This window comes from Fulvivirga marina (assembly GCF_016775155.1).
In the GTDB taxonomy this organism is placed as follows: domain Bacteria; phylum Bacteroidota; class Bacteroidia; order Cytophagales; family Cyclobacteriaceae; genus Fulvivirga; species Fulvivirga marina.
Window position 1 is genome coordinate 346,029 of the sequence record NZ_JAEUGD010000066.1, and the last position, 230,686, is coordinate 576,714.

Sequence of the window (230,686 nt, forward strand, 5' to 3'; positions counted from 1 at the left end):
AAAGAGTAACAGTATTAGCAGTAGTCTTTTCAAAATCTGATTTGGATAAGCGGCAAATTTAATATTAATCTCACATTTTTTGTAGCATTATATACATTAAGTTATACACCCATTTTTCGAAACAATTACTAGCTACCAATAGAGGTTCCTTCCCTGTTGAAATTGCTACCATGATATGAACCTACCAGGCCACTTTTCTAAATACATATACAAATAACAAACCCACAAGTCAACATATTTCACCTCAGTGAACATCATCTAAGCGGTCTAGGCTTTGAGCATCATTAAGCGGTCTGCAGTGAACACTTATTACTTTCACCATCAATAACAGCTATGGTCAGGAGGCAGCCAAGAAGTTTATTAAAGCATAGTGTCATGATAAATCAAAAGAGGCTGGTTAAGACCTCCCAAACTTACGTTTAGGAGGTCTTTAATCCAGCCTCTTAATCTTCATGATCAATAATTACTGGCAGTAATTACCGGAATCCTCGCAGCAGTATGTCCAGTAACCGTAAGTAACTACTGTTGGGCAATTCAATTTCCCACAAACTGTTGCTGATGCTCCCCCCTGCACTTTTACAGTCTCACTCTTGCCTGTAGGCATTTCAGTTACAAAGCTTTTCACTTTAAGTTGCTCAATCTTAAGCTTTTTCATAATTAGTAAGTTTTAGATGTAGAAAATTTTGTAATCAAACCTACCTCTGAAAAAAGTAATATGGTATCACTGGATACCGGTATAATGTGTGTTGGAACAGTTTTTTTTTGCATTTCCGAGATTATCATTAATTTCTTACATAAAGTAGNTGGCATATTTTGAACCGTAATCACTGGCATAAACACTCCGAAATCAGTGGCATATTTCAAACCGTTATATCCAGTTGTACTCCCATATAAAAGAAGTAGGTAGTAAAACAGGGTATTTATAGCCCGTATAAGTGTTTTGATATGACTACTTTCGGTGAAAAAATTGCAGAGCTTAGGAAGGATAAAAAAATGTCTCAAGGGGAGCTGGCCAAAATGCTCAATACATCTACTTCCGTTATCGGGAGATATGAACGGGACGAGATGACTCCTTCAATCGAAGTTGCTAAAAAATTGCTGCTTTGCTTGATATTACTGTTGGTTATTTACTCGGTAAAACGGAGGACGATACACTCTTTAAAGATCCTGTAATGCTAAAACGCCTGAAGGAACTTAATAAGCTTCCCAATAGTGACAAGGAACACATCCTTTATGCTCTTGACGGACTACTTCAAAATGTTAAAGCCAAACAGACGTATTCATAAAAAAAGCCTCGCATTGCTGCAAGGCTCATTTATTTCAGTCATCGCGGAAGTAACTTCCGTGCCCAGATGGGCTATCTAATCAGCTCTACCTGATCAAACTTCCATATTTCTCTAATATTTCAATTCTCCGCAATAAAGCTGTACTTGAGCTTCCAATGAAGGACCATGCTGCGGAAATACCGCATCTCTAATCTGAACTGCTGATCTACAGCTTAAAACCAGATTCCGATATATTAAGATAGAACGGCTTTCGGCTTTCTATTTCTATATCCCGCCATTGAACTCCACAAGTATATTGATGAAGTTTTTTATTAAATAGTTTGCGGTTGTAAGAATGTATCCTCTCCGGAAGTTCGAATTCAGTATAATCGTTTAGATAATACTTGGGGCCGAATAAATTTAATTTAATATCAAAAGTAAGAGCCACATAAGGCACTTCTTCATATGTATCATTCCAAAAATTTAGATTTCCTGCATTTGCAACGTGTCTGGTTTCTACAATTCTATCATGTGCGTCAACAAGATCAATGTAAAAACCGAAATTAACCGTAGCAGGTATATCATAAAAAGCTGTGCTCTCATTCAATGACTTCAACCATTTAACCCAACTTTCATCACCACTCTTCCATACATTACTTCCACCTAAATCCTCCTTAGTATTTCCTATAACTATAGTATCGTAACTTATAAAATCAAATGCTTTAGAAAAGTTTATTAGGTCTTCCGTTAATGAACCCATATTAAATAACGAGTAGCTCCTAATAAATGACCACTCTGCAACTTGACCATACCTGATCATCTTCTCCAAATGATCTCTCTTACTGTAATCAAAAATCATGTTTAATTTTCTACTGAAGTTTAAAGTTCAAAACCATCAGCGCCAAACTTCAAATAATAAGGCTTGGCACTTTCAAACTTGATTTCGTCCCAAGTCCAACAGCCAGAAAAATCCTTAATACCAGCATTTATTACGCGCCGGTTATGGTTGACAATTTTTTGGGGCAATAACATTGTAGCTCCATTATCAAGGTAAATTGACTCACTAAAAAGATTTCTCTGGATATAGACTATAAACTCAGTATGATTTGGTCCGTCTTCTTTTTCATGCCAAAGCTGAAAGTTTCCTATAGATTCTTCAACTCCTTTAATCGTATTATCATTATAATCAACTAATCCAAAATTGTAATTTAAGTCTCCGGAAGCAACTATATCATCTAATCTCACATCCTTATCCTTAATACCATTAATCCAATCACCATATTCCTGTAATGCGCTTTTTTTATTCCAGACATTTCTGTTTGTCTGATTAATATTAGAAGCGGCTAAACCGATGGAATTATAGGTCATGTAGGAAAAACTAGTTCTAAAATCTTCTAGCAGTTTTTTAACAGTTTTCATGTTAATTTCATCTTTATACTTTTTAAATGACAGCATGCAAATATCTGAGTAGGTACTTATTTCGCTTAGTTGCAAGCTGTTATTAATAGGTATAATTAATCGTGATTGTTCAATCATATTATTTTCTTAATAGTTCTAAATCCAAAGAAATAACTCCATCACTACCATGTACCCAAATTTCACCAACTACACCATCATTTTTTATTAAAAGACTAGGCTGACGAACATTTTTTAGCCAGTGATTTTTCATCATCACAACAGGAATATCCACATTAATTCTAATGTCAATGTTATTGAAGCCCAACTCAACTGCTTTTTGGTACGTTTGGTTTATCTCGTTTATCATTTGTTTTTTACCTCCCAGTGTCTTCAACTGGAACATTTGTCCTGTTTCATTATAAAATCCATCTATTGCCTTCTGATTTTCAGCCGCCAAAACTAACTTCTGCCCCTTTTCTGAAGCTATAATATCCCCAAAAGAAACTTCCTTCGCCAGTCCATCTAAATCATTATACACCTTAGAATTATCTAACAAAACATTTCCTGATGAGCCAACTGCCGTACCTAAATTATCTAAATTAATCCCAATTTTCTGAGAACTTGCAGTTAAAAGTTCCTGGAACTGGCTGGCCTTTACAAACCCGGAGGTGCCATCAGCTTTTTTAACAAGATAGACACTCTCGCCTATAACGTTTCCAATGCCATCTTTCACAGCAATATCCTTTGATATTTCTATAAATTCATCAGCGGATGTTACCGCATCATCCAGCCATCCATCATTTGCAACGCGCAATACATCATCAGCCCCTTCTTTCAAAAGTACACCAATTGTGGCTCCGCTCTTTCCTATTAAAGTGAATTGTTCATTGGCGGTTGGTAATACCTTACTTCCAAGTTGAATCGCCTTGGCAATAGCCCTTCGGGAAATTGCACTAAGCTTAGCAACATCTACCACCTTACCTCCAATCTTCACAACCATTCCAACAATACCGGCCTTAACAAGTGCCTCACCGGGCACCAAGTCAAGAATGGCTAGTGCCCTTTCCCAGCCTGCAAGCTGCTCATCAGTTCTATAGTGTTTGCCATTAATAATTGTTTGTGCAGCCACCAGCGGTGCTGTAACTATATCGGCAACAATGTACGAGTATAATACCAAACCACCTTCGTCACCGGGTATAGCATTACTCAGGTCTTTGATGTGATAGTTGATTTTATCCCTCCATTGATCTGTTACAGCGGCGCTTTTCCCCCAATAGTCAGCGCTACCTGCCCATATCGTAAGTTTATCAAAAAGCTCCCTTTCCGAATCATTATTATTAAAAGTAACGGTATAGGTCGTTGATATTTCATTACCATCCTTATCGGTAATAATATATTCTCCCTCAACAACCACCTTATCAGGGTGTACAAACATTTTGGGATAGTTAAAGCCCAGATCTTCCCATAATTTCATCAGGTAGTCTCCCGCTCCAACTGGGTCTGGCCCAAACATCTTCAGGTTTTCGGAAACCTCGCGTTTATAGTCAAAACCCGTTTTACCGGAGTAATGCTTTTCCAGCGCTATCGTACCTGCACCGGTATCAGTACTCTTATGTGTTTTTAACTGAGCATAAACCTTCTCGATGGAGTTGTTTTCGCTGTTATCGGTACCACTCTCATATTTACGCTGGCTACTCCCCACAAACCTTGGTTGGCGTATTTGCGGTCCGCTCACAGGCATGGATGAAGCAGCATAAGTTTCTTTCTTGGGTCTTGCAGGGCCAAAGACAAAGCTTTCCTCATCCTGGCTGCCCAGCACATCAAAGCTTTTGCGACCTTCACCCTTCGAGCTTTCAAAAGAACCTGTCCGAGCAACATGATCTCTGCTACCTCCGCTTTGCTGATCGTCCGTTTCGGTTGAGGTATTTTCATCCTGTTCGTCTTCTCTATCTTGCTTTCCGTTATCTTTCTTTTTCCCGTTGACCTTTCTGTGCCTTTTTTGCTTCTTCGTTTTAGGTAAATTAATCGCTACCCTGGAGTGTGTACCACGGCCTTTTACCCTCACTCGCTTCACTCTTTTATCTTTCTTCCGTTTATCTTTATTTTTCCCTGTTCTGGCTCGTTTATTTCTCTCTCTTACCTTGCTTCCATCTTCAATCAGCAAGCCCAGCAAGTCTTCATTATTGACAAAATTGTTGCCGGCGTATTGATACGTGCTTTGTTCAAGTTGCAGATCAGCAAGAGGGTCTATGTTATAAAACCTGCCTAAAACAGCATCGTACTTCCTAAAGCCTAAATCTTTAATACCATGCGCTATACCTCTGGTATTTACTGAACCTGTATAGTATTCGTTATCGCGATGGTAAGGATTGAACGAAAGACCTAAAGCATAAAAATCTTCACTTTTTATGATTTTACTTCTATTGTGCGTTAGTTTCAGGTCATCAAAATACACCCAGTTATCAGTAGCACTTTCATTGCTCACATAGGCATAAATGTATCCGGCCTCTTTAATTTCTATGTCACCGATCTCTAGTTTTTCAACGTTAAAATTGGCATCATCGGACACCTGCAGGTACCCGGCATCTTTATAATTCATTTCATCATCGAAAAGAATATAATTAAGATATGCTGCCGGAACATTATCATTACTTGTTTGACCATTATCAAAAAACGCAAAAGCGTTGTCAAAACTGTTGTAAATGGTGAGTTGACACTTCCTCACATGAACGCCACTCTTTTTCAGTAACTATATTATAAACGTTTCCGATAGCAACATTAATTGTTGCAAAGAAGATTAAGAATAGCATTATGTATTTGAGTAGTTTCATTGGTAATGCAAAAACAAGTACTCTGGCTGGTTTTTATTTTTCATCATACGTGCGAGTTTCCTACCTTATCAATTCCTAATTGAGTTAAAGTTATCTTAACCTCTTTACCATCTCTGACTATGTTAATAAACCCTTCCTCTACAAGTTTCTTTGGTACTATATTAAAACTCTCTTTGACAAGAATATTCCTAGTTATATACTTATCAAAAGAATACCTTGATACTTCTCCTCCATTATCTTGGATAAACTGAAGGCATTTTAGTAGCATTTCGTTTGTTATCTCTTTCATAATTAATTTCCTGGGTGATATAACGGTGCGTCAGCTTCATATATGCTATAAGATTCCAAACTTGCTGCGTGAAGCGTTATAATAGAAGTCCTCATCATTACCCATCTGCTATTCCTTTATTTTTATACCTAGCGTACTCTTCCAATTCATGTGTATAAAAACGCTTATCATAATCTGTTGCTTCGATCTCTCCTCGCTCAATTCTTCAACCTTTCTATCATCCCTGCATTGTCAGGATCAGCCCCAAACCTGTTCAAGTGCTTTTCTACATCACTAATGCCATCTGAATCTATATTTGCATCCGTCCAACCCCTTTTAATAATTGGCCCACCTGCATCATCTGGATCGAAATATCTTCAAGAATGCTCTCCTTTAACTTTTAGTTCTCCAGGATTATAAACATCATTATTATCAAGCTTTCCAAGTACAGTACCATCAGCTTGTTTCACAATTCCACCACTCTCAATGGTTAGACCATTATATAGATACCTATTGGTCTTTGCCAAAGCCTCTGGGCTGGTCTTCAACCCCCACATCATCCAACCCCCTCCAGGAGTCGACCAAGTCGGGAGCAACAAAAAACACATTATGCTCCCCTGAATCGCACTTCTCGAACAAAGAAATCCCGAACATACCATTTTCTTGTGAAGACGATTCAATCGGTTCTTTCTTTTTATTAAAATCAGTTAATCCTTCTACATATGAACATCGATCTTCTTCATGTACTACTGCATAGTCCTTTCCTATTACAGCATCAACCGCTGCAAAGAAAATTAAGAATAGAGCTATGTATTTGAGCAGTTTCATATGAAGACAAAAACCAGCAACTAGCACTGGTTTTTTGTTTACCTGTTTTGGCTCTCCAAAAATTCGAGCCATTCCATTACTAAGTTCCTAAAATCTATGGAAGGCATTATCAAGTCTTTATAACCTACTTCGCTTCCACACAATTCCGTTTTTTCTTTCTGCACAACAGCAAGCCCCACTACATCTGCACCTATTTCAACAAAACTCACTTCCCCTTCTAACACGGAATTTATACCTGGTAATAAAGTCTCCTTTATCTCCCTAGGATCTCTCCATATATCTAAGTATTGAGCTAAAATTTCATATTCAGAACTTTCAGACACAGATGTCTTTCTATTTTCTATAAAAATGAATTTTACAGGATACTTTTCTATTGTTTTATTCATATTGTTATATTTCAGGGAATGCAGAACTCACATTGCCTGCTTCATCCAAATAAATTGTAAGATTCGTTCCATCTGACATTGTCCCTTGATACTTATTTCCTCCCAAAGAAGTCTTATTATTGAAAGCATAAGCCATTTCTGCCTGAACCTTCTCCTTAGACCATGAATCTGGAAAAAATGTCGACTCTTTTGATTTCACTTTCCAACCGTCGTTTGGAGAATAAGACTCACCAGTAAATGCTTCCACTTTAGCCTCAACTTTAGCTTTATAATACCTATTACCTACTGGAGTAATTTCACCTTTAATTCTCAACTTATTTGGGTCTAATGCATCTTTGCTGTGTGCTCCCGAAACACTCCACATCTTGGTTCCATCAGGAGCTAATTTTTGCAGACCAGTATTTGGGTCAATAACGGGCTTAACATCTCCTTCAAATATGTGCTTATTAAGCGGCCCATTCTTAACTACATCATCCAGTTTCTTGAGATAATCAGGATCTCTTTTCCAACCATCGGGAACATCATCCCCAAGATCATCGAGTTTCTTCCACGAATCAGCCAAATCCGCATTCTCAGCCAATGCCTCGGCCAACTCGTCATTCGCTGCTATATCCTCTCCAAATCTACGGGCTGTTACATCATCAAAGCCTTTTCCTTTTATGGTAGCCCAATCAATCTTGCCTAATTTACCAGTTTCTTAAATACATCGGCCACTTTATCAAAAAGCTTCTTCCCCCAGTCAAAACAGCCGCAATTAAAGTTACAGCATCATAAGTACCCGCATATTGGGGGACTTCCACTCATAAGCTAGAACTAAAGTAGATGCCTTTTAAATCCCAAAGCAATAGGATTCCTAAAATGATTAAGGCTTTGGATCTTCTTATCCCAATTAACTTTTGATAAAAGGTATATATCCACTTCTGGATATGTTTGGGAAACAACCTCTACCATTTCGTCCATATCCATCCAGCCATCGTTAGCTGTGTACCCTTTCAGTAACTTGTTACATTCATGACTTATCAATTCCATCCGTTCCTGATCCAGTGTATCGGGAAAAAGATATTCCCAAGCTGCTTTCTTAACATGAAAAACCACATCTTCCTTTGTGTAATAGATTTCTCCAAAGGCCAACTTATAGTCATGTTTGGTTGCAAACCTAAGCCAAGAGAATTGCTCGCTGTCCATTAATTCATGTATATTGGAAAAACTGTGAATTTCAATATCCTTCAATTGATCGCTTAATTTTTCTCTCTCTTCTTCTGCCAACTTAGCCTCTCTATTTGAAATTGTACCCACCAAACCAGAGTATATCAACAGATCATCTATCTTGAACTCTCTTGGTGGCATGTCATCGGCGGTAGGAACAAATTTTGTCTCTAATGCAATTTTTATCCAATCAAAAGAGTTATCATTTAATTTTTCAATCAAATTAGACTTCAAACCTTCTTTACTAAAACCAGGGTTATGTCTCTCCAGCTTATTAATTATCTTATCGATAGAGTAGCCCCATTCAGATAAAGACATATAACCTCTAAAAAACACTATTAAATCTTCCATTTACTTATTTGGATACATTGTTACTAACTGAAAAACCCCTGAAGAAACTTCTTCATATACGGCAGTTACTTTAGACATCTGCTGCAATCCATTGCCAACATTTTTACCATATCCAACTCCAAAATTTCCGGGATGTTCCACAATCCAATTTCCAGAAATTGGGTCTTGAATCTTAGCGGTAAAAGCGGGGGTTCCAGGCTTAACATTCTCCAAAGCTTCTTTTACCATTTCAGGGCTATTGAACCGTGAGGCATAATTTGACACCTGTTGCACAGCACCATCTGGAGCAATTCCTGTCTCTACCCTTTTTATTAAGGCATCATTGGTAACATCATGGCCATGTCTTTCTAATACGTGAGCATCTGGATGCTCAGTAAGCTTTGTAAGATCATCCGCATTGTAACCAGACGTATCAGGTGTACGCTTCATCTTTAGCTCACCACCATCATCTACAAGCTGATAGCCATTCTTTGGCTCACCAATCGGTGTACCATCTCCATACTTTTCAGGCAACACATTACCGTTCTTAATCTCTGCAATTTTCTTTCCCGCCGCATCTGTCAAATTAAGATTGCCATCTAAATTTTTGGAGAGTGTTGCCCCTGCACCATCCCAGTCATTTACATGACTCAAAAATTCCGGATTTTTTTTAAGTGGATTATCAGGATCAATTTCATCCATCTTCTTCCACCCATCAGCCAAATCCGCATTCTCAGCCAATGCCTCGGCCAACTCGTCATTCGCTGCTATATCCTCTCCAAATCTACGGGCTGTTACATCATCAAAGCCTTTTCCTTTAACCGTCGCCCAATCAATTTTGCCTAATTTACCAGTTTTCTTTAAAATGGTTGATAGCTCGTCAAAAACTTTCTTACCTCCTGTAAGTATAGAAAAAATGATGGCAGAAGTGTCATAAAAACCAGCATATTGAGCTGACTTCTCATATTCGGCAATTTTACCGTAGTACATATTTTCTAAGGTTGAGAAATCAATGGAAATTATAGACTCTATCAATTGTTGACGGGTCTTTTTGTCAAACATCGACAATCCGAAAGCGACCATTTCAGGGATACTTTTCAGCTCATCCAACGCACTGTTTCCTACTCCTGCCGCCGGATCAGGCACCCAAATCCCCCAGGTGTTGGAGACTCCACCCTGCTCGTACCAATGCGACTCTTCAATGCCAACATCATCCAGCAGATCTTTAGCTGCTTTAACCACAAGCATGGTCTTCTCAAAAATATTTAATACAGGTTCATCCGCATCGGCCGTAGTGCCTTCAAGTTGGCTGGGAACATCTATATTGGGATCATTAGCCGGACTGAAGGTCTCACTGACTTCACCATCTGTTGCCAAAAAACCGCCATCATCATAGATTTCGTATATGAGTAAGGTTCGTGCATTTCCTTCATCGTCTGTCCATTCCAGAGATCTGTTTTCAAAGGTAATTTCTCCTACTATATCCACCACATCCCCAGAGTAGTTGCTGTAAACCTGTGTATTGTTATAGTCTATAGCCGACTGTATGGCCTCATCTCTGCGAGCTTCAAACTCAGCCATAACCGTTGCATCATGAGGCAGAGCTACCACGGTACCATCGTCATATTTTTTCTCTGTTGGCAGTACAAACAGGTCATCACGATATACCAAATGCCGCTCATATGTGCCATCCTCTTTTTTGGCCAGGATCATGGTCACATCTTTATTTGTACTCCTTACGCCAAGATTATAATCATCCACTATGATGTCAAAATAGGCTTCTTCAACAATCATAACCTCTGCATCCAGTCCGAACGGTTCGCTTTCAAATGTACTCATGGAGTTTTTAAGCTTATCACTCTCGGCCTGGTCGATACCTACAAAGTCATGTAGATCGCCATCGGCCAGTATCCGGTTTTTAATGCGGTTAATCTCGTCCTGTATCAGGTCATGATTAGCATCCAGATACTCCTGTATCTCAGAAGGCACAACAATCTCCTGCTGCTGAATGGCCTCGTTAAGCAAGTCTCGGATAAATTTACCTGCCTTCAAAAAAATCATTTGCTCTTCTACGGAACCACTTGCTGTAATGTCAACCTTATTAACATTTAACAGGTCTATGTGGTCTTCCCCCATATTTACCTCTATATAAAGATCACTAAGCACGCCATTAATACCGTCATTTTCATAATCAACAGTATATCCTCCATCTTTTACCGTTACATGCACAGGTTCTGCCTGGTCAAACGCCTCATCGTCATACTGACTGTAAGTGGTTCTGGCATCTATAGCCCTTTTAAAGCTGGAAGAAAACGGATGCTTCGACTGTATCAATAGCTTATAATGCAATGCCAGGGCCTGACCAAAAGGCAGGTTACCTGCCAGGTGTTCAAATTTCGCTACTTCAGGCTGATTCACACCTTTCTCATGCCAGTATTGCACATGACCTGATAAGCCGGACTGGTCGGTGCTTATAGACGGAGTCCCTGAATCTGAAGACGGTCTGTATCGTGGTGATTTATTTTCAATATTATTTCCAGAAAACAATGGTCCATGTACGCGATCAATTTTATTTTTAATAGCTTGTTCCTTGTAGTTCTGATCGGCTTCATTCCCAACTCCATAGGCAATTAACCTATTAACTACATCCATCGTGCTAAGATCACTCTTTGCTAAGTTGTCCTTTTGTTCTGAACTATTCTCATTTGAAGCAGACTCATCCTCGGAACCTGATGACCCATCATTTTTATCTCCTCTACTCTGCTTTCTCTTCTTACCCTTGGTCACATATACATACATTTTTCTTTTAGTATGCGTGCCTCGGGATTTCACCTTCACTTTTTTTACTTTGGCTTTATCCTTTTTATCTTTTTCCTTCGGACCCGTTGCTTTTTTATTGCCATTCCTCATCTTCCAACTGTTATCCTCAATCAAAAGGCCCAAAAGGTCTTTGTTATTTACAGGATCGTTACCAGCATATTGATAGGGACTCTGATCCAATTGCAATTCAGTAAGGGGATCAATGGTGAGGAACCTTCCGGTAACTGGTTCATATTGCCTGAAACCAAGATCCTTCCACCCTGTACCCTTCTGGGAATATGATCCTTTATAATCGGAAACCAGCCTTTTATATCCATTAAATGACAACCCAAAAGGAAAATAATCATCCGTTTGTATCACTGGGTGCTCCCGAAGAGTGACTTTCATATCGTCAAAGTATACTGGATTTTCCGTATTACTTTCATTGGTAAGGTAGATATAAATAAAGCCAGGCTTATCAGCCACAATATTTTCTATAGCGATTTTTTTATGACTTCCCGCCTCTTCCAGAACCTGTGCATGACCAAATTTCTGTAGATTCATGTTCTCATCGAACATAATATAGTTGAGGTAGGCAGCAGGCCTTGTATCGCTGGAGGTGCCGCTAAGTAATGCATTACCATTATTTACATTGTTAAATGCATCGTAGGTAGACTGTTCGTAGGTGTTACCTCCATTTACACCGCCAAAAGCACCTGCAATAGCGCTAATCATAGCAGTAGGATTTTGTAGGGAAGAATATCCATCTCCACCTTCATAATACGCATAAACTTCAATATCAACTTCATCGCCGATTCCCAGTGGCAAGCTAATTGATGGGCCTACCGGAGATGAAACATTGAGTCGTACCACCTGATCACCACCGTCATCATTGGCATCAGCCGTGCTAAATGTGACTCTTGTCTCGGGTATATTGGTGTACAGATTTTCTTCATCCGTGCCCACCTCTGATTCAAAGGAAGCTGAGAATATTAAAGTGTCAGGGTTGGCCGTAAATATTACCCTTGTGTTATCAAAGTTATCTTTGATATGATACTGATACTCAAATCCCTCTTCACCTTCTTTTGCCATCAATTGCCCCTGATCATGCTGGATAAGTTGCAATGCAGGCTCTGAATCCAGGACCTTCTCGTAAATAAATTCTCCCACAAAATCTGTCCGGGTTGTATATCCGTATTCGTAAATGATTTGTGCCAGTTTTTTCCCCTGAGCATTATAGATATATTCAACATAATCATTATCATTTTTGATTACTTTAACAGGTAGATTAAGGTGGTTATAGGTAATTTGATCTATACCTTTATTGGCATCAACAATCATATTACCATTGGCATCGTACACATAATCATCACCTTGTATATCCCTAAATCCTTCTTCCTTATAGGTCAGAAGATCATTTTCAGCCACATGGAGCAGCCTGTTGGCATGGTCAGCGCCTTGTCCATAATTATACTCCAGCTGGTCAATCACCTCCGGACCATCGTGGTCCGCGTAACGCGTCAACCCAAGTATGTTTCCATTGCGGTCATAACCTTGAATGTACTCGTTATATCCTCCCTGTTTTAATGTCCATGCACCGGTCTGGCCTTCAACATAGTCTGCCAACCTCAAGCGGTTAAGTCCATCATAAACATAACCATAGGCTTTGCTTTCAGACTTACCCAATGTTTTCCATTTTACCCCGGCTACGTTACCATTGTACTGTTGCTGCTCAAAGCCATGATCATACATCAGTTCCATACCGAAATAATCATTAGGGCTTAGCACTTCAGTCTCCGACAATTCGCTGTTATTAATATGTGTCAGCCAACCTCTTGGGTTATAAGCGTAATCCACGCTTTGCGCAAATGAGGCTTTGTCATCTTCACTATGCAGGTTTTTCTCTATCAGCTCCCCTATTTCATTGTACTCGTTATGCGAAAGCAACACTCTTTGAAGCTTACTCAAATGCACATCCTCTAAAATGTATCCATCAGAGTAAACACTTACATCTACCAGTAAAGCTGTATTGAGAGCGCTAACGGTTCTTAGTAATTGGTCATTATGAAAGTACTGTATTGAACCGTTTTTTCTTTCAATCTTGAACTTGTCGCCGACCTTATATTTATGAACACCTGACAGCAGGTTAGCAGAACCTTTTTCTCTAACCTGAAATGTGCTATCACTTCTTAAAAAGAAAGCGTATTGGATGGTGTTCCAATGTTCGTTGGCATTGGATGGAGATAAACCGATCATCCTATGATAGTCTACAACCTCAGCCGTAAGCGCTAAAGCTCCATCTTCATCCATAGGCAACTGATTTAAAGAAGCCGCTCCGCCATTCCAGTTATTCACACCTGCATTTTTCACAATGCCTTCGGTCTCATAAGTCATATTTACAAGATCCTTCCACTCCACTTTTTCATATGAGCCGATGGAATGGTAAGTATCTACCAGTCGACCTAAGTGATCATAGGACATATCATAAATTACAGTAACATCCTTACCGGAAGTTTTTACCTCCACCTGGTCCCCTGAAAAATTGTACCTGTAGGAAGTTATATTAACATCTCCTTGCTGATTTTCTTCCTGTATTTGAATTACCCTGTATTCATCGTCGTAATAGGTTACGGACTTCAGCCATTTGAAATCGCCTAATACTTTGGCAACGGTACCAGTAACCAGACCCACGGCTCGGTCAAACGGTGCCGTATGCCCCAGCTCAGGCTCAAAAGCCAGGCTGTCTGCATAAGAAAATTCATAATCATCATAATAGGTGATCAGGTAATAATTTTCAACGAGCGTATCTACCGGGAAGGCCTGGTTAGTATACCCGAACATCTCATCTCCTCTTTGCTCAAACAAAACGGGGTGATTCTTTACGGCATTGCGCACATCATCTAAAGAGCCGAACATCTCTGTAACCCCATGCATGACCGGCCTGTTTACCTCATCGTACTTGGTAAAGGCCCACTCTCCATGCAAACGCTGGTTTCCATCCTGGGTAAGTACCAGTCTATCCCTATTGTCATATACCAGATACATTGCTTCTGCACCAGGCACCTTTTTGGATATCATGCGGTCCCTCCCATCATATTTATACTGAAATGCCCAGTTATCAATAATGCCGAAGTCAGTAGCCCAACTGAAGCCATCAACGATCTTTGCCGAACACTCCGGAGGTAATACATACCGAAGGTTACTAAACATATCGTAGACATAATATGTATCCAGCCAGTCTCCCCGGTTGTTACCATTAACTCGCTTGAGCACCGTTCTTCCCAGCTTATCAGTAAACTCATGCACTTCCTGACCGTGCTCATCTACCGCGACCTCTACCATCAACTCACCACTGTAAACATATCCCTGATGCACCAGCTGATCATCAATCACGGACCACCGGGTTACTACCTGGTCATCGGCAGCGTTATAGGGCCTCACATCGCTTTGGGTAGTATGCCCGCTCCCCAGTCTCCAGGACTCACCAGGTGCCGACTCTTCAAGGGCTTTATCCAATGGTGAATTTTCAAATCGTGTTTCGGCATAAGCAACACCGGTACGGGCAACTTTATAAGCAAGTGACCCCGGGCTGGTATTGTCCAGATTTCTGTAGAAATCATATTGCTCCAGCAAATGATTATTTCTGTATGCACCAAGACCGGAAGCACTTACATAAGGTAGGTATTCTCTATACTGCCTCCCTCCTTTATCATAGGCTACGGCATGAATGATATCATTTTTCCCTGGAGAACCCTGCTTAACCACCGTTTGCACCGGTCGTCCCAAACCATCAATATATTGCGTTGAAACATTGACCTGCTCAACAGGGAGATCAGGGACAGTACCTATTACCCTCAAATCATTTGATGGCGTTTTGAATGTATATGTTCTTACAAAATTGACATCAGATGTCCCTAAAGTAGCTGTGGGGACATTACTTTGCAGTATCGGTGCTGATGAGTCGTCCGGACTGTTGCCCAGTGCGACCACTTTTACCGACCGGGTATTAAAATAGTCCGTTCCATTTAAACTTACTGCCAAATGGTAAACGCCGGGTACAGATACATTCAGCTCAGGCTGAGTGCTTCCGCTAATATTGTTACCATCCTTTACCCATTGGTAATGGTTAAAAACGTTATTATTATCAATGTAAAGACGGGTTTGCTCACCATTCTTTATAAAAAGCGAACCATCTACATGTATTACAGGGATGAGGAAGACATTGCTGGTAACAGATTTCGCTACCGCACTTGAACAACCGTCTTTAACACTATAAACATCAAAAGTACTGGTCTCGGTACAAAAAGCCCTGTATGTGGTACCTTCGTATTCCTTAATGCCATTTCTATACCAGTGATAGGTATAAGCCGGGTTAGCATCATTTACCGTCATAGTGACAAAGCCCGGATTTATAAGGTCTTCAACACTTACATCAGCAGAGGCAACAGGCAAAGGATCAATATTTACCTCCGCGGTAAAGCCAACACTGGACAAAGTGCCATCGCACTGTTTTGGTCTAAGATAATAAGTACCTGAAGTTGTTACGGTAAGAGTAGGCCCTGAACCTAATGAAGAGGAATTGCCTGCTCTGTACCAGTGCCAGGTCTCACACCCCTCAGGCGCCCCTTTTCTCGTAAGAATAGCTTTTCCACATTGCATTTCAACATCAGGTGCAGGAAGAATTACCTCTACAAAGACTTCATTGATTTTGAAAGGACCGGAACATCCTTTAATGTACCCGTCACCGAGCTGATCCCACCGCACATCAGCATAATACCTTGTGCCTTCGGAGTAGGTATTTAATATTGTAGTACCTTCATTAGCATGCCACCAGACACCGGCAGAACCTGAGTTATCAACATAATAAGTTATTTGCTGCCCTAAAGCTACATTTACAGGGTCAATTGGGTTATCACCAATGACTGTTACACTCGATGAAGGCCCCCAACAATTCTCGTTTTTAGCTCTTAGATAATACGTACCTGCTGTGGCAGGCCTTGTTTCCCTTGAATCAGAAATATCTGTTCCTTCTGCTTGTGTCTGCCAATAATATGTTAGTCCCTCCGGAGGCGTCTCTCTTGACAATGTAGCCAATCCGCAATTGTACAATACGGTAGGTACCGGTGGCATGGCAGGGTTTATAACCGAAACAGATACCGAACCTGACCCAAGACTCCAGCTATTGCCACTTTTTGCTCGCAGATAGTATGTTCCTGAGCTATTAGCCACATAAGTGCTGCCATAACCTAAGGCCGTGCTGGTTCCATTTGAAGTGGTTTGCCAGTACCATGTCACTTCCGAGGGAGGTGTACCCTGACGGGTAAGGGTTTTACTACCACATAAATTTGTTGATGCTGTCGGATTCGGAGGAGTTGCCGGTGGTACATCTATGATCACCGTAAGTGTACTTTTAACTAGATCTCCATTTTTAAATTTGATTGTACCGGAGCTAACATAGTTCCACTTTATCCTAACAACATAAGCTACTTTAGCTTCCGGGTCATTGTCAGGCATCATAGTTCCCTGATAGGTGATAACACCTCCGGTAACTTCCCAGTTAGGCCTAAGCTGAAGAAACTCATCGGAGTATGTATACATCAATTCCACGTCCGCGTCTGCATTCGTTGGCCCGCTAATAACACCGGCATAAACAGAACATGTGATCAGGGTAACAACTATAGAAAGTAAAAATCTTATCATTATTAATGAATTAATGCTCAACACGAATTAATTATAGGAAATGGTATGCACAACCACCCGGATAGCGTACTGGTTATCAGGATCGATTTTGACTTCCGTTAAGTCGGCAGTACTATCGATAATAACCTCCTTAGTGCTACCATCAATTTCCACAGCGTAGGTCAATACACCCTGATTGGTGCTTTGATCCCAATCACCGCTAACCTCTGAGACTACAAACCGGACCTCCTGGCTGCTACCGCTTTGACTAAACTGTGTCCATACTATATTCCCCCCTGAGATTTCAATCGTTGACTCTATCGGAAATTTCTGTTCACCACTAATGGCTTCAGAGCTCTCAAGCTTCATCGTAGCGGGCACCTGTGCCAAAGCATTAACTGACAGAGTTACAATACCCAATAATATTAGCAATGCTTTAACTTTAGTCATTATAGTATCCATATTCGTATTTAGTAGTAATATTTTTATTATTATCCCTGATATGATCCAGCCTGTGCTGGCTGTCATATTTAAAATAGGTTGAGATACCATTGGGATCTGATTTCGAATTAACGCCAATAAAATCATCCACTTTAAAGGTATTGAACTGCACATAGGCATTCAGTGGCATGACCCTTACTTCATCAATAGTCGCGGTACCACTAATTGCAAACGCACCATTGCTAACTTCCCAGGTCAGAAATGTCCATTCGGAAGCGGCATTCTTTTGAACACCATTAATTGTTACTGATCCATTCTTTGCAAAGAGGGTCACTTTATAAGTTCCAGCTGCCAAACCTCCCGCAAATGTTACCGTACCTGAATTAAGATCTTTAACCAGGTTGCCTGTTACAGCATCCGTATCTTCAATGGTATTGCCTATTGTCCATGTACTGCGGGTAAACATCTCAAAGCTGCAATACTCAACTTGCTCGGGTAATGCATTTTTAACGGCAGCCACCAAATTTCGTCCTCGGGCATCGCACAGATAGGCTGTATTGATACCATTTCTCAAATTGCGAATGCCAACAAGTTTACCTTTGGTATCATGTGCAAAAACACGATTAGTCTCATACTGCAAGGTTTCCCTGTTTAAAACATATTCCTTTTCAGGTACATACCTGTCGCCAATCTTTTGGTAGTCATAGCTGTTTCCCGCAATTACCTGAGGGGTTCCATTCTCAGGCTCCACCTCTGAGTAGCTCTTTATCAAATGAGAATAGTTGTAGTCATTGATCATTTGAGTGTAGAGAGTGCCTGAATATTGTGGAGGATACAGGTAGTAGCTATTCAACACTCCTCCATTAATCGTTTCGGTTTGCTTCGTTAGAAATTGATAGTGAACCTGATTTTTGAAGTTGTAATTTTCAGTACCGTACTCAAAAGATGTTTCTTTCAGATACTCGCCACCATTGAGCGTATAACTATAATCACTCTGCTTGATCAGGTGTCTCCAAAATGCCCCATAATTATAGTTGGTTTCAGGCATTTTATCAGAGAAATAATAATAATGCAGGGAGCCTTCTCCATCATCAAACAAAACCCTTACCTGATCTATCTTAAAGATAAAACCGGTTGTGTTTTCACTATAGCTATCGGCATATTCATAGATAGTTTTATTAAGTAGATTAAGATCGGCATCATAATGAGCCTCCTCTTTTTGCAAGTCCCTGACATCAGGGTTTGGACTGTTTATGAATTTGTATATGGTTATACCATTGTCATAGTTTTCACCCCCATTCCTGATCACTGCCACTTCAGAATATCCGATATGGTGTCCCTTGATTAGGCCAAAAGGATGGCTACTATATGCAGAAACTATAAGTTGTCCATCACAAATATCGTCTACAAAATACTCAGGGGAATAAAAGATAGTAGCACTGGATGTAGGTTGAGGCTCCTCTTCTGCGGAAGTACCCCCTACTGTGCCATTGTTATCTGTGGGCAACGGGCCCTCCCATGCAAGTCCGTCACCACTATTACCGGTAGTCAAAAATTTCGCATAGTCTTTGTAATAACGAAATTCGGTAATCACTGGATTATCAGGGTCAACAGGATCATAATCCGTTATTTTTTTAATTCGTGCTCCTCCATAATACCTATCCTTGACAAAATAATTGTCCACCACTTTATAATAATCCATAGAAGCTGAAACAGTAACTCCATTATGATTTTCACCAACCATAGCTACCAGTACATAATTGCCTGCCGGCAAGAATTTTTCAATGGCAGGATTAAAACTTATGGGTTGAAGTTTATCAACCACCGGCCAGTTGTACAATCGAGCGCCTATGGGCTCTTGATAATTTGCTGAAGGTGATATAGAGTAACTAACTTTTACATATTGCCCCTCATCAATCGTAAACCTCATGAGCCTTACATTAGGCATGCCATCCGGGATCTCAGTGTCACCATCATTCCATAGTTCTCTGAATGCAAGCTCATCTGCCGACATCGTCCCATGGTTCTCAATATCACTTTTGGCAGTTACAGAAATAACCGTTGGCAAATGATAATTATCGATATACCCCTGACCTGAATGCGTTTCAAACTCAAACATTGTAGAGCCACCGGTAGGATATGTAATTTTACTGAGCAACCCTACCAGGCTATATATATGACTCGTTTCTCTATTAGCTGATGCCAATCCATTATTTATATATAACTTCTCATATTCTCTGGACAACTTTGGAATGAAGGAATTGTTCGCAGGCCTGCCCTCTCCATTCCAATATCCCCAATGGTCAGACATAAAGCCATATTCCGGAAGTGTATTACTACTGTACTCAAACTGATATGGAGGCTTACCAGATTCCGTAACAGCGTCAAGCCTTAACCTATTACTACTGTTACAATCAGCAGGGTTTCCATAAACCCCGTATTCAAAGTCAACATTTTTGATTAATGAGCTAGCCCCTCCAGGTTGATGGGAGTTGACAAGAATATTATTCAGCTTCCTCAAAATAGGAGTATAATTTACAACGCGTTCGCATGATCTACCTGCTACGGAGTTCAGTGTTACTTTAATATAACTGTCATTCTGAATAGAAATATCCGGATAGTAGAATATGGAACTTAAATAGAGAGTTGTTACATGATCAGGATCATCAGTCTCTATATAAGGATCAGGGTATTCGCATGATGAACTATTACCGGTGCCCTGAAGTGTAGTGGTACTCACTTGATACATATTTCCATTATCAACCACATGAGTTCCATTCGTTCCATAGTTAAAGATGACTTTTTCATGTGTATTAATACTTTCGATAGTACTTAAATACCATGCAGATACTACAAGGCCATTAGTAGATCGGGTATCATTTGTTTCCTTATCCGAAAAAGTATATCTGAGGCCATCAGGGGTGCTGATTATCCAATTCCCATTGGTAGTGCCTTCGAAGGGGTGTTGAATTTTAATATCCTGAAACGGAGATACCATGGGGTAAAACTCAAAACCGGAACCATCATTAATATATTTAAAAGTTATGGTACCTGAATATCCACCAAAATTAAACGTAAAGGCATCAGGAGTTAGCCCAAACTTTCCACTTGCCACATCGGTTTGAAACTGATATTTTGCATGACCAACAAAATTATCTGTATTATAAACCTGATCTTTTAGTGTTTCCCATCGATCTCTCTGATTAAAATAGCCAAAATTATGTTCATCTGGTCTGCCACGAACGGTCCTGGCTATTACCCCTCCGGCCGACAGCGTCCATCCCAAACCTACCCAACTGGCAACATCCTCCACCTTATGACCTTTAGTATCATATGTAAGACTTATGGGGAGTTCAATATCTTCGCCTTTTATGGTGTAGACCGGTATTGAAATATTCGGAGTACCAGTATTATAGCTGATCGGTGTATTGCCATACTTTGCAATACTCGTTGCCTCTGGTGATGGAGGGATTACCTTTTCATAAATTGGGCTTACCTGCCCATAATTGGTAAAACTACAGATCAAAAGACCTGCAATAAAAAAGCCGTACTTAATCATATGATTTAGTTAAATTAAAAGAGTTAAAGCTAGTTCTTGTTAGAAATCGCCTCACACAGTATAATATTCAATCCTTATGCACAGAAAACACCTCTATGGATAAGTAGTGTATCAGCCTACTGGTAAACGAAAGCTGAAAAAGTAAACAAAATTCTATGGGGATAATTTAGTCGTCAGATGAGGCCAGCATAAATGACAACTCTTTGACACCAATAATATTAAGAAAAATCTTAATTCTTAAATTAAGAGGAACTAAAGTAAGTCAAAATATAATATTTTAATTAAAGCCTAAAATTCCGGCGCAAGGAAGGCAGATTAGACTTTATATCAAATAAAAAGTTAAGATAGTGCTTTAGAAAAAGTGTGGTCAAAGGCCTTAGTTCAATATTGTACTCTCATAAGCATTTAAGGAATTTTGAGGTGTACCTTCATCAAAAAACTTGTATATCTCATCAAACCCCTCTGGCAATCCCTCCAAAGACTGCTCCTCCCCTGAAACATTATGCACTACCAATAACTCCTGGCCTTTGTATGTGCGTTTAAAAACTAACAATGCAGGATTGGGGTGTTCTACCATTTCAATGTCGCCATAAGTAAGTACATCACTACCTCGACGAAGGGCTATCATCTTCTTGTAATGGTTAAATAGAGAATTGGGGTCTTCCATTTGTTCACTGAGGGGCTTAACGGATTCGTCAGTGGTAAACTGGGGTTTTATCCATTGGGCTCGGCCCTTATCATTCGCAGCAGCTTCCCAAAGGAATGGCTCTCTAATGTGTTCATCAGGCTTTAGCCCTCTCATTCCAATTTCTTCACCATAATAAAGGTAGGGTGCTCCCGGAAGGGTCAGCAAAATGGATGCGGCGGCTTTGGCTTTCTCCATGTCATTATTGAGCACACTCATCACCCTGTTTTGATCATGGTTACTAAGGAATGTAGCTATGGCAAACTCAGGATTATATTGTTTAAATTTTTCCTGTCCACCCGTATAGTTATTCACTATGCTCCCTTTTTCATTGGTAGTCCAACCATGACCGGTAATAGCTGCCGAAACGTTCACTTCCTTATTTAATGTCTCGAGAATGCTGAACGCGAGGTCAAAGTTGAATAATGCTGAAAATCCTTCGGCATAAGGCGCTTGTATGTCTGTATTGGCCCACACCTCTCCTACGAGGTAAACATCAGGCTTCACCTTTTCCATCTCAGCCCTGAATTCCCTCCAGAATTCATGATTATCATTAGCTCTGTCGTCTGGGTAAATGTGCTTAGCGGCATCTAACCTGAAACCATCAACACCCACGTCCTGTAACCAAAACCTACCAATATCATAGATCTCTGCCCTCAGTTTGGCGTTGTCATAATTCAGGTCTGGCATACCTCCATAAAAGAAGCCATAGTAATGCTCCGCTGTAGTGTCTCCATTTACGGCATGCCATTGGGTGATATTATCCGAGTCAAAGGAAACCTCTTTTTTAGCTAATTGATCGGCGATTGAGTCTTTATCTGCCCAAACATAATAGTTGCGATACTGACTGTTTTCATCTTGCGTAGCGCTCTTAAACCAGGGGTGTTCCGAAGAAGTATGGTTAATGATCAAATCTATCACGACTTTGATATTATGGTTGTGCGCCTCCTGAACAAATCCTTTAAAATCATCCATTGTACCATAGTCAGGATGGATGCCCTTATAGTCGGTAACATCATACTTGTGGTAACTTGGTGAAGGCATAATAGGCATGAGCCAAACGGCCTCTGCTCCCAGGTCTTGCAAGTAATCAAGCTTTTGAGTCATCCCGTTGATATCGCCGATGCTATCCCCGTCAGAATCATAAAAAGACTGCACAAAAATCTCATAGGTAATACCCTGTTGAGGCCAGGCTGAGATAGGTTCTCTTGACCCTTGCTCAGACTGGCAGGACATGGCCATTATGAAGACCAGGGCTAGAAACATGTGTTTATATACCTTCATAATTGCTTTATGTGGTCATTCTGATCTTGACAGCTACTGAGTCTGAATATCCTCTAAGTATTTTAGACATCAACAGATAGCATCTATTTTAGTTTTACTGACCTGCTTTAATAAACTTTATCTTATGTAAGTCTTTACTATTTTTTATTGTTAGCACATATACGCCTTTAGGCAAAGTGCTAACATCAACATACCCATTGACATTTCCTGCAAGTATACTTTTCCCTGCAAGGTTGAGTATTTCATAAGTCGAATTACCCCTTATTCCGTCAATCTTTAAGTAATCTTTTGCCGGTACAGGATAAACCTTCAAGGCCTCGCTAACCCCGCCGTTTATACCGGTCACAAATTCAGTGGTTGTAACGGTAGTTTCTTCTGAATCTGAGGTATAATGTGCATTTTTTGCCGTTACCTTATACGTATAGGTAGTTAGCTCCTCTACACTCTGGTCAATATAACTGCTAACATTTGAGTTTACAGTGGTTATCAACTCAAAACCTTCTCCAGTTGACCTCCATACTTGGTAGTTTGTTTCTATGGATGAATTATCCTTCCAGTTCAACTCTATTTCATTGCCAGTAACCTTAGCAGACAAGCCGGTTGGAGCTATGGGCTGAACAAAATCAGTTAGCTCGGCGGCCACTGCAGGCAATTTAATGTCTGTATATATCCTGAACTCGCCTGGCTGCAACTGCAATACCTTAGGGCTCGCCTCTACACCTAGCTCATCTCCATTGGCAAAATAGCTATACCAATTTCCTGTATGTGGAAAGCTTACTGCAATATCTTTCGCTGTAAGATTAAAATTGGCCACAACCAAAAGGTTCATTTCATCAACTGATCCGGGGTTACTCACAAACGGATCTGTTTTAAGGGTAACCTGCTTTACCAATGGTTCCGATTCATTGATGGTAGTAATACTATTAGAAAATATTGGGTATGATGTTTTTAACTTCACAAGCTCGGCAGTAACATCATAAAGTTTTAACCTTTCATGGTCTTCATTGTATCCCAGGCCTCCATCTGCCCATGGAATGGGCTTCTCTCCTGTCCTGCCATTAAGCTCTATCGATTTATCGTAACCTAATTCACCGAACTGCCAGATCATTTTTGGACCACCTATAGCATAATATACTGCTGATGTTGCTTTTACTCTCTCCAGAGCTATATCCAGCTCCTTGGTATTATAACTTCCGGGAATTGAATTACCGTAACTAATATTTCGATATACCAAACGCTCTTCATCATGGCTTTCCATGTAAGCAATGAGGTTAGGTTCCTGCCAATTCCGTGTTTTATAGTATGACCAATCTATAGCAGAGCCATCACTAAAGCCAAGGGTATTTTGGTTAAAATTATGGTTCATATTGCCCCAGAGCATTATACCGTGGTCGGCCAGCACTTTCTCTTCGCTGTTGTCTGCAAGGTGCTCGAATATAACGTAAGCCTCCGGTGAATGGGACCAAATGGCGTCCGCCATTCGCTTTAAAAGGTCGATCCGTTTTTGATTGTATGCACTCCAGGCTCCAACATCAGAGCCTTCGGTAAAGTCTTGGGTAAAGCCCTTGGTGAGGTCAAAGCGATAGCCGTCAAATTTGTACTCATGAAGCCAGTAATGATTAACCGTATCTACAAAATTTTGTGTGTATAAGGACTCATGATTGAAATCATAAAACACATTGAAAGGATGGCGTGGAGTTACATTGAGCCAAGGGTTATCCACCGCTGGCTTGTAGGTTGACTGGTTCCAGTATAATTGGGCCAAAGGATTATCTTCATGGGTATGGTTAAGTACCATATCAAGTATCACAGCAATACCTCGGCTATGGCACTCATCAATAAACGACTTCAAATCATTTTTAGTACCGTAATATTTATCCGGGGCAAAGAAATAGGACGGGTTATAGCCCCAGCTCAGGTTACCGGAAAACTCCATAATCGGCATAAGTTCGATGGCATTAACACCAAGTCCCTGAAGGTAATCAAGCCGGTTAATTATGCTTTGGTAGTTCTGCTCCTGATCAAAATCCCTTACCAGCAATTCGTAAATAACCAGATCTTCCTTTGCTGGCTGCTGAAAATTAGTAATCTGCCAGTTGTAAGGCACCTGGCTGGTCTGTAAAACAGAAACATTGCCAGATGCTCCGTTCGGATAGGTCTTCAACCCTGGGTAAGTTACCGTCGGTACAAACGGATCATTATTAGGATCCAGAATTTTATCTGCATAGGGATCCCCTACAATAATTTCTTCATCAATAAAGTACTGAAAAGCATATTCCTGTCCTGAGTTAAGCCCGTTTATTTCCAGCCAGAACAGCTCACCATCTTGCTTCATTTGGTAGGTAGTAGAAGGTATCCAATTATTAAATTCTCCTATAACATAAACACTGGATTTTCCCGGTGCCTCCAGGCATAGTGTTACTTTTGAAAGATCTGCATCATAATTTATTCCCTTAATAATGCCGGCTGGCATGGTAGCACTTTCAGTTGCCTGCCTAACAATAAAATAGAATTTATCGGTAGCTATTTCACCTCCAATCGAAGCTGTAACTGTAGCTTCAATGGTTCCACTTTCAACGACATTATGTCCATAGTTTAGCACTGTACCTGTTAAAGTCTCTACCACTACATTATTGATCTTCAATTCAAGGTCTGCTGATACTGAACTTAATGCCACAATATTGATAACACTTCCTGCATCTACAAAAAAGTACTCGTCAGAAGGTTCAGAAAAAGATACCTCAAGCTCCCCTGTTGAAATATCAATAAACAGATTTTCCGGGCTTTGACCATTACCCCAGTCATCAGCCTTTACTTTAAATCCAATTCTGGCAATCTGATCTGCTGGTTTGTTAAAAAAGGTAGTTGGTGTAAAGGTTAAGGTAAAAACATCAGGGTCTGCGGTTGAGCTAAATCTAGCGGCAGATTGTGCGCTGGTGGCAGGATTAACATTTGTAGGGGCATCACAGCTGGAAGAGCAGTCGGGAAGCCATGCCCAAAGCCAAATTGCGGACTCATCAGCCAGGGAAGGTACTGAAGAAACGTCTACAGTTAATGTTAAAGGCTGATCGGCTGTTGGAAAGGCGGGGTTTGTTGTGAATGTTTGAGCCGTTGTAATAAGACTCAAGAAACATAGAGCATGAATTAAAAAAATAATTCGCATAAGTAAGAAATTGAGGAAGAAAAAGAGGGGCAATGGTTACTACCCTGCCCCTTCTATGAAAAGATTAATTTAAACTATAAGAATAACCATTAACAGGATTTAAATCCAATGTAACTGTATAAGTACCTCCTGAAACTGGGATATTTGCACCACTATACTCTATTGAACCATCATTACTATTATCCCCAAAATTAATATCCCATCCATCATTAGCTCTAAACTTCAGCTCTCCGTCAATTAGAGTTGTAGTAATGGTCCATTTATAGTCTCCTTTAACTCCCGAATGCGCCATATCCGTATCTGGGTCGTTCCAACCATTTGGAGTACTACTCCCTATAATCGCCCAACCTATCTCCGTCACTGAATAAGTACCATTGGCCGCATCAAATACAATTCTATAAAACCCATCAGAAGTTACAGTTACGTTTTCTTCTCCTTCTTCTGCCCATATACCTTCTTCACCAACTTTCTTACCTATGTCACCTTCATAAGTGCCTAGTGTTGGTAAGAATTTAAACCCATCGCCATCGACCGTTATGTATTCGTATATTTCAAACTCAGTAGATGATCCCAGTATTAACCTAAATGGGACAGCCGTAAATTCATTCCATCCGGCAGAGGTTGAGCCTCCGACAAGATAAAGCTCAGTAATATTCACAAATCTCCTAATAGTTAAAGAAAAGTCCTGAGTTGATTCCAATGATAAATTACCAGATTGAGCCAATACCCTCCATTGGATAGTGGCGCTCTTACCTTCCTCAATACCAAAATAAGCAAGTGTATCCTCTAACAATTGGTGTGTTAAAGTCAAGTAATTCTCACCCCCATCAATATTCGAACTAAATTCTAAATCAGGATTCGAAAAATCACCACTTGACAATATAGCCTGCCATGTGTAAACTACATTATTCCCTAATCCGGAAAAAGCACTGTCCCATTCAAATTTCACTTCAGAAAGTGGGTTTGCTATATCCAGATTTTGAATCGATTCATCCGTTGGTGTTAACAAATCAATCGGAGATATAGCATCCACATAACGTTTTAACGTGATAGTGTTTGCATCAGCCATTTTGGTCAAATCACCATTCGTTGCTAAAACTGTCCATTTCACTTCTATCTCATCACCAATATTTAAGCCTAATGCCTCCAGAGCCTGATCAAACTCTTTATTGGTGAGGGAAATTTGCGTGGCCGTACCATCATTATCGGACGGAAAGGAAAGTAGCGGAGAGCTAAAATCCCCATCTACTTCATCTATTAACCAAGTATAATTTACCGTAGAGTTAAATCCACTTCTGGCTTCATTCCAGCTAATTACAACTTCCTCATCAGGAGCTACTGAATTCAACTCTATTCGTGCCCCTGAAACAGGGTTCAACTCAAAGTCGCGCAGACTCTCCAGTCCGGAACCTTCAAACTCTTCCTGTTCGCAGGAAAAGGCAATAAAAATTGCTATAAGTATTAAATAAATGTTTTTCATAACTGATAATTTAATCTTCTGTTATAGGAAATGCCTCAAATGTGTCACTCTGAACCGTACCTCCTGCATCTCGGAATATATAACCAATCTTAGTTATTGTAGCTCCTTCAGCGACATCAAAAAAGGCCTTCGGTATAAGTGAAATGGAATATAAACCGTCACCTCTATCCAGAAGCTTCAATTCAGGAGTAGAACCTACTTCTGACCACTGGGCTTTAACCACATCCTGAAAGTCAGTTCCATCAGCATTCTGTCCGCTGACAAAAAGATAGGCGTAGACCTCTGCAACAGATTTCATACCTGAACTACTGGTGAGATTCTGATCAAAAAACAGTGTCACCACATCCTCTTCGGTGAACTTTACGGGAAATGTACGGTTCTCAGATGGGATAAATACTAAAGGTTGTACTGCCACAGTCAGATCATTATCCGACTGTTTGCCGTCTCCCCAACTCTGGCTCTTAAGTTTCAACCCAATTTTCCCTATTTCAGAAGGTGCTTTGCCAAAAAAATCTACAGGAGTGAAGGTAATTCTATAAACATCAGAATTAGTTTCATCTCTCGTTACCTTTGCTCCTTCTGTATTTGCCCCGCCAGCCGGATCTATATTTGTAGGTGCATCACAGCTTGAAGAGCAGCCTTCTGCAATCCAGGCCCAAATCCATACATCGCCGGTATAACCTGCCAGACTAGTACCGGATACATCAACTGTGAGGGTTACTTCATCTTCAGCAGTAAACACTCCTGGGCTTGTCGTTACAGTTTGAGCCGTTCCTGCCAGGGGCAATAAAGCAAGCAATAAAATTTTTAATATGTTCTTCATCATTATTTCCTTTATTGTTTGATAAAACGATATCTATAGCTCAAGAAAGCACTTTTCTCTCCTTTGCTATTGGTTTGATACCTTGTAAACTTCAGGTTCAGTACTCCTTCCCGGAGCTCCAGATAGCTTTCAAATTCAAGTGCTTCACTATCAGCAAATATGATTTGTGTTGGCGCCTGTAGGTCGTCAAGGGTCCATTGTCCTGAGGCAACTCCTAAAATAGCAGGAGAGTTGCCTCTCTCAATGGCAAAACTTGCCGGAGCTCCTCCGCTTACCTCAAGAGTCATCGTATAATCTGTATAACTAAAAACTTCAGTAATATCCAAGGTCTGGACAAAAGCAGGAAAACCTTTTCTTACCGCATCTTCGTCAACCTGAATAACTGATCCCAACTTCCACGTACCTGCCAACTCATTTACTTTATCCACGGGCTCTCCTACTCCTCCATATTCTTCAATACACCCGGTAGCTAGTAAACTGCCAAATACCAGGAGTGTTATGTATATAAATGTCTTTTTCATCTTTATTAATATTTAGTTGTTAGCAGCCACCTTCAATATTAGGTGTAAAAACATCTGTACCACCTGCACCGGCTATTTCAGTATCAGGGAATTGTATGGACATACCCGGACAATCCCATGCGGAGTTCCTAATCCTTAAACTACTCTCCCCTGCTGCACCTCTTCGTCTCAAATCATGAAATCTTTGTCCTTCTGATACCAATTCCTTTCTTTTCTCCTCTCTCACTGTATTTAACAGCGAAACCTGACCTACTCCACTGGTTACTGGTGTCAGGCCTGCTCTTGCTCTGATGTCATTAATGTCATCAACAGCAGTATTAATCGATGCTGTGGTATTTAATTCCAGACCAGCCTCTGCCCTTATCAGTTTGAGCTCTGTAACATGCATTAATGGCACCTGAAAATAATTTATACTATCATATTTGGTAATAAAGATAGCCTCATTTTCAGCTCCCTCATTTTCTATTCTATACCAGTTCTGGCCTCTTAAGTCATCGGCACTGGAAGTAGCCAACTCATACATATCCCTGGATATTCTTAAAGTTGGAGGGTTATCTCCATCAGACCTGAAATGTGTTGATAGCTGGGTACCTCTGTGATCATTTGGATTACTTACCATCTCGAAAATGGCTTCGTTGGTACCTTCAGTTGAATAACGATTCTGATACTCATCAGCATCAGAGTTAAAAGCATGAGGTCCATTATTAAGCACATCAGTAGCTACATTAAAGGCCGTCTCATAATCATGCATAAAGAAACGTACCTTGGCCAGGTAAGCTTTGGCAGCCCAAGAGTCTGCATACACCCCATTTGAAGTAGGAAGCGATGAAGCTGCATCTGACAAATCACTTACAATTTGCTCATAAACTTCGCCAACTGTATTTCTGTTCTTCGCTTCAGCAGAAGGTTCAGTACGCAAAACCACTCCAAGGTGAGTATTATCAGGAGTATACCCATAGGGATGAGCAAACAACCTTACTAACTCGAAATAGCAAATTGCTCTCAGGAACTTTGCTTCACCTGCAATTCTATCTTGCTCTGACTGAGATAGTCCTTCTATCAGGTCGAGGTTTTTAAGTAGCACGTTGGCCCTGTAGATCACATAATGAGGTTCATCAAACATGTCTTGAGTATACCCCGTAAAGAAAGTACTGGTTTTGTTATAGTAGGCCCTGAAGTCGGCATTATTAAGATTGGTTTGACTTCCATCAATATTATCGCCCATTACTTCAGTTATCGCCTGAACTCTTCCTCCTAAAAAGTCTCCCCCATCGCCCCGTAGTGCATCATATGCAGAGTTAAGAAGTTCCTGCATATCCTGAGGGGTCTGTAATGCATCGTCAGCTATTATCTCTCCTTTTGGCTCTATTTCCAAAAGGTCGTCACAGGATACAGTAATAATAGCAGCTAAGAATATATACTTAAATATTTTCATATTATTCATCTTATTTGATTAAAAGCCCACATTGATACCAAGCATAAAGGCCTTCTCTTGTGGAGCTGTTAAATAGGTCACATTCGGGCTTAGATTCCTTCCCTGACGACCGTTATGGTCTCTTACAATTTCTGGATCAGCCCCCGGATATTTAGTAAAAGTTATCAGGTTAGTACCATTAAAGTAAACTCTGGCACTTCTCAGTCTCAGCTTGCTTACCAGATCAGAAGGTAGGTTATACCCTAAGGTCACATTTCTGATTCTGCCGTATGTACCATCATAAAGGAACTGTGTAGTGTTCAAATTCCAGAAACTTGCCAAACCTCCATAAGTGCTCGGCTCCATAGTTAGTCTTGGGAATTGAGCTACATCTCCTGGCTCTCTCCACCTGTCGACAATCTCTCTACGCATATTCCAGTCAGAGACTACTCCCAACTGTCTTTTTCCTGAATCATCGTAGATATTGCCTCCTATAGTGAAGGTAAAAAGTACACTTAGATCAAAATTCTTGTAAGTAAAGGAGTTGGTTATACCTCCAGTCCAATCCGGCACTACACTTCCTACAGGAACCCTGTCATCAAGGTTGAATTCATAAGTCTCATTACCCTCTTTATCAAGGAAAATAGGTAAACCATTTTCAGGGTCTACCCTCGAAAATCTGTTCAGGAAGTTAACACCTACCGGTAAACCTTCAACTACCCTGGTGTCCCCTGACCCGGCAATGGCATCAGGAGGTGTTGCTCCTATGTCAATAACCTCATTATCAAGACGAGAAGCATTAATATCAGTAGTCCAGGTAAAGGCACCTGTCAGGTTTCTCGTTTTAAGACCAATTTCAAAACCACGATTATTAATCTCTGCTATATTTTCGAAGTATCTTTGAAAACCTGTAGAAGCCTGCACCAACCTATCTATCAAAACATCTGTTGAATTTTTATCAAAATAGGCCAATTCAGCCACTACGCGGTCCTCGAATAAACCTAATTCAAAACCAAAATCATATGTTCTCTGAACCTCCCACTGAAGATCCGGGTTTTCAAGTCTTACCGGGAATATTATAGGCTCCTGGTTATAAGGATTACCGTCGTTCCCTTCGCGTCTTTGGAAAGTACCCCACCTCTGGTAATTAGGGATATCTGCATTACCGGTAATACCCCAACTCGCTTTAAGCTTCAGGAAATTCACCACATTGGAGCTAGGGAAGAAATCCTCCTCTGATATTACATAGCCCAGACCCGCGCTGGGGAAGAAACCATAACGGTTATTCTGTCCAAACCTGGAAGAACCATCTACCCTGGCCGAGGCTTTCAGAAATATCTTATCTTTATAAGCATAGTTAATTCGTCCGAAATAACTTATAAAAGACCAAACTTCATCAGGAGCAGTTTCATATACGGGGTTAGATAGTTGTTTACCCTCTCCGTCCAAACCACGATCTGGAATAGAAGGATCTTCATAGAACGGACCACTTACTCCAAAAGCTTCTATTTTGTTCCATTTTTCAGTGAGTGAACGTTGGTACTCCCCCCCTACCAGAAAAGTAAACTTATTATTATCTTTTAGAGTGTAGTCATAAGAGGCTGTACCAGATATAGTATAGTTAGTCACCCAGGTAGGATATCTTCTCGCTATATTTTCAGTATTTGTCCATTCTGCAGGCTCAAACTGATCATCTTGCAAATCCATATAATCCAAACTACCTGATACATTGATATTCAATTTATCAATGGGCTCATAAGCAAGTGTCAAAGTTGAAATTGATCTATTCTCTCTACTTCTCCAATCTACCAGCTCCTGTTTTCTTACAGGGTTATTCCCTGCAGTATAATAGGTACCGTCAGCATTTCTTACAGGATAAATAGGCAAAGCATCAGACATAGCCGCTCCAAGGCCGCCATCCCACGAACCACTCACTCGGTTATTTATACCCTGGCTCAATGAAGTAGTCAGACTAGCTTTCAGGTTATCCATAATATTGTAATCGAGATTTACTCTTCCACTAAACCTTTCATAGCTGTTCCCGTTCAAAAAGCTTTCGTTGTTGCTATAGGAAACCCCTACATAGGAGCTCAGCTTTTCATTCCCCTGAGTCATAGAAAGGTTATACTCTTGCTTAAACCCTGTTTGCGTAACAAGGTCAATCCAATCAGTATCCGTCTGTCTTGCCTGCTCCCAGGTAATTCCTCCGGGAAGGTCTGCTAAACCAACATTTCCATCATTCTCCCATGCTTCTTGTCTTAACTGAAGCCATTCCTCTGAAGAAAGAAGGTCTACCTCTCTGGAGGGTTTCGAAATACCCAGCTTAGTGCTGAATTCAAATTTAGGTTTACCTGTTTTTCCTCTTTTGGTGGTTATGAGGATAACACCGTTTGCTCCCCTGGACCCATAAATCGCAGCAGCAGATGCATCTTTCAAAATTTCTACCGACTCGATATCATTGGGATTGATTGTTGCCAGCGGGTTATTATTAAATGCTCCGCGGTCACCATTCAGAAAATAGTCTTGCGTAATGGGGATACCATCAACAACATAAAGTGGGTCTCCCCCAGCACTAAGGGATGCAATACCTCTTACTCGAATCATTGATCCCGAACCAGCCGTACCACTACCTTGGATCACCTGAACACCTGCTGCTTTACCTTGCAGTGCAGCCTCAAAACTAGGTACAGAAATAGTGGTGAGATCTTCGCCCTCAACTTTAGCGATTGAACCTGTTACCTCTCTTTTGGTCTGTACACCATAACCCACTACAACCACTTCAGCCAATTGGGTAACATCAGCTTCCATCGATGCATTGATTACTGACCTTCCGTTTACAGGCATTTCTATCGATGTATACCCTACATACGAAAATATCAGGGTAGCATCAGAGGCCACTTTTATGCTATAGTTACCATCTACATCGGTAACTGTTCCATTGTTGGTGCCGGACTCAATTATATTGACCCCAGGCAGGCTCAGGCCATCCCCGGCATCAGTAACCCTACCCGATATGGTCTGTTGTTGGGCGTAAACCATTGAGGTTGTGATGCTAAGGATCATAAAAAACAGTAGTAATTTTTGTTTCATAAGCTCCATTTTAAAATATAATTTTTTTAAGATTTAGGGATTGACAGTAAGTACGTTAAAACCCATCCTAAGGTGCTTTGCAAACGTTTGCGTACAGTCTATAGATTAATTTTTTTTATAATTACATAATCATCTCTTAACTAATCTTATAAAAAATTCATTACCAACAAATTTAAAAATCCCCTTTTTTCGCCGTTTTTCCATGACACCGTCACCGCAAACGTTTGCGGAATATCATTAGTTTTTTAGCTACTCTCCTTTTGTCTTAAAAACATAACCACTTGACTATCACCCATATCAAATATTGTATTTTTTATAGAAATTGCACTTTTCACACATCTCTCCCCTTTTCTTTCTTAACACAGCTGCTTTTGTTATATTGCCGGATCAATTAGCGGGCCCCATTCGAATGAAAAATTCTCAGGTTACTATCAAGGATATTGCAAAAGAACTTGGGATCAGTTCCTCAACTGTTTCCAGAGCTCTGAAGAATCACCCCAACGTTAGTCCGGAAACCAAAAAGGCTGTCACTGATCTGGCAGAAAAGTACAATTATCAACCGAACTCCATTGCTCTTAGCTTAAGAAGAAGCAAGTCCAACACCATCGGAGTTATAATACCTGAAATTGTTCACTTCTTCTTCTCAACAGTTATTAGTGGAATTGAAGATATCGCCTATAGTGCAGGTTACAGCGTTATAGTGTCGCAATCCAATGAGTCGTACGACCGGGAGGTAATAGATACCTTTGCCTTATCAAAAAACCGAGTAGATGGCATACTGATTTCAATGTCAAGAGAGACCACTAAGTATGACCATTTCGAAACCATACACAAGCGTGGCTTGCCCATCGTATTCTTCGATCGTGTATGTGATGCCATCAACTGCAGTAAGGTGGTTGTTGATGATTTTGATGGAGCCTATCAAGTTACCAGACACCTGATCCAACAAGGCTTTAAAAGAATAGCTCACCTGGCAGGTCCCGAGAATTTAATTTTGAGTAAACACCGTATGGATGGTTATAAAAAGGCGCTGAAAGAACATAGTCTCGAATTTGATGAATCTATTATAATACGTGGCCGTGCTGCAGATAATGAAACTTTAGCCAAACAACTGACAACTCAACTTCTCAACTCTGCTAATCCTCCGGATGCCATGTTTGCTATCAATGACAGGGCTGCACTTGGGGTTATGAAAGCGGTTAAAGAAAAAGGACTCAAAATACCTCAGGATTTTGCGATTGCAGGTTTTAGTAATTGGGAATTTACTGCAATGACTGACCCGGCAATTACTACTGTTGATCAGCCTGGCTTTAAAATGGGACAGGAAGCAGCCAAACTACTCATTAGAGAGATTGAAGCTGAAAAAGATGAGGTTATCGAGCCTGAAATCAAAATACTAAAGACTGACCTGATCATTCGTGGTTCTTCTGTTGCCGTGTAAACCATATGACCAAGACTTACAGCCCTCAATTACCATTGATAGTAAGCCCTCAATGGCTTCATAAAAACCTCCATGACTCAGAACTGGTAATTCTGGATGCCAGCCCTAAGCATAACAAAGCTGGAAAAACTAGCAATGTTGATACTTTATATATTAAGGGATCCAGGGTATTTAACCTAAAAGTTTTTAGCTCATATGAGAGCAACCTACCTTCAATGTTGGCCTCTCCTGAAGTCTTTCAAAAAGAATGCAGGAAACTTGGCATCAACAATACGAGCAAAATTATCGTCTATGACAATCTAGGAAACTATACCAGTCCTCGAGTTTGGTGGATGTTCAGGGTCATGGGGCACAATAACATCTCAGTGTTGGATGGAGGTCTTCCTGCATGGGTTAAATATGGGTTTGATACGGCATTATTCCCTGACAAAATCAACAGTAATGGAAATTTTACTACCAACTATACACCAGAATTAGTCGTAGGAACAGCCCAGGTCATTGACAACCTCAGCACGAAAGATGCTCTCCTCATTGATGCACGTACTGAAGGACGTTTTAAAGGAATAACTCCCGAGCCCAGAGAAGGCTTAAGAAGTGGGCACATCCCTCACTCCATCAACATTCCTTTTGAACAGGTACTTAACGATGGTTTCTTCAAAGCTCCCGAAAAATTACAACAGGTCTTTGGTCAATCAATCCAAGGGTGTACCCCTTTGATCTTTTCCTGCGGATCAGGTGTAACAGCCTGCATTGTTCTTATGGCCTGCGAACTAATATGCAAGAATGATAAAGCTGTTTACGACGGTTCCTGGACAGCGTGGGCATTGATGGACGACCTACCTATCCAAACTGCCTGAGAACATATGCTCACCTCTCCTTTCATCACTCAATGCAATACCCACTAATTGCATCAGCCGCCGCCTCAGAACCAAGCTCTCTGAAACTCTTAAAGTCTCTACATGCATTAAATTTATCATTCAAATTATTTTTTGCATCACCTATCATATAATAAATTCTGAGATCATTAGGGTAATGGTGAGCGATTGTCAAGTCAGTACAACTAAGCAACTACTTTTAGCCACTGGTAAATAGAGTTCCTTGCCAACTTCCTATAAACCATAGCCTTAATGCTTCCTTGAATTGTCATTAATATTGAGGTAATGCTCCTTACTTAACTTCGCTGATGAACATACAAACAACAAAAAACCAAAAAGATGAAAAGAAAGTTGGTATTACTTTTGGGTATCCTTCTAGCCGCTAACGTTAGCGTATCGGCACAACAAAATTATAAAGCTAAATTTATCAATGCCTTTACCCGGTATATGAACTGGCCTGACCAATCAAAGCATGGCTTTTTTAACATTGGAGTATATGGTTCATTTGATCTATATAAAGAGATTTCTGAGGAAACAATGGGACGCTCAGTGGGTAACCAAAACGTGGTAGCCATAAACATTTTAAAGGAGAACCAACTGGACCTTACCAAACTGCATATACTCGTTGTTGGAAGGAAATATTGTACTCCCGAAAACCTGAATAGGATTACATCAAAGTTTTCTAATAGTTATACCTTGATAGTTACTGAAGACAATGGCATTCTTAACGGCGCTGGCATAAGCTTTCAAAACAATGGCACGGCTTTAGGCTTTAAGTATAACCTGGATAATATTAACAACAAAGGAATAGCCGCTAGTGGCCAATTTAAAAGCATGGGACAAGGAGTTAATTAACACATAGTACCCTCCAGAGCTCCCCTACTCTTTTCCGCTTCCTGTTACATAGCAGGAAGCTCTCCTTTCAACGGTTATGACGCTGAACAAACTAAGACCTCCTTACATTCCTATTCTCCTCACCTTAATTAAGAAGCATCCCCGTAGTCTCAACTAGCAGGCTATATTTTACCTTTTAAAAACTATTTTGTGTATAAACAAAAAAGGCTGCCAATGGCAGCCTTAATAATACAGATCGGGTTAAACTTATTTTACTTTTTTTACGATAGCTTCGAAAGCTTCTGGGTGATTCATTGCTAAGTCAGCAAGTACCTTTCTGTTAAGGTCGATATTTGCTTTTTTAACATTACCCATGAACTGTGAATAAGACATACCATGCAGTCTTGCTCCAGCATTGATTCTTTGAATCCACAATTTCCTAAAATCTCTCTTTTTTGCCTTTCTATCGCGGTATGCGTAAGTCCAACCTTTTTCGACAGCATTTTTCGCTACCGTCCAAACGTTCTTTCTTCTACCAAAGTAACCTTTGGCAGCTTTTAGTATTCTTTTTCTGCGCGCTTTAGACGCAACATGATTTACTGATCTTGGCATTTTGTTAATTGTTTTTGGTCAATGGCGTCTGTCATAAGCGTATTAACTTGTGACAACACTTTAAAGCCAATTAACCTGGTTATACATTTTAAAACCTAGTTATTACCGGCTTAGATATTAAGCATGGCCTTTACGTTAGGCTCATCTGACTTATGAACTAAAGCCATTTTTGTGAGATTTCGCTTTTGCTTAGTCTCTTTTTTAGTCAGGATGTGGCTTTTGAAAGCATGCTTTCTTTTAATTTTGCCAGTCCCCGTCAGCTTGAATCTCTTCTTCGCTCCTGATTTTACTTTTACTTTAGGCATTTTAAATATTTATTTTGATCTGTACTATTTCTTTGATTTGGCTGGTTTAGGAGCAATGAACATTGTCATTCGCTTACCTTCCAACTTAGGCAATTGCTCTACTTTGCCGTAATCTTCGAGCGCCTGAGCAAACTTTAACAAAAGTATTTCCCCACGCTCTTTAAAAACGATTGTTCGACCAACAAAGTGTACATACGCTTTTACCTTAGCCCCTTCCTTCAAGAACTTCTGGGCATGGTTCAATTTAAAATTAAAGTCATGCTCTTCAGTATTAGGACCAAAGCGAATCTCTTTAATTACGGTCTTCTGAGCTTTCGCCTTTATTTCCTTCTGTTTTTTCTTCTGCTCGTACTTAAACTTCGAATAATCAATAACCTTACAAACCGGAGGATCAGCCTTTGGAGAGATCTCTACGAGATCCAAGTTCTGCTCCCTGGCCATTTTTAAAGCTTGTTCGATGGGATATACATCCACTTTTACATTCTCACCAACAACCCTTACCTGGCGTGCAGTGATCTTCGAGTTTACTTTATAGGGCTCCTCAACTCTCCCTCGAAAGCCCCTTTTCTGAAATCTTTGTTTACTAATTTTAACCTCCGTAGTTTAGTTCGAAAAAACAGGTTGCAAATATCGCTATATTATTTGAATAAGTCAAAATGTATATAGCTTTTCACTATTATGCAATCTAACCCTAATTAAAGTCAGACGCACTTGCTTGCTGAAAATGTTCAACAAATTCAGCCAACGGCATACTACCCAGATCGCCTTGTCCATGTCTTCTTACAGAAACACGACCTTCATTCTGCTCCTTCTCTCCCACTATCAGCATAAATGGCACCTTTTTAACCTCAGCATCTCGTATTTTCCTACCTATTTTCTCGTCCCTGTCATCAACGAAACCTCTGATATCCTTTTCTCCCAGCTTACTAAAAACTTCCTGTGCATATTCATGATATTTTTCTGAAATAGGAAGTATCGCCATCTGATCCGGCGCCAGCCACAATGGGAAGTTTCCTCCACAATGCTCTATCAATACAGCCACAAATCTTTCCATTGATCCAAACGGAGCTCTGTGGATCATTACCGGGCGGTGTTTTTGGTTATCAGCTCCAGTATACTCTAACTGGAATCTTTGAGGCAGATTATAATCTACCTGTATTGTACCTAATTGCCACTTACGCCCCAATGCATCTTTTACCATAAAGTCAAGTTTAGGGCCGTAAAATGCAGCTTCACCAAGCTCTGTTACAGTTTCTAAACCTTTCTCATCGGCAGCTTCTTGTATTTCACGCTCTGCTTTCTCCCAAAGTGCATCATCTCCGATATACTTGGCCTTGTTTTCAGGGTCTCTTAATGACACCTGAGCAGTATAGTCTTTAAAGCCTAATGCCTTGAATACATAAAGTACAAGGTCAATTACTTTTATAAACTCCTCCTTCACCTGATCTGGGCGACAGAAGATATGTGCATCATCCTGCGTAAAACCACGAACCCTGGTAAGTCCATGAAGTTCTCCACTTTGCTCGTACCTGTATACCGTACCGAACTCCGCATACCTTACGGGTAAATCTTTGTAAGATCGGGGTTTGTGCTTATAAATTTCACAATGATGAGGACAGTTCATCGGTTTTAACAAGAATTCCTCATTTTCATTCGGTGTCTTTATAGGTTGGAATGAATCTTCCCCGTATTTCTCATAGTGACCTGAAGTAACATAAAGCTCTTTAGCTCCAATGTGAGGCGACACCACTGGGTCATACCCAGCTTTAACCTGAGCCCTACGCATGAAGTTTTCAAGACGCTCTCTCAAAATAGTGCCCTTAGGTAACCAAAGCGGTAATCCTAAACCTACCTTTTCAGAAAAGGTAAATAGCTCCAGTTCCTTACCTAGTTTTCTATGATCACGTTTCTTGGCCTCCTCAAGCCTTTCCAGGTGTTCTTTAAGCTCTTTCTGCTTAGGAAAAGAAACTCCATAAATCCTTGTCAGCTGCTTCCTGTTTTCATCACCCCGCCAGTAAGCACCTGCCACATTCATTAGTTTGATGGCTTTTATTACACCTGTATGAGGTACATGAGGACCACGGCAGAGGTCAACGAAGTTACCCTGCTCATAAAAAGTTATCTTACCATCCTCCAGGTCCTGGATCAGTTCAATTTTATATTCATCACCTTTCTCTTCAAAATACTTTAAAGCATCGGCCTTGCTGACATCTTTTCGTACAAACTCATTCTTATTTCTGGCCAGCTCAAGCATTTTTTGCTCTACTTTTTCCAGATCATCCTCCCCAAACTCTTTGTCTCCAAGATCCACATCATAGTAGAAGCCATTTTCAATAGGAGGACCGATACCAAATTTCACCCCCGGATACAGTTCTTCGAGAGCTTCCGCAAGAAGGTGCGCTGAAGAATGCCAGAAAGTGGACTTCCCTTCATCATCATTCCAGGTCAACAATTGCACCGCTGCATCATTGCTAATAGGCCTGTTTGAGTCCCAAACTTCGCCATTCACTTTCACTGATAGCACATTACGTGCAAGTCCTTCACTAATGCTCATGGCAATATCATGACCTGTTACTCCCTGCTCATACTCCCTGACCGAACCATCAGGCAATGTTATTTTGATCATTATTTAAATCTAATTTCTAATTATCCTGTAATTCCTTTTTCTGTACTGGAGGCGGAACATTTTCCAAGGCTCTACGCTGTTGCTCCAACCGCCACAAATATGCAACTTTTCTTTTCAAATTGTCCAATTCAGTAATAGCTAAATTAAATGTAGAATCAGACTCCACTATTAGCTCATACACATCAATGGCTTCCTGATACTTACGTAATTTATCCAACGACCTCGCCACTACCAATTGTGCATCAAGGAACCCCTCATTCCTCATAAAGGCTTTCTCCGCCATCACTCTTGAAGAATCATACTCCCCCATAAGATAGTAGATGTTTGACAATTTATACAAATTCATATAATCATCCCGCTTAGAAGCGATATATTTGAAAATTTGCGCTGCACTATCTAACAAGCCTGTCCGCTGCAACAAATCTCCCTTTCTTTCAAGGAAACCCAGGTTCTCAGGCTCTTGTTCAATAAGGTGATTAAGAAGACTAAAAGCCCTCTTCACGTTATTTCTCGCAATGTTTATGTCTGTCAACACTATAAACGGCTTCTTAAATGCCTTATTTAAGGAGATAGATTTTTCAAAGTTGGTAATAGCCTCAGTGGTATCTCCCAATGACAACATGATCTGTCCCTGTAAAGTATACGACTCTGCTGACTGATTTATACTTGTAAGCCTACTAATAGCCTCCTTTGCCTTGTTGCCCATCCCGAGCCTCATGTATTCCTCAGCAATTATTTGATAAAGCTCGTGATTGATATTTCCCATACTTTCTGCAAGTAGCAGGGCTTTAACTGCTTCTTCCGGCTTATTTAGCTGTTGATATATCTTGCCTTCCATAAAATGGTATTCGGAGTAGTCTCCCTTTATATCAACCGCCTTTCGAATATTTCGCTGAGCCTGGCTATAGTTACCCTGATCAAAATAAACTTTACTTAACTGGTAAAATACTTCAGGGTTATCAGGGTCATCATCAGCCAATTCACGAAGGTATTCTAACGCTTCATTAGGGTTTACTTTTATTTCGGTGTCAAGCAGCGCATCCTTGGAGTGCTCTACACACCCACCAAAGAGAATACCGCATAAACCTATAATCAGCTTTATCTTTAACGACATGAATCATTCAAATAACCTACACAAAAATAATGGAATGGTTAAGGGATAAAAATCAACATAGTTTTATTTTCAAAAATAAGTTATGACCTACCAAAAAAAACAATAAATCGTTTATAAAATAAACTGGAAGCTAATTTTAATACCAAATTTATCCACATCAGGGTTATCAAGATAATTGAGCCTATGTAGAAAATCTACACGAAGTACTTTGAGAATATTTTCAACACCATACCCTACTTCAACATAGGGTTCATTTTTACTAAAAGATCCTATTGGTTTCACAACCTCCCCATCCTCCGTAAACTCAGGGATTAAGGCCTGATTTTCTTCTCTCAGCTGACCATATATAACATTGGCTGTTGCCAACAATCTCCACTTTAACTTTTTCATAAGCGGAATTCTGTTTAAAAGAAACCCTTCAAAGTGGTGGTTATATTTAAGATATGCATAGCTATCACTAGCAAACTCTGAAAAGTTCATAAGGTTAAATGCCGCAGAGGTATAGAATAGAGACTCATTACCAATATGAGCCTTAAGCAAAGGGTATGGTAAAGTTTCAAAAATATGTTCACCTGTAATAGAGAAACTCGATGTACCAAAGAATCCCATTTTCATATTTTTAGTAATATTAACTCCCAATTTGTTATAGTTAAAATCACTATTCATCACCCCTTTTAAACCTCTGGTATATCTTAGAGTAACTATTGGCCATTTCTGAGTCCCCAAGCTTATACGCTGATTATCATTCTGGACAAACACCTCATCTTTAGCAAACCGTGTTTCCAGAATTAATTCTGAGGTTTGGAACTCATCAGCAATTGGTGAATCTGCCTGATCCGGGTTAGTATAGTATGCAAAGTTGTACAGAGGATCAAACGTACGATACTGGAAACTCGCCTTTTGTGTAAGACCTTTAAAAACCTCTCTTTGAAAGCTCATCTTAGCCTGGTGATACTTATAAGGCCTGATCAGATTACCAAACTTTGTTGCTGCCAGGAATATATAATTATCTAGAAGGTCATCCGCTGACAGCCCCACCTGATCTATATCTTTGGTATATTCAGCCCTCAGCAAAGTCCATCGGTCCCGATCAACAATCATTTCAGCAAATCCCCGATATTTAAACTCCTGATCCTCGGTACCGTAAGCCACTCTACCTCCAAACACGAACTTATCGCTAAAATCAATATTTGTCCGTGCTCCTATTTGAAAGCGATGTCCCTCCACTGTATTATTAGCATAAAGAGACAGGTATGGTCCCACGTCAAACTTCCCTACTTTCTTATATCCATTGATGGCTACTTTAAGTATCTCGGTATAGGTTTTCACCACCGGAATGTTCTTGAGAGTGTCTATCATTTTATAAACACTCAGTTCTGTAGGTGTTAGTGGTTCATGACGGTGGCTATCCCAGAAAGAATTATCATTGCCAATTTTAAAATCTTCTGCCACCTCTATGGGTTGAGCATAAAATTTAAGATCCTGAGGCGTATTGACCTTTATATTTTTATTGGAGGTGTAAAATTTGGCCAAAACTCCTGCCATATCCTTAGTTACCTCACCAATATCCAATAGCACTCTGTTTTTTACCGGAATCCATGGCCCGGCATCTGTTGGGGCCAACTCTTGCTGTATCTTAATCTTTTCAACGTAATTCAGGTTAGCTGTAGAAGAAACCGTTGCATCTATTTGTTTCAGCGCATATTCCCTTTTAGTTATCCACATTGTACCTTTAAAGGCCAGATCCTGTTCACTTTTCGGGTAAAAATCGAGCCTATAGCAATAGTCATCCCCCACATATGCACTATCTGTCAGATCATAATCATAATATAATTTCCAACCATCCGCAATCGGCGACACAAACTCTTTACCTACGATATTCAGCCAGTTTTGATAAAAGTTATACTCTTGGAATGATGAGCCTATAAATTGCGAGACTAAGGTACCGTCCTCAATACCCACTCCTGTAATTTTCGTTTTCTGAATTTTCTCGTGTTGTAGTTTAGGATTATTCCTGTAATAATATTCCGACAAACTCTCAGAAATAAATACTGGTAATACTGGTTTTCCATCCTCACCGGCTATCCGCTCCACACTATCCAATACCGTGGTAATCTTCTTCATGATCTTACGTTTCCGAAACTTTTCAGAAATATTATCTACATCTATTTCAATCTTAGTATAAGTTTCATATTCATAGGCATCCAAAGACCGCTTATTGTTATTGTCTTTATTTCTAACCACATTACGCAAAATCTCAAACGCCGGATTTTCACCCGCCACAAAAACAACCTCCTGAAGGCTCAGTACATTTTCCTCCAACTGATAATTAATCGTCTGGCTAGTTCCCTTCTTTACCGCTTTAGTCTTGGTAATATACCCTATATATGATGCGGCTATAGAATCTGTAGGCTCATTAGTTTCAAGCCGGTAATTACCTTCAAAATCAGTCGTAGTACCTACACTCGTACCTTTAAACACTATATTGGCAAAGGGCACAGGGTCTCCCGAGTTTGCATCTGTTACTTTTCCCGTCACTACAGTTTTCTGAGCGTACCCGGAAAGTGAAACAAAAAGAAAAAGGCTGAAAAATAGTAGCCTTAAAGATTTAATGTATTCCAATTTTCAACTAAAAAATTAATAACACGAATTTACTTTTACCGAAATCAGATGTCAAGGGTTTCCTTTTTACCTAAAAATTTTGGTTCTCTATTTATTATGTAAAGATCCCACACTGCCAGCATTCGTGCAAGATATTCTCTAAATTGTACTTTTAATGATTTTTCAACTTCTTTGGTTGTCATAACCACTGCATTCATATCATAATGATTACTAATGAATAAGGCTCTATAACTATGAAAGGGCTGAGTGATTATTATGACGTTTTCCTGCCCGAAAATTTTTTTACATCTCACGATGGAGTCAAGCGTACGGAATCCGGCATAGTCTAGTGTAATATCATCAAACGGCACGCCTAACTTCACTAGGGTTCTTCTCATTTTTTCCGGCTCATTATAATACCTTGTAGCATTATCACCACTCACGAGTATATGCTTTACTTTACCCGTATGATACAATCTGGCTGCAGTTTGCATCCGCTCATAAAAATATGGATTAGGGTTTCCGTTGATCAACCGATGGCTGGTACCCAGCACCAAGGCAACCTGAGAAGGTTCTATATCATCAATATCCTCATAGACATGGCTAACTGTACTCAGGTAAACCCATATATTGCCCGTAAGTAAAACCATAAGTGCCGAAAATATGGAATACCCTATTACCTTCAGTATGATCTTCACAAAACGCATGACTCAGTTTGAACGAAAAATCTTCATGAATGATTTACCGATTTTAAAAATTGTTTCTCAAGAATTTCCGATCGACCTACAATTGCCCTATACCAACTGAGTTTAATTTCGTTCTTTTCGTTTTCCGTTAGCCCCCAGTTTACTTCTGATCTAAATAGCTTTTCAATAAGTATGTTGGCACATATCGCTGCACTAACCGAGATATTCAAGCTTTCACTAAACCCATACATCGGTATAGTCACTAATTCATCAGCCTCGCTTTTTGTAAATTCTGATATTCCCGTTATTTCGGTACCAAAAACCAGAGCTACCGGCTCTGTCATATCAACATCATGCAAAGAAATACACCCTTTCTCCGGAGAGGTTGCTATAATTTTATACCCATTCTCTCGAAGTGAATCAAAACAGACAGCTGCATTATTTTCTTTATCCTGATAGCTGCAAATATTGATCCATTTAGACGCACCATGAACAACTCTGGGGTTGAGTTCGAATGAATGCTTATCTTCTATAATATGAAGATCCTGAATACCAAAGCAGTCACAAGTACGGACCACAGCACTTGCATTCTGTGATTGATAAATATCTTCCAAAACGAAGGTAAGATGCCTTGTTCGACGCGACAGCACTTCATCGATCAGCGCTTTCTTATGTTCAGTCACATATTTGCCTAAAAAGTCAAGAAGCTGAAGTGAAGTTTTGTCCATTTTCTATCAAAAGTCCAATTCTATAGTATCTCCAATCCCATAGTCTCCATCACTCTTCCTTTTTGCTGCATCAGATCCTTCAGGAGCTTTTTCTACTTTACCTACCTCTTCGCTATTGTTTTCATTAACGACATCGCCTTCCTTTTGAGTCTCTTCTTCCTTTTCAAAATCTTCCCCCCCTATATATTTCACTTTCTTAATAGTCTCAGAATGCAATCTATTACCTATCGCCTTCCAACCTTTGACCTCAATAACTTCGTTAAGTGCTACCTCTTCTTTAAGTTTATCTTTGCTCTTCCCTTTAACATACTCCACTTCAACCAATGGCCTATCTTTGGTGGATACTGCTATGAGTTTTGAACCTGATGATTCGCTAATAAAACTAAAAGCCTTATTAACTGAAGTCGTTTCAATTTTGAATCGCTTAACAAAGTAATTTTTGCTGTCACCGTCATAATGAACAGCCGAGATCACTTTTTTCGGGTCAAACCTTTCAATAAGCATCACTTTCCCCGGTTCATATCTATTTGTCAACTCATAGGACGTCAACTCATAGGTTCCATCTTTATAGATCACAAGAATATTATCGTCACCATTAAAATTACCTATAAGCGTACCTCTCTCATCTTTATTTAACCTCCCGACAACTTCATCGTACCAAATATCCAAGCCACTCAACGTTGATACGCCTTCAGATTTTAATTCAATTCTTCTGACAGGATACTTAGTCAGTATATTACCTCCTGCTCCTCTTCCTTTGATGTCCAGATCTGCAAAATCAAAATCAAAGACCTTCTTTCTGGCTGAACTACCCGAGGTAAGCTTTACATTGATAACCTCTGCCTCTCCATTAGGATTTGCACTCAAATAAAGTACTTTTGACCCCTTATTGCCTTTGGTGAGATCATATTCCTTATCTCTGGTAACTGCAGTGACGTTAAACCGTTTGATCATAGAACGTCCGGTTTTTCCATCAACATAGACCAAATTGTAGGTCATACGTTCATCACCTTTCTTCCAAACTCCCACATGTAGTATACCTTTCCCCATAAACACCTTTTCGGATATCCGGGAAACCACGCACTTACCATCCTTTCTAATAACGATGATATCATCCAAGTCCGAACAATCTGTTACAAACTCATCTTTTTTAATACCATAGCCCACAAAACCATCTTCGCGATTAACGTATAACTTCTGATTATTTGCAGCTACAATAGTTGTATCTATTGAGTCAAATGATTTGATCTCAGTTTTTCGCTCACGGTCTTTGCCATACTTTTCAAGTAGTTTTCCATAATAGTCTATGGCATATTCAATAATATGAGCCAGATTATATTCTGTTTCTTTAAGTTCTTCCTCAAGCTTTCTCAGCATTTCATCAGCTTTAAAGGAGTCAAACTTAGAAATACGCTTAATTTTGATCTCTGTAAGTCGAACTATGTCTTCCTCTGTAATCTCACGATAAAATTGAGGTTTATAAGGGTCTAGACCTTTATCTATGGTATCAATTACCGCCTCCCAGGTTTCACACTCTTCAATATCTCGGTAAATGCGATTTTCGATAAATATTTTCTCTAATGAAGAAAAGAGTATTTTCTCCATTAATTCATGTTTTCTAATCTCAAGTTCCTGAGTAAGTAGGTCCACTGTTTGGTCAGTGTTCACCTTGAGGATCTCTTCTACCCCAATAAAGTGAGGCTTTTCATCAATGATTACACAAGCATTTGGAGATATGGAAACTTCACAATCCGTAAAAGCATACAGTGCATCAATGGTAATATCAGGAGACTGCCCGGAAGCTAAAGAGACCAGTATTTCAACATCCTTAGCTGTATTATCCACTACCTGCTTAATCTTTATCTTACCCTTATCATTGGCTTTGATAATGGACTCAATCAGACTCGTAGTGGTAGTACCATATGGTATATCCTTAATTACAAGGGTTTTCTTATCATATTCCTCTATCTTGGCCCTTACTTTCACCTTTCCACCGCGTACTCCATGATTATACTCAGAAAAGTCGGCCATACCTCCTGTTGGAAAATCTGGGTAGATTTTAACTTTTTTATCCTTTAGTAGATCAATAGAGGCCTTAATCAATTCACAAAAGTTATGAGGAAGTATCTTGGTAGAAAGCCCTACCGCAATACCTTCAACTCCCTGAGCAAGGAGCAAAGGGAACTTAACGGGCAAAGTGACGGGTTCTTTCTTTCTTCCATCATATGATAGTTGCCATTCGGTAGTTTGAGGATTATAAACTACATCCAAAGCAAACTTTGACAAACGAGCTTCGATGTACCTTGGTGCAGCAGCGCCATCTCCAGTCCGTATGTCACCCCAGTTACCCTGGGTTTCTATTAGAAGATCCTTCTGACCCAAATTTACAATAGCATCACCAATGGAAGCGTCACCATGTGGATGGTATTGCATTGTACTACCTATAACATTAGCAACTTTATTGAAACGTCCATCATCCATCTCCTTGAGAGCATGCATTATACGCCTTTGTACGGGTTTAAACCCATCCTGAATGGCGGGCACCGCTCTTTCAAGAATTACATAAGATGCATATTCAAGAAACCAATTCTGATACATGCCCGATACCGGGGTAACATCATGAATTTTGTCCTCGTCATTATGTTCTTCTAATCCGTTATTGTTGCTGTCTAAATTATCCTCTGCCATTTTTATTTTAAAAAATACTTATAGAAACAAGACCTTCCGACATATGCTTGCTGCAGATGAAGACCTTTAATATAAATTTAAGCTACAAGTCCTTCTACCGGGTCTTTTTCGACACGAAGGTTATCAACAATAAACCCTTGCCTTTCTGGCGTGTTTTTACCCATGTAGAATGACAATAGCTGTCCAATAGTGGTTTCTTTATTTAATATGATGGGGTCCAGGCGGATGTCTTCACCAATAAAATTACCAAACTCCTCAGGTGATATCTCTCCAAGTCCTTTAAACCGGGTTATCTCTGGCTTACCTCCCAATTTTCCAATGGCCTCTTTTCTCTCTTCGTCAGAATAACAGTATACTGTTTCTTTCTTATTTCGTACTCTAAAAAGCGGCGTATCCAGAATATAAACATGTCCCTGTTTGATCAATTCCGGAAAGAATTGAAGGAAGAACGTAAGCAATAATAGTCGAATGTGCATACCGTCAACATCGGCATCAGTGGCTATAACTATCTTTCTATATCTCAGGCCTTCAATACCATCTTCAATATTCAGTGCATGCTGCAATAGATTAAACTCTTCATTTTCATACACCACCTTTTTTGTAAGGTTAAAGCAATTCAAGGGTTTACCCCTCAAACTAAAGACAGCCTGGGTCTGTACATCCCTGGACTTAGTAATGGAACCACTGGCAGAATCTCCCTCGGTAATGAAGATCATAGTTTCATCAGCCCTGCCTCCTTTTTTATCATTATAGTGAACCCTGCAATCTCTAAGTTTCTTATTGTGTAGGTTAGCTTTCTTTGCCCTATCATTAGCCAGTTTTTTAATTCCGGCTATTTCCTTTCTCTCTCTTTCTGATTGTAGTATTCTTTTCAATAGAGCGTCTGCTACCTCCGAATTTCTATGCAGGTAATTATCAAGCTCGGTTTTCAGGAAATCATTAACGAATGTTCTCATGGTAGGTCCATCCGGGCCAACATTTTGAGATCCCAGCTTCGTTTTAGTCTGCGACTCAAAAACCGGCTCCTGCACCCTCACAGCTATAGCTCCGACTATTGAAGCCCTGACATCCGTTGCGTCAAAATCTTTTTTATAAAAATCCCTTATTGTTCTAACCACAGCTTCTCTTAAAGCAGCCAGGTGAGTACCTCCATGTGTAGTATTCTGTCCATTAACAAAGCTATAGTACTCTTCACCATACTGATTACAATGGGTCAATGCCACTTCTATATCATTACCCCTCAAGTGTATAATAGGGTATCTCAGATTTTCAACATCTGTCTTACGCTCTAACAGGTCTTTAAGACCATTCTCAGAGTGAAAGCGTTTACCATTGAAGTTGATCGTAAGGCCGGCATTTAGAAATGCATAGTTCCAAATAAGATCGTTGAGATACTCTGGTATAAAATGGAAGTTCTTAAACACAGTCTCATCTGGCTCAAAAACGATTAAAGTTCCGTTTCTACCACTAGAGCTGGTTACTTCCTTATCATTAACTACGTTGCCCTGCTTGAACTCGGCCATTTTAGTCTGTCCGTCTCTGTATGACTGCACCTTAAAATAATTAGAAAGGGCGTTTACAGCTTTGGTACCTACACCATTCAGACCCACCGACTTCTGAAAGGCTCCCGAATCATATTTACCCCCCGTATTTATTTTGGATACACAATCCACAACTTTACCTAACGGTATCCCTCTACCATAATCTCTCACTTCTACCCTATGATCAGTGATTTTTATATCAATAGTTCTACCGTATCCCATCATGTGCTCATCGATACAGTTATCTACTACCTCTTTAACAAGAACATAAATACCATCATCCTGAGCTGATCCATCCCCTAGTTTACCAATATACATCCCTGGTCTGAGCCTGATATGCTCTTTCCAATCAAGGGACTTAATACTGTCTTCAGTATATTCAAAATTATTCTCTACAGCCATTTAATTTAATATTATGTCTACTACTCGACAGGCGAATAAACACCAATTTTAAGATTAATTCAAGCATTTAAAAAGAAATGAATTCTCAAGGCATCTCCAGTAAGAATTCACATAGAAGTACCTAAATATCAGATAATTAGATTTTTAGTCTATAATAATTAACCAGAATTCATTAAGAGGATGCCTGGTGTCGGATCAGCAATACAGGAAGTGCTATTACCCATATAACTATCAACCCCAATGCCACATAGATCATATAACCAAAATTATCATAGTCAAAGTTCTCTCCACTATTGACTAATGATATAAAGTTCCAAATTACAATAAAAAAGAAGTTAAGTACTCCGGCAAGACTTAACTGCCAGTTCGTCATTAAAGCGTTTAATGACTCCTTTCTGTACCTCAAAGATCTAGACACGGTATATAAGGAAAAGTTGGCCACTACCAGCACGGCCAGAGATAAATAAAAGAAGGTTTCGCGACTCATATATGACATTCCCCCTCCGGTTTCAATTTCATAAGCAACCTGCTCTGGTAAACCAGCATAAGTATATAACAATACGGCTAAACCAACAATTAATGAAAGAAACCAGAAAGCTTTAACTAATCGCGTCATATAGAATCAAATTTTTGTGCGAAGTTATGTTTTTATTTAAAACAGAAGGGAGCAATTGCTAATTTTCTTATTTCTCCAAATCATACTCACCCAAAATCACTCTCCATTCTCTTCCATTTATTTCACTAAGCAGAACTGGATTAATCCTCCCTCTTAGCTCACTATTTTTGGGCAACGAAAAGCTATAGTATTGCGTTGCAAATTTAGAGGGGATAACAGCCACCTTAGAACCAAGGTCCAAATTCTTTATAGTGTACTTCATAATAGGCTCATCGTAAACAACGGCATTTACCTTTTCTCCTGCCAATTGTTGAAGGGCCATTTTTAAGTTATCTGTTTCTTCATGACCTATATTATTGTTTTCAAGGTATTGCTGCCCTGAAGATGCTCTTACGGCCAAAGTATGTACCTTCTTCAGGTCTTTAGGCCCTTTTACTGCAAACTCGAGTTCATTAACCGTAAGCGAAGAGGCTATACTTGCTGTAAAACCACTAATTATAATAATTGCCGTAAACATCCATATTAATGCTACTACTCTTCCTCCAATGGTCTTTGGCGATTTATCCCCATACCCTACAGTTGTCATGGTTACCGCAGACCACCACAGGCCATTCCATATGCCTTTCATACCTGGACCAAACTCTTCTTTATTTTGGCCCCTCTCAAAGAACCATACCAGTACACCGAAACTCAACAATACCAGTAACAGCAGTAAAACTGCCTTAAGGAATGCTAATGAAAAGAAATTAGACAAGAATGACAGCCATTTATTCTGTTGACTTTTATCAACTGCAATAGCCAGGTTGGTAATAAAAAATGGTTGTGTAAAGTCGAACTGTTCCACCCGCTGACTGGTTACTGTCAATGGGTTAATACATACGTCAACTTCACCTTGCCGCAAAGCACCCAACAATCCGTTCAGGTCATATTCCTTATATTCAAAATCGAGCCTTAACTCTTTCGCAATATTCTCCCACAGAGCTATGCTAATGCCGGAGTACTGTCCATTTTCCTCCTTGATAATAAAGGGCGGTGTTTGCTTTACTCCTATAATCAGCTTTTTATTTGGCTGCTCCTTTGCTTCCTGAGCATTTAGCTGGCTTGTTCCTGTAACAATTAAAAAAAATAAAATGGTGAGAAGTCTGATAAGCATTTTTACCGGGGTTCGTCGTTTTATACAATCCAATTTATAAACTAATGTTAGCCAGACCATATCATTTTACCAAACCATGTTTTAAAAAACAGAGATTTAAACTAAATTTATTTAAGTTTAGTTTTTTAATAAAATCGCCCCAATGGATATTAACCCAATAGTTCTCTCTATTCCTATTTATTTTTTGCTCATCGGAATAGAATTAATCATTCAACAAATCTCTAGAAAAAAGATTTACCGGTTAAATGATGCCGTAACAAATATAAGCTGTGGTATCACTCAACAGCTTACCGGAGTATTCTTAAAAATTGTTGGAGTCGGTGTTTATTACATGGTTTATGAATACCTGGCAATATTTGAGATCCCATCTAACTGGCTAACCTTTGTTATATTATTCTTTGCAGTGGACTTCTGCTATTATTGGGCTCATAGAATGAGCCATGAGATCAACCTTTTCTGGGGTGGACATGTGGTACATCACCAAAGTGAAGACTATAATTTTTCAGTAGCTCTTCGCCAGGGAAGCTTTCAGATTCTTTGGACCTTTGCATTTAACCTCCCCCTGGCGGTTATCGGTTTTGATCCTGTAAATTTTGTATTTGTTTCGGCTTTGGTTACTATATACCAATTCTGGATACACACCGAGACCATTGGTAAAATGGGGTTCATTGAAAAATTTATGAACACACCTTCTCACCACAGAGTACACCATGGCAGAGACCCTAAGTATATTGACAAAAACCACGCAGGAGTATTCATTATTTGGGATAAGATGTTTGGCACCTTTCAAAAAGAGGAAGAAAGGCCTACTTATGGTATTACGAAACCCATTAACAGCTGGAACCCAGTCTGGGTCAACCTGGATCACTATGTATGGATGTGGGGCTACTTAAAGAAAATCCCTAAATGGAAAGACAAACTAAAGTTTATGTTCTACAAACCCGGATGGTTCCCCGAATATATGGGTGGATATCAACCCGCGCCTGAGATAGATAAAGCACATTATAAAAAATTCAATACACTTACCCCTACCCCTCTTAACCTCTACGTACTTTTCCAGTACTTAATAGCTTTAGGAGCAACCGCATTCTTTCTATTTCAGCAGGCTAATTTCTCATCTTGGGAGAAGATCGCTTTTGTTGTTGCTATCATAGCCACTATCATGAATTGCGGGGCATTATTTGAAATGAAAAATTGGGTATGGTTACTTGAAAAGGCAAGAATATTGGCACTATCAGCTGGTGTTATTGCCTTGTCATATTATTTAAACCTGAACCACTGGTTTATCATAGTTTCTATTGCTTACTTTGTCGTATCTATGAGCTGGATGATTTTGCTCAATTTTTCTGTAAATAAGAATCAACCTTTAGTTACCCTAAAAGAATCTTGAAATTAAAGTATTGTATTTTCCTGATTATAATGGCTGGCCTTTATTCGTGCAATAAGCCCGTTGATCTTCCCAACTTTGATGAAAGCAAATGGCAAAGCGATCACAATGGCTGTTTAGGTAGGCGATTGCAAATGATGAATAACCTTAAACAATGCAAAGAACACATCAAAGGCCTGACTGAGGATGAAATAGTTCAGGTTTTAGGTAAACCTGACAAAAATGAGCTATATAAGCGGAACCAAAAATTCTATATATACGAAATAGCTAATGCGACCGAATGTGAATCAAGCAATGAAGAAGCTGAACATATATACCTCAATATACGCTTCAATGCCACTGGTTTAGCAAAAGAAGTATTAATATATAATGATTAACCTTCCGAATGAAAAAAACCATATAATCATCTAAAAATCAAAAGTTTATGATTTTTATAGAATAAAAAACAATACCATTCGAATCCTTACTGCCTGTAAACTGTTATGAGAAGAAAGGGGCTTTATTTTCTCCCCTTTTTTTTGTAAATTATAACATACCTAATTTTGATTTATATGAGCAGTATACAATTTCACCCCAATGAACTTCTCTTGATTTATCATGACCCAAGTTCAAGTACAGGCAAGCAAACACGCGCCTATGCACGATCAGTAAGCAATCACGTCAATGAAGTCGACTTACATAATGTACGCTTTACAACTACACTGTGGAAGGAGATTCTTAATATGTTAGATTGCAAGCCAAAAGATCTGCTCGACAAATCTAACCCTGAGTACCAGGCCAAAGTAAGAGGAAATACTTTTACTATGACCGGATGGTTAGAAGTACTCATGAACAACCCTCATTTACTCAAAGCTCCAATAGCAGTATTTAATAACAGGGCTGTGGTTTGCCAAAAGCCTACCGATATACTTAAGCTTGAGGTAAATAGCAGAAGTTCATCAAAAGTACCTCCACACCTTCGCCCAAGAGTTATTGAGTAGCATCAGGCCCTGACACTGTCAGATCCAGATATACCGAGTCTTGCTGCAGCAGCAGTTCGAAAATATAAGTATGAGGATTAAAGGCATTTGATTTAAAATGCTCTAAGATGCCTATGCTTTTTCCTTTATAGTAGACCATGAATGTATTGCTCCCTCTGGCTTCATAGAGGACGTCAAGTTCACGCCCCTTCTCAAAAATGGTAATCGTATCTCCGGCAGCATCAGATGTCCAATCAATATGAACCCATGCAGGGTCAGCCTCTCCTCTGACATTAAGTAAAACATGGTTAGCAAAAAAGTATCTCCGAATGCTATCCTTGCTAAGATAAGTTAGCCAGAATATAACAGTGCAAATGCTCAGAATCCAAACAACAGCCCTCATTTTAACCGGATGCCGTCTGATTCAATATTGATAACCTGATCTTTGTAAAGACCTCCAATAGCTTTTTTAAAAGCCTTTTTACTCATATTAAACTGTTTGGTTATAGCTTCAGGTTCAGACTTATCATGGTAGGGTAAAAAACCACCATGCTCACGTAGATTTTCCAAGACCACCTCTCTATTTTTATCAATTGCATCTACCCCGATCGAATTTAACGAAAGATCTATTTTCAAATCTTCCCTAATCTTCTTTATAAAACCTGTTTTCTCATCACCAACATTGATAGGCTCAAAAACTTCATTGCGATAGATAAGACCCTTATGCTTATTGTTAATGACAGCTGAATACCCTGCCTCTGTCTCCGCATAAATCAGCAATTGAACCTGATCACCTTCTTTAAGTTCTTCAAGATTCGCATTGCTCAAAAAGGTATTGATCTTACTTACTCCTATAAGCCGATCAGATTTATAATCAAGACAAACTCTTACAATGTAGTTGCGCCCAATTTGAAATGGGGTGTGCTGCTCTCTATTGGGTACAAAAAGATCCTTCTCCAATCCCCAATCCATAAAAGCTCCATGAGGTGTAAGGTCTTTAGTGGTAAGCGAAACAAAGTCCCCTACTTTACCTTTAGGCTCCAATGTGGTAGCCAAAAGTCTGTCTTCAGAGTCTTTGTGAATGAATACCCTAAGGATATCCCCCACTTCCGTCCCTTCCGGAACATATTTTAACGGCAAAAGGATTTCCCCTAGTTCTGAATTCAGATAAACCCCAAAGTCTACTTCCTTGCCAACTTCGAGTTCGTAATAGTTACCTATTTCCATAACTGCAAAGCTACACAAAAAGAGGCAGCAACAGACATGCTTTTATCATGCCCTCTGTATTCTTTTTTCTAACCGCATCACTATCTCCATTAATAGCTACTCCTGGCTTGTAGACCTATTCCATAATTACCTCTTAGCAGTCCCTAAGCAAGTTGCACTACATCACGTCTTAAGATGAATTTCTTAAACCCTATAAACATCATAACAAGATTTCAACCTGATAAGTATTGATTGCTTACGAAAACGTTTACAATCATACTATCCCTCCCAAAACTTACTATCTTTGCTCGGCCAAAACTTTAACCAAAAACACAGTAATTCATGAAAAATATAGCTGTAATCGGATCGGGAACCATGGGAAATGGTATCGCTCACGTATTCGCTCAAAACGGATACAACGTATCTCTGGTTGATATCTCTGAGGATGCATTAAAAAAAGCGCTCGCTACGATTGAAAAAAACCTCGACAGACAGATCAAAAAAGAAGCTATCTCTGAGGACGACAAGAAAAATACGCTTGCTAACATCACCACATTCACTTCCACTGAAGAGGGGGTGAAGAATGTTGACCTCGTAGTGGAAGCCGCAACTGAAAATATTGATCTTAAACTTAAAATATTCCAGAACCTGGATAAGATATGTGGACCTGAAACTATTCTGGCTACCAATACCTCTTCGATTTCTATTACAAAAATTGCAGCTGTAACCGAAAGATCAGAAAAGGTTATAGGCATGCACTTCATGAACCCAGTACCTGTAATGAAACTTGTGGAAGTGATCAGAGGGTACAATACAACTGATGAGGTAACATCTACAATCATGGAGCTTTCGAAGAACCTTGGCAAAGTACCTGTTGAGGTAAATGACTATCCCGGCTTCATTGCCAACCGTATTTTGATGCCAATGATCAATGAAGCTATTGAGTCCTTGTACGAGGGGGTTGCCGGTGTGGAAGAAATCGACACGGTAATGAAACTAGGCATGGCGCACCCTATGGGGCCTCTTCAGTTAGCAGACTTTATAGGCCTGGATGTATGCCTTTCAATTCTTAACGTTCTTTATGAAGGTTTCGGTAACCCGAAATACGCACCTTGTCCACTACTGGTAAATATGGTGGAAGCTGGCCATAAAGGAGTTAAATCAGGAAGTGGGTTTTATAGCTGGGGTCATGGCACTAAAGACCTGATCGTAGCTGACCGCTTTGCAAAATAAAAAAATGCCGGCTCTCAACCTTCAATAGAGGAAATGAGAGCCGGCATACACCACAACACACTGTAGTAAAAACAATAACAATACTATTTACAATACTTTTTAATAACCTCAGCGGCATTGCTAGCACCTAATGACTTGGCCATCGTCAGGTCAGTACATGCCCTACTGGTCTGCTTTAAATGAATTCTTAGCAGAGCTCTTGACAAGTAGGCATCTGCATATTCTTTATTCACACTAATTGCCGCATTATAAGCCGCCATTGCCTCATCAAGTTTACCTAACTTCTGATGTGCTTTCCCCTTTAGGGTATGAGCCACAGGACTATTCTCATTCAATTTCAAAATCTTTTCAGCATAAAAAATGGTGTTCTCGTAATCCTGTTGTCTGTAGTAATAATCACTCGTTATACTCAGATAAGCATTTACGTTAAGTGGGTCTTCTTTGATAATCTTATGAAAATCTGCCAGTGCTTTGTCATGCTGCCCCAACTCCTCATAAGCACGGCCTCTGTTGTAAAGTGATTTGATATGGGTTGGCTCCAAAGTCAAATATTCAGTGTAGGCCGCAACAGCTTCTTTAAACTGCCCATTCTTAAAATACTGATCTCCAATATCCGAGCGTTCATCTTTACATGCACTAATAGCCAACAAGAATAAAAAAAACACTATGAATACATTCCGCATAGTTCAATAAAGGTTTTAAATAAAAAAATAGTGGCTGACCAGATCTGATCGCCACTTATAAGCACAAAGTTAATAATAATCTGTTAAATAGACCCTAAAAAATCATTTACAGCCTTCCAGTAGTCATCTGCATCAGGGTATTTACTCCAAAGCGCTCTTGAGCCGTGGTTTCCAGTAGTTTGAGGTAAGAAGTAAGATTTTTTGCCAGATGGTATAGCAACATATATACCCCACCAGTTGCTCTTCTCATCTCGAGCTGAAGTTATAAAGGCTGGCTGAGTAATGTTCACCGCGCTAGAGGAAATGAAGTTTCTTGGCTTACCCTGAGAGGTGAAGTATTCCCCTGGAGAAAAAGCCAACACCGCGTCAATTTTCTCCTGATGATCGCCACTTAATTTCAGAGCAAGTGCAGCAGAGTAAGAACTTCCCCAGACAATAAGTTTACCATGAGCATAATTCTTCTTTGCATAATCCACAGCAGCCATCATGTCAGGAAGAGCGTCGACGTATCGGGTGGCTTTCATTGCCTTCAATGCATTCTGCTTCGTAATGTTGGAGACATCATTAATGCTATTCCCGGAACGAAGATCTACAGCCATGCAGTTATACCCCATGCTATTTAATCTTGGAGCAATCTCTGCATATTCACCGCGACTCCAATTGGCCTGATGAAAAAGTACTATAAAGGGGGCTGTTTTAGGATGGCTGAAATAAAGGTCTGCAGCCATCTCTATACCATCTATAGATTTAAAACGAATGGTTTCACTTTGCGCTAACGACGCGCTATATCTAAAGCCAAATAGACATAAGCCAACGATCAGTAAATAACGCTTCATAGGTTTCGGTCGTAAGAAGGCAATCTACAACATTATTATTTCCTTAGAAAATATTAACGGAGTATACTTACCTCATTTCTGAGGTTTTTGTACCCGGAAAGTTCTACCCCGGTACTACCTATAAACATTTTGGCTTCTACCTTTAAAGGTATTTTATTCTTATCATCAGATATCCAGGCTAGTATGGAATCCTCCCCATCAAAAAGCTTATTTTCAGGCATGATCGGTTCCAGCTTAATGGCATTGAATTTTCCCGCTTTGGTTTTAACAACCTCTTTACCTCTGTATTTTACATCCAACTCATAGAAGGTATCTTCAAAGAAGCCTTTCATGGTGAATATGTCTCCTTCATCCATTTTGGAAAAATTTATAGTACGCAGGTAGAGATACCCAGCCAACATATCCCGGATATTCTCAGGAGCAGCATAATAATTTGGCTCTTTGTATTCACCGGTCTTCTTATCCTTAACCTTCGCTTCAATTAGATTCGTACGATGATCAAAGCGTACAATTTCATTTTTCCGGTACTTGCCCTCTTTGATAATGCGGTAAGAGATATGCGGCACCAATGCTGCCGTATCAACATATGCACCCCAATGATCATCTACTTTCGCCACCCAGTCAACCATACCCGTGGTCTTGCCATAGATATCCACCTTATAGCAGTCCCTATGATTAACGCGGTAGTAATTATCACGAATGAGCATTTTGGCACTACCTATATTAAAAATCCCAAAGGACACCTTGTAATCAAGCACTTCACCTTTCTGAAAGCTCTCATGAGGTATCTCCTCGTAGACCTTTTCATCACCTGAGGTGAAAGAGCTTAGAATGATTGTGATAAAAAATAGAGAAACAAAGTTTTTCATGTTCGTAACTATTTTTAATAGAGGCACCTTTCGGTACCCCATTATTTACTTTATACCAGTTACCACTACAAAGCAAATGCCAAATCAAGTAATTACACCGCCACATCGTTATCTCTCAATGCCTGATTAAGAGATGTCTTCTTGTCTGTACTCTCTTTACGCTTACCTATGATCAGGGCGCATGGCACTTGGTACTCACCAGCAGGGAACTTCTTCGTATATGAACCCGGAATGACTACTGATCGTTCCGGAACGTATCCTTTTGTTTCTACGGGCTCATCCCCGGTCACATCTATAATTTTAGAGCTGGCTGTTAGCACCACGTTGGCACCAAGCACTGCTTCCTTACCTATTCTAACTCCTTCAACTATAATGCAACGGGAACCGATGAATGCATTGTCCTCAATGATTACCGGCGCCGCCTGAACCGGCTCCAGCACACCACCAATACCTACACCTCCACTCAGGTGAACATTCTTCCCTATTTGGGCGCAGCTTCCCACAGTAGCCCAGGTATCAACCATAGTACCCTCATCTACATAGGCACCAATGTTCACATACGACGGCATCATCACCACCCCTTTATTGACGAAAGACCCATACCTGGCAATAGCATGAGGCACAACCCTTACACCTAATTTTTCATAGTTATTTTTGAGCTTGATTTTGTCGTGAAATTCGAAAGGTCCTACTTCGATGGTTTGCATTTTCATCAGTGGAAAATAGAGTATTACCGCCTTCTTGATCCACTCATTGACTAACCAATCTTTGCCATTTGGTTCAGCCACTCTTCTTACTCCCAGATCAAGATCACCAACTATTGTTTTTACAGCAATTTGAACATCTTTTTCTTTTAGTAAGGAGCGGTTCTCCCATGCATTTTCTACAATTTCTTTTAAATCCATCAGCTATTATTGATTAATCTTTTATTATTACTGTTAATGAAAAAACACAAACTCGTCATAGCATCGATACTGAAACCAATCGATGATACCAGAATGTATGAGAAGCTTGGGCTTTCGTTGGGCCAAACAAATAAATATGAGATTAATATCATAGGGTTTTATGCAAAAAAACTTCCTGAAGCAAAGAACATAATATTTCACCCTCTCTTCAATTTCAAAAGACTTAACATTTCGAGACTGGTCGCCCCCTTGAAATGCTTCAAAAAATACCTTCAATTAAAGCCTGAACTCATCATCATCAACACCCATGAATTGCTAATTGTTACCATCGCATACAAAATATTATTTGGTACACGCATCATCTACGACATCAGAGAAAACTACTTCAGAAACATCCTTTTCACCAACAGTTTCCCCCTCCTTCTCAGACCCCTCATAGCAGGCTATGTCAGAAGCAAAGAGTACCTTAGCCGACTGTTTTTTGATCACTACTTTTTGGCCGAAAGGCAGTACGAAAATGAGTTCAGTTTTTCACGCGGGAAGAGCACAATAATTGAGAACAAATACCAACCTGTCGGCCTCGATGTAACACAAAAAAAAGACCACAAAAATGACGATAAAAATACCACAAAAATCAACCTGATCTTCACCGGAACCATAGCTCAAAGTACAGGTGTTTTTGAGTGTATAGAACTTGTTAAAAAACTACATAAAACAGAACCTAAAATACAGTTAAAAATCATAGGGTATTGCTCCATCCCCGCAACACTCAATCGACTAAAAAAAGCGATCGAAAACACTGACTTCATAAAGCTTGAGGGGGGCACAAAACTAGTCCCCCATATCGAGGTACTTAAAGCCATCCATGAGGCTGACTTCGGAGTCATCTATTACCCCTGGAACAAGAGCACTATGAACACTATGCCGACCAAGCTTTTTGAGTACCTCGGCAACCAACTTCCGATACTACTTCAGGATCACCACCCATGGACGGAACTATGCAGCCACTACAACGCTTCAATCACAGTCAACATCGACAACTTTGACGTTGAAAGTACACTTCAAAAAATGAAGACTACCAAGTTTTACACAACCTCCCCAAAAGACGAAATATTATGGGTTTCAGAGGAGAAAAAGCTACTAGAAATCATTTGCAATATAATACAATAAATCATTATTTATCAGATAGTTAATAACAACAAAGCAAAGTAAAATATTAAGGTGTTTTTTCGACAATTCCACCTACAAAATGGGTGACAACACCTGATTTTCCACTCAATTGGCTGAAAATTCGATTTTTAGACACGCCTAAATTCAAGTATTTCAACTTCATTTTCCCTGCCAATTTTACGTCAACCCTATTTTTGTTAAATTTTTAAATAAAAATTAAAAAATTTTTTAGATATATCTAAATTGCTATATTTGCTAATAATGAAGGAAATAAAACTAAGTTTTGCAGAGGAGAATTATCTCAAAGCCATCTACCATTTATCGGGTGATGATGAGCAGGCAGTTTCTACTAATGCTATAGCCGACACCCTTAACACGAAGGCTGCATCGGTCACTGACATGATCAAGAAACTCTCGAATAAAGGCGTGATTTCATACCAAAAATATCGGGGTGTAAAGGTCTCAGAAATGGGCCAGAAAGCAGCCCTCCAAGTGGTCAGAAAACATCGGCTTTGGGAGACATTTTTAGTTGAAAAATTAAAGTTCAATTGGGACGAAGTTCATGAAGTTGCAGAGCAATTGGAGCACATTAAATCTCCCCTACTCATCAAGCGGCTTGATGAGTTTTTGGGCTATCCAAAATATGACCCTCACGGCGACCCGATACCGGACGAATTTGGAGAGTTCAAATCGAAACCCCGAGTGGCTCTTGGCGACTGTATAATCGGGCACGAAGGAGTGGTTGTGGCAGTCAAAGATGCGAGTGCTCCGTTCCTACAATATGTCGACAAAATCGGAGCTTATATCGGAGCTAAAATCAAGGTAATTGACAAGGTAGAATTTGACAGTTCTCTGGAGATTTTGATCGACAATAAGAAGACAGTTTTTATATCAAAAGAAGTATCAGAAAATATATGGATTACAGAATAACAAAGTGGCTCATTCTAGGGGTGATTGTAATTTCGGGATGCGGCAAAGTTGCCAAAGAAAATTCTGAAAATGCACATTTCAATATTGTCACCACCACTGGCATGATCGGCGATGCTGTTACCAATATTGTGGGCGACTCAGCTGACGTAATTGCACTCATGGGACCAGGTGTTGACCCCCACCTTTACAAGGCCACTCAGGGAGACCTGCAAAAGCTCACGGGCGCAGACCTGATCTTTTACAACGGGCTTCATCTTGAAGGAAAAATGGGAGAAGTTCTGGAAAAGCTCAGTCACCTGAAACCGGTTGTTGCAGTGGCCCAGAATATTGAAGATACCAAGCTCAGAAAGGTACCAGAGTTCAACAACAACTACGACCCGCATATCTGGTTTGATGTATCACTATGGATTGAGGCGGTGAGGGAAATTGACATCACTTTACAAAAACAGGACAAACGTAATGCAGCCTATTATCACAAAAATGCTATGAACTACATCAAGCAACTTGAGTCGCTACATGCATGGGTTATCCAAAGGGTAGGCACAATACCTAAAGAGCAGAGAACATTGATTACTGCCCATGATGCGTTTGGCTATTTTGGAGAGGCCTACGATATTGAAGTTAAGGGCTTGCAGGGAATTTCCACACTTTCCGAATATGGATTGAGAGACGTTTCCGTACTAGCCAAATTTATTGTAGACCATAAAATTAAAGCCGTTTTTGTAGAGACATCAGTTTCTCAAAAATCGATCAATGCAGTAGTACAGGGAGCACAAGAACGTGGCTTTGAAGTTTCTATCGGAGGCAACCTCTACTCTGACGCTATGGGTGAAGAAGGTACCCCTGAAGGCACATATATAGGTATGGTAACAGCCAATGTAAATACCATTGTTGAAGCATTAAAGTAGAAGAAAACAGACGTTATCGATATTCGATGATCGATAGACAAAGCATTTGAATCAGTACCCCAAAAGTCATTAACCAGAAAATAAAATGATTAAGCATGTAGATAATCCGGTTTTAGAAGTCCATGACCTTACCGTATCGTATGACCGGAAACCGGTACTTTGGGATATAGACCTTACCCTCCCTGCCGGGAAATTGATTGGTATTGTAGGCCCTAACGGAGCAGGTAAGTCAACACTGATCAAATCCGTAATGGGACTTACACCGAATAGCAGCGGGTATGTAAAGCTTTTTGACAAGGATCTGAAGCAGGTAAGAGATAGGATCAGTTATGTTCCACAGCGAGAATCAGTAGATTGGGATTTCCCCGCATCAGCACTAGACGTGGTACTCATGGGAAGGTATGGCAAGCTAGGGCTATTTAAACGCCCCAGGAAGGCCGATCGGGACATTGCCCTAGATAGCCTACAAAAAGTGGGTATGGACGCTTACGCGGGACGCCAGATATCTCAACTCTCAGGTGGGCAGCAGCAGCGCGTGTTCCTGGCAAGGGCTCTTGCCCAACAAGCCGATCTCTACTTCATGGATGAACCCTTTGCTGGTGTGGATGCTGCCACAGAAAAAGCTATCATCGAAATACTCAGGGAAATGTCTGCTAAAGGCAATACGGTAATTGTGGTTCATCATGACCTTCAGTCTGTAACACAGTATTTTGACTGGGTGATACTGCTCAACATGAGACTCGTAGGCTCCGGACCTACTTCTGAAGTCTTTACAACGGAGCTTCTACAGGAAACCTACGGGGGCAAGCTTACACTGCTAAGCGATGTAGGTGATCTGATCAGAAGGGAGAGATTCCCTAACAGGGAACAGTTCGATAAAGCACAAAAACCCAAATGATATGGACACTTTCTTTGAATTCTTTTCATTTGCTGACCCCAACATCCGGTATGTTGTAATTGGCTCCCTCCTACTTACAGCCAGTTCAGCAATTGTAGGCTCATTCACATTTCTCAAAAAGAAAGCACTGGTGGGAGATGCCGTCGCACACTCCGTACTACCAGGTGTTTGCTTGTCGTTTATCTTGTATGGCGAAAAAAATCCTATCATACTTATCTTTGGGGCCTTTGCTACGGGCTGGCTGTCCCTGATCCTAATCGACATCATATCTTCCCACTCAAAGGTCAAAGAAGATACAGCTATAGGGCTTATCTTGTCCGTTTTTTTCGGCATTGGCATATTCATGCTCACCATCATACAAAAGTCGGGGAATGCTGCTCAAACAGGTCTTGATCAAATCCTTTTTGGTAAGGCAGCATCCCTTGTTGGCAATGATCTCATTGCATTTGCGGTGATTGCCGCCATATTGATCCTAAGTGTCTGGTTTTTCTTTAAGGAATTTACATTACTGGCCTTCGACGAAGATTTCGCTTCCACCATTGGCCTGCCGGTAAGAGCTATTGAACTCCTACTCACCACCCTTACAGTACTGGCGGTGGTTATCGGCATTCAGGCGGTGGGTGTAGTGCTCATGGCTGCCATGCTCATTACTCCTGCAGCTGCTGCTCGCTTCTGGACAGAAAAGATCTCCACAATGGTTTGGCTGGCAGCCATATTCGGAGCCTTTAGTGGACTAACAGGAGCTTACATCTCATACATTGCTCCCTCGATGCCTACCGGCCCATGGATTGTTGTAGTGATTTCAACCATTGCCTTTATTTCGTTCTTCATGGCTCCTAAACGAGGGATATTGTACAGGATGAATAACCAAAGAAAGATCAGAAGGCAGATCAATGACGAAAATATACTAAAGGCATTGTATCAACTTGGCGAGGAGGAAAAGAATTTCTATGAAAAAAGAACCATTGAAGAAATATTAACTAAAAGGAAATTTGACCCTGCTTCCTTAAAAACAGGGCTACGGAGACTCAAACGAGAGGGATACCTAGGGAATGAGAGTGGCCACTGGTCTTTTACCAAGGCAGGTAAGCATAAGGGACAGCGTACTGTAAAGTTGCACAGGTTGTGGGAACTCTACCTGACACAATACCTACGTATCGCACCTGATCACGTTCATGATGACGCGGATACTATTGAGCATATACTGACTCCTGAACTGGAAACCAGGCTTGAAAAGCTATTGGACTACCCTACAGTAGACCCGCATCAGTCTGAGATTCCTTACCAATAAACGAAAGTCAAATGCAGGCAGTAAGCAAAAAACAATCAGAGTAAGTAAAAATGGAAGCATTACAGATAATATTAGCAGGATCATTGGTAGCCATAGCTTGTGGGCTATTGGGTTGCTTTTTAATACTGAGGAAGATGGCCATGGTTGGGGATGCCATTTCTCATGCCGTACTGCCAGGCATAGTTTTAGCCTTTCTTTTCACTGGATCAAGAGATTCGGTCACCATGCTTATTGGGGCCGGTGCTATTGGCATTCTTACCACTTTTCTTATTGAATTTTTCCATAAAAAAGGCAGACTGCAAACAGATGCTTCGATTGGCGTTACGTTCACCTGGCTGTTTGCTGTAGGCGTAATTCTGATTTCAGTATTTGCCGGCAAGGTAGATCTTGACCAGGATTGTGTGCTTTATGGCGAAATTGCATACGTTCCTCTTGACCTGTGGATCACTGACTCCGGACAAATCATGGGACCACGGGTACTTTACATTACAGGGACAGTACTTATTATTTTGATTGCATTTATCTCTTTAGGATACAAAGAGTTATTCCTCACCACTTTTGACCCCGCTTATGCTTCTGCCATAGGCATTTCAACAGCCGTTTGGCATTATCTTCTTATGGGCGCCGTCTCGCTTACAACTGTGGCTTCATTTGAATCTGTAGGTGCGATTTTGGTGGTAGCTCTGCTTATTGCTCCTCCCGCTACCGCATATTTACTCACTGAAAACTTAAAGAAAATGCTTCTCATTACTTCTCTATTAGGAGTAGTAATATCAGCGGTGGGGTATTATTTGGCCGCCTGGTTTGATGGCTCCATAGCTGGTGCTATGGCTTCAGTTGCCGGACTGCTGTTTATGCTGGCCTTTCTACTAAGTCCTACCAATGGTTTAATAGCTAAACATAGAAGAAAGAAAGCTATACTTAAGCCTTCTGGGGTTTAAAACAAAACCGCATAATAAAACAAAATAGGTCAGGGAGATTTATCAGAGACTCCGGTCATAACTACACGAACATCAGCACGCCTTTGCTCTTCAGGCGTGGTATCTTCATCAATGGCGCCATAACCGCGTGCTATAATACGCTCTTCACTAATGCCTTTGCTTACAAGATAATCCAGCACGATCAAGGCTCTTTTATGTGATAGCTCCAGGTTATAGCGCGGATTTCCATCGGAGCTTGCAAACCCAGCAATATCTATATTAAGTATATCATGCTTTTGCACCAGAGTTATGATGCTATCCAGTTCAACCTGATGTTCATCCTTAATTGCCGACTGGTCAGTATTAAAAAATATTTTATGGGTATGCTCCATCAGTCTCAACTCATACTCCTCAAACTTATTGGACTGAGCCAATTGTTCCGCTTCAATACCTTTAAACAATTTCTCCTGCTCTTTGGTCAGAAACGCTACTGGTTTATGATCTTTATCACCATGGTATTTAATCATAAAAATGTCAGTAAACCCTACACCACCCTCTCTAACAGAGGCAAAATACCCCCTCCTGCCATCAGATGTCATTTGAAAGAATATCTCATCGTCAGGTGTATTTACAGGATATCCAAGATTTTCAGGTGTCGACCACTCACCACTAGCGCTATCATACACTGACCGAAAAATATCGTACCCACCGTAGCCTTTATGACCGGAACTGCTGAAATATAGTGTCTTTCCATCGTGCGCCAAAAAGGGGCTATCCTCATCGTATTTTGTATTAATAACAGTCCCCAGACTTTTGGACTTATACCAGTTCCCCTTTTCATCTTTGGTACAATAATAAATATCAATCCCTCCTTCGCCTCCCGGCCTGTTGCTGGTGTAGAGGATAACATCGGGTGAAGATGTCTCTGATACTGCATTTTCAGAATAAATAGATGAATTAATCTTATTTGTTAAAAACTTAGGTTCAGACCACTGACCGTTTTCATAGTCTGAGTAATAGACATCCCCCATTTGCACGTCCTTATACAGGTACAGTCTTTTTCCATCTGCTGATAGTGCTATATTGGCATCATGATATTCGGTATTGATCGGTGGCCCGATATTTTCAGCAGGCCCCCACTCACCTCCTGACTTCCTGGATATGAATACATCTTCGAAATAAAAATTGTCTTTATCCACATTGGTTGTGGTGTTTCCCTCCTGTCTTCTGGAGGTGAAGATCATGATAGTTTCGTCTTTATTGAGCACAGGCGCATAATCAGGCCAAATTGAGTTTATATTCTCCCCCAACGGAATCACTGAATACTGTGCAGGTTTGCCTATAATATCTTTAGCATTAGAGCACTCAAGGATACTTCTGTTTACTTTTGCCAACGGCACGCGGTCTTTTCCTCTATAACTTCTGTTTCCTAAAAGCTTGCGCTTATATCGCTCATAATACTCCAGGGCTTTATCAAAATCGAGCCCGTAATGATAGGCACGTCCAATAAAATAGAACAAGTCAAACCTGTATGTGGGCTTTAAAGCTTCTATACGTAACAGGTACACCACGGCCTCATCCTTATTGATAGTTTCAAGGTACAGACTACCAGCCATCCAGTTAGCTTCAAGGTTAGCCGGGTCCAGGTTAGCGGCCTGAACGTACAACTCTTTGGCTATCTCTATAGCCTCTTTTTGCTGACTGTAGATCTGGTTGGCCTGCTGCAAATAAAGCTGTGCCTGCTTCACCGAATCTTGCTGAGAGAACAGAGGAACACTAATCAAATAAAAAAGCAATATTGTATAAAACCTCATAGCCTTGTATAGATCTAACCAAAATCTTAATATATAGAAAATAAGACTTTTCTCCCATACTGAGACATATGCTTTTCTAAAATATTATAGCAGTGGTAATTTTATCACACTTCCTAAAACCCATCATTACTACTGAAAACGATCTTTCCTCTTAAGTACGTTTAAGGTTTCCAAACAGCCAAAAGGAGAAACATAACACATTTTATAATTCGAGGAAGGTATTAAGTGCTGCGTTTCCGTTGGTAAATGGATAAGAGCCACAAGCAAAGTAAGGGTGCCAACAAACCCCATGTTTTCAATATTTTATGTATTCATAGAAAAAGTCAATCTTCGCTAATTGATTCACCATGTATATCATTGTCAGGTGCTGATATACTACTGAATGAAATGGAGACGTTGTAAGCACCCACATGCAGCTATACTTTCCTGGTTATTATTTGTGGTGTTTTTTTAGGTTGCTATATTAAAAATAAGAAGAGAGCTTCCGACCAGAAACTCTCTTTATTTAAGGTGTATAGAGCTATTCAATCTACATTTTGACGATTATCTTTCCTGTGGTATGACCAGTCTCTATCTGCTCCAAAGCATCATTAATATCATCAAGACGATATGCTTTAGTAATTTTCACTTTCAATGTACCGGCTTCAACCATTTCTCTGATATGATCCAATTGGCGGGAGTTAGGCTCTGTAAACACATAATGAAAATCAATATGATCAGGAAGCCCATCTCCCTTATGAGTAATCGACACGAGCCTACCTCCTTCTTTTAAGCAACGTGCGCCTTGCAATGTGGTATCACCCCCTACTGCATCAAAAACAAGATCTACTCCTTCGGGGGCAATGTCCCAGATAACCTCTTCTATTTTTTGATCTTTATAATCCAGGCAATGGTCTGCTCCAAGTTCCTTGAGGTAAGCATGGTTATCCTTGCTGGCCACCGCTATTACCTGGGCTCCTTCATATTTAGCCAACTGCACTGCAAATGAACCTACCCCTCCGGATGCTCCCAGTATCATGACTGTATCTCCAAGTTTAAGTTTACCTACTTCAAGAATAGACTGATAGGCAGTAAGCCCAGCCAGAGGGATGGCTCCAGCTTCCTCAAAACTGATATTAATCGGCTTTTTGGCCAGATAGCTTTCAGGAATGGTAATATAATCTGCAAACGTACCATGGTTGTTTAACTCCGGCCTGCGCGCATAGGCATATACTTCATCGCCAACACTAAACCTCCGGGCTCCATGCCCTCTCTTTTCTACTATTCCTGCCATATCCCACCCCAATATCATTGGAAACTCATGGGGCAACCTGTCTTTCATATAGCCATGAGCAAGTTTGGCATCTACGGGGTTTATTCCGGAGGCTTTAATTTTCACGAGCAGCTCTCCTTCCCCAGGTTCTGGCGTAGGTTGCTCTTTAACGGACAATTTGCTTCCAAATTCTTCTAATATTGCAGCTTCCATAAATAATTGGTTTTATAAGTTAATTGTTAATAGAAGGTACGAACAGATATTTCGCACCAACTTATTAACAAGTGCAGGCATGGTCTGGTTATGATTTATCTACATTTAATTTGGCAAATAGTTCTTAGTCAGATGTAACCGGTAATCATTGATTAATATATAATTCACCAGCTACCGATTACTTTCATCTGATACTATTGGGCAGTAGCTTACTAAACTTTTGAAAGTTTAGTAAAGCCTCTGTTCAGTACAACTTCACCCTCCGAAATAAACCTGCCTGAAATTTGAGCCACAAGCCATTACTTACCGTTTCAAAGGATTATGTGTGGAGTACTAAACCCGATTGTAGTTTTGTAGTTCGCACATCTTTTATACACAATAAAAAATTGTGAACTTTCCACTAATCACCATCTCCCCACCATCCATCATTAATGAAAGGCAATTCTTCCATTCATGGGGTTTCCTGAATTTTTACTCAAAACCACATTATATATACCTGCGGGCAACTCTCCTCTTTCTATTACGGCTTTATCAAATACCCCTTCAATTTGCCTTACCACTCTCCCGCCACTATCAATCACCTTGAGCAAATATTCATCTCCATCCGGACTAAACTTCACATGTACACGATCAAGCCCCGGATTGGGATAGAATGACAGGTTCCCGGCTTGTCCATAGTTGGCTGAGATGTTCGAAGTAACCTCAAAAGCTTCGTTACCCTCGGCAATTCGTCCATTAAAAGCAGGTTGTAAAGGAGGTGTGCATGCATCCTCGGTTTCAATCCTAATTTGATAGAACTGGGCATAAATAGAGGGATCTAGATCAGTATAGGTAAATAGATAAGAAGGTACACTGGTGATCAACTGCATGTCTGATAATGAAGAGCCCTTATAAATCTTATAGCTGTTGTATTCAAACCCTTCATAACCGTCCCATATCAGGTTAATTTGACCTAAGTTACCTTGGTTGACAGTTAAATGCATGGTGCGGTGTGCCTCACTACGCTTTGACTCAACATCACAAGCATTAACCGAAGTCACCACATATTTATAACTTCTTTCCCAAGTGTTAGATATCGAATCTAAAAATTCGCTACCTGTAGTAAAACCTATAAATTCATATTGATCAGTTGCCCCAGTCTCTTTATATATATTATAAAAATCTACTTCCTCCTGATCAGGGCTTAGCACAATTCGATTGCCTTCCGTTTCTGAGGTAACGTAGCAAATGGCAGGGGCTACAGGGGAAGTATCGATGGAGTCCGACTCTACCGTAACTGAGCAATCATTAACACTTTTAACCGTAACATATTGATCTGCCCCATTCCAGGGAATGAGCTGACTCATGGAAGCTCCACGTTTTATTATTGTATACCCAGTACGGTAATCGGGGTAAACAACATGGTTATCATTGGTGGCAACCAACGCCACCTCCAGTCCATGGTCATAGTAAGCATTCCCAATACCCACAGATGAAGTAAGCGCCCCGGAATAATCAAACCCCAACAAAAAATTTGTGTAATACCTGATATCAACCTCCTCCCCTTCTCTTAAGAGAAAATCGATACTCTGCACCGCCATAAAAATAGTTCCGTCATTTTGTATGGCCATATTAAAATTATAGAAGAAAGAAAGAAATCCTGCGAAGGCAAATGGCCGTATCCAAACTACATCTCCTTTTAAAGCTTCAAGACGAATAAGGACTACCGCAGCTTCATCTATAACGATATCATCAAATTTCCCATTGGGCTTGTAATATTCGACCGTAACAAAAACATTACCATCCTCATCGGCTACTACCCGGTTGCCCCATACATTCTTCTCTGAACTGGTACCTGTTTTTGCCCACAATGTATAGCCATCGGCGTTATACGCGACTACAAAAGCATCATTATAGCCTTTACTAGTGAATATCAGACCTCCTAAATCAATAGTTTTCTCGAAATGTCCAATAGCAAAAACATTTCCATTGCTGGTAACGTCTATATCGGTGAGAGCAGCGCCTTCACTCATTACCTTTTTACTCCACAACAGTTGACCATCGTTTAAATACTTAGACATATATGTGCCTTGCCCATTTGATAATTGCATTGCATATATGTTACCCTGCCCATCGGTGTCCATATCAGCTACTGTCATGGTAACTGATTCTGCCCATGTTACCACTCCTTCTGTATCAATCCTCAATAAGTACAGGCCAGCTCCCAACTGATGGCCTTGTACCTCTGTGGATGATAAGACGTTTATATATAAGGTAGTATTGCCCCCCTCATCGGTTACAGAGCTCACTACATAGATATCCGGGTTATGCACACCCCATTGAAATTCGCCATAGGTATTTAGTTTAACCAGGTAGCTTCCGTTCTCACCCGCCTCCCCCACAACTTCATCACCGAATCGTAGCGTATCTACATACCTTCCTGTAACATACAGGTTACTCTCATGATCACTGCCGTAATCAGGTACAGCAGGATAAACTTCATCCTGATCTATACTTTGATTGGTGAGCAATCTCCAGGCTACATTACTGTCCGGATTGCCTAAATTCTCAAAAGCTCCATTATTGATACTATATTTATAAGGAGCCACTCCTCCTGATACCTTTAATAACAAGCTGTCACCTTCGCAACCAGAGGGCATAAGGGTCGCACTCAACCTATCTGGTTCATTTACCCTAATGTTCGAAGTCAGACTACGGCCCAGAGAATCCGCTATACTAATGGTGTATATTCCAGCCTGCAATCCACTAACATCTTCTGTATTAGCTCCATTACTCCAGGCAAAAATGTATGGCTCCAATCCCCCCTCCAAAGAAATGTCGATACTACCATCACTACCTCCGTGGCAACTTACATTTGTTACATGGTATTCAAGACCCGCAGGTACGTTGAATGTAAGTGTATCTGAATAGTAGATGGCTCCATCTTTACCCGATACTATACCTAAAAGTTTATTTTTTCCGGCAACAGTCCCAACAGTAAAGCTTTTGTAAGGCATCATATCCTGCGTTAGCACAACATTTTGAGACAGTACCTTTAAGGTAAGCTGATCTGGCCTGATACCGTCAGGGTTAAAGACTAACTGGGATTGACCCGGTTGATTTTCCTTTATGGCATTGTCATACTTTTCTACTCCAAACCACTCAAAACTCTTTGCTCCACCGCTAAAAGTGATGTTTTTAACGCCAATGTTGGTATTAAAAGCGTGTGGAAATGTAATGTGACTTAACATTCCTATTGGACCAAGGTCAGTAACGGGTATTTTTATTTTGAACCATCCATCACCTAAATCTTCAGCGGACGCTAAATAAGAGCCTATTGCAACTGCATTTGGCGGGTATGTTTCGTTAAGTGCCAGAAACATTCCATTCCAATCCCTACCACTAAAGTCCTTTAAGATCATCTCCAAATACTGATATGATCCATCATTGAGATCCAAGACTTCCTTAAAAACAGCGTTTTCATCATACCCTAACCTAATAGCTGCAAACCTGGTTGAATCAAACACCTTTAAATAATCAAGTTGAGCTATACTATCAATTTCAAATTTAACACTTATTGATGATGGGTGAAGGGTCTCCAGTCCTTTCACATTTAAGTGTACCGGGGGATCATTTTGGGCGTACAAAGTAACGCACGCACAAAGAAAGCATACCATGTATGCAATAATTAAAGCCAATTTTTTCATTTTGCTGATTTTTTAGTTCGAGATCATTTCAGGTAGGATTAAATAACAATATGATTGTATATAAAATTAATAAAATATAATTATATTATACAATTTTAAGTAGTTTAATGACAATATTAAATGAGTAAACCTGAAATAAGAAAAATGCAGACAACTCTCCCCCATCAATATGCATAGCATAATGCATCAGGTCTTCAACTACCTGACAGGCCTACGGCGACTTCTTCACTTTTTACCGTAACTTTGCCGCTGAAATTTAAAAGGAAAAGACTTGAGTACACCACATATAGGATCGACAGAGGATACAATAGTAGCATTAGCCACTGCACCCGGAGTAGGTGCCATTGCTGTGATCAGGCTATCAGGCAACGATGCCATAAAGATCTGTAATAAGGTTTTTAAAGGCAAAGACCTTGAAAAGCAGGAATCTCATACCCTACATTACGGAACGATCCGCGATAACAATAAAGTTATAGATGAGGTTGTAGTATCTCTCTTTGTAGCTCCTAAATCTTTCACTAAAGAAAATGTGGTGGAGATATCCTGTCATGGGTCTCCCTTTATTGTAAAGCAACTGATCAAGGTGTTGCTTGCTCAGGGAGCACGCCTGGCCCTTCCTGGCGAATTTACCAAAAGGGCATTTCTCAACGGTCAGTTTGACCTGGCCCAGGCTGAAGCTGTCGCTGACCTGATCAACTCGGACTCCGCTGCCTCTCATGAGGCTGCTTTAAACCAGATGCGTGGTGGCTTTTCTGAGCAAATCCGTCAGTTGCGTGAAGAGTTGATCCATTTTGCCTCTATGATTGAGCTTGAGTTGGATTTTGGAGAAGAAGATGTGGAATTTGCAGATCGTGATGATCTTAAACAGCTCATTAATAACCTGCTTAAAGTGATCAATGCCCTTATTGAAAGTTTTGACCTGGGTAATGTGATCAAAAACGGTGTACCTACAGTGATAGCGGGTAAGCCCAATGCGGGTAAGTCTACCCTACTCAATGCCCTGCTCAATGAGGAGAAGGCCATTGTCTCCGACATTGCCGGTACTACCCGTGATTTTATTGAAGATGAGATCAACCTGGGTGGCATTACCTTTCGCTTCATAGATACTGCAGGTCTGCGCGAAACTACCGACACCATCGAAAAAATAGGTGTAGAGCGTACTCAACAGCAAATGAAAAAGGCCTCTTTGATCATTTATATGATCGATATGGCTAATGACAACCTCGTGGATGTAAACCGTGACATCAATAAACTGGAAAATCTCGGCATACCTTTTATTGTTGTAGGCAACAAGCAGGACAAAGCACAGCCGGACCTGAAAGCAGCCATAGAGAAGATCAAAGGCTCAGTACTGATATCGGCAGCAACCAAAGAGAATCTTGACACACTCAAGGGTCGCATTCTGGAAGTGGTAAACCTTGACAACTTCAAAACTGGTGACACCATCGTAACTAACATCCGCCATTACGATAACTTACTCAAAACCCGCAATGCACTCATGGATGTATTAAACGGTCTTGACAATAATATTACGGGTGATTTTCTGGCTATGGATATCCGTCAGTCGCTGCATTACCTCGGGGAGATTACCGGGGAGATCACTACGGATGATCTACTGGCGAATATTTTTTCGAAGTTTTGTATTGGGAAGTGATGTGACTATGGTTAGAGTGGTCTGTCGGGGGACCATGGATTATCCCTATTTCAAAAAGAAATCTTCTGCGAGCATAGGAGAGGAATTAATTTATGTCTATCAATTATTAAGGATTTGATCTATCAGTTTATTACTCCATTCAAATTCTTCTTTTTCATTAATATAATTTAATTCTCCATTGAACACTTCAAAAACCTTAACTGGGGTAAGATTGGATACATCGAAAAAGTGAATCTCGTCAAAAGAGTTTATTTCGTTTAAAATCATATTAAAAGAACCCGCGTACCTTTCATGCACTGTATCTTCCGAAACAATATTTCCTAAATGCTCAGCTCGCACTTTTACTCTTCGTACCAGTTCATCTACATCATCCAAATAGTAAAAGTAGCAAAACGACTTAGCCTTGTAAGCATTAATGTATGACAACAAAAACTTAAAACTTTCTTTATTATGTAAATTGTTTTCAATTAAAACTTGTTCTTCGGTTTCAATTGCTGAACAAATATAAGTATCTATCGCATAGTTCAATTCTATATAGGATAATGGTTCTCCGTGTAGAATTGCTTGATCACTGTTTATTTGATCTGGGTTTACAAATCTAATGTTATGATTTCTACTATACTGATTCCCAAGTGTTGATTTTCCAACTCCATTGGGGCCTCCGAAAACATAAACTTTGTTACTCAAGAATCAATTGAATGCTTATATGATGTTGAATAATTAAAATTAGATTCTGAGATAGAAGAAGTTAAAAAACATCCGGCGTATACAGTCTTTACATTAACCTTAGCTATACAGTTATTTTTTCTTATAGTCTCAATAGCCTGTACGCTGGCAGTATGTAAATCCTCTGCTGAAAACCCCTGAGTTGGTTCTCGTTTGGAGTTTATTTCAATTATTTTCTTTTTGCTTGGCATGTCTCAATTTAACGCTTCTAATAAGTTAAAAGTTTTGATAAAATACAAATCGTAAACATACTTAAATTCCATTTAACCTACTTAAGGTAACCTATGAATCACAACTCATGAAATACTGATGAATTATACTATTGGGAGGAGACACTAGCATAATCTATCAGGGGGGCTATGGATTAAAATATCCCCTTTGTTAATTATAGCCTTATCCCTTATATTCATCACATTGGATGCTTACGATAAAAACATATCGGCCTAAAACACTTTCTCCTTTGATCAAATCATTATGATATCTTAAGATTTCGGAAGATTTGGGACAGCCATATTATTGAGATCATTCCGGAATAGGCTACGAGAGTAATTATGATGTGTATAATAAGACATGAATAGGTCCCCATGCCTTATTAACTCAGAGATATTAGTCCACTACTTCAAATCCAAACTCCCCTGCTTATCCTGCGGCATCTGCGGTATCTTGATATCTGTACCAATTGCCTCATTAAGCTTTTTGATAAATTTAGCAGCCAAAAGTGGTGATTCCTTCTCTACATTTTGGTGAATGAAGAAGTAGAGGTTTTCCAAACCTTGTTCTTTCCATGTTTTGATTCGCTCTATCCAGTCATCAAGACGGTTGTAGTCGCTTTCATGATTGGCTCCTACATAGCGAACAAAAGCGGTGGGAGTAGTGAGACGCATATGCATAATGTCTCTCCTGCCGGCTGAGTCTACCAGTATATTGCTAATATTGTTTTTCACTAACAGATCATATAACTCATCTGCAACTTCCTGATTTCCGAACCAATCTGTATGTCTTAGCTCAACCGCCAGTGGCAGGTCATGTGGGAATTTATCAATGAAGTTTTTCAGTCTATTGAAATTCTCTTCCTTGGGGCCAAAGTTATCATGTAATTGCAGGAATAACATCCCCAACTGATCTCCAAAGGCCTGAATACCTACGAGGTAGTCATCCAGGTAATCTTCATACCCCGCGCTCAGTCGCTTTAGGTGGCTTACATAACGGGGCAGTTTTGGGAAAAACTTGAAATCTTCCGGAGTGCGTTCCTTCCATTTAAGGATTTGCTCCTCTTTATATAGATTGTAAAAGGTCGCATTCAGTTCTATTGAATTAAATTCGTTGGAGTAGTACCCTAGTTCATCTTTTGTGCCTCTGGGGTAAAACCCTTTCAGATCAGCCTTATTCCATTTGGCACAACCTACACTCACTGTTTGTAGTGGCTTGTCATTCGCTCCCAAAACTTTTCCGGTATCAGGATGATCAGCAGGAAGGGTAAAATCTATTTCTTCAGGGTTATCTACTTTTCCGAATTTCATAATTTTAGTATTGAGATTTTAGTATTAAGTATTGAGACCAATGTACTCATTTACTTTTCATTTCATGGCAGTTGTTTCTTTCAGAGTTAAAAGATAACGTACTCTAAAATACGCTTTATCAGGGACATCTTTGAAATGGGCTTGTTATAATTTAAGGTATTTATGTAAATGGCACGCTCTCCTGCATAAACTTTGGATACAGAGACAAATTTTAAGTAGTTTTAACTCGCTTTGATTTTGATGAGCAACACACAAACCAATACGTAAACTTATGATCCAACGCCAGGTATACCGTACTGAAAAAGCCGGTTCCATTAAAAGCCTTAAACTCCAAACTGAAGAACTCTCTGAACCGGAAGCCGATGAGGTATGTGTAAAGGTAAAAGCTGTAGGGCTTAACTTTGCCGATATTTTTGCCATACAAGGGCTTTATAGTGCCACGCCTGAAGGATCATTTATTCCCGGTTTGGAGTACTCGGGAGAGATCATCGCGGTTGGCAAAGATGTAAAGAAATGGAAGGTTGGTGATCGTGTGATGGGGGCAACTAAATTTGGGGGCTATGTTTCACACATCAACTCAAATCATCGGTATGTAATCCCTTTACCCGATGACTGGAGCTATGAAGAAGGAGCAGGCTTTTTGGTCCAAGGGTTAACCGCTTATTATGGACTGACTAAACTGGGTAACCTGAACAAGGATATGGCTGTACTGATCCATAGTGCGGCGGGAGGCGTGGGTATACTGGCTAATCGTATTTGTAAAAAGTATGGTGCTTATACGATTGGTACGGTAAGCAATGACCACAAGGTTGAGTTCTTAAAAACTCAGGAGGCTTATGATGAAGTGATTGTCAGGGACAAAGATTTTGGAGATAAGTTACAAACTGCACTTCATGACAGACCGTTGAACCTGGTAATGGAATGCATCGGGGGCAGCATACTGAAGCAAAGCTGGGAGGCTATGGCTCCTATGGGGCGGATGGTGGCTTATGGGTCAGCTAGCTTTACCAGCCATGGTTCCAGGCCTAATTACCCCAAACTGATTTGGAAGTTTCTCAAAAGACCTAAGATCGATCCTCTAAGGCTCCCCTCTCAAAACAAATCGCTGATGGGGTTCAATCTCATTTACCTTTATGAGCAAACTGATATGATGCTTGAGATACTCAGCGAATTGCAGGCTCTAGAGTTAAAACCTCAACATGTCGGCCATACTTTTGATTTTAACCAGATGCATGAGGCGATTCACCTTTTCCAGCAAGGAAAAACGGTTGGGAAGGTTGTGGTGAAGGTTAACTGATAATTTATTATTCCCCATAATTTATCCATTTCTATAATGATCTTTAGTGAGAAAGAAACATACCGAACCTATTCAACCAGAGACCTATTATCATGTATATAACCGGGGAATTAATGGTGAATCAATTTTTAAGGAAGCCTGTAATTACAACTATTTCCTGGAGAAGTACGCGCAATATATCAATCCCATAGCGGATACTTATGCCTACTGCCTGCTAAACAACCATTTTCACTTTCTGATCAGAACTTGTTCTGCTGAAGTTATCATCTCTGACAGGGTTTTGAACCCTGTCAGAGATAGAGATAATAACTTCAGCGCCGAGATAGACTTTAGCAAAACCATAGGCAAACAGTTCTCCAAACTATTTAACAGCTACTCTCAGTCCATTAACAAGGCCTATGGCCGCACAGGAAGTCTGTTCGACAGGCCATTCAGAAGGATTCCAGTACAAAATGATCATTACTTTTCCCGTCTGGTCAGCTACATTCACAAGAACCCCGAAAAACATGGTTTTACTGACGATTTCAAGGACTACCCCTACTCCTCTTACTGGAGCCACCTTGACTCCAGAAAAACCCGCCTAAAAAGGGAAGAGGTAATCAAATGGTTTGGTGACCAAAGCTGTTATCAGGAGTTTCATGTTTTGGGCAGTGAGGATGATGACCTGAGCAAGTTTATTATTGAGGTTTAATTTTTATTTATTTAACTCTGACAGGGTTCAAAACCCTGTCAGAGTTAAATAAATAAAACGGTTGGAAAGGTTGTGGTAAGACCGGTCACTGATGTTTGATTTCCAAACATCAAATAATCGGTCATTAGTAGAAAATTAAAACTTAACCTGTACACTGGCGATGGGCAATATTTGCCCTCTCCTTTTAACATCAACAGACTGAAGTACGGGCGAATAAACTATTTCCCTGACATTCGATCTGTCTGTAATATTCTGGATCTCCAATTTAAAAGTAAGGGTATGCTTGGGATAGTTCAGCGTATAACTGGCCTGGAAGTCTGTTCTAAAATAGTTTTCCAGCTGCTCTTCATATATTCTACTCAGATCATAAACGGCCATTCCCTGTCGTCTGGATTCCTCTTCATTAATGGGAGTATAACGTTGGCCTCCTGCATATACAGCCCTTACATTCAAATTTAATGATCTATTTTTGGCTAGGTCGAAATCATAGCCACCGAGTACGTTGGCTACGAAGTTACTATTATAAAGTGTATTACGCTCTACTCCATCCCCTCCTATGTATTTGGATTGAAAGAGCGATACGTTGGTATTGAAATAATAGTTTTGATCGAAGAAGCTTTGCAGCGTAAGTTCTACACCATAATTCGTTCCTGTCCCTTTATTCACAAGTTCAAACCCGGTAAACCCTTTTTTGGCATTGGTCACAGAATAATAAGAGTTGTCAATAACAGGCACATCGTACAGGTCCTGATAGTATGCTTCTGCCTTGAAAGAAAGGTTATCCGTAAAGAAGTAGTTATATCCTAAAACATAATGCAATGCTTTTGAAAGGTCTAGATCCTTATTCAATGCCACGGGCGGCACATCGCTTTGTGGTGACATTTCGACCAAATAGGTAGCCAACCCCTCTCTCCTGCTGTGTAAACCAAAACCAAAGCTAAGTGACTGCTTGTCGTCCAAAAACCACTTGGCATTGAGCCTGGGCTCTATTGACCTCTGATTATTAAGCATAAACTGGGTAAAGTGTAGCCCTGAATTCAAAACAAAATTTCCACTTAGTCTGTATTTCCAGGTAGCATATCCTTGAACCACGCTTGTGTTCCCTTCATTATTCACCTCATCTACCAGCATTCTTTCACTATTGCTATAGACTTGAGAAAGCAGGTCATAATTTAAATAACTGTATATAAATCCTCCTTTGAAAAGGTGCTGAGCATTGAACTTATGATTCAATGCAACAGACAACCGGCTTGAATAATCAACAAAGTCTTCATTATTAACCCTAATGGTATTACTCCTGGAGATAGATACATCACGGGTAAAACTTACCTCGTTAGCCGAAAAGGAAAGTACGCTTAACAAACGGGTTTTGTCATTAAGCATGACATCATGATTAAGGCCAACAATTCCCAGATCTGAGGTAAAAGTCTCCTTAAGAAGATCACCGTCTTCTCCACTACTTAACCTACCTTTAGTCACTTCTGTCTCTTTACTTAATCCGCCTATTCCGAATAAGGAGAATGTACCTAGTTTTTGGGTAGGAATATTAACTTTAAACGAGAGGTCCTGGAAAATAGGCAAGGCATCATCAACCAGTTCAATGCCCATATCATTTAACACGGACAAGGTTGAATACCTGTAATTCATTAAATAAGATGATCCTCCTCCTTTTTTAAAGGGTCCTTCCATAGCTGCATCCATGCCTATCAGCCCTAAGCTAAAAGCATATTCCCGTTTCTCACTGTTCCCCTTGCGAATTTTAATATCAAACACACCTGACAGGGCATTACCGTACTCGGCAGGAAATGCACTGGTAAAAAAATCGGATGTACTCATCAGGTTACTGCTAATGATACTTACCGAGCCGCTGGAAGCTCCCTGATCAGTAAAATGGTTAGGACTGGGAACCTCTACGCCCTCAATTCTCCACAATAACCCTCTGGGTGAATTTCCACGTATGATTATCTCATTCTCCACATCATCGGAACCTCCGCCTCCAATAACTCCGGCAGTAGTCGTTACCATTCTTGACGGGTCATTGAAGGTACCTGCATATTTGCTGGACTCTTCCATAGAAAACGACAGACTGCTAACGGTAGAAAATTCATTTAAAACTTCGCCTGTTTGCTCATTGCTGGTAATTACAACGCCTTCAAGCTCGGTAATAGACTCCGTGATTTCTACAGAAAGCACCACTTCCTTACCACTGGTTACAATAACGTTAGGTATAAGCTTACTTTGATACCCTATATATGAAACGGCTATATCATATTTACCCACGGGTACATTGCGTATTTCAAAGTTGCCCTGCTCGTTGGTCACCCCTCCCGTTAAAGGCCCAGGCACCTTTACCACTACGTTTACACCAATTAAGGGTGCTTTGGAATCGACATCACGTACCGTTCCCCGGATCGTTTGCGTTGGTTGCTGTGCCCACAATGGTCCGAGCACTAACATAAAAAGAATGACTAGTATATAATTTGTTGGTTTTATTTTCATCTCAATGTGTTGATCTATATCGTTCGGAAGAGTTCAAAAACAATTGCTTGCTATTACATTTTAACTTTACAGGTTCTGGTCAAAGCATTTACATAAGGCAATACATTCCTTTGTACAAGCCATTGAATTACACTGACAGTGTGTATATGCTCTTATTCGCTGTTGACGGAAGTCAATTAACATGTAAAAAAACTATTAGTTATCTGCCAGCGCCTCTTCTTTTAGGCTTTCATTCTTTTCTTTTTCTTCCTTACTGAAAGTCAGTCTATACGACAACTCAGAAAGCTTCTTTTCCTCATTGGGTCTTACACTAAAATCTTTAACTCCACTTAACTCGCTCCAAACTTCTTCTGCCTTACCATCATCCTCGAGGCTAACAAAAAATACTGCCGAACTAATGCGGGTTAAAATATCCTCATATGGCAATTCCCAATCTTTAATCAATTTTTGAGATTTAAGTCCGTCGAGCTTCTCTTTTACTTCGGTAATGTGCGGAACATTCATATCATCAACTGGTTAAGTTTTAAAACTTTATACTTTAAATATTATTTAATTAAATAAAACAAGAATTAAGGATAATTAATTATCAATAAGAAATACAAAATCAAGCTATCTTCAATTAACTATTCCTAATCACTTTCACTGGAGATTCCATTGCGGTTTTGATCACCTTATACCCCACCGTGATAGCAAAAATGCCAAATAGCAGTATGGTGGCTGAAAATATGGCAAATATATTTACTTGGGTATGGTAGGTGTAAATGCTATCCAATAGCCAATCCACAAAATAAGAAGCTGCAAATATTCCTATAAACATGGATATGAGTAAAATTATCATGAACTCTTTAGTGATATGAAATGCAATATTCGTCTTTGAGCCTCCCAAAACCTTTCTGATCCCAAATTCTTTGGATCGCTTCGCGATATTCAATGAAAGCATGGAAAACAGGCCTGAAGAGCTAATAAACAAAGACACCATGGCCAGAATAAAAAATACCGTTTCTATATTACTATTGATGGTTTTGGCCTCGTACAGCATCTCTTCCTGCAAGTATCCATGAAACTGAATATTAGGAAAGGTTTCTTTCCATTCCTGTTCCAGTTTATGCCTCATCATGTACCGGTCCTCCGGGTTTACTTTAGCAGTTATAAAGTGATACCTGTCTTCATCTGCCATACGCAAAAAGAGTGGCTTAACGGGCTGCCATAGTCCCCGCATATAAATATTCTTCACCACCCCAATCACAAATAATTGTAGCGTGTCATTTACAATGATCTTTTTATTGAGCGGCTCCTCCCATCCAAATTCTTTAACGAAACTTTCCGTCACAAGCACCGACTCCGACCTGTCTCTTGCAGAGTGTTGCTCAAAATTTCTTCCCTCCAGTATAGTCAGGCTAGCTGTTTCTAAAAATTCAGGACTTACATTGATGCCCTCTACCCGTTCTTCTCTATCACCCGATTGCACCGAGCTGGTATAGATATTCCGGCCTATGTGTCCTTCTGAGCCGGAAACACTTAATATTTTGGGTTCCTGAGTCAGCCTATTAGCAAATATGTCATACTCGGACTTATTATTTACCTGCACCACTATGGTTTGCTGGTGATCAAACCCCATATCCAGAGTTTGTTGATACTCTGCATTTTCGTTGAAGGCAAGTCCTGCAATTAAAGATAGTAGTACAATACTCAATTGAAACAGCAGCAGGAATCGCATAAAAACATTAGTTCCTACTCGTTTAAAGTTCTCTCTGAATATTTTGGTAGGGTCAAATGAACCTACATAGAAAGCAGGATAGGCTCCGGCCAAAACGGCTGTTACGATCAATAACACCACAGAGAGTAAAATAATATCCGGACTTTCAAAGAAATTGAACTCCAGCTCTAAAAAGGACCATAAGGCGCTGTAAGCCGGCACCAAAAAGCTGGCAAGCACTATGGCCAGGCATATGGCAATCAGACAAACTACCAGGTTTTCAGTTAAAAACTGTATCATTACCTGGTTCTTTGTACCTCCGAAAACCTTTCTTAAGCCTATTTCCTTTAACCTTTTTCCTGACATGGCCATGGCGCTGTTCACAAAATTAAAGCAAGACAGCAACAGCATCAGCACGGCCATTACAATGGGCGTAATTACTGCTGAAGAAGGCAACCCCTGTCTAAGCACATTTCCTCTCAGGTTTTCCAGGTTGCCTGCCATTTCTGGCAGTGGGTCCAAATAAAAGCCATTCATTTTCAAATCTTCTCTGGCCTGACTTTGTATTGCAGCATACTTCCCCAGTTGCCCTTCAACTTTTTCTTCTTCTGAAGCATCTTTCATGAGTATGAAAGTGGTGAGAACAAATGATGCCCAGTCGTCTTCTTCCAACTTTGCCAGATCAAGAAAGTTGTCAAACAACAGCAGCATATCGAAATTGAAACTCGAATTGAGTGGGATATCATCCAGAACACCATTTACGGTATAGCTTCTCTCCCCTATATTTTTGTAATTAACTGTAATCGTTTCGCCTATAGCGTCCTTCCCGCTAAAATGCTTCTCAGCCATCTTCCTAGAGATCAGCACCTTACTTTTATCACCTTTGGCTAGTTTATTCCCCTGGATAATCTTAAAAGTAAATACATCCAGAAAATCGGGATCAACAAACCCTAACTTGTTATTATAGGTTTCGTCCCCAAAGATCAACTCTTCCCTGGTCTCCGTGTACCGAACCGATGTCTCTATTCCTTCAATCTCGGTTTTCATAGCCGGTGACAAAGGCAAAGGAGTAATAGCAAAGTTAACCGGTACACCGTTGATATTAGCCACGCTATTTACTTTAAAGATCCTGTCAACGTTAACATGAAAGGCATTAAAGTTATGGTCAAACTTCCAGCTCAGATAGGCTATAATACAGCATGCAAGGGCTGCGCTTAAACCAATAACATTGATCAAAACGATTAGCTTTTGTCTCAAAATATTTTTAAAAGCTACTTTTAGGTAATTCCTGAACATTTATTTTTTCTACTATTTAGTTTTAGTTGGCTAATTCTACAGTTAAACAAACTCGACGTGTACTAATTACCTTCTCACGTAATAAAACCTTTAACCGATTTCCCACTTTATTTTAAGCTACTGAAAACCATAACTCTCCCAAAAACTCTACTACCTTCTGAGCGAATTTAGACTTCAGAAAATTATCGCTATTACTCAGCAAGACTATTCCCACACCCTCGTCTTTGGCCGGAACAGAATTGCACTCCTGTTGTTATCAGCTTATGCCTTCGGCCACTTACTATTTCTTTTTTAGGAAGGTACTTATAAACAGGTGTATCTATATCCAACACCCCCTTCTCTACCTGCTTCATCACAAAATATGTAAACACGGGTTTTGATATTGAAGCTGCTTCAAAGACAGTTGCACTATAGTCAATAGTTACTCGTACAAGAATAACAAACGCTACACCACCTTATAAATACCTTCCTGACTTCTGATTAGTTATAGAAGATTTCCTTCTCTCCAAATAATCGCTCTGCCTCTGTACCTCTGGTTTTGCAGTCTTCTATCAACTTATTAGATGCAATAATCGGATTAGATTCTGGCGTATATTTTATGGTCATGATGTAATTTAACCAAGGTTCTTGCCCCATAGCATAGACATAGGTCTCTTTAGGACTAAACTGATCTACAATGTGCATACCTCGCTCATAATTACTACCTGCTAATCTACGAGACTGATCTTTATCGCGATCTAATTTTTCGGTAATCAATGGACCGTATAGCCATGACAAAGGTGCTCCATCACACTCCATACCCAGGAATAGCACATCGACGTTTCCTATTACTTTTTGAACATGCTCATAAAGTTTTGGCTCAATATTGCATGAATCAGCTGCAAATAGTACCGATAGTTTATCCTCGAATTTTACATGGTGACAAAGCTTAGTAGCAATATTCAAATCAGCATGCTCTCCTAAAAAAGGTAGCCCGGTGATCTCGCAATCTCCTATTTTGATACTATCCATTTCAGACAATTCTATTACATTATCAAACCCTAAGTGGTTGAACATTAACTTCAGGTTTGGATCCTGTAATTCACCACTACCATTTCTCGGAACAATTATATGCTTGATTTTATGCCTCAATTGCAGCAATGTCTCGAATAGAATATGATCCTGATGGTTATGTGTAATTAGAACAAAGTCAATTTCATCAGGTAAGTCTGTGTAGGTGTATCTTGATATTTCAGAATCATAACCATAGCTGATCACCGGATCTGCAAGTATAGATACATCCTTAGTTTCTACCAGTATGCATGCGTGGCCAAAGTATCTGGTTCTGATACCCTCTCCCTCATACTTTTCGTAAGGCTTAGGTGGCGTCTCAGTGAAAAAGGTTTTGAATATTTCTTCATCTTCAGGAGAGATTCCCAATTCATCTCTTATTTTTTCATATGAGTTAGGAACACGCTGCATTTTAAACAACTCGTCAATTCCCTTATGATTAAACGGAATTCTAAGGTGAATCACACCCTCTTCGCTTAAACGTGGTGTACTCAATACAAAGGGACGGTCATCTTCTTCAATTAAATACAGCGCAATGCTTTGGTAAGAGTCATCGTAGTACTCACTTTTGTATAGCAATGACTCAAAAAAACGATAAGAAGGCTGATTATTAGTATCATAGGTTAGTTCTACATACCCTTTCAAAATATCAGGCACTTTTTCATAAAGAGGCTCCAAAGAATACCCTTTTGCTTCGTTCATCAGCATAGAGTTGAGTTCTTTAATTGCATCTGATAGTTCAATCATTTTTTGCTGACGCTCCAATATCTGCTGCTTATGCACTTCCACATCAGCTTTTCTATCAACACCATTGAAGTCCATAAACGGGCCTCCCAGCATTTTGGGGTTTTTAACCGCTGCCGCATGGATTTGCGGTGCCTGAATGTATGAGTTTATAATCTTTAAATGCCTATCTGTAATGTTCCTGGCAGCAGTGGCCGGAGAAATCAGGTGAGACCAGGCATACCACCCTTCAAATAAAGGCTCCGGAACTACGTTGGACTTCAGGTATACTTTCTTGTTACTCATGATGTTATTTGTATTAAAGTTAAAGTAGAGGTAATAATTTCCATAATTTCTTTTTGGTGATCGAAAATGAAAAAGTGCTTGCCGGGAAACTCTATGAAGTTAATCGGTATAGTACTTTCTTTTTGCCAGGCTCTGGCATCATCTGCGGTAGTCACCTCCTGGTCGCCGATCATTACCGTCATAGGTATGTTATGCGGCTCAGAAGAATCGTGTTTATAGGATTCAATGGCTTCAAAATCAGCCCTCAGAATGGGCTCAAAAAAATCGAACAACTGTCGGTCCTGAAGTATTTCATCAGGGCTGCCTCCGTATTCAATGAGCTTATCCACAAACTTATCTTTAGGCAAGAGGTGCTTTCCTTTATCCGGGTCATCCACCGACGGCCCCCTACACCCCGTTAAAAACAAATGCAGGGGTTTTTCATGGTTGTTTGCAAGAATTTTCTTTGTCAACAAATGAGTCAGGAATGCCCCCATACTATGCCCGTAAATTGCATAGGGTCCGAGGTCAAGTTGTGGAGCCAGCTTATCGTACAAATCATCCACTAGTGCTTCCAAATCCGTCATCAGGGGTTCCCTGATTCTTTGACCTCTCCCCGGCAATTCTATAGGAATCACTTCAATATCTGCCGGAGCGTCTGTCTCATATCCCCTATAGGAATACTTGCTGCCCCCAGCAAACGGGAGGCAAAATAACTTGATCATAGGCTATATTTTTGGTTCAAGTTCTGGTTTATTAATTACTTTATTGGATATTATTTTTCCATAATCCAGTTTTATAAGTCTATCAGTATGATGATAAAACTCATCATCGTGGGTGATGATAATGACGGTTTTGCCATCTCTTTGTAGATCTTTGATGATCACCTCATAAAAATAGCGTCTGAAAACCGGATCCTGCTCTGCTGCCCATTCGTCAAATACACAAACCTGGCGATTTTCCATCAAGGCATAAATCATGGCCAACCTTTTCTGCTGGCCTTTTGAAAGGCCATTTTCTATCACATTTCTCTCCCTGTCTATACGGAGTGCTTCTGCAAGCTGCATGGTATCAATGTACTGTTTGAGTGAGACGGATGAATTCTGAAAATCGATGTTATCATAGTTTTCACTAAACAGGTAATTGTCAGTAAAAATGGCTGATATCTGATTACGGTAGTAGGGATAATTGTTTGCTGATACCGGTACACCATTGATGTAAATGACCCCACTGGTTGGCTTATAAATTCCGGTGAGCAACTTCACAAATGTACTTTTACCACTTCCATTCCCCCCAATAATAAACATCAATTCACCTCTCTTTATTTCCAAATTAATTGGGCCCAACTGAAAAGTGCGCTGATCTTTCTTGCTGTAATACTCGTAAGTGACATTTTCAAAAACTATGGATTCAAACTCGTCGTTAATTTCAGAAAGGTCGCCATGCCTTACTTTAATCGTAGACAGGGAATTCAACTTATCGTCAAACTCCTCGAGACGTTCAACAGCAATCTTAACATTGGTGTAAACCGGAATAAGATTAATCAAACCACCTAACGGCCCCAAAACATAAAGTAGCGTAATGATATAAGCTGATACCTGCTGTATTTCCAGTTCAAAAAACATGGGTAATGCAAAGAGCGAAACTCCTATTACTACATAAAAGCTATAAGTACCAACAAGGTTATTGTTCACATACTTATTCTGATTTTCAATAAGCAGATCTTTGGTCTTGATTCTATTGGCATTGATATAATCCTGATACAGGGAGTCATTCCTCTTGCTGTTCATTTTAATCTCTTTGAACCCCAGAATCAGATCGTTAATATATCTGAAATAACTGTTTTGCATATCCCTCACAATATTGAAGTCTTTTTCAATCTTCTTATTCCGCACCACATAAAACAGCACAATCAGGATAAAAACCAATGTTAACATGAGCCCGCCAATCCAGGAAGCATAGTACAAATATCCCATACAGCTTACCACAATAATTATTGAGTTGAATGACTCGATCATCGTTCTGGGGATACTACTTACCATTTGTGCATCCTGCAATGCAGTATACACCCTTTCCTTTCCCATGGCTTCATAGTCCTCATATGCAGCGAACCTTAACTTTTCTATGATTGATATCCCAAAATCATACGACAAGTCATTGCTAAGCTTCACCATAAAATTTTGAAACAATTTGCTGGTGACAAGGGATAATACCAGCAATAGCACAAACAATTGCCAGACTGGAAGTATAGCAAAAGGAATTTCATCTCCGGTAAGTGTGGCATTGATTGTTCCCAATAACCCAATATTCCAGAGACTGCTTACCAAACCGAATACTATACAGAAAAAATAAAAAAACCTTGATCTCTTTTGCAGTAAGGTCATTAATGTATTCATGCCAATAGATTATTTACTTGTATTTAATCAATACTAATTTTACGTTTTAACAATTGAAACTTTGTGCTTCAACTTTAGAAATCTGTTTTTATTGTCCGGACAAACTCATTGTCTCTGAAACTGTGATAGACCTATATATGCTATCAAAAAATGGCTTTTTAAATATTTCATAATGAGTCGTTTCCAAAGTGTATAATTGAAACTCTCCTTTGGAATATTTTTTCCAGGGGCTCATGTAATCGCCACCAGAATTCTTGGTAGTCACTATGCCTGTAATATTAGCACTTATAACACCAGAAATACGATAATCTTCCAAAATTTTTGTATTTTTTAAAAGAATCTGCTTAAGGCGTATAGACTCCTCTTCTGAAACGTCTTGGTATAACCCCAGAATAGTTTCATTTAAATATTGTGCCACCACTTCTTCAGAATATTGATCGATAGAATCAATAAAAATCTCCTCATTAGGATACCTGTCCACTAGTACCAGTTCACAGGTAAAGTTGAGTTTTTCCAGATTTTTAACGACTTCATATGCGATAGCAGCCCCCATGGAATATCCCAAAACAAATAGTGTTTCATTTTTATCAAACCCTTTGTGGGTAATCAGCTGTGAGAAATGATCACTGATCTCCTCTAGTGAATTATAACTGCGGTCTCCATCATAATTTAGACCGTAGCAGTTAAACTCACCTTCGATATATTTTGCAAAATCTCTGAAAATGATCGCATGCCCCATGATGGGAGGAATGAAGATCATATTCCTGTTTTTGGGATTTGATGTATTCAAAGGAACGAATTCCTCTTCGACAGTTGACAAATGCTCCTCTAATAATTGGGCATGTTGCTCCAATACTGGGTTTTCAAACAGCATCTGTACAGGGATCTTTTTATTAAATTCTCTCCTATATAAACCTGAAAGACGTACAAGGTTAATGCTATTACCTCCAATCATAAAAAAGTCGTCTTTAAGCCCAATGTTTACTCTTTGCAATAGCTTCTCCCACAATGAGGTGAGCTGCTTTTCTATTTCACGCTCAGGAGCTACATAAGCTACCCCGCTCGACAGTGTATCTTTCTTCGGATTGGGTAATGCCTTTTTGTTTACTTTACCATTTACAGTCAAAGGCAATTTCTGCAACTGTACAAAGTAAGCAGGCAACATATATTTGGGTAATTTTTCTCCCAGCAATGTTTTTAAAGCTGATACACTTTGCTTCTGAGACGAAGTAAAATAGGCAGCCAATTCCATCCCTCCTAACTTATCACTGTTGACTGGTATCACAGTTGCCTGCTCTACCTCTGTAAGTTCAAGTAAAGCACGTTCTACTTCATGAAGTTCGACTCTATAGCCGTGTATTTTTACCTGGTTATCCATTCTACCCAAAAACTCTATATTACCGTCGGGCAACCACCTACCCAGATCTCCGGTTTTATATAGTTTGGTATTAGCAAGACCAGAATGGATGATAAATTTCTCTTGGGTCAGTTCGGGCCTATGCAAATACCCTCTGGATAACCCTAGTCCCACAATGCAAATCTCCCCAACAACACCCTGAGGTTGAACCGCTGCCACTTCATTAAGTATATAGATAGATGTGTTGGGTATAGGTCTCCCTATGTCAATGCGCTCTCCTGCTTTCAGTTCCTTTACAGTACACCCCACCGTGCTTTCAGTAGGTCCATATTCATTGTAAATTCTCATTGAAGGGTTTAATCTCCTTAGAACATCTACCTGTCCGGGATATAAAGTATCTCCCCCTACGATGGCTACCTGCACGGAAGTAGTTTTCAGGTCAAGTGCTGCTATAACATCGATGTGAGCCGGTGTAAGCTTGATATGGGTGAAGCTACCTTCCAGATAATGCTTTAAAACATCTGCTATTTCCCAATCTGAGCTATAAACCTTCAATTTACCTCCCGACACAAGAGGTAAAAACAAACTGCTTACCGTTAAATCAAACGACAACGAGGTGAATAGTCCGAATGCCGAATTTTCAAATGGTGGAATCAAATAGGTTGACTGAGCAAAACCTATATAATTCATTAAAGCTCCGTGTTCGATCATCACACCCTTGGGCAAGCCAGTAGAGCCTGAAGTATAAATTACATAAGCCAGATCTGCTAATGCTGGTTTTGTACTGTTGAGGGTTGATGAATACAGAGCTGAGTTTGACTTAAAGTTCTCCAACTCATTGTTGTCAATACAGACCTTACAATGACTATCTTCTATGATATAGGAGATCCGTTCAGCAGGATAGGCTGGATCTACAGGCACATAGGCGGCTCCTGATTTTAAGATCCCCAATATTGCTATTATTGACCATTCACTCCTTTTAAGCTGTAAGCCTACCAGGTCATTAGCACCCACCGCATATTGCGTTTTCAAATAATTGGCAAATTGCCCGGACAGTGCATCCAGCTCCTGATAGGTAATATCCCTGTCTTCTAATTCAAGGGCTGTGTAATCCGGGGTAGTCGCAACCTGAGACATAAAAAGTTCCACAACGGTCCTTTCTGATCCCTTGCTAACGTCGATGCCCATCCATTTGTCTGTGAGCTGATCCCGTTCTTCAGCAGTCAGGAGGTCTATGGCTCCAATTTGTTCTTCAGGATGATTCAGCAAAGAATTCAGCAACTGCCTGAAGTGCTTCATCAAACCTTCTATCATCTCCCGCTCATAAACATCCTTATTGAAGTTTATCAGGAAGTGCAAGTGATCGTCAAACTCCTGAAAGGTGATTTCTATGTCGTATTTTGAGGCACTAGGTCCATTATCGGTAATGCTATTCAGCATTTCCTCGGCAGGGAGATCACTATTATTTTCACCCGCATTTTGAAAAGTAAACAGTACATCAAAAATGGCACTACGGCTGGTATCCCGTTGTAAGTCGAGGTCTTCAACCAAGCGATCGAACGGATAGTGCTGATGATCAAAAGCTGACAAGGTACTCGATTTGATCCTCTTGAACAGGCTTACGAAATCTTCACAAGGGTCTACCTGATTGCGAAGTGCCAATGTGTTTACATAAAAACCTATTTGGTTCGCCAGGTCCGTATGCTCTCTGCCTGAGACTACGGTACCTATGATGATATCTTTTTGCGATGTATACCGATAAAACAAGGCGTTCCAACAGGCCAGGATGCCCATGTACAAACTCCCCCCGTGAGACTGGCTAAATGCTTTTAACTTCTCCGTGCTATCGGTAGGTATATACGCACCCAAGCTATACCCTTGGTGGGTAACTACTTTCGGACGTGACTTCAGTGTAGGCAATTCCAAGACGGGTAATTCTCCGGACAGCCTGTCCATCCAGTATGAGCGGTAAGCCTGAAATGAGGCTTCTTCCAGCTGTTTCAATTGCCATGCAGCGTAATCTTTATATTGAATGCTCAACTCTGGCAGCTTGGCAAGCTCACCTTTCTGCAAAGCATCATAGATCGTAAAGATCTCCCTGATCATCACATCCATTGACCAGCCATCGCTAATGATATGATGAAGGTTATAGCAAAAAAGCGTAAGGCTGCCCCGTAGTTTTAACAGGCTCACACGCAGTAGTGGCCCTTTTTCCAGATCAAAAGCCTTGTACCTGTCTTCTCTGATGTACTCTTGTGCCTTGGCCTGAATATTAACTTCACTGCTTAAGTCAATTGTATCTGCTTTAAACTGCAATTGTGCAGGCTCTAAAATGCGCTGTCTCAGTTCTCCCGTTTTCGGATCTTCTTCAAATACAGTTCTTAAAATTTCGTGTCTCTCTATAACTGTGTATAGTGCCTTCTCAAAATTATAATAATCATAATCACCTTTCAACTCCAGCTGGCCGTGTATGTTATAGGCCACCGAACCTCCCTCAAATTGACTAAGCACCCATAGCCTGCGCTGAGCATCTGACACCGGATAGCTTGTACTTTCTGCCACGCGAGGAATCTCTTTAAAACCATCCGCAACATGTAATATGGTCTTCGATGTGTTACTTTCTACCAGAGCAGCCAGGTCTTCCAATGTGGTATGAGCGAAGATGTCATTCATGGTCACTCTTACACCAAACTCCTTATGAGCCTTAGCCAAAAGTCTGGTAGCTTTAAGACTGTGTCCACCCAGGGCAAAAAAGTCATCCTTTATACCAATACCAGTCTTTGCCAAAACACTTTCCCAAATCGTAACCAGTTTACACTCAATTTCATTTCTAGGAGCTATATATTCAGTTTCCAGCTCCATCTCATCAGGTTCTGGTAATGCTTTTCTGTCCACCTTGCCATTGCTCGTCACCGGTAGTTCATCCAACTGGATGAAATAAACCGGCACCATATAGTCAGGTAGCTGAGTCTTTAGTAATGACTTCAGGTCTGCTATTTTCAACTCCCGTCCAGAGGTAAAATAGGTGACTAACTCTTTTTCTCCATGCTGGTTAGTTCTCGCCAACACTACGGCCTGCCCGATTTCCTCAAATTGCAGTAAGGCGTGCTCTATTTCTCCGAGTTCAATTCTGTGCCCTCTAATTTTTACCTGATTATCCTTTCTCCCGACAAACTCTATATTGCCATCGGACAGCCATCTGCCAAGATCTCCGGTTTTGTATAGTTTTATGCTTCTGCTCTCCTTTTTGCCCGAATTGCTAAAAACAAACGGCTGATCGACAAATTTCTCGCTAGTGAGATCAGGCTTTTTCAGGTAGCCTTTAGCCAGTCCGTCACCCCCCACACATATTTCTCCCACTACGCCTAAAGGAACCAGATTCTGATACTGATCTAAAATATAACAGGTGCTGTTGGGTACAGGTTTCCCTATGGGCAAAAGCTGTTCTTTGCCTGGAATTTCTTCTATCTCATAGTAAGTTGAAAAACTCGTGTTTTCAGTAGGCCCATATAAATTCAGCAATCTCACATGAGGGTAAAGCGATTTAAACCGCCGGACGTGATTTACAGATGCCTGCTCTCCCCCGAAAAGCAGGTACTTTAAGTTGCCTAATGAAGGTAAATGATCCTCCATTACGGTATTGAACAAAGCTGTGGTTAAAAACAGATAGTTTATCTCATGGTCTGTTATTAAACTTTCCAGTTTTGAGAGATCAAGAAAGAATTCTTTGGACGAAAGCACCAGGGTAGCACCATTCAACAGGGGCATAAAAATGTCGAACGTTGAAGCATCAAAATCGAAACTTGACAAGCCTAATACACTATCTCCCGACCCTATACTTAGATAACTAATATTATTCACCAACCTGACTACGGACCGCTGCCTTAGCATAGCTCCTTTGGGCTTACCGGTAGAACCCGAAGTGTATAAAACCATGGCCAGGCGATCTCTATCTGTCTTTTTATAACATGAGGCTGTTGAATATGAAGTCTGACTTGTTTTATATCTGGCCAACTCAGCATCATCGATCCAAAGCTTGCTACCGGTATCATTTTTAATATAATCAATCCTATCCTGGGGGTAATCAGGATTTAGCGGCACATAAGCTCCCTCAACTTTAAGCACAGCCAATATGGATATGATATACCACTCGCTTCTTCCCAATGAAACACCTATAAGCTCATCGGGCTCGATTTCATAATTTTCTCTGAGGTAATTAGCTAATTGGTTACACTGCAGGTCTAGTTCCTGATAGGTCAACACCCGACCTTCAAAAATAAGGGCTGGAAGATGAGGGGTGTCCTTTACCCGATCTTCAAAAAGTTCTACTACCGACTTGTCTCTATCATAATCAGTCCAGGTGTCGTTAAATGATGTCAGAAGCTGATTTTGTTCATCGGTATTCAGGTAATTAACCAGCCCTATTTTCGCGTTCGGAAATGATATCAGCGACTCCATAAGCTGCTTGTAGTGCCTCATAAGTCCTTCTATCATTTCCTGATCATATACATCAGTATTATAATTGATATGGAAGTACAGATAACTACCTATCTCCTGAAAGGTGATTTCCAAATCAAACTTCGATGCAGCAGGGCCATTATCTGCTATCTTGTCTATTGATCCCTTCTCCAGTTGAAGCTCACTCGCATTTTCGCTGGTATTTTGCAGTGAAAGCAAAACATCAAATACCGGATTTCGGCTTGTATCTCTACGTAAATCCAAACTATCCACCAGACGGTCGAAGGGGTACAGTTGGTTATCAAAGGCTGACATGGTAGTGGCCTGCACCCTTTTATACAGTGTAGTAAAGCTTTCTTCAGGATCTACCTGGTTACGTAGCGCCAATGTATTAACATAGAACCCTACCTGATTAGCCAGATCGCTATGCTCTCTGCCTGCTACCACGGTGCCGATAATAATATCTCTCTGGGAGGTATATCTATAAAATAAGGCATTCCAGCAGGCCAATAATCCCATGTACAAACTGCCACCTTGCTGCTTGATAAAGGATCGCAAATTTTGAGTCGTGCTTTCAGAAATAAATGTTGACAGGTTATGTCCTCTGTAGGTCTTAACCTTAGGACGCAACTTATCTCCGGGCAAGTCTATTACCGACAACTCTCCGGACAAGTTATCTAACCAATAAGTCTGATACTTACGAAACTCTCCCCCCTCCAATTGTTTTGCCTGCCATACAGTATAATCTTTGTACTGAATTCTCAGTTCTGGCAAAGCTGGTTCCTGTTTTCTTTGATAGGCCGTATAGATGGCAAATATCTCTTTAATCAACAGATCCATTGACCAGCCATCGCTGATGATATGGTGCATGTTGAAATAAAGAACAGAGAATGTATCAGATAATTGAAAAAGATAAACACGCACCAGTGGTCCATTTTTAAGATCAAATGATTGGTATTTATCCTCATTTATATAGCTGCTCAGTAACTCTTTACAGTCTGCCTTTTGGGATAGGTCAATGCGCTCAACACAAAAACCTAACTGTTCCCGATCCAATATTTGCTGGCGGGGCTCTCCATTTTCATCTTCCCCGAACACTGTACGCAACACCTCATGGCGATCAATAACTGCATCTACAGCTTTGCCCAGATCATCAAGGTTGTAATACCCTTTTAGGTCTAGCTGCCCAAAAAGGTTATAGGCTGCGGAACCTTCATCAAACTGACTGAGCACCCAAAGCCTGCGTTGAGCATCTGAAACAGGATAGCTTTCTGCTTTCGCTGCGGCAGGAATACCTTCAAATTGCTCTGACTTATGGCTATTGGTCAAATAGTCAATCAAATCCTGTTTATGCGCCTTCATTTCCTTTAGAAGGTCAACAGGTATTTGACTGATATCCTTATACACTTTTAATTGATCATCAACTACTTCAACCTTGATGTTATGCTCAATTAACTTATCTATTAGCTGCTCTATCATATTTATCCAGATGGCTTAATAGCCTTCAAAAGCAATACTTTTTTATATCCTTGTACTGATTGCATAGCACAAAGGACTACTGACTTCATTTTTTATCAAGAAGTTGTGAATGCCGCTTCCGGCACGCACAACTTCAATATTCACCAGACTGTTTTGAATCTTTTTTATAAGGTAAAACTCTCCTCTGCTTCAACACTTTCATCTGAGGTTTGTGCCCAAACTTTTCTGGAAACTAACGCTGACAGGTCTCCTATGGTGGTCTCAGTGAAAACTTCATTGACACTAACCTTCACTCCAAATTCCTTATGAATCTGTGCCATAAGCTTCATAGCACTTAAGCTATGTCCACCAAGTTCAAAGAAGTCGTCAGCAGCTCCAATACCATTTTTTCTCAGGATCTTCTCCCATATCGCCACCATCTTTTCCTCTACCTCGTTACGCGGAGCTATAAACTCTGTTTTTTGGGTGAGACTTTCCGGTTCCGGCAATGCTTTACGGTCAATTTTGCCATTGCTCGTCAAAGGTAGTGAAGGCATCGGAACAAAATAAACAGGGATCATATAACCTGGTAAATATTGACTCAGGTAATCTCTGATTTCCTGTGTGGCTATATCATTATGTTGTACATAGTACCCGCAAAGCTGATTGTTCCCGTCCGAATCAGTAAATACGTTTACCACTGCTTCACTTATGGACTCATGCTTGGACAATATGCTTTCGATCTCTCCCAGTTCAACTCTGAACCCTCTGATCTTCACCTGATGGTCAACTCTTCCCAGAAATTCCATATTACCATCAGGTAACATGCGTCCCATATCACCTGTTCGATACATTCTTCCACCCAGTTGTTGGTTAAATGGATCTTTAACAAATGATTTAGTGGTCTTTTCCGGATCGTTAGCATATCCCTTGGCTACACCAATGCCCCCGATGTATAGCTCACCGGCCACACTATATGGCACCGGTTCCTGGTTTTTATCCAGTATGTAGAAATAGTTGTTAGCAATAGGTTTACCGTAAGGTATGCTGCTCCAGTACGGATTTACATCTTCAATAGGGAAGAAATTAGACCATACTGTGCCTTCTGTTGCACCTCCGAGACTTATTACCTGGGCATTAGGGAAGAATTTTCTGACCTTATCCGGCAACTGTACCGGAATCCAGTCTCCACTCATAAACACCAGCCTCAATTCATGTTGAGCAAAAATCTCCGTACGCTGCTCCAATTCACCAACAAGGTAGTTCATAGTTGTTGGCACAGAATCCCAGAATGTGATCTTTTCTCTGATCATCAATTCACTCAGCACGTCAACATCCTGTACCTCTTCCTTACCGGCTATTACTACCGTACCGCCTGCCGACAGCATACCAAAGACATCGTAAACTGACAGATCAAAGCAGATAGAGGTAATAAACAACAGTCGGTCTGAAGCTCCAACCTCATATGTTTTGTTCACCCATTCGATCAGGTTAACAGCAGAACGGTGCTCTACCATTACTCCTTTTGGCCTTCCTGTAGAGCCTGAAGTATAAATGGTATAGGCCAGCTGATCGGTTGGAACGGTAATATCGAGGTTATCTGTTTTTTCGGATTTCAGGCTTTCATGATCTATTACATGAAACTGTACGTTATCAACCTCTTTAATAATGGGATAGTCTTCGTCGCAAACTACCCTGTTGATACCGGAGTTATTGATAATATACTGCTGTCTGTCTACCGGGTATTCCGGGTCAATGGGCACATAGGCGGCACCAGCCTTAAGTACGGCATACATGCCTACCACTGTGTCAAATCCTCTGCCTATCAATAGCCCTACGTTATCTCCAGGCTTCGTTCCCTGGCTCACCAGATACCTGGCCAATTGATTAGCCGATTGGTTCAGCTCTTCGTAAGTCATGGTTGACTGATTACGGGTTAATGCAACCTGATCCGGGCTTTCTGAAACCCTGGCCTCAAAAAGCTGACTGATGGACTTATCGCTTGAGTAATCACAAATGGTATCATTAAAGTCTGATAAGACCTCTTTCTTCTCTGTATCGGTTAAAAGAGATACAGAGCTGATCGGAAGTGATGCGTCTTGCACAAACTGCTCAAGTATTCTAACGTAGAGCTGTAATGCATAGCCAATTTCCGAACGGTGAAAATAAGCAGGAATGTATTGTATTCTGATTGACAGTGAGCCCTGGGTTTTGTCAACTTCCAGGTCAAACATGGTATTGGTCATTTCGCTGGAAATACTTGTTTCCTCATCGAATAGTCTTTCCGAAGCTTCCTGAATAGCGGTATCTTCATTCCATTCCTGGTAAGAGTGGAAGTCTGTAAAGTTCAGTAAGGTATCAAACACAGGGTTCCCTACCGATGCTTTTTCACCCACTATTTGCCCTATATCCGATAAATGTATCTCATTGGGTTTTACATCAATCAAATATTTATGGATAAATTCAATCAGTTGAAGTCCGCTTTTTATTTTATCGAATTCAACCCTGACCGGGATGGTATTTAAGAAGCAACCGTTTATTTTTTCACCATCTTCTAATTCTGGCCTGTCGTGTGTTACCATACCGGTCACCACATCTTCTTCAGAGCAAACGATATGCATCAGGTAGGTATGAGCTGCGAGGAAGATAGACTTGAGCGATACACTATGATATGTTCTTAACTCTTCCAAATTATGGAGCAACTCCTTACTAATGGGCTGACGAACTGACTTCATACCTTTTTCATCGGATATTTTAGTCCTTCTGAAGTTGAAAGGCAGCTTGTTCCGGGTAAACCCTCCCAGCAGGTCTTTCCAGTATTGTCTGATAGAATCAGACTCTTCTCTGCCTAATATTAAGGCACAATAGTCTTTATAGCTATGTTTTAACGGAGGCAGATCTTTCAGGCCTTCTTTATCCAATAGATTAGATAATTCAGTATTGAAAACTGAGAAACTCCAACCGTCTGATATGGCGTGATGAAAGTAGAATACGATCAGGCAAGAGTCGCCTTCAACTTTAAAAACATTGAGGTTCCACAAAAGCTCATCATCAAACTTAAACCTGGCATCTAAATTTTTCTCAGTAAGCGTTCTGATCTTGATTTGTTTCTCGGCCTGGGATAAATTCGAAATATCTTCAAAGTTTACCGGCAGATCTATATCTTTCAATACCACTTTTAAGGGTTCTCCATAGCTATTCATATAGTATTTGGTTCTATAAATAGTATGGCGCTGAACCATTTTGGCTATGGCTGCATTGAAATTGTCTATGTTATCAATGTCTACGTTCAAAATGAGTTGTTCGTGGTAAACAGGCTCCTCAGGGCGCATCAGGGATGAATAGATCATTCCCAGTTCTATGGGTGTTAAAGGATAAACATCTTCGTATGATTCCGGCAGTTCAATCCATCCCTCCTGATCAAAAATTCGCTGTTTAAACGCTTCCAATTTATCCATTCCCGTCATCAGAGCATTATGCAGGGAAGCATTTGCCTGATCGGCCAAATATTTGGCAAGGTCCTCAATGGTCTTATTCTCATACAAAGCGCCTATATTGAGCTCTTTATCCAGTTGCTTTTTTACTTTGGCTACTATTTGTATGGATTTAATAGAATCCCCACCCAAAGAGAAGAAGTCGTCTTTGATACCTATATTTTTCTTATTCAGTACCTCCTGCCAAATGGCAACTAATACTTTTTCTTCAGGTGTCCGGGGAGCTACATAATTTCCCCTGTTTTCATTTGCCGCATTTCCCAGTTTAAGCAGGGCCTTCTTATCTATTTTCCCATTACTGCTTAATGGCATTTCGTCAAGTGCAATGATCTGATTCGGCACCATATATCCAGGTAATCCTTCACTCAAATACGCTTTTAAGCTTTTCTCACTTACATCACTGATTATTTTTACCTCTCCCTTTTCATTAAAAAGCTTTTCATAAAACTTATTTTGCCTGAACTCCTCACCATGATTGAGTGACTCAAAGGTAAAAGGCTCTTCACCCCTCTCTTTCCTCACTATTTTCCCATCCAGTACATAGTCTGTGGTTAGTTTATCATCCGACAGCTTTCTGCGGACATCAAAATGCAGCTCATCGCCTTTATGCATTTCGACTCCTTCAGGGAAGACCGGAAAATAGACCGGCATATGATGCGTTCCCTCAATGCTGTTAATGATCATTTTTTCATCGAACATGGCATTTATCCATAAAGCAAAACCGTGGGCCTCACCATCTTTCGTTACTGTTAATTTTACGGAATTAGTGGCTTCAACTTCAGTATTTTCATCATACCCAATATGCTCAAACAGGCCATCGTCAGAGATAAGATAGTCCCTTGTGAAGTTTCGCAGGCAAAGCCTTAAGTCAAACTTATGCCCCTGTTTGTTAAAGATATCCTCAGCATAATGCATCGACATATGGGAGAAGGCATAATCAAAAGCATCTTCAGGCAAGCTGGCCAAGCCAATTTTTGTGTGGTACTTATTAGGTACAAAGGTAATTGGCTCCTCTTGCTTCAGGTTTGATTTCAGGTTGTTGATCATGGTAATGCAACCATCTGAACCGGCAATATTTCCGACCAGGGCAGAAACACATACATCAACTTTCTCAGGAAATTCTACCTCTGAAATATCTCCGTGAATCAGTACTACTTTATCTTGAAGTCCATATTTCTTAAGATTTTCCTGAGCCATTTGGTAGGCTTCATCAGAGATTTCAACGGCATATACCTTTTTAGCTCCTTCAGCCAGACATTGACGGGCCAGGATCATATCAGGCCCTGTGCCTGCGTCAACTACTACTTTATCTTTAACAAGGTTCTCAATTACTTTCTTATAACCTGAAATACGCGTATAGTCCGTTGCCATCGATTGGTACACGAACCGGTCATAAAGAGAATGCTCTCCTAAAGACGGAGCGATCTCTACTTTCCTGCGCTCTGTAAAAAATGCTATCAATTCACCCTGGTTATTCTCCCCTTCTTTATGCAATACAACCCCTTCATTTACACGGCTATTTTTGTTCAGGACACTTTCTATTTCTCCAAGTTCAACTCTGAAACCTCTGACTTTGATCTGATCATCTTTTCTTCCCATGAACTCTATGTTTCCATCGGGCAACCACTTGGCCAAATCGCCAGTTCTATACATCCTCTCTCCAGGCAGGTAAGGATTCTCAATGAATTTCACATCGGTCAGGTCTTTATCATTTAAATATTCACGAGCCAACCCAACACCGGAAACGCATAGCTCACCGGCAATACCTTCAGGTACTAAATTCAATTCCTCATCCAGAATAAAGACCTTTTTATTGGACTGTGGTGAACCTATTGGAATACTGGAATATTCTTTCTCAGGGTCAACTTTGTACAAGGCGGTAAGCACGGTTGCTTCAGAGGGCCCATAGGCATTATAAAAGTCCTTTGTTTTTGCATAATACAGGGCATCATCCACAATGGCAGCTTCTCCGCCAGTGATAATGATCCTGAGAGAGTCCATTGAGGGCCTGTTCAAAGTATGCAGGTATGAAGGTGTTAAGGTCATCAAAGTGATCTGATTATCTTCTACATACTTCGCAAAGGCCTCACTGTTATTTACGGTTTCTTTATCCGCTAAAACCAGGGTGGCACCACCCAACAGGGCCATCACGATATCCAGAACAGAGGCATCAAACAACAATGAAAAGAATTGCAGAATGTTATCGTCAGGCGTGATCTCAAGCACATGTATATAACCAAACGCTAGGTTCACCACTCCCTGATGCTCAACTACCACTCCTTTTGGATTTCCAGTAGAGCCTGATGTATAGATGATATAGGCCGTGTCGGTCACCTGGTTTATTTTATCAGGATTTGTAGTCGGGTAAGTAAGTCCTTCTAACTGTATATCGATAGAGAATAAATTACCCTCAAAGTAATCCAGTTCAAAAAGGTATTCAGATTGAGTTAAAATGGTTTTTAAACCCGTTTCACTAATGACATGCCTGATCCGCTCTTTAGGGTTTTTCGGGTCTATGGGTACATAAACCCCTCCTGCTTTAAGTATCCCCAGAAAGCTGATAATAGAATTCTCCGATTTATCCATCAGCACAGCTACACAGGCTCCGGGCTTCACATCACATTCGGTTCGTAAATAGTGTGCCAGCTGGTTACTTTTCTGGTTTAGCTGATCATAAGTTAGCGTTGTGTTTTTATAAACAAGTGCCTTATTTTCAGGGGTTTTGATGGCATGTTCTTCAAAAACATCAACCAGGGTTTTATCCTTTGGAAAGTCTAAATCTGATTGGTTAAACTCGTTAACCAGCTTGTTTTTCTGTTCCTCCGATAAGAATGAGATGTCCTTAACGGATATATCCAGTTCATTGAAAAAGGAAAGGATATTTTGAAAATGCAAAGCCATATTTTCAACAAACCACTGGTCAAACTTTTCAGTGTTGAAGGAAATTTTTATATGAACCCCAGCTTCCTTAACAATTTCAATGATAAGATCGTAGTGTTTCAGGCTATCTGCAGGTGGTGCGGTATGCACCTTCTGATCAAACAACGCAACATTAGTGAGAGGAAACTTGTCTGCTGAAGATTTATCCTTGGCGAGAAGGCGGTATGGGAAATTTTGATACTTATAGCTTTCCAGGGTGCCCTGGTTTACCTTTTGAAATAGTGTTTTAAGCGACTCTTCTTTGTTGACACTCTGAATAAGTGAAACATGTGCCTGCACTATTTCTCCAGTGACACTACTTTTGTGCAAAGGAGTATCAATAATCACATCCGCGCTTCTTTCATACTTTGAAAAAAGGATATCAAACCCTGCTTTCAAAAGAATGAATAGCTCAAGGTCTCTGCCACCTGTATACTTTTCCAGTAAATCGGTGTGTTTTTTATTCAACTCAAAAGTATACTCCGGATATGGATAATTACAATCTCCGTTAAACTTATTTCCTTTTACTTTGAATGCATTATCTATTGAGCTTAGCTTCTGCTCCCAAAATTTTGAATGATTAAAAAACTTTTTTCCTGTATAAGCGGCCGTTGTTTCCATTTTAAATGTTTCAATAATGTTTTTGAATTTGATTTTCTATTGCTACGTGCAGATCTTCAATACATCCGGACAATTCTTTCCTAAAAATTAAACTGGGTAGATACTTCTACCTTATTTTCCTCGTCGTCCTTGTCTCCTACTTCTAATTCATAAATCTTGACCTGGTTGTCATTGATAACTTCATTCATCACGCGCAATATCCTTTGCACAAACTCATTTATGGTTTCTTTTTTAAATAAAGCGACATTGTATTCCACATACCCCGAGATATCTCCATCCTTTTCCTGAATTACAATCCTCATATCTATATTACTTACCAGATAACCCGAATTAAACCCTTCAATAGAGAAATCGTCAGACTTGACCTGGCCTGTTGGCTCCATACTGTTTTCAACCAGCAACAAAATATCAAATAATGGGAATCTGCTTCTGTTTGCTTCAATGTCAAGGTCTTCCACCAGTAGATCAAAAGGATAAACCTGGTGATCGTAAGCCTCAAGCGCTACTTGCTTTGCTTTCTCCAATAAGGCCTTAAAGGTGTCCTCTTTGCTGAATTGCGTACGCAGCGCCAGGTTGTTGATATAAAAACCAATCTGGTTCTCGAGGTCTTGGTGATCTCTTCCTGAAATTGGTGTACCAATTACAATATCTTCCTGCCCGGTATACCTGTAAAAGAGTGAATTTACCACTGCCATACAGAATATAAAGAGACTTACCTCCTCCTGCTTGCACAACTCGTTGATGCCGTCCACCAACGGTTTGTCTAAAGTAAAGCTTACAATATCACCTTCCGTTTTCCTTATCTCAGGTCGCGGATAGTCTGTCTCAAAATTCAACAATGGTGCACCATCACTAAATTTACTCATCCAGTAATCACGATGGTTGATCAGGTTATCTCCTGTCAGTTTTTCACGTTGCCAGTAAGAATAATCCTTATACTGTATCTCAAGTGCCGGCAGTGGATTTTCTTTGTCCTGTCTGAATGCATTGTATAATGCAAGTACTTCCTGTATCAAAATATTCATAGACCAGCCATCATAAATAATGTGGTGGATTACAAAAAGCATCAGGTGTTTGTCCTCCTCAAGGTGGAACAGGTTAACGCTAAACAAAGGCCCTTTCTCCAGATCAAAAGGAATTTTTATTTGCTCGCGCATCAATGCTTGTACATTTTCAAGGCTATTTTCCTCCCCTCTCAGGTCTACATATCCCACTTCAAAACCGTAACCAGCACTATCATGTACCTTTTGTTTGATTACCTCATCCAGTTGGGTGAAAGTGGTTCTCAATATTTCATGCCTATCCAAAAGTGCAAAGCAAGCCTTTTCAAATGCCGGCCTGTCAAATCCTCCTTCAAAAATGTAGGTATTAGGGATGTTATAGGCACTTTCCATGCCATCAAACTGGCTAACAATCCACAGACGTTTCTGTGCGTAAGACACATCGTAGTAATCACGCTGAGCAATGACAGGAATAGACTCGTATTCCTCTTTAAGCGAGGAATCAATTTTTAAAGCCAGGTCCTCCAATACAGGATTCACAAAAATGTCTCCTATGGCTATTTGCACATTAAACACTTTATGAATTCGTGCCACTATTTGTATGGCTTTTAAAGAGTGGCCTCCAAGACTGAAGAAGTTATCTTTTAATCCGATTTTGTCTTTTAACAACACGGACTCCCAGATCTCAACCAGTTTTCTCTCATTATCGGTTCGGGGAGCAAGGTATTCCTGCTCTTCACTTTGCTCTATCAGGCTTAGTTCTGCTAAAGCCTTCCGATCAATTTTGCCATTGGGAGTCAATGGTAAAGTTTCCCGGGCTACAAAGAAGGCCGGTATCATATACTCCGGTATATATTCAGCCAGCTTCTGCCTGACCTCCGAACTACTTGGTTCAAAACCTTCGGCAAGCGTATAAAAACTGGCCAGTTCACAATTCTCGCCATCACTATAAACAGGAATAACTGCAGCCTGGCCAATCGCGTCCATTTGCAGAAGTGCCTGTTCCACTTCTCCAGTTTCTATTCTATACCCTCTCACTTTAACCTGCTGGTCAATCCGTCCGAGCATCACTACTTCTCCATCGGGCATCCATTTACCCTTATCTCCGGTCAGATAGATTCTGCTATTATCCTTAAAAGGGTTTTTAATAAACTTCTTACCGGTCAATTCAGGCTGTTGCCAATAACCTGAAGATACGCCCGCACCTGCAACACAAATCTCTCCGGGAACCCCTACAGGCATAGGCCTTTGATTGTGATCCAATATGTAAATGCGTGTGTTGGCTATAGGCTTTCCAATGGTTATAGGCTCGCCATCATCGCTGATCGATTTGATCATACAGCCAATGGTGGCTTCTGTAGGACCATATTCGTTGTATATCTCTATGGCAGGGTTAAGGGCTTTTAATATCCTGACATGCTTTTCATGCAATTCTTCGCCTCCAACGATGACCTTTTCGATCGATGTTTTCTCCATGCCAAGCTCTTCCAGTAAGTTGATATGCGATGGTGTCAACTTCACTACGCGAACTTCAGAGTTCGGGTCAAAGACCGCTTTCAGGCGTTCATCAACTTGCTTGTGATCAAAAATGATCAGTCGCTCACCGCGTGTAAGGCTGGAGAAAATACTCGTAAGTGTTAAATCAAATGACAATGATGTAAACAAGGCCATCGGGCTTTGGCTGCTCTCTCCGAAGTAGTACCCATTGGCCCACATGATATAATTGGAAAGGTTTTCATGCCTGATCTCGACACCTTTTGGCGTACCTGTTGATCCTGAAGTATACATCACATAAGCCAGGTCCTGAAGATTATCGGTATAAGTCGGATTGCTAGCTTCAGTACTGAGTTGTTCAAGCTGAACATCCATAGCAAACAATTGACCACTGTATACGTCAACCATATCCAGCATAAGGTCTGAGCGCGTGATCAATACCTTGGCCTGAGAATCGGCCAGCAGAAATGCTCTGCGCTTTTCAGGGTAGTCTACATCTACCGGTATAAAGGCTGCTCCGGACTTTAGTATGGCCATTATGGCTATGATCATTTGCTCATCGGGTGGTAGCATCAACGCAACAGTATCATTGGGTTGAATTTGACATTCCGATTTCAGGTAATGAGCCAGGCGATTGGCAGATTCCTGAAGTTCCTGGTAGGTCAGTGACCTATCGCCAGATACAACACTTATGGCTTCAGGGTTTTGGGCTGCCTGCTGGTCGAAAAGCTGATATACTGGCTGATGATTTGCTACATCCGCAGTGCTGGTATTAAACGCTTCCAATAGCAGGGTTTCCTCCTCACGGCTCATGTATTGCAATTCTTCCAAAGGAAGTTCCATGTTGTCTACTACATGGGCTGCCAGTTCTTCCACATGACGTAGTATTTGTGATACTCTTTCTTGAGTAAACAAATCGGTATTGTACTCAACGGCCGCCATTATACCTTGCTCTGACTGATCAAACTTAAAGGATAGGTCATACTTACTGACCGCGTATGGTGCTGCTTCCGGAGCAATCGTAGATTGATCAGACGAGCCTCCTGATTTTTCTTCAGCGCTATCAATCTTAAAGTTCAGGAACTCTACCAACACATCAAACAATGGAGAGCGTCCCGGATCTCTTTTCAGCTCCAGTTCGTCCACCAGTTTATCAAATGGATATTGCTGATGTTTCAATCCATCTACTACATTCTGTTTTACGTGTCGTAATGCTTCAGCAAATGGCTGTTGGCCTGAAAGCTGGGAACGAATAGCCAGCATATTGATATAGAAACCAATCTGCCCTTCCAGGTCAGGATGCTCTCTTCCCGCTACCGTAGTACCGATAACCAGGTCCTCCTGCTGGGTGTAGCGATGTAAAAGGGTCTTGACCAAAGTAAGCAGAACTACAAAAAGACTGGTACCATTCTGCTGACTCATCTGCTGTAACTTATCACTCACTACCGGATCAAAGACTGCACTAACAAAGCTTCCGTTAAAGGTTTTAACAGTTGGCCGTGCCTTATCAAGAGGCAGTTCCAGTACAGGTATTTCACCTTGAAACTGATTGAGCCAGTACTCCCTGTCCGGGTTATTTTGTGTATCATTCAATGCCTGGTTTTGAGCCAGGGCATAGTCTTTATATTGAATCCTAAGCGGCGGTAACGGGTTTTCACGGTTTTGACTGAAGGCATCATAAAGTGTGAAGATCTCCCGCGACATGATCATTACTGACCACCCGTCAGAAATAATGTGATGCATCACAAATATCAGGCGGTACTCATTACTTCCCAGTTGAATTAGTCTGGCGCGCAACAGCGGTCCCTTTTCCAAATCAAAAGGTTCATTGACTACGGCCTGGGTTATGGCTGCTATCTGCTGATCCTGGTCCGTATGGTCCCTCAAGTCCGTGTGCTCTATCCTGAAGTTAAATTCAGCGCTTGAATGAATCTTTTGTTTGGGCTCTCCTTCAACGGTTATGAAGGTCGTTCTCAAACTCTCATGCCTCTCAACAAGTGTGGCAAATGCCTGCTCCAGGGCTTCAACATTAATATCCTTCAACGAATAAGCGGCAGGCATATGGTAAGCTGCGGCACTCTCCTTGAATTGATGGATGACCCACAAACGCTTTTGAGCATGCGATACATCATAATATTCTTCTCCTTCAGGAGCCAGTGTATATTGAAAGGTACTATGCTTCGACTTCTCTACTTCAGGGGCCAGTTCCTGTATGGTACGATACATAAAAATGCTGTTCAACCCAATATTGGCACCCATCTCTTCATAGATGAGGTGGGTAATTCTAAGCGCCGTAAGTGAGTGCCCTCCCAGCTCAAAGAAGTCGTCTTCAATACCAATAGGTGACCTGCCTATTATTCTTTCCCATATGGAGACCAGCGTACTTTCAGTCTCGTTTCTCGGAAGCACGGTATTTGACTCCGGTTCATAATCTACCTCGTCATATTCAGAAAGTTTGCTTCTATCGACTTTACCGTTAGGAGTCAATGGTATAACCTCTGCTACTTCAAACTTAGACGGGATCATGTAAGCAGGCAAGCGTTCCCTGCAATATGACTGGATACTTTTGATCAATTCTTTTTTGCTCGTCCAAAGTCCTTCATGGTTGAATTGTATCGGTTCGAGTACCTGACGATCAGTATTCTGATTTTCGCTATCTCGCGTAGCATAAAGATTGTAAAGTCCGGTGCCTTTGAGCAGATCTTCTTCTTTGGTGTGGATGATGAAACCATGTTTGTTCAACAGGTTTGTAATGGTATCAAGCCTGCCATCCACATCATGCACCTCGATGACCACCTGTTTGATCATCGGCCAGTGCTCATCGTCTATTCCTTCCAATACGTTAAGTTCACTCCTCTCCACATCGACCTTCAGGTAATCTATTTTTTTGATGTTGTTCTTTCTGATGACATGGGAGATGCTGGTGAGCTTACATTGTATCTCTTCACCTTTGATCCGCGCATCTATTACATCATTGATATGTGAACCATCTACTGCTGACCCCTCCTGCTCCAATTGGTTTATAAGGGTCGTACGCAGTATACGCTTATCGTCTGCTTCATCTCCATACCTTCCTGAAAGTGCTGTATTGTTCGGATAGTAGGTAAATGTGGCAGTTCCTTCTTCATTGGATATGCCAACATTATGCACATGAATGTTAGGGCTGTATATAGATGCATTGGCTTTGAGCACATGATATACTTCAGGCATAGGCTCAAAGGCGTATACATTAACATCCTGAAAATGAAGGGCTGCAAACATCGAAAACATACCAATATTGGCTCCCACATCAAAAATTACATCTCCATGGTTCATTCTTATACCATGACGAATATAGCACTGGTCTCCAAAGACCTCATTGTAAATAAAATCTGTCTCCGTTTTATTGATGTGAAACCCGATAAGTCCATTTGGAAACTTATAAAGTGAAGACAACAGGTCAGGATTAGCCTTCAACAGGTCTATAATCTTAAAAATAGGATACGTACGATGCTTATCAAGCTTCAACACACCGGTAAGGCTTTTTTCCTCACCAGCATTGTCTACCTGAAGGTATGCTTCGCTAACAACAGGATGCTGTTGCAGCACATGTTCTATCTCTCCCGGCTCTATCCGTATTCCACCGATCTTTAACTGGTCATCAACCCTGCCCAAAAATTCAACATTACCATCGGCTTTCCTCCTGGCGATGTCACCGGTCCTGTATAGCTTATGACTGTCTGCATCAGCAAACGGGTCTTTAACAAATTTCTCTGCGGTTAGCTCAGGAGAGGCCAGGTAGCCATTGGCTACACCAAGTCCTCCCAGGTAGATCTCACCTTTCATGCCTACGGGAACCGGATGCATAGCCTTGTCCAGGATATACACCTTCACATTAGGCACTGGCTTTCCAATAGGTATTTTAGTAGGTTGATTTTCCCTTTCCGCCGGCACTTCGTATACCGTTGAGGAATCCACACCCTCGGTGGGTCCATACACATTCGTGATTTTGACCTGACAATGTGCTTTACTTGTCCAGTCAAGGAAAGGTTTAATATTGAGTTGCTCGCCTCCAAAGGCCAACCACTTTAATGTTTGGAGTCCCTGGTAGTCCTCTTGCCCGGCATGCTGCAATACTGGTAAAAAGGCGGTAGGCACACAGTTAATATGTGTTACCTGTTCTTTAGCAATCATATTGGCAATAGCCTCGGGGTCATAGCTGCCGGCAGGGCTGATCACCACTGTACCGCCTGCCATTAAAGGGGCTATCATATTTTTTATAGAGGCATCAAATCCAAAGGGTACCATCAATAGCACATTGGAAGAGGTTTCCATTTGATAGCGCTCTATATACCAGTGGCACAGGTTAGATAGTGAACCGTAATTCACCATCACTCCCTTTCGCTTACCGGTAGACCCTGAGGTGTAAATGATATAAGCCAGATCATCAGCTTTATAGCCTGCATTAAAGTCTTCCGCTGATTCTTCCAACTGGCCAAGCTGATAGTCGAGCACAAAAGCCGGCTTATCAAACCCAGTGATGTTAAACATATAGGTAGAGTCCAGAAGCAATACTTTCAGGTCAGTTTCTTCAAATATATTCCTGGTATGATCTGCCATGTGAGCAGCGTCTATTGGCACATAGATGGCACCCAGTTTGAGTATACTCATCAACCCTATGATCATTCGCTCCGAACGGTCCACCATGAGACCTACGGCATCTCCTTGCCTCACTCCCATTTCATCATGCAGATGCCTTGCCAGTTGATTTGACTTTGCACTCAGTTCACCATAGGTTACTTTGTTTTCATTATAGACTATCGCCTGAGTTTCCGGATGCTCAATTGCCTGAGCCTCGAACAATTCTACCAGACTTTTATGGCTTGCTGAATCGGTGATCTTTCCATTAAAACCCGTGAGTACCTGTTCCCTTTCTTCTGCGGTCAGGTAGTCACTTTCTGCCAGACGCACTGTAGGAGTGCTGAGTTTATCCATCAGGGTTTCCAGGTGCCCTTTTATATGCTCAACAAAATACTTGTCAAAACCTTCGGTATTATAGCTTACTGTCAGTTCAAGTGATGCATCCTTACGGGCAACCTGTATGATCAGGTCATACCTGGCTGTATCTTCTGATTCCAGGTGAATGCCATCGTAGGTCAGCAAAACATTGGTTGCATATACAGGAGCCTCATCGGAATCATCCTCTTTCAACAGATTGAGGGGGAAATTCTGATAGGTATATGACTCTTTCACCAGCTTTTGTACAGCCACAAGGTGTTCTTCCCATGACTGTTCCTCTCCTATAGTCATCGCCATCGGGACATAATCCACGAGGCGTTTCTTATCCTTTTGAGACTGAAGCAGTGGTGTATTAATGATAACAGCAGATTGCTCAGTGTACTTGTGCAGCAGGGCACCGGTCACCGCAAGTAAGGACACAAAAATGCCCATATCATTGCCATTAACCAATTCAAACAGAGGAGCTGTTTTCTCCTTATCAAGCGAAAAGGTCAGGTTTTGCAGCTTCCCGGCACTATCACTGTTGCCTTGCTCCTGTTTAAAAGCAAAACCATGCTCATGACTGCTGAGAAACTGTTTCCAAAATGCTTTATAAGGGGCATACTTGCTACTTGATAAAAGTACTTTATCCATTCGTTCAGGAATTTATTTATGGCTTTTTATTAAAATTAAAATCGTAATCGAATACCTCACCGGCCTCTGCTTCACCTTGCTCCTCCTCCTCAGAAAGTAAGATATCATTAATTCTTATTTCAGGATTTTCGACGATGTTCTCACAAAGTTTTATGAATCTCTCCATCAATAGCTCAACCGTCTCTTTTCTGAATAAATCTGTATCATACATCACTTCAATGTAAATACCACTGGCCTGTTCATACAGATCTATAATGAGATCGTAAATACACACAGTTTCAGCGTGATTGTAAACACTTACCTTCAATCCTTCCATTTCTGCTTCTTCACTTTGCGTAAGTCCTTTGTTTTGCAGGGCAAAGACTACATCAAACAGGGACGACCGACTTCTGTCTTTCTTCAGATCAAGATCATCCATCAAAAGGTCAAGTGGATACATACGGTGCTCATGCGAACCCAGCACCACATCCTTCACATTGCTCAATAGCTCCTCAAAACTATCATCTCCCTTAAATTTGGTTCTTAATGCCAATGTATTTACATAAAAACCGATCTGACTTTCAAGGTCCATATGATTTCTACCGGCTTCAACCGTACCCACTACAATATCTTCCTGTAGTGTGTAGCGATACAGCAGGGCATTGAAACATGATAACAGGGCGGTAAAAAGTCCTGTACCATTTTCCAGGCTTAACTTTTTCAGTCCTTCCATCACCGGTTGATCCATATGGAATTTCAGGATGTTACCGTTATTGTGCTTCTCTTCAGCTCTCGGAAAATCAGTAGCCAGCTGCAACACAGGAATCTGTCCTTCAAACTGCTTTTGCCAATAGGCTTTGTGTTCGGCCAGGTTGACACCGCTCAACTCGTTGTTGTGCCATGCAGCGTAATCCTTGTACTGGATTTTCAAAGGTTCAAAAGGATTTCCTTTACCTTGGTTATGGCTATTGTACAGGGCTAGCACTTCATTGATCAAAAGGCTGACTGACCATCCGTCTGCTATAATATGGTGCAATGTAAAGGACAGGATGTAATCCTCATCTTCTACTTGTAACAGTTTACACCTCAACAAGGGACCATTTTCCAGATCAAAGACTTTTCTTGTCTCTTCTGATACAGTCTGGCTGATGATAGCTTCTTTTTCTTCGGTATCTCTCAGGTCGATGTACTCTACCGGAATGAAAAAGTCAGGTTTCATTATCTTCTGCCTGGGCTCCCCTTTCACAGTTATAAAGACTGTTCTGAGAGCTTCGTGCCTTTCCACCAGGGTTTGAAAGGTTCTTTGCAAGGCATCAACATTAAGCTCACCAGTTAGTCTGAAATTTCCGTTAATGTTATAACCTATCTGATCCCTGGAGTAATGATCCATTAAGATCCGCTTCTGATTGTAGGAAAGCTCATAGTGCTCTTGCTCATCAATGGCTTTTATACCTTCATACTGACTTTTCTCTGCCTTGGCTGCCACTTCAGACAATTGCTCCAAAGTTGGGTTACTGAAGATGTCTCTCAACTCAAGTTTAGCCTTCATTTCTTTGTTGATCCTGGAAATTAGCTGAACTGCCTTGATCGAATGTCCACCAATAGCAAAGAAGTTATCCAGCACGCTTATACGCTGCTTTCCTAATAGCTCCTCCCAAATAGTTACCATTTGCTCTTCCCAGGTATTTCTTGGAGCGATATAGTTTTCTCCACTTTCTAAAGCTCCTGCGGCATCAGGGGTCGGTAGCTTAGCTCTGTCAATTTTACCGTTATTGGTCAACGGTAAACTATCCATAACTACAAAGCTTGACGGCACCATGTATTCCGGTAAAAACTTGTGCAGGTGCTCTCTCATCATTTTTGAAGAGTAAGGCTCTGTACCGTCGATAGTTAAATAGGCCGTCAGGCAGTCAACCCCGGTACTGTCTTTACCTGCGGTAACTACCACTTCTTTAATTCCTTTATAGTTTAGCAATGCATGTTCAATTTCTCCCAGCTCAATTCGATACCCTCTTATCTTAACTTGCTGGTCCATTCTCCCCATATACTGTATTTCTCCGCCAGGCAAAAGCATTCCCAAGTCTCCGGAACAGTACAAGGTTTCATCGGCTGTATATGGATTGCTTATAAACTTCTTCTTGGTGAGTTCCTCATTATTTAAATAACCTCTGGATACTCCTTTTCCTCCTATAACCAACTCGCCTGTAGTACCTATCGGTTTGAGTTGATGGTTCTCATCCATAACGTAAATACTACTGGCCGGTAACGGCTTACCGATATTACTTAACCCTTCTGCTATTTCCTTTTCACCAATTTCTTTGTAGGTCACATGTACCGTGGTTTCGGTAATACCATACATATTGATGAGCTTCACCTCTGAATATCGCTGATACCAGTCTTTTAAAGCATTGGGATTCAGCGCTTCTCCTCCAAATATAACATAACGAAGGAATAAATTCGGTGGATTTTCACGACTTATTATTTGCCGCGCTATATGCTGAAAGAATGATGGAGTTTGGTTAAACACGGTGACTTTTTCCTGCTCGAGTATTCGAACTACTTCTTCAGGGTTACCTGCATCTGCCTCGGGCACAATAACCAGTCTGCCACCGTAAAGAAGTGCTCCCCAGATTTCCCATACAGAAAAATCGAAGGACATGGAATGAAATAAGGTCCAAACATCAGAAGCCGAGAATTCAAACCCAAATGCTTCATTAAATAGCAGCCTTATTACATTACGGTGTTCTACCATTACACCTTTGGGTTTACCAGTGGACCCTGAGGTGTAAATCACGTAAGCAAGATCATTAGAACGTACTCCATTTTCCGGATTTTCGGATGAATAAGAAGATATCTCCTCGGAATGATCATTCAGACTGATCATTCCTTTTGTAAGGTCACTTTCCTCCACATTTTCAGTATCGGTCAACACCACTTTCGAGCCTGTATCCTCCAGCATGTATTTTATTCTATCCTGCGGGTAAGCCGGATCGATAGGCACATAGCCGGCTCCTGATTTTAGGATACCCAATACGCCGGTAAGTGCTTTGGCTGAGCGGCCTGCAACAAGTGCGACCATATCATTGGCTTTTACCTGATGCTCTTCCATGAGGTAATGTGCTAATTGATTGGCACGCTCGTTTAACTCTCCATAGGTATATTCATGACCTCCTTCTACCACTGCTATGGCTTCTGGGTTTGCATCAACCTGCTGCTCAAACAACTGATGGATGGTTTTGTCATCTGGGTAAGCGATATTGTTCTGCTGATTGTTGCTGAGTAAAATCTGCTCCTTTTCTGATTCGGTCAGGTATTGTATATCCGACAGCCTTACCTCCGGATTTTCCAGAACACTGACTAGTAATTGTTCAAAGTGGTTCAGCAGCCTATCAATGCGCTCGGCATTAAAGAGGTCTGTATTATACTCCACTGTCATCAGCAGGCCATCTTCAAATTCAGCAAAGCCAAACGTGAGGTCGAATTTGCTGACCACATAATTATCCAGGTAAGATCCTTTGTTTTGTGCCCTCAAAGCCGGATCTCCCAATACCCCCTTTTCTCTGACATTTTGCAACACCATGAACACATCAAATAAAGGTGATCTGCTCAGGTCTCGGGAAAGATCCAGATCTTCAACCAGCTTATCAAATGGATAATCCTGATGGGAGTATGCCTCTAGTGTATCTTGTTTGACCCTTTCTAAAAAGGCTTCAAAACTTTCACCTCCATCTACCTTTGTACGCAGAGCCAGGTTATTGAGGTAAAATCCTATCTGGTCTTCAATGTTATTATGACTTCTGCCTGCAATTGGCGTCCCTACAATTAAATCATCCTGCCCTGTATAGCGATATAACAAGGTATTGACCAATGCCCTTAGTGTCATAAACATAGTAGCACCATGCTCCTCATTGAAGCTATTAATCTTATCGCTGATGTTTTTATTCAGTATCAGGTCTTTAGAGCTACCTCTAAACGTTTTAACCAACGGCCTCGGGTAATCTGTTGGCAGTTCCAGGATGGGCACTTCGTTTTCAAATCTTCCGGTCCAGTAGGCACGGTGATCATTCATGGCAGTACCTGCTAAAGATTGATGCTGCCAAGCTGCATAATCTTTGTATTGTATGGTCAACGGTGCCAGTGGATCAGGCTGACTTTTCAGACAGGCCTCATATAAGGTAAATACTTCTTTTTTCAGTACTTCCTGCGACCAACCATCAGAAATGATGTGATGCATATTGCTAACCAGCAGGTATTTTTGGTCTCCCAGGTTAATCAGCTTAACTCTGAATAGCGGCCCGTTAGCGAGATCAAATGGTGTGTTGATCTCCCTATCGATCAGCTTCTGAGCCTCCTGTTCAGGCTGCTCTCTTTCAGATAAGTCAATATTTTCAAAGCAGTAACCAGATTCTTCAAAGCTTCTGATTTGCTGCTTAGGCTCACCGTCCACTGTAATAAACACCGTTCTCAAACTCTCATGGCGCTTAACGATTATTTCCAGTGCTTTTTCCAAAGCCAGTGGATCAATACCCTCCTGTGGGTAAACAGCAGGCATGTTGTATGCTACCTGATTTTCTTCAAACTGGTCCAGTATCCACAGACGCTTTTGTGCATAGGATACTTCATAGTAATCTTGCTCACCGACTGGCACAATGGTATCGTATTCCTCTTTTCCAGCGGCAGCAATGGCCGTTGCCAATAACCGAACAGTCAGCAATTCAAAGATGGTTCTAAAGTCAAACTTAACACCAAAATCTTTGTGGATATGATTAATCAGTTGAACTACTTTTAGGGAATTTCCGCCTGCCTTGAAAAAGTCATCATCAACACTGATGGTATCTTTATGAAGAATATCCTGCCATATTTTTACGAGTCTTTCTTCCGTTTCATTGGAAGGTGCCACAAAATCCTCATCATGCTGTATCTCAATGCCTTCTATTTCCTGTAAGGCTTTCCTGTCCATTTTTCCATTGGGTGTAACAGGAAACTCGTTGACTACCTTGAAATTTGCAGGCACCATATAATCTGGCAACCGGTCAGCAAGAAACTGCCTGATGTTTTTCACCAGTTCATTATTACTTGTCCATCGGGTACCCTCCTGGTTAAACACCACTGGTTCAGGCAGTACCCTTGGGGTATCTAACCCTTGCTCATCGCGGGTAGCATAGAGATTATAGAGCCCTGAACCTTTGAGAATATCCTCCTCTTCCATTTTATAGGTAAATCCATGTTTCTTCAGGAGAGATTCTATCCTTTCAATATGGTCATCGATATCATGAACCTCCAGCACGATCTGCCTGATCTTAGACCAGTCTTCCTCATCGATACCCAGCAATACATCCAATTCACTACGCTCCACATCAACTTTCAGATAGTCAATGCGGGTGATATTATTTTCTTTAATGATGTCTGAGAGTCTTCTGATCTGACACTTCACCTGTTCTCCATGGATCCTCTCGTCCAGTATCTCCTCTATTTCGGCATCTGACAGGCTAATAGAAGACTGATTGGATTGATTAAACATGGTACGACGTAGAATCTCCTTATCACCATGCTCTTCTCCATATCGGCCTGAAAGCGCGGTATTGTTAGGGTAGTAAGTAAATTCTACCTCTCCGTTCTCTTTTGAGAGCCCCACATTATAGGGGGTTACATCGATATCGTAAAGTGAGGTATTGGTTTCCATCACCTCAAAAACAGGTTTGAGAGGTTCAAATGAGTAAACCTTTACATCCTTATAATGCAGTCCGGCAAAAAGTGAGAACATGCCTATATTACCTCCTACATCGAAGATCACATCCCCATCTTTAATTTTAATTCCGTGCCGGATATAAGCATTGTCTCGAAATACTTCATCATAAATGAAGTCTGTTTCTGTCTTATTGAGGTGGGTGATTTGCATCCCGTTGGGCAACAGGTACAGGTTCTTCAACCTTTCAGGCTGTTTTTTGCGCCATTGGGATATTGCATTGATAGTAAAGGAGGTCTCTCTATCCGGTGTAAATGCGGCAATAAGTCTGCTATCCTGCTCATGTTTTTCTACTACAATATGTGCCTCTCCTATTCCCGAATGTTTACGGAGCACGGTTTCCACTTCAGCAGGTTCGATCCTGATACCATTAATTTTAACCTGTTCATCTGCTCTTCCCAGAAACTCAATATTGCCATCAGGAAGCCAGCGACCAATATCTCCAGTGCTGTACATTCTGGCATTTTCGTCATCGGAAAAATGATCTCTGATGAATTTTTCGGTAGTAAGATCTTCCCTGTTGATATAGCCTTTGGCTACGCCCATGCCCCCAACGAAAATTTCTCCGGTAACCCCTACCGGAACCGGGAGCAGTGCATTATCCAGCACATAGACCTTTACATTTGAGACAGGTTTCCCTATGGGGGCAAAAGTATCTCCCTCCTTCACTTCATATACCGTATCGGTATCAACAGCCTCGGTAGGTCCGTAAACATTGGTCAATTTAGCGTGGCAATGCTCGCTACTTAGCCACTTTTCAAATGGCTTGAGGTTAAGCGGTTCTCCTCCAAAAGCAAGCCATTTAAGGCTCTGTAATTTTTTATAGCCCGATGGCTCCGCAAAGTACAATGCTCCCATAAATGCACTGGGAACGCAATTTAAGTGAGTAACTCCCTCACCTTCAATCAGGTTAACCAGATACTCAGGGTTATAATCGTCACTGGCAGGCAGTACCACTTCACCACCAGCCATCAGTGGACCGATTATATTCTTAACAGAGGCATCAAAACCCAGCGGTACAATGACCAGCATTTTAGACTGTACATCAATACCGTATTTCTCAATGTACCAGTTGCATAGGTTATGAAATGACTTATAGCTTACCTCTACGCCCTTTCTGCCTCCTGTAGACCCTGAGGTGAAAATAATATATGCTGTATCATTTTCGTCATATGGCGCTGATATATACTCAGTGGTCTCCTCCAGCGTATCCATCTGGTAATCCAGTACAAATACAGGCTTTTGAAAGTCGCTTATCCTAAACATGTGACTGGAATCAATGAGGAGTGCACTGAGATCAGCATCTCCTAGTATTTGATTTACCTGTTCCTTAGAAAAACTGAGGTCAACAGGTACGTACGTAGCTCCCAGCTGCATGATAGCCAGGAACGAAATGACTGCTTTTTCTGATCGCTCACAAATTAACCCTACACGATCTCCTTTTTCAACCTTCATTTCGTTTCGCAAATGGTGGGCTAACTGGTTCGCCTTTTTTGCTACTTCATCATAAGTGTATTTATGATCTCTGAATGAGATGGCCGGATTGTCTGGCGTTTGCTCTGCCTGACTTTTGAAAGCTTCTATGATGGATTGTCGAGTTGAAAAATCAACCGGCGAACCATTAAAGGTTTCAAGTATTTTACTTGCCTGCTCGTCATCCAGATAGGCCAGCTGAGTAATGTCCTTGTCCAGTTGATCAAATCCGGAAAGCACTTTCTGAAGGTTACCAGAAAAGTCACTGATAAAGCTTTCCTGAAACTTTTCCGGGTTGTAATGAAAACTAATAAAGAAGTCTCCTCCTCGCTGATTAACCTCTAATATAAGGTCAAAAAATGCACCCTTTAAGTTAATGGCATGGATATCAGGATTGTAAAAAGCCACATTAGATTTATCATCACGCAATGTACTGTCATCCAGCAGTTCAAGGGGATAATCCTGATATTGATAGCTTTTTGCAATCCGTTCCTTAACAGCTCCAATGAATTCTTTTACAGATCCGCTTGTGGGTACTACCTGATGTAGCACTACGAGCTCCTTATCTCCCGGCTTTAAGCCTTCCCTATTTTTAGCAAGCTTTGGAGTATACAGGGTTGAGTACTCAAGACCTGTATACTTTGCTAAAATATAATGATAAGCCGACAAGAGTATAACACTCACATTCAACGGTTTATCTGCCGTTATCTTATGTACCAGAGCTGCAGGTTTTTCTGCTATTTTATACTCAGAGGTTTTATAAGTGACAGCGTCTCTGTTGATGGTGCTACCTTTTGCATTGGGAAAAATAAAGGGCTTATCGATTTCCGACAGCACTTTCTGCCAGTGCGCTTTATGATCTGTATATTCTCTACCAGTAAAAAGTACTGAATCCATTTTCTTCTCTTTGGTGATATCCATTTGGGTGATTTAATTAAAGACTACTTCCTCCGATGCGAAGACCATTTCCTTGGTGGCATAAAGTCTTTCGGAGGCAATATTTCTACTTTCACAAGCGGCTATTACCTGCTCTGAGGCTTGCTCTGAAGCATTTTCATGCTTATGCTGCAGGGCCATGAAATAGTTAAGCCACGGTTCGGCTCCCATAGCGTACAGATAAACCTGTTTGAAAGCAAAAATGTCAACCATTTCCATTACGGCCTCATAATCAGAACCATTGGACCTTCTGATCTGATCCAAATCTCTATCAATCTCCTTAGGAAATAATGGCCCATAAGCCCATGACATAGGTGCTCCGGTACATTCCAAACCGACAAAGAAGGTATCTATATCGCCAAGTACTTCATGTACTTGCTTGTAAACTTCCGGGTTAAGACTGTTAGAGTCGGCAGCCACAAGGAACGTATTTCCATTGAAGTTCAGGTGATAGGTAGATTTACTTCTGATATCGAGATCGCAATGCTCTCCGAAGAAAGGTACTCCCGTAATCTCAAGCCCCTCTGTACTGATGGTCTCCATCTCATCGATTTCAAAAACATTCTTGAATCCGATATTCTGCAAGATCAACTTCATGGAAGGGTCTTCCAGTGAACCTATACCTGCTCTGGGAACAATGATATTCTTGATTTTCTCTCTTAACTGAAGCAAAGTCTCAATAACGATATGATCGTGATGGGTGTGAGTAATTACTACATAATCAATCACTTCCGGCAGATCCTCATAGGTATATCTCGGTAGATCAGTATCATATTTATAACTGATGAGCGGATCGGTAAGTACTGCAGCATCTTTAGATTCCAGCAATACGCAGGCATGTCCAAAGTAGCGTGCGCGAACACCTTCTCCATCGTAACGCTTGGTAATTTTATGAGGCTCTTCGGTTAACAAGGTCTTGAGCACCTCTTCTTTTTCAGGCTTTATATCAAACCTTTCCATGATATACTCTAACGTCTGAGGCTCAGTCTTCAATCGCATCAGCTCATCTACCAACTCGCTGGAGAAGTCTATAGGCAATTGCAGCATATGCTCATCATCCAGCCTTGGAGTACTTAAAATAAATGGTCTATGATCACTATTGATCAGGGTAAGTGAAAGTGTTTGTGCATCCTTCTTATAATACTCGCTTTTGTACAGCAGGTTTTCAATTAAGCGGAATGACGGTTGGTACTCCATATCATAAACCAGCTCAACAAACTTTTTGATAGAAGCAGGTATTTCTTCATACAACTCTGTTAACGGTTTTCCCTTGGCCTTTTCATTCAAAAGCTCATATAACTTTTTAATATCATTGGCCAGGGTTATGTGGCACTCAAACTCCTGCTCTGAATAGGCTTTCAGGGCTTTGACTTCATCTACTCTTTTACCATCGAAATCAATGAAAGGCCCACCGATAAGGTCAGGGTTTTTCAGCGCTGCGGCATGGGCCATAGGCATTTGTACATAGGAGTTAATGGTCGATAAATGAGCATTGACAAGGTACATCGCCGCTGTAGCAGGCTGAATGAGATATGGATGCGCATGCCATTGGTTAAACAAAGGTTCAATTTGAACGTTCGACTTTAAATAATAATGGTTCATGTTTTTTTAAGACTGTTAGTTGATTGTTTCTAGAGTTTTAGAGTTTAATGCATTTTTAATCTCCTGCTCCATTTTACTGAAATCTCTGGGTGAGGTCTCGGGAACAAAAAGTTTATCCTCTTCCCACTTTGAAGGATCTAAGCTAATCGCGTTGATATTGATCCATTTACCATTTTCTTCAAACCGTGCCATTTGCTCTGGCATGGTATCTTCTACGGCCATAAAGAAAATGACATGTGCAAGCTCTTCAAGACGATCCATAGCATACCTGATGTTATCGAGTATTTCAACGAATTTCCTTTCTTTTGATTGCGTGTTTCTTACCAATAGATCAGTAAGTGTAGGCAGATCTTTGATGTAGTCAACAAAGTCAAAGGCCACGGGGCTTTCAGGGTATTTAGCCCACTCCAGGTAAAGCTTGATCAACTTAGCCTGGGTAACGAAAATAGGAGATGTCAACTGGCTAACCACGGCACTCATTTTCGGGTCCAGGTAGATATCTTCATAGTAAAGCACATCTGAAATACCTAAGGCTACCTCAAAATCCCAGATAGTCTTTAAAACCATCATTCTTGGTTTATTCAATATAGGGTAAACACTTTGAATATTATGTGCAAGGTTCTCGATTAGGGTAAGGTAGAACTTGTTGAAGTAATCCGTATCCTTTTTCGTAAGCTTATTCTGCAGATCCATCTCAATGAGTTTGCAGGTTATTCCATTGCTATAAGCAATCATATTAGACCCGATAGAATAATAAGGGTCAACGAATGCACCGGCTTCTCCGACACATGTCCAACGCTTCTCTGAAAAAACCTGATGCGAAGAATAGCTGTAATTCCTGATCGCCTTAAAATCCAGCACTTCATATTTTTCAAGATGAGGAGCCAATAAAGGTTCATTCTTTGCTATCCATTGCTTCGCTTTTTTCAAAGTGGCGTACTCTGCAAAAGGATGACATTCCTCGGTAGTCACAATACCTACGCTGGTACATTCCGGATTAATTGGAATAAGCCATACCCAGTATCCTTCTCCCATCAGGTGGTTTGTAGAAAGCCACCTTCTTTCCTTTACTTTTTCATGCCATTCAATGTTTTCCTTTGCTGCCAGTTCGGCAACGTCCAATACACCGTCGATACGGAACCAAACTGAGCTGTGAACTCTTTCGTTGGCTTTGCTAAGGTTAAGTTTCCTTTGAATAAGCTTGCGTCTGCCACTGGCATCTACAACCCACCTGCCGGAAATGGTGCGAACATCCTCTCCTACCTGAAAAGTCACTTCGTGCGGCTCTTCACCCTCTCCAAATACAATATCCTTTACAGTGGCCCCTTCGATCAGGTCAATACCTTCTTCACAAACAAGCATTCTGAGGTGCTCCTCAAATCTACCTCGGTTTAACTGTACTGATTTGGCAGGTAGGTATTCAGAAACACCGTATTCCGGGCGCTTATCTACTGTATCAGTAGAGCTTCCATAGAAGTATCGTAGCCCCAACTTCTCGTGGTGGAATTCATCGATATAACTTTCCAGTCCCATTACCTCATTGAAATAATAGGCTCCTACCTCGATACTGGACTCTCCAACCTTTAAAGTAGGACCAGGAAGAGGTCTCTCTAATTGCTCAAGTACCGCTATCGACAATTCATCATTTTGAGATCTTAGTTGTCTGGCCAAACACAATCCCGCGAGGCCTCCTCCGCAGATAATTACGTTATAGTTCATATGGTTAGTTTTATTAAATTTTTGTTCTTAATTATTTAGTCTATCATTTTAAATTTTGAAGAATACTCCTGTCTCCTGGCTTATCAGAATCCTTATTGATAAATCATAGAATACCCGTTTGCCACATTTACGCAATGACAATGAGGTGTAGTAAAATCCAAAAAAACCGGGATAACTTTTGCCGGATAGCGTTACGCTGTTAATGTCATTTTTTTAATCAGAAGAAGGTTGTGGCTGCAATTCCATCTTTTTCATCAGGTATTCCGAGAGCTGTGCTACAGTCGGGTAGTTATACAATTCGACTCCAGGAATGGATATACCTAATTCGGTATATATGCGTGCTCCAATGTCTATTGATTTCAGAGAGTCCCCTCCTATTTCAAAGAAATTGTCATCGAGATCAACACCATTGACCTGAAGTGTTTCATTCCAGATATTTGCCAATACCCTCTCTACCTCATTCATCTGTTTCAGCTCTTTTCCACTCTGGTTTTCACTTTTGGCTGCGTAGGCGGTTTCCAAAGCTACTGTATCCAGCTTGCCATTGTGGTTGAGCGGCATATTGTCCAGTGCTACAAAATGCGATGGCACCATGTAATCAGGCAATTCAGCATTCAAAAACTCTCTCAATTGTGCCTCCTCCGTATCATCTTTCAGACTGTAGAAGGCCACCAATATGGGCTGATCGTTTGCATCTGAAATGGCTATTACGGCAGCATCTTTAACCTCTGGCATGGTAAGCAGCTTAGCGGTAATTTCATCAGGCTCTATTCTGTACCCTCTGATCTTAACCTGATTATCGGCACGCCCCATAAATTCCACTTCTCCTTCATCTACAAATTTGCCCAAGTCTCCAGTTTTATATATCCTCTGATCAGGATGCCCTGGGTGACTGATAAATTTGCTGGCCGTAAGCGACTCTTTCCCAAAGTACCCTTGCGCCAGACCTTTTCCTCCCAGGTAGATCTCTCCCACTTCACTTCCCTCAACAGGCTCGAGTTTTTCATTGAGTATCCAAAGTGAAGTGCCATCAATAGGTTTACCTATAGTTACTTGTGAATCAGTTGCTGACAACCTTTTAGCTGTAGAGCATACCGAGTTTTCAGATGGCCCGTATTCATTGATCAACTCTATTTCAGGAAATTTCTCATAGTGCTTTTTCACCAGCTCCTTTGTTAAGCGCTCACCTGCTATAGTGATAAAGCGTAGTGAATCCTGGTCTTTATCCAGCCAGGGCAGAAGGCGTTGATAAAAAGTAGGTGTGATCAGGAAGTTTGATACGCCATATGTTTTTAACTGGTTATTAAAATATTCAGGGTCAGTCTTTAGCTGCTCATCTGGCAAAATCAGTTTTCCCCCTGATATAAGCGTAGTGAAGATATCGGCAACGCTACTGTCAAAAGAATACGAAGGGATCTGAAGTGTAACATCGGACTCACTGAAGTTATAATATTTCACTCTCCATTGCAAGGTATTAAGGATTGCCTCATGAGCAATGGCAACTCCCTTTCTCTGCCCTGTAGTGCCAGAAGTATAAATGATATACGCCAGATCATCCGGTTCATTAACAACCTTGAGGTTCTCAGGATGATCCTCTAAACTATCTAATTCAATGTCTACCAGACAAACACGACCTTCATAACCTCTGATTAAGTGAATAAACTGCGAGTCTACAAGCAAGATATCTGCTTGGGCATCCTTTAATATATAATCTACCAGACTCTTAGGGTATTTCGGGTCAATAGAAACATAGGCACCTCCGGCCTTCAAAATGGCCATCATGCCTACCAGCATACGCTCTGACTTTTCAGTGATCAGGGCTACGGTTTGATTCCTACCTAGTTCAAAATCATTTCTAAGGTAGTTGGCCAGTGCATTGGCTTTTCTGTTTATTTCTGAATAAGTAGATTCTTCCTTATTAGAAACAGCCGCTATACGTTCGGGGTTAACGTCAACACATGCTTCAAACAACCTATGAAGCAACAGGTCACCTCGGGTCAAAGTCATTTGCCCATTCTGACTATTATTATTCATTTTTATAACTTATTTAGAAGTTTAGATCAATTTCGAATTCACTTTCATCGAATTTTCCTGTATTTTCTCCGAAAGATATGTCAATAATTTTTAAATTTTCATTTATCAGCATTTGTTTTAGCAACGTTATGTATCTCTCTTTCATAGAGATAACTGATTCCTGATGAAAAATGGCGGCATCGTAATCGAAGCAAAGTAAAGTGCGTTCCGAAAACTTCCATGCCTGAAGGAGTAAATCCACATGTGCTACCCGGTAATTCGAATCCAGCCCTTGCGCATCCAGGCTTCCCTGCCCCTCTTCGGACGGCATTTGATTTCCCGGGTTTACCTGAAGAGAAAAACTTGCATCAAAAAGTGAAGACCCACTTTTAAACGGCTTTATTTGAAGGTCCTCAAGCAAAAGTTCAAATGGATATTCCTGATGATCAATAGCTTCAAGTGTGGTTGTATTTACTTTCTTCAACACATCCAACATTGACTCTTCATCATTCATTTTCAATCTCAGGGGTAGCATATTGATATAGCAACCTATTTGATCTTCCAAATCAATATGACTCCTTCCGGCAACAGGAGAACCTACTATAATATCATTCTTACCGGTATATCTGTATAACAGCACATAGTATGCGGTAAGCAAGGTTACAAAATGACTTACCTGATGTCTGTTCACAAAGTCATCCAGAGATTCCTGAAGCTCTTCATCAATAAACTCTCTTACCGAGTCTCCCTTACGCCCCGATTCGGCAGAACGGGGAATATCAATAGGTAAATTCAGTTCGGGGATATTCCCACCTTCCATCTTTCTATGCCAATATTCTTTTAGAGAATCCTTCCCCTCTTCTTCCAGTAGCTTATTCTGCCATTCTGCAAAATCTTTATATTGAATTCTCAATGGCTTTAATGGATCTGGCTCTCCTTTGCAAAAGGCATTATACAGAGTCAATAACTCCTTCAGAATAATTGCAATAGATTCACTATCGGAGATTATATGATGAGTAAGTGCATAGAAAAGATACCTTTCACCTTTGTTTAATTTAAAGAGCTTAGCCTTTAAAAGAGGTCCTTTCTCCAGGTCAATTGGCTGGCTAATTTCTTTAAATGCAATCTCTCTGGCTTTTTGCTCAGCCTCCTTTTCATCACTCAGGTCTACATGAACAATTTTGAAACCATACGCTTCGGGGGTGTGTACCTTTTGTTTCAGTACATTGTCTATAACCTCGAAGGTGGTACGTAAAATCTCATGACGCGCTATCAATGCATCTATGGCTTTCTCAAATGCTGGTACATCCAATGCTTCAAACAAATAGACACTGGGTACATTGTAGCCTACATAACCTCCCCCTGCGTGCTCTACCATCCAGAAACGCTTCTGTGAATAGGACGTGTCATAAAAGGCTTTAGACTCAGCAACCGGAATTCGTCTTGAGGTATTTCCTGCTATATTTTCTATCGATTTGGCCAACAGTGATATGGTCGGGTGTGAAAAGATAGAATTGATCTGAACCTCCGTACTTATCGTTGCATGTATCCTATGTAGCATCTTTATAGCTGTAATGGAGTGCCCTCCAAGCTCAAAGAAGTTATCGTGAATACCTATTTGCATCGACGGAAATAAAGTCTCCCATATAGACACCAGGGCTTTTTCAAGTTCGCTTTGAGGAGCAACATAGTCTTTGTGCTGTACTTCTAATTGCAACGGGTCAGGGAGCTCCGTTTCATCGAGTTTTCCATTAGCGGTTAACGGCAGCCTGTCAATGTTTACAAAATAGGATGGAATCATATACTCAGGCAGCTTTTGCTTGAGATATGTTTTTAAATCCTGTGTTTCAACGTGCTCGTCACAAATGATGTAACCAGTCAGGTAATCGCCGGTCTGCTCGTTTTTGCGGAATGTAACCACGGCCTGACTGATGTTGGGGTGGGTAACAATAACATTGATGATCTCATCAAGCTCGATCCTGAAACCTCTTAGTTTTACCTGATTATCATTCCTGCCTATGAAAATAATATTGCCGTCTTCCTGCCATTTTCCCAGATCGCCTGATTTATAGAGTTTCTCATTGCCAAAAGGGTTATTAATAAACTTTTCCTCTGTTAGTTCGGGCCGTTTGAAGTAACCCTGGCTAAGTCCATCACCTCCCAGATAGATCTCCCCAACAACCCCTACCGGAACTGGCTGCAGGCGCTCATCTAGTATGTAGACCGTGCTATTGGCAATTGGCCTGCCGATGATACTGGTGGCTGTTTGCTTTTCTTTTATCTGGTAGTAAGTTGAAAATGTAGTGTTTTCAGTAGGACCATATCCATTAATAATTTGCACCGATGGAAAGGTCTCCAGCACCTGATTAATGTGGTGGTGAGAAAGCTTCTCTCCTCCTACCACCAGATAATTAAGCTTTTCAAAAGTATCCACTGCCGTATTCACCAGATGGTTGAACCATGATGAGGTGAACCACATGTGTGTGATTTGTCTCTGATGAATATATTCTCTAAGCTTTTCAGTATTCATCAACTCATCCTGAGAGAGGAGATGAAGCTCTCCTCCATTCAACAGCATACCCCATATTTCGAAAGTGGTGGCATCAAAAGCTACTGCCCCGGTCATCAATAGCCTGGAACTATCATCCAGGGCCACGAAGTTGGTGTTTTTGACCAGTCTGATAACGTTGCGCTGGGTAACAATTACTCCTTTTGGCTGCCCCGTTGTACCTGAAGTATACATGATGTAAGCCGGATCAGTTGCTGACGAGTTTATCTGCAACCCCTCATTAGGACCTTCAAAAGTATCTTCCTGAATATCGATGCTTACCAGCGTACCCTCATAATCTTCCAGTTCAAAAATGAAATCTGATACGGTGATTAAAGCTTTCGAATCCAAATCATCCAAGAGCAGGTTGATACGATCTGTAGGAAGCAACGGGTCAACAGGGACGTATGCTGCACCAGATTTCAGTATTCCTAAAACTGAAACGATATACAGGTCTGATCGCTCTAGTAATGTTACTACTCGGTCACCTTTACCCACATTACATGTTTTTTGTAAGTGATACGCCAGCTTGTCAGCCCTTTCATTAAGCTCTTGATATGTGAGGGTGCTCTGCCCAAAAACCAATGCCGTTTTTTGGGGTGTCTTTTTAACCTGTTCTTCAAATAATGAAGCAATGGTTTCATCTCTGGGGTAATCTACGACAGTATCGTTAAAGCCTGAAAGTATGCTTTCCTCTTCTGGCTTTGTTAGCAAGGATATATCTCCGATAAGCCCCCCGACATCTGCCACCATGCCTTCCAGAATATGTACCAGATGCGATGTAAACCTGGTCACAAAACTTTTATCGAAACGGACAGCGTTATATCTTATTAACAAGTTAAACCCTTCCCCCTCTCTTCTAAACTCAACCAGCAAATCCATTTTCGACGTATGAGATGAAGCCGCATTGACACCAGGATAATATAATCCTACCTGAAAAAGCAACGATGTGTTGATCGCAGTAGTTTCTGTCAGATGCCTGAGTAAATCCTGAAAACCGAAGGCCTGATGTTGAAAAACCTCATTGATCTCCTCGTGGGTTTCTTTTAATAGCATTCTAACGCTATCGTTAAAGTTAGGAGCAAGCGTCAGGTATACCAAACCATCTGCTACCTCACCATCAGGTTGCTCTCCTTTAAAGGGTGGAGTTGCTAAATAAACCTGCTCTGTATTCGTAGTATATTTCCTGACCAATACCGCCAAGGCAGCAGAAATCAGCAGGTATATATTGATATCTTTCGATTTACTTACAGCTAACAGGTCTTTTCCCAACTGATCTGACAGCACGTAATCATACCGATTTTGCTCTTCGGCTTTCTCAACAGTATTGTCATTTTCAATGGAAGTCAGAGCATAGTCGGAAATTTGGTGCAATTTCTTTGACCAGTATTCCTTGTTAAGCTTATCTGTTATTTTCTTATCAGTCATATTACATTCTTCAGGTACTCAAAGTACACTGCATTAAAAATCGAACTCTTTGGATAGAAGGGCCTTCTTGTTTTCAGCTTCTTCGACAGTTTGAAAACTAAGTTGATCAATTTCCTTTTCGGGGTTATCCAGGATATCTTCCAGAAACCTGGAAAAGCGATCTCGCAAAATGATGATCGTTTCTTCCTGAAACAGATCGGTGTTGTACTTGATCACTCCCTTCAGATCATCACCGGCTAGTACAAGGTCAAATATCATATCAAAGGAGCAGGTTGTTATCTGTTGTTTATAGCCCTCGATATTCACATCATCCTCCTCTTTCTGCTCATCCGCCTGAGCTGAATCAGAGCTTAGTATCTGTACCATCACATCGAATAGCATTGATCTCGATGGGTCTTTCCTTACATTCAGGTCTTCCATGACCAAATCGAGCGGATACATCTGATGGCTTAGCGCCTCCACAGTAACCTTCCGTACACCGGCCAATAACTCTTCAAATGTGCTATTATCAACCGGTTGGTTGATACGGATAGGCAGTGTGTTGATGTACAGGCCTATCTGTCCTGCCAGATCCTTATGGTCGCGCCCCACCACGGGAGCCCCGATAATTACATCCTGCTGCCCGGACCAGCGATAAAGCAACCCATATATTACTGTAAGTAATGTATTGAACGTGGTAGAGTCATTTTTCCTATTGAGTTGCTTGAGTTTTTGGCCTATCTCTTTCGGAAAGGTTACATAAACCGCCGCCCCATTGGTGGTCTTAATGCCTGGCCTGGGGTTATCCAATGGCAATTGCAATTGAGGCAGGTCTCCACCTAGCAGGTCTCTCCAATATTGCTTATGTCTGTCACGATTTTCACCAAGCAGTTGCTGGCGTTGCCAGGCTGCATAGTCTTTATATTGTATGCGCAAAGGTTCCAGCGAAGTGGTTTCTCCTCGGCTGATAGCCATGTAAAAGGCCTGCATTTCATTGAAAAAGACGTTGGATGACCAGTAATCAGAAATGATATGATGCATCGTCAAAAAGAGTACTGAATTCTTTTCATCGAGCAATGCCAGCGAAGCTTTTAGCAGCGGCCCTTCCCCCAGATTAAAGGTCATCCCTGCCTCATCAGCAGAGAGCTTCTGGAGAACTTTCTCCTGATCTTCGACTTCTCTCAGATCTACAATATGAATTTTAAAATCAACATCATCCGGATCCTGTATGCGCTGCCTGGGTTCATCGCCTACACTCACAAATGTAGTTCTCAAAACCTCATGCCTCTGAATCATTTTAACAAACGCCTTTTCGAGTGTATCCAGATCAATATTTTCCAGTGTAAATGCTCTGGGGATAGTGTACGCCTTGTGCTCTTCCTCAAACTGATCTAAGATCCAAAGTCTGCGCTGACCATGAGAAAGCTCATAATACTCTTGCTTGCCCAGAGCAGGTATCTCCTCAAATTTCATTCGACCACGGCCTTGGACAATCTGAGCCAGTTCTCTGATTGTAGGCTGTTTGAATATATCTCCAATTTCGAGCTGGGCTTCAAGTTCCTGGTGAACCTCCATCAATACTTGCGTGGCTTTTAAAGAGTGTCCTCCCAATTCAAAAAAGTTGTCGTGAACACCAATCTTGCTTTGGTTGAGTACTTTCTGCCAGATATCTACCATCTTCTCTTCAATCTCACCCTGAGGGGCCTCGTATTTTCCGCTCACTCGATGCTCCATTTTTTCCGGATCAGGCAATGCGCGTCTGTCTATCTTGCCATTAACGGTTAAAGGAATTCGGTCCAGTGCAATGAAGTAGGTGGGTATCATATAATCAGGTATGTGCCGTTTCAAATACTCCTTTAATGCCACTTCATCTACAGGTTTCTGGCTTACCAGATAGGCCACAAGGTATCCATCCCCTACTTCCTTTTTTACATGTATTATGGATGCCTCCTGTATTTCAGGAAGTTGATTTAACGCATTGGCTATTTCGTTCAGTTCTATTCTGAACCCTCTTAGCTTTATCTGATTGTCATTTCGCCCAATAAATTCGATGCTTCCATCAGGCAGCCATTTCCCTCTGTCACCAGATTTATAAATGTAGCCGCTGCCCTGGAATGTGTTTGGGACAAAGCGCTCTTCGGTCAGTTGGGGTTTGTTGAGATAGCCCATAGCCACGCCATCTCCACCCAGACATATCTCCCCTTCAACACCTACCGGCACAGGTTTTCCATGCTTATTTAAGATGTAAGCCGTGCTATTGCTAATAGGCTTTCCGATAGGAAATGGCCGAGAAGAGACTTCATCAATTGCATAGTAAGTTGAAAAGGTCGTGTTCTCTGTAGGGCCATATACATGTCGAATCTTCAGGCTGTCGGAAAGCGTCCTTACTTTGTTAAAGTATTTTGGGGAAGACTTTTCTCCTCCTACTACCAGGTATTTTAACTGGCTAAAAATGTCAGGTTCAGTAGTAACCAGTTGGTTAAACCAGGAAGTGGTAAACCACATGTGGGTTATAGTCAGCTCATGGACTTTTGTTTTTAAAACCCTGGCATCCATGAGGTCATTTTTAGAAAGTATATGCAGAACAGCTCCGTTTAACAACGTTCCCCAGATTTCGTAGGTTGTGGCATCAAAGGCCACGGAACCTGTCATGATCATACTTGAACTTTCATCCAGTTCAACATAGTTGCTGTTAATGACCAGCCTCACTACATTGCGATGCGATACGGTTACTCCTTTGGGATTACCGGTTGTTCCCGAGGTGTACATCACATAGGCCATATGATCCGCATTAAGGTCATGGGCTACACCGTCGACATTTTCATCAAATGAATCTTCCTGAATATCAATACTCACTAATTCTCCATCGTATTCATCAAATTCGAAAATGTGCTCAGAAACAGTGATCACCGCTTTTGGCTTCAGATCCTGTAAGATGTATTTTATTCTCTCTTCCGGCGCATTAGGATCTATGGGTGCATAGGCCGCACCGGCTTTCAGGATACCCAGCAGGGAAACAATATAGTGGTCGGAGCGGTCAAGAAAGATGGCTACTTTATCTCCGGTACCCAGCCCGGCATTTTCTTTTAAATAATATGCAAGTTTATTGGCTCTGCGATTTAACTCTCCGTAGGTAACTTCCACTCCGTCATATGTGAGTGCCAGCTTATTTTCATTTACGGCTACTTGCTCTTCAAATAACGCTACTATTGACTTAGCATCCGGATAGGCCGTTTGGGTATTGTTGAATCCATTAAGAATCTGGTCTCTTTCCTCACCGGTAAGCAAGCTTAGATCTGCTGCACTGGTATCATAATCTGACAACCCCTGCTCTAGCAACCGAACAAAATGTAGAGCTAGTTGACTAATGAAAAAATCATCAAACTTACTTTTGTCATAGTTAATGATAATTGGCTCTTCAGCATCCAAATCGAGTGTGAACCTCAGTGAAACCTGGTCAAACTCAGTGGATTCGAACAAGCCACCCATCGTAAACCCAACCTGATACAGTCCCTCATAAGGAATCCCGTTTCTTTCAAAATGACTTTTAAGTTCCTGAAAGTCAAATTGCTGATAGTTAAGGGCCTGAACCACTTCTTTCCTCACCTTGATCAACACATCCTTTACAGAATCTTTATCCTCGATGTTTATCATGAAAAAGTTAAGCGCATCGTGACCCGATCCATGCTGTTCACTTTTGAATCGTGGTGAGGTTACAACGATCTCATTTCTTTCATAATACTTATTTAAGAGTATGCAGTAAAAACTCAACCAGGTAACAAACTCAGTAACCTCATTACCGCCTGCCAGATGCTTTACTTTCTCAATAATTTCTGGTGAGATCCCCTGCTTTGTTCTCACAAAATCCCCTCCTTCATTGCCTTCAATTGTTGCTTCTCCGAAAGGATATGCCTCTACCTTCAGGGCTTTCTCAATCCAATACTCTTTTATTAACCGTTCTTTAATTGTATTCATAATGCGTGCTCAATTAAAAGTTGAAATCATATGAAGCTGATTCCTCTTTTAGTGTTTTTTCTTCCTCCAGGGCCAGATCCAGATCCGCTATGGACTGGTCAGGCGTTGCCACGGCCTGCTCAACGAATTTTTTCATTCTTTCGGTCAGCAGTTGTATGCCAGATTCTTCGAAGAGATCAAGGGAATATTCTACATTCAGGTATAGTTGCTTTTCCGTCATTTTAAAGGTAAACCGCAAGTCAAGTTCACTTTTGTCAAAGTCAATAGGATAATCCATCACTTCAATACCCTCGAAGGTTTCTGTTATTTCATTTTCCGATTTGAAATTGAGAAACACGAGAGCTACATCGAAGACAGGTGCCCGACTGGTATCCCGTTTTACGCCTAAATCTTCGGCTATCTTTTCAAAAGGATACATCTGATGATCAAAAACTGACAATACATTGCCCCTAACCTTACCCAGCAAGGAGTTAAAGGTTTCATCATTGGCTATTTCAGTTCGTATAGGCAGCAGGTTCACATAGAAACCTATCTGATTTTCAAGGTCTTTATGATGACGACCTCCTGTAGATGTACCTACGACAAAGTCTGACTGTCTGGTACACCTGTTGAGGTACCCATTGAGCAGTGTCAGAAGGGTCATAAACATACTCGCCTGACGCTGAGCTGTCAGTTCCTGCAATTGCTCCACCAGACTGCTATCAAAAGCAGTATAGATATTACTGCCTCTATAGGTTTTCACTGCCGGTCTTGGGAAGTCTGTAGGAAGTTCCAATACCGGTACTCCATCTTTAAACTGCTCTTTCCAAAATGCCATATGACTGGCCAGGCTATCGCCCTGTAGCTGCTCATTTTGCCATGCTGCGAAATCCTTATACTGAATTCTAAGCTCCGGTAATCTGACCTCCTGACCTTTGAGTAAATGATTATAAGTGCTGATCAATTCTGTAGCAAGAATTCCCATTGACCAGCCATCAGATACAATGTGGTGCATGTTGTAGAAAAACAGGTGTTCGTCATCCTTCAGCTTTATCAGCTTGGTTACAAACAGTGGTGCTTTTGATAGGTTAAAGGGTTTGGAGGCTTCCACATTAACCTGTTCCCGCGCTTTTTCAAAACCGTCTGCATGCTGTGAGAAGTCCAATACCTCCACTCCAAATGGCAAGGCACCCTTTTCGCGGATTTTTTGTTTTGCCACTCCTTTAACCATCTCAAAAGAGGTTCTGAACACTTCGTGTCTGTCTACCAGGAACCTAAGCGCATTTTCAAACACTTCCAGATTCAGTGTTCCCTTTAAGATATAGGCATTAGGTATATTGAAATTATTCTTTCCTTCATGGGTTTGCTCTGCAAGCCACAACCGCCGCTGGTAATGCGAAAGGTCATAGTAATCTTGTTGTGGTACAGCCGCTATTTCCCTGAAACTGCTTTGCTGCTCCATGGTCAGTAGCGTTTCGGCCAGTTGCGCCACAGTGGGTTTACTAAATATATGGCTAAGTCCGATGGTAATTCCAAAGTGTTCATGGATGCGCTGTGCTACCTGGATGCCATTAAGTGAGTGCCCTCCGATGTTAAAGAAGTCATCGTAAATACCAATATCACTTCTTTCAAGTACTTCACTCCAGATACCTATCAACTTCTCTTCCACTGTATTTCTAGGAAGCTCAACAGCTTTTTCTCCAGTAAGCTTTTGCTGACAAATGCGTTCTACTTCGGTTTTATCAACTTTTCCATTAGCTGTTAATGGTAATTTCGATAACAAAATATACTCAGCAGGACACATATAGTCTGGCAGTTTTTTACCTGCGAGCACTCTAAGTTCATCTTTGATTAATTTCTGATCCAGGAACTGCGTGTGGCCTTGGAAAAACTGCTCATCAGGTATGGTTTCCTGACTGGCATCAACCTCAGGTTTTATACCATAGATGTTGTAGATATTCGTTTCCTTCAGGAATTCATCCTGATCCACAATGGTATCAAACCCTCGCTCCTTCAGCTGCTCTACCACTTTTGACTTCATGCCATTGTTATCATGTACTTCGATCACAATCTGCTTTATCTTTTGCCAGCAGTCCGCATCAATGCCTTCCAGCACATCCCACTCACTTTTCTCCACATCGATTTTGAGCAAGTCTATTTTCTCGATGTTATTCTCCTTCACCACATCAGCCAGCCTTCTTAGCTTACAGGTGGCCTTCTGGCTATAAACACGCTCTTTGAGAAGTTCTTCAATCTTATCCTCAGAAACCTCTTCTCCTCTTTGCTTGATTTGACTGATCACGTATTGTCTTACGTTTTCATGCTCTTCTGCCATGTTTCCATACCTGCCCGACATCACCGTATTGTTGGGATAGTAGTCAAACTCAACGGTCATCTCTTTATTAGAAAGCCCAATATTCAACGGTGTGATATTCGTTTTGTAGAGAGCCGCATTTTCTGCCAGACTCGCATAAACAGCAGGCAATGGTTCGAATGAAAACACTTTGGTATCCGGGAAATACAACGAGGAGAACAATGAAAACAAACCAATGTTGGCTCCCACATCAAATATGGTATCTCCGGGCTTTATTTGAATATTGTGTTTTAAATAAGTTCGATCTTCAAAAATCTCAAAGTAAATGAGGTCAGTCTCACTTTTATTCTGATGATGAACCAGCATACCATTGGGAAGCATTTCCAAATGCTTATCTCCGGTTTCTGCTGACAGCAATTGCTGCAAGGCTGGTGCTTTCTCCGCATCAGGAACAGCAATTGCTGTCAGGAACTCATTCCCTGAGCCTTGATGGGTCAGGTGAATGTGAACATCGTTGATAGCAGAATGCTGACAAAGTGTATTTGAGATCTCGCCAGGTTCTATCCTGTTTCCTCTAACCTTTATCTGGTCATCTTTACGCCCCAGGTAGAGTAATTCTCCACTTTCCAGCCACTGTCCTATGTCTCCGGTTCTATATATCGTATCATACTCAGTTATGAATGGATTGGCCATGAAAACCTTCTGGGTTAGCTCAGGTTGATTCACATAACCTTTAGACACACCGGCTCCTGCAATGCAAATTTCGCCGGTTATACCCATAGGCAGCATATTGCTTTGCTCGTCCAGCACATATAGATGCGTATTGGCAATGGGCTTTCCGATGGTAATAGGAGCTGCGTCATCTTCTATTAGTTTTATAGCACTACCAATTGTAGTCTCTGTAGGCCCATATTCATTATAGATCTTAATATCAGCGTTCAGGGCTCTTAATGTATTGATAGCAGCATGTGTAAGTGCTTCGCCACCTAGTATAACAGCATCTACATTAGTTTTCTCTATCCCCAAATGCGCCAATACTGCAACGTGTGACGGGGTCAGTTTTACTGCATTAACTGAGGAAGAGGCTGAAAATATTTCCCTTAAAACACTGTCTACCTGATTATTTTCATCAAACACTACCAGTTTATCGCCTCTGAGTAAAGTCGAGAATATGGACGTGAAAGTTAGATCAAAACCTACCGGGGTGAAAAACGGCATCACATGACCTTGTTGGTTTTGGAAGTAATACGCATTAGCCCATAGCAAATAGTTCGATAGGTTCCTGTATCGAACTTCAACGCCTTTGGGAGATCCGGTAGAGCCGGATGTAAAGATGATATAGGCTACGTCGTCTGCATTGCTCTGCTTTGGAAGCTTGCCTGCAACATCTGCTAATTGGTCAAGCTGAATATCAAGGGCAAAAACGTGGCCCTCAAAGTAGCTCACCTCTGAAAGTTGATCCATTTCTGTAAGCAACACCTTAGCATCGATCTCTTCCAGTATATATTGTTTTCTTTCGTCAGGGATTGCCGTATCTACAGGCACAAGGGTAGCTCCGGCCTTCCAGATAGCCAACATAGCCACCACCATGTGATGGTTCCTTGTTGACATTAATGCTACGTTTTGCCCTGCCTGTAAAGCGTAATTTTCGACGAGATATGAAGCCAACCTATCCGCCTGATCATTTAGCTCCTTATAGGTCAACGTATCCGTACCAAATTCGACGGCAATTAAGCTTTCGCATTCCTTGGCTTTTGATTCAAATAATTCTATAAAGGTCTTAAAATCAGTATGCTCAGGAACCTGATTAAATTCTTCTATCTGCTTCTTCTTATCATCTGCTGTTGCCAATTCAAGTGAATTGAGCTGCAGTTCCGGACTTTCACATACCTTGTCCAGCAACATTTGGAAGTGATCGGTCATGCGCTGTATCCGCTTCTTTGTGAAGAGGTCAGTATTGTATTCCACCACCATATGGAGATTTTCAGCATCTGGGTGGAAAATGATAGTCAGGTCATATTTGGTATATAAAAACGATCTGTCCATCGCAGCTATAGGAAGCTCGCCTCCTCCTTCATTACCCGTTTGAGATGCTTCCAGTGCAAGGTTTTGCAATGCGATGATCACATCAAACAACGGAGAGCGTGAGGCATTTCTTTCGAGATTCAAATCATCAATCAGCCTGTCGAAAGGATAAACCTGATGCTCGTAAGCTTCAAGGGTAGTTGCTTTCACCTTATCAAGCATAGCAATGAAGCTGTCATCTCCATTAAAGTGTGTTCTTAACGGCAATGTATCAAGATAGTAGCCAATCTGACCTTCCAGGTCTTTGTGCTTTCTGCCTGCCTCCACCGTACCAATGGTGATATCACTGATATTCGTGTATTTGTAAAGCAGGGTTTTTACCAGTGCCTCAAGGGTCATGAAAAGGCTGACCTGGTATTTATTACTCAATTGATTGATTCTGGACACTTTATCTTTATCAAATACCACCTGAACTCTGTCTCCATTGAAGGTCTTTACAGCCGGTCTGGAGAAATCAGTAGGCAGGTTAAGCACCGGGGCCTTTTCACTAAATCTGGTAAGCCAATACGCTCTATGGCTTTCAAGGTTTTCGCCTGACAGCTGATCGTTTTGCCACTCCGAGAAGTCTTTATATTGAACTTTTAGCGGTGAAAGCTGATGTCCGACGCCCTTAGCATAAGCATCGTAAACCATCAGAAGCTCTTTTAAGAAGACTTGCATAGACCACCCATCAGAAATGATGTGATGCATGGTCAATAGAATACCAAATTTACCATCGGCCAACTGGATGAGTGTAAACCTCAGCAAAGGTCCTTTTTCAAGATCAAAGGGTATGTTAGCCTCTTCTTCCGCCATTTTTCTGGCTTGTAATTCCGCATCGGGCTGATTCTTCAGGTCAACAAAGGTGATATTGAATTGGAAATCCTTGCTCGGGATTATTTTTTGTCGTGGCTCGTTATCCACTTCAACAAAAACTGTTCGCAGGCTTTCATGTCTTTCTATTAACGTACGGAATACTTTCTCCAATACTTCCTTGTCCAGAGCGGTCTCCAGGAAGTAGGCTCCTGCAATGTTATAAGCCGTTTTGGCTGTTTCGAACTGGTTGATCACCCACAATCTTTTCTGCGCATGTGATAAGGCATAAGTATCTCTTACCTGTGCAGCAGGAATATGCTGGAACTCCTCCTGAGCTGCGTTAAAGATCAGCGGTGCCAGTTCTTCAATGGTGGGGTTCGCAAATATATCGCCCAGATCGAGGCTTACATTACACTGGTTTTGGATGCTCCATATTACTTTGGTTGCTTTCAGGGAATGTCCTCCGATCTCAAAGAAGTTATCCTTGACACTGATACCTTTATTCCCTAGTATTTCCTCCCAAATGTTCAGCAGTATTCTCTCGGTTTCATTTCGTGGCAGGATTACTTTTTTACCGGGATTCAATTCGATCCCTTCCAGGTATGGCAGCGCTTTCCTGTTGGCCTTCCCGTTGGTGTTCAACGGGATTTTGTCAATGATCTTTATTGTGGCCGGCACCATGTAGGATGGTAAATTGGCGCTACAATATTGATTGATCTCTTTAAGCAGTGACTTGGGATTGGAAAAAGCGATCTTTGCTCTCTTCTTCACATTATCTTCTTCTGATGCTTCTTCGTTGGCCTTGCGGGCATACACATTATAAATATTGGAGTTGGCCAGGGCATCGTCCTGAAGGCTGTTAACCTTAAAACCTGCTTTTTCCAGGCGCTGGGTAATTTGCTCCAACCGGCCATCGATATTCTGTACCTCTACTACCAGTTGTTTAATGATATTCCAATGCTTATCCTCTATTCCATTCAGAATATCCAACTCGCTTCGTTCTGCATCTATTTTAAGCAGATCGATCTTGTCAACTTTGTTTTCTTCAATGAAGTCAGAAAGCCTTTTAAGATCGCAGGTCACCTCCTGGCTTTGCAAGGTCTGTTTCAACACGTCCTCCATTTGCTCAGCGGATAGCTGATCTACAGACTTTTGATTCTGTGAGGCCAAAAATTCCCCAACCATTTCCTTGTCACGACCCTGCTGACCATATCTACCGGAGATCACGGTGTTTTGAGGGTAGTAAGCAAAGGTTATTTGCTCCTGCTTATCAGAAAAACCAAAGTTGTATGCCTCAATATCAAAAGGATACAGGCTTGCATTGGCCTTAAGGCACTCATAGATCGGAGGTACCGGTTCAAAAGCATATACCTTGGCTGAACGGGCATGAAAACCTACATAAGAAGCAAACATACCTATGTTAGCCCCAATGTCAAATATTACGTCTCCATCATCGATAGTGATACCATGCTGGGCATAAATGTGGTGCTCATATATTTCATGGTAAGTATGGAGTGTCTCAGACTGATTTTTATGGAATAGCATCACTCCGTTAGGCAGATCAAAGAGCTGCTTCAAAAACTCCGGATTGTTGGTTTTGTAGTCCAACAGTTGCTTTACGGTATGGTTATCCTCTTCTAAAGTTATCGCTGCCTGCAGGCTGCTGTCTTCGCCGCCTTCCTGGTCAGATAAGTATACGCAGGCTTCTCTCACCGCCGGGTGGGCACCAATGGAGTTTTCTATCTCTCCCAGTTCTATTCTGTATCCTCTGAGCTTGACCTGATTGTCTATTCTTCCGAAAAATTCGATGGTACCATTTTCGAGCCAGCGTCCTTTGTCTCCCGTCTTGTAAAACCTTTCTCCAGGAAAGGCCGGGAGTTCAACAAAGCGCTCATGGGTAAGTGCTTCATTATTGAGATATCCGTTACAGACACCCGTTCCTCCTACTAACAGTTCTCCTATTACCCCCGGAGGAACAAATTCTCCATCCTGATTGCAAATGTACACTGTGGTTTCAGGGATGGCTTTACCTACAGGACTCCCTTTAGAGGGATTGTCAATATCTGTTGCAGTAAGCCTATGGTAAGTCACATGCACGGTGGTTTCGGTGATTCCATACATGTTGATCATGGCCACCTGCTCTAGCGGATAGGTCTTTACCCAATCTTTCAGACGTGCAGGCTCCAGACGGTCTCCTCCAAAAATGATGTAACGAAGGTCTGTTAGTTGGTCTTCAGTTCTCATATTTAAAATATGCTCTGAGAGGTATCGAAATGCCAGAGGTGTTTGATTGAGCACCGTAACTGCATTTTCCTTAATGTATCGCGCAAATTGGGAGATATCTTTTACCAGCGTTCTTGCTGGAACGAGCAGCTTGCCCCCATAGAGTAATGCTCCGAAAATTTCCCATACGGAAAAGTCGAAGTTATAGGCATGTGCCATCACCCAAACATCTTCCGATCCAAAGTCAAAAGGATGGCGATCGTTTTTCATTAACCGCACCACATTCTCATGCGTTATGATACACCCTTTAGGAGCACCGGTAGACCCTGAAGTGTAAATAATATAGGCTACACTTGCTGGTGTGGCAGGTGATTCGAATGCCTGGCTACCATACAGTTGTAATGCTCTCCTGTCGAATTGACTCTTACTGCGTGTATCTAAAACAGGTTGAGTAAAAGGCTTTTTGATTCCCAGTATAACATCATAGCGATAAAGCGTCAACTCATTTTGTATGGTTCCTGTTTTCTCTGATATCTTAACTGAATCAATGCCATTGATGTTGAAGGGTAGGTCCTGAAAGAATTGCTTCGAAAGAAAAAGCTCATTAGACCAGTCACTTTTAATTTTAAATGTCTTATCGGCATGCTCTTTTTTAAACTGGGTAAGGCTATCCAGAAATGCTTCTTTCAAATCCTGATCCTGCACATCACCTACAAAAATTATCCCCTGATCATTAAGTAGTGAAACTGCTTTACCCAGGACATCGAGTAGGTAATTGTGCCCGTTAAAACACTGAATTACACTATTGAGAATAACAATATCAAAATCTTTTTCGGCAATGGTATCCACCTCATGTGCCGGTAGTGTGCTAAGCTGAATGTTATCAAAGCCTCGTCGGCTTACTTCTTCTCGGGTTTTGGCTAATATACTGTCAGAAAGATCTGTACCGTAGTAAGACTTAACCAAAGGAGCAATCCTGAACATACTGATCCCTGAAGAACATCCGATCTCCAGTACGCGGGTATTCTCGTTCAAATAAGGCTCTAGCTTTTCAAAAATATTATCAGCGTACTCGTCCATTTCCTCACGGCTCAGGTCTTCTCCGGTATAGCTGGAAAACCAGGCTCCTCCTGATATATCATCATGGGCATTATCTCCTACATAATCCCATAAGTCCTTACGTCCCAATTCATTCGCGGCTTCCTTTTCTGCCAAATATTCGTCGCTATCAATGCAAAGCAGGTTATTAAGCTGTGAACACTCCCACTGCAACCTGTTCATGGTTCTGACATACTTTTTCTGAGAGATCAGCAATGGACTTTTCGTATCAGTCAAAAGAAATCTGATTCGCTCAAACGGATTCTCAGGATCTATGGGCAGATAGGCATTACCGGATTTCAATATTCCCAAAATGCTGATCACGGCCTCTATGGAGTTATCCAGAAGCAGGCCTATAATGGCATCACCTTTAATACCTCTTGATTGAATAAATGAAGCTATGGCATTGACCTGACCGGATAGTTCTCCATAGGTCAGAGACCTTGTCTCGTCTTCCAACGCCACCTTATCACGACAGGATACCACCTGCTCTTCAAACAGGTCTACAATTGTCTTGTCCTTTGAATAACCCGCTTTGGTTTGATTAAAGGAAATTTGCAGTTCCTTGTTTCCCTGCCCTGCATCCGTCAAACGGATATTTGATAACTTAACCATATATTATATTCATTTTTTAATTACACCAAAGTGATTGGTTTGGTGCTTAATTTCTGATATCTCAAAATCGTTCTCATATAGTTGCCTCATGGGCTCCATGTAATTCTTTTTCAGGTTGTTCCTCCAATACAGCCTGAGTGATTTGCTCAAAGTAGCTGAGGTATTTTTTAATAGTTTCCCTTTTAAATTGATCTGAATTGTATTCTAACTTGAGAGAGATCCCTTCTGCGCTATCGACAACAAAAAGTGTGAGATCAAACCTGGATACGTTAAAATCCTGCTGAACTCCCTTAAGCTTTTCTGAGATTTCCTCTGACTTATCTTCTTTACCCGGCTCTTCAGCAGAACCCGGAGTGTTGATATCCACAAAATTTTGAAAGCCATAAAACACATTAAAAATGGGTTGTTTATGATCCGCCCCTTTAGGACCTACCTTTTCAACCAGTAGGTCAAAGGGGTAATTTTGATGATCAAAGGCCTCAATCGAATTTTGAGTAACCTGCTGTAATAATTCCTCAAAACTGGCATCTTCTTCAATTTTGGTGAGGATTACCAACGGATTTACAAAGAACCCTATCAGACCTTCCAGGTCTACATGATTCCGGCTGGCCGATGCTGTACCTACCAATAATTCGTTTTGGCCGCTGATATTTTGCAACAGCACGTTGAGAATAGTAAATACGGTATTGGAAAGCGTCGTACTGTTTTTAAAGGCCAGTCTTTGAAGTCCTTCCCTTAGGTTTGCATTCAACACCAGGCTTTCAACTGCTCCATTAAAATTGTTGAGCTCTTCGGAGCCAAAATCATAAGGTAACTGGATCTTATCCGGTAAGTCTGAAAGCTTTGTCATCCAATATGCCTCATCATTCTTCAGGCTGATGTTGTTCTGCCAGTGCACATAATCTTTGTATTGAATCTTAAGCGGCTGTAGCGGGTTGGCCCTGCCGTTGGCAAATGCCATATATAGTGAAATAGCTTCCTCGAAAAATATCCTTAGCGACCACCCATCTGCGATGATATGATGCAGCGTATATAAAAGCATACTTCTCTCCTCTCCCAACTGCAATAAGCTAACACGGATCAGTGGCCCGTTGGTCAGGTCAAATGGCTTACGGGATTCTTCCTGTGCCAACACTGCTGCTTTTTCATCCGGGTTTTCTTCTCCTCTCAGATCGGTGTAAGCAACTGAGAATCCCAGCGATTCATAAGAATGGATCTTTTGTCTTGGCTCTCCATTTACTTCTATAAAGGTGGTTCTCAAAGTTTCATGGCGCTCAATAAGTGCCTTAAAAGTCCTGTCCAGGGCATCCTTATCTACCTCCTCTTCAAGCACATAAGCACCCGGCATATTATAAGCAAACTGATTGGTCTGTAACTTATTCAGTATCCAAAGGCGCCGCTGTGCATATGAAATCTCATAGCTATCAGCTTCGGCAACTGGCTCTATCTGCTGGTAGTTTGCGCGGCCAGCCTGTGCTATGCAGGCACTCACACTCTCTATGGTAGGGTTAAGGAATACATCGCTCAACCTGATGTCGGCATTCATCTCTTTTCTGATACGTGAAACGAATTGCGTGGCTTTGAGCGAGTGTCCTCCCAGTTCAAAGAAGTTATCATGGATACCCATGGATGTTTTCCCCAGGATATTTGTCCAGATCTCTAAAACTTTAGACTGTAGTGCATTCCTTGGAGGTACATAATCTTTTTGAGATGAACCGTTCACTCCTACAGGATCAGGAAGTGCCTTATGGTCAACTTTTCCGTTGCTGGTCAATGGCACCTCATCGAGCGGTATGAAGTAAGCGGGGATCATATACTCTGGCAGGTATCTGTTCAAATAGCTTCTCCACTCGCCCGGCTGCCATGTTTTAGTGGTAATGAAGTAAGCAACCATTTGTGCCTCCTGATCGCCATCTTTTTTCACTGTTACTATGGCTTGATCTACATCCGGATGTTGAAGCAATACATGTTCGATTTCCTTGAGTTCGATTCTGTGTCCACGGACTTTGACCTGGTTGTCTAACCTGCCCATGAAGCCTATATCGCCAGAGGGAAGCCACCTGGCCTGGTCGCCTGTACGGTAGAGCCTTTCATGATCTCCGTTCAGGGTTTTGACCGTGATGAATTTTTCGGCGGTCAGGTCCAGACGATTCATATATTCGTGTGCCAGTCCTGCTCCTGAAATGCATAGCTCACCTGGAATGTTAATACCTGTTGGTAATTGGTGTGCATCCAATATGTGGATTCCGGTATTCGCAATAGGTCTGCCAATGGTGAGCAAATCGTCGTTATGCTTTATATACTTGTACGTTGACCAAATGGTAGTTTCTGTTGGCCCATACATATTAAAGAGTGCTCCGCTCCTTTCCAGAAGCTTTTGCCCTAAATCAACAGACAAAGCCTCCCCTCCACATAATAGTTTCAGGGTTTTGCTCCCCTGCCATCCGGCGTCTACCTGGGCTTTCCACATCGTAGGTGTCGCCTGCATTATATCCGGGTTGTACTTTTCTATGGCCTCCTTAACCAGAATAGGGTCTTTAATCGTATCATCATCTGCCAGTATCACTGTAGCTCCGGTTACCAATGGCAGGAACAGTTCCAATACAGATATATCAAAGCAATAGGTGGTTGTTGCCAACATCCTGTCATCAGCAGTAATGTCTGTGATCTGCTTCATGCTAGTGAGGAAATTCACTACTGACCTGTGGTTGACAAGCACTCCCTTGGGTTTGCCGGTGGAGCCTGAAGTATATAAACAATAGATGGCCGAATCTGCTGTGCCCTTAGCTGGCAGGCTGGATGGGCAAGCATCTATCCCTTCCTCCACATCTTTCAGGTTAATCACCTCCATCATGGTATTTACTTGTAGTTCAGCGTTGGTGATCAGTGCTTTCATACCGCTGTCCTGGCAGATATAATCGATCCGCTCCAAGGGGTAATCCTTATCTACAGGCACATAGGCAGCGCCTGCTTTGAGAATACCAAGCAAAGTAATGAGCATATTTTCAGACCGATCGATCAACACCCCTACCAAATCGCCGGATTGTACGTCGGCGGTTTCTATGAGGTAGTTAGCTAACTTATTGGATCTTTCATGCAGGTTGAGATAGGTCAACTGCTGCTTTGATGTAATTAAGGCAGTTTTCTCACCGTTCAATAGCACCTGCTCTTCAAACAGGGCATGCAGGGGTTTGTCTTCAGGGTAAGTGGATTCGCTGAAGCTACTGAAGTCCCTAAGCTGTTCTTTTTCATGCTCAGGTATATAATCCAAATTATCCAAGGTAGCTTGTGGGCTATCCAAAACACTCAGGGCCAGTTGCCCTAAGTGATTGAGCATACGCTCTATGGTCTCTTTCTTAAACAGGTCAACATTATACTCCGCACTTATCGATACGCTTTCTCCATTATCTTTAAATACGAGTGATAAATCAAATTTACTAACGTTGAAAGTGGGTGCGTAATTAACCGTTTTTACACCATTCAAATCAAACTGTCCTGCGGGGCCAATGTCGATATTTTGCATGGTCACCATCACATCAAAAAGTGGAGACCTGCTCACATCTCTGACCAATTCCAGCTCTTCTATTAACCTGTCGAAAGGATAGATCTGGTATTTCTGTGCATTTAAAAGTTGCTTGTTAACCTCCTTAAGCAGCTGACCAAAGTCCTCATTGCCCCGGAACATAGACCTGACACCCAGTGTATTAAAGTAAAGTCCTACCTGGTTCTCAAGGTCCCGATGATTACGGCCTGTAGATGGTGTACCTACAATGATGTCTTCCTGACCGGTATATCGGTAGAAAAGTGCTTTGGTGAGCGAAAGTAAGGTAGCAAACAAACTGACCTGTTGCTCCTGACTGTATGTCTTCAGCTTTTTGGCGATGTCCTTATCCAACTCCAAACTGGTATGGTCCCCTTTGAAGGTTTGCACCCTTGGTCTCTGAAAATCAGTGGGTAAATCCAAAAGTGGTAATTCACCTTTGAACTGGTTGTGCCAGTACTGCTGGTAGACTTTAAGGCTTTCTCCTCTCAATTGTTGGTTTTGCCAGTGGGCGTAATCCTTATATTGGATATGAAGTGGTGCCAACGGACTTTCTGCTCCTTCAATACGGGCATTGTATAATTCTGTCATTTCCCTGATCAGGACGATCAGCGACCACCCATCGGAAATGATGTGGTGCATATTGAACACAAAAAGGTGCTTCCCTTCCTCCAGCTGAACCAGTTTGGCCCTTAATAGCGGCCCCTTCTCAAGATCAAATGGAGCTATCGCCTCTTCCTCAGCAATTTCACTAGCTTTCTCGTCACTTTGAGCTTCATGACTCAAGTCTATGAACTCTACATCAAAACCGCATTCGGAAAACTCATGCACCTGTTGCATCAGGTCTCCTTCTATCATGGTAAAAGTGGTTCTAAGGATCTCATGGCGCTGAACAACCTCGGCTAGTACCTGCTTAAATACTTCCAGGTTCAGCCCTTGAAATATCATGGCCGCCGGGCTATTATAGATGGAGCGCTGCTCTTCAAATTGGTTGAGTATCCACATGCGCTTCTGAGCGTGAGATACTTCATAATATGCCGCCGCAGGAACAGGCTCAATGGCACTTGCCTTTTGCTCTCCATTTATGGGGAGATAAGCCATTGATCTCGCCAGATCAAGTGTTTTGCGACTTAGGAAGTCTTCTTTGTAGGTGTCCTTCCACCTATCAGCAATGGTGCTATCGATGCCCTGATGTGTAGCAAATTTCACGTCACCGATCATCTTCGAATCTTCAGATATACCATCCAGCATTTTTGATTTTTTGCCGGCGTATATTTCAAGCATTTCTTTTTCGTAAGGTATTTCAAGAAAGTCACATACTGACATCAATGTTGACTCCGGCTCTCGTACCAGGTCTTCGTATTGGACCACAAACTTTCTCGAAGCAGGCACATTTTCCAGATGTGCCTGGATGTTCTGATAACTGACCAACCAGGTTAGCTCTGCTAATTCACGTAAAGTGAATGGGTGTTCATAACGGAATATCTGATCCATTTTGGTATTCTCAAAAGAGTTGATCATACCATAAGGGTGCCTTTGCAGTACGAGGTATTTTGGTGACTCGAAGTAAGTCTCCATCCGTGTTAAAGCCTCTGGGTCAATGGTATAGTTGGGTGATTTGTCCACCAGCATACGATCGCCTGAAAGCTTTTGTAAAAGGGCATAAAACTCCTTCACTGGCATTTTTTTACTTTCCAGATCACGCATGATATCTCTGGCAAGATCGGCATCGCATTCATTAAGCTCCATTAATGCCCTGATTGTACCTTCCAGGAAGAAACTATATGGCCCTTCAAGTTTGTCTTTCCTTTCCTCCAGGGTATTGAAGCTCATCAATTCCAGTTCCGGTGGAGCAAATAACATGGGATGGCCACTGAGCATAGCTCTGAACAATGTTGACCCTGACCGTGGTGGTGATAATATAAATACTGCCGGCTTGTTTTTAGGCTCATCAAGAGCAACAGGCTCAGGAGAAACTATCAGGTTTCTGAATTCTGCCTCTTTTTGATCATCAATGGATGAGCCTCCCTGGTTTTGATAATTCAATAAACTGGTGGCCAGTTCCTTGATAGAAGGTGATTCAAAAAGGAGTGTGATATGAATGATATCACCTGTTAACTCCTGTATTTTATTACAAATACGAATGGCCTTGATAGAGTCTCCTCCCAATTCAAAGAAATCGTCAAGAATGCCTACCTGATTGATGCCCAATACATCCTGCCATATCTTCACCAAAGAGGTTTCCATCGCAGTGGTCGGAGCCTGATAATTCTTCGACTCTACAAAGGAATGTGGCAAGGGAAGTGCCTTGGCATTGATTTTTCCGTTGGTAGATAAAGGAAACTTGTCCATACCAGTCAGGTATGAAGGCACCATATACTCGGGCAGGTTACTGGTCAAAAATCTTCTCAGTTCATCATTGTCCAGATCGCCATTGGCTATATAATAGCCGACGATATAGCGCTGCTGATCCTTATTTTCAGGTGCCATCACATGTGCATCTTTCACTGCCGGATGCTTCAGCATGGTCCTTTGTATCTCTCCCAGTTCTATGCGGTAACCTCGTATTTTTACCTGGTTATCTATACGACCAAAAAACTCCAATGTGCCGTTTTCAAGCCATCTGGCTGTATCACCGGTCCGGTACAGTCTTTCATTTGATATTGAAGGATTGATTATAAACCTCTCAGCAGTCAGCTTAACATTGTTAAAGTATCCGTTGCATACCCCTGTTCCTCCAACGAACATCTCCCCAACAACACCTGTAGGAAGCAGGTTACCATCCTTATCGCATACATATACTGTAGTTTCAGGAAGCGGAACACCGATAGGGCTACCTTTTGAAGGTGTAAGGATATCTTCCTCGGTCAGCTTGCCATAGGTCACATGCACCGTGGTTTCTGTAATACCGTACATGTTGATCAGTGCTACTTTATCCAGCGGATATGATGCTATCCATGGCTTGAAAGTGGCAGGCTCCAGGCGGTCGCCGCCAAAAATGACACACTTCAAATGCGACAGGTAGCTCTCCTCTTCATGTTTCAGAAGGTATTCGGAAAGATATTTAAAGGCCAATGGCGTCTGATTGAGCACTGTGACCTTGTTTTCCTTAATGAACCGTGCAAAGTGGGCCATGTCTTTACGCGTGGTATTCGTTGGCACCATCAGCTTACTTCCATTGAGCAAGGATCCGAAAATTTCCCATACTGAAAAATCGAAGTTATAGGCATGGGCCAGTACCCAAACATCAGCCGATGAAAAACTAAATGGGTGACGGTCATTTCTGATCAATCGTACCACATTTTCATGTGTGATCATACAACCCTTTGGCGTACCGGTTGACCCGGAAGTATAGATAATGTAAGCCAGGGTTTGGGGCTTGGCTGAAGACTTTACTACCGCATTTGCATGGTTTGCAATATCTCTAAGATCAAATTGCGATCTATCTGATTGCTCTGATCTCACTTCATCAGAAAGCTCTTCGCTGTCTATATATAATACGGCACCAAGTTCCTCACAATCTCCATCTTGCAGCTTGTTTACTGTTTCGAAATATTTCTTCTGGGTGATCAACAGTGGGGCATCGGTATCATTCAATAATAATTTGACTCTATCATAAGGGTTTTTAGAGTCAATAGGCAGGTAAGTACATCCAGCTCTCAATACTCCGAATATGCTGACTACGGCCTCTATGGAGTTATCTAAAAGCAATCCGATAATTGCCTTTTTCCCCACGTTTTGGGATTTTATAAACGATGCAATAGCACTGGCCTGCTGTGATAACTCCTGGTATGTCAACGAGCGCTCTTCATCCTGCACGGCCACATGGTCTGGCACCAGATTCACTTGTTCATCAAACAGGTCTATTAAGGTTTTATCCTGAGGGTAGCCTGCCTGGGTATTGTTGAACGACTTCTGTATTCTTTTGTTATCCTCTATTGAAGGTACGTCGGTTCCCTCCTCTTTTGCTGTCTGGTTATCAGACAATTGGTCTGACTCATGATTTAAAGCTATTAAAGCAGTATCAGGATTGTTAAGCACATGGTGAAACAGGCATAGCAAATGCTCTTTAAGTCGCAGCACTGTTTCCTCTTTGAAAAGGTTGGAGTTGTACCTTACATGTACTTGCAGGTGACCTTCGTTTCTTCTGATCAACCTCATCAGGAGGTCGAATTTACTTCCTATGTTAAAATCTATTTCGGAATCTGTTGCTGTGGTATCGTCGAGTGCTTCTGATGTATTTTCAGCCCCGACTGACAGGTTATTGATATCTGCAGTTACCACCACATCAAAAAGCGGGTTCCTGCTCATATCTCTTTTGAGATGCAGATCACTTACGATTTGATCATAAGGATAAACCTGATGGTCATAAGTTTCCAGCAGTTCTGCTTTAGTCTGAGATAAGTAGTCCTTAAAGCTCATATCAGGGTCTACTTCGCCTCTGATTGCTATCATATTGACAAAAAAGCCAATCAGATTATCCAGGTCACGGTGTACCCTTCCGCTAACCGGCGAACCAACGGTCATGTCTGTTTGCCCTGTATATTTATAGAGCAGCACCCTGACTACCGACAGGAAGCCCATAAACAGGGTAACCTGATGCTTGTTGCAAAGCGCCTCAAACCGGGATGCCATATCTTCTGTCAACTCAAAATCGATCAGCCCTCCATCGAAAGACTGGACTGATGGTCTTTCAAAGTCAGTAGGCAGCTCCAAAGGTGCCGGCAGGTGTTGCAATTTACCCAGCCAAAATTGCTTATGTTCTTCCAGTATGGCTCCGCTCAACTGCACCTTCTGCCAATGAGCATAGTCCCTGTATTGAATTGGCAATTCAGGCAATGGATTTTCTTTATCCTGAACAAAGGCTTCGTACAACGACAGTACTTCTTTTACCATTAGCCCCATGGACCATCCATCTGATACGATATGATGCACTGTGTAGATGAATGCACACTCATTGTCTGTCAACTGAAGAAGTTTGACTCTAAAGAGTGGACCTTTTTCAAGATTAAAAGGAGTCTGAGCCTCTTTCTGAGCTATTTGCTCCAATTGATCTGTTTCAATCGCCTGGTCTCTGAGGTCCTCATAGACCATTTTGAAAGGGAAGTCTTCCAGGTTATGGACTTTTTGCATCGGCTCATCGTCCACGGTTATGAAAGTTGTCCTCAGCACTTCATGCCGCTCTATAAGCGTAAGCAGAGCTTTGTTCAGGGCGTCTTTATCAATATTCTTGAGTATTGACATGCCGGGCATGTTGTACACGATCTGATCAGGGTTAATCCGGTCAAGTACCCATAGCCTTCTCTGTGCATAGGATGCCTCATAATATGGACGGTCTCCCAATCTCTCAATTTTAACTTGCTGTGCACGATCACCTCCGGCAATGATCTCGCTCAATCCTTTAATGGTTGGATTCAGGAACAGTTCCTTGATGCTTACCTTAACACCAAGCTCCTCTTCAACTTTTGCTGTTACCTGAGTGGCTTTAAGGCTGTGACCTCCTATTTCAAAGAAGTTATCATGTATGCCTACCTGAGGGATATCCAGTACCTTTTTCCAAATCTCTGCTACCGCTTTTTCAGTATCATTAGTAGGTAGGTCAACACCTTCTTTAAGGTAGTCTGTTACCTTGGGTAATAATTTGCGGTTGAGTTTACCATTATCTGTAAGGGGTAGTGCCTCCAATGGTATAAAATGCTGGGGAACCATGTAGCCTGGCAAAGACAATGAAAGCTCTGCCTTAATATCCTCTATAGTATGTTCCTCATGATGGACTACATAAGCTACCAGCCGCTTATGCTTAAACTCATCCTCCTCAACAATGATGGCTGATTCTTTTACTCCGGTTATTTTTCCAAGCTGATTTTCAATTTCCTTCAGTTCGATACGATAGCCCCTGACCTTCACCTGTTCGTCTACCCTGCCGATAAACTGAATATTTCCATCAGGTAATAGCCTCGCTCTGTCTCCTGTGCGATAAAGTTTTTCTCCCTTTTTGAAAGGGTGAGGTACAAATTTCTCAGCGGTAAGTTCAGGATCATTAAGATATCCTTTGGCGAGTCCGTCACCGGAAACGCACAACTCTCCTGGTATACCCGGTGGCAGTATCTGGTTGTAGTCAGTTTCTTTAACTATATAGCATTGAGAATTGGCTATAGGCTTACCTATAGGGATATTACTCAGGCTTTCATCAGTTCCATCGATGAGGAAGGTCGTAGAGAATGTGGTATTTTCTGTTGGCCCATAGCCATTAATCAGGGCAAGGTCAGGCCATGCTTTTCTCACTTTACTGATATGGGGGGCAGAAAGTGCTTCACCTCCGACCAGTAAGGTTTTTAATGGAGCAAAAACTTCAGTACCTCCATCCACAAGGTTATTGAATAAGGAAGCTGTTAGCCAGCAGGTGTTTACATTATATTTTTTTAGATATACGCCAAATTCTACATGCGTTAATAAGGCTTCTTTATCGATGAGGTGAAGAGAGGCACCATTCAACAGTGCACCCCATATTTCGAAAGTAGATGCATCAAATGACAACGGTGCCGTTTGTGCTATTCTGTTCTCGGGAGTGATGTTGATGTAGTTGGTATTTCTAACCAGCCTGTTAATGCTTTTGTGCCTGATCAGTACACCCTTGGGTACACCTGTTGTGCCCGAAGTATAGGTGATATAAGCAGTATTATCTGCACTTTGATCTCTTTTAACGGCACCTTTGCTCAATGCTGAAAAGTGCTTTTGCGAATACTGTCGCTTATTGCGAACAGGCAGTGACCTGCCTTCAGAGCTGGCAGTCCTATCGATATGCAGCATGGTATCAAACCTAAACTGCGTTAATTCGCTTTCCACGGTGGCGATCTTTTCAGAGTGCTCCACGCGATCGATCGCAGCAAAATCGTGCTGAAGGTCGTTGAAGAAATTTCTGGAGATAAAAAGCTCATTAGACCAATCCAGTTTAGTGGTATACTTGCCCGGATTTTGTGCTTTGAAGTCTTTCAGGGATTGGATAAGCTCATCTTTACTATCCTGATCCATAATGTCTCCAATAAAAATAAGCCCTTTATCACTCACCAACTCCATAGCGCTTTCAAGCACTTTGTAGAGGTAGTTGTGTCCGTTAAAACACTGGATCACACTGTTGATGATGATGACATCAAAATCTCTCTCTTTTAGTGAGCTGATTTCATCAGCAGACATAGTTTGCAGAAAGATGTTGTCCAGTCCGCGCTTTTCGCTTTCTGCTTTGGTTTTCTTTAATATTTCTTCGGAGTGATCTACACCGTAATAGCTTTTCACTAATGGCGCCAGACGAAACATACTGATCCCTGAGGAGCAGCCTATTTCCAGCACTTTATGTTCTTTCTTCAGCAGTGGTTTGAGTTTATGCAGTATATTATCTCCATACTCATCCATCACTTTTCTACTGAGATCTTCGCCTGTATAGCTGTTTACCCAGCCTCCACCTTGAATGTCATCCGCAGCTTTTTGCCCTATGTAATCCCAGAGTTCTGCTTTGCCCAGTTCATTGACTTCATCGTCTTCTTTTAACAAGTCATCCGTATCCAGACAGAGGTACGACTCTAATGATGGACACTCCCACTGAAGTTTGTTGAGCAGTTTGAGGTATTTCTTCTCTGAAATAACCCACTTCGCCCCGGTATCTTCTATGATATACTTAAGCCTTTGAAAGGGAAAGTCCGGATGAAAAGACACATAGGTGCCTCCTGCTTTGAGGATACCCAGCAAGGCTACCAACATATGATCGGAAGGCTGAAGCAAAACGGCAACAGGCTCTTCAATAGCAATATTATGAGCTACAAGGAAATTAGCGACCTGATTTGAACGCTCATCAAGCTCCTTGTAGGTAAATGAGAAGTCACCGTATTGAAAGGCTGTTTTATCGGCATATGTCCCGGCAATCTCTTCAAATAGCTGGCTTACCGTCTTATCATCAGGATAATCGGTAGCCGTTTGGTTTAATGCTTCAAATGCGGCAGGTAGTTTAGCCGCGCCTTTTTCGACAAGCTTAAAGCTAGAAATTTTCATAATTAAATATTCTCAGTAACCTGACTTGCGTGTTGTAAAAATCCTTTGAAATAGCCCATCCACTCTTCTATGGTAGCAGCTTTAAACAGGGATGAGTTGTACTCAAATGCCAACTGCAACCCATTCTCATATTCGTAGACAAAAAGCGTCAGGTCAAACTTGGAAGTTTCAAAGTCCTGCTCTAGTCCCTTGGCCTTGATAGTCTGATCGGATTTTTCTGTTTCTTCAAAGTCTATAAAGAGGTCTGTAAAGTTTTGAAAACCGTATAGTACGTTAAAAAGTGGCTGTACATTACCTGCTCTCTCCGGGTTTAGCTTCTCCACGATGAGATCAAACGGGTAGTTTTGATGGTCAAATGCAGAGGTCATACTTTCCGAACTTTTCTTCAGTATATCTTCAAAGGCTGCGTCTTCTTCCATCTGGTTACGAATGGCCAATATGTTTACAAAGAAGCCTGCCAGGTTTTCAAGATCCGGGTGGTTTCTATTGGCTATGGCCACTCCCACTACCAGGTCCTGCTGACCCGAAATATTGTACAGCAATATATTGAAGATGGTAAAGACGACGGTTGAAAGTGAAGTATTATGTTCCAGGGCCAGTTCTTTAAGTTGAGTGGTCAACTCAAGGTCCAGGAAGGTTATTACATTCTTACCATCAAATGTGTTTTCATTCGTTTTTTCGAAGTCATAGGGTAATGCGATACAGCCATTTACACCTGCCAGCTTGTTGAGCCAGTATTGCTCTTCTTTCTCATTGATGATGTTGTTTTGCCAATAGACAAAGTCTTTATACTGAATTCGCAATTCCGGCAGTGGATTGGGCTTACCATTTTTGTAAGCTTCATATACTTTATCAAGCTCACCGGTTAGCACCTGCATAGACCAACCATCGCATATGATGTGGTGCATCGTAAATGCAAACAGCCACTTATCATCTGTAAGTTTTATCAGCATGGCACGCATCAAGGGACCTTTGGCCAGGTCAAAGACCTGCTCTCCTTGCTCATGGGCTAATTTTGCAGCCTTCTCTTCCCCTTCGGCCTCCTGGCTTAGGTCAATATGGCTAAGTTTAAAATCAAGATCTTTCAACTCATGGATCTTTTGATAAGGCACTCCTCCCTGGTTGATAAAGGTGGTTCTCAAGGCTTCATGTCTCTCTACAATAGTATTGAGTGCTCTTTCAAATATTTCCGGGTCGATTCCCTCCAGGTAAAATGCGCTGCTGGAGTTGTATGACTTTTGCTGTTCCTCAAATTCATTAAGAATCCAAAGTCTCTTCTGAGCGTGAGAAATGACATAGTGTTCCTGTGGTTCTACCGGCTCGATGCGCTGATACCCTTCTCTTCCCTGTTGGGAAATTTTATCGGCTATCTCCCTGATCGTTGGGCTGGCGAATACTTCAGACAATTCTATCTTGATTTTCATTTCCCGGTAAATCTTGGAAACCAGCTGGGTGGCTTTCAAAGAGTGACCGCCAATCTTAAAGAAGTTATCGTCAATACCCACCAGGTTTCTACCCAATATACCTGACCATATTTCTACCAGTTTTTCTTCAGTCTCATTTCTCGGAGCTATATAATTCTCAGTGACTTTATGCTTTAACTCCTCTGGCATAGGCAATGCTTTACGATCCACTTTGCCATTGGCGGTAAGAGGAAGTTTTTCAAGCCTTACGAAGTAATCAGGAACCATATATTTTGGCAGATCAATAGTGATCAGATCCTGAAATTCCTCATCGGTAATATTTTCCAGCAGTTGTACGTAGGCGCATAGTTGTTTGCCCACACCCTCTGGTTCGAGCACTGATACTACCGCTGCTGTTACTTGAGGAATGCTGAGGATCGTCTTTTCAATTTCTTCCAGTTCTATACGATACCCTCTGATTTTTACCTGGTTATCTACACGGCCTACAAATTCAATATTACCATCTTCTCGTAGCCTGGCCAGGTCTCCTGTTTTGTATAACAGGCTATCTTCTTTTACCGGATGGCTCACAAATTTTTCAGCAGTCAATTCCGGGGCATTCAGATAGCCATGCGCCACTCCGTCACCTGCTACACCCAGTTCGCCGACTATACCTACTGGCAGAGGCTCTGAATTTTCGTTGATGATGTAAGCCTCAGAGTTCGACATGGGCTTGCCAATAGGCATAATACCTTCATCTCCTGTAGCCTGATAAGTGGTAGAAATTACGGAGTTTTCAGTAGGTCCGTAAGCATTAATAATCTGAAGCTCGGGACAAACTGCCATAACCTTTCTAACCTGTACAGCATTGAGTGCTTCACCTCCTATGATCAAAGTCTTAAGAGTCTTAAACATAGCGGGGTTCAAATTAGCAAACTCATGAAAGACAGGTGTAATCAACACCATCATGCTAATGTTATGTTTTAACAAATACTGTTGGAAATGGTCAATATCCAGCAGCTTGTCTTTATCAGTTATAGACAGGGTCGCTCCATTGAGCAGTGCTCCAAATATTTCCAGCGTTGATGGGTCAAATGATATGTTAACATTCTGTGCCCAGCAATCTTCAGACTGCACTGACATGTAATCGGTATCTTTTACCAGTCTGACTATACCGCGATGTGGAATGGTCACTCCCTTAGGGTTACCGGTTGAACCTGAGGTGTAGATGATATTGGATATCTGTGTTGGGTCGAGATCTGTCTGTAGCGGTGCTTCACTGCAAGATCTTAAAGCAGTAGCATCGTACTGGAATTTCTCTCTCTCAAAAGCTGGCTTATCGGTTTTGCCTTTGTTGATGTGCAATACGCTGTCGTAGTGAAATGCTGTCATTTCATTATCTACAGAAGCTATTTTGTCGGAATGGTCGATACGACTGATCTCCTCAAAATCAGCCTGGAGATCATTCAGAAAACCTCTGGCAACAAACAGTTCATTCGAAAAGTCAATTTTTGTTTTAAAATTCCTGGTCTCCTTTTTATAGGCTTTCATGGCTTCTACCAATGATTCCTTTTTGTCATGATCATACAGGTCTCCCAGGAAAATGATACCTTCTTCACTCATCATGGAGATGAGGTCTTTGATGATTTTTCTCAGGTAATTGTAGCCACTAAAACACTGAACTACACTATTGATGATTATAATATCGAAATCGCGCACATCGATATCAAGCACATTCTCAGCTTCAAGGCAGAATAGTTTGATATTTTCAATTCCCTTGGTATCACATACTTGCTTGTTGGAATCAATGATGGCCTGAGACAGGTCTGTACCGTAATATTCAGCCACATGGAGGGCCACTCGAAACATGGTGATACCAGAAGCACAGCCTATTTCCAATACTTTTTTGGTCTTGTCCAGGTATGGTAGCAGCTTTTGCAGGGCATTCTCTCCATATTCATCCATTTCCTCACGGGTAAACTTTTCGCCCTTGTAGCTATCTACCCAGCCACCGCCTGAGATATCATCATCTGCCGAATTTCCAATGTACTCCCAAAGCTCTTTGTCCATTAATGCCCCTCTTGATTCGTTTTCGTTATGGACATCCTCGCTATCCAGGCAGATAAATGTTTTCAGGTCTTTGCATTCCCATTGCAACTGGTTCAACTCGCGGATGAAGGCTGACTCTGACATCAACAGTTTTGATCCGGTATCACGCAACATATACTGCATACGTTCCTGTGGATACTCTGTATTGATGGGCAGGTAGTTAGCCCCCGCCTTCAATATACCCAGTATGGCAGCTATCAGGTTAACAGAGGGGTGCATTAAAATGGCTACGGTATCTCCTGCCTGAATTTCCTGCTGCTGTACAAAGTGCCCCATGCGGTTTGATAACTTATCCAGTTGTTCATAAGTCAATGACTGGTTGTTATGCACCAACGCTATTTTCTCAGGATTGGCAGAAACGTTTTCCTCAAATAACTGCGCTATGTTTTTATCCCGGGGATATGCAGTCTGATTTTGATTGTAATTAAGGTAAAACGCTTTAAGGTCGCTGTCGGATAAGGAGAAGTTAATCTCGTTTATTCTTATTTCCTCTTTTAAGATCACTTGTTCAGCCACTGATATCACCTGATCGATCAGGGTTTTGACAAAGTGTGGCGCATAGGCGTTGGCATTAAATTCGACCTGAACACCCAACCGACTCACGGGGAGTATCTTAATGGTTAAATCATAATTGGTCTGTTCAAATGTACTTGTGCCCTGAACCTCTAAAAGGTCATCTTGCCCCTCTTCTGCCTGACCAGATCCAAGGTCTATCTCAGCGGCCTGTGCAAAGTTTTGAAACCCATACATGTGATCCATCAGGTTTCCTTTGAGTGGGGTCAGTTCCTGGATATCAGCTATAGGGTGGTGTGCATGCCTTTGGCTTTCGCCCATATCGCTGTGCAGCTTTTGAGCCAGTTCATGGAAAGGTGATGTAGCATCAAATTTCACCCTTACCGGGTTGGCATTTATAAATAAGCCGATCATTTGCTCTATGCCTTCAATTTCCGGAGGACGGCTCGAAACTACGGTACCAAATACCACATCATTCTGACCGGTATATTTTGACAGTACTATTCCCCAGATGCCCCGGAAAACAGCATTGAGCGTTACCTGATATTTTTCAGCAAACAGTTGAAGCTTTTTATAGCTCTTATCCTCAAAATATCCGTATAGTTCCTGTCTATCATATGATTTCCCTTCCGATGTGACGGACCTGGGTATACTTGCCAGCTGATCATAGCCCTGTATGTAGCCTTTCCAGTATTCTCTGGAGCCATTTCTATCCTGTTTTTCAAGCCATTCGATATATCTTCTATAAGGAGTTACGGAAGGCAATCTGTGCGGCCTGTTTTCCAGCTTGCTTTTATAAAGCTCAAAAAACTCCTGGATGAGTATGCCCATGCACCAGCCATCTACAATGATATGATGATGGCTCCAGATCAATTCATATTCTTCATCATCCAGTTGCAATATGGCAACCCTCATCAAGAGGTCCTTTTCCAGATTAAATGAGTTCTCCTTATCTCGTTTTTTATATTCTTCAACATGGGTGAGCTTCTCTTCAGATGTTGCTTTTCCACGCAGGTCTTCAAAATGAAAATCTGCTGTCACCTCTTTTAGGACTACCTGCAACATTACATCCGCCTTATCATTAAAGAACTGGGTACGAAGCACGTCGTGCCGGTCAAACAATTGCTGAACACTCTCTTCTACCAGTTTTATATCCAGCGCCCCTTTAAAACGGTAGGAAAGCTGTTCAAAATAGGATTTGGAATCCTGATTTTGTAAATAATGATAAAACATCCCTTCCTGCAACGGTGACAGTGTGTAGATATCCTGAATATTTTCGTAATTCTGCATAAAATACTATAGTGTATGCTATTAGATTAGTTAAAGAAGTTTTCCAGTTGTTCCATGGAAATGTTTTTATACCCCAGATCACTAGGGGTTATATCTGTTGATTTTTTCTCTGTACAGAGAGCAATAATTTCTGTCAGTGCCTCCTGATAGTGCTTCATGAACAGGTTCATCGTTTCTGGCTTAAACTGTCTGGCTCCATAAATCACCGCCATGTCAAGCTCACCATCAGTAATAGCGCCTGTAACTTCCAAGACATAGTCCCTTTCATTTTCGGGGCTTTGCGTGGCTCCATAAGATTCAGAGGCAATACCAAAAGACCAGTTGTCTACTGCGGCATCCATCTGCCCCAAATAGTTAAAGCTCATTTGCGGCTTGATATCCCATTGATTTTCGGGAGCCTCCTCCGGAGCAAGATACCTGGCCAGGCCATACCCCAGTCCTTTATTGGGAATGTGGCGCATTTGCTCTTTTATATTTTTAATATAGCGAGACAGGTCGTTTGCATCATTTACCTCAAGCACAACCGGGTAAATGTTGGTAAACCATCCGATGGTTCTATTAATATTGATATCGGAAAACAACTCTTCCCTCCCGTGGCTTTCCATAGCTACGGCAACCTGAGAAAGTCCAAAATGCCTGTAAACAGCCAGGGAAAGTGCTGCCAACAAGATGTCGTTGATCTCGGTATTAAACGCCTTTCCTACCTTGGTTGTCAGGTTTTCAGTTTCTTCTTTGCTGAGTCTGAAATTTTCACGCTGCTCATCTTTGTTCATATTGGTCTCATCAGAGAAGTCCAGGGTGATATGGGATAGCGGTTTTGAGGCCAGTGTTTTCCAGTAATTTCTCTCTTCGGGTAAAAGACCGTTTTTTGCATGGTCTGCCATCCTTTCGCACCACTTCTTAAATGAGTCATCCTTTGGTGGTAGCATCAGTTTTGAACCTTCCTGGTGTTGTCTGTACAGCAATTCGAGGTCTCCCAGCAGGATAAACCACGATACAACATCCATGACCAGATGATGAATGGCCATCAACAGCCTGTCTCCATCTGGCATATGAAACAAACCCAGCTTGAGCAAAGGACCCTTTGCCAGATCAATGCTTGCCTGCAGCTCTTCAGCAATAGCGGTCAACTCACTTTGTGGCGACTGACTGTTCTGCAAATCGTGCTCTTCTATATGCAATGGGTAACTCAAAGCATGATTATACTGTACAATCTTATTATTCCTGGTTTTAAAGCTCATTCGCAAAGCATCATGGTGCGCTATAAGCTTCTTAAAAATGGTGCTGATCACCTGCTTATCCATGCGCTGCTCAGAGGTGATCATCAATGCCTGGTTGTAATGGTTCGAGTGTTTTTTAGCTTTCTCAAAAAACTGCGTTTGTACTGGAGAAAGTGGTACTCTGCCCTTTACCGTAGACTGATCGGCAAAGCCTTCCTTGACGCTAACAACGCGCGATAACTCTCTGATGGTAGGAAACTGAAAGATATCCTGTGTACTTATTTTGTATTTCAGTTCATGCAGCTTGGCTACCACCTGAATAGATTTAATCGAATCCCCACCTATGGAGAAGAAGTTTTCGTCGATGGTGATCTTTTTCCTTCCTAAAACTGATTTCCATACAGCGGCCAGGCATTCCTGAAGCTCGTTTTCATAAACCTCGCTTTGAGGTTCTTCTATGCTTTCCGCAGGGGCAGGTAATTTCCTGGTATCCAACTTTCCGTTGGGGGTAAATGGAAACGACTCCATAGGAATGAAATAGGCAGGAACCATATAGGCTGGCACCTTATTTCTTAAAAAGTCTATAAAATCTATCTCCTGCTCAGATTTTGGTATATAATAGGCTGCCAGGTACTTCTCTCCCTGCGTGTCTTCTTTGACTACCACCAGAGCTTCTTTCACACCATCGTGACTCAAAAGCACATTGGAGATCTCTCCCAACTCTATCCGGAATCCTTTTATCTTTACCTGATCATCTTCTCTTCCTGCCAGTTGAATATTTCCATCCGGTAGCCATTTTGCAATATCCCCGGTTCTGTAAAGCTTCTCATAGCCTGGTTCTGCAAATGGATTGTCAATAAATTTCTCCCTGGTCAGGTCGGGTCTGTTCAAGTATCCTCTGGCTACTCCTACTCCTGATATGTAAAGCCCTCCGTTTACACCTACGGGCAATGGCTTTTTGTTTTCATCAAGAATATAAAGCCTGATGTTAGCAATGGGTTTACCGATGGGAACGATGCTGTCTGTACTTACCGTATCGTATGCACTCACATCCACTGATGCTTCTGTAGGCCCATACAGGTTGTGAAGTGGAATATCAAATATCTTGTAGAATTTGGCGACCATTTCAGGCAGCAATGCTTCTCCACTGGCAATGACTCTTTTAAGGGAGCTGAGTTTCACTTCATCTGATCCTCCGATTGACTCCAGCCAGATCTTCAGCATAGTGGGCACAAAGTGCAAAGTGGTGATTTTGTGCTTATGAATGAGGTCTGCAATTTGCTCCGGGTCGTAGATAGTTTCTCTTTTACACAACACTAATCGCGCTCCATAGCAAAGTGTCATGAAGATCTCCCATACGGAAACATCAAATACATATGGTGTTTTCTGGAAGATTACATCGTTAGTATTGAAGCCACAGTACTTCCACATCCAATCGATTCTATTGACTACACCGGCATGCTCAATCAAGGTACCCTTTGGCCGTCCTGTAGAACCTGAAGTGTAGATGGCATAAGCCAGCCTGTTTGGGGCACAGGTGAGATTCGGGTTCTCCGTGTTAGCACCGGAAATCGCTGCATGGTCTTCAGCAAAACTGATTACATTAGAAAGTGTCAGTTGTTTGTCTGCCAGCACTTTCCTTTCATCTACCACTATAGCTTTTGCCTGAGTATCCTGGATAATGAATTCTAAGCGCTCTGCAGGGTATTCCGGATCAATAGGTACATAAACGGCTCCCGCTTTCAAAATACCCAACAGGGCAATCATCATGTTCTCTGATCGCTCCAGTACTACGGCCACCAGGTCCTCTTCTTCTACCTGGAAGCGCTCCAGGAGATGGTGGGCAAATTGATTTGCCGCTGAGTTTAATTCACTATAGGTTAACTGTTTGTCTTCAAAAATCACCGCTATATCGTTCGGAGATTTATCTACCTGGTTTTCAAAGATCTGATGTAGAGTAAGCCTTTCCGGGTATGGTTGACTGGTAGTATTAAACCCTTTCAAAACAAGCTCCTCCTCTGAAGAATTCATGAAAGGAATATCTTCCAGGGCCAATGACGAATCTTCCACCACTGCAGTAAGCAGGTTAGTGTAGTGGTTAACCATTCTTTCTATGGTAGTGGACTTAAAGAGATCGGTATTATACTCTACTTCAATCACTAATCCCTCATGGCTCTCTCTGAAATTAAACGACAGGTCAAATTTTGTATATTTAAAATCGACGTCATAGTTCTCCATCAACAGCACATCGTCATATTCTTCATGGCTCAATATGCCTTTTTCGTTCTGTAGCTGTACCATGACATCAAACAAAGTCGAATGGCTCAGATCCTTGTCCAATTCCAGCTGATCTACTAATTCATCGAATGGGTAAATTTGATGCTTAAAAGCATTTCTTGTAATCGACTGGACTCCATCCAGCAAATCATTAAATGACGTGTTCTTATCAAAATCAAGCCTTAAGGCGAGGGTGTTTACAAAGCATCCCAGCTGATTCTCCAGCTCCAGGTGATTTCTTCCTGCAACGGGCGTACCAATGATAATATCCTGCTGACCTGAATAATACTTAAGTAAACCATATACTGAGGAAAGTAACAGTGTAAATAATGTAGTATTATGGGCCTGACTCAGTTCTTTGAGTTTATCGCTGAAAGGCGCTGCAATTACCTCCGTAAAAAGCTTTCCTTCAAAGGTTTTGATTGGCGGCCTCAGGTAGTCGGTAGGCAAATCGAGTACCGGTATAGGTTGTTTAAACACATCGAGCCAGTAGTTTTTTGCTTCAAATTCCTGGCTGCTCAGTTGCTTCCTTTGCCAGTCTGCATAATCTTTATACTGGATTCGAAGCGGTGGCAAGTCCGGTGTCATCTGGTTAAGCATAGCCTGATAAACCTGAGCTATTTCATTTACCAACACTTGCATGGACCACCCGTCGGAGATGATGTGGTGGATGACAAAAAACAGGCAACAACGCTCTGGCGAAAGGCCAACCAATTTTGCTCTGAAAACAGGCCCGTTTTCTAAGTCAAAGCGGGTGTAGGCAAATTCTTCTAACAGTTGATCTAACTCATTTTTCTGAGATTCTCCCTCTGGAAGTTCAGTATATGCCAGGTCAAAATTGACATGATCAGCTATTTTCTGTTTGGGTTCTCCGTCCACCACCACGAAAGTGGTGCGTAATATCTCATGTCTTTGAATAACAAACCGGATGGCTTGCTCAAAAACGGAACGATCAAACCCTCCCTTGAAAATACAGGCACCGGGAAGGTTATAAGGGGTTTGGGCATCTCCCAGAGTATGTAAAATCCATAAACGTCTTTGGGCATACGACACTTCATAGAGGTCTTGTTTTTCCAGTGCAGGTATAGTGTCATGCACCTCACCAGCCAGTGATCCTACAAATGCTGCCAATCGCTCTATAGTGGAATGGTCAAATATATTTTCCAACTCTATAGGCGCTCCCAGCTCTTGTCTGATCCTGACTACCATCTGTGTAGCTCTCAGCGAGTCCCCTCCAAGCTGGAAAAATTCATCCTCTGCTCCCACTACGTCAAGATTCAGGACTTCCTTCCAAATGTTGGCCAGCTTAGTCTCCGCTGGTCCGGCAGGTTGCCATGCCTTCTTTTGGGTTGTGCCATGAACAGCAAAAGGATCAGGAAGTGCCTTAGTGTCCAGCTTACCGTTATTGTTAATGGGTAGTTCCTCGATCTGCATCAGGAAATTAGGCACCATATATGTTGGAAGAAGATCTCTCAGGTGCTTTGCTATTTCAGATGAGTCCTGATCATTTTTGCTTAAATAATAAGCCACTAATTGCTTATCCTGATTTTCATCAGTCTTAGCGATTACAACTGCCTCATCAATGGTTTCATATTTCAGTATGGCCTGCCTTATTTCTTCAAGCTCTATGCGGTTACCACGGATCTTGACCTGATGGTCTTTTCTTCCACTAAATAAGAGCTCTCCTAAAGGGGACCATCTGGCATAATCACCGGTTTTATACAGCCTTTCCCCTGGCTTGAAAGGATTAGGTAAAAAGCTATTCTCAGAAAGTGATGGGTTATTCAGATATCCTTTGGCCAGGCAGTCCCCTCCTATATACATTTCTCCTTCTACGCCAACCGGCACGCGGTTCATAGTACTATCCAGTATGTATATTGAGGTGTTGACAATTTGCCTTCCGATGGATAGTATATCCTGATCATCCGACATCAGTTTTACCGTACAACCAATGGTGGTCTCGGTTGGACCATATTCATTATATATTTTAATATCGCTATTGAGCTGTTTCAGAAAATCGTAGTGAGATTGCCTTACTTCTTCACCTCCCAATATGACATGAGAGACTTTCGTTTTCGTCAATTGCAGTCCGCCCAGTAAGCTAACATGTGATGGTGTCATTTTCACCGCCTGCACACGGCTATTTTCCGGATCGAACATTTCCCTCAGCAGCACTCCAACTTCTTTTTCCGGTGAAATAACTACGGCATCACCACGAGTTAGGGTGCTAAAAATGCTGGTAAATGTCAGGTCAAATGAAACTGATGTAAACAGAGGGAAGTTGAACCCGCTTTTGCCTTCAAAATAATAGTTATTGGCCCATTTTAAATAGTTGGTCAAACTCTTATGGGCAACAGCCACTCCCTTCGGTGTACCTGTAGAGCCTGAGGTATAAATTACATAAGCCAGGTCGTCATGATGATATATTAACTCAGGTAAAGTATTCTTAAAAGTGTCCAATTCTATATCCAGAGCCATGATTTCTCCCTTGAAATCTTCTGGCAAATCAAACATAAAGTCGGAATGGGTAATTACCAGATCAACCTGCGCATCAGCAAGGTAGAAAGCAGTTCTTGTAAGTGGCTGGTTTGTTGACAATGGAAGCACTACTGCATTTGCCTTCAATATCCCCCACATACCAATCAATAATAGTTCAGAGGGGTCCATTAAAAGTGCGACAACAGGCTTCTTACCCTCCTCGTACTGTTCAATCAGGCGCGCTGCCAATTGGTCAGATTTCTCGTCCAGTTCTTTGTAGGTAAGCTTTACATTTCCAAATAGCACGGCATCCGCATCGGGTGTTTTCCGTACCTGAGCCTTAAAGCTGTCTACAACCGTTTCTTCTCCAATTAATGCACGCTCACCACATTCAAAAGCTTGTAGCTTTTGTATTTCTCCTGATGAAAAATAATCAAGACTTTGCACAGAAATACTACTGTCTTCAATTACCGTTTTTAGCAATTGTTGAAAATGAGTGGAGATCATTTGAGCTTTATCCTCTTTGAATAAGGCTGTTTTATATTCAAGGTAGAATGTCAGCCTTTGTCCGCTTTTGATAAAACGGAAAGAAAGATCAAACTTGCTGATAGTATTTTGTCCGTTAACCGGTTGAATGATCAGGTCTTCGTCAGGGTTAGTTTGCGCCCCTTCGTCCATATCTACAAACTCAACCAGAACATCGAATAATGGAGACCTGCCTGCATCAGGGTTTAACTGTAAAGTTTCAACAAGTTTATCAAATGGATAAAGCTCATGCTTAAACGCCTGTAGGGTATTGCGGTTGACCTGATTGAGCAATGTTTCAAAGCTATCTTCACCATTTACTGTGGAGCGTAGCGCCAGCGTATTGATATAATAACCTATCTGGCTTTCCAGGTCGTAATTTGTTCTTCCTGAGGTGGTGGTGCCCACCACAATCTCAGACTGTCCGGTATACCTGTACAATAGTGACTTCACTGCTGCTACCAAAAGAATAAACGAACTGGCTTTATGCGCTTTGGCAAATTTCTCTATTCGCCCAGTCAGTTCCTCATCAAAAGTTATGTCAACAGACCTGCCTTCAAAGGTCTTACCCTGGGGTCTGGTGTAATCCAAAGGTAGATCTAGCACTGTACTCTTGCCTTTGAACTGATTGAGCCAATAGGCCTCCGTCTCTTTCAGGTAGTCACCCTTCAGCAGACTGAGTTGCCATGCAGCGTAATCTTTATACTGAATGTTCAGTGGGGGCAGCGAATAGTTATTATCAGACCGCAATGCTGAATAGTTGGTCAGCACTTCATTGAAAATAACGTTCATCGACCAGGCATCAGAAATGATATGATGCATGTTGATGATGATATAGTGCTTGTTTTCTCCAAGACGAACGAATTTCAACCTCCACAATGGGCCTGTCGCCAGATCAAACAGGGCATCGGAATCATCTTTAATGATCTGATCCAACTTCCCGGTCGCATCATTTTCATTGACCAGGTCAAAAGTTTCCAGATTAATCTCCGGCTTTTCACTAATGCGCTGTTTAGGTTCTCCCTCTATGGTAATAAAAGTAGTTCGCAGAATTTCATGTCTGGATGCAAGCTGATAAACGGCTCTTTCAAACAGGGCTATATCCAGCTCTCCTTCTACAGAAAACACTCCTGAAATATTGTAGGATGTCTTGGCACTCTTATAATGGTTAACCAGCCAAAGCTGTTTTTGAGCATGCGACACCTCATACCAGTCTGCTTCGGCTACTGGTACGATAGCTGGTAACTTCGGCTGCGAGGCATTGCCCAGCAAATCAAGAATTGCCTGCTTGTTTTCCTGCAAAGCCTGTTTTATATCAGGTGTCAGAGCGCCAACAGGTGCTTTGACCTTGAGTTGACCATCTACCAACCGTAACGTAATGTTACTGGCTTTTAGCTTCTCTAAAAGTTCACCAACCCTCATAATGTTAATTCTTCGTATTGTGTTTCTTCTGAATCATTGCCGAGTTGCTGAGAATCATCAAGTAATTCCATGGCTCCTATAATCTCAGCTATCTTTTCTATTGTGGGGTGTTCATAGACTGATTCTAATTCTATTTTCACACCGAATGCCTGTTGAATACGCGATAAAGCTCTTATGGCTTTAAGTGAATGTCCTCCGAGTTCAAAGAAGTTATCGGTAACACTTACTTTCTCCAGATTGAGCAGTTCAGACCAGATCTCAACCAACTGACTTTCAACAGCATTTCTGGGCGCAACGTATTCTGCTTTTTCAGTAGCATTGCCATGAGATACGGCAGGTAATGCTTTAAAATTAACTTTACCGCTAATGGTCAATGGTATTTCATTAATTTGGATAAAGTAAGCCGGTATCATGTAGTTAGGAAGTTTCTGAGCGAGATGAGCCTTTACAGATGCCTGATCCACTTTTGAAGTTGCCATGATATAGGCAATCAAACCATCGTTATTCCCCTGATCTTTATGCACTCTGACAATGGCATGGGTCACTTCCTTCATGGTAAGGAGCTGTTGCTCTATTTCTCCAAGCTCTATTCTATACCCTCTGATTTTTACCTGATTATCAATTCTTCCAAAGAATTCAAGGGTGCCATCATGTAGCCATCTTCCGGCGTCACCCGTTTTGTACAGGCGCTTGCCTTTTTCAAATGGACTTTCAATGAAACGCTCTTTTGTAAGCTTTTCATTATTCAGATATCCCTGACTAACCCCTGTACCTCCCATATATAACTCACCTACTACACCGTGGGGTAATAACCTGCCTTTATTGTCCAATACATGCAAAGTACATTCAGGTAATAAACTACCAATAGGACTGCCTTTGGTATTAGAGTACTCTCGAATATCTTCCATGGTGATCTCATGGTAGCTGGAAACTACTGTAGTTTCCGTAATACCATACATGTTAATGAGCTTAATCTTTTCCGGTGGATAAACCTCTGTCCAGGATTTTAGTTTAATGGTATCCAATCGGTCCCCAGACAAAATAATGAACCTCAGGTGCTCATCCAGTCCGGTTAATGTTTTGAGTTTATCGGAAAGGTATTCAAATGCCAACGGGGTTTGGTTGAGTATTGTAACCCTGTGCTCCTGAATCAGGTTTGCCAGATTTGCAACATCCTTGACTTCCGCCCTTGTGGGGACAATCAACTTGGCACCGTAAAGCAATGCACCGTACATTTCCCATACAGAAAAATCAAAAATATAGGCATGTGCCAATATCCAGACATCTGCAGATGACAGATCAAAGCGATGGCGGTCATTTTTAATGAGTCTGAGCACATTTCTATGGGTGATCATACAGCCTTTCGGCAGACCTGTTGACCCTGAAGTATAGAGTACATAGGCCAGATCTTCCGCTCCTCCGGTTGATGTGAGGTTGTCCGTTGGGCTTGCAGCAAGACCTTTTGGCTTATCGTTGACGTTGATAACTTCTATGTTTTCCAACTCCAGTTTAGCAACATGCTCGCTATCATCAGTGATAATAACCCTGGCATTGGAGTCCTTTAGCATGTATTGTACACGATCAGCCGGGTATTCCACATCAATGGGCAGGTATGCCGCTCCCGATTTGAGTATACCCAACAGGGTTTCCACCATCAATACGGATGGTGACATTATTACTGCTACAATGCAATTGGTACTGCCCTCCACAAATGGCGTTAAGTAATGTGCCAGTTGGTTGGCATTTGCGTTTAGCGCTGCATAGGTAAACTGCTCATTTTTATGCACTAATGCCGTGGCATCTGGTGACAGCGCTGCTTGCTGTTCAAACGTGCCATGCAACGTCATATTGCGGTCATACTCAGCATGCGTGTCATTAAAGGCCGTCAATACAGCTTCACGCTCATCTGAGCTGAGTAATTCTATTTGCCCGATATTCATCTGCGGATTGGCAGATACTTCCCCGGCGATCTGTCTGATATGGCCTGAAATACTTTCTATGAAGGCTTGATCATATAAGTTTTGATTGTAATCAATGGTGAATTTAATGGAAGACCCCGGGTTGATGATCACATTAAAGTTGTAATTGGTTTGCCCTATGGCATCAACATCCGAAATATCCATCCCAACCTCTGAAGAGTTTTCTTCCAGTCCTTGTTTAACCTGAGCTTCGAGAGGATAATTTTCATATGCCAAAATATGGTCAAACAGCTGCTCCTTCAATGGAGAGTTGGACTGGATATCTGCCAAATGAAAAAACTGATAGGCTTCGCTTTCTACAGCTGCCTGTTGCATTTTAGCTATCAGTGTATCAAAGCTTTCATTTTCTTCATAATCAACCCGGACCGGCAAGGTGTTGATCAATAAGCCTACAATCCTTTCTATACCAGGGATTTCAGCAGGGCGCCCTGACACTACGGAACCAAACACGACATCCTCCCTTTGGTTATACCTGCCGAGCATTATCCCCCATATGGCCTGAATTACAGTATTCAGGGTCACATTGTAGTGGGTGCATATTTGATTCAGCTTTTCTGTTACCTCCTCGCTAATCTCAAATCTGAACTGGCCTTGCTTATATTCCTGTCTGTTAACTATGCGGCTTTGAGGAATAAAGGCTGCTTCTTCATACTGATCAAGATATTGTCCCCAGTAATCTGCAGCTGTCTTTCTATCCTGCTTATCCAGCCACTGAATGTAGCGCTTATAAGGAACTGATGGCAATAGTGAATGTGGCTGATTTTGAACGTAACTCCTGTATATTTCATAAAACTCCTGAATGAGTACTCCAAGGCACCAGCCATCCATCAATATATGGTGATAACTCCAAATGAAGATATACTCATTTTCTTCCAGTTTGATGAGTGATAAACGCATCAACTCGTCTTTTGCAAGATCAAGTTTCTGCTTCTTATCATTTTCTTTATAACCTCTAATTGCTTTTTCTTTCTCTCCCTGATCTGCCAATTGACTGAGGTCTTCATGCTTAAAGGTAATACCACGGTCTGCCAGAACAAGCTGTAACGGAAGTGCCACGCCTTCATGCACAAAGCCTGTACGCAAAATATCATGCCGTTTTGAAAGCTCGGTTATTGCTCTCCTAACTACTGATTCATCCAGTGTACCTTTAACCGAATATGATATTTGCTCAAAGTAGGCCTGAGAGTCTCTATCATACAGGGAATGGAACAGAAGTCCCTCCTGCAATGGAGAAAGCGGGTAAATATCCTCAACGGCATACTGATCATTTAGTTTGTCGAGCATTTCCAGCGAAAGCTTCTTATAAGTAAAGTCAGCCGGAGTATGTACAGACTGCGTTTGGGCTGTACAATAATCTATTAATGCTTCCAGCGATTGCTTGTAACTGTCTACCAGCTTTTCAATGGTTTCCTTTTTGTATTGCTTATCGCTAAAAGAGATAGCCATGCTTAACTGCTGTTCGGCGATCATGCCTGATACATCCAGGTCGTGCTTACGCTGTTGTTCCGGGCTTTGCAACGCACCTGTTTCTTCATCGGTAACCTCGAAGGCGAGGTTCTCAACATCCGAATCGAATTGGCCCAGGTAATTAAAAATGATCTGAGCTTGAACCGCATCCAATCCTTTTTGATCCTTTTTAGGGGTTAGGTATTTTCCTATACCATAGCCGATTCCCTTGTTAGGAATTTGATGCAGGTGCTCCTTGATCGTTTTGATCTGTAAGGCAGTATCATCAGCATACTCCATATTAAGAAGTACCGGATAAGAACTTGTAAACCACCCCACGGTTCTGCTGATATCTACATTATCCAGTATATCTTCTCTTCCGTGCCCTTCCAGGTCTACCCATAATTTATTCAGTCCAAAGGTCTTGCTCATTGCCATGCCCAGGGCTGTCAACAGTATGTCGTTGATCTCTGTGTAAAAAGCCTGATTAACCTTGGTGAGTAAAAGTTGGGTTTGCTCCTTACTTAGGTTAAAACGCAGACTGGTAATGTGCTCATGGAAGCATGTTCCATCTTCAAAGTCTCTTGGAACGGCCTGATATTCTTCCTGAGTTAACTTAGTCCAGTAATCAATATCCTTTAGCGCTTTCGCTGAATGGGCATAATCCGAAAGTTGTTGCGCCCAATGTTTAAATGAAGTGGTCTTGGCCGGAAGGTTAAATGGCTTCCCTTCCTGATGTTGCTCATAGAGACGCTGCATATCTTCAAACAGAATCCTCCATGAAATACCATCAACCACCAAATGATGGATCACAATTAAAAGCCGGTCGCAGTCTTTAAACTGAAACAGCCCTAAGGTCATCAGGGGTCCTTCTTCAAGGTTGAACCCTGCCTGTAACTGCCCCGCAATCTCCTTGAGCTCTGTCAACGCTTCAGTTTCTTCCTTATCGCTCAAATCGTACTTCTTAATGGAAAGCGGCAGACTTAAGTCGTTGTTATAAGCAGTTACCTGATCACCTGATTGCTTAAAAGTGATCCTTAAAGCATCATGGTGCTCTTGTATTTTAGAAAAGATAGCCTGTAGTGTCTCAACGTTTATATGCTCCTTGAAGCGGAACATTACTGCCTGGTTAAAATGAGATGGCTCTTGGGTAACCGTTTGAAAGAAATCAGCCTGAATAGGCGTAAGCGGCAGATCACCTGAAACAACCCCTTGCTCCGTCTCCTGTACAGCCTGCTGTGCAGTTGCTGCCAACTCAGCCACTGTAGGGTTGGAGTAAATACTCTTCATGTCTATTTTATAGCCTTGCTCATAAGCTCTGGCCACTATCTGCAACGCTTTAATAGAATCCCCTCCTATTGCAAAGAAGTTGTCATATATACCAATTTCTTCTCTACTCAATAATGTTTGCCAGATCTGAAGTAAATCCTGCTCCTTTTTATTTCTAGGTCTTATTTTCTTCTTTTCGGTCCCCAGTAGCTGCATACCCTCTGATCCATTAAATGGAGAGGGTAACTGTTTAATATCTGTTTTCCCGCTTGCTGTGAGAGGGAACTCTGTAAGTCTTACAAAATAGGCAGGTATCATATAGTTGGCCACATATAGGCTTAGATGATGCCTGATTTCTTCCAGTGTTAAGGGTTCTCCGATAAAGTAAGCTACCAGATTATTGATCCCTTCCTTATCTTTCAGCACCACAACTCTGGCTTTTTCAATACCCTCGCAGATCAATAGAGCGCTTTCAATTTCTCCCGGCTCTATTCTGTATCCTCTCACTTTTACCTGTCTGTCTATTCTACCGGCAAACTCAATATTGCCATTGGGCAACCACTTGCCGACATCTCCACTGCGATACATCTTTTTGTCCTCTTCCGTAAATGGGTCATTGACAAAGCTGGCCGCGGTAAGCTTAGCGTTATTGAGATACCCCCTGGCCACTCCGGTACCGGCTATGCAAATCTCTCCTCTTACCCCATTAGGCACCAGGCGCGCATACTGATCGAGTATATAAACATTGTTATTGGAGATAGGTGTACCTATCGGCATGGTATCCAGTTCCCTGAGCGTTTCCTCATTGACAAGATAGGCCGTATTGGTATCCGTACCTTCTGTAGGACCATACAGGTTCATGATCCTGCTCTGGCAGTGGGTTGAATCCATCCACTCCTGTAGCACGGCAACATCAGCCGACTCACCTCCCAAGGCAACGCACTTCAGGCTGGCTAGTGCCTTATAATTATCTTTTTTAGCCGACTGCAAAACAGGCTCAAAAGCACTTGGCACACAATTGATATGGGTAACTCCTTCTCTATCTATGATGCGGGCTATTTCCGCAGGATCTTTAACGGAATCATCCAGTAAGGTCAATCGGGCACCCGCCATTAACGGAGCAAGGATGTTCTTGATAGAGGCATCAAAACTTAGCGGAACCAGTAATAAAATATTGTCGTCGCTTCCTATCTCAAGATGCTGAACATACCAATTACAGAGGTTGATAAGGGCTTTGTGGGTTATCTCCACGCCTTTCCTCTTGCCCGTAGAACCGGAGGTAAATATGATATAGGCAACATCCCCGGGAAGATTCTCCGGGATTATTTGCGGCTTGGTATCGGAAGAATATTCAACTTGGTCAAGTATCAGTGCGGGTATTCCTTTATTTTCCAACTTATCGTGGAATGATGCCTCTGAAAGGATAACCTTGGGTTTGGTGTCCTCGAGCATCTGCTCCCACTGATGTTCGCCGCTGTTACCGTCGAGTGGCATATAGACTGCCCGTAGTTTAATAATGGCAAGAAAGGCTACAATGGTATTGATGTTTTTATTGGCTACTACGCCTACCCTGTCTCCGGCATTTACCTGGAAGTAGTCTTTTAAATGATGAGCCAGCTGATCTGCCTGAACTGCCAGATCTTTGTATCGTACAGTTTGCTCTTGGTGAACTATAGCCGTGCTTTCAGGATTTGTTGCAACCTGATCTACAAACTGGCTAATGAATGAGCTTTTAAGCAGGCTTTGATCGCTCTCTCCTTCTGAAAGTCTCAATATGGTTTGTTGCTCGGCATCTGAAAGATAATCAAGTCTGTAGAGCTCGGTAGTAGGTTCGGCAAGTGCTGCGCTCAATAAAGCAATGTAGTGTTCAAATAAGTTCTTTATTCTGGTCTCGGTAAACAAGTCCAGGTCAAAGGTGATGTTTACTTTGAACTGATCATCCTGCTCAGAGAAATTGAATACAAGATCAAATTTATTAGAGGCCACCCCGGGAGCATAATTTCCAATTTGAATGCCTCCCATGTCAGGCAGGTTTTTATCGATATTAATATCGATGTTTTGCAACACCACCATAACATCAAATAAAGGGTGTCGGCTAAGGTCCTTCTCCAAATCGAGGTCATCCACCAGATTATCAAATGGATAAACCTGATGTTCATAGGCATTCAGCGTGTTTTCCCTAACCCTGTTCAGCAGTTGCATGAAGTTCTCTTCTCCTGAAAACTTTGTGCGTATGGGTAATGTGTTTAGATAAAGCCCGATCTGGTCTCTCAGGTCTTCATGCTCACGTCCAGCTATCGGGAAGCCAATGACAATGTCTTCCTGAGCTGTATAGCGATAAAACAAGTTTTTGATGGAAGCTACCAGTTGCATGAAAAGAGTTGTACCTGTCTGCTTTCCGAACTCTGTTAACCTGGCTTTGAGCTTTTTATCAATAATAAAGTCCAAGCTACCTGCTTTAAAGCCTTTTTCGAAAGGACGAGGGTAGCAGGTGGGCAAGTCAAGCACCGGAACTTCATCTTTAAATTGTTCCCACCAAAATTTCTGGTGTGATTTCAGATGATCTCCGCTTAGCTGTTCATTTTGCCACGCCGAATAATCCTTGTATTGGATTCGGAGGGGTTCCATCGAATTGTCTTTTCCCTGCTCGTACAGTTCATAGAGTCTGGCGATATCTCCCACAAGTACTTTCAATGACCAGCCATCCGAAATGATGTGGTGCATGGAGAATATGATGATATATTGATCATTTTCAACCTGAACCAGCCTGGCTCTGAACAATGGTCCTGCCTCAAGATCAAATGGTGTGGAAGCTTCTTTATTGATCAATTTACGTGCTTCTTCTTCAGCATTATCGCCCTGATCAACAACTGACTGAACTCCAAGCTTGAAGTTAAATGCTTCGGGGGCATGAATTTTCTGATACAAAACACCTTCCTTCATTACAAATGTAGTACGCAGTGCTTCGTGCCTTTCAATTACACTTCTTAGGGCTTCCTCCAATATGCTTATATCAAGGTCACCTTTCAATATAAAAGCTGCTCCTGTATGATAAGCCAGTGAATTCTTTTCAAGTTGATCAAGTATCCACATACGTTTTTGCCCATGCGAAACAGCATATAGCGCTTTAGGCTCCAGAGCTTCTATATGTTTGAATGCCACATTTTCGCGCTCATCTATAATATGGGCAAGCTCCATAATAGTGGGATAAGTAAATACTTCCCGGATGCTCAGGTCAACGTCCATTTCTTTTTGGACCTGAGATATAAGCTGTGTTGCTTTTAGGGAATGACCTCCTATGTCAAAGAAGTTTTCATTGACACCTACTTTTTGAAGTCCTAAAATGGATTGCCAGATCTTTGACAACTGCTTTTCAGTCTCATTTCTGGGGGTGATGTACCCTGACAGTTCCGTAGGCTTATCGGGATCAGGAAGTAAACGTCTGTTTATTTTTCCGTTGGAAGTAAGCGGAAAGCTGTCTATAATGAGAATGTGCTGTGGTACCATGTAGTCAGGAAGGAATAATGCCAGGTCCTTCTTCAACTGCTTGGCGTTGAGTTTACTTTTTGCTACCAGATAGGCACATATTTCTTTTTCTCCTGCTTTATTGGCCCTCAAGGTGATCAGTACCTGCTTCAGCCCGGTGATGGATTTGACCCTTGCGGCTATTTCGTCCAGTTCAACTCTGTAACCTCTGACTTTTATTTGCTCATCATCCCTTCCTATAAACCTAATATTACCATCGGGCAACCATTTGGCCTTGTCTCCGGTACGGTATAGTTTCTCTCCCTTTCTAAACGGGTGGTCAATAAATTTCTCATGGGTCAACTCAGGGTTGTTAAGGTACCCTCTGGAGAGTCCATCTCCTGATACATACAACTCTCCGGTTATACCTACGGCAACTGGTTCTAATTTTTTATTGAGTATATAGCATTGTGAGTTGGCTATTGGCTTACCTATTGGAATTGACTTTTCATATGGCTTGTCTATTTTAAAGCACGCTGAAAAGGTGGTATTTTCCGATGGCCCATAACCATTGATCAATGTAATCTCAGGGTAAGCTTCCATGACCGCATTGATATGGACCGGTGATAAGGCATCTCCTCCAACCAGAATGGTCTTGAGATCTGAGACCACATCGACGGAGTAATCTATAATTTCATTAAAAAGGAATGAGGTAAACCAGGCTATGGTAACATTATTGTTCTTTAAGCGATGCTCTAAGCCTTTCGGATCAAGCAGTGTTTCTTTTTCAATCAGGTTTAGCTTCGCTCCGTTCAGCAATGGTCCCCATATTTCAAAGGTTGATGCATCAAACGAAACTGGTGCCGTTTTAGCCACCACATCATCGGTTGTGATCTCAATAAAGTTGGTGTTTTTCACCAGGCGCACTATGCTACGATGCTCAATGATCGACCCTTTGGGAATACCGGTAGTTCCTGAAGTATAGGTGATATATGCTATATTGCGCGAGTTGCCTATGGGTTCCAGCTGCTCCGAAGAATGTTGATCCAGGGATCGCCTGTCTAATAAGTATTTATGGCGAGTTTCGACGGCCTCCTCTTTATTTATTGTCTTGTCTACAGATACCATGGTATCATAGCGGAACTGGCTCAATTCGCTCTCCATGGTATATATCTTCTCTGTATGCTCAACCTGGGTAATACAGTTGTAGTCGAATTTCAGGTCTTCGAAAAATCCCCGGGCAATGAACAGTTCATTAGACCAGTCGATCTTCGTGGTGTATCCTTTCCCCACATTACTCCTTTTAAAAGAAAGTAGTGAATCGATCAGCTCATTTTTAGAATCCTGATCCATGATATCACCAAAAAACAAAATTCCTTTGTCATTCAGTAAATGAATGGCTTTGCCGATCACATCTCGCAAGTAGTTATGCCCGTTGAAACACTGGATCACACTATTGATAATAATTACATCAAAGCCTTTCTCCTCAACCTTATCTACCTGATGTGCAGGCAGGCATTGGAGCTGTACATTAGTCAATCCTCTTTTATCCCTTTCTATCTCCGTTTTTTTGAGTATCTCGCTCGAAAGGTCGATGCCATAATACATCTGCACTAGTGGCGCTAAACGGAAAAGGCTTATCCCTGACGAACATCCTATTTCCAGTACGCGGCTCTCCTTATTAAGCAGGGGCTTCAGTTTATGAAGGATGTTATCACCATACTCATCCATGACCAGCCTATCCAGATCTTCTCCAGTGTAACTGTTTGTCCAGCCTCCACCCTGAATATCATCCTGAGCATCTTCACCAACAAAATCCCACAGGTCCTTCTTCATCAATTCATTTTCCGGTTCTACTTCACGGTAAACGTCATGGCTATCGATACATAGAACAGTCTTTAAAGAAGAGCAGTCCCACTGAAGTTTGTTGATAGACTTTATATAGCTTTTTGATGAAACGAGTATCTGACAGGCCGCATCGTCTATGATCGTCTTTTTCCTTTCATAGGGAAAGTCAGGAAAAATGGATACATAAGCTGCCCCTGCCTTAAGTATACCGAGCAATACTATAACAGTATCAATGCTATCATCAAGAAGTACGGCTACTCGATCTTCGATCTGTACCCCCTGATCAAGTAAAAACCTAGCCATTTGATTAGCCTCTTCAGCCAACTCACGGTAAGTTTTTTGCCCTGCGAAAGGATTAGCAAAATAGTCGATCTCCTGTCCACCATGCTCAATGGCCACATGATCGGGGTATTGCGCTGCAATCTGATCAAATAATTCATGAACCGTTAAGTCCGGATAAGGCTGAGCAGTATTGTTAAACTCTTCAACTACTTTGGCCAGGATATCTGCCTTTTTACTGTCCTTTATTTTTCTGAAGTCTGTTTTTGAAGACATGAATGTGCTTACTTAATTGTTATCTAATTGAGCTGCGGTAATAAAAGCATCCTCATAAATCTCGAAAAGGCTTTCGATCGTTTCCTGCTCAAACAGGTCCGCGTTATATTCTAACTCGAGTAATATCGTTTCTCCCTGATCTACTACCCTATTGGTCAGATCAAAATAGGCTTTATTCACTGCCTGGTGCGTAGCTTCGGTTGCCAAAGCGTGATCATCAATGATATCGGTTAAACTCAATACATTTTTCTTATTACGATCAAGGTTGAGATTAACATCATTGAAGCTCTGGTAAGAGTACATCACATTAAAAAGAGGTTGCTTTTTAGAAACTCTTTCAGGGTTTAATTTCTCCACGAGCAAATCAAAGGGGTAATCCTGATGCTCGTGTGCCTCGATCAAATTAGCTGAAACGTGATCGAATATTTCCTTAAAGTCCATTTCATCAGTAATGGTGCTTTTTATAACCAGTGTATTGATAAAGAAACCGATAAGTTTTTCAAGTTCCAGATGATTTCTGTTAGCTACTGCCATACCTACCAGCAGGTCTTCCTGGTCGCTGATCTCATGAAGGAAAACATTGAAAACTGTAAATACAAGATGAGACAAGGAGCGATTGGCCTGTGATGCAATCTTTTTCAACTGAGCTGTGGTTTCCTCATCTATGGTGTGGAAGATACTTTTGCCATGATAGCTCTCTTCTTCCATATCGTAGTCATAGGGTAATTCAATAAAATTAAGATCACCTGCAAGTTTATCTAACCAGTACTTTTCCTCACTCGCCAGGCGTTTCTCCTTCTGCCAGTACACAAAATCCTTGTATTGGATTTTCAAAGGTTCGAAGGGGTTATCTTCTTTTTTGGAGTAGGCATCATAAAGTGTAACCAGTTCATTTTGAAGGACCATATTAGACCAGCCATCGGCAATGATGTGATGCAGTGTAAATAAAAGCAGGTATTCCTCTTCTCTCACCTTGATCAATTTCACTCTGATCAATGGTCCTTTTTCCAGATCAAAAGGTGTATTGTTTTCTTCCTCCGACAATGCTTCTGCACGATCATCAGCATCGTCAGTGTTGCTCAGATCAATATACTCAACCAAAGGTCCGGGTAGCGACGGCAGCACTTTTTGCATGGGTGTTCCGTCGATATTCAGAAATATCGTTCTGAGCACTTCGTGTCTCTCGGCCAAAGTATCCCAGGCCTTTGAAAAAGCCTCTATGTCCAGGTGGCCTTTGATGGTATGTGCATTGGGCACAAAGTTCAATGCCCTTTCTTCCTTCTCGAACTGATCAATGATCCACAACCTTTTTTGGGCGTGAGATACTTCATAGTATGGCAGTGAGGGTGCTTTTCTAATATTATGAGCTTCCTTTACTGTTCCGTAATAAGTTTCATTAAGATATTTGACCAGCTCTTCTTTACGCTCGCTTATTTTCTTCTTAAGCTCATCGGATATTTTACCATGGGGAGCAAATATCTTTAGTTTGTTGTTCTCACCAACTCTAATTTTGAGGTTAGCATTTTTTAGCTCTAAAATCAACTCAAGTACACTCATAACTCCACCTCCTCATAATGTGATTCAAGTTCTGTTTCCTGGTCATCCTGTATCCAACGCATAGCCTCGATCTCCTGAGCCAACGCTGCAACAGTAGGCATTCGGAATATGATACTCAGGCTAAGTTTCATGTCCAGCTTATCACTTATCCGGGTAGTTGCCTGAATAGCTTTCAATGAATGGCCTCCGATATGAAAAAAGTTATCGTATATACCTACGCTATCCAACCCAAGGACCTCTTTCCATATCTCGACCAGCTCTGTCTGGATCTCTGTAACCGGTTCGGCTTTCTCCGATGCATCCTCACCGATATGGTCAAGGTAGTGCAGGGCTTTGTAGTCAACTTTACCGTTGCTGGTCAAAGGTATTTCTTCCAGGTGAACGTAAAATGACGGCACCATATAGGCAGGCAATTTACTGCTCAGGTAAGTCCTGTAACGATCGGGGTCAAACGTTGTATCCGGTTCGATCCTGATAAAAGCTGCCAGATGACTGTCTTGTTGATTATCCTTATTCACACTAACCACCGCCTGTTCGACTTCTTTTAATTGCAACAAGGCTTGTTCGATCTCCCCTGGCTCTATTCGGTGTCCTCTTATTTTAAGTTGTGTATCTACACGACCTATAAAACTTATTTCACCCGTTGCAGTCCAGTGCGCAATATCACCGGTATGATAGAGTAATTCTTCTTTGTTCTTAGGGTTGCGAATGAATTTCTCCGCAGTAAGCGCGGGTTGATTCAGGTAACCTGCCGCCAAACCATCTCCACCAATGTACAGTTCCCCATTAACGCCTACGGGCGTTGCATTCAGGTTTTGATCAAAAATATAAGCACTGACATTATCTATCGGCTTACCGATTGTAATGGGTTCATCCTGGGCCAGCCTTTTCACGGTACAGCCAACAGTTGTTTCTGTAGGACCGTATTCATTATACACCTTCATACCGGGATTAAGCTCCAACAGGATATTTACCTGGCTCGAAGTCAGGGCCTCACCTCCTACAATGGCACATTTGATTTGAGTCTCCTGAATGCCTAACCCTTCCATCAATTCTATGTGCGACGGCGTGAGTTTAATTGCGCCTATCCTGTCATCAGCGCATGCTTCCATAAGGATATCAGCGATGTTAGCTTCTTTATAAATGACCAAACTGTCGCCTCTCAGCAAGGTAGAGAACATGCTCGTAAGGGTCAGGTCAAAGGATACAGGGGTGATCAATGGGAAGTTATACCCAGACTGATCATCAAAATAATATCTGTTAGCCCATTGAATATAATTGACTATACTTTGATGTTGAATAGTAATACCTTTTGGCCTGCCTGTAGACCCTGAAGTATAGATGCAATACGCCAGATCACTTGCGCTGCTTGTATTGGTAGTAACTCCTGCATAGCTGCTGATCGTTTCCATTTCTTCATCGATATAGACTACGTTAGTATTCAATGAAGCTGTGGACTGGCCAAAGTCTTTACTGGTTATGAGTAAAGGCATTTTGCTGTCATTACAAATATCAATGATCCGCTGTTCCGGGTTCTGAGGATCAATAGGCAGATAGGCTGCCCCTGCTTTTAATATACCCAGTATGGCGACCAGCAAATTCTCAGAACGATTGAGAAGAATACCCACCAGCTGATTGGCCTGGATCTGATGATGCTGATTCAGGTATTCGGCAAACCTGTTGGCCTTTTCGTTCAGGCTTTCATAGGTCATTTCAAGCCCCTCAAAGATCAGCGCTGTTTTCTCAGGGTTAGCCTTCACTCGCTCTTCAAAAAGTTGCTGCAGTGTCTTCGATCCATCATAATCAACACTTACGCATTGACTAAACTGCTCAAGTTGTTCGCTTTCAGCCGGTGTAATATAGTTCAGCTCATTAAGTGCTGTGTGACTGTCATCCAAAATGGATTGCAACAGTAGATTATAATGCTGTAATAATCTGGTAATGCTCTCTGCTCTGAACAGGTTGGTATTGTATTCAGCACCAACTATTATGCGGTCGTTAGTATCTACAAAAGTGAACGACAAATCAAATTTGCTGATCTCAAAATCCGGTTCTACCTGCTCGGCACTGACTCCTTCCAAATTGATCGATACCTCTGAGCTATCGTCCACATGCATGTCCAGCATGACATTAAAAAGCGGGCTTCTGCTGGTATCCCGATCCAGATCCAGTTCCTCTACTAACTTATCAAAGGGGTAGAGCTGGTGCTTCTGAGAATCTAATACATTTTTCTTTACGGCCTCCAGCAACTGCTCAAAAGTATATCCGCTCTCAAACTGTGTGCGTATAGCAAGTGTATTCACGTAGAAGCCCACCTGACTTTCCAGGTCTGCATGGTTTCTTCCGGCAATAGGTGTTCCTACAATGATATCGCTATCACCCGTATATCTGTGGCATAAAGCCTTAAAGGCGGAAAGCAGGATGATGAACAGGCTGGCGTTGCTATTTTTGCTCAACTTTCTTAGGCCCTCGCTTATCTCTGCCTCCAAAACATGCTTTACATGACTACCATCATAGGTCTGTTGTGCTGGCCTTGCAAAATCCGTGGGTAGTTCCAACACGGGTAGCTCTCCCTCAAACTGCTGATGCCAGTATTGTCTGTCTGACTCCATCCCGGTGTCCACAAATTGCTGATTCTGCCATGCCGCATAATCCTTGTACTGTATGGGCAACGCCGGCATATCATGCGGCTGCCCTGATACCCTGGCATTATAGAAAATGGCTATCTCGTTAATGAGTAAGGCCAATGACCAAGCGTCTGCAATAATATGATGAACAGTAATGGTCAAGTAGAAGCATTCTTCCTCTGCTTGAAATAGCCGGGCTTTGAAGAGCGGTCCTTTTTCCAAATCAAAGACTGTGGTAAGGTCTTCTCTGACTAAATCATTGAGTTCTTTTTCTGGGTTTTCAGCATCTTTAAGGTCTGAGATATCCAGCTTAAAGTTGAATGACTCTACCTCATGAACTTTTTGCATGGGTTGCTCATCCACCAATACAAAAGTTGTTCTCAGTATTTCATGCCTTTGCAATATATCATTAAAGGCTTCGGCAAGTGCTTCGCCTTCAAGCTTACCCTTGAATTTATAGGTTACCGGAAGATTGTATGCCGTGGCATTTTCTTCAAACTGGCTAAGTATCCATAGCCTTTTTTGGGCATGGGACACTTCATAATATTCCTGAGGCTCAACCTGGCTAATTTTAGAAAAATCTGTAGCCGATAAGTTATCCACTATATTAGCCAGTTCTCTAACGGTAGGGTAAGTGAATATATCTACTACCTCTATGTTAACATTAAGCTTTTCTATAATTCTGGAAATGAGCTGAGTAGCCTTCAGAGAGTGCCCGCCCAATTCAAAAAAGTTATCTTCTATACCTATTTCCTTACGTCCAAGCACCTCTTCCCAAATGTCAACCAGTTTTTTCTGGGTTTCACTTTCAGGAGCTACATACTCACTCTCTGCCCCATATTGATTGCTTAATTCAAGAAGCTTCCTGGCATCAACTTTTCCATTAGTTGTCAATGGGATCTCGGCAACATGGATCAACTGACCAGGTACCATGTAATAAGGTAGCCTTGCTGACAAGAATGTCTTTATCTGATCTACTTTCAATGCATTTTCTGCGGAATAAAAGCCTATCAATTGATTGTCTGAACCTTCTTGCTTAACCAGTACCCCTACACTATTAATCTCCGGGTAGGTGGACAGGGCTTTTTCAATTTCACCAAGTTCAATCCGGTGTCCCCTTACTTTGACCTGCTGGTCGGAACGCCCGAATATTCGAAGTTCTTTATCGAATGACCAGCTACCTTCATCTCCTGTCTTGTAAAGCCGCTCTGCTTCATCAAAAGGGTTTTTGATAAATTTCTCATCTGTCTGTTTGGCATCATTCAGGTAACCTCTGGCCAAGCCTGCCCCAGCGGCATATATCTCTCCCTTGATGCCATTAGGCACCAGCTGCATGTTTTTATCCAGCACCAGTATTTTAGTGTTGGCGATAGGCTTGCCTATAGGAATACTTACCTTCTTCTTATCCTTGTCATTTACCTTATGTGTGGTAATACAAACTGCACACTCTGTAGGGCCATAAGCATTGAGCATTGTGCTGTACTCGCTGCTATATATAATTTTTGATGGATCCGGGGCTTCTCCTCCTATAATGAAGGCTCTTAATTTTTTAAGTCTTTCCAGATCAAGTGCATGATAAAAGGAAGCGGTAAATACGCCAATGGTAACCTCCTTTTGATCCATATAATCCAGAAGTATCGTGTGTTCATTGATCATTTTCCCGGTAGGTAGCACTATGGCTGCTCCTGCTAACAAAGCCATAAACGATTCGCAAACCGATACATCAAAAGATATGGAAGCGAACTGTAAGACCCTGTCTTTGGGAGTAATACTTAGCTGATCTATATGGTCCAACACAATGTTGACAATACTTCTATGTTCGATCAAAACACCTTTGGGCACTCCACTGGAGCCTGATGTATAAATTACATAGGCGAGGTCGGTAGATGCCGCACCGATATTTTCGAGGTTGGTGGTTGGCGTGTCCAGCATGGCCAACTGGATATCCAACGCCACCAATTCTCCCTGGTAGCCTTCCAGCTCCAGCATGTTTTCAGAATCTATGAGTAACACCTCTACCCCTGCTTGTGAAAGTAACAGCTCTTTTCTTGCTGCTGGTAGTGATGGGTCTATCGGCAAGAATGCTGCTCCTGATTTCAAAATACCCAACATCCCTATGGAGACATATTCTGACCGCTCCAACATCAGGCCAATAACCTGATCTTTCTTTACATCATAGCTCTGCCTCAGAAAGTGGGCAAGCTGGTTAGCACTTTGGTTCAGTTCATCATAGGTCAGTGTTTTCTCTGTACTTACTACGGCTACCTGATCAGGCATTTTTTGTACCTGCGCTTCAAATAGCTGATAAAGGGTCTTATCAGTCGGGTAATCAATATTTTTATATTCCTGACCGTTAAGAAGCACGGTTTTCTCTTCTTCAGACAAGTAGTCTAAACGGGCAATGGAAGTATTTTCATTGTGGACCACTGCATTGAGTACGCCTTCAAAATGGGCTGCCATCTGCTCTATACGCTCTGTTGCAAACAACTTCTTGTTGTAGTCAAAGCTAAGCGCCAAACCATCTTTAACTTTTGAGAAGATAATCCTCAGATCCACCATATTTGATCTGAATCCGGTATTGAACAGGTCTGTAGTGACACCGGACATTTTAACTTCCTCCCCCCCACTCAACTCAACATTTTCAGTCAGTACTACATCAAAAAGCGGATGGCGACTGCGGTCTACCTGCATGTTAAGATCATCAACCAGCCTGTCGAAAGGGTAGTTTTGATGCTCATAGGCATTCAGTGTAAGGTTCTTCACTTTCTTAAGAAGTGAAGTAAAGGTTTCGTCTGATTCCAGCTGTATCCGTAAGGACAGGTTATTTAAAAAGAAGCCGACAATTCCTTCCAGATCTTTATGAGGTCTGCCCAGGATCGGTGAGCCTACCACTATATCTTTTTGCCCGGTATAGCGATTAAGTAGGATGTAAAGCACGGCCAGCAAATTCATATACAAACTCGTGCCCTGTCGGATATTGAACTTGTTTAATTGATCTACAATAGCCTGAGGAATAACAACGGTATGCATATCACCGTCAAAAGACCGGACAGCCGGACGAGGATAGTCTGTCGGTAAATCGAGCTTCGGTATATCTCCTTTAAACTGATCTAACCAGTATGTTCTCGTCTCCAGTATGTTTTCATCACTCAGTTGCTCATTTTGCCAACTGGCAAAATCCTTATACTGAATTTTCAATTCGGGTAGCGGATCTGCCTGACCGTTGAGGAAGGCATTATACAAGCCGGCAAGTTCATTGACTATCAATCGCATGGACCATCCGTCTGATATAATGTGGTGAACAGTAAAAACAAGGATATGCTTACTGTCTCCTGTCCTGAACAGCTTGGTCCTCAATAATTTCCCTTTTTCCAAATCAAAGGGTATAGACGATTCCTGGTCAACCTGTTGCTGTAATTCCTCTTCCGAGATGTTATATGCATCTTGGTAGGCAATCTTAAAAGCATGGTCCTGAAAAGGAATGATTTTCTGTCTGGGCTCTCCATTAACAACAACAAAGGCCGTCCTGAAGCTTTCATGCCGCTCCACCAGCTTGTACAGGGCTTTTTCAAAAACCTGTTCATCAAGCCCTTCAAGAGCGAATGCGAGTGGCATGTTATAGGTATTGCTATTCTTTTCAAGCTGGTTCAGTACCCACAACCTTTTTTGGGCATGCGTCAGTTCATAATGGTCACTCTCTGCTACTGCGGATATGGCTTCAAAAGCATTGACCGTACCTGACTCCAGTTTTTCTTCAACGAATGTCGCAAGATCCTTTATTGTTGCAAATTCGAAAAGATTCTCAATTTCCAGCTCTACATTAAACTCTTCATGAACCCTGTTGATCACCTGCATGCCATTGAGCGAGTGTCCTCCTATTTCAAAGAAGTCTTCCTCTATGGTAAAATTGTCTTCATTTAAAACAGCTCTCCAGATGTTCTTAATTTTTGCCTGAACCGGAGTGAGTGATTCATCTATATTGGTGTTTTTACTGCTGATGGTCTCTGCCTCAGCAGCTACTGATTCGATTTCCTGAACCTGGAAGAATGGGTTAATCCTGAAAAGCTTCAGGTTAACATTTCCAATGAGTACATTAGAAGTATCTAACTCCAGTGCGAGGTTCAATGCCTCTATCCCATCCTTATTGCTGATAGGTTTGACCGGCTGATCCCCAACGGGTAATGCACCATTTTTCAATGACATTCCGGTCTCATACCAACCGGGCCAGTTTATGGAAATGAATTTTCGGTTTTTCCTTCCTTCATAGGCTGCATAGGCATCTAAAAAGGCATTGGCTACAGCATAATCAGCGCTGTTTTTCTGGGCAACTACTGCATTTAAAGATGAAAAGGCTATGAAGAAATCTGGCTGAAACGGCTCACATAGCTGATCCAGGTTGATGGTACCCTGTATCTTGGGTGAAATGGTAGATTTAAAATCTTCTACCTTTTTATCTTTTAATGGCTCCCAATTACCAGGAACACCCGCGGCATGTATAATGCCATCGATTCTCTCTACAGCACCAGATAATGTTTCAAATACTTTCTGTAACTGCTCAAAGTCACTTATGTCTACGGCATGATAGCTGACTGATGTTCCAAGTTTTTCCAGAGACTGGATATTTCTTAGTATTTCAAGGGCCTTCTCATCAGCAGGGTTGTGCTCCTTCCCACTGGAAAGTATAGTACGGCCCAACAGAATCAGTTTACTGGCTTTATATTGTGAGGCCAGCATTTTAGATACTTCAAATCCTATTCCTCTTGCGCCACCAGTGATCAGGTAAGTGCCTTTATTTTTCCAGGAAACATGATGTGATTCTCGTACTTCAGGCAGATTTCTTAACTTCTGTACGTATCTTACTGCATTGCGATAAGTTACAAACCTGATACCGTTACCTGCCCCAATTTCATTAAGGATGCAGAATGTATTATTTTCCAGTTGGTCTTCTGATATTTTCTCAAAATCAATGTGATGAGCATCTATCATGGGATACTCGGCCATCACACCTTTCAAAATAGCTGCTGCAATACTCTGAGTTGGCAATACACTCTCATTGGCTTTCAGGCTATAGGCGCCGGAAGTAATTATCGACAGCAGGAAGTTATTTTTAAAGTACTGACTAAAAGCCTTCAAAAGGAAGAAGCTAGAATACACTCCATTTTGAAGCTGATATTCTATGGTTTCGTCAGTAAGTGGTGTCTGTGCTTTATAGTAAGTAAAATCAAATATACCGTCCAGGTCTTCGTAGTCTTCACGAACAGACTTATAAAGAAGTTCATAGTCCGTTTCCTGACTAGGGTCAATGGTATATTCGTTTTGCGCCAGTTTCTGGAATTTGCTCCCTGCACTAACTTGAATACAAGTGTTGTTGGTAGATAACTGGCGGTTCAATGCATCTCCAAAACCCAGGCTGTCCATCATAAGCAGGAACGTTTGTCCCTTGTATTGTACAGGGTTTTCCGGGAGCTTGTTTTCTACCCATTCCAGTTGATAGAACCAATCCTGTATATCAGCCGGCTTGCTTTGCTGAGGGAGCGCTGGTTTCACCCAACAGCTCACCTTATCAAATGGATAGGTAGGCACTTCAACTTTCTGATAACTGTTGTTTGGATATGCCTCTGTCCAGTTTACGTTCACACCTTCTTGATAAAGGGCTGCAACTTTCTTATAAAATGACAGCTTTTTCGTGCTTTCAATCAGCCTGTGTACTGTAATCTGCGGTATATTTTCCTGCCATTGGTATAGTTTATCCGACAAGATCCCTTCGCTTCCGACCTCTAGGAAAACAACCTGTTGTGAGTTAACCATTGACTTCACGGCTTGCAGGTATTTGTTTTCATCTAAAGGATGTGCCGACAGGTCATTGCTCAAAATAATTTTGATCGCATCATCGACAGACAGCCCGTCAACAATCACCTGCTTGGTCACTTTTCCTATTCCGGTACCTATTATGGTATTAGCGGATATCCCGGTAGCCTTTAGCAAATGAAATAGTCCGTATTGATATGCAAACAACTGCAAGTCTTTCGAATCAGCATATTGAAAAATCTTCTTGTTCAGTTCTTCAAGGCTGTTTTTGAAAACGGTATGTTGGTCTGACAACCGCTCAATCGTACTTTTCTCTACTTGGGAGTTAGAAAATAAGAGTACCAGATTTTTAATAGTTACCTTGCTGGTTGCAATATCACTTTTTGCATTTTGGTTCTCAAATTCAGCCAATTGATCTATTAAATGCTTTTTATCAGCAGCTGCAAATGCCAGCCTGTAGGCATGATCATCCCTTCCGCTATTAAGGGTGGCAACGGTATCGTGCAAAGTGTCTTCGGACGTTGCCAGGTGCTTTTTAATTCTGGTTAAATATTCAAGACAGGCAGTTGGTGTCTTTGCCGAAATCTTCAGGATGTTTGCAGGATTAGCTATATTTTCCTGCTTACTTTTTAGTTGAGGGCTTTGCTCCAGCACGAGGTGTGCATTGGTACCGCTCAGTCCAAAAGAGCTTACTCCACACCTTAGGGGGCTGCCTTCTGATTTCCAGTCTTTTAATTCCTTGTTTACATAGGCTGCCGAACTGTCAAAGTTTAAGTAAGGGTTTGGCTTGTTAAAATGTAAGGATGGAAATAGTTCACCATGCTTTAATGAAAGTATACATTTGATCACCCCAGCCATACCGGCGGCGTTGTTGAGGTGGCCAATATTTGTCTTCACTGAACTTACCGCGCAAAACTGCTTCTTACTGGTATATGCTTTGAACGCATCGCTAATTCCCTGGAATTCTATAGGGTCACCTAATTTTGTACCTGTACCATGAGCTTCTATATAGGCTACTGACTCAGGTGCGACTGAGGCATTTTTCCAGGCCTTTATGAGTACCTCCGATTGTGCCACCGGGCTAGGTGCGGTTAAGCCGGTTGACCTTTTTCCATCATGATTGATCGCTCCTCCTCTGATCACGGCATGGATGGTATCTCCATCTTCCAATGCCTTGTCCAACCGTTTCATAAAGAGCATGCCTCCTCCTTCTCCTCCTCCGGTGCCATTAGCATCAGCATCAAAAGTTTTACTTCTGCCATCTGGTGAAAGAATCCCTACCTGGCTAATGTTATTGCCCAATTCGGGGAATGAGATAATAACAAAAACACCTCCGGCCAATGCACTTGAAATATCTCCGCTAATCAGTTTCTGACAGGCCTCATGCACCGCTACTAATGATGATGAGCATGTAGTATCGATCATCATAGCCGGGCCTGTTAAATTCAAATAATAGGATATACGGCCGGCTGTAATGGCACTCAGGTTTCCGGTCATAGCCACGGCATCAAAATCCTCGATCAGTGAGCCATAGTCTGAAGAGGGTCTGCTGCCCAGAAATACTCCGGTGTCGGCCCCTTCCATGCTCTTGAGGCTATACCCTGCATGCTCTATCGCCTGGCAGGCCAGCTCCAGTGACAGGCGCTGTTCCGGATCCATCAGGTCCGCCTCCTTCTTGGAAAGATCAAAGAATTTATGATCAAAAAGGTCTACCCTGTCCATGTGGGCTGTAACCAGATAATGACCATGAGGATTGATATGTGAATGTATCATCCGGCTTTGGCTAAGCTCTCTGACACTGTCACGTCCCGACTTTAAATTTTGATAAAATGCACCTATGGTAGGAGCTTCAGGGAATACCCCGCTCATACCAATGATTGCAACCGCATTTTTGTTATTTTCCATTTCCGTGCTTTCTAAGGAAATCTGCAATTTCTTTCTCTGCTCCTTCTTCCAGCTTCAGGTAGTTATCATTATTCCACGCGTCTTCAACGTATACCTTATCCATTTGCTCTCCGAAGTCTTTACCATAAGTAACCAGAACCTGATCTTTAGGGAATCTGGTTGGGTTATCATTATCTATGGCGGTGATGATCAGATTGGACTGATAGGTGACATCTCCCTCCATATTTTCTTTTTGCCTCGTTACATGAACTGTGTAAGTAGAGTGTGCCCTGTGCAGGTACCACTTATCTCCCATTTTCTTGTATCCAACAAAAGTCTTTGAGTTCAAGGTCTCCACATCCACCCCCGTCTTTTTCATATCAGCTTTTTCATTCGAGCTCTTTTTGTCTACTTTACTGATCGCTTCGGATACCAACTCGTACTCTACAGCTTTAAAGGCCATAGATTCCACTTCAATAAATATTTTCCCTTTGAGCTGTGCTCTGCCTTTCTTACGTCTTTTCGGGTCAAATTGAATGACATAAAACCGGTCTTCGCCATCAGATACAATCTCCATGAGTTCATAGTTGAAGTATTTGAAATACTGCTCGTACAGAAACGAGATGCCATGCTTTACAAAATCCACTTGCAGCCCTCCGGAAATGGTCAGGTTATCCAGTATTTTGATCTTGACGGGATCTTGAGCCTTTCTTCCTTTTACCAATTTCATTTGATCCTGCTCAGGGGGACCGTATGGAGACTTATAGATATCAATGATGCCTTCCGCCAAAGATATAAGCTCACGCTCATCTCTTATGGTTTCCCTATAGAAGGCTTTCATCATCGAGGCATTTTTAGGGTAGTTAGCAGGTATTTTCTTTACTGCTTCAAGAATAATTTCCGTAGGCTTAAGCGGAGTAACTTTTACTTCCTTAAGCATGGTTGCTGATGGCTCTAAACGAACCTGTACCTGATCACCTTTGACCGTGGCTATCGGTGTTTTATACTGTTGATATCCTACGTGTGATATGCGTAGTGTATCTTCTTTATAAGCCAGGGGCAACTTAAGAACAAACTTGCCATCCAGGTTTGAAATTGTCCCTATAAAACCATCTTTTACCCCTACATGTGCGCTAATAACAGGCTCTCCTGTTTCGTTGTCTAAGATCTCCCCTTCGATCAGAAAGGACTCCTGAGACATTGATACATGACTTATGAAAAGAAAAGCCAACAACATTCCTTTACGGACAATATTCATCATTCAAATAAAAATTTTAGGTTCTTAAACAGTTTGCTTTTTATCTCCTATCACTATACTTCAAATCCTGTAATTTCCATCATATTGGCGCCTTCTAAAAAGTGGCTTAATTCACCTATTGACGGATATTTAAACAGGTCCATGACTTCGATATCCGGATACTCTTCTTTCAACCTTTCATGCAGCATGATGATCTTCAAAGAACTTCCTCCGAGATCGAAAAAGTTATCGTCTATCCCTACACTTATATCTCCCAATAAAGCCTGCCAGAGCTCTACCATTCTCTCTTGCAATGCGTTTTGCGGAGCTCGATAATGACTGATCACTACCAAATGGTTACTTGTAGGCTGAGGCAATGCCTTCTGATCAATTTTCCCATTGGTGGTCAAGGGTAAGTTTTCCAACCTCATATAAAAGGTTGGGAGCATATAAGCAGGCAAATGCTGCTGCAAAAAGGCTTTAAGTGCACCGGACTCCAGTTCTGTTTCACTGGTGTAATAAGCCGCAATCTTAAAGTTTCCTTCTGTTTTTAAAATGGTAACAGCGGCAGTTTTTATAGATTCATGCTGTAAGAGCACGTTTTCTATCTCTCCCAGTTCTATACGCTGACCGTGTATCTTTACCTGATTATCTCTCCTGCCATGATAAACGATATTTCCATCTGTCATCCAATGGCCAATGTCACCAGTAAGGTATACACGCTGTGGAGCATCTGCTCCAAAATCTGCGGTAACAAACCTTTCACGGGTCAGGTCTTCCCTATTCCAATAGCCTCTGGCCAGTCCGATACCTCCAATGGCGATCTCACCTAAAACGCCTTCGGGCTGCAATTGCATATGATCATCAACAATGAATAGTTGCGTATTGGCAATGGGCTTACCGATAGGTATAATTTGATCGCCATGTTGTATGTGATAGTGACTCACATCTATACTGGCTTCTGTAGGTCCATACAGGTTGTAGAGATCTGCAGACAGCTTGTTATGAAACTTGCCCGCAACCGCTGCTGATAATGCTTCTCCGCTACAAATTACGCGTTTCAGGGCACTCAGGCTGTTTGCCATTTCATCGTCCAGACCTTGAAGGAAGATCTGTAACATGCCTGGCACAAAGTGTACCGTGGTAACCCCATGATCAGCTATGCAGCTCACCAGCTGCCGAACGTCATAGATTACCTCCTGACGGCATAAAACCTGCCTTGCGCCATACATGAGAGGCATGAATAGTTCCCATACAGATACATCAAAAACGTAGTTCGTCTTTTGAAGGATTACATCTTTTTCTGAGAAATCATACTGCTGCCACATCCACTCCAGCCTGTTTACCGCACCGCGGTGCTCAATCATTACACCTTTAGGCTGCCCAGTGGAACCTGAGGTATAAATGACATAGGCCAGGTCAGTAGATGAAGGACCTTTCGAAAGGTTGTTTGTGGGGTATTTAGAAATGGCCTCCCAGCTTCCTGGCGTAATGGCCCTGCAATTTCCTAATTCCAGATCTCTGGTCTGACCTTCATCAAGTATCAGACACTTTGCCTGAGTATCTTCCAAAATAAAGCTGATCCTGGCAGCCGGATAGTCCGGCGCTATGGGCACATAAGCTCCTCCGGCCTTCAAAATACCTAACAGGGCTATGATCATCTTCTCTGATCGATCCATCAGGAGGCAAACCAGATCGTCTTTGCTTATAGCCATCTCATCTTTCAGATAATGTGCTACCTGGTTGCTTAACTGGTTAAGTTCACCATAGCTTATGCTTACATTTTCAAACTGAACGGCTATTGAATCTGGTGTTTCCTCTGCCTGCTTCTCAAACAGACTTACTATAGTTTCTTTATTTGTGTACTCAACCGGAACTTCATTGTGTCCGGTTAGCAGATGTTGCTTATCCTCTGATGACAGATATTCCTGTGAAGCCAACGGTTTTTCCGGGTCAGCAAGCAGTTGTGTTATCAACTGTTGGTAATGGGCAAGAAACTGCGTTACCCATGCCTCAGGGAAAAGGTCTGTATTGTACTCAAGACTCACCTCGATATCATCTTCCTGAGCTCTGAAATGGAAGGTCATATCATACCTGCTGGTATCCGTTCCTTCTTGCAGTTGATCAATGGAGATACCTTCAACCTTCGGAATAGCCTGCTCTTCGCTTTCCTTATCATGTAAAACCATCATGATATCAAAAAGTGGTGACCGGTCAAGGTCTCTGGATAGATTCAGGTCTTCTACCAACTGATCGAAAGGATATTCCTGATGACCAAAGGCTTCAATGATATTGCGTTTGGCATTTTCCAGCAACTTGGCAAAGCTTTGCTGACTATCTATTTGATGTCTTAAGGGTAACAGGTTTAGATACAGACCTATCTGGTTTTGGAGTTCCTGGCGAGACCTAAGCGTAGCCGGAGTACCTATCACTATATCCTCCAGTCCTGTATATTTATGGAGTATTGCACATAGAGAGCTGTATAAGGTCATAAACAAACTGGCCTCCCTGGTTTTACAAACCTCCATAACCTGCTCGCTTACCTGCCTGCCCAATGACAATTTTGCTATGTTGCCATTGTATGTCTTCAGTTCCGGTCGGTGAGTGGTCACTGCAAAATCAACTTTGCTGGCTGGCTTTTCAAATAAGCTCACCCAATAAGCCTTGTGCTGCTCCCATGCACCTGATTCCAATTGTGTATTTTGCCAGGTTGCAAAGTCCTTGTATTGTATTTTGAGCACTTCGGGTCGGGTCTCTTCTCCTGCTGCTATATTTTGATAAAGCTGAAGGAGTTCTTTAACCATTATTGGCATAGACCACTCATCACCAATGATATGATGCATGTTGAATACAAGCACGTATTTATCATTCCCCAAATGCAGCACATGCACTTTGATAAGTGGCCCGTGGCTAAGGTCAAACTTCATTCCGAAGATTTCCGAGGCTATTTCTTCGCTTCTTATCCCTGCATTTTCTTCCTTACCAAGGTCCGTGTATTCCAGTGCAGAATCGATTCCGGTTTCAATTCTTTGCTTTAGTATGCCACTCTGCATGTGGAATGTCGTTCTCAAGGACTCATGACGGGCTATCAACTCGTCGAAAGCCTGGGCAAGATGGTTTACCTGTAGCTTACCTTCAATAGCAAAAGCTAAGGGGAGGTTATAGGCTGCAAAGTCTGTATTCATTTGCTCAAGCACCCACAATCGTCTTTGAGCATTGGTGGTCTCGTAGAATTCCTGTGCTTCTACAGGTTTCAGATCATCTTCAATTTCTTCTGATGACTCGATGAGACGTGACAGCGCTTCTATGTTAGGGGCGTTGAAAAAACTGGCGAGATCAGGCTTAACATTGAATATATCGGCTACTTCTGCGAGGATCTGTATCGCTTTGAGCGAATGCCCTCCCAGATCAAAGAAGTTATCATGAATGCCTATGTTTTCTCTTCCCAGTATTGACTCCCAACTTCTAACAAGCACCTTTTGGATGTCGTTCTGAGCTGCGACATGATCTACCGGTGCGTTTCTCTCATTTTCAGGGTGTGGCAGTTTGCCTGCATCTACTTTTCCACTGTTATTCAATGGAAACTTATCCACTGCTAGAAAGTAAGCGGGCATCAGGTAATCAGGCAGGTAGCCTGACATATGGTTTCTCAAAACAGTATTAGAAAGCTCTTCCGAAGCTATATAGTAGGCCGTCAGGTAAGGTAATCCACCCTTGCTCTGATGAGTAGTTGCAAAAGCGTCCTTTATTTTATCATGGCCAATGAGGCTGGATTCGATCTCACCCAGCTCTACTCTATGGCCATTTATTTTCACCTGGGTATCTGTTCTCCCTAAAAACAGCAGTTCGTCATCGTCTGACCATTTGACCCTGTCCCCGGTGCAGTACATTTTAACACCCTCTTCAAAAGGGTTGTTTACAAAGCTGGCTGAGGTTAACTCTTCATTGTTGAGGTACGCCTTTGCCAATCCTTTGCCTGAAACATACAGTGTACCTTCTACACCTTTGGGAACCAGTTGCAGGTCTTCATCCAGAATATAAACTCTGGTGTTGGCAATTGGACGGCCAATAGGGATGGTAGTTCTGTCTTTATCCTCTGGTTTTACCTTATAAGTTGAAACACAAACAGCGCATTCGGAAGGCCCGTACGCATTGTAGCAGTCAACAAATTGACTCAGATAGGTTAAATCTGCAACATTAGCAGCTTCTCCGGCTGTAATCAATACCCTGAGGAAATGTAGTTTTTCAAGGTTAAGGGTACTCAGAAATGACGGTGGGAATGTGACAACACTCACCTTTTTATCCTGAAGGTATTGCATGAATCCCTGCTGGTCATAGAGAAGGGCTTTGTCATGCAGTACGAGGGTGGCTCCTGCATAAAAAGCCATAAAAATCTCCGATATGGATGCATCGAAAGATAGTGAGGCAAACTGCAACACCTGATCTTCGGAACTTATATTAAATATCTCCGTCTGCGCCATGGACATATTGACCTGGCTTTCATGCTTAATGACCACACCTTTGGGTGCACCGGTAGATCCGGAAGTATAGATGACATAAGCCGCATCAGTGGGTTCATTAACGGACGGAAGGTTTTCAGGGTGTGCTTCCAGGTCTGACCATTGTATATCCAGGGCGAAAATAGCACCTTGATAAACTGTCATCACCTCATCGAGTGTACCCATTTCAGTCAGCAATAACTTGACCTCCGCATTTTCCAGGATGTATGCTTTCCTCTGTACCGGCAAATCTGCATCGATCGGAAGATAAGCAGCTCCGGCTTTCATGATAGCCAGTATGGCTACTATAGCGAGTTCATTCCCCGGTGCCATTAAGGCTACTACATCATTTGGTTTGATACGGAGTTCATTTCTCAGGTGAAATGCCAGGCTGTTAGCCTTTTCATTGACTTCACTGTAGGTCAGCACCTGATCATTGTAAACTATAGCCTGAGCTTGTGGTGTTTTCTGTACCTGTGCTTCAAATAATGCATGTATACAGGCGGGAACCTCAAAGTCTCGACTGGTATTGTTCTTTATATGCATGAGGTCCTGAACCTCATCATCAGCCAGGTAGCTTAATGTTCCAATAGCTTTTGACGGAGCTTCCAGAGCCGCAGCAATCAATTGTTTGAAATGCCCTACCATACGATGGATGGTTTCTTCCCGGAACAGGTCTGAGTTGTACTCAAACATCATGTAGTATCCTCCCTCCGACTTTTCAAACACCATTCTGATATCCAGGGCACTCTGATGAAATCCGCTGTCGTAGGTGTCCAGCGTAATCCCTGACATTTCATTGTCTTTCTTTTCAATATCCAGGTTTAACAGCACCAGGGCTACATCATAAATTGGTGACTTGCTGGTAACACGTGGGATATTTAAATCTTCAACCAGGCGATCAAACGGATATAGCTGATGGTCAAATGCGTTAAGTGTAGTGGTCTTTAGTTTTTCGAGCAGCGAGTTGAAACTGTCTTCATTTTCAAATTGTGACCTGAGCACAATGTTATTGATGTAGAATCCCACCTGATTATCCAGGTCCGAGTGCTCACGACCAGCCACGGGCGTACCTATAATGATGTCTTTTTGCCCTGAGTACTTATAGAACATCACTTTGGTTATGCCTAGCAGAGCCATAAATAAACTGGCTTTGTGCTGCTTGGCAAGAGCTTCCAGTTTGTCCATCAGTTCATCGTCAATGAAGCTTTTAACGACACCGCCGCTGTAGGTTTTATAAACAGGCCTTGGAAAATCGGTTGGAAGATCTAATACCGGCAGATCGCCGCTAAGGTTTTCCAGCCAGAAGGCTTTATGCTTATCAATTTTTACGTTGTTTTCCAGCAGTTCATTTTGCCAGTGTGCAAAGTCTTTGTATTGAACCTTGAGTGATGGCAACGGGCTTTCCTCACCACTGAGGTATGCATTGTAAAGCTCAAAAGCTTCATTGATCAGCAGTTGCAGCGACCATGCATCGCTAATGATGTGATGTATGGTGAAAGAAAAGATAAAAGAATGGTCGCCTCTGTCAAAAAGCGTAAACCTGGCCAAAGGCCCCTTCTCCAGATCAAAAACGGTAGCCGCTTCCTTCCTTACCCATCCATTTACTTTATCATCAGGTTCTCCACTTACATCCTCATTATTGAAGTTAAATTCAAGATCATCAAAGGCATTAACTTTTTGTTTTGGCTCATTATCCACCGTAACAAATGTGGTCCGCAGTACTTCATGCCGGATCACCAAATCCTTAATTACCTGTTGGAATATTTCTGTGTTCAGGTCACCAGTTATTTCATAGGCACTATGGATGTTAAAGGCTGTACTGGATTGCTCGTACTGGCTCATAATCCAAAGCCGCTTTTGTGCATGAGACAGCTCATAATGTGGCAAGGCCGGCAACAGTGGAATGCTTTTGAAGTCTTCTTTCTCCTTTACCTCATTTATTTTTTGAGCTAGTTGGGTGATGGTGGGTGCTGAAAATATATCTCTCACCAGGATCATTACTCCAAACTCTTTAAAAATCCTGGATATCAGCTGAATGGCTTTTAATGAATTACCTCCGATCTTAAAGAAAGACGTATTTGCCCCAATTCTTTTAAGTCCAAATAAGGTCTTCCAAATCTCTTCCAGCTTAAGCTCTACCTCGCCTGAGGCCTCTTGGTAGTCTTCTTCTGAGATCAGCATGTCTTCCGGCTTCGGTAGAGCCTTCCTGTCCACTTTGCCGTTAATATTCAGTGGAATGCTTTCCAGTTTGAATATATAGGAAGGCATCAATTCCTTGTTCACTGCTTTTCTCAACCCGGACTCAATATCACTCTCAGAAGCTGTACCTGTGTAGTAGCCAATGAGTTCCATGAGATTGTTATTGCCTGAATAAGGCATTACAATGGCTTCCTGAACCCCCTCTAGTGATAACATGGCGTGTTGTATTTCGCCCGGCTCAACTCTAACACCATTGATCTTAACCTGATCATCCTGACGGCCAAGGATTTCTATATTTCCATTTTCAAGGTACCGGCCAAGGTCCCCTGTATGGTAAATAATGTCTTCTTTGTCTTTAACCAATGGGTTTTGTACAAACACCCGCTTGGTCAATTCAGGGTTATTGAAATACCCTTTGGTTACAAATGGCGTTTTAATATAGACTTTCCCTATTTCACCTACACCGCAAAGGCGATCGTTGATAACGGCAACAGCTGTATTGCCAATTGGCTTTCCTACATGAATAATATCGGAAGGGTTGGGAGGCAGATCGGTTATGCGATGAAACGTTTTGATCATGGTGGTTTCTGTCGCTCCATATAAATTGACCAGTTCCACATGCTCTCCCACGGCCTTACGCCAATTTTGTATATCTCGCCCATAAAGCATCTCTCCTGCCATGAGCAGATGCTTTAACCCTGCAAATTTTTCACCTGAAGTCCCTGACTTTGCTACTGACTCTACAATCACGCGCATCATGGACGGGACTGTATGGATCAGTGTAACTTTAGAACGGTCAATCCACTCTATCAATTTGACCAGGTTGTTTTTTGTTTCGACATCAGGGATGCATAGTGTACCGCCGGCACATAAAGGGACGAATATATCTCTTAAGGATGCATCGAAGGATATGGCTGTCAGTTGCGAAACTCTGCTTTCTTCGGAGATGCCAAACTCCTTCATTTCCCAATGAATGAAATGACTTAAGCTATCATGGCAACCTAATATAGCCTTTGGATCTCCTGTAGATCCTGAGGTATAGAATATATAATTTCCGTCAGCTGGTGAGTTAACGATTTCAAGTGTATCGCTGGCGTAATCCTGTAAGTTTTCTTTTCTGGACTTGGTTAAATTATCTTCCAGTAACTCAACGACATCATCATCGCTCAATATCAATAGCGTTGAAAGATCCAGTTTAAGGGAGGTTATCAGTTCAATAATCTGCTCTCGCTGATTCTGATGCACAATCAGTATTTGAGGTGCACTATGTTCGAATATCTGTGATAACCTTTTTGATGATACCTCCAATGAAATGGGCAGGTATATCCCTCCTGACTTGAATACGCTCAATAGGGAGGTAACCAAAGAGATACCGGGCAACTGCATTACCCCTACAATCTGATCCTTACCGGCTCCTGTTTCTCTTAATAAGTGAGCTAACTGGTTTGACCTTTTATTAAGTTCTGCATACTCAATATGCCTGTTTTCTTCCTCTATAGCAATATGGGAAGGAAACTTTAAGGCAACCTGCTCAAATACGGTATGAATGATTCGCTTATTCATCCTGTTCATTTAATATTCATCACTGATTTCGGAGCTAACTTCGTTAAACTGTTGCTCCACCTGATTAATCTCCACCTCATCCATAAGAAGGTCTCTCAGGTGGTAAAGAGAACCGGTTTTGTCACCGACTACGTTTATCACCAGCAGTAACATATCGTTTTTCATTTTCTCCACAAAAGCAGCTTCATATATGTCGGTGTTGTATTCAATGGTACATATCAGCTTACCTTCATGTACTCTGAAATCGAAAGTAAAGTCAAATTTACTGGTGGAATGCCCCATATCGAGTTTTTCGATTTGCAGGTCATTATCCACTGGCATGTTCTCTACTGCGGACTGTGTATCCTGAATTTGCACCATTACATCAAACAGGCTGTTCCGTGTCTGATCGTAAGGTATTTCCAGGTCTTCCACCAACAGGTCTATGGGATAGATGCTGTGCTTGAAAACATTGACCGCATTGGTTTTGATCTTCTGCATAAAAGCATCAAATTCCATTTCAGCATTAAACTGAGTACGCACTGCCAAGGTGTTGACGTAGAAACCTACCTGGTTTTCCAGGTCTTTATGCCCACGGTTGGCAACGGGTATTCCAACCGTGATATCCGTTTGTCCGGTATACCTGTAAAGGAGAACTTTTACCAGACCTAGTAAAAACATGAACAGGGTTACATCCTTTTGCTTTGTTAGCTTATTGATGTCTGCCAATATGGACTGGTCGAATTCAAACTGGATGTGGTCGCCATTATATTTTGTCTCTGCGGGTCTCGCCTTGGCTTGCGGAAAGCTTAAAACAGGAATATCTCCCTCAAACTGCTTTAACCAAAACTGACGATGTGTTTTTAAATTATCTCCATTTAACTGCTGGTTCTCCCAATGGGCAAAGTCCTTAAACTGAATATTCAAAGTAGTCGGAAATGCTGAGCTACCTTCTTTCAGAGAATTATAGCAGCTTAAAACTTCATTGGTTAAAATATCGGTTGACCATCCATCGGAAATGATGTGGTGCATATTCAAAAGAATAATGACCTCTTCTTTTCCTAACAGAAGTAGAATAACTCTAAAAAGTGGTCCTTCTTCCAGATCAAAGGGTTTGTTCCACTCGTGATCGGCTATTCTTTTAATTTCCCCCTGCTGATCCTCTTTTTCTGACAGATCAATCTGACTATAGCAATGCTGGAAATCTACATTTTCATGGACCTTTTGCTTAGGGTGCCCCTCTACATTTACAAATGTGGTTCTCAGAATTTCATGTTTATTGACCACGGTTGTAAGTGCTGCCTTGAACATTTCCGTATCCAAAGCTCCATTGACTTTATAAGCACTAGGCATATTATAAGTTATCTGGTTTTCCTCCAGTTGATCCAGTATCCACAACCGCTTTTGAGCATATGTAACCTCATAGAAAGGCTGCTGTGCAACAGGCACAATTTCTTCATAAGCTGATTTACCTGAGCTGTCGATAAGGCCTGCAAGCTGAGCTATGGTTTGGTTATCAAACATATCTGCAATCTTGAGCAGCACATTAAATTCCTTATAGATTCTGGAGATAACCTGAATGGCTTTCAGGGATGTTCCTCCTATGCTGAAAAAAGAAGCATCTCTGCTTACCCTGGGCAGATTCAGCATTTCTTTCCATATGGTTTCAAGACGTATCTCTTTTTCTCCGCTGGGTGCGGAATATTCTTGCTCTACAAGTTGCAATTCTCTTTTGGCTAAGGCCTTTCGATCAACTTTGCCGTTGAGGCTTAAGGGCAGTGATTCTAAGCGGGTAATCCACTGCGGTATCATAGAAGGCTCAAGGATTTCGCTCAGCGCTTCTCTGACCCCTACCGGGTCAACTGATTCGCTGGTATAATAGCATACTAAAGATGATTCATTGTCATTATTGGTATGAAGCAATACCACCGTTTCAGCAATATCCTTGATGGATAGTATGGCATTCTCAACCTCGTTCAGCTCAATTCTTATTCCATTTACCTTGACCTGGGTATCATTTCTTCCCAAAACTTCCAGGTCTCCACTATCCGATAATTTGCCAAGATCACCTGTCTTATATACAATCTCTTCATGCTCTTGCTGCAAAGGGTTTTGTACAAAAACCTTATCCTGCAGTGCTTTATCAAATAAGTATCCTTTAGTAACAAAAGGAGTTTTAATGTAGATCTCGCCTATTTCTCCGGGTTTACAAAGTATTCCATCGTTGATCACCGCTACCAGGGTATTAGACATTGGCTTCCCTACAGGTATTCTTTGGGTATCTTCACTCACATCTGCTCCTACACGATAAAAGGTTTTTATCATTGTGGTTTCGGTGGCTCCATACAGGTTGACCACACTTACATGATCTCCTACATGGTTTCTCCACTTTAACACATCTTTGCCAAAGAGGGCTTCTCCTGATAAAAACAAATAGTTCAGGTTTTTGAATGTCTCTCCGACATGTGATTCGCTCCCGGAAAGCGCGTTGTTGATCAACCGCAACATAGAAGGCACGGTATGTATCAGGGTAATTTTATATTTTTCCAGCCACTCAAGGAGCATATCTGCATTTGATTTTACTTCAGCCGACGGGATAAACAATGTTCCTCCGGCACAAAGTGGTACCAGCATATCTCTAAGTGAGGCATCAAAGGTAACTGAGGCTAATTGACTAACGCGGCACTTATCGTCAATATCAAACTCATTTATTTCCCAGTTTATAAAGTGCGCCAGACTTTTATGGCAGCCAAGGATAGCCTTTGGAGTACCGGTAGACCCTGAAGTATAAAATATATAGTTTCCATCGTTGGGGTCATTGATGATTGGCGGATTTTCGATGGTTACTTGTTCAACGGTAATTTCACTCCGCTTACCCTCATCATTTTTAAATACGCTAATACCTAACTCGTCATCTACAGCCAGAATATAGTCACAAGAGATATTCTTAATTTGGTCAATATCTGCTCTACTGGTTATCAGCACTTCCGGTTGACACTCCGCAATAATTCCCTGAAGTTTCTTTGCTGGGAGCAAAACATTTACGGGTAAATAAATGCCTCCTGACTTGAAAATCCCCAACATAGAGCCTACTAACTCAACGCTTGAGGGCATGACAACTCCAACTATTTTGCCTTGGGTAATTCCGAGTTGACTAAGCGTACCCGCAATTTGATTGGAGAATTGGTTTAAGTCTTGGTATGATATTTCACGGTTGCTATCAACAACACACGTTTTTTCAGGAAAACGCGATACTGCTTCTTCAAACACCGAGTGTATTATTTTCTTCATGTTCTTGATATTGTCAATATCTCTATGCCGCAGATAGGTGGCTATTCTTAAAAATCTTCTGAGATTTCCATACTGGAAAAGGCATCACTCTTTACATCTGACTGACCGTTAAAGCGGCTATTCAATGATTGTTTCAGTTGTTTCAATGTTAACTCGCTACGTTCCTGCTCGGTAATTTCCGTTAGGATTGTAGTCATAATCTGATGCATTTGTTCAATGGTACCTGTTGTAAAAAGGGCTGTGTTATACTCTATCCAGCCACTGAGAACTTTTTTATCCTTCAACACTTCAAAATTGAAGGTCAGGTCAAATTTGCTTGATTTGAAGTCCAGTGCAACCTCACTCATTTCTATGTCGTCAGGGAGCATGAGGGACAGTTCTTTTAGGTCGGTATCCTGCATTTGCACCATCACGTCAAATAAACTTGATCTGCTGATATCTGATCCGGTTTGAAGTTTATCTACCAATTGGTCAAATGGATACATGCCATGTTCGTAGGTTTTGAGTGACTTTTTCTTCACCTGTTTTACAAAGTCAGAAACCGTAGTGTCAGGTGAGAACTGCATTCTAAAAGCAATGGTATTGACATAAAACCCGATCTGGTCTTCGAGGTTATTATGATGACGGCCGGTAACGGGTATTCCGAGTACAACATCCTTCTGGCCAGTGTAATAATAAAACAATGCCTCTACACTTGCCAAAAGCAGGTTAAACTGGGTTACATCTTGTGCCTTGCAGTAAGCCTCAATTTGTGCACTCAATTGCTCATCCAATTGAAACTTATATTTGCTTCCTTCAAATGTCTGCTTATCTGCTCTGGCATGATCAACCGGAAGGTTCAATGTTGGAATTTCATTTTCAAACTCCGCCAGCCAAAACCGCTCGTCTGTTTCTTTTTTGTCAGCCAGTTGTTCCGTCAGCCAGGCCGCATAATCCTTATACTGAATCTTTAGTGGCTCCAATGCCGGTGTACCGGGCTTTGTATTCATGTTATACAACGATAAGATGTCTCTGGCCATCACATAGGTAGACCAGGCATCAAACACGATATGGTGTGTATTGAAATAAAGGATCACACTATCCTCACTGGTACGAATGACCAGTGCTCTGAATAAAGGTGCCTTTGAGAGATCAAAGTGATAATTCAATTCCTCTGATAAAATGGCTTTAGCCTCTGTTTCACTTTCTGCCATAGTGCTGACATCGATATACCTGGCTTCAAAACCTGCGGGTATATCCTCCTGAACACGCTGATATAGGATGTCATCTTCCATCACAAAGCTGGTCCTCAGACTTTCATGGCGCATCACCACATCGTTTAGAGCTGCCAGTAACGCTTTGTGATCTATGGTACCTCTTAACTCAAAGGCATTGGGCATGTTGTAGGTCACCTGCTCTTTTTCAAACTGATCTAATATCCATAATCGTTTTTGCTGAAAACTTGCAGGATAACGATCACTTGCAGGAAGCTTTATAATTTCTTTATATCCCTTTTGAGGCGCATCACCTAACAACAGGGCCATTTTGGCTATGGTTGGATTAGAAAAAACGTCAAACACCTTGAGCATAATCCCAAACTCTTTGTATATGCTTGAAATGAGTCTGATAGCCTTTAATGAGGTACCTCCTATGGTGAAGAAGGAAGTGTTCCTTCCTATTTTGTCCATGTCGAGGATGGCCTCCCACATTTGCTCCAGCTTCTCTTCCGTAGCTCCCTGCACAGCTTCGTAGCTCAATGACTTTTTGAGCAGATCGCCTGGTTTTGGTAAAGCACGACGATCAACTTTACCATTGATGGTAAGCGGCAGTTCCTTTAAGTATTGTATATGCCCGGGAATGATATTTTGATTCAGTTCCCTGGATAAGTATTGTCGAATTTCCTCTGGGGTCCTCTCCTGCCCTGTGTAATAGGCAGCGAGCATAACGGTACCGCTCTCATCCTGATGACTGGTCACTACTGCCTGCTCCACTCCTTCAACTCCTAGTAATACATGCTCAACTTCTCCCAGTTCCACCCTGATACCATTGACTTTTACCTGCTGGTCAAGCCGTCCTTTGATCTCGATGCTGCCATTTTTCAGATACACACCCAGATCTCCTGTTTTGTACACTATATCTTCCCTACCCGCGATCAATGGGTTTTGTACAAAGACCTGCTGGTTAAGGGCCTCGTTAAAGAGATATCCTTTACTCCAAAACGGCGTTTTTATGAATACTTCGCCAATTTCTCCCGGCTGGCAAAGGTGCTGGTTATTGACTATGGCTACCACGGTATTGCTTATTGGCTTGCCCACCGGTATCATGTGTTGATCATCACTTATCTCAGCTTCTACTCTATGAAAAGTCTTGATCAGTGTAGTCTCTGTCGTTCCATATAGATTGACAAGTTCTACATGTGTACCTACTTTCCCGCGCCACTTGCGTACATCCTGAGCATACAATGGCTCGCCCGAAACCAGCATGTATTGAAGGCTCTTGAATCGTTGCTGACTGTCATCAGCTATTTCATCAGTGATCACTCGTAGCACACTAGGTACGCAATGAATCAGGGTAATATTATTGTTCTCAATCCACTGCACCAATTGTACTGGGTTTTGCATGATGGCTCTGTCAGGTATGCACAAGGTAGAGCCGGTACACAATGGAAGGAAAATATCTCTTAATGAAGCATCAAAAACGGGATGAACAAGATGGCTGACCTTGTGTTTATCATCAATTTCAAACTCACTGCTTTCCCAATGAATAAAATGGCTCAGTGATCTGTGAGAACCCAATATAGCTTTGGCTTCACCAGTAGAGCCTGAAGTATAAAATATGTAACTGTCGTCCGTTAGCTCCTGAGGGCTCGCTTTGGGCAGGTCATCATTTTGAGGTACTAAATGCCACGAACCGGAGCTATATGAATATAATTCAATATCGCTGTTTCCGTCTAACAGGATCAAACATGCCGGGCGATAGTTAACAGCGCTCAACCTGGCGCTAGCGGATTCAAAATCAGCTTTCGAAATTATCAGCACTTCTGGTTGGCACTGCTCAAGGATCTGCTTTAATCGCTTATCAGAAAACTCATCGCTTAATGGCACATATATATGTCCTGCTTTAAAAATGGCCAGCAATGACGATACCAGATTTATGCTTCCCGGCAGCATGGTACATACTTTCTTCCCTCCATTCCCGAACCTTAAAAGTAAGGCTGCCAGGTCATCGGCCTGGGTGTTAAGTTCCGAATAAGTGACCTCCCTACCCTCACCTGATAAGGCCAGGTTATCAGGTAGTTTTGCTGCAGTTTCCTCAAACCACTGATGTATATAATCGAACTTCAATGAATTAGCTGTTTTAATGTGTGATACTTGAATAATTTCAATATGTTCTCAACCTCTTCAACATCTCACTAATGTTGCTCTTCCTTTTGGATCGTCTTCTAGATACCTGACATTTCAAACTGATCAAGAAATATGTTAAAAGTCAGCACGACGATAAGCAGGTCATCATCAAAAGGCAGACACAGGTTAAAGTCATCGGCTTTGTACATTGTCTTCAACCTTTCTATGGTATCCGGGTTAAAATAGCCTTGACGCTTTATCCTGTCATATGAAAGCATGTCGTTGACCCATTCTATATTGCTTTTCAAAAGGTGTGAGCTATTGGGGGCCACAAAACTAAATTTCTGCCTGTCGGATATATCAGATGGCACATATTTTTTAGCTACTTTCTTAAGTATGTACTTCTCATTTAGCCCATTCAGTTTCACTTTGGATGGAATGGTTCTGATGAAGTTTAATAGTTCAATGTCTAAAAACGGATATCTTCCTTCAACCGAATTGGCATAACTTACTCTGTCGCAATGATCGGCAATCAGGTGATCTGATAACCTCAGTTTTAAATCCAGGTAAGATCTCTTATGGAAACTATCACGGCCGTTGAGTCGATTTTGGTTAATCTCCAATCTTTCCAGGCAGTCGAAATCATGATATATACTATTCAAATGATCTGAATATAAGGCCTGCTTTGTTTCCTTAAATTCGTGCTGACGTTTTTCGTAAAAGAAGTCCTGATCTCCCCAGAGTTTCTTTCTCATCTGCTTTTCCAGCATTTCGGCCAGGTCATTGTCGTTGCTAAAACTCTGTCGTTCTTTGTCGAACCGGTAACCGACATAGCCTCCTAGTAGCTCATCAGCACCTTCACCGGATAAAACTACTTTTATATTTTCCCTGTTTACCAGCTCAGAAAGTGCTAAAGAGCAGGTGTTATATGTTTCTTTTAAAGGAGATTCTGCATAGAAAACAGCATCCCTTAATCTTTTTTCAACATCATTTTTGTTAAACTCTATCTCATGATGTATGCTCTTCAAATGTTCTGCCATCAACCTTTGGAAATTCCTCTCATCGTGTTGTTTATCCTGAACATCAGGGAATCCTATGGAAAAGGACTTAAAACGACTTGATGGAAAAAGCGATTTCATCAAACCTCCAACTAATGAAGAGTCCAGGCCTCCACTTAGGTAAAACCCTACAGGTACATCGGCAGTTAAACGGTAGTTTATTGACTTCAACAAATGATGTTCCAGACCCTCTGCGTAGTAAGATTCCGGCTTATCTTCATAAGCATGATCCTCTACGGGATAGTCAAGATCCCAATACTCCAACTCCTTAACCTCATCTTTATTGGCAATGATATAATGTCCGGGCTTTAAACTACGCACATCTTTAAACATGGTAGTAGGACTCACCATACCGGGAAATGAAAATACCTGGTCTAGTCCGGTTATATTTACTTCCTTTCGTATATCCGGGTGCTGCAAGAGGGCTTTTACCTCCGAGCCAAATAAAACCAGATCATCTTTTACACTATAGAATAAGGGGCAAATACCAAAATGATCTCTTGCCATAAACAGCGATTGGTTCCTGCTATCGAAAATAGCAAAGGCAAACTGTCCATTCAAACGGTCAAGGCATGCTGTACCATATTCCATATAAAGGTAAAGTATGACTTCAACATCGCAGTTTGTGCTGAAAACATGCCCTTTGGCTATTAGCTCGCTTCGAAGTTCTTTGAAGTTGTAGATCTCTCCATTGCAGACCAGTACAACCGATTTGTCAGCCGTAAAGAAGGGCTGATGGCCATGCTCAAGATCCATTATACTTAAGCGTCGAAAGCCAAAACCTATATATTCATTGGTAAAGCACGATGCCTCATCAGGCCCCCGGTGCGTTAATGTATCAGCCATGCGCTGAACCAAACCTTCACTTATACCTCCTGCTCCTGACCGACTGAATATCCCTGTAATTCCACACATTCCAGATTTGTATATTTTAATTTGACATTGAAATCATTAATCGCCTAAAAAGGCTCACTTTCATGACTTTATACACAACTTGTCAAGCTGTATGCTAAAGCCAACGTTTATTAACTTACAGACTCATTCCTGTCCCCACACTCCTACATCATATCTCATCGAGTGGTTTAAGGAACTCGTTTAAAACATCAGTATTTTCGCCAAGTGGCAATAATTCCTGACTGGATATTTTTATAGCCGAGTCTTCACAAGCCTTTTCCAGTATAAAAATGAAATCATCCCTCAGCTTCTCAATTGTGGAAGTAAAAAACAGATCCGTATTGTACTCCACGTCTATGATAATTTCACTTTTGCTTTGAGTGAAATTAAAAGTAAGGTCATACTTGCTTATATCAATGTTGGTTTCCATTACATTCTCCCTGATATAGTCAGTATATTCATTGTTCTTAAGGGTTTGATGCGTATCCTGCATCTGTACCATTACATTGAACAAGCCCGTCCCTTTTAATTTGTTACTCTTCTCCAGGTCATCCGTTAGCATAGCAAAAGGGTATAATGCATGTTGCTGAACGTCGATTATATTTTTCTGCGTTTCTGCAAGAAAATCATCAACAGCCTGGTCCTGATTAAACACAGACCTGAAAGCAACAAGATTGATATAAAAACCAATTTGATCTTCAAGTTCTTTTTGATCTCTGCCAGCCATAGGTATACCAATCACAATATCTCCCTGACCTGAATACCTGTATAACAGGACATTGACAAGTGACATTAGTGTGGTAAACAAAGTAGCATCATTTTTATTGCCCAGTGCCAGTATCTTTTGGGTCAATTTTTCATCAACCTTGAAACTAATAACATCACCTTTAAAGGTCGGATGCTCAGGACGTTTCTTATCTACTGGCAATTCTAACGGCGATATTGTTCCTTCAAAGTATTCTTTCCAGAAGGTACGATACTTCTCCAGTTTCTCTCCTGTTAGCTGTGCATTAAGCCAGGCTGCGTAGTCTTTATAATGTATTCTTAAAGGTTCTAATGTAAGTGCTTTGTTATCCTTAATTGCACTGTATCGCAGGAAGACTTCATTGAGAAGCACGTTCATTGACCAGCCATCTGACACGATATGATGTGTGCTGCATAAAATTATATATTTGGTGTGACTGATCTTAAGCAACTTAACACGTAATAGAGGACCTTTATCCAGTCTATATGGCTTTTCTATTTTCTCTTCATCGATAGTTCTCTGAATGGTTTCCTCATCCAGTTCACTGAGATCTTTAAACTGTACTTTAAATCCGGTTTCTTCAAAGGGAAGTATTTTCTGCTTAGCTCTATCGTCATCCAGAATGAATACTGTCCTTAAGCTTTCATGTCTTCGAACCAGTTCTTCAAATGCCTGAACAAGTGCCTGGGTATCGAGCTCTTCATTATAAGTCAGCATTCCTGCTACATTATAAGCCACCTGCCCATCTTCAAACTGATCCATCAGCCACAAAGCGTTTTGTGCATGAGACAGGTCATAGCTATCTTTTTCAGGTAAGGCTTTGATCTCAACAGTATCGGCGCTATCCGCATCTATTAACAGCAAGCTCAATTTATGGATAGTCCGGTTGGTGTAAAGGTCTTTAACACTGAATCGTTTGTTGTACTTTTCATAAACCCTCTTGATCAAGAGAATAGCTTTTAATGAATTACCTCCTATTTTAAAGAAATCATCATGGATACCTATATTTTCTTTATCCAGCAATTGTCTGAAAATAGCCAGAAGGTTTTCTTCCTCATCAGTAACGGGTTCATTCTTATTTCCTTCGAGTTCACTCCCAATATCCAATAATGCCACTCTATCAAGCTTGCCATTAATTGTTAATGGCAGCTCATCTATAGTAATGAATTTTGAGGGAATGGCATACTCAGGGAGTTGGTTTTGCAGAAAACTAACTAACTCATCAACTGTTAGCTCTTGGTTTTCTGATACCATGTAAGCGTAAAGGTCCTGTCCTCCTTCATTGTCCTGCACCATCAATGTTGCGCAGGATGAAATGCCAGGGTGTTTTAGCAGGGCACCTTCTACTTCTCCAAGCTCAACCCTAAACCCTCTGATTTTCACTTGATTATCAATTCTACCCAAAAATTCCAGTTCACCATTGAGCCACCTTCCTTTGTCTCCTGTACGGTAAAGTTTGCTGTTACGGCTAGTGTCAAGTAGATTAGAAACAAATGCTTTTTCTGTTAATTCGCTTTTTCGCCAATACCCATTCGCAAGTCCCCATCCTCCTATACAGATCTCCCCGGGTACGCCCTCGGGAGACAGCTCATCTCCCTGTAAAATATATACCTGGGCGTTGGGTATAGGTTTTCCTATCAGTACGTTATCCCTGTCTTTTGGCAGGTCGCCTACTTTATAAAAAGTGGAGGTCATCGTACACTCGGTCGGCCCATATTGATTAACCAACAATGTGCCTTTCCCAAACGTTTCTTTTACCTTTTCTGCTGTTTTTGCATGGAGCGCTTCCCCACTCACGAGTATGAGTCTTACACTTTCATTGTGCCAATCTAATGTAGGAATAGTGGCCAGCAGGCCATTGAGCATGGATGGCACAGTACTTAATATCAAAGTGACATCATGGTCGCTAATGTGCTTTAGCAGGGCTGGAAAGTCACGGTTATCCTCAGGCATTACCAAACTGGCCCCAGATACCAGGGGTGCCATGATGTCTCGTACTGAAGAATCGAAACTTAAAGAAGCCAACTGCAAGGCTATATCGACATCAGTAAGACGATATTCGCTAATCAAATATTGCAGGTAGTTAACAGCTCCCAAATGCTTGGTCATTACTCCTTTGGGGTTTCCGGTTGTACCGGATGTATATACCAGATAAGCCAGACCTGTGTTTGATATTTCCAGTTCCGGGTTAGTTATCTTTTCTTCTGCAATTACTTTCCATTCCTGATCAATTAGGATGGCTTCTACATCATACTCGGGCAACCGGTCAATTAGCTGTGATGAAGCCAGGAGTATCTTTGGCTCAACATCATTTAGGATATATAAAAGACGCGAAGCCGGGTTTGCTGTATCTAAGGCTACATATGCTGCCCCCGTTTTTAAAATGGCCAACATTGAAATTACAGCATCTACAGACCGGTTCATAAAAATACCAACCATGTCACCTTGCTTAACGCCCTTTTTCTGCAAATAAAAAGAGAGTTGGTTGGCCTTTTCATTCAATATTGAATAGGTCAATGATTGTTGTCCATCCGTAATAGCTTTACGGTGAGGAGTTTTTACGACCTGCGCTTCGAATAATTCATGAATACACTCCTGAGGTACTGACTGTAGGCTCTCATCCTTTAGCAATGCTTGCCTTTCTGTACTACTTAATAAGGAAAGGCTATCAATTTCTGCATCAGGCTGACTTATAATGCCTTCAATGAGGTTTTTAAAATAGTCCATAAACTTATGAACAGTCTCCTCTGCAAAAATATCTGTATTGTATATCCACTCAATGGTGATCTCTCCCTGTTCATCGATCACATTCAAATTGAGATCATAGGGTGAAAAATCCTGAGTGGTTGATAAAATTTTAGTTTCAAGTTCAAATACCTTAGGCAGACGCGAAACTGGCTCCATATTGAAGGTCGCACTTACCAGAGGTCGCTTATTAAGGTCCGCCTTTTTCGTTAGTTCATTGATCAGGTCAGCGTAGGGGTAGCGACTATTTTCGAAGCCTTCCAACAAGGTAGAACGAGTACACTTTAAATACTCTTCAAAACTTTGTGATTGATCAAATGCCAAACGCACGGGTAGTAAACGTGAACAATACCCTACTACTGTCTGACTATTGTCATATACACGGCCTGTCTCGGGCACTCCAATGACCAGATCATCCTGATCGGATAGTTTATGTATCAGCACACTATAAACGGAGAACAGGGTCATAAAAAGTGTGCTGTTTTGCTTCACGCTCAACTGCCTTACCTGGTCTACCAATTCTTTACCATATTTTGCTGACAGTTTATTGCCCTGATAAGTTCTTACCAGCGGTCTTTCACGATCGGTAGGTAAGTATAGTACCGGATAATCATTGGCAAATTTTTGTAACCAATATGTTTCTGCATGTTTCCATTCATCACTATCCCTGTCATTTTCCCTCAATTCAAGAAAATCGCTGTATTGCATGGCTACTTCCAACTTGGGTGCTCTTCCTTCACACAAAGCCGAGTAGATCTCTATCATTTCGCCAAGCATCAGCGAAACTGAAAGGCCATCTAAAATAATGTGATGGACAGTGAGACTGAGTACATGCTCTTCGTTGCTCATTTTCACTAAGTGGCACCTGAACAAAGGCTCGTTTACTAAATCAAAGGGTATCCGGTTTTCAGCTCTGTTCCAAACCTGAAATGCCTTATCTGCACTCTCTTCTTTATGATCAGAAAGGTCTGTAACCGGCAGATCAACATCTGAGCGCCTTTTTACGTGCTGTACATCTCCCTTGCTATCTATTGATGTTCGTAAAGCCTCATGTCTGTCGATAAGCAACTCCATGGCGCGTTTGAGGTTGGCCATATTAACAGGTCCTGAAAGTGCCAGACCTGAGGAGAAATTATAGACAACGGATGCCATATCGCCATCCATTTGTGCCAATATCCAAAGCTGTTTCTGTGCTTCGCAAAGAGGAAAGGTTTTTACAACATCACTGGCTGTTTGCTCTTCATTTTCATCAAACTGCCTGCTCTCCGGGAAAAAACCTCCTTGTTGTAATTCCTGAATACTTTCTTTTACTGCCTTAATAACAGCCTGCACATCGCTCTCCGTATGGGCAACAGAAAAGAAACATATTCTTCTTTCCCATGTAAACACCCCTTTTGCTATCAAAAGATAGAAAAACAGGTCCATCTCTATGGGTTGCAATAATGCAGCATACTTTCCGAATGACTCAAACCTGAAGACAGAGCCAAAATGAACCACCTTAATTGGGATTTCCAATCTGGTGAAAAATTCGTTGACCTCTGAAGCAAATTTTTCAGTAAGTCCGTTTACACGAGGGTAGATAGTTTCTCCTTCGTTTTTAATTTTCAGTAAAGTGGCTCTGGTTGTAGCTAATGCCAACGGGTGTTTACAGAATGTTCCTCCGAAGAAGGTCATTTCTGTTTCAGGGTAAGAATCATCACCAAATTGCCACATGCCACCATCAATATGATTGAGGTATGCAGCATCTCCGGCGATAATACCTATTGGCATGCCTCCACCAACTACTTTCCCGTACAATACTATATCTGCTTTAACCCCAAAATAAGCCTGAGCTCCCCCCTGCTGAATGCGAAAACCAGTTATAATTTCATCAAAAATCAAGGCAACTGCATTCTTCTTGGTCACTTCACGTAACCGCTTCAGAAATTTACCAGGCTGCACGCCGGGGTTTCTGCTTTGAACCGGCTCTGCCATTACTGCTGCCAGCTCATGGGCATGTTGCTCAATAAACTCCAAAGAGCTTTCGCTACCATAGGGCAACATAATGACATCGTTGACCATATTTGGGGTAGTACCAATAGCAATAGGTACTGCATTAGCATCGGTACCATCAGGCAGGCCCAGAATTCCATCGAATGTACCATGGTACGATCCGGTGAAGATCACTATTTTATTACGGCCTGATTTGGCTCTGGCAATCCGTAATGCTGCCATTACTGCCTCAGTTCCGGTGTTGGAAAGTACTACTCTTTCAACACCTGTTAACTCTATCAAAAGTTCAGCAATTTCTCCAGCCAGGTCAGATTGAGTAGCCAGTTCGTAGCCCTCTTCCAATTGTTGTCTAAGGGCATCTTTTAGAAATGGTGGGTTATTGCCAAAGAAGTTTACACCGTACCCTACTGCCAGATCTATGTAATCATTTCCATCAATATCCTGAAAATATGCTCCTTCAGAGCCTTTAGAGACTATAGGATATTGTAATTCTTTAAGGGACAAACGGAAGTCTATGGAGTTAATCCAATCTACGAGGGGCTTTCTATACTGCTGAGCATAGTCCTTTGACTTTTGGGTTTTCTGGCTATACTTGGCCTGGAATTCCTTAATAAACGTCTCCTGTTTGCTGGTAAGTGGTCTGTCTTCTTCAAGTTTAACGGCTTTGAACTTAACCTTTTTTGAAGCTTGAGCAGATGTGTTTTCGGCCTTAGGCGCTGTCGCTGGTAGTGGCGTAATGCTACTTGCACCATTTGACATTCCCCTTGATTCCAACAATTTCAGCTGAAGAGCAAATACATCCAGCTGTTTTTGAATAATTCCTTCTAAACTTTCGTCGTGGCCGTTGCTTTGTGCCATGGAAGCTGCACCCTGTAATTGCTTTTTGGCAGCATCCGGATCGTAGGCATATGCGGCATGATTTGTTTCTTCCCGAACCACACTAGCATTTTTCACTTCCTGTGGCAGGTTCCTATAGATATACCCGGCCAGTGATTGTATATTGTGCAATTCTTCGAAGAACTGGCGAATGGTAATGTTGATATTATATTGTTTCTCAATGGTCTGAATAATCTTCACCAATACCAGGGAATCTGCCCCCATATCCAGAAAGGACTTCTGATCATTGATTTCCGAAATATCCATCTCCAGATTTTCGGCAATCAAAGTCTTAATACTTTTTAAAATTTCCTCTTTTTTCAAATGGGTATCAAATTCTGTTACTGGTTCTGCCATAGGTTGTTGAGGTTGGCTATGATTACTATGCCAATACGATTTGCGCTGGAATTGATAAGTTGGAAGTACCACCCTTCTGCGGTTGTAGCATTGGTCAAAATCCTCCCAGCTTATAGGGGAGTTAGAGGTGTGGAGTTTGCTCAAAGTTGTCAGAAGGGACTCCCATTCAGTTGCCCCCGGCTTTAAGCTATAAAGGTGGCTTCTACCAGAATCAGCATCACTCTGTATTGCCAGAGGGGTTAATACTGGTTTTGGCCCAACCTCTAAGTAAACTTCACATTTTTGGGCCGCCAAGGTCTTAAGTCCTTCATGAAAGTCTACCGGAGCAAGAATATGGTTTACCCAATAGCTCGGTGTACTCATCTCTTCTCCTGCAAGCTTTCCACTCACATTAGATATAACCGGGATCTGGCTTTTTCGATACTGAACCTGACTGGCAATTTGCTGAAAATCATCCAGCATAGGTGCCATCAACGGCGAATGAAAAGCGTGTAAAACATTAAGCTCAACAGTTTTATGGCCTTTTGCCTCCAGGCTTTGACAAATTTCAGCTAAGAGTTTTCCATCACCAGAAAGTACTACCTGATCGGCGCTATTAATTGCAGCAATAGATATTTTGTCATCGTAATTTTCTATCTCTCCTCTTACCTCTTCCGCCGATGTAAATACGGAAATCATTTTCCCTCCCGAAGGGAGCTCCTGCATTAGCTTTCCTCTGGCAGCAGTAAGCATAAGTCCATCCTCCAGACTAAATACTCCTGCAATGCAAGCTGCCACATATTCTCCTACACTATGCCCTATAACTACATCAGGTACCACACCCCACGATTCCCACAACCGAGCCAGAGCATACTCCACGGCAAACAACGCCGGTTGCGTGTTAGCTGTTTCATGAATTTTGTCTTCATCACCGCCAGCATAAAGTATCTCAATAAGAGGCAGGTCAAATTTATCTTTCAACAGGTGGTCGCAGGTGGTTATAATCTCTCTAAAATAGGCATTGGTTTCGAAGAGTTGCTTACCCATACCAAAGTACTGGGCTCCTTGTCCCGTAAAAAGAAAGGCTACTCTCGGTTCAGGTTTTAAGGATATGTCTGCATATTCAACCCCTGGTATATGAGTTTCGCTATTTAAATAGCTTTGTAGTCTACCAACCGCTTCACGGGTATTTGTAGCTCTGACGATTAATCGACATGACAGGTGAGAACGCCCGTTATTTGCCGAATGAGCTATGTCGGCAAAATCATATTCGTCATTAGACAGATACGTGAGGTATTTCTCCACCAACTGACGAAGTGCAGGCTCTGTAGCAGCAGATAAACACATGAGGTGTTCTCCTCTTTCATGCAAATCTGCAGTGGACTTCTTTATCTCTCTCGAATACTCTTCTACAATAACATGAGCATTGGTGCCTCCGAATCCAAAAGAGCTTACTCCGGCAATGCGTTTATGGTTTTCAGCGGTATGCCAAGGTTCAATTTTTTTAGCTATTTCAATGGGTAAATCCTGAAGTGAAATGTTTGGGTTCAGCTGACTAAAATTAATTTGCGGTGGAATCTGTTTTTTATTTAACAGGATTACGGACTTAATAAGACCTGCAATACCTGCAGCAGATTCCAAATGACCTATATTAGCCTTAGCAGCACCTAACCAATGTTTAGCAGCTTTACTACCCTGCTCTTGTATCAGAGAAACCAATGAGTTTACCTCAATAGGATCTCCCAGAGGTGTACCGGAACCATGAAGTTCAAAGTATCCTACATCATCCACGGACACTTTTGCATTTCTTAAGGCATCAGTAATAACTTTTTTCTGGGCCGGACCATTAGGCGCGGTCAGCCCATTGCTTCTTCCATCATGATTTACAGCTGTACCTTTAATAATGGCCTGAATGATATCCCCGTCATTCAAAGCATCAGAAAGTCGCTTAAGTATAACTACGCCACACCCTTCTCCTCTAACGTAGCCGTCTGCCGTGGCATCCATGGTCTTGCATTTACCATCTTTAGACAACATACCAGCTTCATCAAATACGGCACTAACTTTAGGGTTTAAAACCAGGTTAACCCCTCCGGCAAGTACCATATCACTACTCTGGTCAATAAGGCTATGGCAAGCCTGGTGTATGGCAACAAGTGATGATGAACAGGCCGTATCTACGCTCATGCTTGGCCCGTTGATATCAAGGAAATATGATAAACGATTAGCCACTACACTTAAAGCATTTCCTGTACCTGAGTAAGGCTCAATGTTATCCGCTTCCCAAGGTTGCAGGTGAGCATAATCATTGCTGCTGACACCAACAAAAACACCAACTTTTTTACCTGATAGCGATAAAGGGGGTATCCCTGCATTTTCCAAAGCATGCCAGCCAACTTCCAACAGCAGGCGTTGTTGTGGATCTGTATTCCGTGCTTCACGAGGGGAAATCCGGAAAAAGTCTGCATCAAACTTATCTACATCCTGAATGAATCCTCCTTTAAATACTGGGGATTCCTGATCAATTTCTTTTAACCACTGCTTTATTTCGCTATCTCTCCAACGTTCTTCAGAGGCTTTCTCTACTCCAAACTTACCTTGATATAGCAGAGAACTATAGGATTTGATATCCGGTGCACCTGGAAACCTACACTCGGCTCCAATGATAGCAACGTACTCATTTTCCTTGAGTGAATGATTCCGACTTACTCCTTGGTTATTGCTCTGGTTTTCCGCTAAATGAACGGCAATCTTCTCTATGGTCGGAAAGTCGTAAATGAGTGTAGGGTTGATTTCCCTGTTCAGATGGGTGCTCAATTCATTGGAGATCTCCACTGCGGCCATTGAATCAGACCCATATTCGCTTAACGGACGTTGAATATCAATGCTTTCTTTATTGATGTGCAACGCTTTTGAAATAAGGTTAACCAATAAGTCGGTTACTTCTCTTCTAGATAGACCGGAGATTGAGTTCTCAACCGGTTTATTGTTACTTTCTGTGCCTAAATCATCACCATCCTTTTTCCATGCCCCTATAAGTGATAACTTCTCTTCACGATAGTCCTGAAGGCAGGCATAGCGCTTCAATTTACCACTAGAAGTTTTAGGGAGCGTCATGGGTTTTACCAGGCTGATGGCATCCACATCCAGATCGTGATATTTTCTTACAGCATTTCTTATGGTGCTGCAAACTTCCTGAACATCAAGTGACCGGATAGCAGTTCTTTTAACTTCGGCCAAAACTACCAAAAACTCCCTGCCTTCTAGGGAATAGGATAAAACGGCAATTCCTAAAGGGTTTAAACATTGATCAGACTGCTCTACTGTCAGCTCGATGTCTGGCGGATAAAAATTTCTGCCTCTAATAATGATCAAGTCCTTTAAGCGCCCTGTAATATAAAGTTCTCCTTCAAATACAAAGCCTAAATCACCGGTTCGAAGAAATGGCCCCTCCCCAGTCTCTGATATATGAGCATCAAATATTTTTTCGGTCAGTTTTTCCTGCTTCCAATAGCCTTGTGCAACACTATCACCTGACACCCAAATTTCCCCTACCTGCAGTTCATCTACCCTGCGGCAGGTTGAGGGATCAACAATTGAAACTTTGCTATCACCGTCGACGGTTCCGTTGCTAACAAAAGTACTAGTGTATTTGCCTATACTAGAAGTAGCCTGCACTACGTCTCCGGTTTCCAATGAACGACCATCAACTTCTATGCTTCCTGGCTTTTTCCTTTCACCGGAAATAAATAAAGTATTCTCGGCCATCCCATAGCAGGGTAGGAAAGACTCATATCTGAAGCCCGCTGCAGCAAACTTGTCCGTAAAACGGCTCACTGTAGAGGCTTTCACCGGTTCGGCTCCATTATATGCAACTTTCCAGCAACTTAGATCCAGGGAAGATATATCCTCTTCAGAAACTTTTTCAATACAAAGGTCATAAGCAAAATTAGGCCCTCCTGTTATTTCTGCTCTATATTTCGAAATTGCTTTTAGCCACTTGATCGGCTTTTGCAAAAATGACATAGGTGGCAGTAAAATCAGCTTAGCACCAATTGAAATAGAACCCAGTAGATTTCCTATCAACCCCATATCGTGATGGAAAGGCAACCAGCTTACTGCTACGGTACCCTTGGAGATCTGAAAAATATTGTTGATAGCCTTTACATTGTGTACCACGTTCCCATGACTAACCATGACCCCTTTAGGGGCGCTGGTTGAACCTGAAGTATACTGAATGAAGGCCAGATCGTCAGGGTTTATTTCCCCAACTTTCCATTTTGATGCTTTTTCAATGTCCAGCTCCTCAATGGTAACTACCGGAAGATTTGCCAGGACCTTATAATGTTTATTTTTAGAAAGGGACTGAAACCCTTGGTTATTAGTTAAAATACATTTTACATCTGCATCTTTTATTACGCGCTGCATAGCCTCCAGTGGCTTATTCTGACTTGGAAGCGGAAATGGAAGAGCAATCGCTCTGGCGTACATGCAGCCAACAAAAGCAACAATAAAATCTAAACTAGAGGGAAAGGGCAATAACACAGAAGAGCCTTCCAGACCCTTTTCCTGTAATTGGACCGCCAAGGCCCTGGCTCTGGTATCCAATTCTTCAAAAGAAAGGACACCTGATTCATTGGCGCCATCCTTTAAAAAAATGAATGCCGTAGCATCAGGGCTACTCTCAGCCTGCGATCTAGCTATATCTATAAAAGATGTAAAAGTATTTTTCACAAAGATTTATTGATTATTTGAATCTTTATATCAACACTGATGATGATCGTACAAATCACGGATGCTTTAGTATGCAAAGCCCTCAATTTGACTTGTAATAAAATGCAGCTTATTCATAGCCTGTCCCTTAGTTTAAGGGGTTTGAAAGGATACAGCTCCGCTAAGCCCAGTCACATTTGTAACCTTCCAGAAAGTAAAAATTATGATGTAATATTTGTCATGAAAGTGTCATCAAAATGACAACACCCTTAAATACCTCAGTCTATCAGATTTGTTAAACTGCCTGCTCCAACCTACCCACTTTTTCAAGATCGCAGGGAGCAATGTCAACTAAAACAGATTGCTTCATTATACTTATCTGAATAGCTAATCTGCTTTTCCCTTTCTTTTCAACCAAAACTCCTTCAGTCTCCGACAATGGCCCACGAATCACCCTCACTATATCGCCCTCAGTAAAAAGCTCATTGGTAACTTCGACATCATGATTGATCAATTTTCTAATAGAATCAACAGTGGCATTGGAAACGGTCACTGGTCGACCTTCACTGGAAATGAACTTGACAATTCCGTTCACTTTTAAAACCTTCCAAAGGTTTTTTATAGCTACTCTAACAAAGATGTAGTTAGGAAATAAAGGCACTTCTACCTTACGCTTGCGGTCACTCCATTGCCTTATTTTCTTTTGAAGGGGCAGAAAAGACTCAATGCCTTTTCTTTGGAACTCCTTTTGCACCTTCTTTTCATACTGGGAATATGTATAAACTACCTGCCAGCAGGATGGTTTAACAGATGGGGTCTCCATATTTTTAAGTAAGTTTTGGTTGGTTGGTTGGTTTACTTAATGGCTCAATGATAAGGATTATTTGAAAAACATACAATATGGTTATATTATTTTTTCCAGATAAAACTGTTATCTACCTTGGGTACTAATCGTTAATACTTTATATGCTTTCAACTCAATTCATAAGCTCTAAACAATTTTTTCCTAAAAAATCAAAAAAAACATCAATCAAAAGTTCAATACGAACCTTTGATGCTTACGTTTAACATAAATTTAGGTTACTGAAAATTGGTAAATAGGGCCCCTAACCAGTAAAATTTAACATTAATTTAATGTTATAATGAGTCCAAATCTTACTTCAAACCAAAAAACAGCAGCCCCTGAACCTGACAAAACAAGCTCAATATAAAATCATTATTAATACTAATTAAAGTTGTTTAAAACATATATAAACACGATAATCAATAAAAATTAAAGTGAAATAATGTTAAATAAACAATAGCTTAAGGAAAACTAATATTGACCATCCCCTCCGAAGTAACAGGTTCCATACCATGCAGGTAAGCCGGTATCCATTCGGGCCCCTCTTTAAGTAGCCTTTCTGCTTCTTCTTCACACCCATAACCCAAATGGTTTAAAAACCGCACATCACTGATGGTGCCGTCTATATGAACAGTAAAAACTACTTCCAGATCTCCGGAAATATTATTTTTACGGGCTTCGGCCGGGTAAATTTTATGAGAGTCAATATAATCCAGAAAAGCATCGGCTCCTCCTTCGGCATGAGGAATAAATGTACTCATGTCATAATCGAATCTTTCACCTTTCAAAGAAACTGCTCTACCATACACCAGTCTACCATCCCTATAAAACTCCTTATAATATGGCTTCCCATTTCGATGATACCCATAAGCCTCCCCCTCTATCCTCCCCTCAACATAGTTTTCATATGAAGCAACAATGCCATTAGTATACTTGTGCGTGTCTTCTCCATTACCCTGAACCACCATGGGGTTACCCAACGAATCCCAGGTATTGATAGTATATGCCCGATCCTGGTACCTTATCTCTGATGACAGAGTACCCGTTTCATAAAAATATTGCCATTTACCTACTTTATACTCTTTTTTGTATCTGCCTGCAGCAGAATAAGTATCATTCTTATTATAATAGATAAAAACCCCATCCCTAAGATTCTGGCTATATTTTCCTTTCATTTGTATTTTGCCATTTTTGTAGTAATCGCGAACGTAGCCATCCCACCTTCCCAAACTATCTTTATAGCCTCTTCTATAATAATGGTGTTTCCAGATAGGACATTCATTCCATAAACTATCGTAATACACTTCAACGACTTCCCGAACCGGTGAGTCTTGTATTTTTGCTGAATCCGGGACTGTTTTTAAAGGGCGATTATAATTGAGTACATATTGCAAAGGGGGGCTACTATCCATTTTAGCTCTTACAAAATCCAGACTATCCATGTAGATATAAGACTCTTCTCTGAGGATGGTCAAAATAAAGCTGATTTCCTCTTTTTTCCATTCAGTATAATTTTCGAGGATCTGTCTGTCACTCTCTAATGCGGCGGGAATAACAGGCAAGGCATCTATTTCCTGTCTCACGGTATCCCATTCAAGGAGTAGCTCACCCAGGTTATTCGCCATGACAGAATCTGAAGCGTAACGGGCATTCATTTTGTCTACAGTCATATTATCCGTTTCCATAAATACTTGAAACATATCAAAATACTGTACTTTTGAGCGAGGAATATTTTGATAGGCCAAGTAAATAAGTGCAAGCGAAACCACAAGTATTAACGGGTAGATACGATGAGTTCGCTGTGTATTAAAAATAACGTCTCCCAAGCCAATAACTATTCCTGCACCAAGACCTCCAAAATGTGCTTCATTATCAAAATTAGCCTGAGTACCAATAACGGTAAAGACAGCTATATATAAAGCAAACCCCAAAAATGATTTGATCACCGCCGATTTGTCTTCCCAATCATGGGCAAGTACCTGCACAATATAAAAACCATAAATACCAAAGATAGCCCCACTAGCACCTGCACTGACTTCATATAAATTGTAATACCCGCTAACCAATCCTGCCGACAGACCAGAAACCAGATAGGAAACAATGAATACTCTATGCCCAAACTTAGATTCAATATGAGACCCCAGACTATATAGGGTAAACATGTTTACAAGAAGGTGCAAAAAGCCTATATGAAGAAACATGCTGGTTATCAACCTCCACCATTCATCCTTGAAAGTATAGGGATAAAAGTTTGCGCCCCAATCAAGAAGATCATAAATATTCAGCGTGCTATAACCTAAAAATATCATCGCACCAAAAACTGAAATATTGATCACCAACAGCAGATAGGTAATCCAGGGATATTTCTTAAAAAGGGATACACTTCTAGTCATCTAAGCACAAAACTAGGAAATATGCTATTCTTTATACCTCTTTAAGTAATCGCTTTCAAACACGATCAGACATATATCTGATTTCCTTCCCCTACAGCGTTACTTCTATGGGTATCCAGGTTTGCCTGATATTTTCCGCTTTGCATTATGTTGCTCTGTACTAATTTGGTGATATGGTGAGTCATCTGAGGTGTTTCAAACAGGTAATAACAGGTGTTATAAGGGCCTTTACATAAAAAAACAACACCCCTTTAGATCAGGTATTTCCAACCATTTACCTGTTCAATTAGCTACTCATCAAGGTCATTATTTTTTAGTACCTCCAATACACCAAATGCAATCATGAACCCCTTCTTTGTGAGCCTTCTGCAGCGACTTACATGGTAAGTCGTCCCCATGTTTCATGATATCATTGATTTGGCAATTGGTTTTAACATTAAAAAGGTCATGCACTTCCTTCTTGGAGTTGTCAATCAAGTACCTTTCTCCATTCATGTGACCCCGATGAGTAATAAGTACGCTTCGTGCCTGTTCCATTTGCAAAAATTTGGGTTACTAATTAAAACAAATTAAAAAGCGGTTTTGTTGCTACACAATCCATTAAATGCGCTTAATAGCCCCCATTTAACCACCAACTTTTAGACATCAAAAGCTAGCTATAAAAAATATATTTTTTTTCACAAAAAAGTCTACCCGTGACACGAATTGCCCTTTCTTAAAAACGGAACAACTTTATCAAAATCAGTATTGGGTATTTTTACCTATAAAATTGAGTAAAATTACCCAATAGCCCCTCCTGATACACAATGGCCAGGGTTTTTAAAATAGAGTTTTATACCTTATATTTATTTATAAAACAAATTCCAGATCAAATATGAGAACTTTAACATTATTAGTGTTTTTGGTTGGTTTAGCTTCCTGTGAAACAATCGATAAAAGTCAGGCCATAGCAGTAAAGCAGGTCAATGGGCTGTATATTTATGTTTTGTCAGAACCTCGAATGCAGGTAGAACCTTTGGGAGAAGTTCATAATGATCAATTATATGAGGCAACCTCGGAAAATAACAAGCTTGCCCATATCATTAAAGGAACGACCGCGACTGAAAAAAATGTAGACTTTCAGCATGTACTCAGAAACATGACCGTGCTAGCAAAAGAACAACATCCGGACGCGGAAGCCCTTATTTTTGATAATAACTTAAGACATGCACGTGTTGTTAAATTCCGGCTACCTTACCCCAGTAGTTATTAACAGCAAAACCATTGACACTCTCATTTACTGAATGAAATATAGTCTATGAGAAGTATCAAAAAAATCGCCCCATAGATAATTCTCAAGCTTTTACCACCACATCCCTGACAACCAGGTATTCTCCCTAGATTCACAACTACACATTTTGTTTTAAAGCATCCATCGCTCAACGTTCATTTCAAGTTGATCAAGCCATTGCATTTTTTGATGATAACCTGAAAGACCACACTGGAATGTACAGCAATCTCAGGTAAGGCGTATTTCCAACAGTTTGATAAACTCACGATGAACTTTGACAAAATGTTCTTAAAGCTGAATTGATATCAGGGTGTTACACACCATCAATTCGAACCATAGACTAAGAGGAATCCGCATCAGTATTTTCGGTAACCTACTGAAATCTATAGTAGTTTCGTCACCTCTCTGTACCAATCATCAGCAAATACTAAAAGGTCATCACTTCTTGATTAGAACTATTCATCTTTTTTATCATATTACACTGTCTTAAAAGCCTTAAAGGCTCTAAGACTTGTAAATTAAATACAACCTTGATCAAATTGATATGAAAAGAATGAAATTAATGATGCTGGCTTTATTTTTTGTAGCATCATGGGCACAAGCCCAAACAGCAGATGAAATTATAACTAATTACTTTGAGAACACTGGTGGATATGAAAATTGGGGAGCGCTTAAGGGCGTAAAAATGAATTTCAAAGTAAATCAGGGGGGCATGGAAATCCCTGTTGAAGTGGTTCAACTGTCTGATGGCAAGCAATACACCAAAGTTTCTCTACAGGGGAATAACTTTATGCAAGGTGTATATGATGGTAACGTACTTTGGAACACTAATTTCCAAACTATGAAAGCCGAAAAAGCTGACGCAGAAACTACTGCCAACCATAAGTTAAACACCAACGACTTCCCTCAAGATCTTTATGATTACAAAAAGAAAGGATATAAACTTGAGTTGGTAGGCAATGAAACTGTAGAAGGCACTGAGACCTTTAAACTAAAGCTTGTAAAAGAGCCTGTTACTGTAGATGGAGAAAAAGTAGAAGATGTAGTGTACTACTTCTTCGATAAAGAAAACTTTGTTCCCATAGCTCAGGAAAGTGAAGTTGTTTCAGGGCCTCAAAAAGGAGTTATATCACATATCACGTTCAGCGACTATCAGGAAGTAGAAGGCTTGTATTTCCCTTTCTCTATTTCACAGGGAGTTAAAGATGGTCCTTCTCAACCCATTACTGTAGATGCTATTGAAGTTAATCCTGAAATAGACGAAAGTGAATTTGCATTCCCTGAAGGAGAGTAAATATTCAGAAATGGCTCAGAAAAAATTCTGAGCCATTTTAGTTTCAGCTCCTTTATAATGATGACCTGCCGCTTCCATTACCGGCAACTGACACCTTCATCAACTCAAAACCATAACAACTCATTTAACTCTACAAATATGAAAAGTGCATTTTATGTAACCATAGCCCTATGTACGCTTATTTTCTCCAGAGTATCAGCTCAGGAGGAAATTAAGCTCAAGGGCAAAGAACTATTCGGAGACTTACAAGCCCGTCAAATTGGCCCAGCACTAATGAGCGGGAGAATAAATGATTTAGAAGGACACCCTAAAAACAACAGAGTCATTTACGCCGGAGCTGCAGGTGGTGGTGTTTGGAAGTCTTTTGACGGTGGTGTCACCTTTAAATCCATATTTGATGAACACCCTCAATCTATCGGGGTCATAAGTATCGACCCCAAGGATCCTGATAATACCATATGGGTAGGAACTGGTGAAACCTGGACAAGAAACAGTGTATCCATTGGTGACGGACTATTTCAGTCCACTGATGGAGGCAACAACTGGAAAAAAGTAGGCTTTAATAAATCAGAGCGTATAAGCAGTATCGCCATTAGCCCTTCCTCTCAGGATATTTATGTTGGGGTATTAGGAGCTTTGTGGAGTGATAGCGAGGAAAGAGGTGTATACAAATCTCCAGACGGAGGTAAAACATGGGAAAGGATACTCTATATTGATCAAAAAACTGGTTGCAGTGACCTGGTTACGGACCCTAAAGATCCTAACATCTTATATGCATCCATGTGGGAGTTTAGGAGAACACCTTGGTCGTTCAACTCAGGAGGGCAAAATAGTGCCTTGTATAAATCAACAGATGGAGGTAAAACCTGGGACAAAATCCATAACGGATTCCCTTCTGGTAAACTGGGAAGAATTGCAGTGGCAGTAGCCCCCTCCGACCCTAACATTCTTTATACGGTACTGGAAACTGAGCAAGCCAAAAACAACGGGCTTTACAGGTCTGATGATGCAGGAAAAAGCTGGCAACACCTGAACAATGACTTCGGTTTGGTAGTAAGACCATTTTACTTCTCACGCCTTGTTATAGACCCCAAAAACCCTGACGTGGTGGTTAAAGGCGGACTGTTTGGGTCTATAAGCCGTGATGGTGGTAAGACTTTCAAAAACTTGGGCAATATGCATGCGGACATTCACGACATTCTTTTTGACATCAATGACTCTGACAGAATGTATGTAGGAACTGATGGAGGAGTGTACCGCTCTTACAACGGAGGAACTACCATGGAGATGGTTACTAACCTGCCTATTTCGCAGTTTTATCACATCAGTGTAGATGACAATGAACCTTACAACATCTATGGAGGCCTTCAGGATAATGGCTCATGGTATGGCCCATCCTCCTCCCCAGGTGGTATAGAAGCTCGTGACTGGAACTCTATCGGTTATGGGGATGGTTTTAGGGTGCTAAAACACCCTACCAAAAACATTATTTACTCTGAAATGCAGGGGGCCGAAAATGTATGGCGCTATGACGTTGACAGAAACAAGAATAAAACTATTCAGCCACTACCGGTAAAAGGAGACCCCAAACTCCGGTTTAATTGGAATGCCCCTATGGCTATAAGCGTTCATCAGCCTGACAGGTTTTATATGGGAAGTCAATTCCTTCATAAATCCGAAGACATGGGAGACACCTGGGTAAAAATATCTCCGGATTTGACTACCAACGATCCTGCCAAGCAGACCCAGGAAGAATCTGGCGGACTGTCAAAAGATAACTCAGGGGCAGAGAACCATACAACTATATTTACCATCGCAGAGTCTCCCATCGATGAGCAGGTAATTTGGGTTGGTACCGATGATGGAAATGTACAGGTAACACAAAATGGAGGAAAATCGTGGACCAATACAATTACAAATATTCAGGGCCTCCCCAAAAATACATGGTGTTACCACATTGAGGCTAGCAACTTCAATAAAGGAACAGCTTATGCCGTATTTGAAGGACATAGTACGGGTGATTTCAACACTTATGTTTATAAAACAACCGACTTTGGAAAAACATGGAAGTCTATTATAACAGATGAAATTGATGGCTTTGCCCGTAACATTCAGGAGGATTATGAGAATGAAAACTTGCTATTTCTTGGAACAGAATTTGGCCTATATATAACCATTAACGGCGGCCTATCATGGTCGAAATTCACCAATAATGTTCCGGCGGTGGCTATTCATCATATTGAGCTACATAAGAAAACCAACGACCTGATACTTGGCACACACGGCAGAGGAATTATTATTATAGATGACATCTCCCCCCTTCGTCAGCTAAGCCAGGAAGTACTTCAAAAGAATGTCCACTTCTTCGATTCAAAACCAACTATTATGGTTGAGGAGAGCGGTTTTGGCGGGGGAAGCACAGAAACCCAATTTATTGGTCCCAACCCTTCAAAATCTGCCCGTATAGTTTACTATCTAAAGAAGCGTCATACATTTGGCAAAATGACCATGGAAATTCAGGATAGTGAAGGAAATCAGGTTATAGAGTTAACCCCGGGAAAATCAAAGGGTATCAATATAGTAACTTGGAACTACAGGACGAAGCAACCCAAAGTGGCCAAAGGTAAGACGTTCACTTACGGCGGCTTTACCTCTCCAAGGGTACAGGCAGGTACTTATAAAGTAGTTATCATCAAGGGAAAAGACACTTATGAAACTGAATTGGTTTTGGTTAATGACCCCACCTCCTTATTAACAGATGCTGATCGCAAAGTGAAGTACGATGTAACCATGAAACTTTATGATATGTCAGAAGATCTGGCCTATACTGTTTACGAAATGGACGAGTGGGTTACCAGAGCGGAAAATCTACTCAAAGAGGATGCTAAATCCAAAAAGGTAGCCGAACCGGTCATCAAGTTGCTCAATGACCTGAAAGACACCATGGTTATTACCAAGGGAGATAACTATGTAGGTGCGGCTGAACCTCAATTAAGGGAGAAACTATCTGACCTGTATAGTAAAATAGCTGCAGGTTTTGAAAAACCCTCAGCCTCAGAAATGGACAATCTCAAGTTGATAGAAGAAAGGTTTAATAAGGCCAAAGCGGATTTTAAAAAGATAAAAGAAAAACAGATTAGTAAAATGACCGCTTACATTGAAAAGGGTAATTTAAAGCCAATAACTATCAAAAGTAAAGATGATTTTTTGAGTGAATAAGGTATTACAATAAGGTCGGGGTATGCCCGGCCTTATTTCTTAAAAACTAAAACAAGCCATTCCCCTTCCTTTACCTAGTTTGTAAAACTTCGAATTGTCACAATTTGAAGTTTTCATCTCCATAAAAGACAGTAATCTCTCTTTCCTCCTCCTCGTTTCCTCTCTCAAAAATCCTTCTTGTCATTCACAAGTATAGCACCTAAAAATCTAATTATTTTACTATTCTCTTTTTAAGAAGACAATGTTCTAGCTATCCGACACTTACATTTATTAAGCCATAATGTCCACCTTTCTGTCCTGTCTAATATTTCAAACAAGTACATTTTTTTAATAGCATTAATAATGATTCAATTTAAACATTAATAAAAATGAAAAAATGTAAACCAAACTCAACCTGGCTAAAAACTAAAATACGATTCTACAATAGTACAGCCACAGCTTTCAGCATACTTATAATAACCACCTATTTATTAATTATGGGATGTTCCGACCTGGAAAGTGACCTGACAGTTGCGTCCGGCTCAAGTACAGAAATGAACCCTACGTCAGTTAATTTCAAAAAAAACAAGCCCATGAGTAAAAAATGTATTACAACCGGTCAGGAAATTACTGACCGCCACCAGGCATATGTAGCAGCTTTTGTTACAGAAGATATAAACCAGTTGTATAACGACTTTTGGACACCGGACTTCCATGAATTTGTTCCAAATTTTGACAAAAATCGTGATGAGATGCTAGATCAAATGATTTTTTTCTATGAGAATGGAGGTGAGCTATATTCTTACGACCTGGAATCATTGGAACGCTATGTGTATAATAATGTAGTTTATGATATTGGGGCTTATGATAATCCAGGAAAAGCCATAAACGGTACGCCATTTGTTATCAATGGATACTATTTTTTAAGATGGAAAAAGGGCAATGATCATCTTTGGCATGTTGACAGAGGTGTTGCTGGCCCCAGAGGCAACTCTATCCCTGTTAACCATACCACTGATGAAGGGGCGGTAATTTGTTTCGGGAACCATGTTAACGATCACAACAAAGGAAATGACGCTATTAACCAAGACGTTATTTCACAACGGTTTGATGAATATATGCAAGCACTTGCAACGGGGGATGCAGACAAAGCCTATAAGTTCTATACACAAGACTTCCGCCTGCTCGGACTGGGACTTGATCTGGACCGCGATGAACTGTATGTGCATTATCGTCAATTTTTTGAAACAGGAAGTGTAGTCTCCTCCGATGATAGATTACATGACAGGTTTATACATGGCAATGTGGCTTTTGACATTGGTCAATCCGACAAAACTGTGATAAAAGATGGCGTGCAGTCTCTGGAAAAGAGTAACTATGTAATACGTTGGGAGAAAGGACAAGACGGAGTGTGGCGTATAGACCGGATTATGGATTTACTTCGCCTATAGCATAATGACTGGCTCCCTCAGTAACAGCGAACCAGACCTTTGTAAAGAAAAAATGCCTTTTCATCACTTCATTTGATGTTTCGAGAAGGCATTTATTTAAAATAATCACTCCAACCTTAATTATGACAGTTGTTTAAAAGTTAGGACTAGCTTCCGTTTCTTTATAAGGACCGTAGCTACACTGCCAATGTCAAAGTAAGTCATGAAGAAGGAAAATGAATTAGACCTGACATAACCTAGTCTCCATTTTTAATTATTTGAGACAATGCTTAACAAATCCCCTTTTGTCAGCGATTGAAAGAAGCTGTTTTCTATATTTACCAAATCTTCTGCCAATGATGCTTTTCGTTGTTGCATAGCAAGTATTTTTTCCTCCACCGTATCAGGGCAAATAAGTCGCGCAGCTATTACGTTACGACTTTGACCAATCCGATAACAACGATCAATAGCCTGATTTTCAATGGCTGGATTCCACCATGGATCAACAATAAAAACATATTCAGCTGCGGTAAGATTTAAACCTGTCCCTCCTGCTTTTAAACTGATTAAAAACACCCTGGTTTCCTCATCCTGCTGAAACTGATTAATGACCTGCTCACGATCTTTTGTACTACCCACCAGGTATGCATGCTTAATTCTTTCTTTTTGCAATTCCTTTTTGATTAGGTCTAGCATAGATACGAATTGCGAAAACACAAGAACCTTATGATCACCAGAAATGCTCCTTAATTGCTCCAGAAGCATCTCCATTTTTGACGATGAATCACCTGCATGTATCTCATCTCCAATTAACAGGGGTGAGTTACATATCTGCCTTAACTTGGTTATACCTTTTAAAACATGCATTGAGTTTTTGGATATATCCTCCTCCCTGCTGGCCGAAATATACTCTCTAAACTCACGTTCATAGGCATTATAAATATTGCGCTGCTCTTCCCTCATATCACAGTAAAGTATGATCTCCGTTTTTTCTGGCAGCTCCGTAGCCACGTCCTTTTTAGTGCGCCTCAAAATGAAGGGACTTATTTTTTGTTGTAGGGCATAGGCACTATGCTTATTCTTAAACTTATCAATAGGTATGGCATAGGTATTCCTAAAAAAGCTCCTTGTTCCCAACAGCCCTGGACAGGCAAAAGATAGTTGAGCATAAATATCAAAAGTATTGTTCTCCAAAGGGGTTCCGGATAGCAGCAATTTATTTCTTGATTTCAGCAATCTGGCTGCCTTATAACGCTGGGATGATAAGTTCTTAATATTCTGGGACTCATCGAGAAACACATAAGTAAACTCATACTTCCTCAAAAAGATCACATCGGACACTAATGTACCATAGGTAGTAATGATAGTCTCATATTGAGCAAGATCATCAACATTTTTTAGCCGTTCAGGACCATGATGAATATATAATTTTATGGAAGGAGCAAATTTGCGCACCTCTTCTTTCCAGTTATGTATCAGTGAGGTAGGAACAACCAGCAAGTGAGTGTTTTGCTTTGATTTTTCTCTCAGACGGAGCATAAAGGCAATAACCTGAATAGACTTGCCTAGTCCCATATCATCAGCAAGACACCCTCCAAAATTGAAGTCATCCAAAAAATTAAGCCAACTCAACCCTTGAAGCTGATATGGTCTTAGTACACCATTCAATGCAGAGGATACTTCAATAGATTCTATTGCCTCAAAATCAGATAACTGAACATGATAACGTGTCACTTCCTCCTGCACCTCTTTATCAAGCATATGAGCATCATAGAGCTCTGTTACCGCCGAATAATTAACTTTGGGTATTTTAATATTCTCATCCTCGATCTCTCCCCCACTAAAGTAACTTTGAAATCTTTGGAGCCACTCCTCAGGAATAATACCGAAAGTTCCATCATCCAGCTTTACATATTTAGTTCTGTTTTTAACAGCCTTGT

Annotated in this window: 99 protein-coding genes (2 of these 99 only partly in view); 22 read left to right on the forward strand and 77 right to left on the reverse strand. The window is 41.4% G+C overall.

The features are described 5' to 3' along the window. Both JMN32_RS22390 and JMN32_RS22395 read right to left on the reverse strand, forming a co-directional pair. Nucleotides 1-33: the beginning of a hypothetical protein gene (locus tag JMN32_RS22390; protein ID WP_202858613.1), read on the reverse strand. Its footprint begins 1,242 nt before the window's first position; the window shows 33 of its 1,275 coding nt (coding positions 1-33); it begins with the start codon at nt 31-33; the stop codon falls past the left edge of the window. Nucleotides 34-463: 430 nt separating this feature from the next. Further along, the gene (locus tag JMN32_RS22395; RefSeq protein WP_202858614.1) at nt 464-655 is read right to left on the reverse strand and encodes a pinensin family lanthipeptide; all 192 of its coding nucleotides are present in this window, start codon (nt 653-655) and stop codon (nt 464-466) included. 338 nt (nt 656-993) lie between these two features. Between JMN32_RS22395 and JMN32_RS27415 the strand changes: the two genes are divergently transcribed. Together JMN32_RS27415 and JMN32_RS27420 are read left to right on the forward strand one after the other, a co-directional pair. After that, nucleotides 994-1,173: a helix-turn-helix domain-containing protein gene (locus JMN32_RS27415; protein WP_394369189.1), complete on the forward strand. Its 180-nt coding sequence runs from the start codon at nt 994-996 to the stop codon at nt 1,171-1,173. Beyond that, complete coding sequence (locus tag JMN32_RS27420; RefSeq protein ID WP_238354623.1) at nt 1,104-1,286, forward strand: hypothetical protein; 183 nt, start codon at nt 1,104-1,106, stop codon at nt 1,284-1,286. The genes JMN32_RS27415 and JMN32_RS27420 overlap by 70 nt, the downstream gene beginning before the upstream one ends. A 205-nt stretch (nt 1,287-1,491) precedes the next feature. Here JMN32_RS27420 and JMN32_RS22405 read toward each other — a convergent pair whose 3' ends face one another. From JMN32_RS22405 to JMN32_RS22495, 19 genes are all read right to left on the reverse strand, one after another. Next, nucleotides 1,492-2,124 carry a hypothetical protein gene (locus JMN32_RS22405; RefSeq protein ID WP_202858615.1) on the reverse strand — a complete coding sequence of 211 codons (633 nt, stop codon included), beginning with the start codon at nt 2,122-2,124 and terminating at the stop codon, nt 1,492-1,494. 20 nt (nt 2,125-2,144) lie between these two features. After that, nucleotides 2,145-2,684, reverse strand: coding sequence for a hypothetical protein (locus tag JMN32_RS22410; RefSeq protein WP_202858616.1), 540 nt, complete (start codon nt 2,682-2,684; stop codon nt 2,145-2,147). A gap of 118 nt (nt 2,685-2,802) precedes the next feature. Further along, nucleotides 2,803-5,388: an RHS repeat-associated core domain-containing protein gene (locus JMN32_RS22415; RefSeq protein ID WP_202858617.1), complete on the reverse strand. Its 2,586-nt coding sequence runs from the start codon at nt 5,386-5,388 to the stop codon at nt 2,803-2,805. Nucleotides 5,389-5,537: 149 nt separating this feature from the next. After that, nucleotides 5,538-5,783 (reverse strand): hypothetical protein, encoded by a 246-nt coding sequence (locus JMN32_RS22420; RefSeq protein WP_202858618.1) that lies wholly within the window; start codon nt 5,781-5,783, stop codon nt 5,538-5,540. A gap of 356 nt (nt 5,784-6,139) precedes the next feature. Next, nucleotides 6,140-6,289, reverse strand: coding sequence for a hypothetical protein (locus JMN32_RS22425; RefSeq protein ID WP_202858619.1), 150 nt, complete (start codon nt 6,287-6,289; stop codon nt 6,140-6,142). After that, nucleotides 6,273-6,662: a hypothetical protein gene (locus tag JMN32_RS22430; protein WP_202858620.1), complete on the reverse strand. Its 390-nt coding sequence runs from the start codon at nt 6,660-6,662 to the stop codon at nt 6,273-6,275. Before JMN32_RS22430 ends, JMN32_RS22425 begins: the two co-directional genes overlap by 17 nt. After that, nucleotides 6,629-6,976 carry a hypothetical protein gene (locus JMN32_RS22435; RefSeq protein WP_202858621.1) on the reverse strand — a complete coding sequence of 116 codons (348 nt, stop codon included), beginning with the start codon at nt 6,974-6,976 and terminating at the stop codon, nt 6,629-6,631. The genes JMN32_RS22430 and JMN32_RS22435 overlap by 34 nt, the downstream gene beginning before the upstream one ends. A gap of 4 nt (nt 6,977-6,980) precedes the next feature. Continuing rightward, nucleotides 6,981-7,568 carry an EndoU domain-containing protein gene (locus JMN32_RS22440; protein ID WP_202858622.1) on the reverse strand — a complete coding sequence of 196 codons (588 nt, stop codon included), beginning with the start codon at nt 7,566-7,568 and terminating at the stop codon, nt 6,981-6,983. Nucleotides 7,569-7,789: 221 nt separating this feature from the next. Then, nucleotides 7,790-8,533: a hypothetical protein gene (locus tag JMN32_RS22445; RefSeq protein ID WP_202858623.1), complete on the reverse strand. Its 744-nt coding sequence runs from the start codon at nt 8,531-8,533 to the stop codon at nt 7,790-7,792. After that, nucleotides 8,534-17,011, reverse strand: a complete 8,478-nt coding sequence (locus tag JMN32_RS22450) for a DUF6443 domain-containing protein (RefSeq protein ID WP_202858624.1) — start codon at nt 17,009-17,011, stop codon at nt 8,534-8,536. A gap of 27 nt (nt 17,012-17,038) precedes the next feature. Beyond that, nucleotides 17,039-17,440, reverse strand: a complete 402-nt coding sequence (locus JMN32_RS22455; protein ID WP_202858625.1) for a hypothetical protein — start codon at nt 17,438-17,440, stop codon at nt 17,039-17,041. Next, complete coding sequence (locus JMN32_RS22460; RefSeq protein ID WP_202858626.1) at nt 17,433-20,990, reverse strand: hypothetical protein; 3,558 nt, start codon at nt 20,988-20,990, stop codon at nt 17,433-17,435. The genes JMN32_RS22455 and JMN32_RS22460 overlap by 8 nt, the downstream gene beginning before the upstream one ends. A gap of 376 nt (nt 20,991-21,366) precedes the next feature. Next, entirely contained in the window at nt 21,367-22,959 is a 1,593-nt protein-coding gene (locus JMN32_RS22465; RefSeq protein WP_202858627.1) for an alpha-amylase family glycosyl hydrolase, read from the reverse strand. A 94-nt stretch (nt 22,960-23,053) separates the two neighbouring features. Further along, entirely contained in the window at nt 23,054-26,086 is a 3,033-nt protein-coding gene (locus JMN32_RS22470) for an alpha-amylase family glycosyl hydrolase (RefSeq protein ID WP_202858628.1), read from the reverse strand. A 100-nt stretch (nt 26,087-26,186) separates the two neighbouring features. Then, a complete protein-coding gene (locus JMN32_RS22475; protein WP_202858629.1) occupies nt 26,187-27,602 on the reverse strand; it encodes a SusE domain-containing protein in 1,416 nt (471 codons plus the stop codon). 10 nt (nt 27,603-27,612) lie between these two features. Then, entirely contained in the window at nt 27,613-28,428 is an 816-nt protein-coding gene (locus tag JMN32_RS22480; RefSeq protein ID WP_202858630.1) for a DUF4961 domain-containing protein, read from the reverse strand. 8 nt (nt 28,429-28,436) lie between these two features. Beyond that, a complete protein-coding gene (locus JMN32_RS22485; protein WP_202858631.1) occupies nt 28,437-28,946 on the reverse strand; it encodes a DUF5004 domain-containing protein in 510 nt (169 codons plus the stop codon). Between the two features lie 19 nt (nt 28,947-28,965). Beyond that, nucleotides 28,966-30,381 carry a RagB/SusD family nutrient uptake outer membrane protein gene (locus JMN32_RS22490; RefSeq protein WP_202858632.1) on the reverse strand — a complete coding sequence of 472 codons (1,416 nt, stop codon included), beginning with the start codon at nt 30,379-30,381 and terminating at the stop codon, nt 28,966-28,968. Between the two features lie 18 nt (nt 30,382-30,399). Then, the gene (locus JMN32_RS22495) at nt 30,400-33,450 is read right to left on the reverse strand and encodes a SusC/RagA family TonB-linked outer membrane protein (RefSeq protein ID WP_202858633.1); all 3,051 of its coding nucleotides are present in this window, start codon (nt 33,448-33,450) and stop codon (nt 30,400-30,402) included. A gap of 409 nt (nt 33,451-33,859) precedes the next feature. Here JMN32_RS22495 and JMN32_RS22500 point away from each other — a divergent pair, with 409 nt between their 5' ends. From JMN32_RS22500 to JMN32_RS22510, 3 genes are all read left to right on the forward strand, one after another. Continuing rightward, nucleotides 33,860-34,891 (forward strand): LacI family DNA-binding transcriptional regulator, encoded by a 1,032-nt coding sequence (locus JMN32_RS22500; protein WP_202858634.1) that lies wholly within the window; start codon nt 33,860-33,862, stop codon nt 34,889-34,891. A 5-nt stretch (nt 34,892-34,896) separates the two neighbouring features. Next, nucleotides 34,897-35,748, forward strand: a complete 852-nt coding sequence (locus tag JMN32_RS22505; protein ID WP_202858636.1) for a sulfurtransferase — start codon at nt 34,897-34,899, stop codon at nt 35,746-35,748. 357 nt (nt 35,749-36,105) lie between these two features. After that, nucleotides 36,106-36,621 carry a YfiR family protein gene (locus JMN32_RS22510; RefSeq protein WP_202858638.1) on the forward strand — a complete coding sequence of 172 codons (516 nt, stop codon included), beginning with the start codon at nt 36,106-36,108 and terminating at the stop codon, nt 36,619-36,621. Nucleotides 36,622-36,867: 246 nt separating this feature from the next. On the opposite strand, the gene rplT is transcribed toward JMN32_RS22510, so the two are convergent. The 12 genes from rplT to JMN32_RS22570 all read right to left on the reverse strand — a co-directional run bounded on the left by rplT (nt 36,868) and on the right by JMN32_RS22570 (nt 51,672). Beyond that, nucleotides 36,868-37,212: a 50S ribosomal protein L20 gene (rplT, locus tag JMN32_RS22515; RefSeq protein WP_155176851.1), complete on the reverse strand. Its 345-nt coding sequence runs from the start codon at nt 37,210-37,212 to the stop codon at nt 36,868-36,870. Nucleotides 37,213-37,322: 110 nt separating this feature from the next. Beyond that, the gene (rpmI, locus tag JMN32_RS22520) at nt 37,323-37,517 is read right to left on the reverse strand and encodes a 50S ribosomal protein L35 (protein WP_202858640.1); all 195 of its coding nucleotides are present in this window, start codon (nt 37,515-37,517) and stop codon (nt 37,323-37,325) included. 24 nt (nt 37,518-37,541) lie between these two features. Then, nucleotides 37,542-38,105, reverse strand: a complete 564-nt coding sequence (infC, locus tag JMN32_RS22525) for a translation initiation factor IF-3 (protein WP_202859079.1) — start codon at nt 38,103-38,105, stop codon at nt 37,542-37,544. A 103-nt stretch (nt 38,106-38,208) separates the two neighbouring features. Further along, nucleotides 38,209-40,143, reverse strand: a complete 1,935-nt coding sequence (gene thrS / locus JMN32_RS22530; protein ID WP_202858642.1) for a threonine--tRNA ligase — start codon at nt 40,141-40,143, stop codon at nt 38,209-38,211. A 16-nt stretch (nt 40,144-40,159) separates the two neighbouring features. After that, nucleotides 40,160-41,257, reverse strand: coding sequence for a tetratricopeptide repeat protein (locus JMN32_RS22535; protein ID WP_202858643.1), 1,098 nt, complete (start codon nt 41,255-41,257; stop codon nt 40,160-40,162). Between the two features lie 111 nt (nt 41,258-41,368). Further along, complete coding sequence (locus tag JMN32_RS22540; protein ID WP_202858645.1) at nt 41,369-43,879, reverse strand: DUF5686 and carboxypeptidase-like regulatory domain-containing protein; 2,511 nt, start codon at nt 43,877-43,879, stop codon at nt 41,369-41,371. Between the two features lie 44 nt (nt 43,880-43,923). Beyond that, nucleotides 43,924-44,556 carry a SanA/YdcF family protein gene (locus JMN32_RS22545; protein WP_317191797.1) on the reverse strand — a complete coding sequence of 211 codons (633 nt, stop codon included), beginning with the start codon at nt 44,554-44,556 and terminating at the stop codon, nt 43,924-43,926. A gap of 32 nt (nt 44,557-44,588) precedes the next feature. Continuing rightward, nucleotides 44,589-45,272 carry a TrmH family RNA methyltransferase gene (locus JMN32_RS22550; RefSeq protein ID WP_202858646.1) on the reverse strand — a complete coding sequence of 228 codons (684 nt, stop codon included), beginning with the start codon at nt 45,270-45,272 and terminating at the stop codon, nt 44,589-44,591. Nucleotides 45,273-45,278: 6 nt separating this feature from the next. Beyond that, nucleotides 45,279-47,960 carry a DNA gyrase/topoisomerase IV subunit A gene (locus JMN32_RS22555; protein ID WP_202858648.1) on the reverse strand — a complete coding sequence of 894 codons (2,682 nt, stop codon included), beginning with the start codon at nt 47,958-47,960 and terminating at the stop codon, nt 45,279-45,281. A gap of 77 nt (nt 47,961-48,037) precedes the next feature. Further along, the gene (locus JMN32_RS22560; RefSeq protein WP_202858649.1) at nt 48,038-49,903 is read right to left on the reverse strand and encodes a DNA topoisomerase IV subunit B; all 1,866 of its coding nucleotides are present in this window, start codon (nt 49,901-49,903) and stop codon (nt 48,038-48,040) included. Nucleotides 49,904-50,075: 172 nt separating this feature from the next. Next, entirely contained in the window at nt 50,076-50,519 is a 444-nt protein-coding gene (locus JMN32_RS22565; protein WP_202858650.1) for a hypothetical protein, read from the reverse strand. A 67-nt stretch (nt 50,520-50,586) separates the two neighbouring features. Further along, the gene (locus tag JMN32_RS22570) at nt 50,587-51,672 is read right to left on the reverse strand and encodes a transporter substrate-binding domain-containing protein (protein WP_202858652.1); all 1,086 of its coding nucleotides are present in this window, start codon (nt 51,670-51,672) and stop codon (nt 50,587-50,589) included. Between the two features lie 142 nt (nt 51,673-51,814). On the opposite strand from JMN32_RS22570, the gene JMN32_RS22575 reads away from it, so the two are divergent. The 3 genes from JMN32_RS22575 to JMN32_RS22585 all read left to right on the forward strand — a co-directional run bounded on the left by JMN32_RS22575 (nt 51,815) and on the right by JMN32_RS22585 (nt 54,039). Then, the gene (locus tag JMN32_RS22575; protein ID WP_202858653.1) at nt 51,815-53,062 is read left to right on the forward strand and encodes a sterol desaturase family protein; all 1,248 of its coding nucleotides are present in this window, start codon (nt 51,815-51,817) and stop codon (nt 53,060-53,062) included. Between the two features lie 29 nt (nt 53,063-53,091). Continuing rightward, on the forward strand, nt 53,092-53,436 hold the full coding sequence (locus JMN32_RS22580; RefSeq protein ID WP_238354590.1) for a hypothetical protein: 345 nt from the start codon (nt 53,092-53,094) through the stop codon (nt 53,434-53,436). A 174-nt stretch (nt 53,437-53,610) separates the two neighbouring features. Beyond that, nucleotides 53,611-54,039 (forward strand): arsenate reductase family protein, encoded by a 429-nt coding sequence (locus tag JMN32_RS22585; RefSeq protein ID WP_238354591.1) that lies wholly within the window; start codon nt 53,611-53,613, stop codon nt 54,037-54,039. On the opposite strand, the gene JMN32_RS22590 is transcribed toward JMN32_RS22585, so the two are convergent. Together JMN32_RS22590 and JMN32_RS22595 are read right to left on the reverse strand one after the other, a co-directional pair. Further along, nucleotides 54,029-54,421, reverse strand: coding sequence for a hypothetical protein (locus tag JMN32_RS22590; protein WP_202858656.1), 393 nt, complete (start codon nt 54,419-54,421; stop codon nt 54,029-54,031). The two genes, JMN32_RS22585 and JMN32_RS22590, sit on opposite strands and share 11 nt — an antisense overlap. Then, nucleotides 54,418-55,245: a CvfB family protein gene (locus JMN32_RS22595; protein ID WP_202858657.1), complete on the reverse strand. Its 828-nt coding sequence runs from the start codon at nt 55,243-55,245 to the stop codon at nt 54,418-54,420. Before JMN32_RS22595 ends, JMN32_RS22590 begins: the two co-directional genes overlap by 4 nt. Before the next feature lie 321 nt (nt 55,246-55,566). Between JMN32_RS22595 and JMN32_RS22600 the strand changes: the two genes are divergently transcribed. Continuing rightward, entirely contained in the window at nt 55,567-56,457 is an 891-nt protein-coding gene (locus JMN32_RS22600; protein ID WP_202858659.1) for a 3-hydroxybutyryl-CoA dehydrogenase, read from the forward strand. 83 nt (nt 56,458-56,540) lie between these two features. Here the strand turns inward: JMN32_RS22600 and JMN32_RS22605 are convergent, their stop codons facing one another. From JMN32_RS22605 to JMN32_RS22620, 4 genes are all read right to left on the reverse strand, one after another. Continuing rightward, on the reverse strand, nt 56,541-57,140 hold the full coding sequence (locus tag JMN32_RS22605; RefSeq protein ID WP_202858661.1) for a tetratricopeptide repeat protein: 600 nt from the start codon (nt 57,138-57,140) through the stop codon (nt 56,541-56,543). A gap of 83 nt (nt 57,141-57,223) precedes the next feature. Next, the gene (locus JMN32_RS22610) at nt 57,224-57,976 is read right to left on the reverse strand and encodes a serine aminopeptidase domain-containing protein (protein ID WP_202858662.1); all 753 of its coding nucleotides are present in this window, start codon (nt 57,974-57,976) and stop codon (nt 57,224-57,226) included. Between the two features lie 53 nt (nt 57,977-58,029). Further along, nucleotides 58,030-58,845 (reverse strand): DUF3108 domain-containing protein, encoded by an 816-nt coding sequence (locus tag JMN32_RS22615; protein WP_238354592.1) that lies wholly within the window; start codon nt 58,843-58,845, stop codon nt 58,030-58,032. Nucleotides 58,846-58,937: 92 nt separating this feature from the next. After that, nucleotides 58,938-59,750, reverse strand: coding sequence for a 2,3,4,5-tetrahydropyridine-2,6-dicarboxylate N-succinyltransferase (locus JMN32_RS22620; RefSeq protein ID WP_202858664.1), 813 nt, complete (start codon nt 59,748-59,750; stop codon nt 58,938-58,940). A gap of 36 nt (nt 59,751-59,786) precedes the next feature. Here JMN32_RS22620 and JMN32_RS22625 point away from each other — a divergent pair, with 36 nt between their 5' ends. The 6 genes from JMN32_RS22625 (at nt 59,787) to JMN32_RS22650 (ending at nt 65,888) form a co-directional block, all read left to right on the forward strand. Beyond that, nucleotides 59,787-60,920: a glycosyltransferase family protein gene (locus JMN32_RS22625; RefSeq protein ID WP_202858665.1), complete on the forward strand. Its 1,134-nt coding sequence runs from the start codon at nt 59,787-59,789 to the stop codon at nt 60,918-60,920. 261 nt (nt 60,921-61,181) lie between these two features. Continuing rightward, nucleotides 61,182-61,850 (forward strand): metal-dependent transcriptional regulator, encoded by a 669-nt coding sequence (locus JMN32_RS22630; protein ID WP_202858666.1) that lies wholly within the window; start codon nt 61,182-61,184, stop codon nt 61,848-61,850. Beyond that, complete coding sequence (locus tag JMN32_RS22635) at nt 61,835-62,758, forward strand: metal ABC transporter solute-binding protein, Zn/Mn family (RefSeq protein ID WP_202858667.1); 924 nt, start codon at nt 61,835-61,837, stop codon at nt 62,756-62,758. Before JMN32_RS22630 ends, JMN32_RS22635 begins: the two co-directional genes overlap by 16 nt. A gap of 85 nt (nt 62,759-62,843) precedes the next feature. Further along, the gene (locus JMN32_RS22640; RefSeq protein ID WP_202858668.1) at nt 62,844-63,656 is read left to right on the forward strand and encodes a metal ABC transporter ATP-binding protein; all 813 of its coding nucleotides are present in this window, start codon (nt 62,844-62,846) and stop codon (nt 63,654-63,656) included. Between the two features lies 1 nt (nt 63,657). Then, nucleotides 63,658-64,947: a metal ABC transporter permease gene (locus JMN32_RS22645; protein ID WP_202858669.1), complete on the forward strand. Its 1,290-nt coding sequence runs from the start codon at nt 63,658-63,660 to the stop codon at nt 64,945-64,947. Nucleotides 64,948-64,997: 50 nt separating this feature from the next. Then, nucleotides 64,998-65,888 (forward strand): metal ABC transporter permease, encoded by an 891-nt coding sequence (locus JMN32_RS22650; RefSeq protein WP_202858670.1) that lies wholly within the window; start codon nt 64,998-65,000, stop codon nt 65,886-65,888. Nucleotides 65,889-65,917: 29 nt separating this feature from the next. Here the strand turns inward: JMN32_RS22650 and JMN32_RS22655 are convergent, their stop codons facing one another. The 3 genes from JMN32_RS22655 to JMN32_RS22665 all read right to left on the reverse strand — a co-directional run bounded on the left by JMN32_RS22655 (nt 65,918) and on the right by JMN32_RS22665 (nt 72,832). After that, nucleotides 65,918-67,681, reverse strand: coding sequence for an OmpA family protein (locus tag JMN32_RS22655; protein ID WP_202858671.1), 1,764 nt, complete (start codon nt 67,679-67,681; stop codon nt 65,918-65,920). A gap of 529 nt (nt 67,682-68,210) precedes the next feature. Then, nucleotides 68,211-69,146, reverse strand: a complete 936-nt coding sequence (locus JMN32_RS22660; protein ID WP_202858672.1) for an NADP-dependent oxidoreductase — start codon at nt 69,144-69,146, stop codon at nt 68,211-68,213. 428 nt (nt 69,147-69,574) lie between these two features. After that, on the reverse strand, nt 69,575-72,832 hold the full coding sequence (locus tag JMN32_RS22665) for a hypothetical protein (protein WP_202858673.1): 3,258 nt from the start codon (nt 72,830-72,832) through the stop codon (nt 69,575-69,577). A gap of 271 nt (nt 72,833-73,103) precedes the next feature. On the opposite strand from JMN32_RS22665, the gene mnmE reads away from it, so the two are divergent. Beyond that, on the forward strand, nt 73,104-74,486 hold the full coding sequence (gene mnmE, locus JMN32_RS22670; RefSeq protein WP_202858674.1) for a tRNA uridine-5-carboxymethylaminomethyl(34) synthesis GTPase MnmE: 1,383 nt from the start codon (nt 73,104-73,106) through the stop codon (nt 74,484-74,486). A gap of 99 nt (nt 74,487-74,585) precedes the next feature. Here the strand turns inward: mnmE and JMN32_RS22675 are convergent, their stop codons facing one another. Next, nucleotides 74,586-75,173: a hypothetical protein gene (locus tag JMN32_RS22675; protein WP_202858675.1), complete on the reverse strand. Its 588-nt coding sequence runs from the start codon at nt 75,171-75,173 to the stop codon at nt 74,586-74,588. A gap of 653 nt (nt 75,174-75,826) precedes the next feature. Beyond that, complete coding sequence (locus tag JMN32_RS22680; RefSeq protein WP_202858676.1) at nt 75,827-76,732, reverse strand: DUF72 domain-containing protein; 906 nt, start codon at nt 76,730-76,732, stop codon at nt 75,827-75,829. 271 nt (nt 76,733-77,003) lie between these two features. Between JMN32_RS22680 and JMN32_RS22685 the strand changes: the two genes are divergently transcribed. Both JMN32_RS22685 and JMN32_RS22690 read left to right on the forward strand, forming a co-directional pair. Further along, the gene (locus JMN32_RS22685) at nt 77,004-78,029 is read left to right on the forward strand and encodes an alcohol dehydrogenase catalytic domain-containing protein (protein ID WP_202858677.1); all 1,026 of its coding nucleotides are present in this window, start codon (nt 77,004-77,006) and stop codon (nt 78,027-78,029) included. 46 nt (nt 78,030-78,075) lie between these two features. Continuing rightward, nucleotides 78,076-78,720 (forward strand): hypothetical protein, encoded by a 645-nt coding sequence (locus tag JMN32_RS22690; protein ID WP_202858678.1) that lies wholly within the window; start codon nt 78,076-78,078, stop codon nt 78,718-78,720. Nucleotides 78,721-78,855: 135 nt separating this feature from the next. Here the strand turns inward: JMN32_RS22690 and JMN32_RS22695 are convergent, their stop codons facing one another. The 32 genes from JMN32_RS22695 to JMN32_RS22850 form a co-directional block, all read right to left on the reverse strand. Continuing rightward, on the reverse strand, nt 78,856-81,219 hold the full coding sequence (locus JMN32_RS22695) for a TonB-dependent receptor (RefSeq protein WP_202858679.1): 2,364 nt from the start codon (nt 81,217-81,219) through the stop codon (nt 78,856-78,858). 195 nt (nt 81,220-81,414) lie between these two features. Then, nucleotides 81,415-81,723: a hypothetical protein gene (locus tag JMN32_RS22700; RefSeq protein ID WP_202858680.1), complete on the reverse strand. Its 309-nt coding sequence runs from the start codon at nt 81,721-81,723 to the stop codon at nt 81,415-81,417. 115 nt (nt 81,724-81,838) lie between these two features. Next, complete coding sequence (locus JMN32_RS22705; protein ID WP_202858681.1) at nt 81,839-84,211, reverse strand: ABC transporter permease; 2,373 nt, start codon at nt 84,209-84,211, stop codon at nt 81,839-81,841. 191 nt (nt 84,212-84,402) lie between these two features. Beyond that, nucleotides 84,403-84,648, reverse strand: coding sequence for a serine hydrolase (locus tag JMN32_RS22710; protein ID WP_202859082.1), 246 nt, complete (start codon nt 84,646-84,648; stop codon nt 84,403-84,405). A 43-nt stretch (nt 84,649-84,691) separates the two neighbouring features. After that, the gene (locus JMN32_RS22715; RefSeq protein ID WP_202858682.1) at nt 84,692-86,290 is read right to left on the reverse strand and encodes an MBL fold metallo-hydrolase; all 1,599 of its coding nucleotides are present in this window, start codon (nt 86,288-86,290) and stop codon (nt 84,692-84,694) included. After that, complete coding sequence (locus tag JMN32_RS22720; protein ID WP_202858683.1) at nt 86,287-86,994, reverse strand: thioesterase II family protein; 708 nt, start codon at nt 86,992-86,994, stop codon at nt 86,287-86,289. The genes JMN32_RS22715 and JMN32_RS22720 overlap by 4 nt, the downstream gene beginning before the upstream one ends. Before the next feature lie 3 nt (nt 86,995-86,997). Next, complete coding sequence (locus JMN32_RS22725) at nt 86,998-88,665, reverse strand: cyclic peptide export ABC transporter (RefSeq protein ID WP_202858684.1); 1,668 nt, start codon at nt 88,663-88,665, stop codon at nt 86,998-87,000. Nucleotides 88,666-88,753: 88 nt separating this feature from the next. After that, nucleotides 88,754-95,959: a non-ribosomal peptide synthetase gene (locus JMN32_RS22730; RefSeq protein WP_202858685.1), complete on the reverse strand. Its 7,206-nt coding sequence runs from the start codon at nt 95,957-95,959 to the stop codon at nt 88,754-88,756. Between the two features lie 164 nt (nt 95,960-96,123). Then, on the reverse strand, nt 96,124-102,972 hold the full coding sequence (locus tag JMN32_RS22735; protein WP_202858686.1) for a non-ribosomal peptide synthetase: 6,849 nt from the start codon (nt 102,970-102,972) through the stop codon (nt 96,124-96,126). A gap of 80 nt (nt 102,973-103,052) precedes the next feature. Continuing rightward, the gene (locus JMN32_RS22740) at nt 103,053-111,098 is read right to left on the reverse strand and encodes a non-ribosomal peptide synthetase (protein ID WP_202858687.1); all 8,046 of its coding nucleotides are present in this window, start codon (nt 111,096-111,098) and stop codon (nt 103,053-103,055) included. 16 nt (nt 111,099-111,114) lie between these two features. After that, complete coding sequence (locus JMN32_RS22745; RefSeq protein ID WP_202858688.1) at nt 111,115-119,217, reverse strand: non-ribosomal peptide synthetase; 8,103 nt, start codon at nt 119,215-119,217, stop codon at nt 111,115-111,117. A 9-nt stretch (nt 119,218-119,226) separates the two neighbouring features. Continuing rightward, nucleotides 119,227-120,834 (reverse strand): MBL fold metallo-hydrolase, encoded by a 1,608-nt coding sequence (locus tag JMN32_RS22750; protein ID WP_202858689.1) that lies wholly within the window; start codon nt 120,832-120,834, stop codon nt 119,227-119,229. Nucleotides 120,835-120,849: 15 nt separating this feature from the next. Beyond that, the gene (locus JMN32_RS22755) at nt 120,850-122,553 is read right to left on the reverse strand and encodes an NAD(P)/FAD-dependent oxidoreductase (RefSeq protein ID WP_202858690.1); all 1,704 of its coding nucleotides are present in this window, start codon (nt 122,551-122,553) and stop codon (nt 120,850-120,852) included. A 213-nt stretch (nt 122,554-122,766) separates the two neighbouring features. Next, nucleotides 122,767-124,587, reverse strand: coding sequence for a non-ribosomal peptide synthetase (locus JMN32_RS22760; protein ID WP_202858691.1), 1,821 nt, complete (start codon nt 124,585-124,587; stop codon nt 122,767-122,769). Between the two features lie 13 nt (nt 124,588-124,600). After that, the gene (locus tag JMN32_RS22765) at nt 124,601-128,542 is read right to left on the reverse strand and encodes a non-ribosomal peptide synthetase (RefSeq protein WP_202858692.1); all 3,942 of its coding nucleotides are present in this window, start codon (nt 128,540-128,542) and stop codon (nt 124,601-124,603) included. Between the two features lie 33 nt (nt 128,543-128,575). After that, complete coding sequence (locus JMN32_RS22770) at nt 128,576-132,496, reverse strand: non-ribosomal peptide synthetase (RefSeq protein WP_202858693.1); 3,921 nt, start codon at nt 132,494-132,496, stop codon at nt 128,576-128,578. A gap of 13 nt (nt 132,497-132,509) precedes the next feature. Continuing rightward, nucleotides 132,510-141,605, reverse strand: coding sequence for a non-ribosomal peptide synthetase (locus tag JMN32_RS22775; protein WP_202858694.1), 9,096 nt, complete (start codon nt 141,603-141,605; stop codon nt 132,510-132,512). Between the two features lie 73 nt (nt 141,606-141,678). Continuing rightward, entirely contained in the window at nt 141,679-153,189 is an 11,511-nt protein-coding gene (locus JMN32_RS22780) for a non-ribosomal peptide synthetase (RefSeq protein ID WP_202858695.1), read from the reverse strand. A 2-nt stretch (nt 153,190-153,191) separates the two neighbouring features. Then, nucleotides 153,192-158,504: a condensation domain-containing protein gene (locus JMN32_RS22785; RefSeq protein ID WP_202858696.1), complete on the reverse strand. Its 5,313-nt coding sequence runs from the start codon at nt 158,502-158,504 to the stop codon at nt 153,192-153,194. A gap of 26 nt (nt 158,505-158,530) precedes the next feature. Beyond that, nucleotides 158,531-166,426, reverse strand: a complete 7,896-nt coding sequence (locus JMN32_RS22790; protein WP_202858697.1) for a non-ribosomal peptide synthetase — start codon at nt 166,424-166,426, stop codon at nt 158,531-158,533. After that, nucleotides 166,423-176,988: a non-ribosomal peptide synthetase gene (locus JMN32_RS22795; RefSeq protein WP_202858698.1), complete on the reverse strand. Its 10,566-nt coding sequence runs from the start codon at nt 176,986-176,988 to the stop codon at nt 166,423-166,425. Before JMN32_RS22795 ends, JMN32_RS22790 begins: the two co-directional genes overlap by 4 nt. 12 nt (nt 176,989-177,000) lie before the next feature. After that, complete coding sequence (locus tag JMN32_RS22800; RefSeq protein ID WP_202858699.1) at nt 177,001-178,545, reverse strand: condensation domain-containing protein; 1,545 nt, start codon at nt 178,543-178,545, stop codon at nt 177,001-177,003. Further along, nucleotides 178,542-188,885: a non-ribosomal peptide synthetase gene (locus JMN32_RS22805; protein ID WP_202858700.1), complete on the reverse strand. Its 10,344-nt coding sequence runs from the start codon at nt 188,883-188,885 to the stop codon at nt 178,542-178,544. Before JMN32_RS22805 ends, JMN32_RS22800 begins: the two co-directional genes overlap by 4 nt. Next, nucleotides 188,875-190,125, reverse strand: a complete 1,251-nt coding sequence (locus JMN32_RS22810) for a carboxypeptidase-like regulatory domain-containing protein (RefSeq protein WP_202858701.1) — start codon at nt 190,123-190,125, stop codon at nt 188,875-188,877. Before JMN32_RS22810 ends, JMN32_RS22805 begins: the two co-directional genes overlap by 11 nt. Before the next feature lie 50 nt (nt 190,126-190,175). After that, a complete protein-coding gene (locus tag JMN32_RS22815; protein ID WP_202858702.1) occupies nt 190,176-198,365 on the reverse strand; it encodes a non-ribosomal peptide synthetase in 8,190 nt (2,729 codons plus the stop codon). Nucleotides 198,366-198,374: 9 nt separating this feature from the next. Then, nucleotides 198,375-201,635, reverse strand: coding sequence for a non-ribosomal peptide synthetase (locus tag JMN32_RS22820; protein ID WP_202858703.1), 3,261 nt, complete (start codon nt 201,633-201,635; stop codon nt 198,375-198,377). Between the two features lie 47 nt (nt 201,636-201,682). Further along, the gene (locus tag JMN32_RS22825) at nt 201,683-204,958 is read right to left on the reverse strand and encodes a non-ribosomal peptide synthetase (protein WP_202858704.1); all 3,276 of its coding nucleotides are present in this window, start codon (nt 204,956-204,958) and stop codon (nt 201,683-201,685) included. Between the two features lie 98 nt (nt 204,959-205,056). Further along, the gene (asnB, locus tag JMN32_RS22830; RefSeq protein WP_202858705.1) at nt 205,057-206,931 is read right to left on the reverse strand and encodes an asparagine synthase (glutamine-hydrolyzing); all 1,875 of its coding nucleotides are present in this window, start codon (nt 206,929-206,931) and stop codon (nt 205,057-205,059) included. A 148-nt stretch (nt 206,932-207,079) separates the two neighbouring features. Continuing rightward, on the reverse strand, nt 207,080-218,338 hold the full coding sequence (locus JMN32_RS22835; RefSeq protein WP_202858706.1) for a non-ribosomal peptide synthetase/type I polyketide synthase: 11,259 nt from the start codon (nt 218,336-218,338) through the stop codon (nt 207,080-207,082). Nucleotides 218,339-218,612: 274 nt separating this feature from the next. Then, entirely contained in the window at nt 218,613-219,140 is a 528-nt protein-coding gene (locus tag JMN32_RS22840) for a UpxY family transcription antiterminator (protein WP_202858707.1), read from the reverse strand. A 482-nt stretch (nt 219,141-219,622) separates the two neighbouring features. Then, nucleotides 219,623-221,554 carry a rhomboid family intramembrane serine protease gene (locus JMN32_RS22845; protein ID WP_202858708.1) on the reverse strand — a complete coding sequence of 644 codons (1,932 nt, stop codon included), beginning with the start codon at nt 221,552-221,554 and terminating at the stop codon, nt 219,623-219,625. A 306-nt stretch (nt 221,555-221,860) separates the two neighbouring features. Further along, nucleotides 221,861-222,091: a hypothetical protein gene (locus JMN32_RS22850; RefSeq protein WP_202858709.1), complete on the reverse strand. Its 231-nt coding sequence runs from the start codon at nt 222,089-222,091 to the stop codon at nt 221,861-221,863. Between the two features lie 337 nt (nt 222,092-222,428). On the opposite strand from JMN32_RS22850, the gene JMN32_RS22855 reads away from it, so the two are divergent. The 4 genes from JMN32_RS22855 to JMN32_RS22870 all read left to right on the forward strand — a co-directional run bounded on the left by JMN32_RS22855 (nt 222,429) and on the right by JMN32_RS22870 (nt 228,767). Then, nucleotides 222,429-222,806, forward strand: coding sequence for a hypothetical protein (locus JMN32_RS22855; RefSeq protein WP_202858710.1), 378 nt, complete (start codon nt 222,429-222,431; stop codon nt 222,804-222,806). A gap of 562 nt (nt 222,807-223,368) precedes the next feature. Beyond that, nucleotides 223,369-224,118, forward strand: a complete 750-nt coding sequence (locus JMN32_RS22860; RefSeq protein WP_202858711.1) for an outer membrane lipoprotein-sorting protein — start codon at nt 223,369-223,371, stop codon at nt 224,116-224,118. Nucleotides 224,119-224,256: 138 nt separating this feature from the next. Next, the gene (locus tag JMN32_RS22865; protein ID WP_202858712.1) at nt 224,257-227,337 is read left to right on the forward strand and encodes a WD40/YVTN/BNR-like repeat-containing protein; all 3,081 of its coding nucleotides are present in this window, start codon (nt 224,257-224,259) and stop codon (nt 227,335-227,337) included. A gap of 368 nt (nt 227,338-227,705) precedes the next feature. Further along, on the forward strand, nt 227,706-228,767 hold the full coding sequence (locus JMN32_RS22870; RefSeq protein ID WP_202858713.1) for a DUF4440 domain-containing protein: 1,062 nt from the start codon (nt 227,706-227,708) through the stop codon (nt 228,765-228,767). Between the two features lie 249 nt (nt 228,768-229,016). On the opposite strand, the gene JMN32_RS22875 is transcribed toward JMN32_RS22870, so the two are convergent. Then, nucleotides 229,017-230,686: the 3' portion of a DEAD/DEAH box helicase gene (locus tag JMN32_RS22875; protein ID WP_202858714.1), read on the reverse strand. 1,255 nt of this gene lie beyond the right edge of the window; 1,670 of the gene's 2,925 nt are visible here — the last part of the coding sequence; the start codon falls outside the window, past its right edge — the gene reads right to left on this strand; its stop codon occupies nt 229,017-229,019.

Excerpts from the sequence above, each read along its gene's own strand:
- JMN32_RS22600 (WP_202858659.1), top strand. The coding sequence starts at position 55,567 with ATGAAAAATATAGCTGTAATCGGATCGGGAACCATGGGAAATGGTATC.
- rplT (WP_155176851.1), bottom strand. The coding sequence starts at position 37,212 with ATGCCAAGATCAGTAAATCATGTTGCGTCTAAAGCGCGCAGAAAAAGA.
- JMN32_RS22465 (WP_202858627.1), bottom strand. The coding sequence starts at position 22,959 with ATGAAGGTATATAAACACATGTTTCTAGCCCTGGTCTTCATAATGGCC.
- JMN32_RS22635 (WP_202858667.1), top strand. The coding sequence starts at position 61,835 with ATGGATTACAGAATAACAAAGTGGCTCATTCTAGGGGTGATTGTAATT.
- JMN32_RS22405 (WP_202858615.1), bottom strand. The coding sequence starts at position 2,124 with ATGATTTTTGATTACAGTAAGAGAGATCATTTGGAGAAGATGATCAGG.
- JMN32_RS22725 (WP_202858684.1), bottom strand. The coding sequence starts at position 88,665 with ATGAATACATTAATGACCTTACTGCAAAAGAGATCAAGGTTTTTTTAT.
- JMN32_RS22845 (WP_202858708.1), bottom strand. The coding sequence starts at position 221,554 with ATGACTAGAAGTGTATCCCTTTTTAAGAAATATCCCTGGATTACCTAT.
- JMN32_RS22445 (WP_202858623.1), bottom strand. The coding sequence starts at position 8,533 with ATGGAAGATTTAATAGTGTTTTTTAGAGGTTATATGTCTTTATCTGAA.
- JMN32_RS22865 (WP_202858712.1), top strand. The coding sequence starts at position 224,257 with ATGAAAAGTGCATTTTATGTAACCATAGCCCTATGTACGCTTATTTTC.
- JMN32_RS22620 (WP_202858664.1), bottom strand. The coding sequence starts at position 59,750 with ATGGATTTAAAAGAAATTGTAGAAAATGCATGGGAGAACCGCTCCTTA.
- JMN32_RS22420 (WP_202858618.1), bottom strand. The coding sequence starts at position 5,783 with ATGAAAGAGATAACAAACGAAATGCTACTAAAATGCCTTCAGTTTATC.
- JMN32_RS22785 (WP_202858696.1), bottom strand. The coding sequence starts at position 158,504 with ATGCAGAATTACGAAAATATTCAGGATATCTACACACTGTCACCGTTG.
- JMN32_RS22640 (WP_202858668.1), top strand. The coding sequence starts at position 62,844 with ATGATTAAGCATGTAGATAATCCGGTTTTAGAAGTCCATGACCTTACC.
- JMN32_RS22685 (WP_202858677.1), top strand. The coding sequence starts at position 77,004 with ATGATCCAACGCCAGGTATACCGTACTGAAAAAGCCGGTTCCATTAAA.
- JMN32_RS22565 (WP_202858650.1), bottom strand. The coding sequence starts at position 50,519 with ATGACGCGATTAGTTAAAGCTTTCTGGTTTCTTTCATTAATTGTTGGT.
- asnB (WP_202858705.1), bottom strand. The coding sequence starts at position 206,931 with ATGTGTGGAATTACAGGGATATTCAGTCGGTCAGGAGCAGGAGGTATA.
- JMN32_RS22550 (WP_202858646.1), bottom strand. The coding sequence starts at position 45,272 with ATGGACAAAACTTCACTTCAGCTTCTTGACTTTTTAGGCAAATATGTG.
- JMN32_RS22700 (WP_202858680.1), bottom strand. The coding sequence starts at position 81,723 with ATGAATGTTCCGCACATTACCGAAGTAAAAGAGAAGCTCGACGGACTT.
- JMN32_RS22780 (WP_202858695.1), bottom strand. The coding sequence starts at position 153,189 with ATGAAAATTTCTAGCTTTAAGCTTGTCGAAAAAGGCGCGGCTAAACTA.
- JMN32_RS22490 (WP_202858632.1), bottom strand. The coding sequence starts at position 30,381 with ATGAAAATATTTAAGTATATATTCTTAGCTGCTATTATTACTGTATCC.
- JMN32_RS22770 (WP_202858693.1), bottom strand. The coding sequence starts at position 132,496 with ATGAATACAATTAAAGAACGGTTAATAAAAGAGTATTGGATTGAGAAA.
- JMN32_RS22720 (WP_202858683.1), bottom strand. The coding sequence starts at position 86,994 with ATGATCAAGTTATTTTGCCTCCCGTTTGCTGGGGGCAGCAAGTATTCC.
- JMN32_RS22495 (WP_202858633.1), bottom strand. The coding sequence starts at position 33,450 with ATGAAACAAAAATTACTACTGTTTTTTATGATCCTTAGCATCACAACC.
- JMN32_RS22475 (WP_202858629.1), bottom strand. The coding sequence starts at position 27,602 with ATGAAAAACATTTATTTAATACTTATAGCAATTTTTATTGCCTTTTCC.
- JMN32_RS22560 (WP_202858649.1), bottom strand. The coding sequence starts at position 49,903 with ATGGCTGTAGAGAATAATTTTGAATATACTGAAGACAGTATTAAGTCC.
- JMN32_RS22455 (WP_202858625.1), bottom strand. The coding sequence starts at position 17,440 with ATGACTAAAGTTAAAGCATTGCTAATATTATTGGGTATTGTAACTCTG.
- JMN32_RS22790 (WP_202858697.1), bottom strand. The coding sequence starts at position 166,426 with ATGAGGGTTGGTGAACTTTTAGAGAAGCTAAAAGCCAGTAACATTACG.
- JMN32_RS22590 (WP_202858656.1), bottom strand. The coding sequence starts at position 54,421 with ATGAGGGCTGTTGTTTGGATTCTGAGCATTTGCACTGTTATATTCTGG.
- JMN32_RS22735 (WP_202858686.1), bottom strand. The coding sequence starts at position 102,972 with ATGGAAACAACGGCCGCTTATACAGGAAAAAAGTTTTTTAATCATTCA.
- JMN32_RS22500 (WP_202858634.1), top strand. The coding sequence starts at position 33,860 with ATGAAAAATTCTCAGGTTACTATCAAGGATATTGCAAAAGAACTTGGG.
- JMN32_RS22615 (WP_238354592.1), bottom strand. The coding sequence starts at position 58,845 with ATGAAAAACTTTGTTTCTCTATTTTTTATCACAATCATTCTAAGCTCT.
- JMN32_RS22680 (WP_202858676.1), bottom strand. The coding sequence starts at position 76,732 with ATGAAATTCGGAAAAGTAGATAACCCTGAAGAAATAGATTTTACCCTT.
- JMN32_RS22645 (WP_202858669.1), top strand. The coding sequence starts at position 63,658 with ATGGACACTTTCTTTGAATTCTTTTCATTTGCTGACCCCAACATCCGG.
- JMN32_RS22505 (WP_202858636.1), top strand. The coding sequence starts at position 34,897 with ATGACCAAGACTTACAGCCCTCAATTACCATTGATAGTAAGCCCTCAA.
- JMN32_RS22695 (WP_202858679.1), bottom strand. The coding sequence starts at position 81,219 with ATGAAAATAAAACCAACAAATTATATACTAGTCATTCTTTTTATGTTA.
- JMN32_RS22450 (WP_202858624.1), bottom strand. The coding sequence starts at position 17,011 with ATGATAAGATTTTTACTTTCTATAGTTGTTACCCTGATCACATGTTCT.
- JMN32_RS22815 (WP_202858702.1), bottom strand. The coding sequence starts at position 198,365 with ATGAATAAGCGAATCATTCATACCGTATTTGAGCAGGTTGCCTTAAAG.
- JMN32_RS22580 (WP_238354590.1), top strand. The coding sequence starts at position 53,092 with ATGGCTGGCCTTTATTCGTGCAATAAGCCCGTTGATCTTCCCAACTTT.
- JMN32_RS22810 (WP_202858701.1), bottom strand. The coding sequence starts at position 190,125 with ATGATGAATATTGTCCGTAAAGGAATGTTGTTGGCTTTTCTTTTCATA.
- JMN32_RS22870 (WP_202858713.1), top strand. The coding sequence starts at position 227,706 with ATGAAAAAATGTAAACCAAACTCAACCTGGCTAAAAACTAAAATACGA.
- thrS (WP_202858642.1), bottom strand. The coding sequence starts at position 40,143 with ATGATCAAAATAACATTGCCTGATGGTTCGGTCAGGGAGTATGAGCAG.
- JMN32_RS22460 (WP_202858626.1), bottom strand. The coding sequence starts at position 20,990 with ATGATTAAGTACGGCTTTTTTATTGCAGGTCTTTTGATCTGTAGTTTT.
- JMN32_RS22740 (WP_202858687.1), bottom strand. The coding sequence starts at position 111,098 with ATGGATAAAGTACTTTTATCAAGTAGCAAGTATGCCCCTTATAAAGCA.
- JMN32_RS27415 (WP_394369189.1), top strand. The coding sequence starts at position 994 with ATGTCTCAAGGGGAGCTGGCCAAAATGCTCAATACATCTACTTCCGTT.
- JMN32_RS22610 (WP_202858662.1), bottom strand. The coding sequence starts at position 57,976 with ATGAAGCGTTATTTACTGATCGTTGGCTTATGTCTATTTGGCTTTAGA.
- JMN32_RS22715 (WP_202858682.1), bottom strand. The coding sequence starts at position 86,290 with ATGAGTAACAAGAAAGTATACCTGAAGTCCAACGTAGTTCCGGAGCCT.
- JMN32_RS22665 (WP_202858673.1), bottom strand. The coding sequence starts at position 72,832 with ATGAAAAAATTGGCTTTAATTATTGCATACATGGTATGCTTTCTTTGT.
- JMN32_RS22795 (WP_202858698.1), bottom strand. The coding sequence starts at position 176,988 with ATGTCTTCAAAAACAGACTTCAGAAAAATAAAGGACAGTAAAAAGGCA.
- JMN32_RS22800 (WP_202858699.1), bottom strand. The coding sequence starts at position 178,545 with ATGAGTGTACTTGAGTTGATTTTAGAGCTAAAAAATGCTAACCTCAAA.
- JMN32_RS22805 (WP_202858700.1), bottom strand. The coding sequence starts at position 188,885 with ATGGAAAATAACAAAAATGCGGTTGCAATCATTGGTATGAGCGGGGTA.
- JMN32_RS22765 (WP_202858692.1), bottom strand. The coding sequence starts at position 128,542 with ATGACTGATAAGAAAATAACAGATAAGCTTAACAAGGAATACTGGTCA.
- JMN32_RS22555 (WP_202858648.1), bottom strand. The coding sequence starts at position 47,960 with ATGGCAGAGGATAATTTAGACAGCAACAATAACGGATTAGAAGAACAT.
- JMN32_RS22595 (WP_202858657.1), bottom strand. The coding sequence starts at position 55,245 with ATGGAAATAGGTAACTATTACGAACTCGAAGTTGGCAAGGAAGTAGAC.
- JMN32_RS22510 (WP_202858638.1), top strand. The coding sequence starts at position 36,106 with ATGAAAAGAAAGTTGGTATTACTTTTGGGTATCCTTCTAGCCGCTAAC.
- JMN32_RS22480 (WP_202858630.1), bottom strand. The coding sequence starts at position 28,428 with ATGATGAAGAACATATTAAAAATTTTATTGCTTGCTTTATTGCCCCTG.
- JMN32_RS22705 (WP_202858681.1), bottom strand. The coding sequence starts at position 84,211 with ATGTTCAGGAATTACCTAAAAGTAGCTTTTAAAAATATTTTGAGACAA.
- JMN32_RS22650 (WP_202858670.1), top strand. The coding sequence starts at position 64,998 with ATGGAAGCATTACAGATAATATTAGCAGGATCATTGGTAGCCATAGCT.
- JMN32_RS22820 (WP_202858703.1), bottom strand. The coding sequence starts at position 201,635 with ATGAAGAAAATAATACACTCGGTGTTTGAAGAAGCAGTATCGCGTTTT.
- JMN32_RS22850 (WP_202858709.1), bottom strand. The coding sequence starts at position 222,091 with ATGGAACAGGCACGAAGCGTACTTATTACTCATCGGGGTCACATGAAT.
- JMN32_RS22730 (WP_202858685.1), bottom strand. The coding sequence starts at position 95,959 with ATGATAGAGCAGCTAATAGATAAGTTAATTGAGCATAACATCAAGGTT.
- JMN32_RS22625 (WP_202858665.1), top strand. The coding sequence starts at position 59,787 with ATGAAAAAACACAAACTCGTCATAGCATCGATACTGAAACCAATCGAT.
- JMN32_RS22430 (WP_202858620.1), bottom strand. The coding sequence starts at position 6,662 with ATGGCTCGAATTTTTGGAGAGCCAAAACAGGTAAACAAAAAACCAGTG.
- JMN32_RS22570 (WP_202858652.1), bottom strand. The coding sequence starts at position 51,672 with ATGCTTATCAGACTTCTCACCATTTTATTTTTTTTAATTGTTACAGGA.
- JMN32_RS22750 (WP_202858689.1), bottom strand. The coding sequence starts at position 120,834 with ATGAACCATTATTATTTAAAGTCGAACGTTCAAATTGAACCTTTGTTT.
- rpmI (WP_202858640.1), bottom strand. The coding sequence starts at position 37,517 with ATGCCTAAAGTAAAAGTAAAATCAGGAGCGAAGAAGAGATTCAAGCTG.
- JMN32_RS22755 (WP_202858690.1), bottom strand. The coding sequence starts at position 122,553 with ATGAACTATAACGTAATTATCTGCGGAGGAGGCCTCGCGGGATTGTGT.
- JMN32_RS22775 (WP_202858694.1), bottom strand. The coding sequence starts at position 141,605 with ATGGTTAAGTTATCAAATATCCGTTTGACGGATGCAGGGCAGGGAAAC.
- JMN32_RS22605 (WP_202858661.1), bottom strand. The coding sequence starts at position 57,140 with ATGCGGAATGTATTCATAGTGTTTTTTTTATTCTTGTTGGCTATTAGT.
- JMN32_RS22855 (WP_202858710.1), top strand. The coding sequence starts at position 222,429 with ATGAGAACTTTAACATTATTAGTGTTTTTGGTTGGTTTAGCTTCCTGT.
- JMN32_RS22745 (WP_202858688.1), bottom strand. The coding sequence starts at position 119,217 with ATGGATATCACCAAAGAGAAGAAAATGGATTCAGTACTTTTTACTGGT.
- JMN32_RS22585 (WP_238354591.1), top strand. The coding sequence starts at position 53,611 with ATGAGCAGTATACAATTTCACCCCAATGAACTTCTCTTGATTTATCAT.
- JMN32_RS22655 (WP_202858671.1), bottom strand. The coding sequence starts at position 67,681 with ATGAGGTTTTATACAATATTGCTTTTTTATTTGATTAGTGTTCCTCTG.
- JMN32_RS22410 (WP_202858616.1), bottom strand. The coding sequence starts at position 2,684 with ATGAAAACTGTTAAAAAACTGCTAGAAGATTTTAGAACTAGTTTTTCC.
- JMN32_RS22760 (WP_202858691.1), bottom strand. The coding sequence starts at position 124,587 with ATGAATAATAATAGTCAGAATGGGCAAATGACTTTGACCCGAGGTGAC.
- JMN32_RS22660 (WP_202858672.1), bottom strand. The coding sequence starts at position 69,146 with ATGGAAGCTGCAATATTAGAAGAATTTGGAAGCAAATTGTCCGTTAAA.
- JMN32_RS22840 (WP_202858707.1), bottom strand. The coding sequence starts at position 219,140 with ATGGAGACCCCATCTGTTAAACCATCCTGCTGGCAGGTAGTTTATACA.
- JMN32_RS22395 (WP_202858614.1), bottom strand. The coding sequence starts at position 655 with ATGAAAAAGCTTAAGATTGAGCAACTTAAAGTGAAAAGCTTTGTAACT.
- JMN32_RS22435 (WP_202858621.1), bottom strand. The coding sequence starts at position 6,976 with ATGAATAAAACAATAGAAAAGTATCCTGTAAAATTCATTTTTATAGAA.
- JMN32_RS22575 (WP_202858653.1), top strand. The coding sequence starts at position 51,815 with ATGGATATTAACCCAATAGTTCTCTCTATTCCTATTTATTTTTTGCTC.
- JMN32_RS22485 (WP_202858631.1), bottom strand. The coding sequence starts at position 28,946 with ATGAAAAAGACATTTATATACATAACACTCCTGGTATTTGGCAGTTTA.
- JMN32_RS22860 (WP_202858711.1), top strand. The coding sequence starts at position 223,369 with ATGAAAAGAATGAAATTAATGATGCTGGCTTTATTTTTTGTAGCATCA.
- JMN32_RS22630 (WP_202858666.1), top strand. The coding sequence starts at position 61,182 with ATGAAGGAAATAAAACTAAGTTTTGCAGAGGAGAATTATCTCAAAGCC.
- JMN32_RS22535 (WP_202858643.1), bottom strand. The coding sequence starts at position 41,257 with ATGTCGTTAAAGATAAAGCTGATTATAGGTTTATGCGGTATTCTCTTT.